This is a genomic window from Methylocystis sp. Uni0008 (assembly GCF_056838045.1).
Genome location: NZ_CM166370.1, coordinates 3213273 through 3442268, shown reverse-complemented (window position 1 = coordinate 3442268; position 228996 = coordinate 3213273). Strand labels below are relative to the sequence as shown.

Annotated in this window: 207 protein-coding genes, 1 tRNA gene, 1 pseudogene and 1 riboswitch (3 of these 210 only partly in view); of the genes and pseudogenes, 95 read left to right on the top strand and 114 right to left on the bottom strand. The window is 63.2% G+C overall.

Features of this window, described 5'->3' with window-relative positions; translation table 11 throughout:
* Both lldD and AC0X69_RS17120 read right to left on the bottom strand, forming a co-directional pair.
* Positions 1–447, bottom strand: the 5' end (the start) of a protein-coding gene (gene lldD / locus AC0X69_RS17125; protein WP_482609132.1) for an FMN-dependent L-lactate dehydrogenase LldD. Its footprint begins 684 nt before the window's first position; the window shows 447 of its 1131 coding nt (coding positions 1–447); its start codon is at positions 445–447; its stop codon lies off the left edge, out of view.
* Positions 448–529: 82 nt separating this feature from the next.
* On the bottom strand, positions 530–1513 hold the full coding sequence (locus AC0X69_RS17120) for a UDP-glucuronic acid decarboxylase family protein (RefSeq protein WP_482609130.1): 984 nt from the start codon (positions 1511–1513) through the stop codon (positions 530–532).
* A gap of 275 nt (positions 1514–1788) precedes the next feature.
* On the opposite strand from AC0X69_RS17120, the gene AC0X69_RS17115 reads away from it, so the two are divergent.
* Positions 1789–3117, top strand: a complete 1329-nt coding sequence (locus tag AC0X69_RS17115; RefSeq protein ID WP_482609128.1) for an MFS transporter — start codon at positions 1789–1791, stop codon at positions 3115–3117.
* 163 nt (positions 3118–3280) lie between these two features.
* Entirely contained in the window at positions 3281–4084 is an 804-nt protein-coding gene (locus AC0X69_RS17110) for a phytanoyl-CoA dioxygenase family protein (RefSeq protein WP_482609126.1), read from the top strand.
* Between the two features lie 15 nt (positions 4085–4099).
* Here AC0X69_RS17110 and AC0X69_RS17105 read toward each other — a convergent pair whose 3' ends face one another.
* From AC0X69_RS17105 to AC0X69_RS17085, 5 genes are all read right to left on the bottom strand, one after another.
* Positions 4100–5962 carry an FAD-dependent oxidoreductase gene (locus AC0X69_RS17105; RefSeq protein WP_482609124.1) on the bottom strand — a complete coding sequence of 621 codons (1863 nt, stop codon included), beginning with the start codon at positions 5960–5962 and terminating at the stop codon, positions 4100–4102.
* Positions 5938–6336, bottom strand: a complete 399-nt coding sequence (locus AC0X69_RS17100; protein WP_482609122.1) for a VOC family protein — start codon at positions 6334–6336, stop codon at positions 5938–5940. Before AC0X69_RS17100 ends, AC0X69_RS17105 begins: the two co-directional genes overlap by 25 nt.
* 82 nt (positions 6337–6418) lie before the next feature.
* A complete protein-coding gene (locus AC0X69_RS17095; RefSeq protein ID WP_482609120.1) occupies positions 6419–8062 on the bottom strand; it encodes a B12-binding domain-containing radical SAM protein in 1644 nt (547 codons plus the stop codon).
* A 302-nt stretch (positions 8063–8364) separates the two neighbouring features.
* Complete coding sequence (locus AC0X69_RS17090) at positions 8365–9747, bottom strand: sugar porter family MFS transporter (protein ID WP_482609118.1); 1383 nt, start codon at positions 9745–9747, stop codon at positions 8365–8367.
* Entirely contained in the window at positions 9744–11147 is a 1404-nt protein-coding gene (locus AC0X69_RS17085; RefSeq protein WP_482609116.1) for a sugar porter family MFS transporter, read from the bottom strand. Before AC0X69_RS17085 ends, AC0X69_RS17090 begins: the two co-directional genes overlap by 4 nt.
* Positions 11148–11268: 121 nt before the next feature.
* Between AC0X69_RS17085 and AC0X69_RS17080 the strand changes: the two genes are divergently transcribed.
* From AC0X69_RS17080 to AC0X69_RS17040, 9 genes are all read left to right on the top strand, one after another.
* On the top strand, positions 11269–13050 hold the full coding sequence (locus tag AC0X69_RS17080) for a carbamoyltransferase C-terminal domain-containing protein (RefSeq protein WP_482609114.1): 1782 nt from the start codon (positions 11269–11271) through the stop codon (positions 13048–13050).
* A gap of 107 nt (positions 13051–13157) precedes the next feature.
* Complete coding sequence (locus AC0X69_RS17075) at positions 13158–14441, top strand: glycosyltransferase (RefSeq protein WP_482609112.1); 1284 nt, start codon at positions 13158–13160, stop codon at positions 14439–14441.
* On the top strand, positions 14438–15268 hold the full coding sequence (locus AC0X69_RS17070; protein ID WP_482609110.1) for a PIG-L deacetylase family protein: 831 nt from the start codon (positions 14438–14440) through the stop codon (positions 15266–15268). The genes AC0X69_RS17075 and AC0X69_RS17070 overlap by 4 nt, the downstream gene beginning before the upstream one ends.
* A 33-nt stretch (positions 15269–15301) precedes the next feature.
* On the top strand, positions 15302–15775 hold the full coding sequence (locus tag AC0X69_RS17065) for a hypothetical protein (protein WP_482609108.1): 474 nt from the start codon (positions 15302–15304) through the stop codon (positions 15773–15775).
* Complete coding sequence (locus AC0X69_RS17060; RefSeq protein ID WP_482609106.1) at positions 15772–16587, top strand: transketolase; 816 nt, start codon at positions 15772–15774, stop codon at positions 16585–16587. Before AC0X69_RS17065 ends, AC0X69_RS17060 begins: the two co-directional genes overlap by 4 nt.
* Positions 16584–17516, top strand: coding sequence for a transketolase family protein (locus AC0X69_RS17055; RefSeq protein WP_482609104.1), 933 nt, complete (start codon positions 16584–16586; stop codon positions 17514–17516). Before AC0X69_RS17060 ends, AC0X69_RS17055 begins: the two co-directional genes overlap by 4 nt.
* Positions 17513–18523 (top strand): NAD-dependent epimerase/dehydratase family protein, encoded by a 1011-nt coding sequence (locus tag AC0X69_RS17050; protein ID WP_482609102.1) that lies wholly within the window; start codon positions 17513–17515, stop codon positions 18521–18523. Before AC0X69_RS17055 ends, AC0X69_RS17050 begins: the two co-directional genes overlap by 4 nt.
* On the top strand, positions 18483–19496 hold the full coding sequence (locus AC0X69_RS17045; RefSeq protein ID WP_482609100.1) for an NAD-dependent epimerase/dehydratase family protein: 1014 nt from the start codon (positions 18483–18485) through the stop codon (positions 19494–19496). Before AC0X69_RS17050 ends, AC0X69_RS17045 begins: the two co-directional genes overlap by 41 nt.
* 64 nt (positions 19497–19560) lie before the next feature.
* Entirely contained in the window at positions 19561–20199 is a 639-nt protein-coding gene (locus tag AC0X69_RS17040) for a hypothetical protein (protein WP_482609098.1), read from the top strand.
* Between the two features lie 71 nt (positions 20200–20270).
* Here AC0X69_RS17040 and AC0X69_RS17035 read toward each other — a convergent pair whose 3' ends face one another.
* Positions 20271–21356, bottom strand: coding sequence for a zinc-binding metallopeptidase family protein (locus AC0X69_RS17035; protein WP_482609096.1), 1086 nt, complete (start codon positions 21354–21356; stop codon positions 20271–20273).
* A gap of 291 nt (positions 21357–21647) precedes the next feature.
* Between AC0X69_RS17035 and AC0X69_RS17030 the strand changes: the two genes are divergently transcribed.
* The 3 genes from AC0X69_RS17030 to AC0X69_RS17020 are packed head-to-tail and all read left to right on the top strand — an operon-like array spanning position 21648 to position 28337.
* The gene (locus AC0X69_RS17030) at positions 21648–24956 is read left to right on the top strand and encodes a transglutaminase family protein (protein WP_482609094.1); all 3309 of its coding nucleotides are present in this window, start codon (positions 21648–21650) and stop codon (positions 24954–24956) included.
* A complete protein-coding gene (locus tag AC0X69_RS17025) occupies positions 24946–27459 on the top strand; it encodes a circularly permuted type 2 ATP-grasp protein (protein ID WP_482609092.1) in 2514 nt (837 codons plus the stop codon). The genes AC0X69_RS17030 and AC0X69_RS17025 overlap by 11 nt, the downstream gene beginning before the upstream one ends.
* Positions 27456–28337, top strand: coding sequence for a transglutaminase family protein (locus AC0X69_RS17020; protein WP_482609090.1), 882 nt, complete (start codon positions 27456–27458; stop codon positions 28335–28337). The genes AC0X69_RS17025 and AC0X69_RS17020 overlap by 4 nt, the downstream gene beginning before the upstream one ends.
* Positions 28338–28346: 9 nt before the next feature.
* Here AC0X69_RS17020 and hypB read toward each other — a convergent pair whose 3' ends face one another.
* The 21 genes from hypB to AC0X69_RS16915 form a co-directional block, all read right to left on the bottom strand.
* Positions 28347–29294 carry a hydrogenase nickel incorporation protein HypB gene (gene hypB, locus AC0X69_RS17015; protein ID WP_482609088.1) on the bottom strand — a complete coding sequence of 316 codons (948 nt, stop codon included), beginning with the start codon at positions 29292–29294 and terminating at the stop codon, positions 28347–28349.
* Positions 29294–29632: a hydrogenase maturation nickel metallochaperone HypA gene (gene hypA, locus AC0X69_RS17010; protein WP_482609086.1), complete on the bottom strand. Its 339-nt coding sequence runs from the start codon at positions 29630–29632 to the stop codon at positions 29294–29296. The genes hypB and hypA overlap by 1 nt, the downstream gene beginning before the upstream one ends.
* A gap of 11 nt (positions 29633–29643) precedes the next feature.
* Positions 29644–30711, bottom strand: a complete 1068-nt coding sequence (gene hypE / locus AC0X69_RS17005) for a hydrogenase expression/formation protein HypE (protein ID WP_482609084.1) — start codon at positions 30709–30711, stop codon at positions 29644–29646.
* On the bottom strand, positions 30708–31853 hold the full coding sequence (hypD, locus tag AC0X69_RS17000) for a hydrogenase formation protein HypD (RefSeq protein WP_482609082.1): 1146 nt from the start codon (positions 31851–31853) through the stop codon (positions 30708–30710). Before hypD ends, hypE begins: the two co-directional genes overlap by 4 nt.
* Complete coding sequence (locus AC0X69_RS16995; RefSeq protein ID WP_482609080.1) at positions 31850–32536, bottom strand: D-sedoheptulose-7-phosphate isomerase; 687 nt, start codon at positions 32534–32536, stop codon at positions 31850–31852. The genes hypD and AC0X69_RS16995 overlap by 4 nt, the downstream gene beginning before the upstream one ends.
* A 5-nt stretch (positions 32537–32541) precedes the next feature.
* Positions 32542–32838, bottom strand: coding sequence for a HypC/HybG/HupF family hydrogenase formation chaperone (locus AC0X69_RS16990; RefSeq protein ID WP_482609078.1), 297 nt, complete (start codon positions 32836–32838; stop codon positions 32542–32544).
* Entirely contained in the window at positions 32802–35201 is a 2400-nt protein-coding gene (gene hypF, locus AC0X69_RS16985) for a carbamoyltransferase HypF (protein ID WP_482609076.1), read from the bottom strand. Before hypF ends, AC0X69_RS16990 begins: the two co-directional genes overlap by 37 nt.
* A 170-nt stretch (positions 35202–35371) precedes the next feature.
* On the bottom strand, positions 35372–35860 hold the full coding sequence (locus AC0X69_RS16980; RefSeq protein WP_482609074.1) for a hydrogenase maturation protease: 489 nt from the start codon (positions 35858–35860) through the stop codon (positions 35372–35374).
* Entirely contained in the window at positions 35857–37212 is a 1356-nt protein-coding gene (locus AC0X69_RS16975; RefSeq protein WP_482609072.1) for a hypothetical protein, read from the bottom strand. The genes AC0X69_RS16980 and AC0X69_RS16975 overlap by 4 nt, the downstream gene beginning before the upstream one ends.
* Positions 37209–37856, bottom strand: a complete 648-nt coding sequence (locus AC0X69_RS16970; protein WP_482609070.1) for a DUF6084 family protein — start codon at positions 37854–37856, stop codon at positions 37209–37211. Before AC0X69_RS16970 ends, AC0X69_RS16975 begins: the two co-directional genes overlap by 4 nt.
* Complete coding sequence (locus AC0X69_RS16965) at positions 37849–38472, bottom strand: DUF5947 family protein (protein ID WP_482609068.1); 624 nt, start codon at positions 38470–38472, stop codon at positions 37849–37851. Before AC0X69_RS16965 ends, AC0X69_RS16970 begins: the two co-directional genes overlap by 8 nt.
* A 17-nt stretch (positions 38473–38489) precedes the next feature.
* Positions 38490–39008 carry a NifU-related iron-sulfur-binding protein gene (locus AC0X69_RS16960; protein ID WP_482609067.1) on the bottom strand — a complete coding sequence of 173 codons (519 nt, stop codon included), beginning with the start codon at positions 39006–39008 and terminating at the stop codon, positions 38490–38492.
* Complete coding sequence (locus tag AC0X69_RS16955; RefSeq protein ID WP_482609065.1) at positions 39005–40825, bottom strand: nickel-dependent hydrogenase large subunit; 1821 nt, start codon at positions 40823–40825, stop codon at positions 39005–39007. The genes AC0X69_RS16960 and AC0X69_RS16955 overlap by 4 nt, the downstream gene beginning before the upstream one ends.
* 16 nt (positions 40826–40841) lie before the next feature.
* On the bottom strand, positions 40842–41918 hold the full coding sequence (locus AC0X69_RS16950) for an NADH-quinone oxidoreductase subunit B family protein (protein WP_482609063.1): 1077 nt from the start codon (positions 41916–41918) through the stop codon (positions 40842–40844).
* A gap of 395 nt (positions 41919–42313) precedes the next feature.
* Positions 42314–44821, bottom strand: coding sequence for an alginate export family protein (locus AC0X69_RS16945; RefSeq protein WP_482609061.1), 2508 nt, complete (start codon positions 44819–44821; stop codon positions 42314–42316).
* 207 nt (positions 44822–45028) lie between these two features.
* Positions 45029–45844 carry a trans-aconitate 2-methyltransferase gene (tam, locus tag AC0X69_RS16940; RefSeq protein ID WP_482609059.1) on the bottom strand — a complete coding sequence of 272 codons (816 nt, stop codon included), beginning with the start codon at positions 45842–45844 and terminating at the stop codon, positions 45029–45031.
* Positions 45841–46866 carry a sulfate/molybdate ABC transporter ATP-binding protein gene (locus tag AC0X69_RS16935; protein ID WP_482613427.1) on the bottom strand — a complete coding sequence of 342 codons (1026 nt, stop codon included), beginning with the start codon at positions 46864–46866 and terminating at the stop codon, positions 45841–45843. The genes tam and AC0X69_RS16935 overlap by 4 nt, the downstream gene beginning before the upstream one ends.
* A 67-nt stretch (positions 46867–46933) precedes the next feature.
* Entirely contained in the window at positions 46934–47821 is an 888-nt protein-coding gene (cysW, locus tag AC0X69_RS16930; protein WP_482609057.1) for a sulfate ABC transporter permease subunit CysW, read from the bottom strand.
* Positions 47814–48677, bottom strand: a complete 864-nt coding sequence (gene cysT / locus AC0X69_RS16925) for a sulfate ABC transporter permease subunit CysT (protein WP_482609055.1) — start codon at positions 48675–48677, stop codon at positions 47814–47816. The genes cysW and cysT overlap by 8 nt, the downstream gene beginning before the upstream one ends.
* Positions 48674–49648: a sulfate ABC transporter substrate-binding protein gene (locus tag AC0X69_RS16920; RefSeq protein ID WP_482613426.1), complete on the bottom strand. Its 975-nt coding sequence runs from the start codon at positions 49646–49648 to the stop codon at positions 48674–48676. The genes cysT and AC0X69_RS16920 overlap by 4 nt, the downstream gene beginning before the upstream one ends.
* A gap of 184 nt (positions 49649–49832) precedes the next feature.
* The gene (locus AC0X69_RS16915; RefSeq protein WP_482609053.1) at positions 49833–50816 is read right to left on the bottom strand and encodes a beta-ketoacyl-ACP synthase III; all 984 of its coding nucleotides are present in this window, start codon (positions 50814–50816) and stop codon (positions 49833–49835) included.
* A 342-nt stretch (positions 50817–51158) separates the two neighbouring features.
* Here AC0X69_RS16915 and rimO point away from each other — a divergent pair, with 342 nt between their 5' ends.
* Both rimO and AC0X69_RS16905 read left to right on the top strand, forming a co-directional pair.
* Complete coding sequence (rimO, locus tag AC0X69_RS16910; RefSeq protein ID WP_482609051.1) at positions 51159–52508, top strand: 30S ribosomal protein S12 methylthiotransferase RimO; 1350 nt, start codon at positions 51159–51161, stop codon at positions 52506–52508.
* A 43-nt stretch (positions 52509–52551) separates the two neighbouring features.
* Positions 52552–52872 carry a hypothetical protein gene (locus tag AC0X69_RS16905; RefSeq protein WP_482609049.1) on the top strand — a complete coding sequence of 107 codons (321 nt, stop codon included), beginning with the start codon at positions 52552–52554 and terminating at the stop codon, positions 52870–52872.
* A 36-nt stretch (positions 52873–52908) separates the two neighbouring features.
* Here the strand turns inward: AC0X69_RS16905 and AC0X69_RS16900 are convergent, their stop codons facing one another.
* Complete coding sequence (locus AC0X69_RS16900) at positions 52909–53517, bottom strand: nicotinate-nucleotide adenylyltransferase (protein WP_482609047.1); 609 nt, start codon at positions 53515–53517, stop codon at positions 52909–52911.
* A gap of 124 nt (positions 53518–53641) precedes the next feature.
* A complete protein-coding gene (locus tag AC0X69_RS16895) occupies positions 53642–54946 on the bottom strand; it encodes a glutamate-5-semialdehyde dehydrogenase (RefSeq protein ID WP_482609045.1) in 1305 nt (434 codons plus the stop codon).
* Between the two features lie 101 nt (positions 54947–55047).
* Here AC0X69_RS16895 and AC0X69_RS16890 point away from each other — a divergent pair, with 101 nt between their 5' ends.
* On the top strand, positions 55048–55779 hold the full coding sequence (locus AC0X69_RS16890) for a class I SAM-dependent methyltransferase (protein WP_482609043.1): 732 nt from the start codon (positions 55048–55050) through the stop codon (positions 55777–55779).
* Positions 55780–55944: 165 nt separating this feature from the next.
* Positions 55945–56847 (top strand): EamA family transporter, encoded by a 903-nt coding sequence (locus AC0X69_RS16885; RefSeq protein WP_482609041.1) that lies wholly within the window; start codon positions 55945–55947, stop codon positions 56845–56847.
* Between the two features lie 160 nt (positions 56848–57007).
* Here the strand turns inward: AC0X69_RS16885 and lepA are convergent, their stop codons facing one another.
* From lepA to AC0X69_RS16870, 3 genes are all read right to left on the bottom strand, one after another.
* Positions 57008–58813: a translation elongation factor 4 gene (lepA, locus tag AC0X69_RS16880; protein ID WP_482609039.1), complete on the bottom strand. Its 1806-nt coding sequence runs from the start codon at positions 58811–58813 to the stop codon at positions 57008–57010.
* 184 nt (positions 58814–58997) lie between these two features.
* Positions 58998–59591: a hypothetical protein gene (locus AC0X69_RS16875; RefSeq protein ID WP_482609037.1), complete on the bottom strand. Its 594-nt coding sequence runs from the start codon at positions 59589–59591 to the stop codon at positions 58998–59000.
* A 196-nt stretch (positions 59592–59787) separates the two neighbouring features.
* Entirely contained in the window at positions 59788–60096 is a 309-nt protein-coding gene (locus tag AC0X69_RS16870) for a hypothetical protein (protein WP_482609036.1), read from the bottom strand.
* Positions 60097–60288: 192 nt separating this feature from the next.
* Between AC0X69_RS16870 and AC0X69_RS16865 the strand changes: the two genes are divergently transcribed.
* From AC0X69_RS16865 to AC0X69_RS16855, 3 genes are read left to right on the top strand one after another with little or no spacing between them, the layout of a single operon-like run.
* Positions 60289–62130 (top strand): sensor histidine kinase, encoded by a 1842-nt coding sequence (locus tag AC0X69_RS16865; RefSeq protein WP_482609034.1) that lies wholly within the window; start codon positions 60289–60291, stop codon positions 62128–62130.
* Positions 62123–62884 (top strand): peptidoglycan-binding domain-containing protein, encoded by a 762-nt coding sequence (locus tag AC0X69_RS16860; protein WP_482609032.1) that lies wholly within the window; start codon positions 62123–62125, stop codon positions 62882–62884. The genes AC0X69_RS16865 and AC0X69_RS16860 overlap by 8 nt, the downstream gene beginning before the upstream one ends.
* Before the next feature lie 48 nt (positions 62885–62932).
* The gene (locus tag AC0X69_RS16855) at positions 62933–63274 is read left to right on the top strand and encodes a DUF1491 family protein (RefSeq protein WP_482609030.1); all 342 of its coding nucleotides are present in this window, start codon (positions 62933–62935) and stop codon (positions 63272–63274) included.
* Positions 63275–63276: 2 nt separating this feature from the next.
* On the opposite strand, the gene AC0X69_RS16850 is transcribed toward AC0X69_RS16855, so the two are convergent.
* The gene (locus AC0X69_RS16850; protein ID WP_482609028.1) at positions 63277–64338 is read right to left on the bottom strand and encodes a DUF2336 domain-containing protein; all 1062 of its coding nucleotides are present in this window, start codon (positions 64336–64338) and stop codon (positions 63277–63279) included.
* Positions 64339–64476: 138 nt separating this feature from the next.
* Between AC0X69_RS16850 and AC0X69_RS16845 the strand changes: the two genes are divergently transcribed.
* A complete protein-coding gene (locus tag AC0X69_RS16845) occupies positions 64477–64686 on the top strand; it encodes a hypothetical protein (RefSeq protein ID WP_482609026.1) in 210 nt (69 codons plus the stop codon).
* Position 64687: 1 nt separating this feature from the next.
* On the opposite strand, the gene AC0X69_RS16840 is transcribed toward AC0X69_RS16845, so the two are convergent.
* The 4 genes from AC0X69_RS16840 to AC0X69_RS16825 form a co-directional block, all read right to left on the bottom strand.
* A complete protein-coding gene (locus AC0X69_RS16840; RefSeq protein WP_482609024.1) occupies positions 64688–65212 on the bottom strand; it encodes a CAP domain-containing protein in 525 nt (174 codons plus the stop codon).
* Between the two features lie 42 nt (positions 65213–65254).
* Positions 65255–67936 carry a DUF3772 domain-containing protein gene (locus tag AC0X69_RS16835; RefSeq protein WP_482609022.1) on the bottom strand — a complete coding sequence of 894 codons (2682 nt, stop codon included), beginning with the start codon at positions 67934–67936 and terminating at the stop codon, positions 65255–65257.
* 56 nt (positions 67937–67992) lie between these two features.
* A complete protein-coding gene (locus tag AC0X69_RS16830; protein ID WP_482613425.1) occupies positions 67993–69066 on the bottom strand; it encodes a lysine-2,3-aminomutase-like protein in 1074 nt (357 codons plus the stop codon).
* 197 nt (positions 69067–69263) lie between these two features.
* Entirely contained in the window at positions 69264–70502 is a 1239-nt protein-coding gene (locus AC0X69_RS16825; protein ID WP_482609020.1) for an argininosuccinate synthase, read from the bottom strand.
* A gap of 105 nt (positions 70503–70607) precedes the next feature.
* Between AC0X69_RS16825 and AC0X69_RS16820 the strand changes: the two genes are divergently transcribed.
* Genes AC0X69_RS16820 through AC0X69_RS16805 form a run of 4 tightly spaced genes read left to right on the top strand, consistent with a single transcriptional unit; the run spans position 70608 to position 72973 of the window.
* Positions 70608–71093: a hypothetical protein gene (locus tag AC0X69_RS16820; RefSeq protein ID WP_482609018.1), complete on the top strand. Its 486-nt coding sequence runs from the start codon at positions 70608–70610 to the stop codon at positions 71091–71093.
* Positions 71094–71133: 40 nt separating this feature from the next.
* Complete coding sequence (locus AC0X69_RS16815; protein WP_482613424.1) at positions 71134–71565, top strand: transcriptional repressor; 432 nt, start codon at positions 71134–71136, stop codon at positions 71563–71565.
* A gap of 2 nt (positions 71566–71567) precedes the next feature.
* The gene (locus AC0X69_RS16810) at positions 71568–72365 is read left to right on the top strand and encodes a TPM domain-containing protein (protein WP_482609016.1); all 798 of its coding nucleotides are present in this window, start codon (positions 71568–71570) and stop codon (positions 72363–72365) included.
* Positions 72365–72973, top strand: a complete 609-nt coding sequence (locus AC0X69_RS16805; protein ID WP_482609014.1) for a TPM domain-containing protein — start codon at positions 72365–72367, stop codon at positions 72971–72973. Before AC0X69_RS16810 ends, AC0X69_RS16805 begins: the two co-directional genes overlap by 1 nt.
* Before the next feature lie 50 nt (positions 72974–73023).
* On the opposite strand, the gene purD is transcribed toward AC0X69_RS16805, so the two are convergent.
* The gene (purD, locus tag AC0X69_RS16800; protein WP_482609012.1) at positions 73024–74304 is read right to left on the bottom strand and encodes a phosphoribosylamine--glycine ligase; all 1281 of its coding nucleotides are present in this window, start codon (positions 74302–74304) and stop codon (positions 73024–73026) included.
* A 144-nt stretch (positions 74305–74448) separates the two neighbouring features.
* Here purD and AC0X69_RS16795 point away from each other — a divergent pair, with 144 nt between their 5' ends.
* Positions 74449–75132 (top strand): hypothetical protein, encoded by a 684-nt coding sequence (locus AC0X69_RS16795; protein ID WP_482609010.1) that lies wholly within the window; start codon positions 74449–74451, stop codon positions 75130–75132.
* Positions 75133–75261: 129 nt separating this feature from the next.
* Positions 75262–76914 (top strand): energy-dependent translational throttle protein EttA, encoded by a 1653-nt coding sequence (ettA, locus tag AC0X69_RS16790; RefSeq protein ID WP_482609008.1) that lies wholly within the window; start codon positions 75262–75264, stop codon positions 76912–76914.
* A gap of 117 nt (positions 76915–77031) precedes the next feature.
* Here the strand turns inward: ettA and AC0X69_RS16785 are convergent, their stop codons facing one another.
* The 3 genes from AC0X69_RS16785 to AC0X69_RS16775 all read right to left on the bottom strand — a co-directional run bounded on the left by AC0X69_RS16785 (position 77032) and on the right by AC0X69_RS16775 (position 78122).
* The gene (locus AC0X69_RS16785) at positions 77032–77415 is read right to left on the bottom strand and encodes a type II toxin-antitoxin system VapC family toxin (protein ID WP_482609006.1); all 384 of its coding nucleotides are present in this window, start codon (positions 77413–77415) and stop codon (positions 77032–77034) included.
* Positions 77416–77444: 29 nt separating this feature from the next.
* Positions 77445–77717 (bottom strand): AbrB/MazE/SpoVT family DNA-binding domain-containing protein, encoded by a 273-nt coding sequence (locus AC0X69_RS16780; RefSeq protein ID WP_482609004.1) that lies wholly within the window; start codon positions 77715–77717, stop codon positions 77445–77447.
* Between the two features lie 75 nt (positions 77718–77792).
* Complete coding sequence (locus AC0X69_RS16775) at positions 77793–78122, bottom strand: DUF3175 domain-containing protein (protein WP_482609002.1); 330 nt, start codon at positions 78120–78122, stop codon at positions 77793–77795.
* 137 nt (positions 78123–78259) lie between these two features.
* Here AC0X69_RS16775 and AC0X69_RS16770 point away from each other — a divergent pair, with 137 nt between their 5' ends.
* Positions 78260–78757: a transglycosylase SLT domain-containing protein gene (locus AC0X69_RS16770; protein ID WP_482609000.1), complete on the top strand. Its 498-nt coding sequence runs from the start codon at positions 78260–78262 to the stop codon at positions 78755–78757.
* A 5-nt stretch (positions 78758–78762) separates the two neighbouring features.
* On the opposite strand, the gene lptA is transcribed toward AC0X69_RS16770, so the two are convergent.
* Genes lptA through AC0X69_RS16755 form a run of 3 tightly spaced genes read right to left on the bottom strand, consistent with a single transcriptional unit; the run spans position 78763 to position 80663 of the window.
* The gene (gene lptA / locus AC0X69_RS16765) at positions 78763–79293 is read right to left on the bottom strand and encodes a lipopolysaccharide transport periplasmic protein LptA (RefSeq protein ID WP_482608998.1); all 531 of its coding nucleotides are present in this window, start codon (positions 79291–79293) and stop codon (positions 78763–78765) included.
* The gene (gene lptC / locus AC0X69_RS16760) at positions 79294–79998 is read right to left on the bottom strand and encodes an LPS export ABC transporter periplasmic protein LptC (RefSeq protein ID WP_482608996.1); all 705 of its coding nucleotides are present in this window, start codon (positions 79996–79998) and stop codon (positions 79294–79296) included.
* Between the two features lie 50 nt (positions 79999–80048).
* On the bottom strand, positions 80049–80663 hold the full coding sequence (locus tag AC0X69_RS16755) for a ribonuclease D (RefSeq protein WP_482608994.1): 615 nt from the start codon (positions 80661–80663) through the stop codon (positions 80049–80051).
* Positions 80664–80817: 154 nt separating this feature from the next.
* Between AC0X69_RS16755 and AC0X69_RS16750 the strand changes: the two genes are divergently transcribed.
* A complete protein-coding gene (locus AC0X69_RS16750; protein WP_482608992.1) occupies positions 80818–81018 on the top strand; it encodes a hypothetical protein in 201 nt (66 codons plus the stop codon).
* A 73-nt stretch (positions 81019–81091) separates the two neighbouring features.
* Entirely contained in the window at positions 81092–82324 is a 1233-nt protein-coding gene (locus AC0X69_RS16745) for an AI-2E family transporter (RefSeq protein ID WP_482608990.1), read from the top strand.
* Here the strand turns inward: AC0X69_RS16745 and AC0X69_RS16740 are convergent.
* The 3 genes from AC0X69_RS16740 to AC0X69_RS16730 all read right to left on the bottom strand — a co-directional run bounded on the left by AC0X69_RS16740 (position 82292) and on the right by AC0X69_RS16730 (position 87703).
* Complete coding sequence (locus tag AC0X69_RS16740; RefSeq protein WP_482608988.1) at positions 82292–83467, bottom strand: lytic murein transglycosylase; 1176 nt, start codon at positions 83465–83467, stop codon at positions 82292–82294. The genes AC0X69_RS16745 and AC0X69_RS16740 overlap by 33 nt on opposite strands.
* A gap of 58 nt (positions 83468–83525) precedes the next feature.
* Positions 83526–83822, bottom strand: a complete 297-nt coding sequence (locus tag AC0X69_RS16735) for a hypothetical protein (protein ID WP_482608986.1) — start codon at positions 83820–83822, stop codon at positions 83526–83528.
* A gap of 119 nt (positions 83823–83941) precedes the next feature.
* Positions 83942–87703, bottom strand: a complete 3762-nt coding sequence (locus tag AC0X69_RS16730; protein ID WP_482608984.1) for a peptidoglycan-binding protein — start codon at positions 87701–87703, stop codon at positions 83942–83944.
* A gap of 288 nt (positions 87704–87991) precedes the next feature.
* Between AC0X69_RS16730 and AC0X69_RS16725 the strand changes: the two genes are divergently transcribed.
* The 8 genes from AC0X69_RS16725 (at position 87992) to AC0X69_RS16690 (ending at position 96934) form a co-directional block, all read left to right on the top strand.
* Positions 87992–89785 (top strand): acyl-CoA dehydrogenase C-terminal domain-containing protein, encoded by a 1794-nt coding sequence (locus tag AC0X69_RS16725; RefSeq protein WP_482608982.1) that lies wholly within the window; start codon positions 87992–87994, stop codon positions 89783–89785.
* A gap of 81 nt (positions 89786–89866) precedes the next feature.
* Positions 89867–91075, top strand: a complete 1209-nt coding sequence (locus AC0X69_RS16720; RefSeq protein WP_482608981.1) for an acetyl-CoA C-acetyltransferase — start codon at positions 89867–89869, stop codon at positions 91073–91075.
* A 58-nt stretch (positions 91076–91133) separates the two neighbouring features.
* A complete protein-coding gene (locus tag AC0X69_RS16715) occupies positions 91134–91451 on the top strand; it encodes a type II toxin-antitoxin system Phd/YefM family antitoxin (protein ID WP_482608979.1) in 318 nt (105 codons plus the stop codon).
* Positions 91448–91885, top strand: coding sequence for a type II toxin-antitoxin system VapC family toxin (locus AC0X69_RS16710; RefSeq protein ID WP_482608978.1), 438 nt, complete (start codon positions 91448–91450; stop codon positions 91883–91885). The genes AC0X69_RS16715 and AC0X69_RS16710 overlap by 4 nt, the downstream gene beginning before the upstream one ends.
* A gap of 37 nt (positions 91886–91922) precedes the next feature.
* Positions 91923–94130 (top strand): 3-hydroxyacyl-CoA dehydrogenase NAD-binding domain-containing protein, encoded by a 2208-nt coding sequence (locus tag AC0X69_RS16705; protein WP_482608976.1) that lies wholly within the window; start codon positions 91923–91925, stop codon positions 94128–94130.
* A gap of 110 nt (positions 94131–94240) precedes the next feature.
* A complete protein-coding gene (lgt, locus tag AC0X69_RS16700; RefSeq protein ID WP_482608974.1) occupies positions 94241–95065 on the top strand; it encodes a prolipoprotein diacylglyceryl transferase in 825 nt (274 codons plus the stop codon).
* On the top strand, positions 95062–96144 hold the full coding sequence (locus AC0X69_RS16695; RefSeq protein ID WP_482608972.1) for a class I SAM-dependent methyltransferase: 1083 nt from the start codon (positions 95062–95064) through the stop codon (positions 96142–96144). Before lgt ends, AC0X69_RS16695 begins: the two co-directional genes overlap by 4 nt.
* Before the next feature lie 10 nt (positions 96145–96154).
* A complete protein-coding gene (locus tag AC0X69_RS16690; protein ID WP_482608970.1) occupies positions 96155–96934 on the top strand; it encodes a purine nucleoside phosphorylase YfiH/LACC1 family protein in 780 nt (259 codons plus the stop codon).
* A 27-nt stretch (positions 96935–96961) separates the two neighbouring features.
* Here the strand turns inward: AC0X69_RS16690 and AC0X69_RS16685 are convergent, their stop codons facing one another.
* A complete protein-coding gene (locus AC0X69_RS16685) occupies positions 96962–97954 on the bottom strand; it encodes a TonB family protein (protein ID WP_482608968.1) in 993 nt (330 codons plus the stop codon).
* 215 nt (positions 97955–98169) lie between these two features.
* On the opposite strand from AC0X69_RS16685, the gene AC0X69_RS16680 reads away from it, so the two are divergent.
* On the top strand, positions 98170–99852 hold the full coding sequence (locus tag AC0X69_RS16680; RefSeq protein ID WP_482608966.1) for a multicopper oxidase family protein: 1683 nt from the start codon (positions 98170–98172) through the stop codon (positions 99850–99852).
* Positions 99853–99956: 104 nt separating this feature from the next.
* Here AC0X69_RS16680 and AC0X69_RS16675 read toward each other — a convergent pair whose 3' ends face one another.
* From AC0X69_RS16675 to AC0X69_RS16660, 4 genes are all read right to left on the bottom strand, one after another.
* Positions 99957–100928: a Spy/CpxP family protein refolding chaperone gene (locus AC0X69_RS16675; protein WP_482608964.1), complete on the bottom strand. Its 972-nt coding sequence runs from the start codon at positions 100926–100928 to the stop codon at positions 99957–99959.
* Positions 100929–101185: 257 nt separating this feature from the next.
* A complete protein-coding gene (mfd, locus tag AC0X69_RS16670) occupies positions 101186–104722 on the bottom strand; it encodes a transcription-repair coupling factor (RefSeq protein ID WP_482608962.1) in 3537 nt (1178 codons plus the stop codon).
* Entirely contained in the window at positions 104719–104934 is a 216-nt protein-coding gene (locus tag AC0X69_RS16665; RefSeq protein WP_482608960.1) for an FAD assembly factor SdhE, read from the bottom strand. The genes mfd and AC0X69_RS16665 overlap by 4 nt, the downstream gene beginning before the upstream one ends.
* Positions 104935–105210: 276 nt before the next feature.
* Positions 105211–105287: transfer RNA gene (locus tag AC0X69_RS16660), tRNA-Asp, on the bottom strand.
* A 185-nt stretch (positions 105288–105472) separates the two neighbouring features.
* Between AC0X69_RS16660 and AC0X69_RS16655 the strand changes: the two genes are divergently transcribed.
* Both AC0X69_RS16655 and AC0X69_RS16650 read left to right on the top strand, forming a co-directional pair.
* Positions 105473–105808, top strand: a complete 336-nt coding sequence (locus AC0X69_RS16655; RefSeq protein ID WP_482608959.1) for a hypothetical protein — start codon at positions 105473–105475, stop codon at positions 105806–105808.
* A 357-nt stretch (positions 105809–106165) separates the two neighbouring features.
* Entirely contained in the window at positions 106166–107452 is a 1287-nt protein-coding gene (locus AC0X69_RS16650) for a DUF2254 domain-containing protein (RefSeq protein ID WP_482608958.1), read from the top strand.
* A 5-nt stretch (positions 107453–107457) separates the two neighbouring features.
* On the opposite strand, the gene AC0X69_RS16645 is transcribed toward AC0X69_RS16650, so the two are convergent.
* Both AC0X69_RS16645 and scpA read right to left on the bottom strand, forming a co-directional pair.
* The gene (locus tag AC0X69_RS16645) at positions 107458–107649 is read right to left on the bottom strand and encodes a DUF6494 family protein (RefSeq protein ID WP_482608957.1); all 192 of its coding nucleotides are present in this window, start codon (positions 107647–107649) and stop codon (positions 107458–107460) included.
* Positions 107650–107800: 151 nt separating this feature from the next.
* Positions 107801–109963: a methylmalonyl-CoA mutase gene (gene scpA, locus AC0X69_RS16640; RefSeq protein WP_482608955.1), complete on the bottom strand. Its 2163-nt coding sequence runs from the start codon at positions 109961–109963 to the stop codon at positions 107801–107803.
* Positions 109964–110049: 86 nt separating this feature from the next.
* Here scpA and AC0X69_RS16635 point away from each other — a divergent pair, with 86 nt between their 5' ends.
* Positions 110050–110409: a cysteine rich repeat-containing protein gene (locus tag AC0X69_RS16635; protein WP_482608953.1), complete on the top strand. Its 360-nt coding sequence runs from the start codon at positions 110050–110052 to the stop codon at positions 110407–110409.
* Between the two features lie 14 nt (positions 110410–110423).
* Here the strand turns inward: AC0X69_RS16635 and AC0X69_RS16630 are convergent, their stop codons facing one another.
* The 5 genes from AC0X69_RS16630 to AC0X69_RS16610 all read right to left on the bottom strand — a co-directional run bounded on the left by AC0X69_RS16630 (position 110424) and on the right by AC0X69_RS16610 (position 113113).
* Positions 110424–110879 (bottom strand): phosphate-starvation-inducible protein PsiE, encoded by a 456-nt coding sequence (locus tag AC0X69_RS16630; protein WP_482608951.1) that lies wholly within the window; start codon positions 110877–110879, stop codon positions 110424–110426.
* Between the two features lie 101 nt (positions 110880–110980).
* Complete coding sequence (locus AC0X69_RS16625) at positions 110981–111661, bottom strand: MOSC domain-containing protein (RefSeq protein WP_482613423.1); 681 nt, start codon at positions 111659–111661, stop codon at positions 110981–110983.
* Positions 111662–111694: 33 nt separating this feature from the next.
* Positions 111695–112036, bottom strand: coding sequence for a c-type cytochrome (locus AC0X69_RS16620; protein WP_482608949.1), 342 nt, complete (start codon positions 112034–112036; stop codon positions 111695–111697).
* A 40-nt stretch (positions 112037–112076) separates the two neighbouring features.
* Positions 112077–112505, bottom strand: a complete 429-nt coding sequence (locus AC0X69_RS16615; RefSeq protein ID WP_482608947.1) for a universal stress protein — start codon at positions 112503–112505, stop codon at positions 112077–112079.
* A gap of 92 nt (positions 112506–112597) precedes the next feature.
* Positions 112598–113113, bottom strand: coding sequence for a phage tail protein (locus tag AC0X69_RS16610; RefSeq protein WP_482608945.1), 516 nt, complete (start codon positions 113111–113113; stop codon positions 112598–112600).
* Positions 113114–113983: 870 nt separating this feature from the next.
* Between AC0X69_RS16610 and AC0X69_RS16605 the strand changes: the two genes are divergently transcribed.
* Both AC0X69_RS16605 and AC0X69_RS16600 read left to right on the top strand, forming a co-directional pair.
* Complete coding sequence (locus tag AC0X69_RS16605) at positions 113984–115789, top strand: carbamoyltransferase family protein (protein ID WP_482608943.1); 1806 nt, start codon at positions 113984–113986, stop codon at positions 115787–115789.
* Positions 115790–115974: 185 nt separating this feature from the next.
* Entirely contained in the window at positions 115975–116931 is a 957-nt protein-coding gene (locus AC0X69_RS16600) for a glycoside hydrolase (protein WP_482608941.1), read from the top strand.
* Positions 116932–117006: 75 nt separating this feature from the next.
* Here the strand turns inward: AC0X69_RS16600 and AC0X69_RS16595 are convergent, their stop codons facing one another.
* The 3 genes from AC0X69_RS16595 to AC0X69_RS16585 all read right to left on the bottom strand — a co-directional run bounded on the left by AC0X69_RS16595 (position 117007) and on the right by AC0X69_RS16585 (position 119149).
* Entirely contained in the window at positions 117007–117243 is a 237-nt protein-coding gene (locus AC0X69_RS16595) for a hypothetical protein (RefSeq protein WP_482608939.1), read from the bottom strand.
* A gap of 107 nt (positions 117244–117350) precedes the next feature.
* Complete coding sequence (locus AC0X69_RS16590; protein ID WP_482608937.1) at positions 117351–118109, bottom strand: class I SAM-dependent methyltransferase; 759 nt, start codon at positions 118107–118109, stop codon at positions 117351–117353.
* A gap of 8 nt (positions 118110–118117) precedes the next feature.
* The gene (locus AC0X69_RS16585; protein WP_482608936.1) at positions 118118–119149 is read right to left on the bottom strand and encodes a YheT family hydrolase; all 1032 of its coding nucleotides are present in this window, start codon (positions 119147–119149) and stop codon (positions 118118–118120) included.
* A gap of 233 nt (positions 119150–119382) precedes the next feature.
* On the opposite strand from AC0X69_RS16585, the gene recA reads away from it, so the two are divergent.
* The 3 genes from recA (at position 119383) to AC0X69_RS16570 (ending at position 124678) form a co-directional block, all read left to right on the top strand.
* The gene (recA, locus tag AC0X69_RS16580; RefSeq protein ID WP_482608934.1) at positions 119383–120447 is read left to right on the top strand and encodes a recombinase RecA; all 1065 of its coding nucleotides are present in this window, start codon (positions 119383–119385) and stop codon (positions 120445–120447) included.
* A gap of 317 nt (positions 120448–120764) precedes the next feature.
* A complete protein-coding gene (alaS, locus tag AC0X69_RS16575; protein WP_482608932.1) occupies positions 120765–123437 on the top strand; it encodes an alanine--tRNA ligase in 2673 nt (890 codons plus the stop codon).
* Entirely contained in the window at positions 123434–124678 is a 1245-nt protein-coding gene (locus AC0X69_RS16570; RefSeq protein ID WP_482608930.1) for a cyclic nucleotide-gated ion channel, read from the top strand. Before alaS ends, AC0X69_RS16570 begins: the two co-directional genes overlap by 4 nt.
* Before the next feature lie 221 nt (positions 124679–124899).
* Here AC0X69_RS16570 and AC0X69_RS16565 read toward each other — a convergent pair whose 3' ends face one another.
* The 5 genes from AC0X69_RS16565 to AC0X69_RS16545 all read right to left on the bottom strand — a co-directional run bounded on the left by AC0X69_RS16565 (position 124900) and on the right by AC0X69_RS16545 (position 130019).
* Complete coding sequence (locus AC0X69_RS16565) at positions 124900–125301, bottom strand: F0F1 ATP synthase subunit epsilon (protein WP_482608928.1); 402 nt, start codon at positions 125299–125301, stop codon at positions 124900–124902.
* Between the two features lie 116 nt (positions 125302–125417).
* A complete protein-coding gene (atpD, locus tag AC0X69_RS16560; protein WP_482608926.1) occupies positions 125418–126845 on the bottom strand; it encodes a F0F1 ATP synthase subunit beta in 1428 nt (475 codons plus the stop codon).
* 24 nt (positions 126846–126869) lie between these two features.
* Positions 126870–127751, bottom strand: a complete 882-nt coding sequence (locus tag AC0X69_RS16555) for a F0F1 ATP synthase subunit gamma (RefSeq protein ID WP_482608924.1) — start codon at positions 127749–127751, stop codon at positions 126870–126872.
* A 175-nt stretch (positions 127752–127926) separates the two neighbouring features.
* Positions 127927–129456: a F0F1 ATP synthase subunit alpha gene (atpA, locus tag AC0X69_RS16550; RefSeq protein WP_482608922.1), complete on the bottom strand. Its 1530-nt coding sequence runs from the start codon at positions 129454–129456 to the stop codon at positions 127927–127929.
* On the bottom strand, positions 129456–130019 hold the full coding sequence (locus AC0X69_RS16545) for a F0F1 ATP synthase subunit delta (protein WP_482608920.1): 564 nt from the start codon (positions 130017–130019) through the stop codon (positions 129456–129458). Before AC0X69_RS16545 ends, atpA begins: the two co-directional genes overlap by 1 nt.
* A gap of 250 nt (positions 130020–130269) precedes the next feature.
* On the opposite strand from AC0X69_RS16545, the gene AC0X69_RS16540 reads away from it, so the two are divergent.
* The 5 genes from AC0X69_RS16540 (at position 130270) to AC0X69_RS16520 (ending at position 134819) form a co-directional block, all read left to right on the top strand.
* On the top strand, positions 130270–131145 hold the full coding sequence (locus tag AC0X69_RS16540; protein WP_482608918.1) for an S-methyl-5'-thioadenosine phosphorylase: 876 nt from the start codon (positions 130270–130272) through the stop codon (positions 131143–131145).
* Positions 131146–131267: 122 nt separating this feature from the next.
* Complete coding sequence (locus AC0X69_RS16535) at positions 131268–131801, top strand: hypothetical protein (protein ID WP_482608916.1); 534 nt, start codon at positions 131268–131270, stop codon at positions 131799–131801.
* Between the two features lie 656 nt (positions 131802–132457).
* Positions 132458–132985, top strand: a complete 528-nt coding sequence (locus tag AC0X69_RS16530) for an adenine phosphoribosyltransferase (RefSeq protein ID WP_482608914.1) — start codon at positions 132458–132460, stop codon at positions 132983–132985.
* An 85-nt stretch (positions 132986–133070) separates the two neighbouring features.
* Complete coding sequence (locus AC0X69_RS16525) at positions 133071–134369, top strand: L,D-transpeptidase family protein (protein ID WP_482608912.1); 1299 nt, start codon at positions 133071–133073, stop codon at positions 134367–134369.
* Positions 134370–134402: 33 nt separating this feature from the next.
* The gene (locus AC0X69_RS16520) at positions 134403–134819 is read left to right on the top strand and encodes a hypothetical protein (protein ID WP_482608910.1); all 417 of its coding nucleotides are present in this window, start codon (positions 134403–134405) and stop codon (positions 134817–134819) included.
* Positions 134820–134870: 51 nt separating this feature from the next.
* Here AC0X69_RS16520 and AC0X69_RS16515 read toward each other — a convergent pair whose 3' ends face one another.
* A complete protein-coding gene (locus AC0X69_RS16515) occupies positions 134871–135191 on the bottom strand; it encodes a Kazal-type serine protease inhibitor family protein (protein ID WP_482608908.1) in 321 nt (106 codons plus the stop codon).
* 228 nt (positions 135192–135419) lie between these two features.
* A riboswitch (Fluoride riboswitch) is annotated at positions 135420–135483 on the top strand.
* 86 nt (positions 135484–135569) lie between these two features.
* Here AC0X69_RS16515 and crcB point away from each other — a divergent pair.
* The 7 genes from crcB to AC0X69_RS16480 all read left to right on the top strand — a co-directional run bounded on the left by crcB (position 135570) and on the right by AC0X69_RS16480 (position 139725).
* Positions 135570–135938, top strand: coding sequence for a fluoride efflux transporter CrcB (crcB, locus tag AC0X69_RS16510; protein ID WP_482608906.1), 369 nt, complete (start codon positions 135570–135572; stop codon positions 135936–135938).
* A gap of 205 nt (positions 135939–136143) precedes the next feature.
* Positions 136144–136452, top strand: a complete 309-nt coding sequence (gene rplU / locus AC0X69_RS16505) for a 50S ribosomal protein L21 (RefSeq protein ID WP_428380207.1) — start codon at positions 136144–136146, stop codon at positions 136450–136452.
* Between the two features lie 63 nt (positions 136453–136515).
* The gene (gene rpmA, locus AC0X69_RS16500) at positions 136516–136782 is read left to right on the top strand and encodes a 50S ribosomal protein L27 (RefSeq protein ID WP_482608904.1); all 267 of its coding nucleotides are present in this window, start codon (positions 136516–136518) and stop codon (positions 136780–136782) included.
* Between the two features lie 181 nt (positions 136783–136963).
* A complete protein-coding gene (locus AC0X69_RS16495; protein ID WP_482608902.1) occupies positions 136964–137566 on the top strand; it encodes a GNAT family N-acetyltransferase in 603 nt (200 codons plus the stop codon).
* A gap of 7 nt (positions 137567–137573) precedes the next feature.
* A complete protein-coding gene (obgE, locus tag AC0X69_RS16490) occupies positions 137574–138635 on the top strand; it encodes a GTPase ObgE (RefSeq protein WP_482608900.1) in 1062 nt (353 codons plus the stop codon).
* A gap of 72 nt (positions 138636–138707) precedes the next feature.
* The gene (locus AC0X69_RS16485; RefSeq protein WP_482608898.1) at positions 138708–139106 is read left to right on the top strand and encodes a DUF2946 family protein; all 399 of its coding nucleotides are present in this window, start codon (positions 138708–138710) and stop codon (positions 139104–139106) included.
* Between the two features lie 169 nt (positions 139107–139275).
* A complete protein-coding gene (locus AC0X69_RS16480; protein ID WP_482608896.1) occupies positions 139276–139725 on the top strand; it encodes a hypothetical protein in 450 nt (149 codons plus the stop codon).
* An 18-nt stretch (positions 139726–139743) separates the two neighbouring features.
* On the opposite strand, the gene AC0X69_RS16475 is transcribed toward AC0X69_RS16480, so the two are convergent.
* Positions 139744–140409 carry an O-methyltransferase gene (locus tag AC0X69_RS16475; protein WP_482608894.1) on the bottom strand — a complete coding sequence of 222 codons (666 nt, stop codon included), beginning with the start codon at positions 140407–140409 and terminating at the stop codon, positions 139744–139746.
* A 206-nt stretch (positions 140410–140615) separates the two neighbouring features.
* Between AC0X69_RS16475 and AC0X69_RS16470 the strand changes: the two genes are divergently transcribed.
* Positions 140616–140987: a hypothetical protein gene (locus AC0X69_RS16470; RefSeq protein ID WP_482608892.1), complete on the top strand. Its 372-nt coding sequence runs from the start codon at positions 140616–140618 to the stop codon at positions 140985–140987.
* A gap of 79 nt (positions 140988–141066) precedes the next feature.
* Here AC0X69_RS16470 and AC0X69_RS16465 read toward each other — a convergent pair whose 3' ends face one another.
* Complete coding sequence (locus tag AC0X69_RS16465; RefSeq protein WP_482608890.1) at positions 141067–142917, bottom strand: M3 family oligoendopeptidase; 1851 nt, start codon at positions 142915–142917, stop codon at positions 141067–141069.
* 166 nt (positions 142918–143083) lie between these two features.
* Here AC0X69_RS16465 and AC0X69_RS16460 point away from each other — a divergent pair, with 166 nt between their 5' ends.
* Entirely contained in the window at positions 143084–143866 is a 783-nt protein-coding gene (locus tag AC0X69_RS16460; protein ID WP_482608888.1) for a hypothetical protein, read from the top strand.
* 9 nt (positions 143867–143875) lie between these two features.
* Here AC0X69_RS16460 and AC0X69_RS16455 read toward each other — a convergent pair whose 3' ends face one another.
* Entirely contained in the window at positions 143876–145099 is a 1224-nt protein-coding gene (locus AC0X69_RS16455; RefSeq protein ID WP_482608886.1) for a lytic murein transglycosylase, read from the bottom strand.
* Between the two features lie 134 nt (positions 145100–145233).
* Between AC0X69_RS16455 and irrA the strand changes: the two genes are divergently transcribed.
* The gene (gene irrA / locus AC0X69_RS16450) at positions 145234–145716 is read left to right on the top strand and encodes an iron response transcriptional regulator IrrA (protein WP_482608884.1); all 483 of its coding nucleotides are present in this window, start codon (positions 145234–145236) and stop codon (positions 145714–145716) included.
* Positions 145713–146069: a hypothetical protein gene (locus AC0X69_RS16445; protein WP_482608882.1), complete on the top strand. Its 357-nt coding sequence runs from the start codon at positions 145713–145715 to the stop codon at positions 146067–146069. Before irrA ends, AC0X69_RS16445 begins: the two co-directional genes overlap by 4 nt.
* A 12-nt stretch (positions 146070–146081) precedes the next feature.
* Here AC0X69_RS16445 and AC0X69_RS16440 read toward each other — a convergent pair whose 3' ends face one another.
* Positions 146082–146627, bottom strand: coding sequence for a peroxiredoxin (locus AC0X69_RS16440; protein WP_482608880.1), 546 nt, complete (start codon positions 146625–146627; stop codon positions 146082–146084).
* Positions 146628–146771: 144 nt separating this feature from the next.
* On the opposite strand from AC0X69_RS16440, the gene AC0X69_RS16435 reads away from it, so the two are divergent.
* Positions 146772–148637 (top strand): PHA/PHB synthase family protein, encoded by a 1866-nt coding sequence (locus tag AC0X69_RS16435; protein WP_482608878.1) that lies wholly within the window; start codon positions 146772–146774, stop codon positions 148635–148637.
* A 164-nt stretch (positions 148638–148801) separates the two neighbouring features.
* On the opposite strand, the gene lpdA is transcribed toward AC0X69_RS16435, so the two are convergent.
* Entirely contained in the window at positions 148802–150241 is a 1440-nt protein-coding gene (gene lpdA, locus AC0X69_RS16430) for a dihydrolipoyl dehydrogenase (protein ID WP_482608876.1), read from the bottom strand.
* 210 nt (positions 150242–150451) lie between these two features.
* Between lpdA and AC0X69_RS16425 the strand changes: the two genes are divergently transcribed.
* Positions 150452–152815 carry a hypothetical protein gene (locus AC0X69_RS16425; RefSeq protein WP_482608874.1) on the top strand — a complete coding sequence of 788 codons (2364 nt, stop codon included), beginning with the start codon at positions 150452–150454 and terminating at the stop codon, positions 152813–152815.
* Between the two features lie 48 nt (positions 152816–152863).
* On the opposite strand, the gene AC0X69_RS16420 is transcribed toward AC0X69_RS16425, so the two are convergent.
* The 3 genes from AC0X69_RS16420 to rpmI form a co-directional block, all read right to left on the bottom strand.
* Entirely contained in the window at positions 152864–153796 is a 933-nt protein-coding gene (locus AC0X69_RS16420; RefSeq protein ID WP_482608872.1) for an alpha/beta hydrolase, read from the bottom strand.
* 100 nt (positions 153797–153896) lie between these two features.
* A complete protein-coding gene (rplT, locus tag AC0X69_RS16415; protein ID WP_482608870.1) occupies positions 153897–154262 on the bottom strand; it encodes a 50S ribosomal protein L20 in 366 nt (121 codons plus the stop codon).
* A gap of 38 nt (positions 154263–154300) precedes the next feature.
* Positions 154301–154501, bottom strand: a complete 201-nt coding sequence (gene rpmI, locus AC0X69_RS16410) for a 50S ribosomal protein L35 (protein ID WP_014890449.1) — start codon at positions 154499–154501, stop codon at positions 154301–154303.
* Between the two features lie 368 nt (positions 154502–154869).
* Between rpmI and AC0X69_RS16405 the strand changes: the two genes are divergently transcribed.
* Positions 154870–155982, top strand: coding sequence for an amidinotransferase (locus AC0X69_RS16405; RefSeq protein ID WP_482608867.1), 1113 nt, complete (start codon positions 154870–154872; stop codon positions 155980–155982).
* A gap of 53 nt (positions 155983–156035) precedes the next feature.
* On the opposite strand, the gene AC0X69_RS16400 is transcribed toward AC0X69_RS16405, so the two are convergent.
* On the bottom strand, positions 156036–156362 hold the full coding sequence (locus AC0X69_RS16400) for a DMT family transporter (protein ID WP_482608865.1): 327 nt from the start codon (positions 156360–156362) through the stop codon (positions 156036–156038).
* Between the two features lie 149 nt (positions 156363–156511).
* Between AC0X69_RS16400 and AC0X69_RS16395 the strand changes: the two genes are divergently transcribed.
* From AC0X69_RS16395 to AC0X69_RS16385, 3 genes are all read left to right on the top strand, one after another.
* On the top strand, positions 156512–157390 hold the full coding sequence (locus AC0X69_RS16395; protein WP_482608863.1) for a pirin family protein: 879 nt from the start codon (positions 156512–156514) through the stop codon (positions 157388–157390).
* Positions 157391–157739: 349 nt separating this feature from the next.
* Positions 157740–158102: a copper resistance CopC family protein gene (locus tag AC0X69_RS16390; protein WP_482608861.1), complete on the top strand. Its 363-nt coding sequence runs from the start codon at positions 157740–157742 to the stop codon at positions 158100–158102.
* A 2-nt stretch (positions 158103–158104) separates the two neighbouring features.
* Positions 158105–159736: a CopD family protein gene (locus AC0X69_RS16385; protein WP_482608859.1), complete on the top strand. Its 1632-nt coding sequence runs from the start codon at positions 158105–158107 to the stop codon at positions 159734–159736.
* 19 nt (positions 159737–159755) lie between these two features.
* Here AC0X69_RS16385 and AC0X69_RS16380 read toward each other — a convergent pair whose 3' ends face one another.
* Together AC0X69_RS16380 and AC0X69_RS16375 are read right to left on the bottom strand one after the other, a co-directional pair.
* On the bottom strand, positions 159756–161468 hold the full coding sequence (locus tag AC0X69_RS16380) for an ATP-binding protein (protein ID WP_482608857.1): 1713 nt from the start codon (positions 161466–161468) through the stop codon (positions 159756–159758).
* Positions 161469–161477: 9 nt separating this feature from the next.
* Positions 161478–163016 (bottom strand): YifB family Mg chelatase-like AAA ATPase, encoded by a 1539-nt coding sequence (locus tag AC0X69_RS16375; protein WP_482608855.1) that lies wholly within the window; start codon positions 163014–163016, stop codon positions 161478–161480.
* 203 nt (positions 163017–163219) lie between these two features.
* Between AC0X69_RS16375 and AC0X69_RS16370 the strand changes: the two genes are divergently transcribed.
* Entirely contained in the window at positions 163220–163477 is a 258-nt protein-coding gene (locus tag AC0X69_RS16370) for a GCG_CRPN prefix-to-repeats domain-containing protein (RefSeq protein ID WP_482608853.1), read from the top strand.
* Positions 163478–163540: 63 nt separating this feature from the next.
* Here the strand turns inward: AC0X69_RS16370 and AC0X69_RS16365 are convergent, their stop codons facing one another.
* On the bottom strand, positions 163541–164089 hold the full coding sequence (locus AC0X69_RS16365) for a hypothetical protein (RefSeq protein WP_482608851.1): 549 nt from the start codon (positions 164087–164089) through the stop codon (positions 163541–163543).
* A gap of 27 nt (positions 164090–164116) precedes the next feature.
* A complete protein-coding gene (locus AC0X69_RS16360; RefSeq protein ID WP_482608849.1) occupies positions 164117–166561 on the bottom strand; it encodes a YadA family autotransporter adhesin in 2445 nt (814 codons plus the stop codon).
* 460 nt (positions 166562–167021) lie between these two features.
* On the opposite strand from AC0X69_RS16360, the gene AC0X69_RS16355 reads away from it, so the two are divergent.
* On the top strand, positions 167022–168614 hold the full coding sequence (locus AC0X69_RS16355) for a class I SAM-dependent methyltransferase (RefSeq protein ID WP_482608847.1): 1593 nt from the start codon (positions 167022–167024) through the stop codon (positions 168612–168614).
* A 53-nt stretch (positions 168615–168667) separates the two neighbouring features.
* On the opposite strand, the gene AC0X69_RS16350 is transcribed toward AC0X69_RS16355, so the two are convergent.
* From AC0X69_RS16350 to AC0X69_RS16335, 4 genes are all read right to left on the bottom strand, one after another.
* Entirely contained in the window at positions 168668–169753 is a 1086-nt protein-coding gene (locus AC0X69_RS16350; RefSeq protein WP_482608845.1) for an AI-2E family transporter, read from the bottom strand.
* A 41-nt stretch (positions 169754–169794) separates the two neighbouring features.
* Positions 169795–170772 (bottom strand): mechanosensitive ion channel family protein, encoded by a 978-nt coding sequence (locus tag AC0X69_RS16345; protein ID WP_482608843.1) that lies wholly within the window; start codon positions 170770–170772, stop codon positions 169795–169797.
* 169 nt (positions 170773–170941) lie between these two features.
* Positions 170942–172069, bottom strand: a complete 1128-nt coding sequence (locus AC0X69_RS16340; RefSeq protein WP_482607591.1) for an IS630 family transposase — start codon at positions 172067–172069, stop codon at positions 170942–170944.
* Positions 172070–172146: 77 nt separating this feature from the next.
* Complete coding sequence (locus AC0X69_RS16335) at positions 172147–172605, bottom strand: MgtC/SapB family protein (RefSeq protein ID WP_482608841.1); 459 nt, start codon at positions 172603–172605, stop codon at positions 172147–172149.
* A 292-nt stretch (positions 172606–172897) separates the two neighbouring features.
* On the opposite strand from AC0X69_RS16335, the gene AC0X69_RS16330 reads away from it, so the two are divergent.
* Genes AC0X69_RS16330 through AC0X69_RS16320 form a run of 3 tightly spaced genes read left to right on the top strand, consistent with a single transcriptional unit; the run spans position 172898 to position 176400 of the window.
* Positions 172898–173443, top strand: a complete 546-nt coding sequence (locus AC0X69_RS16330; protein WP_482608839.1) for a cytochrome c oxidase assembly protein — start codon at positions 172898–172900, stop codon at positions 173441–173443.
* Positions 173444–173454: 11 nt separating this feature from the next.
* Entirely contained in the window at positions 173455–176007 is a 2553-nt protein-coding gene (locus AC0X69_RS16325; RefSeq protein ID WP_482608837.1) for a cbb3-type cytochrome c oxidase subunit I, read from the top strand.
* Between the two features lie 3 nt (positions 176008–176010).
* Entirely contained in the window at positions 176011–176400 is a 390-nt protein-coding gene (locus tag AC0X69_RS16320; RefSeq protein WP_482608835.1) for a hypothetical protein, read from the top strand.
* A gap of 12 nt (positions 176401–176412) precedes the next feature.
* Here the strand turns inward: AC0X69_RS16320 and AC0X69_RS16315 are convergent, their stop codons facing one another.
* Together AC0X69_RS16315 and AC0X69_RS16310 are read right to left on the bottom strand one after the other, a co-directional pair.
* Positions 176413–177336 carry a PRC-barrel domain-containing protein gene (locus AC0X69_RS16315; RefSeq protein WP_482608833.1) on the bottom strand — a complete coding sequence of 308 codons (924 nt, stop codon included), beginning with the start codon at positions 177334–177336 and terminating at the stop codon, positions 176413–176415.
* Between the two features lie 360 nt (positions 177337–177696).
* Entirely contained in the window at positions 177697–178221 is a 525-nt protein-coding gene (locus AC0X69_RS16310) for an ABC transporter permease (protein WP_482608831.1), read from the bottom strand.
* 314 nt (positions 178222–178535) lie between these two features.
* On the opposite strand from AC0X69_RS16310, the gene ppsA reads away from it, so the two are divergent.
* The 5 genes from ppsA to AC0X69_RS16285 all read left to right on the top strand — a co-directional run bounded on the left by ppsA (position 178536) and on the right by AC0X69_RS16285 (position 184111).
* Positions 178536–181010, top strand: coding sequence for a phosphoenolpyruvate synthase (gene ppsA / locus AC0X69_RS16305; RefSeq protein WP_482608829.1), 2475 nt, complete (start codon positions 178536–178538; stop codon positions 181008–181010).
* Between the two features lie 105 nt (positions 181011–181115).
* Positions 181116–182189 carry a calcium:cation antiporter gene (locus AC0X69_RS16300; protein ID WP_482608827.1) on the top strand — a complete coding sequence of 358 codons (1074 nt, stop codon included), beginning with the start codon at positions 181116–181118 and terminating at the stop codon, positions 182187–182189.
* 162 nt (positions 182190–182351) lie between these two features.
* On the top strand, positions 182352–182846 hold the full coding sequence (locus tag AC0X69_RS16295) for a cupin domain-containing protein (RefSeq protein WP_482608825.1): 495 nt from the start codon (positions 182352–182354) through the stop codon (positions 182844–182846).
* 229 nt (positions 182847–183075) lie between these two features.
* A complete protein-coding gene (locus AC0X69_RS16290) occupies positions 183076–183231 on the top strand; it encodes a DUF3309 family protein (RefSeq protein WP_482608823.1) in 156 nt (51 codons plus the stop codon).
* A gap of 340 nt (positions 183232–183571) precedes the next feature.
* Positions 183572–184111 (top strand): DUF992 domain-containing protein, encoded by a 540-nt coding sequence (locus AC0X69_RS16285; RefSeq protein WP_482608821.1) that lies wholly within the window; start codon positions 183572–183574, stop codon positions 184109–184111.
* A gap of 64 nt (positions 184112–184175) precedes the next feature.
* On the opposite strand, the gene AC0X69_RS16280 is transcribed toward AC0X69_RS16285, so the two are convergent.
* From AC0X69_RS16280 to AC0X69_RS16270, 3 genes are all read right to left on the bottom strand, one after another.
* Positions 184176–185183, bottom strand: coding sequence for a DUF4331 family protein (locus AC0X69_RS16280; RefSeq protein ID WP_482608819.1), 1008 nt, complete (start codon positions 185181–185183; stop codon positions 184176–184178).
* Positions 185184–185291: 108 nt separating this feature from the next.
* Positions 185292–186167: a 3-hydroxyisobutyrate dehydrogenase gene (mmsB, locus tag AC0X69_RS16275; protein WP_482608817.1), complete on the bottom strand. Its 876-nt coding sequence runs from the start codon at positions 186165–186167 to the stop codon at positions 185292–185294.
* Positions 186168–186169: 2 nt separating this feature from the next.
* Entirely contained in the window at positions 186170–187666 is a 1497-nt protein-coding gene (locus tag AC0X69_RS16270; RefSeq protein WP_482608815.1) for a CoA-acylating methylmalonate-semialdehyde dehydrogenase, read from the bottom strand.
* Between the two features lie 101 nt (positions 187667–187767).
* Between AC0X69_RS16270 and phhA the strand changes: the two genes are divergently transcribed.
* Positions 187768–188646: a phenylalanine 4-monooxygenase gene (gene phhA, locus AC0X69_RS16265; RefSeq protein ID WP_482608813.1), complete on the top strand. Its 879-nt coding sequence runs from the start codon at positions 187768–187770 to the stop codon at positions 188644–188646.
* Here the strand turns inward: phhA and AC0X69_RS16260 are convergent.
* Genes AC0X69_RS16260 through hppD form a run of 3 tightly spaced genes read right to left on the bottom strand, consistent with a single transcriptional unit; the run spans position 188643 to position 192058 of the window.
* Positions 188643–189662, bottom strand: coding sequence for a fumarylacetoacetate hydrolase family protein (locus AC0X69_RS16260; protein ID WP_482608811.1), 1020 nt, complete (start codon positions 189660–189662; stop codon positions 188643–188645). The genes phhA and AC0X69_RS16260 overlap by 4 nt on opposite strands.
* On the bottom strand, positions 189659–190960 hold the full coding sequence (gene hmgA / locus AC0X69_RS16255) for a homogentisate 1,2-dioxygenase (RefSeq protein ID WP_482608809.1): 1302 nt from the start codon (positions 190958–190960) through the stop codon (positions 189659–189661). The genes AC0X69_RS16260 and hmgA overlap by 4 nt, the downstream gene beginning before the upstream one ends.
* 3 nt (positions 190961–190963) lie before the next feature.
* A complete protein-coding gene (gene hppD / locus AC0X69_RS16250) occupies positions 190964–192058 on the bottom strand; it encodes a 4-hydroxyphenylpyruvate dioxygenase (protein ID WP_482608807.1) in 1095 nt (364 codons plus the stop codon).
* Between the two features lie 69 nt (positions 192059–192127).
* Here hppD and maiA point away from each other — a divergent pair, with 69 nt between their 5' ends.
* Positions 192128–192763: a maleylacetoacetate isomerase gene (gene maiA, locus AC0X69_RS16245; protein WP_482608805.1), complete on the top strand. Its 636-nt coding sequence runs from the start codon at positions 192128–192130 to the stop codon at positions 192761–192763.
* Here the strand turns inward: maiA and AC0X69_RS16240 are convergent.
* The 3 genes from AC0X69_RS16240 to pdhA are packed head-to-tail and all read right to left on the bottom strand — an operon-like array spanning position 192760 to position 195927.
* Positions 192760–193860 (bottom strand): dihydrolipoamide acetyltransferase family protein, encoded by a 1101-nt coding sequence (locus AC0X69_RS16240; RefSeq protein WP_482608803.1) that lies wholly within the window; start codon positions 193858–193860, stop codon positions 192760–192762. The two genes, maiA and AC0X69_RS16240, sit on opposite strands and share 4 nt — an antisense overlap.
* Positions 193857–194837, bottom strand: a complete 981-nt coding sequence (locus AC0X69_RS16235) for an alpha-ketoacid dehydrogenase subunit beta (RefSeq protein ID WP_482608801.1) — start codon at positions 194835–194837, stop codon at positions 193857–193859. Before AC0X69_RS16235 ends, AC0X69_RS16240 begins: the two co-directional genes overlap by 4 nt.
* Positions 194830–195927 carry a pyruvate dehydrogenase (acetyl-transferring) E1 component subunit alpha gene (gene pdhA / locus AC0X69_RS16230; protein WP_482608799.1) on the bottom strand — a complete coding sequence of 366 codons (1098 nt, stop codon included), beginning with the start codon at positions 195925–195927 and terminating at the stop codon, positions 194830–194832. Before pdhA ends, AC0X69_RS16235 begins: the two co-directional genes overlap by 8 nt.
* 150 nt (positions 195928–196077) lie before the next feature.
* Here pdhA and AC0X69_RS16225 point away from each other — a divergent pair, with 150 nt between their 5' ends.
* Positions 196078–197199 carry a Glu/Leu/Phe/Val family dehydrogenase gene (locus tag AC0X69_RS16225; protein WP_482608797.1) on the top strand — a complete coding sequence of 374 codons (1122 nt, stop codon included), beginning with the start codon at positions 196078–196080 and terminating at the stop codon, positions 197197–197199.
* Here the strand turns inward: AC0X69_RS16225 and AC0X69_RS16220 are convergent.
* The 9 genes from AC0X69_RS16220 to AC0X69_RS16180 all read right to left on the bottom strand — a co-directional run bounded on the left by AC0X69_RS16220 (position 197196) and on the right by AC0X69_RS16180 (position 208935).
* Positions 197196–198386: an acetyl-CoA C-acyltransferase gene (locus AC0X69_RS16220; protein ID WP_482608795.1), complete on the bottom strand. Its 1191-nt coding sequence runs from the start codon at positions 198384–198386 to the stop codon at positions 197196–197198. The genes AC0X69_RS16225 and AC0X69_RS16220 overlap by 4 nt on opposite strands.
* A gap of 24 nt (positions 198387–198410) precedes the next feature.
* Positions 198411–199484 (bottom strand): 3-hydroxyisobutyryl-CoA hydrolase, encoded by a 1074-nt coding sequence (locus AC0X69_RS16215; RefSeq protein ID WP_482608793.1) that lies wholly within the window; start codon positions 199482–199484, stop codon positions 198411–198413.
* Positions 199485–199488: 4 nt separating this feature from the next.
* Positions 199489–200640 carry an acyl-CoA dehydrogenase family protein gene (locus AC0X69_RS16210; RefSeq protein ID WP_482608791.1) on the bottom strand — a complete coding sequence of 384 codons (1152 nt, stop codon included), beginning with the start codon at positions 200638–200640 and terminating at the stop codon, positions 199489–199491.
* A gap of 26 nt (positions 200641–200666) precedes the next feature.
* The gene (locus AC0X69_RS16205) at positions 200667–201629 is read right to left on the bottom strand and encodes a hydroxymethylglutaryl-CoA lyase (RefSeq protein ID WP_482608789.1); all 963 of its coding nucleotides are present in this window, start codon (positions 201627–201629) and stop codon (positions 200667–200669) included.
* Positions 201626–203632 carry an acetyl/propionyl/methylcrotonyl-CoA carboxylase subunit alpha gene (locus AC0X69_RS16200; RefSeq protein ID WP_482608787.1) on the bottom strand — a complete coding sequence of 669 codons (2007 nt, stop codon included), beginning with the start codon at positions 203630–203632 and terminating at the stop codon, positions 201626–201628. Before AC0X69_RS16200 ends, AC0X69_RS16205 begins: the two co-directional genes overlap by 4 nt.
* Position 203633: 1 nt before the next feature.
* Positions 203634–204422, bottom strand: a complete 789-nt coding sequence (locus tag AC0X69_RS16195) for an enoyl-CoA hydratase-related protein (RefSeq protein WP_482608785.1) — start codon at positions 204420–204422, stop codon at positions 203634–203636.
* 10 nt (positions 204423–204432) lie between these two features.
* Positions 204433–206040, bottom strand: coding sequence for a carboxyl transferase domain-containing protein (locus AC0X69_RS16190; RefSeq protein ID WP_482608783.1), 1608 nt, complete (start codon positions 206038–206040; stop codon positions 204433–204435).
* Positions 206041–206055: 15 nt separating this feature from the next.
* Positions 206056–207225: an isovaleryl-CoA dehydrogenase gene (locus AC0X69_RS16185; RefSeq protein ID WP_482608781.1), complete on the bottom strand. Its 1170-nt coding sequence runs from the start codon at positions 207223–207225 to the stop codon at positions 206056–206058.
* 105 nt (positions 207226–207330) lie between these two features.
* Positions 207331–208935, bottom strand: coding sequence for a phosphoenolpyruvate carboxykinase (locus tag AC0X69_RS16180; protein ID WP_482613422.1), 1605 nt, complete (start codon positions 208933–208935; stop codon positions 207331–207333).
* 288 nt (positions 208936–209223) lie between these two features.
* Here AC0X69_RS16180 and AC0X69_RS16175 point away from each other — a divergent pair, with 288 nt between their 5' ends.
* Positions 209224–209553, top strand: a complete 330-nt coding sequence (locus AC0X69_RS16175; RefSeq protein WP_482608779.1) for a hypothetical protein — start codon at positions 209224–209226, stop codon at positions 209551–209553.
* Here AC0X69_RS16175 and AC0X69_RS16170 read toward each other — a convergent pair.
* Positions 209550–210167 carry a PRC-barrel domain-containing protein gene (locus AC0X69_RS16170; RefSeq protein WP_482608777.1) on the bottom strand — a complete coding sequence of 206 codons (618 nt, stop codon included), beginning with the start codon at positions 210165–210167 and terminating at the stop codon, positions 209550–209552. The two genes, AC0X69_RS16175 and AC0X69_RS16170, sit on opposite strands and share 4 nt — an antisense overlap.
* A gap of 293 nt (positions 210168–210460) precedes the next feature.
* On the opposite strand from AC0X69_RS16170, the gene AC0X69_RS16165 reads away from it, so the two are divergent.
* From AC0X69_RS16165 to AC0X69_RS16150, 4 genes are all read left to right on the top strand, one after another.
* On the top strand, positions 210461–211600 hold the full coding sequence (locus tag AC0X69_RS16165; protein WP_482608775.1) for a glycosyltransferase: 1140 nt from the start codon (positions 210461–210463) through the stop codon (positions 211598–211600).
* The gene (gene glf, locus AC0X69_RS16160) at positions 211593–212735 is read left to right on the top strand and encodes a UDP-galactopyranose mutase (RefSeq protein WP_482608773.1); all 1143 of its coding nucleotides are present in this window, start codon (positions 211593–211595) and stop codon (positions 212733–212735) included. Before AC0X69_RS16165 ends, glf begins: the two co-directional genes overlap by 8 nt.
* 177 nt (positions 212736–212912) lie before the next feature.
* Entirely contained in the window at positions 212913–215654 is a 2742-nt protein-coding gene (locus AC0X69_RS16155) for a glycoside hydrolase family 2 protein (RefSeq protein ID WP_482608771.1), read from the top strand.
* Between the two features lie 23 nt (positions 215655–215677).
* Positions 215678–217501, top strand: coding sequence for an ABC transporter ATP-binding protein (locus AC0X69_RS16150; protein WP_482608769.1), 1824 nt, complete (start codon positions 215678–215680; stop codon positions 217499–217501).
* 21 nt (positions 217502–217522) lie between these two features.
* Here the strand turns inward: AC0X69_RS16150 and AC0X69_RS16145 are convergent, their stop codons facing one another.
* The 5 genes from AC0X69_RS16145 to AC0X69_RS16125 form a co-directional block, all read right to left on the bottom strand.
* Positions 217523–218743 (bottom strand): glycoside hydrolase family 1 protein, encoded by a 1221-nt coding sequence (locus tag AC0X69_RS16145; protein WP_482608767.1) that lies wholly within the window; start codon positions 218741–218743, stop codon positions 217523–217525.
* Between the two features lie 33 nt (positions 218744–218776).
* Positions 218777–220126 carry a family 1 glycosylhydrolase gene (locus AC0X69_RS16140; protein WP_482608765.1) on the bottom strand — a complete coding sequence of 450 codons (1350 nt, stop codon included), beginning with the start codon at positions 220124–220126 and terminating at the stop codon, positions 218777–218779.
* Positions 220127–220485: 359 nt separating this feature from the next.
* Positions 220486–220779: an HdeA family protein gene (locus AC0X69_RS16135; protein WP_482608763.1), complete on the bottom strand. Its 294-nt coding sequence runs from the start codon at positions 220777–220779 to the stop codon at positions 220486–220488.
* Positions 220780–220795: 16 nt separating this feature from the next.
* Positions 220796–221092, bottom strand: coding sequence for an HdeA/HdeB family chaperone (locus AC0X69_RS16130; protein WP_482608761.1), 297 nt, complete (start codon positions 221090–221092; stop codon positions 220796–220798).
* A 376-nt stretch (positions 221093–221468) separates the two neighbouring features.
* Positions 221469–222605, bottom strand: a complete 1137-nt coding sequence (locus AC0X69_RS16125) for a HupE/UreJ family protein (RefSeq protein WP_482608759.1) — start codon at positions 222603–222605, stop codon at positions 221469–221471.
* A 268-nt stretch (positions 222606–222873) separates the two neighbouring features.
* On the opposite strand from AC0X69_RS16125, the gene AC0X69_RS16120 reads away from it, so the two are divergent.
* Positions 222874–223419 (top strand): copper resistance CopC family protein, encoded by a 546-nt coding sequence (locus AC0X69_RS16120; RefSeq protein WP_482608757.1) that lies wholly within the window; start codon positions 222874–222876, stop codon positions 223417–223419.
* Between the two features lie 69 nt (positions 223420–223488).
* Entirely contained in the window at positions 223489–224055 is a 567-nt protein-coding gene (locus tag AC0X69_RS16115; RefSeq protein WP_482608756.1) for a hypothetical protein, read from the top strand.
* A gap of 32 nt (positions 224056–224087) precedes the next feature.
* On the opposite strand, the gene AC0X69_RS16110 is transcribed toward AC0X69_RS16115, so the two are convergent.
* Entirely contained in the window at positions 224088–225302 is a 1215-nt protein-coding gene (locus AC0X69_RS16110) for a PepSY-associated TM helix domain-containing protein (RefSeq protein ID WP_482608755.1), read from the bottom strand.
* Between the two features lie 611 nt (positions 225303–225913).
* On the opposite strand from AC0X69_RS16110, the gene bufA2 reads away from it, so the two are divergent.
* Complete coding sequence (gene bufA2, locus AC0X69_RS16105; protein ID WP_482608754.1) at positions 225914–226174, top strand: BufA2 family periplasmic bufferin-type metallophore; 261 nt, start codon at positions 225914–225916, stop codon at positions 226172–226174.
* 656 nt (positions 226175–226830) lie between these two features.
* Entirely contained in the window at positions 226831–227361 is a 531-nt protein-coding gene (locus AC0X69_RS16100; RefSeq protein WP_482608753.1) for a hypothetical protein, read from the top strand.
* Between the two features lie 195 nt (positions 227362–227556).
* On the top strand, positions 227557–228234 hold the full coding sequence (locus AC0X69_RS16095) for a hypothetical protein (RefSeq protein WP_482608752.1): 678 nt from the start codon (positions 227557–227559) through the stop codon (positions 228232–228234).
* A 231-nt stretch (positions 228235–228465) separates the two neighbouring features.
* Positions 228466–228996: pseudogene (locus AC0X69_RS16090) on the top strand (cytochrome-c peroxidase); its annotated part runs 12 nt beyond the window's last position; the annotation flags it as partial.
* Positions 228988–228996, top strand: partial view of a cytochrome-c peroxidase gene (locus tag AC0X69_RS16085; RefSeq protein WP_482613421.1) — the 5' portion only. The gene runs 510 nt beyond the window's last position; only the first 9 of its 519 coding nucleotides appear in the window; its start codon is at positions 228988–228990; its stop codon lies off the right edge, out of view. The pseudogene AC0X69_RS16090 and the gene AC0X69_RS16085, both read left to right, overlap by 21 nt.

Below are 228996 nucleotides of genomic sequence, written 5' to 3'. Positions count from 1 at the left end.
CACGCCTGCACGCTGCGCGCGCTCCAACATGGACTGCATGAACCCGCGATCTTTGAGAACGTATAGCTGAAACCAGATCGTCTGCGGGCAACGCGACGCGACTTCTTCGAGCGGACAGATCGAAAGCGTCGACAAGACATAGGGAACGCCCTTCTCCGCCGCAGCGCTGGCCGCTTGGATCTCGCCACGTCGGGCGAACATTCCGCTCAAGCCCACGGGCGCGAGGATGACGGGAAGCGCCGATGGCTGGCCGAACCACTCGGTCGCGAGACTGAGGCCGGAGACGTTCTTCAACACGCGCTGCCTGAGAGGCACGGCTCTCAGATCGGCGATATTCGCCTGCAGGGTGTCCTCGGCGTTCGCTCCACCATCGATGTAATCGAACAGAAATCGCGGCAGCCTGCGCTGTGCAGCCTTGCGATAATCTGAAACCGACGAAATGATCATGCGCTTCTCCAGAGAGAGACGTTGGGCGCGCTGAAGCGCTCGGCGGGGAGCGCGCGTTGAGGCTGCCTTCGGCCATCGTGCGCTACAACACGAGATTGGCGCGCTCTTGCTGTGGAAGATCGCCGCAGCGCAGCAGATCGTCGAAATAGTCGATGGTCTTTAGAAGACCATCTCGCAACTCGACGGTCGGCTCCCATTGCAAGAGATCCCGCGCCTTGCCGATATCGGGCTGGCGCTGCCTGGGGTCGTCGGCGGGAAGCGGCTGAAAAACGAGCTTCGATTTAGAGCCCGTCAACGCCACCACGAGTTCGCCAAGTTGCCTGATGGTAAACTCTTTCGGATTGCCGATGTTGACAGGCCCCGTCGTCTCCCGGTCGGTCGCCATCATCCTGATCGTCGCCTCGATGAGGTCGTCGACGTAACAGAACGAGCGAGTCTGACGGCCGTCGCCATAGAGCGTGATATCCTTGCCGCTGAGCGCTTGCACAATGAAGTTCGAGACGACCCGTCCGTCGTTGGGGTGCATGCGCGGGCCATAGGTATTGAAGATTCGCATGACCTTCGCAGAGAGATTATGCTGGCGAATGTAGTCGAACACGAGCGTTTCGGCGCAGCGCTTGCCCTCGTCGTAACAGGATCGCACGCCAATCGGATTGACGTTCCCCCAATACTCTTCCGGCTGAGGATGAACCCTCGGATCGCCGTAAACTTCTGACGTTGAGGCCTGCAGCATTTTGGCTTTCGTACGCTTGGCGAGGCCAAGCATGTTAATGACGCCGACGACGCTGGTCTTCGTCGTCTGAACCGGGTCGAACTGGTAGTGAATGGGTGACGCCGCGCAAGCGAGATTATAGATCTCGTCCACTTCCACATAGAGGGGCGAAGTCACGTCATGGAGTAGAAGTTCGAATTTACGATCATCCAAAAGATGCGCAATATTCCGGCGCGCGCCCGTGAAAAAATTATCGACACATAAAACCTCGTGGCCCCCCGCTAAGAGCCTTTCACATAGATGCGAGCCAAGAAAGCCTGCGCCTCCTGTAACGAGGATCCGCTTGTGCATCATTGACCTATCGGGAAAGATAATAGACTCGCAAAATAAGCCACGCAATTTCATGCTTGTCCAGAGATCGCCAGCGATGAGGCTTTGTTTTTACAATCCTGGCTGACGTCCGTGAGCGCCAAGTCTGGTGAGGATCTCGCCTAAATTCGTCAAGGTACATTGCATTTGACGCACGAGAGAAGCTAGTCTCGCTCGGCAAAACTGGACACGCAGCGACCGGCGAGTAGCTCATCTCGCTCGCATGACAATGTTCCTTCGACGAACAGCCGGATGACGACATGGCCGACGAGTCCGTTGGGCAGGAGCAGCCAGCATCGCATGCTCTGACGGCGGCGCAGGCGGATGGCGCAAACTCTCGTTTTGCGTTCCATATTTACGTTTCTTTGCTTTGGTTCGCCTTTTCGGCGCAGTGGACGACCCTGCTTTCAGTGATTATCCCCGATCAGGTTGCGAATATCGTGGGGCCCGAAGCGGCGAATAAGGAAGGACTGAGCGGATCCGTACTCGGCGCGGGCGCCATCGTCGCGCTGTTTGTCGCGCCCTTGGCGGGCGCGTTGTCGGACCGGGCGCGAAGCGCCAGCGGCAGACGGCGGCCGTTCCTCATCGCCGGCGTCCTGGGCAGTTGCATCGGTTTGATGATTCTGGCGCCCTTCGGTCGCGGCGGCAGCTTGCTGCTTTATACGCTCGCATTTCTCAATCTGACGTTCTGGTGGAACTGGATGGCGGGCGCCTACGCCGGGCTGATTCCCGACGTCGTGCCGGAGCGGGATCAGAGCCTGGCGAGCGCCTGGATCAACATCATGACCGCGATCGGCGCCGGACTCGGCAATTTCCTGGTCGCCGTGTTGTATGCGCCCGACCATCCCATGACCGTCTTTGCCGCCTTCGTCGCGCTGAGCCTCGCCTGCCTCGGCCTGACATTGAAGCATGTCAAGGAACCCCCCTCCGACGGAGCCGAGGACACGTTCGCCGTCAGGCGCTTCCTGAGATCCTTCGTCATCAGCCCGCGCGCGCATCCCAATTTCTATTGGGTGCTCGTCACCCGCTTCTTCGTGAACATGGGCGTGTGGTCGATCTCCGCCCTACTTCTGTTTTATGCGCAGGATGTCATTGGTCTTGCGCAAGCGGCCAATGTGCTTCCGGCGCTGAACGCGGCGGGCGCCTTTCTTTCCATCCCGGCGAGCCTTTGCGCCGTTTGGCTGAGCGCCCGATACGGCCTCGTCCCTATCGTTCAGACCGCCAGCTGGATCATGGTAATCGCGACCATCGGTTATGTCCTGATCCCCTTGCAACCACATTTTTTGTCGTTCGCGGCGACCGTGCTCATCTTTTCTTTGGCCTGGGGGGCCTATCAAGCGGTGGACTGGGCTCTGGCTTTAAAAGTGCTGCCGAGCGCCGCCGGCGCGGGCAAGGACATGGGCATCTGGCATATCGCTTTCGTGCTGCCTCTGGTCATCGGGCCAGTGTTTACCGGGTGGATGGTTTCGTATCTGAAACTCGCCGTCTCAACGGGCGTCGCCTACATGGGCGCCTTCGCGATTGCGGCGCTGTGGTTCGCCCTTGCGGCAACGCTCGTCGTGCGCGTCCGCTTGCGTCCCGTCGCGTGACTCTTCGCTTTCGCTGGTCCTCGCGCTTGGCGTGAACGGTTCTGGCGTCGCGAAGGCTTCGTGTTAATTTCGCACGCTCGAACGGGCGCAGAATCAAGAACGGCTTTTTGAGGACTCAAGGACGGGTATGAAGATATCAGCGGCTGAACGTGAAGCAGGCGCGATGAATGAGGACAATCTCAGGATTGCGGCGCGCACCTTGAAAGAATGCGGGTATCTCGTCCTCGAGGATGTCCTTCCACGAGATTGGATCGATCGAACCCGCGATATCTGCAACGACGCCTTGCGGCGCTACATGCCCACGCTCAATCCTGAAAAGCGTCAGTACTATGAGCAGGTGCATACCGCAATGTTCCCGCCGATCTGTTCGCCGTTCATGGATGCGATCGCCATTGAGAACCCGTTCGCGGTGCAGGTCACCGAGGCTGTCATCGGACCCGACTTCTTCTGCACATTTTACAATACGAACACCCAATGGCCTCACTCGGGAATCCAGCACGTTCATCGCGACTTCGATCATCTGTTTCCTGGCTTTCCGGTCGCTCTCCCTATCTCTCAAGTGATCGTCAATATTCCGCTGACCGACTTCAGTCTCGAAAACGGCGCGACGGAGGTCTGGCCTGGCAGCCATCTGATCGTCGACGAAATTCCAAACGACAACCAGGCTCTCGAAGAACGCGCCAAGACTCTGCCCTCGGTGCGCACCACAGCCTCCGCCGGCTCCATCATTCTGCGAGACATGCGGACCTGGCATCGCGGGATGCCCAACAAGACCGACGAGATCCGCACCATGCTGGCGATGATCTATGATCGACCGTTCCTCAACGCCTATATCAGCGCCACGGAGTTGATCGAGATTCCGCGCGCCACATGGGATAGAATGTCTGACCGCGCCAAGCATATTTTTCGTTTCAATCCGGTCGTCGAAAGGGCGCCCTCGCTCGACGGCAGAAAGCCGCCGTATTGAGCGGGCGCATCGCCGTCAGACCGTCACTCTGAACAGGCGCGTGATCCTGTCGCAGTCGCGCGCCATAAGCTCCGCGTTGTAAAGAAACAGCCGATCGGAGAGTCGAGCGCTCAAACCGTCGGGCGCGGACAAGCGCGCGCGAAGCAAGAGGTCAAACAGCCGCGCCGACAGCAGCGCCTTCGTGCATCCGTAGGCGCTGCCGGGGTGAATCGTGAATTGCGCGTCGCCTTCGAGCATCACAAACGTCTTGCCGATGTGACCGCAGAAGACATCCGCGCGATCGCTGACCACCTCGATTGCCGTCGCAAACTGCGGATCCAGCGGAAGCCATGGGATCGGCCTTCCTCCCGTCGAGGGCGCGGCGCCTTCCGGACGCGCCCGGATGGCCTCGAAGCCGTAGCGCGCCCAGAAGAGCACCATACGGCGGAGCTCGTCCGTTTCGGGCGGAGCAGCCGTCTGATCCCTCTCATTGTTTTCTGCGCCGGCCTGCGGCTTCTTCGCTCCTGCGGTGGCGTCGCGCAGACGCATCTCCTCGTCGCGCGCGAGATCGAGGCCAAGGTAGTGATGTCCGGGCGCCTGCAGGATCGTCCCGGCCAAGAGCCCCGCGCCCCTGCGGGAAACGAAGCGGTGAAAGGCGTAGCTGAGTTTCGAGACGATCTGGCCAAACATTCGGTCCCATCGTGAGAGACCCTTATCGCCAGCACGAAAGATGGCGATGATTCCCGTGTGCGAGTGGAATTGCCCCCGTCGCGAAATGCCGAGCAAGCCCGACGTCCGACCGTGCCGACCATCCGCAATCACGAGCAGCTTCGGCGAGAAGGACAGATGAGCGCGCCCGTCCGAGGCAAGCACGCGCGCCAAGCCGCCCGCCTGATCAATCCGAACGACGTTGACGCCATAGTGCATCGCCAGAGCCGAATCGTCAGGCGCCACGGCGCGAAGCACTGCACAAAGCGCGAGTTCAAGATCGGCAAGACTCACTTCGAGCCGTAATCGGCCCAGCGGAAATATCTTGTCCTCCTTGAAGAGAAAATCGAGGACGCCCAGTCGCTCGAGCATGGTGATGACGGCCTTCGAGCGAATCACGACGATCTGCGGACGGCGCGGCGCGCTTTCGGGCCGCAGTTCGAGCACAGCCGTCGGCAGGCCCTGCAATACCGCTGAGATCGCGCGAACTAAGCCGGCTGGCCCCGCGCCGACAATCAGCACCGAATAGTCGCTGCGTCCATTCTTTCGCTGATTGAACCTGCGTAAGGCCCGTAGATTTTCGACACATGCTCGAAAGCGAGCCTCATGCTCTGCCTTGGCGCGCGCGAGCGCTGGTGGCGCGCACATGTGGTCGGCGTCGACGGAGCGGACGACGATGTCTGGGGGGACATGCAGGCGCCATCGAACAGCCGCCGCTTCGATCAGATGCCGTTCGAGTTCCTGCGAAAGAAGCGGCCGGAACGGGTCGAGGAGCAGTTTCCGTTGCGCCTCCAGGATATCGGTTGAAGGTTCGGAAGCGCAGGAAAAACGCCCGGCCGCCAACGATTGGAGATCAGCGGCGCAATCCTCGGCAAGGCGGTCGGCGAGAAACGAAGCGAGTTCGCGCTGCAGTTCGTCAGGGGCCCCGGCGCCGGAGTGGAGCGCCTCGAAGTCCGCCAGCGACAAAGGTTCGCACGTCGCCTGGTCGATCGTGTCGTCGTAGAGATCTTCTTCTTTGCTGATACGGTAGAAAGGATTGCAGAACCGCCCGAGGAAGCGGTCGAGCAGGAATCGACCCTCGCCGGCGGAGCACGGCGGCTGATGACAAGGACGCCACTCGACAAGCGCCGCCTCTTCGCTTGCGCTCGGGCTCGACGTCGCGCCCGTTACACCGGCAGCTTGGGATCCCACGCAATCTCCCACCAATGATCATCCGGATCGGCGAAGAAACCTGCGTAGCCGCCCCAGTCCGTATCGGCGGCGGGTTTGGTGATCGTGGCCCCTGCAGCTACCGCTTCGGCAAGCGTCTGATCGACCAGCGTTCGCTCCGCCACATTGTGCGCCAGAACGATACGCGATCGTCCGAACTCCTCAAGCGGAATTCGCGTGTCGAGCGACAGAAGCTCCATTGGAAAGAGCGCCAACCAAAGGCCGCGAAGCGGAAAGTAAGCGATCAACTCGTTACTCTGCGAAGAAAGCTCCAAGCCCAGACCGTCACGGTAAAAGGCGATCGACCGATCGAGATCGCGAACGCCGAGAGTAATGATGCTGAGTCGATTCTGCACGACGACCCTCAGGATGAGTTTTAGAGGACCGAGGCTCCTTCATTCCCTGCACAGGCGCCGAGCGTACAAATTGGCCTTTCGATCAGATGTGACTGGGCAAGCCGATCGGTTCCGGACTCCACCGCTCCGCCGCGTCGCTAACCTCCCGTCGCACGACGAGGCGATGATCGAAATAGTTCTGTGCATAGGCGAGGAGAGAAAGGAGCGAATAAACCTTCTCTGGCGATCGCCTGGCGACGGCGCCGAGGAGGCGCCAGAATTTCCAGCGCGTCGGATTGCGAACCCCATGCTGCGCGGCGACGGAGAGCATCAATCTCCATTCATGCGCTTTCGGCCAGCGCAACCTCTCGCGTGAGGGCGCAGGCCCGAGTTCGCAGATCTGATCGAATGCTCGGTCCAAGCATCGCTCCGGCTCATAGACGACTTCGTAGAAATTGATGAGTTCGCGCGCGATGTTCTCGATGGAACGCACCGGCACGAAATTCGGCAGCCGTGCGACCTCGCCCAAATTCTTGTCGCTGTCGTGGAACAGCCGCGCCTCTCGTTCAAGCCGCTTCCAAAGGTCCGTGCCTGGGTAGGCGACCAGCGGATTGAGCAGAACATCCGTAATCCGTGTGCGCTCGGTGAAGGCGATGAGCCGCTCGTCGACCCTCGGTTTCTCGCTATCGAAACCGATGATCAACGTGCACTTGACCCGAATGCCCGCGCGCCCAATCACCCGCAACGCTGCTTCCTGGTCCACCCGCATGTTCTGATATTTTTTCGTCTCTTCCAGGCTTTCCTGCTCGAGCGATTCGATCCCGACGCAGGTCTTTGTGAAACCCGCGGCGACCATCAGCTCGAGAAGATCCTTCTTCTGAGCGAGATTGAGCGATGTCTGAGTCTGGAACTCAAAGGGATAGTCGCGCTCCCGCATCCAGGGGATGAGCGCGCGGCAGAGTTCTTTAACGCGCTTGATGTTGCCGATGATGTTGTCATCGACGAACGAAACCTCGCCGCGCCATCCAAGTTCGTAGAGTCGCTGAAGTTCATTCATTACCTGCTGAATGCCCTTGCCGCGCGCCTCCTTCCCCATAAGCGCTGTCGCGTCGCAGAATTCGCAATGGAAGGGGCACCCGCGGATAAACTGTATCGGCAAAGCCATGTAGCTGTGCATGTCGAGGAGATCCCAACGCGGCGGAGGCGAACGCGTCATGTCCGCTCGAGCGGGCGAAGACAGCACGTGACCGAAATCCTCATTGTCGAGGCACTCGATCAGCCGCTCCATGGGCCCCTCCGCCTCGCCGACGACGACGAGGTCGGCGCCCGCTGCAATCGCCTCTGACGAAGCATGGAACGCCCATGGTCCGCCGACGACCACCGCTTTGCCGCGTCGCTTCGCCTCCCGCGTCAGCGTCTTGATTTCTTCAGCCTGGATGGACATGCCGGTCATCATGACCGTGTCGCAATCGCGCCAATCGGCCTCTGTGAGCGGCTGGAAGCTCAAATCCAAATGCTTCATGTTCCAGCTCTGAGGCAACAGGCCGGCGACGGTGATGAGCCCCAGACTGGGTTCCGGCGCCTTCTTGCCTGACCAACTCATGACCTTCGAATAGCCGGCGACGACGAAACCCGGAAACGGCGGCAGAATAAAAAGAACGCTGCGATGTCGATGCGCTTTCGCCTCGCCAGCGCCGACAGAGACGGAAGCGCTCATGCTTGGCGGCGAGTTGATCGACTGAGGCATACTCGCTGCGCTCCTCGTTCGTCGGAATGGCGTATCGACCGGTTCAATATCTGATCTGAGCGTCCTGAGCGGCGATCGCTCCCCCCGAACGTCGCGGACCGCAAAAGGAGAGAGTCGGGGAAGCGACTCGCGGCGCTGGCCAGTCGTCGCCGCTGCATCGTGGCGCATTGTCTTGCTGAACTGTCAGCATGCCGCATCCGTAACTCTGGACGGTCAACTGTAGCGACGAAAGCTTATCCTGCACGCCGACGACGTCAAGAGACGAGACGCTTCAAAGAACGAACCCGCTCTCCTTGAGCGAACTACCAGTTCCGAGGCGAGTCGCCGGCGCGCCAGTGTCGCTCGATTTCCTCCAAAGTGAGACCTTTCGTCTCCGGCACAAAAAAGTAGCAGAACAGGAAACCGGCCGTGCCAACCGCAGCATACATCGAGAATGTCGCAGTCGGTCCGAAGTATGCGACAAGGCTCGGAAATGTGAGCGCCGTGATGATCTGAGACACCCAGTTCGCGACGATGACGAAGCCCATCGCGACGCCGCGCACGCGTTGCGGGTAAATCTCCGAGACGATCAATCCGCTTACCGGGCCCAGGCTTAATGAGAACGCGCCCATGTAGATGAACATGCTGAACACCGCCAGCCACTGATCGAGCTTTGGATGTTGAGTGATATTCGCAAAGCTGACCGCAAGCGCCAGCAGGCAGACGACGGTGACGGCGATGCCGCTCAGAAACAAGAGCTTACGCCCGAACCGATCCAGTAGGATGATGGCCGTTAGCGTCGCCATGACGTCGGTCATGCCGACCCCGACCGTCAGCAGCGCATTGCCCGTGGGGCCGGCGACCTTCGTCATTCCAAAAATCGTCGTACTGTAGTTGATGACGATGCCGATCCCGCTGAACTGCTGAAAGAACATCAGTCCGAGGCCGACAAGCAGCGTCTGGCGCGTCGTCGGCTCGAGGAGCTCCCGCCACGTGGTTTCGCCTGCCGTCGCCTGCAAACTCTCCTTGATCTCGGAGATCGCGGCTTCTTCATTGGGAACGCCGAGGCGGCGCAGCATGCGCCGCGCGCTGCCCTCGCGGCGCTTGGTCAGCAACCAGCGGGGCGAGGCCGGCAGGAACAGCATCGCGTAGCCGAGGACGACCGCCGGAGTCGCCCCGGCCATCAGCATATATCGCCATCCCTCGGGAGTCGCAGCAAACCATGCGCTCACGATATCTGAGCACAAAACGCCCATCACGAGGGCGAGCTGATTGAGAGTGACGATCGCGCCTCGAATCTTCGCCGGCGCGATTTCCGACAGATAGAGCGGCACTGCGACCGAAACGCCGCCAACTGCGATGCCGACGAATATCCGGCCGGCGATCAGCCAGAATGGGGAATCCGCCAATCCGCTCCAGAACGAGCCCACGACGAAGATCGCTGCGGTCGCGCTGATCGTTGCGCCGCGGCCGATGGCGTCAGCGGCCTTTCCGCCGATCGCCGCGCCGAGCAGCCCGCCCCACAGCACGCCGGTGACAATGTATCCTTCGGTTAACGGGCCGAGCGACCATTCCTTCCTCAGCTGGACGATGGCGCCGGCGATGATGCCGGTGTCGAGGCCGAACAGCAAGCCGCCGATCGCGGCGATGCTCGCGATCACATAGATACGAACGTAACGCGCCGGCGCGGCGCCGCTGCCGCTCATGGCTGCAGGACGCTGTGTGGGCGAGCGCGAAGCTGTCCGGCCGGCGCATTGCTCTGCTGAATCTCCTCAAGCGTGAGGCCCTTGGTCTCGGGCGCGTAGATTTTGCAGAAATACCATCCGGCCGCGCCGAAAAGGGCAAAGAACATGAAGGTCGGTCCGTTGCCCAAGAGCTCCAGGACCGGCATGAAGGCGAAGGAAACGATCGCGTTGAACAGCCAGTGAGAGGCGGTTGGGATGCTCATTGCGCGCCCGCGCAGCGTTGTCGGATATAGCTCCGAGATCATGAGCCAGCCGATCGGCCCGATGCTCACGGCGAAAAAAGCGATAAAACTCAAGATCGTAAGCAGCGCGAGGCACTCCTGCGCGATGCTGGCTTCTCGCATTGCCGAAAAGACCACTCCCGTAGCGAACAAACTGCACGCCATGCCCGCAAAACCGATCGAGAGAAGCGGCTTTCGGCCGATGCGATCGAGGAAATACATCGCGACGAGCGTCATCAACACGTTGAGCAGGCCGATCTCAATCGTGGCGAGAGAAGCAACCATGCGGCCGTCAAAGCCTGCCTGACTAAAAATCGCGGGCGCGAAATAGATGATGGCGTTTATTCCCACGAACTGCTCGAAGAAATACAGCCCTATGCCAATGATCATCACTGGCCAGCCAGGACCGCGAAGAAAGGACAAAAGGCTGCTGTCCGCCTCGGAGGCCAGACCCTTCTTGATCCGTTCGATTTCCGAATCGATCGCGTTCGGCGTATCGCCCAGTTCATCCAGCACCCGCCGGGCTTCCTGCTCATCATCCTGCCAGACGAGCCACCTTGGCGATTCCTCCAGCCAGACGCTTGTCACGCCAAGCAGGACGGCAAGCGCCGAGCCGGTGACAAACATGTAGCGCCATGAATGGTCATAACCTTCGAAAAACGCGGCCGTCACGTAGGAAAGCAAAATGCCGAGCGTGATCGCCAGCTGATTGCAAGAGACAAGCGCGCCACGCGACCTCGCGGGCGCAATCTCCGCGATATACAGCGGCACGCTCACTGAAACGGCTCCGAGCGCCAATCCGACCGCCGCTCTACTGGCGATGAGCCAGTCGAGCGAAGGCGCGAGACCGCTTCCGAAGCCCCCAAGCGCAAAGGTCGCGGAGGTCGCCGTGATGATTTCGCGTCGTCCGAATCTGTCGCTGATCTGACCAGCGATCAACGCTCCTACGACCGCCCCGCCGAGAAGAACCGCGACCAGCAGACCGGACCTGTATGTGTCTATAAGCCAGTCTTGCTGGATGAGCGGCAGCGCGCCGGAGATGATGCCGGTGTTGAAGCCAAACAACAATCCGCCCGTCGACGCGATGGCGGCCAGCACCCATCTTCCAAAATCTGGACTGCTGCGACGCGCTCCGCTCATTCGCCGCTCACTTTTCGTTCTGCTTGAAAATGGCAAGACACGTATAATACAAGCGACAAAGCAGCGTCCATCGCGCGTCTGCCGACCAGAGTCGGGTGGATCGCCTGCGAGAGAAGGCCTCGTGAAGCAGCGACGTATCGCTCTCGGTCTCAATTGCGGGCACGACGCCGCCGCAACTCTGTGCGATTCGACCGGAGTGGTCGCCAGCATCGCCGAAGAGCGTCTGAACCGAATCAAGCACTATTGCGGATTTCCTGCGCTCGCCGTACGCGCCGTTCTGACCCAATGCGATCTAACTATCGACGATGTCGACATCATCGCGTTCTCCAGCCAGTATGGCGTCCTCCCCCAGCACCACGATCACATCGTCATAGGGTTGGACGCAACGCCCCGGGCCCCTTCTGCGGAAAATATGGCTTTCGAGCCCGACGCAACCGACCCGATGGGCTCGGTTGAGCGAAACCTCGGAGAGATCTGGACGGGTTTTGGCGATCGCCATCCCGTGGCGTGCGTCGACGAACTCGCGGCGTTAGGCTTTTTCCGCGAACACCTGCGCCATTACTACGTGCATCACCACCTCGCCCACGCGGCGTCCGCCTTTCTTACGTCAGGGCTGGATGAAGCCTGCGTGCTCACCGTGGACGGCAAGGGCGATAAGACGAGCGCCACGATCTACCGCGGCGACGCAGATAGCGGCCTTCGGCTCCTGCGCGCCTCCGGCTCAAGGGACAGCCTCGGCTGCTTCTATCAGGCGACGACGGAAGCGCTCGGCTTTGTGCCGATAGACAGCGAATACAAGACGATGGGACTGGCTGCCCTGGCCTGCCCGAACGGCGGCGGCGGTCTTTTCGCCGGCGCCGTGCGTTGCGAGGACGGCGTGTTTCACGCGTCTGATAAATGGCAGTTCCGCTGCTACAACCGCGCCAATCCGGACCGCGCTCTACCCAATCCAATGAATTCGGTTGTCCAGTCAGTCGCCTATGGGCGCCACCTCGACAACATGCCGCCGGAAGATTTCGCTTACGAAGCGCAGGCGCATTTTGAGGAGAACATGCTCGCCTATGTGCGGGACGCAATGGCGATTTCGGGCTGCAGATCGTTAGCCGCGGCGGGCGGAGGGTTCCTGAACGTCAAGGCTAATCAGCGCATCGTCGACACGCTGGAGCCCGATCGCTTCTTCGTATTCCCGGATGCGGCCGACAGCGGCAACGCCGCCGGCGCGGCGCTTATGGCGCTGCACATGGAAGGCGTGCGGCGCCCACCGGTCAGGCTGCCCGTCCCCTATTTCGGCAATGAGTTCGGTCCCGAGAACATCGAATCTGTTTTGCTCGCCTCTTCGGACCTCAGCGTGACCAGATGCGATCCAACGGACATCGCCCGCGCGCTCGCTGAAGGCGAGGTCGTGGGGACATTTCAGGGCCGCATGGAAGCCGGTCCCCGAGCGCTCGGCAATCGTTCGGTGCTCGCCGACCCTCGGCATGCCTCGATCAAAGATCGCATCAACGGTCTGCTCAAGGGGCGCGAACCGTTCGTGCCCTTCGCGCCCATCGTAATGGAGGAGGAGGCGTCTCGCTATTGGTCGGGACCGACGGACTACCGCTATATGACATTTGCGGTGGCCGCCAACCAATACGCGCGCGAAAAGATCCCGGCCGTCGTTCATGTCGACGGCACCATGCGCCCTCAAGTGATGGCAGCGAGCGATAATCCGCTGATTCACTCGCTTTTATGCGCCTTCCGCGATCTGGCCGGAGTTGGCGTCGTCCTGAATACCTCTTTTAACCGCCACGGGCTGCCAATTGTCGGCTCGCCCGAGGATGCGCTTTACCATCTGCGCCAAGGCTGGGTCGACAGCCTGTGGATCGGTTCGTGGAGAGTGCTTCGCCGCGGAAAGGCGGCATGACGCCGACTCGGACTGAGGCGCTTTGAGCACGAGGCGCAGGACAGCCGCCGCAAGAGCGCCGTCGCCGATCAAGCGAGAGGTTGACGGATTGCATCGACGACAACAAGATGCCAACCGCATTAGGCGGGCTGTGCGACGTCGTGACGATCACGGCGCTATCGCTTGCCGTCAGACTTGATATGACTTTGAGCGGGCGACTGATGCAGGATGTGTTGCCAGCGGCCGAGCCTATCGTCGAAGCGGCTCTGAACGCGCAGTGCGTTGTTCTTCACATCACCCACCATTGGGGCGGCGGCACCGAGCAGCACGTCCAGGAATTGGTCCATCACCTCGCCGACGCGGCGACGCACTTCGTGCTGCATGGCCGATCCGACGGGTTCGTCGTTCTAAGCGCTCCCGGCCAGGACGATCGACTTTACCATCCTCGGGACGATTTCTCCGATCTGATCGAAAATCTTCGTCGCTCCGGCGTCACGCGCGTTCACGTCCATCAACTCTTCACAGTGCCGGTCGACGTCCGGCGTCTCATCGAAGAACTTGACGTCTCATTCGACTTTACGGTTCACGACTATCACACCTTCTGCCCGCGCGTTCACATGAAGACGCGAGATAATGCATATTGCGGCGAACCGGGAGAAGTGGCGTGCGCCTCCTGTCTGGAAGACTGGCGCATTCCAGACGAGCGGGATATCGTCGAATATCGCGCCCGCTATGCTTGGGTTTATGCTCTGGCGCGGACCGTCATATGCCCGTCTAGAGACGTCGCCGCACGCGTTGAACGCTATAGTCCGCAGGCCCGCGTCGCGGTCGCGCCTCACCTGCGCAGCGTCGCAGCGCACCCGCCGGTCTCGATCGCGCCGCTCTCCGCATCGGAGCCGTTGCGGATCGCGGTCCTCGGCTGGATCACGGCGTTCAAAGGGGCCGCGCGCGTGCTCGACGCCGCGCGGATCATCGCCGAGCAAAAACTGCCCCTTCGTATCCAGGTCATCGGAAGCATTGACGGGGAGACGCCTCCAGGAATGCAGGTGACGGGCAGATATGAGACGAATGACCTCCAGCGCCTGCTTGCGGAGGCGCGTCCGCACCTTCTTTGGTATGCGGCGCAAGTTCCGGAAACCTATTCTTACGTCTTGAGCGAGGGACTTGAGGCCGGACTTCCCGTTCTGGCGCCGAGGCTCGGCGCCTTTCCCGAGCGCGTGCACGGGCGACCCTGGAGCTGGATCGTCGACTGGAGTCTCTCGGCCGAGCAGGCGGTCGCGACGTTGATGACAGTCCGACAACACTTCTTGTCTGGCGTCGCGCCCTCGACGCCAGACCACGAAGTTGAAACGCGCGCTTCGATCCACCGCTCGGACTTCTATCGCACCGTCTATCTGGATGGCGCAACGTGATCGATTTTCTCACGCCGAAACCCGAATCGCCAGCGCGGCTGGGCGCGGCTCCGGGTCCCGTACTTTTTGTATTTCCGCACCCCGACGACGACGTCTTCGTCGGGGGGACGCTGTCCTTGCTCCTGCGCGCCGGGGTTCGCCTGCATGCGTCCTGGGTGACGTCGGGCGGCTATGACGGAATGGCCCACGCGCGTGAAAGAGAATTGCAGCAGGCGATGGATATCGCGGGCGTCGAGAATCGTCACCTCCTGCGTCTACCCGACGGCGGCCTCATCGCCGACTTGGAAAACGCATGCGCGAAGCTCGTTCGCCTCATCGTTGAGGTGAAACCCAGAATCATCATAGGCCCGGCGTTTGAGGGCGGTCACGCGGACCATGACGCAACGAGCTTCGCAATCGCCGAGAGTTGTCGCCGCGCCAGTTGGGAGGTCCCGCTGTTTGAATATCCATGCTATGCGCCGGCCGCCGATGCTCCGCGCGGTCTTCGGTTGAGCGCCTTCCCTGCCCAGGCTTTAGACGTGCGGCAGGTGGACTTGGACAAAAGGGCGATGCGGTGCAAGGAGTCGATGGCCAGGGCCTACGCCAGCCAGAAGCAGGTCTTTGATCTCTTGGAGTGGCGTCCGTCGACGCGAGAATTCTTCCGAGAATGTCCCAAGCATAGGGATCACGCGCATCCGCCATATCCGGGTCTCAGCAGCTACGCGCATTGGTTCAATTGGCGAAGCCGCGATCGGTTTGAACGCCTCTCCGCCGCGATCGCATCCATGACGGGGAAGGAGCCGACGGGTCATCCGCTGGAAGGGGCAGATAGCGCGCGCTGCACATAGATTTCGTCCACGTTAACGGGTCAGGAAAGACAAATGGCAGAATTTGGTAGACTTCAGCGTTTGTGTGAGCTCGAGACGGGACAAAAGCCGCAGAGTCCGACCGATCCCACTTATTCCGCGTGGCTGAAAACCAAACGCCCTTTCACCCGTGACGAGATCGTCGGAGCCTACATGCTCAAATTGGGCGAGTTGTGCGGCGGCTATCTCGTTCGCTTCAACGCCGACGGCACCGTGACCGAGCGTTACATGTTCAGTCCGGAGAAGACTTGGACATGTCATTGGACGCTTGACGATGCCGGCGTCATCCATCTCTCATGTCCCGGCGAGAATGATCGCAAAGAGCCCGTCCGCTGCAATCTCGACATCGTCGCAAGTCCCGTGGGCCATATTCACGCCGGCTGCGAAAACACGGACGAGGCCGATAACCCCGTCATCGAGCATTTCAAAGTGTTCTTCCTCGGCTCCGCGGCGTCGCTTCCCGGAGCGATTGAGACGGAAGCTGCATGAGCCAGCGCGCGACCCATCCCACTGAACTGCAACGCACCGCCAATCGACTGCGGTTCGAAGTGACGCGGATGATCGCCGACGCGCGCAGCTGTCATGTGGGTTCGTGCCTCTCGGTCATGGATATTTTGGTCGCGCTCTACGGCGGCGTCATCAGAAGCTCGGATTCCGACGCGCGCGATCGAGTTATCCTCAGCAAGGGACATGCGGCGGCCGCGCTCTATGCCGTGCTCGCCGAATACGGCTATTTCCCTCCGGGCCGATTGAGGGAATATTTAAAGGATGGATCGCCGTTCATCGCGCACACGAACACATTCGGCGTTCCCGGGGTTGAGTTTTCGACAGGATCGCTCGGACATGGCCTCAGCGTGGCGAACGGCCTCGCCATGGCTGGCGGAATAAAAGGCCTATCCTATCGCGTCTTCACGGTCCTTTCGGAAGGGGACTGCCAGGAAGGCTCGACGTGGGAAGCGGCGATGTTCGCCGCGCATCACCGGCTTGCTTCGATGGTGTGCATCATCGACCACAACAAGATCCAGAACTACGGGCGCGTCGATGAAGTCCTCGGACTCGCGCCGCTGGACGCCAAATGGCGGGCCGCCGGTTGGGCGACCCGGACGATCGACGGTCACGACATGGCCGCGCTCGTCGAAACGCTGGCCTCAGCGCCCTTCGAGCCGGGGCGGCCAAGCGCTCTGATTGCGCACACGGTCAAAGGCAAGGGCGTGAGCTTCATGGAGGATCAGCTGAAATGGCACTATCAGACGCCGACGGCTGAGGAGGTCGAGGCGGCGCGCGTCGAGCTGATGTCATGAGGACGGCGTTCGTCGACGAACTGACGCGCCAGGCGCGCGCAAATCCGAACGTGATTCTGCTCACCGGAGACCTTGGCTACACCGTCTTCGAGTCCTTCCAGGCTGAGTTTCCCGGACGGTTCGTGAATTGCGGGGTTGCTGAGGCAAACATGCTCGGCGTCGCCGCGGGCCTGGCGCGCGAAGGCATGCGGCCCTTTGTCTACTCCTTTATTCCCTTCGCCATCTTTCGCGCGCTGGAACAAATCAGAATCGACATCTGCTACCACGATCTCCCGGTGACCATCGTCGGCCTGGGCGCCGGATACAGCTACGGCGACATGGGCGCGACGCATCACGCGCTGGAGGATATCGCCGTTACCCGCGCGCTGCCGGGAATGTGCGTGATCTGCCCGGGCGACCCATGGGAGGTTCGGCGCGCCGTCGACGCCCTGTCCTCGTATGACGGACCCGCCTATATGCGGTTGGCCAAGCGCGGCGAGCCCGCCGTCCACGAGGCCGCGGCAATTGGCGAATTTCAAATTGGCCGCGCAATTGTCCTGCAGGAGGGCGACGACGTTGCGCTTGTGGCGACGAGCAATATGCTGTCGACTGCAGTCGAAGCCGCACGAAAGCTCGAGTCGGCGCATGGAGTCCGACCCACCGTCGTCAGCATGCATACGGTTAAACCGCTCGACGATTCGTGCGTCAGACGGCTGAGCGAAACCTGCCAGGCGATCTTCACCCTCGAGGAGCATTCGATTCTCGGTGGTCTCGGCGGCGCAGTAAGCGAGGTTGTCGCAAACGCTCCGAACCGTTGCGTCGTCCACCGGATCGGAATTCCAGACCTGTTCGCGCACGTATCGGGATCGCAAGCGTTTTATCGGGAGCAATGCGGCTTAACGCCGGACGGCGTCGTCAAGAGAGTCCTCGAAGCCAAGGTCGACGAATGACACAGAAGGTTTTCATTACTGGCGGCGCCGGATTCATCGGTTCGCTGCTCGCGGTCACATTCATTCGCAGCGGCTACGATGTCGTCGCCTATGACGCTCTGCGCTCTTTCGTCCATCCACACGAGCGCGGCGCTTATCCGCGGCGCCTGGCGTATCGGCTGGAGCGCGTGCGCAATGCGGAAATGGAGAGCAACCACGGGACGCAGTTCAAGCTGATCGAAGGAAACATCTGCAATTCCGAGCACCTCACGCGGAGCATGCAGGAGGCCGAACCCGACATTGTGATTCACCTCGCGGCGATCTCGATCGCCGACGCCTCACAGCGGTATCTCGAGGATGCGCTCGCCATCAATCAGACCGGGACCACCAACGTGCTGAACGCCGCCCGTCACTGCGGCGTCCAGCGTTTCGTGTATGCGTCCTCAAGCATGACCTACGGCGATTTCGTCCATTTTCCCGCGGCGGAAGACCATCCAACTGTGCCGCTGGAAGTGTACGGAGCATCCAAACTGTGCGGCGAGATCTACGTGCGCACTTACCACGAAATGTTCGGACTGGAGTATGCGATCGTTCGCCCCTGCTCCGTCTACGGACCGAGCGATACAAATCAGCGCATTGTTCAACGCTTCATTGAGTGTGGCATGGAGGGGCGGGAGATCAGGCTTTTCGACGGCGGCGCACAGCTACTCGACTTTACCTGGGTGGAGGACACGGTCGAGGGATTTTATCTCGCCGCCACCCATCCCGCGGCGGCCAATGAGACATTCAATATAACGAGCGGCACAGCGCGCACTCTGCGCGAACTCGCCGAGATCGCCCGCATTCATTTCCCGGACCTGCAAGTGATCAACTGCGAGAGTCGAGATCCTGTCAGGCGCACCCGCCGAGGAGCGCTGGACGTCGATAAGGCGCGCCAGATGCTCGGTTACGAACCGCGTATGACGCTCGACGACGGCTTCGCGCGCTATGTGGCCTTCTGCCGCGAACACGAATATGCCGGCGTCTGACCGGCGCCGCATCCTGATCACCGGCGCCACGGGGTTCGTGGGAGCGAGCCTTATGCGAAGAATGGTCGAGTGTGGACACGAGGTTCATGCGCTCGTGCGACCGCACAATTCCGAACGCGATGCGCCTGCGCCCGCTTGGCGCATCGCCGAGATACTGAAGGAGATTCGCGTACATCTTGCAGATCTCCTGGATGCCGAGGCCGTTCGTCGGGCGGCGGCGCTGGCGCGGCCGCACGTCGTGCTGCATTTCGCCGCGCATTCAGCGCTTCATCATGAAACCGACGAGGGCGAGATTTTGCTGCACACAGTGCAGCCGCTCGTCAATCTCGCTTCGGCTTGTGCAGGCTGCGAGCTTTTCATCAATGCTGGAAGCTCGTCCGAATACGGCTACCAAACAGAGCCGATGAGCGAATCGTCGCCGCCCAATCCAACCCGCGTACATGACATCGCCAAGCTGACCCAAACGCTCTACGGATCATATGCCGCGCGCTTCAAGGGGTTGCCGCTCGTCACGTTGCGCCTTTTCTCCGTATACGGTCCATGGGAACATGAAAGGCGATTGATCCCTCGACTAATTTTGGCCGCGCTGAAAGGAAGACCGATGAACTTGTCGTCTCCCTCTGTGAGCCGCGACTTCATCTATGTTGGCGACGTGGTTCAGGCCGTAGAACACTGCCTGCAACGGCCTATCCCAGTCGACGAAACCATCTTCAATCTCGGCACAGGTGTTGAGCACAGCCTCGGCGAGGTCGCAAATATTCTGGAAGAGATTCATGGGCGTCCCCTCCTGCTGAATTGGGGCGCGGTCGAACGCCAGCGCTGGGACTCGCCGCGCTGGGTCGCGGACACGACACGGCAGACGACCAAACTCGGATTTGCCGCCAGCACCGACCTTCGCGAGGGACTAAGCAAGACCTATCGCTGGTTCGTCGAAAACGCACACCACTTTGAGGAATATGAGCAGCGCGCATAAATCCGGCGGCGAGCCTTTCCCGTCCGACGACGAGGACCACGCGCTCGCGGCCTGCGAAGCAGCCTTGCACTGGCTGACGCGCTATCGCGACTCGTGCGACGGCGTGTTCCCCGAGCGCATCTTCAACGCGCTGATCCGGCTTCGCCCATCCTGCTCGCCCGAAGTGATCGTTCACAAGTTCGTCGACGGAGAACCTTTTTTCTGGCTCACTCTACGCGCTGTCGATGACGCCGATCCGTTCAATGGCATGTGGCATTATACCGGTTCCGTGGATCGATGCGGCGATTACTTGATCGGCGGCATCCGCCGCGTGCTGAGCCGCGAGTTGGGCGGCGCCATGCTGGAAAGCTGCCGGCATGTGGCGTCGATCTATCCGATTCGCAGCAGAAGATCCGACATACTGAGTCTTCTTTTCTTATGCGCGCTCGCAGGTGAGCCGTCTTCAGCCGAGGAAGGCCGCTGGTTTTCGGCCCGGGAAGCAATGAGCCTGGTGCCGCTTCGCAAAGGACGGAGCGGCATCATTCCGTCGCATCTCTTCGGTCTGACGCTGTGCCTGCGCGCTCTTGGCTGGCCGAACGACTGCTCGCATGTCGAACCTTCGCCCACGGGAGCGTGGGTCAAGGGGGACGCCGGCTTTTGCCAGGAGGTCGTGCTGGCGGAGGCGATCGACGTGGAACTGATCAATTCCTTCGAGCGATCATGATTGGCGTCCCGCAACGCCGTAGATCCGCGCCGCTGATGAGCGAGGCGCGGGCGGCGCGTGTTGAGGACGCGTTAGAGCTCATGGACGAGCATGCGGGCCGCGTCAGGGCCATGGGCCTGTGCATGATCCTTCAGCAGCATCTGAACAAAGCCCAGTTTCTCCTTGACGGCAGGCGAAATGACGAAGGGATAGATGTCCGGTTGGCCCATCGATCGATTGATGTTGTTCAGCGCAAATGAAATGTCGAGCCAATTGTCGATCATCTCATTGATGTCAGGATAGCCATAGGGATCGAAGTCGACGCGAGCCGGAGTACCGTCCGTCCGGCGCACGACGAGGCCAGCGCTCCGGCCGGTTTCGAGCGCATCGACGATATGGAGATAATGAGCGAAGGTCTCCGCGAAATCTTCCCACGGGTGGCAGGAGGCGTATGCGCTGATGTGGTTCTGTCGCCAATCGGCCGGCGGTCCCTCTTCGTAATGTTTTTGCAGGGAATCTGAGTAGTCCGCCCGCTCGTCTCCAAAGAGCTCGCGATAAGGCCCGAGATGAGCGGAGTTCGGCACGATTCTGTCCCAGTAATAGTGACCGATTTCATGCCTGAAATGACCGAGCAAAGTGCGATAGGGCTCGCCCATTTCATCGCGCATTTTTTCTCTCACCGGATCGTCCGCCTCCTTCAAGGCGATCGTAATCAGGCCCGAGTCGTGGCCGGTCATAACGGGCTTTGGCGAGAGCTCTTCCGCGAGGAAATCGAAGACGAGCGGCTCGCCGTCATGCTCGGACGCGTTCGGCGCCGGCAGGTTCAATCTGATCAAACTGTAAAACAGCCGTCGTTTGGCGGTCTCAATTTTCTGCCATGCGGCGTGTCGCTTCTCGTCCGATAAATCCGGCACCGTTCGATTGTGCTGGCAGGCCACGCAATATTCAGAAGGACCTCCCTTCTCCACCATCCAATTGCATCCGTGCAGCTCCCAATTTTTGCAGAATCGATATTGACGGGTTCCGTCAGCGAGCGCCCGCCATCCGTCTCCAACGGGTTCGACGGCGGTCATGTGACTCTGCTCGGGCAGGTAGCCGAGCATGTGCCCGCAGCTTTCACATTTTGTATTTTCGAAAAGCACGCTCTGGCGACAAGCCTGGCATCGAAAGGCTTTCATCGGACATCTTCCCCTGACCTGCTCGCAGCCTTAACTGCGCGGCAGTCGTAATGTTCCTGGCTCTGATGCTACGATCCGAGCTGAGAAGCCGCCGCTCCTGGGCGCACGCGATCAGGCGCCGGGCCTTTGCGCAGGAAGCACTCAAGCGCTAGGCTTATTGCCGCATTTTCAGACAAAGCCGCGGGTTTCCCGCCCCGTCAGATTGACACTTGCCGGCCCGGTCCCGCTAAACTCAAAAGCTCCTTGGGCCTGTTCGCGAGAGTATCGCGCTGAAATGAAACGCTGATCCACGTGTCGATCCAGATCGCTCTCCATCATATCACCCATTACAAATATGATCGGCCGGTTGCGCTCGGTCCGCAGATCGTTCGCCTGCGTCCGGCTCCTCACTGCCGCACGAAAGTCTCGGGCTACTCGCTCAAGATCGCGCCCTCGGAATATTTCATAAACTGGCAGCAGGATCCCCACGGCAATTGGTTGGCGCGTCTGGTGTTCCCCGAGAAGGCGAACGAATTCAAAATTGAAGTCGATCTTCTCGCGGAGCTCGCCGTTTATAACCCCTTCGATTTCTTTATCGAGCCTTACGCGGAAGACTTCCCTTTCTCCTATCCGGAGGAACAGAAGATTGAACTCGCCGCCTATCTCGAGCCTGAAGAGGTCGGACCTCTGACCGAAGGCTTCGTGCAGGGTCTTCCCCGGGAAAAGACTCGGACCGTCGATTTTCTCGTCCAACTCAATGCTCGGCTACACCGCGATATCCGCTATGTCATTCGGATGGAGCCTGGCGTGCAGGCGCCTGAAGAGACTCTCGCGTTGGGGTCCGGCTCCTGTCGCGATTCTGCCTGGCTTCTCGTGCAGATCCTGCGCAAGCTCGGTCTCGCCGCGCGTTTCGTCTCGGGCTATCTCATCCAATTAAAAGCCGACGTCGACCCGATCGAAGGCCCGAAGGGAACCGATCACGACTTCACCGATCTACATGCCTGGACGGAGGTTTACCTGCCCGGCGCCGGTTGGGTCGGTCTTGATGCGACTTCCGGATTGTTCTGCGGCGAGGGTCATTTGCCGCTCTGCGGGGCGCCGCACTATCGTTCCGCCGCGCCATTGTCGGGGCTTGTAGAACCCGCGCAAGTCGAATTCGGTTTCGAAATGCGCGTCGACCGCATCAATGAAGCGCCGCGCATCACCGCGCCCTTCTCCGATGACGCATGGCGCCGCCTCGATGCGCTTGGCGAAAAAGTCGACGCTGATCTTGAAACGCAGGACGTGCGCCTCACAATGGGCGGCGAGCCGACGTTCGTCTCGATCGATGATTTCGAGTCGCCCGAGTGGAATACGGCGGCGACCGGCCCCAACAAGCGAGGGCGAGCTGACGATCTTATTCGCAGGCTGCGCGCGCGCTTTGCGCCTAACGGCTTCCTGCATTACGGCCAGGGCAAGTGGTACCCCGGCGAAAGCCTGCCGCGCTGGGCCTTTGGGCTTTACTGGCGCCGGGATGGCATGCCGATCTGGTCGCAGCCGCAGCTGATCGCCGATATCGACGCGCCGAAAGGCGCCACCACGGCCGACGCGGAAGTCTTTGTGCAGGATCTCGCAGAACGCCTCGGGGTCGGCGCCGAGCATGCGGTGCCCGCCTACGAGGATCCGGCGCACTGGATGGTCAAGGAGGGCGCCCTTCCAATCAACGTCGACCCTGCCGATCCAAAAATCGATGATGCGGAAGAGCGCTCGCGCATGATGCGGGTGTTCGAGCGCGGCCTGAGCAAACCCACGGGCTTCGTTCTGCCAATTCAGCGCTGGAACGCCCGCGCCGAGTCACAGGCGCGCTGGACCTCCGAGAAGTGGACGCTACGCCGCGGAAAACTGTTCCTGGCGCCCGGCGATTCTCCCATCGGACTGCGGCTTCCGGTGGCGTCTCTGCCGAAACTGGCCGAGGACGAATACCCCTACATCCATCCGCAGGACCCCTTCGCGCCGCGAGAGCCGTTGCCGGAGCCCGGCCATTTTCGCCGCATCCAGGGTGGCGGGCAGACTGCGGGCGGCCACGCGCGTCAGGACGTGCACGAACAGTCCATTGTCGAAGGCGCCGTGCGCACCGCTTTCACCATCGAGCCGCGCGACGGCCATCTGTGCGTCTTCATGCCGCCCGTCACCACGCTCGAAGATTATCTCGAACTGCTTGAGGCGGTCGAGGAGAGCGCTAAAGCCACGGGCCTGCCGCTCCATATCGAGGGCTACCCCCCGCCGGAAGATCCGCGCCTTGAACTGATCAAGGTGACGCCTGACCCCGGCGTCATCGAGGTCAATATCCACCCGGCGGCGAGATGGGAGCAGGCCGTCCAAACGACGACGGCGCTTTATCAGGAAGCGCGACAGGCGCGGTTGACGACCGCGAAATTCATGATCGACGGCCGGCAGATCGGTTCGGGCGGGGGCAATCACGTCGTGCTGGGTGGCGAAACCCCAGCCGACTCCCCTTTTCTGCGGCGCCCTGACCTGTTGAAGAGCCTCGTGCTCTATTGGCAGCGCCATCCTTCGCTGTCCTATCTGTTCTCGGGCCTGTTCATCGGTCCGACCAGCCAGTCGCCACGAGTCGACGAGGCGCGGCACGACTCGCTCTATGAACTGGAGATCGCCCTGGCTCAGGTGCCTTCTCCCGACGAAGGCTATGTGCCGCCATGGCTTGTCGATCGGCTGTTCCGCAATTTGCTGGTCGATGTGGCAGGCAACACCCATCGCGCGGAAATCTGCATCGACAAGCTCTATTCGCCCGACGGACCGACGGGTCGTCTCGGCCTCGTCGAATTCCGCGCGTTCGAAATGCCTCCCGACGCCCGCATGAGTATGGCGCAGCAGCTGTTGCTTCGCGCGCTTGTCGCCTGGTTCTGGCGGGAGCCGCAGCACGGCGATCTGGTGCGCTGGGGAACGGCGCTGCACGACAAATTCATGCTGCCGCACTTCGTCTGGCAGGACTTCCTCGGCGTTCTCGACGATTTGCGCCGGGCTGGCTACGCCTTCGAGCCGGAATGGTTCGAGGCGCAGCGCGAGTTCCGCTTCCCGCTCGCCGGAACCGTCGAGCGCGGCGGCGTTCATCTGGAAATTCGCGGCGCGCTCGAACCCTGGCATGTGATGGGCGAAGAAGGCGCGAACGGCGGCACGGTGCGTTATGTCGATTCATCGCTCGAACGCCTGCAGGTCAAGGCGAAGGGGCTCGTTGCGGGCCGGCACGTCATCGCCTGCAATGGACGCCGCGTGCCGATGACGAGCATTGGCGTGCCTGGAGAGGCGGTGGCGGGCGTGCGCTTCAAGGCCTGGCAGCCGCCCTCCGGCCTACATCCGACGCTGCCGGTCCATGCGCCGCTGACCTTTGACGTTATCGACTGCTGGAGCAGGCGTTCGCTGGGCGGTTGCGTCTATCACGCAACGCACCCCGGCGGTCGCAATTACGACTCCTTCCCCGTCAACAGTAACGAGGCCGAAGCGCGGCGATTGGCGCGATTTCAGGATCACGGCCATACGCCTGGGCCTGTCGATCCGCCGCGCGAGGAGCCGAGCCCCGAGTTTCCGCTGACGCTCGACCTTCGGAGGAGCATTGTCCGCTGAGCGCCCGATTGAAGCGAACGAGACGTCACGGCGCGTTGCTGCCTGGATCGCCGATTATGCGCCGACAGGCGATGCGCCGGATGAGCTTTTCGATGCCGATGGGCGTCTGCGCGCGCACTGGCGTCGATTCCTCGAATCGTTCGCGGCGTTCGGCGACGCTGGTCTCGAACAGCGCTTTGCGGCTGCCGGCCGCCGCATCGACGACATGGGCGTTTCTTACCGGGTGCATGGCGAAGCCAAGGAGCGCAGTTGGCCGCTAGGACGTTTGCCGCTCCTGATTCCGGAGTCCGAATGGCGCGACATCGCGGCCGGCGTCGAACAGCGCGCTGAACTTCTCGACCAAATCCTGCACGACATTTATGGCGATGCGCGCCTTGTCGCTGATGGCGCGCTACCGGCGGCAGCCGTCGCCGGGTCTCCAGACTTCATTCGAGCGATGTGCGGGGTCTCGCCTCCCGGCGGACGTTGGCTTCGCTTTTACGCGGCCGACCTCGGGCGAGGTCCGGACGGCAATTGGCGGGTGCTCGGCGATCGCGCGCAGGCCCCGTCGGGCGCCGGCTACGCGTTGGAAAATCGGCTCGTGTTGTCACGCGCGCTGCCAAGTCTTTATCGAGACATGAACGTAGAGCGTCTGGCGCCGTTCTTTCGAGAATTCCGCGCGAGCATTTCCCACGTCGCGCAACGCGTCGATCCGCGCATCTGTCTGCTGACCCCCGGCCCCTGGAGCGACACCTATTCCGAACAGGTTCACCTCGCCCGCTATCTCGGCTTCACGCTGGTCGAAGGCGAAGATCTCGTCGTCAGCCACGGCAAGCTGCATGTGCGCACGATCGCGGGACTGAAGCGCGCCGATGTCATCTGGCGTCGCGTCGACGCCGACTGGTGCGACCCGCTGGAGCAGAACGCCGCGTCGCGGCTTGGCGTCGCCGGCATGTTCGACGCCATCCGCCGCGGCGCCGTCGTCGTCGCCAACATGCCTGGCGCGGGGTTTATCGAGTCCCGCGCACTGATGGGCTTCATGCCGGAACTTTCGAAGCGCGTGCTCGGCCAGAGCCTCAAACTTTCCAATGTCGGCACGTGGTGGTGCGGACGGGAAAGCGAACGCGATCGGGTGGTCGGGACGCTGAGCGAATGCGCGATCAGCGGAGCGTTCAGCGACAAACTCCCCGGATTTGGCGAACGCCGCGAGGCGCTTGGCCAGACGCTCACGCGGGACGAACGCGCACGGCTGATCGAGGCAATTAATCAACGAGGCGTCGACTACGTCGCTCAGGAGCCAGCCAAGCTCTCGACGACCCCCGCCTGGACTGACGGCCGCTTGGCACCGAGACCCTTCGTGCTGCGCGTTTTCGCCGCCGCGACCGCAGACGGATGGACCGTAATGCCTGGCGGATTCTGCAGAGTCTCCAACCGACTCAATGTGCGCGCCGTGTCGATGGACGCCAATGCCCAATCGAGCGACGTCTGGGTGTTGACGAGCCGTCCGATCGAATGGTCGACGCTTTTGCCCTCCGACGAAAACCCGCCGATCGTGCGAACGCTCGGCAATCTGCCGAGCCGCGCCGCGGACAATCTCTTCTGGATGGGCCGCTATCTCGAGCGCGCCGAAGCGACACTGCGCGTCGTTCGCTCGCTGGAGGCCCGCTTGGGCGAACTCCAGCACATCGATCTTGACGGGCGCCAGTCGATCGAACGGCTTGCGCGACTGCTGATCGCCTGGGGCGCCACGCCGGAAGACGCGCCGGACATGAGCGCGATGCAGATCGCGTGGGCGGCAGCGGCCAGCGCCGAAAATTACGGTTCGGCGCTGTCGGTGGTGCGCTATGCGAGACGTGCGGCGTCGATCGTGCGCGAACGACTGTCACAGGATGTCTGGCAACTTATCGGACGCATCGAGGCGCGTCTGACGCGCGCCGGCGCGCGCGCCATCACTGAGCCCGAAGCTCTCGAATTGACGGAGCGCTCTCTTCATACGCTTGCCGCCCTGTCCGGGCTGATCGACGAAAATTTCAATCGCGTCGCAGGCTGGAGCTTCATTGATCTCGGCCGAAGGATCGAGCGCGCCATCGGGACCTGCCGCTTCGCCCGACAGCTCGCTGACGACGACGCGACCGTCGAGACGCTTGAAGCCTTGCTCGAACTCCTCGATTCGCAGATCACCTATCGCTCCCGCTATATCGCGGGAGCCGCCCTGGCGCCCGCGCTGGACATTGCCATGCTTGATCCGTTCAATCCGAGATCCGTGCTCTTTCAGGCAATGCGCATTGACGAACACCTCGCGGCGCTGCCTCCTTTACGCAACGATGGAGTCATGGAGGCGCCGCGGCGGCTTTCCGTCAGGCTGCGCGCCGAGCTCGAGTCGGAGGACGCGCGCCGTCTGGACGCTTCCCTCATTCTGGCGTTTGAGCAGCGCTTGATGCTGCTCGCAGACAAGATTGCGGAGCACTATTTCTTGCACGGCGCCGATGGCGCAGCAGACTCGCAGCCGTCGCGGATCGCGTGATCTACGATATCGCCCACCGCACGACCTACAAGTATGACGCGCCTGTCGCTTCGGCGCGCTGCGCCATGCGCCTGATCCCGCGCGATGATCGCGGCCAAAGCGTGCTGTCCAAACAGATCGAGCTGTCGCCACCGGCGGAAATTCTCAGTGAAAGGATTGACTTTCACGGCAACCGAGTTTGCGAAGCGCGGATCTTCAAGCCGCACACAAAGCTGCAGATCGCCCTTGCGGCGCGCGTCGAAGTGGAGCGGGCGCCGCCTCCTGCGCCGGCGCTGACGCCGGCTTGGGAAATCGTGAGGAGCGCAGCCTATGCCTCGAGTTCGCTCGGCGCCTCCTCTCCGGCGCATTATATTTACGCGAGCCGTCTCGCGCCGATGGTCGACGCCGCGACGGATTATGCGCGAGAGAGCTTCTCGCCGGGGCGGCCAATTCTCGAAGGCGCCATGGAGCTGACGCAGCGCATCCACGCCGACTTCGCCTATGATCCGGATGCGACGCATGTCGCGACGCCGATCGCGCAAGCCTTCGAACGCCGCCGCGGAGTCTGCCAGGATTTCGCGCATATCATGATCGCGGCGCTACGTGGTCTCGGTCTGGCGGCTTGCTATGTCAGCGGCTACCTTCGCACCTACGCCGCTCCGGGACAGGCGCGGCTGGAAGGCGCCGATTCAACCCATGCGTGGGCGTCCGTTTGGTGCGGTCCGGAATTTGGCTTCCTGGACCTTGACCCAACGAACGCCATGGCGGTGGGAAATGATCACATCGCCATCGCAATCGGACGCGACTATGCGGATGTTTCGCCGATCGACGGCGTGATTCTCGGCGCCGGCAAGCAGGATTTGGATGTCAGCGTCGACGTCAAGGAAGCGGCGATTTAGGCGCCTTCTTCACACAAGCGCCGCTGGCTTTGCCGCCATACTTTGCGTGCGAATCCAGTCGTAGAGCGTCTGCATGCCCGCGCCGGTCTTGGCGGAGACTTCGACGATCTCAACATCTGGATTGACGCGGAGAACGTTCTCCCGCGCCTGCTCCATGGAGAAATCCAAATGCGGCAGAAGATCGGTCTTGTTGAAGATGACGAGCTTCGCCGCGCTGAACATATGCGGATATTTGAGCGGCTTGTCTTCGCCTTCGGTCGTCGAAAAGATGACTACCTTGGCGTGCTCGCCAAGATCAAAGAGCGCCGGACAGACGAGATTGCCGACGTTCTCGATGAAGACGAGCGAACCCACGCTCGGCTTGAGTTCCGAAAGACCGCGCGCGATCATCTCGGCGTCGAGATGGCAACCCGTTCCGGTATTGACCTGCACCACCGGCGCGCCCGCCGCGCGAATGCGCTCGCCGTCGTTCGCTGTCGCCTGGTCGCCCTCGATGACGAACAGCGGCAGCTCGCCCGAAAGATCCGCGATGGCGCGCTCAAGCAGCGTCGTCTTCCCGGCGCCGGGCGAACTGACGAGATTGAGCGCGACGATCTCTCGACCTGAGAACCAGGCCCGGCATTTGGCGGCGATCGCGTCATTCTTCGCGAGAATCCGCGTTTCCAGTTCGAGGCGCCGGTGGGAATCCTCGTGAGCGTGATCGTGATCGCCGTGATCGTGCGCATGCGCGTGGCCGTGCTCGCGCCCGTGATGATGATCGTGTTCATCGTGATGATGTTCATCATGCGCGTGATGATGCTCACCATGAACATGATCGTGTCCATGGTCCCCGTCCGCGCCATGCGAATGGCCGTGGTCGTGACGATGTTCAGGCCGCGCCGCGATTTCCGTGCTCGCGCCGGTATGCAGATTTATCATCGTGGTCCCCTGCCCTTGGCAGCCGCAGCTCGTGCACATTATGCAGCCTCTTCGACTTCGATGCTTTTGATGTTCAGCTCTTCACCGCGCAGGCGCTGGAAGTGCAGAGAGCCGCACGGGCACGCCGAGAGCATGTCGGGCGTTGAAAATTCCGTCCCGCAAACATCGCAGCGCGCCTCGGCGTCGACGTGCCGAATGTCCAACTTCGCGTTTTCGAGCGGCGTGCCGCGGGCGACTTCTGGAAAGCAGAAAGCGACGGCTTCCGGTTCGACGCCCGACAATTTGCCGATCTCGATCGTCACGCGGCGCACGCTGCGGCCTTGCGCGGCTTCTGACGCCAATTCCACGATGCTGCAAACGATCGAGAGCTCGTGCACGTCGGCTCCCTTTAGCAGATGCGCGGCAGCTGCTCGCCGACCAGCATGTCGACGATACGGCGGCCCCCGAAAATCGTGCGCATCGTAACGCGACCCGGTTCGCCCGCGACGACAGCGCCGATGGTCGCCGCTTGCCGTCCGAGCGGATGCGCCCGCATGGCTTCGACGGCCTGCTCGGCCTCATCGGGCGGCGTAATCGCGACGATCTTGCCTTCATTGGCGAGATAGAGCGGATCGAGGCCGAGAATTTCACAGAAACCGCGCACCTCGTCTCGCAGCGGCGTGGCCGTCTCGTCGATCTCGATGGCGACCTGGGCGGCTTCGGCGATTTCATTGAGCACGGTCGCGATTCCGCCCCGCGTCGGATCGCGAATGAACCGCGTGTTCGGCGCCGCCTCGAGCAGGCTGGCGACAAGACCCTGGAGCGGCGCACAGTCGCTTTCGATGGCCGATTGCAGCGCCATGTCGCCGCGAGCGCCAAGAATAGCGGCGCCATGATCGCCGAGGAGCCCGTTGACGAGCACCACGTCGCCCAATCTCGCGCGATGCGCGCCAAGCTCTACGCCGGCCGCGACGACGCCAACGCCTGTGGTGGTGATGAACATCCGATCGCAGGCGCCCTTGTTCACAACCTTGGTGTCGCCAGTGACGATCTTCACCCCCGCCTCCTGAGCCGTCGCCGCCATGGACCGCGCAATCTGCCGAAGCAGGTCGATGGAGACGCCCTCTTCGACGATCACCGCGCAGGAGAGATAGAGCGGAAGCGCGCCGCCAACGGCGAGGTCATTGACGGTGCCGCAGACGGCGAGCTTGCCGATGTCGCCGCCGGGGAACACCAGAGGGTCGATGACAAAAGAATCAGTGGTGAAGGCCAAGCGGTCGCCATATTGCGTGAGGTCCAAAAGATCGATCCGCGCCTGATCGTCGAGCGGCGCGAGCAGCGGATTGTCGAAGGCTTCGACGAATACGTCATCGATCAAGTCCTTCATCGCCTTGCCGCCGCCGCCATGCGCCAGCGTGACGGTCGGCACATGCACTTTGCCGCGCGAACGTCGTGACGTGAAGGGGATCATATTCATGCCGCGCTCGCCTCCGCCTCGTCGCCTCCGTGCTTCACGCCGCCATACTGATAGTATGCGGCGCATGCGCCCTCGGAAGACACCATCAGCGCGCCAAGAGGCGTCTCCGGCGTGCAGGCGCGACCGAAGACCTTGCATTGCCAAGGCTTGATGACGCCCTTGAGGACTTCCCCGCACTGACATGCTTTTGGATCGGCAATGCGCGCGTTCGGCACCGCGTATTTGCGCTCCGCGTCGAAACTCGCATAGACGTCGCGAACCTTGACGCCGGAGTGATCGATGGACCCAAGCCCGCGCCATTCGAAGAATTCGCGCAGCTCATACACCTGTGCAACCGCCTTCAGCGCGACTGAGTTGCCTCCTGAAGGCGCGACCCGCGCATATTGATTTTCAATCTCGCAGCGTCCCTCGTCGATCTGCTTGAGCAGCATCCAGATCGACTGGAGGATGTCGAGAGGCTCGAATCCCGCGATCACCATCGGCTTCTTGTAATAGCGCGCAATGAACTCATAGGGCGCGTCGCCGATCACCATGGAGACATGGCCTGGTCCCAGAAATCCGTCGAGCCTCAGGTCCGGACTGTCGAGAATCGCCTTGATCGTCGGAACGATGGTGATGTGATTGCAGAAGATCGAAAAATTCTTGATTCCTTCGCGCTCAGCCTGCAGCACGGTCAGCGCCGTCGACGGCATGGTCGTCTCGAAGCCGATGCCGAAGAACACCACCTCTCTTCCGGGGTTCTGACGCGCGATAGTCAGCGCGTCCATCGGCGAATAGACCATGCGCACGTCGCAGCCGTCTGCCTTCGCCTGCAACAGGCTCTTGCGCGAACCCGGCACGCGCATGGCGTCGCCGAAGGTAGTGAAGATGACCTCGGGGCGCTCGGCGATGGCGACGCAGTCGTCGACGCGCCCCATTGGCAGCACGCAGACTGGGCACCCCGGTCCGTGCACAAGCTCGATGGACTTTGGCAGCATGCCTTCGACGCCATAGCGAAAGATGGAATGCGTGTGCCCCCCGCACACTTCCATGATCTGCAGCGGCCGACTTTGGTCGCGTCCGATTCGAGCGAGCAGCCGCTCGATCTCCTTGACCAGAATGTCGGCCTTCGCTCGATCCCGAAATTCGTCGACGAATTTCATGCAGCGACATCCTTGCTTAGGGCGGAACCGCGATGGTCGGCGAGCAGCGTGTGAACCAGGTCCCAGAGGATGTGATAGGCGGCGACGTGACATTCCTGGATTCGATGCACCGACGTCGTCGGCACGACAAGGCAATGATCGCAGACCGTCGCCATCTTGCCGCCATCCCCGCCAGAGAAGCCAATGGCGGTCAGGCCCATCTCCTTCGCCTTGGCGAAGGCGGCGACCACATTTGCCGAATTGCCGCTCGTTGAAAGACCGACGAGACCGTCTCCCTTGCGAGCGTAGGCAATCAGCTGACGCACAAAGATATGCTCGAAGCCGACGTCATTGGCGACCGCGGAAGTCATGGCGACATCCGCGGTGAGATTGATCGCCGTGAGCGCCGGCCGGCCGGCGGTGATCGGATGAAGAAATTCCACGGCGACATGGGAGGCGTCGCAACTCGAGCCGCCGTTGCCCATGGTGAACAGCCTGCCCCCGCCGCGGTAGACGGCGGCGAGCGCCCTGGCAGCTTCGAGCAGCGCTGCAGCCTGCCCGGCAAAAAACTTCGAACTGGCGTCGCGCGACTCACGCGCCTTTTCGTCGATCGACTGCAGCAGAGCCGCGTCGACGGCGGCGGGATCCTGCTCTCCGCCGTGGAGGAACGGATAGAGAATTTCCAATTCGCTCTTACCCGTCATAGTCTCTATTCCTCCGCCGCTATTGCGTCGGCTGCCGATTGCATATTCTCAAGCTCGGCTTGAAGCTCGCCGAGTTCTCGCAGCAATCTGAGCGTCTCCGCGGCCTCAGCTTCATTGATCCGACTCATTGCAAAGCCGACATGGACCAGAACCCAATCGCCGACGCATGACTCCACCGGATGCGCCTCATCAACGATGCAGCTGATGTTGATCTGCCGGCGCACGCCGCTCACATCGACCGTCGCGACGAGGTCGTCGGCATTGTCTATGCTGACGATGCAGCCGGGAATGCCGAGACACATGTGTCGTCCTCTCTATCTCTTGTCACATCGACTTCTATCAGACGCGCCGCGCCGATCGCCGCCTGTCCCAAGGACAGCCCGCCGTCATTAGCGGGCGCGTCAGCATGGGCCAGCACCGTGAGTCCGACTTCGCGTAATCTGTCGTGCACCCCTTCAAAGAGCACGCGATTTTGGAAGCATCCTCCGGACAGCGCCACCGTTTCGAATCGTCGCACAGCGGCAAGCCGCATAGCGAGTTCGGCAATCGAACCCGCGAGTCCATTGTGAAAGCGGCACGCGATAATGGATGCGGCGACGCCCCTTCTCAGATCGCCGCGGATCGCGCGCCAGAGGGGCGCTGGGTCGATGTCGATCAGCGCAGAGCCGGAAATCTCAAACTCATAGCCGCTCTCTTCAACCGGGGCTTCGGCGGCAAGCGCCTCGAGCCGCGCAGCGGCCTCGCCCTCATAAGCCTGATGGTCGGCACAGACGCCCAGCGCGGCGGCGACCGCATCGAACAGGCGGCCGCACGAGGAGGCTGACGGCGAATTGACGCCTTGCGCGATCATTCTGTCGATCGTCGCAAGCGGTTTGCCCTCGAGGGCTCTCCAATCCTCAGTCGCAGACAGCCCCGCATCGAACTCGCTCGCCGCTCTCAACTGCGCATAGAGATTGCGCCAGGGTTCGCGCACGGCCTGAGCGCCGCCGGGCATGGCGACCGGCTTCAAACGGGCCAGCCGTTCATAGCCATGATAGTCGGCGAGCAGGTATTCTCCGCCCCATATTGCGCCGTCCTCGCCAAAGCCGAGGCCGTCGAGCACGATCCCGAGCACGGCAGGCGCTCCGAGCGACCAGCCGTTCTCGGCAAGACAGGCGGCGACATGGGCGTGATGGTGCTGGATTTCGATCAGCGGGACGCCCCGTCTTTCCGCCTCTGCTTGGCCGAGTTTCGACGAAAGATATTCCGGATGGCGGTCGACGGCGATCGCGGCCGGCGTATGATCAAACAGACTCCGATACAAGGCTAAGTTCTTGCGATAGTCGTCGAAGGTGGCCGCGTTTTCGAGATCGCCCTGATGCTGCGACAGGATCGCCTGGCCATCCTTGACGAGGCAGAACGTGGCCTTCAGTTCGCCGCCCATGGCCAGCAGATCGGGCGCATTCTCAAAGCCATTCGGCAACCGCAGCGGCGCGGGCGCATAGCCGCGGGCGCGTCGCAGGACTCTCGGTCGCCCCTCCATGATCCGCACGACAGAATCGTCAACGCGGTTGGCGATGACGCGATCATGCACCAGCGCGAAGGAAGCAATGCCCGCGAGCTGTCGACGCGCTTCCTCATCGTCGATGACGGCGGGCTCATCCGAGATATTTCCGCTCGTCACGACGAGCGGATGTTCGAACTGCTCCATCAATAAGAGATGCAGCGGCGTTGTCGGCAGCATGAATCCAAGCGCGCCGAGTCCCGGCGCCACGCTGTCGGGGAGACGCTCTTGACCTCTCGCGCGCAGGAGCACGATGGGCGCTTCGACGCTCTTGAGCGCACGCTCCTCGACGGCGTCGACCGCGCAGTAGCGTCTTATGACATAGAGATCGCGCGCCATCAGCGCGAACGGCTTTGCGTCGCGACGTTTCAGCCGACGCAGCCGCGCGACGGTCTCCGGACTGGTCGCGTCGCAGGCCAGGTGATAGCCGCCGAGTCCTTTGACGGCGATGATCTCGCCGTGCGCGATGAGGCAGGCGGCGATCGTCACAACGTCGGCGTCGGCGTCGTCGCGAGGAACTTGCGTTTGGCCGAATGCAACAAGCGCCACGGTCGGTCCACAAGCCGAGCAGGCCACAGCTTCGGCATGAAAGCGGCGGTCCGTTGGGTCGCGGTATTCCCTTTCGCACGACGCGCATAGGGTAAAGGGCGCCATCGTGGTGCTGGCGCGATCGTAGGGAACCGCCGTCACGATGCTAAGACGCGGTCCGCAATGCGTGCAATTAGTGAAAGGGTAGCGATAACGGCGTTCGACCGGATCGCCCAGCTCCGCAGCGCAGGCTGCGCAGAGCGCCGCGTCCGGCGCGACCTGGGTGCGGACGGGTCCGCCCACGCTTTCGGCGATGCGGAACTCCTCTGACAGCTGACCGCTGTATCCTTGCCTCTCGATGCCATCGATACGGGCGAGCGGCGGTGGGTCTTGTTCGATCCGTCGAAGCAAAGTCGCAATCCGGGACGGCTCGCCACTGACGCGGATCAATAGGCCCTCGCCGTCGTTTAGAACCTCGCCGGCGAGTCGGAGTTCGCGCGCCATGCGCCAGACCGTCGGCCGGAAACCGACGCCTTGCACACGGCCGCGGACGCGAAATTCGAGCGTCTCCGACTGCTCTGCCCCGAAACCCATGATGCGCCGTCGCCTCACATGTTGCTGATCTTGATATATCGGTAGATGTCTTTTGCGTTCATGATCAGCAGCCCTACGATGATAACTGCGAGGACGATTCCTGTAATCTCCCATCCGCTCATGACACTTCTCCCGTTCCGCTAGCCTTCCCGCTACCGAACCCACCCAACTTAGGCGACCATCATTTCGTCGATCAGCTCTCCGATCGTATCCACGGCCACGCCGACCGCAGTCGCGACAGGCGCGCTGAGGCCCATGACTCCTTCGTCGCCGCCGAACGTCAGTGGCTCGCAGGCGACCAGAAGGACGCGGCGACAGCTTCCGCCAAGGGCCGAAACCAGACGCAAAACCTTCGCGGGATCGAGATCATGCGGCGAAATCGCCAGATCCTCAGGAGAGAGATCGCCGTCTTCGACGAATTCCGGCTCCACGACCGACACGACGCCAGGGGCCTCTCCGCGTTGCGCCGCATCCACGAGAATGACGGCGTCATAGCCGTCCATCAGCGCATAGGTGAGATCGATCCCACGAATGCCGAAATCGATCACGCGCGCGCCGTCCGGCAGCTTCGCCTGTGAAAGACCGCGCGCGACCTCCACGCCGAAGCCGTCATCGCCCTTGAAGATATTGCCGACGCAAGCGACAAGGACCGATGTCATGACCCTTCTCCTGCAGCGATCGGTTCGATCTCCTCCTGGCTGAAAAAGAAACGATGTCCGGGAAAACCGGCCGCGCCGAGATCACGCCCCGGGTCGTCAAGCAGGGTCACCGCGACATGCACGCGGTCCTCGAAGTCGCGCTCGATGGCCTCGACCACGGCGATCTTGCCTTTAAGCGCAATATCGATGACGTCGCTGCCGGGCTTGGGGCGAAGCCGGACATGGGCTCCCACACACAGCTTGCCGCCCCCGTCGAGCAGCGAGACCAGCCGGGGGGCGGCGTCTGCGCCTCTCAACAGCGGTTTGGCCGGACTGGACTGCGACGAGCCATTGCGCATGACGCCATGCAGCTGAGCCATGTCCTGCGCCGTCAATGCATGGGTGCGCTCCAGTAGCGCCAGCGCCCGCGCGTCCACCGACGCCATCTCGCGTTTCTCTGCGTCGGTCATGGCGAGAATGCGCAGCGTCAGGATCTCGTCGATCTCGGTGCCGTCGAACAGGTCGCCCGGGCTTTCCGGCGCGATCCCGGGGTGATCGTAAAGGATGATTGGCGAAGCGAGCATGGCGCTGTCTTCTGGACCGCCGACCAGCACCGGAAAGGCGCCGACATTTCGACACTGCGCAGCAGCCTCGCGCAATTCTTCAGGCGGATCGAGCAGGGAGACGAACGAGCCGTCTTCGACGGTGAGGATCGCATGAGTCGAAGCGAAAGCGCGAAGCTGCGCCAAGGCGCGCTCTTTCCGATCGGAGTCGGAAAGCGGCGTCACGTTTTTGATCCGAAGGGTTAGCTTCCACAGATCGGCTTCGAGCCTCTGCGCCTTCGCTTCAATCACCCCTTCGATCGTCTGAGAGGTGCGAATGAGCGCGGCGACGATGCTTCCATCTTGCGTGCGCACAGCCTCGAATTCCCGCGCGCCCTCGAAGCGGAACGGCGTCGTGATGGCGGCGTCCTGGAGGTCGCATGGCTGCAGTGGACCCAGCGCCGCTTCGCGTTCGACCGCCTCCTCCCAGGCCAGCAGCTCTCGCCCGGCGACAGTAAGGCTCGGAACGAGCGCCACCACCGGTTCGCCCTTTTCCGGAAGTTCCTCGGCGGGCGTCGCCAGTCGTCCAACGTCCCGACGTACAACCTGCAGGAATCGGAAATGCGCGCCAAAGCCGGCCTGCTCCCCGCCGCGTAGCAGAACCTGCGTTTCCATCATCGACGCGTCGCCCTGCTGGTCGAACGCTTCCGGGAATACGCCGCCGAATGTCCAGCGCTGTCGATTCTTGATCGAAGACGGCCGATACGGGTAGAGAATGTAGCCCTCGTATAGAACGGCGTTGGCGATCGCCTTGATCGAGTCGAGTTTCATGTCGCCTCCGCCGCGTGCGATTCGAGCAGCGACTGAAAGGCGCGTTCGAATGTCGGTAGACCGCGCCGCCGCCGATAAAGATCCAGCTCCTCAAAAGCGTCACGCTGCAGGCAGAGCCACACGCTCTGCGGATAGTAATGCTCCATCATTGCGCGCCATACCGCTACGGGCAGGCGATACGCGCACTCCTTGCTCCATGGGATTTGATCGATCTGCAATCTCCCTTCGACGTCTCGGTAGAAGATCGAGCCGCTGAACAGAAACTTGAGCGGAATGTCGCCCTCTCGCAGACCATGGAAGTATTTTGTCGCCGCAATGTTGAAATCATAGCTGCACGATACGGGCAGCTCGACTTTGCGGTCGGAATTGAAGGACGGAATAGATACGCTCGCATGTGTCCAAAGGAGACTGCGTAGCGTTTCGCCCCAACGTGAAGGCTCGCCGAATAGATCCGAAAGCCGGTCATGCTCATCTCCGGCGTAGCGCCGCCGGACGGGCTCGATCCGGACCTGACAATTGAGCGTCACATTCAGGACGGGCAGTTCCGGCGTCTTGTTCACGACAGTCAGCCCGAACAGCAGCAGCGGCGCAGCCGAAAATTTCTCGACTCCGACGTCCTCGATGATGAAGTCGAGTTCAACCATGGATCCCATCCTTCATCTCGACTCCATCGCGCAACTCCTGGAAGTAGGTTCGAACAGCCTCCCACGCCTCTGCGCCGCCAGATAATCCTCGCCAATGCTTACGAATAAGTCCGATCAGCGCATAGCAGCAGTCGATCGAAACGAGATAATACTCACGCGCCCCGTGCATCCGATTGACGAGCAAAGCTTCCACGTCCGGAGCGAGGACCGCGAGCACAGGATTGCTTGCGATCAACCGCGACCATGCATCCGCGGAGAAGCGAGATTCAGTCGCGCCGGCAGGTCCGGGATAGATCGCCACAGGACCCTGCGCCTGTGTGCTGTGAAAAATAAAGGCGAGATCGATGGGGACGCCCAAGGCCTCCCATTCGGCGTCGCTCACGTCAAAGTCGCGTAGAACATGAGTGGGCGCGCGCGTGGCGGCGTAGCGCTCTCCCGCCCCCAAGAGGAGCGCGCATTGCGGGCAGGCGCAATAAAAGTTGCGCGTCGCGCGCTCGACCAAATGCGCATGCCGCGCATCGATGGGCTTCGAGCAGAAGTCGCAATGCTCCTCCTTCGCCACGATGAGCGAACGCCGCAGCCGAGAGGCCCAGTTGCCGGACTGTACTCTTTCCATGCCTCGCGCCTCTCTTCCTAGGCGGCGGTTGCGGCGTAAATTTCGGTCATGTCCATTTCGATCAAAATATCATCGAGGTCAGGGGCGGCATCGGTAAGGGCGGACTCGATCTCGAGCCGTAACTGCTCTGTCGGCTCGGCGCGGCCATTTCTTCTGAGTTGAACCATCGCGAAGCCTGCACCGACGCTGAGCAGCTTTACATGCAGGCCGCGTTCGCTCCACACTGCGCCCAAGTGCGCGATGACTCCACGCAGACGCTCCTCGACGCTCTGCGGATGCAACCCATGGAGCAGCAACATCGCGACGACGTCGCGATCCTCGACGATCTGTTCCAACAGCGCCGCGCGAACGGGCGAAGCTTCGACGATCGCGCCGAGCCGCTCAAACGCCCGGCCATGCAGATCCAGGAGAAGCGCCAGCAGCTCCCGCGCCGCTTCACGTCCTTTTTCGTCCGCGATGCCTTCGATCGCCGCTGTCAGCTCTTCGAGTCGGGCCAGCGACCGCTCGAGCGGCTCCCTTTGCGCCTCCCCATTCATGGGGACTGCTTTCGGGACGCGCCAAACATCGGCGAGTGCCGGGTTTGAACTGTTCCGCCGCCGCCGACATACATGTGCACGCCGCATGGGAGGCACGGATCGAAGCTGCGCACCGCCCGCATGATGTCGATGCCCTTGAATTTGTCAGGCCCGTTCTCTTCGAAGATTGGCGTGTTCTGAACGGCGTCCTCGTAGGGCCCCGGCGTCCCGAAGTCGTCCCTCGGCGTCGCATTCCAGGGCGTCGGCGGATAGGGATGGTAGTTGGCGATCTTCTTGTCCTTTATGACGAGATGATGTGACAGCACGCCGCGCACCGCCTCATGGAAACCGCAACCGATGGCCTCGTCGGGGACTTCGAACGGCGTAAAGGTCTTCGTGCGACCCGCCTGTATTTCTGTGAAAGCCTGCTCGAGGAAGAAATATGCCGCGGCGGCGCAATAGGCCTGGAAGTAGGTGCGCGCGCGATCGCGCTCAATCGCATTGCTCCACTGCGGAACCTTCCATTCGAACTCGACTGCCGGCTTGAGCGCCGTCTTGGGCAGATGGATTTTGACGCTGTCGCCGGTGGCTTTGACATAGCCGTTCATGTCGACCAGCCCCGCCAGCGCGGTGGAGAACAGTCGCGCGAACGCGCCGCCGCCGGTGTCGAGCGGCAGATGATCGCCGCTGCTCTTGTCGAGCCAGCGCGGGCACATCACCCATGAGTAGTTCTTGTCGAAATCCCGTTTCTGCGGCCGAGGAATGGTCGTCTGGTTCCAGGGATGCTTTTGATCGACGGGATTGCCCAGCGGATCGGTCTTGACGAAGGTTTCGCAGTCGTCCCAGTCTTCGTAATAGGACTGTCCACGCAGAATCCGGATCTGCAGATTGATGTCGACGAGATCGGTCGTGACAAGCTTGCCGTCGACGACGACGCCCGGAGTGACGAACATCTTCCGACCCCAGTCGGTCATGTTCTTGTAGTTATAGTCGCAGTGGTTCGGATCCTGGAACGCGCCCCAGCATCCGAGCAGGATTCGACGGCGTCCGACCTCCTCATAGCCCGGCAAGGCCTCGTAGAAGAAGTCGAACAGATCATCGTGCAACGGCACGCATTTCTTCATGAATTCTGCGTAACGCACGAGTCGCGTCAGATATTCGGTGAAAAGCTGATTGGACGGCACCGTGCCGACGCCGCCAGGATAAAGGGTGGAGGGATGCACATGGCGTCCCTCCATTAGGCTGAACATCTCGCGCGTGTAACGGCTTACAATCAATGTCTCTCGGTAGAACTCGCCTGAGAATGGATTGAGCGCCGTCATGATGTCGGCGATCGTTCGATATCCATGCGCTTCTGCGTTCCGCGCCGGCGTTCGCTGCGCCTTCGCCCAGACGCTTGGATTGGTCTCCTTGACCATCTGTTCGCAAAAATCGACGCCCACCAGATTGTCCTGGAAGATGTTGTGGTCGAACATGTATTCGGCGGCTTCGCCGAGATTGATGATCCAGTCGGCGAGCGGCGGCGGCTTGATCCCATAGGCCATATTCTGCGCATAGACCGAGCAGGTCGCGTGATTGTCGCCGCAAATGCCGCAGATTCGGCTGGTGATGAAGTGCGAGTCGCGTGGATCCTTGCCCTTCATGAAGATGCTGTAGCCGCGAAAAATCGACGACGTGCTGTGACATTCGGCGACATGCCGGTTCTCGAAATCGATCTTGGTGAATATTCCGAGACTGCCGACGATGCGGGTGATCGGATCCCAATTCATCTCGACGAGGTTGGGAGAAGCTTTACCGGGGCTCGGAGGGGCCGAAGGACGGGTGGCAAGGTCGACCATATTCGCGATCCCTTAACTAGAGTGGATGAGTCTTGTTTGGCCGATCAGGTTCGTAGCCGGTGGTGTACGTCGCCTTCCTGTTGCGCCACTTCGGCTCCCTATTGAGCGTGTGATTGGTGATCTTGCGGAGATTTCGGATCAAAACGCCGTAAGGCTTGATCAGCGTCGATGAGATTCGCGCGCCGGGCGGCTCGTCCATGAACGGCATGAACTTGTCGGGAAAGCCCGGCATCGTGCAGCCGATGCAAATGCCGCCGACGTTCGGACAACCGCCTAGCCCGGCGATCCAGCCACGCTTCGGCACATTGCACTGAACGACTGGCCCCCAACAGCCGATCTTCACAAGGCACTTGCGCGAACCATACTCTTCCGCGAAGTCGGCTTCCTCGTAATAGGCGGCGCGATCGCACCCTTCGTGAACGGTAGGGCCGAAGAGCCAGCGCGGGCGGCCGTGTCCATCGACAGGTATCATCGGCGCGAGGCCGGCAAGCTGCCGCAGCAGGTAAAGAAACGTCTCCATGAAATTGTCCGGCTGAACGGGACAGCCCGGCACGTTGACGATCGGCAATCCGGCCTTCGATTTCCATTCGACTCCGAGATAATCTTGAAGGCCCATGCAGCCGGTGGGATTGCCCTTCATCGCATGCACGCCACCGAAGGTGGCGCAGGTGCCGGCGCCAATCACGGCGAGCGCCTTCGGCGCCAGCCGGTCGATCCATTCTGTGGTTCTGATTGGCTGACCCGTCGATGGATCAGTTCCAACTGCCGCCCAGTAGCCCTCGCCGCTCAGCTTTTCGTTCGGGATGGACCCCTCGACGACGAGGACAAAGTGCTCAAGTTCGCCCCGAGCGCCCTGATGGAACGCTTTCATGAAATCGTCGCCGACCTCATAGGACAGCACCGCGTTGTGCAGATGGACTTTCGGCAGTCCCGGTATCGCGCCGAGAACGACATCTTCGATGCTCGGCTCGCTCGCTGCGGTGATCGACACCGAATCGCCGTCGCAGCTCAGGCCTGCCGTCAGCCAGAGCACATGCAGATCTTCAATCTTGTTCGACGGCTGTTGGGAGATCGGATTGGAGTCTGTAGCCATCGCGGTCCATCCTTTCACCAGAGAGTTGGCGAGGCGTGACTAAAGTTCCGCTCGAGCCGTGCAAGCGCCCAGCTCAAGGACTGCTTCTCTGGTTGAAGAAGGCGGCTAAGTCGGTCACGAGAGCGCCCTCGGCGACACCAACCGGCGGCGTACAAGCCCGTCGCAGGCGAAAGGCAAACTCTGGAAGTTGAGAAATGTTCCTAAGAGACGAGACGAAATGCGCTGCTCATGCACCAGCTAGGGCGTGTGTTTTCTTTCTTGAGCGCAACAGTTGACGCCGCCGCTATCTGGCGTGACTGCGCGCGCAGGTCCGGCGTGAGCGAGACATAAACCATCCGTCACGCGGAACATCAGGGCGAGGCAAGTTTCGCTTGTGCTCGCCCTGTCATTCCTTGCTATTTCACTTCGGCGAGGCTGATGAGATCGAAGTGACGATTGACGCCGGCATGGATCAGATTGCCATTGAAGCGCGTTGAGCTCGTCGCGCCATAGGCATAGAAGCCGTTCGGCTGGACAAAGAACGTCGACGCCTGAGCGGTTCCGAGATCGTAGCGCAGATAATCGACCTTCACGCTCCAATCCGGCGTGAACATCCACTCGGCGCCGCCGCCCGCCGTCCAGCCGATGAGACTGTCCTGATAGACCGGATTGACCAGGGTCTGGTTCGTCGCCCCGATGCGCCGGGTGAACAGCGCGGCGTTGGAGGTGACGCCGCCATAGGCCATGCCGCCCGTGCCGTAAACAGCGAGCGTCGGCGTGACGAGATAGCCCAGCCGGCCGCGGATCGTGCCGAGATAGTTCAGCGTCGCGGTGCGTTGCGCATAGGTGGCGAAGCTGTCGCCGCCCGCGGCTGTCAACGCGGCCTGCCATTTAGTGTCGGTATTGCCTGAAACGCCGTGAAGATCCGCCTCCGCCCCGACGAGGAAGCTGTCGGCGAACTTCCAATTGGCGCCGATCTGCAGGCCGCCGATGAAGCCGGCGAGATGGTTCGTCTGGTTGATCGGCGTCGCGCTCGCGGCGATCGCCGGACTTGCCGCCGCCGGTCTGAAGGGCCACGGCTGAACGATCGAGCGGGGATTCGACCAGGACCCGCCCCCGTTCAGCCCGACGTAAACATCCGACCAGCTCGGCGGCGGCGCAGGCGGCGCAGCCTCCTTTGCCGGCCCATGTGGCGAGAAGAGCGCGAGAAAATCCGAACCCGGCGGCTTGGTGATCGGGTTGCCGTCGCCAAAGGCGTTGGCCGAGACTTCAAGATAGAAGAAGTCGGTGGGGCGCGCGGTCAGACCGTTCGTCGTGGTCGTCTGTCCGGGAAAGGATTGCGGGAAGTAAGGCTGCCATGCGACAGGCGACGCGAAGCTGGAGGTGAATGAGCCGGGCCAGAACCTCGAATAGCTCGCCGTCATATTGATGAACGCATTCAGCTTATAGCGGATGCGCAGATCATATTCCGTGCCAAGGAACGTGCCCCTGTTGCCGAGCGGCGCGAAGAGATTGGCGCGGTCCCAGGCGGCGGCGGCGCTGGCCAACCAATAGGCGCTGAAGGCGGTGTCGACCTGGAGATTCTTGAAGGGCGAGAATTCGAGACGCGCCTTCGCGGCCTTGATGTTGTTCCACGCAATGTAGTCATTGCGGGAGAACGGCTGATTGAAGCCGTAGAAAATGTCGAAGGTCTGGTTGACGCTGTCGAAGGGGCTCTTGTTTCCGGTCCCATAGATGTAATCGGCGCTGAGGCGCGGCTTCCAAAAAAGGTCAGAGAATGTGTAGCCGAGTTCGACCGAATAGGCGATGGCGTCATGCTGGACCGTCGTCTGTATGGCGTTTTGAACAGCGCCGAATCCGCGAAATTCGCCGGTCTCGCCCATCTGCTTATTGACGTCGGCGTCGTAGTCAAAGTCGCCGAGCACGCCGTAGACGCGCAGGCCCGGCGCATAGGTGCTTCTGTGGAGCTTTAACGCATTCGACGTGTTGAGGAGATCCGCATATTGCTTGCGGCCGAGGAAATACGGCTGGATCGTTGCATATTCCGACCACCGGCGGATGCTCAACACCGTGCCATATATCCAGTTTCCCCATTCGGGCCTGTCGAACTCATAGGGATAGCGCACGACCGGCCGCATCAGGAAGCTGTCGATATCCCAGTCGTTGTCCTTCTTGCCCAGCCTTAGGCGAAAGCCTTCGAAATTATTTGTCGTGTTGCGGAACTCATTGTTCGCGATCAGACGCCTGTCGAGCAACTCCAAATGGAAGCGGCCGGCGCGAATGCTGAGCGGCCGATCATTGCCGAGATCGTCCTTGCCAAGCGCGTCCTTGAAATAGAGCTCTGCGAACGCCTGGATGAGATCGGTCTGATTGATCTCCTGTCCCTGCAATTGATAGAGGCTGTTGTAGGCGCGCGAATCCTGAAATTCGACGACGAAGCGCAAGGGATCCAGGACGTTCTGGACGCCGAGATAGGCGCGCGTCCGCGACAGCCATAGCGAGTTGGGGAAATATCGTCTTGTCGACGTCCAAGGATTCGTCGTCGTGTTCGTCCACGGCCGATAATCGTCCTTGCGGTATTCGAAGCGAACGCGCGTATCGAGGCCGACATTCAGCCAGTCGACGCCTTCGAATTCCTTGTAGGTCTTGCCGAGATTGCGGACATAGGGCGGGATATCGGGCTGCGGCTCCAGACGATAGCCGCGCGTCGGCACGTAATAGCTCTTCTTGGGCGGCGGAGTCGGGGGAAGCGCCGCCGGACCACCAGCCGACTTGCCAGCAGTGTTCGCTTTCACCCCAGCTTTTAAAGCCCCATCTGATTTTCCGGGTTTTTCCTCAGCCGGCTTTTGAGCACCTTCCTCGGCAAGCGACGGTTCGGGCATGAAGGCGACAACCATCGACGCGACTGCGGCTCCAACTTTCATTTTTCGCTTTAACATCGCTGTTCTCGAACTCCGGTCGCGGAGGTCTGCGCCTCTGCGAACTATTGCCGTCCAAAGCCAGTCAATCGAAAATGCTTCTTATTGTCTATAGAGTTTATAGACAATATCATCAATCGAGCGGAACCGTTGCTGTAATGTCACAGTCTGTAGGATTGCCCGCCGGCCTGATGCGCACAACCAAGCGCATCATCATCTATTCTGCAGAGCGAAGAACAGGCGCGGGTATCGCAAAAGGACTTTGCCGTCCGGCTGTCGTGGATAGGCCTGCGCGAGCCTCTCGCGATATCGCCCAAGAAATTCGACGCGCTCGTTGGCGTCGAGCAATTCGAGAAATGGGCGAAGGCCAGAGCCTTCGAACCATTCGACGACCCCGTCAGGACCGTCGAGGGGGTGAACATAGACCGTCTGCCAAATGTCGATCGTGCTGCAGAGCGGCGCCAGCAGATTGTAATATTCCTCGAGCGGACCGAGCACCATGATCGACTTGGCGACCGGCAACAGCCGAGGCGCCCACGGCCCGTCCGCCGCGACCATGCGCATCGCCGCGTGCGAAAGCTCATGCGTATTGTTCGGCATCTGGACGGCGAGACGCCCGCCGGGCCGAAGATAACTCAGCAGCCTTGTCATCAGACTGCGATGGTCAGGCAGAAAATGCAGCGCCGCATTGGCGAAGATGAGATCGGCGGGCTCAAAGGGACGCCAATGCGCGATATCATCTTTGATGAAGGTCGCCGTCGGCGTGCGTGCACGAGCGACCGCCAGCATGTTGTCGGACTTATCGAGCCCGACGATATCGGCGCCCGGAAAGCTCATCGCGAGGAGCTGCGTGCTGTTGCCAGGTCCGCAACCCAGATCAAAAACGAGCCGCGTGTCGCAATAGGGCACGCGCGCAAGCAAATCGCGAGCGGCGCGCGTGCGCTCGGCTTCAAATTTCAGATAGAGCGCCGAGTTCCAATCGTTCGTCGCTCCGCTTTCGTCTATCCTCTCGACAAGCGCAGAACTCAAATCCCGTCTCCGGCGTTGACATAATCGCCGTTCTCGTCCGCCGGAAAGATCCGCGCTTTCGTAAATGAAAGCGGCACGCGACCGCCGAGAGCCGCCGAACGTTCGAGCGGCGAATCGATCTCGAGGGTCTGGTCATAGCCGTCAATAGCGATGGTGGCGCGAACGCCGGCAGGCGTACGTCGCAGGCTTTCGACGCGGCCTTCCAGATCGCCGTCGCCTTCAGAGGCGACGGCGATGTCCGCCGGGCGGAAGAAGACCCTCGCGGGTCCGCTGCGCAATCCGTGCGTATCGATGTGCAATTCGCGCCCGCCAAATTTCACATGGCCATCAGAGATGGTGACCGGCAATGCGACCGCTTCACCGACGAAGGAAATGACGAAAGGCGAAGCCGGCCGGTCGTAAAGCTCTTCGGGCGTGCCGATCTGCTCGATACGGCCTTCGTTGAGAACGACGACGCGGTCTGCGAGCTCCATCGCCTCGTCCTGGTCATGCGTGACGAAGACCGTCGTCAATCCTGTCTGCTTGTGAATGTCGCGCAGCCATCGGCGCAAATCTTTGCGCACGCGCGCGTCCAGCGCGCCGAAAGGTTCGTCAAGCAGCAGCACGCGCGGTTCGATGGCGAGCGCACGCGCGAGCGCGACGCGTTGCCGCTGGCCGCCGGAGAGCTGCGCCGGATATCGGCCTCCAAGACCGTCGAGCTGCACGAATTGCAGAAGTTCGTCGACGCGCGCCTTGATCGACGCGCGAGACGGACGCGTGCGTCTGGGACGGACTCTCAGACCATAGGCGACATTGTCCGCGACAGTCATGTGTTTGAAGAGCGCATAGTTTTGAAAAACCATGCCGACATGGCGGTCCTGCACCGGCAGATTTGTCGCGTTCTCGCCGTCGAACAGAAGCCGCCCACGATCGGGAGAATTGAGCCCAGCGATCACGCGCAGCAGCGTTGTCTTGCCAGATCCGGATGGACCAAGCAGCGCGACGAGCTCGCCGGGCTGGATGTCGAGACTGACGTCCCGCAATGCAGGAAACGCGCCGAAGTCCTGCTCGACTCCCTCGATACGGATGGCAGCGCCGCGCTTATTCGCCTCAGTGTCGGCGCGCGCGTCCGGAGAGCACGTCAGCGTGACGCCATTCGAGGAGGGTCTTGAGTCCGAGCGTGACGAGCGCCAAGCCTGCAAGAAGTGCCGCGAGAGCGAAAGCGGCGACATTGTTATATTCATTGTAAAGTATCTCCACCTGAAGCGGAATGGTGTTGGTCAGGCCGCGGATGTGGCCGGATACGACGGAAACGGCGCCGAATTCACCCATGGCGCGGGCGTTGCAGAGCAGCACGCCGTAGAGCAAGCCCCACTTAATGTTCGGCAGGGTGACGGTGAGGAACGTCTTGAAGCCAGACGCGCCCAGCGTGAGCGCCGCCTCCTCCTCGACCTTGCCCTGCTCCTGCATCAACGGAATCAGCTCGCGGGCGACGAAGGGAAAAGTCACGAAAATCGTCGCCAGAACGATGCCCGGCACAGCAAAAATAATCCGCACGTCATGTGCTGCGAGCCAGGGACCGAAGAGGCCCTGACCGCCGAACACGAGCACATAGACGAGGCCAGCGACGACAGGCGACACCGAGAAAGGAAGATCAATCAGGGTGATGAGGACGCTCTTGCCGGGAAAGGAAAACTTGGCGATCGACCAGGACGCCGCCAGACCAAACACGAGATTGGCCGGCACGGCGAGCGCCGCGACAAGAAGCGTCAGTCGAATGGCGGCGAGCGCATCTGGATCACGGAACGCCGCAAAAAAGGATTCAGCACCCTTGTTAAGGACTTCGACGAAAACGACTGCGAGCGGCGCTAGAAGGAAGAGAGCTAAAAACAGCACCGCCGTCGCAATGAGCGCATAGCGCGCAAGCGGCGAGTCTTGCGTCACCGGCCGGTATCTGGCGCGACCACGGGCAACGGGAGTCAATGCAATCTCAGACATGACCGAACCTCCTGCGACTCCACGCCTGGACGAGGTTGATGAGGAGCAGCGCGGCGAAGGAGATCGCCAGCATGATCGTCGCGATGCCGGTGGCGCCCGCGACATCATACTGCTCAAGTTTCACGACGATGAGCAGCGGCGCGATCTCTGAGACGTAAGCGATATTCCCCGCGATGAAGATCACCGAACCGTATTCGCCGATCGCTCTGGCGAAGGCGAGCGCAAAACCGGTCAACAAGGCCGGCGCCAACGGCGGGAGCATGACGCGGATCACAGTTTGCAGCCGGCTCGCGCCCAGAGTCGCGGAGGCCTCCTCCAGTTCGACTTCGAGCTCGGAAATAATCGGCTGCACGGTGCGGACGACGAAGGGCAAACCGATGAAGATGAGCGCAACCAGAATGCCCCAGCGAGTGAAGGCGATCTTGATGTCAAAGTCGGCAAGCGGCTCGCCGAACCAACCATTGGGCGAATAAAGCGCCGCAAGCGAAATGCCCGCGACCGCGGTCGGCAGCGCAAACGGCAGATCAACGAACGCGTCGAGCAGCCGGCGGCCCAGAAAATCATATCGCGTGAGAACCCATGCCACGATGAGGCCGAAGAGGAGATCGACGACCGCCGCGGCGAATGAAATGAAGAACGTGGTGCGCAACGCCGCCGCGACGCGTGGCTCGGAGGCGATCGCATAGAGGCCGGAAAGTCCCAGCTCCGACGACCACCAGATGAGCGTGGCGAGCGGAAGCAGGACGATCAAGCCGAGATAGATCAGCGTGTAGCCGAATGTCAGGCCGAAGCCAGGAATGACGCTCGGCGCCGTGAAGCGCCGAGCGTTTTTGCCGACAAGACTCGGGGAGGTCACCTTGTCAGCTCTTGTTTCTGGATTTCGTCGAAAATGCCGCCGTCGGCGAAGTGCTTCTTTTGCGCGGCCGCCCAGCCGCCGAAGGTCTTGTCGACGGTGATGAACTCGATCTTGGCGAATTTCTTGACGTCTTCTTTCGCCGCATATTCCGGATGCACAGGGCGATAGAAATTGCGCGCGATGATCGCCTGCGCGGGCGGCGAATAAAGGAAGTCGAGATAGGCTTCCGCGAGTTGTCTGTTGCCTTTCGCATCGGCGTTGGCGTCGACGACGGCGACCGGCGGCTCCGCCAGAATCGATTGCTGCGGCGTAACAATCTCAAATTTGTCGCCGCCGAATTCCTTGAGGGCGAGGAACGCCTCGTTCTCCCATGCGAGGAGGACGTCGCCGATGCCGCGCTGAGCGAAGGTGATTGTCGAGCCCCGCGCGCCCGTGTCCATCACCGGCGCGTTCTTGTAGATCGCTTTGACGAAGTCTCTCGTCTTCGCTTCGTCGCCGTTGAATTTTTTCAGCCCGTAGCCCCAGGCTGCGAGATAGTTCCAGCGGGCGCCGCCGGACGTCTTGGGGTTGGGCGTGATCACAGCGACGCCAGGCTTCGCCAGATCGTCCCAATCCTTGATGGCTTTCGGATTGCCCTTGCGAACGAGAAACACGATCGTCGACGTATAGGGCGAAGAGTTGTTGGGGCGGCGCTTCTGCCAGTCGACGGGAATTTTGCCGCTCCTGTTGGCGATCGCGTCAATGTCGGCGGCAAGCGCCAGCGTCACGACGTCCGCATTCAGCCCCTCGATCACTGCGCGGGCTTGCGCGCCCGAGCCGCCGTGCGAGGACTGAATTTCGATCGTCTCGCCTGTCCTGGCCTTCCAATCCGCGGCGAACGCCGGATTGATCGCTTTGTAAAGTTCGCGCGTGGGATCGTAGGAGACATTCAAGAATGTCTGACCCGCCTGAGAATGCGCGCTTGCGAGCATCGTCAGCGCGACCAAACTTCCTAAAATCCCAAGGCCAAGGCCCCTCTGCAAATTCTCGCCCATAGCTCTGCCACTCCATTAGTCTATAAAATCGGTAGCATGACTATACTGATTGAGCAAGTCGAAAAGCGGGGCTTCTCCCTAGATCGTTGTCTGAGGAAGCGGCGAACTGCGGAAGGAACGCCTACCAGCGAAGCACGGCGCCGCCCCAGGTCATGCCAGCGCCGATCGCCATCATGGCGATGACATCGCCTCTCTTAAGCTTGCCGGCGCGATTGGCCTCGTCGAGCGTGATCGGCATCGAAGCGCTCGACGTGTTTCCGTAGCGATCGATGTTGATCCAGCACTTCTCGAAAGGCACGCCGAGGTTCTGCATCGCGGATTCGATGATCCGCTTGTTGGCCTGATGGGCGATCACGTGATTGATGTCGGCGGCGGTCAGACCGGCGGCTTTCAGCGTGTCGCCGACCACTTCGGGCAAGAGCCGCGTCGCGACCTTATAAACTTCCCGCCCGCGCATTTTTATCTTGCCGGCCCTTTCCTCCAGCATCTCGGCCGAAGGCGGGCGTCGGCTGCCGCCGCCATAGATGCCGAGAATGCCAGTCATCGAACCGTCGGTGCGCAGGTTCGCGGCGAGCACGCCGCGCCCGTTCTCCTCGCTGGCGCCCAGCAAAATGGCGCCGGCGGCGTCGCCGAACAGCACGCAGGTTTCGCGATTGGTCCAATCGACGAAGCGGCTCAGGGTCTCGGCGCCGATCACGAGCGCGCGCTTCACCTTGCCGCTTCGGATGAACTGGTCGGCGATGGAAAGTCCGTAGAGAGAGCCGGCGCAGGCGGCCCCGACGTCGAAGGCGAAGGCGTTGCTGGCGCCAAGCTGGGCCTGAACAAAGGAGGCGCAGGACGGCGTCGGCGTATCGCCCGTCACCGTGCAAACGACAAGCATGTCGACGTCGTCAGGCTTCACACCGGCAAACTGCAGCGCCTCCTTGCCGGCGGCCGCCGCAAGATCTGATGTCGCCTCATGATCGGCAGCGACTCTGCGCTCCTTGATGCCGGTGCGGCTGACGATCCACTCATTGTTCGTCTTGACGATTTTCTCGAGGTCAGCGTTGGAGAGGATGCGCTGCGGCGCGTAAGACCCCGTTCCGAGAACTATGGAATTCGTCAAGATGTGGCGCTTCCTTCTAAAGGCGACGGCTGAGGCCGCGCGGCGCTATTCATTAAGAGCGGCCAAGGCCAAGCGCAAATCTTCTTTTCCAGACAGCGGGAAAGCTCCGACATGGTCGCCGACTTATTGGCTTTTTTACGCCGCCGTGCAGGCGTCAAAAAGCCGGCGTCAACCCTTTATTAAAGCGCTCGCCTCTAGACCAATACGGGGGCTCGTCGGAGTAGCGTTATGATCCACACCATCGTGTTCGCCGCCGTCGCGCTCTTTGCGCTCATCGGCGCCTTGACGGCATAGGCTCCCGCCCACGATTGCAAAGACGGCCGCCGCATGGCAATGGGCGCCATGCAGGATCAACAGAGGCCGGCAAACGCCGCCCCCCGCGTCTCCTTCGTCTCGCTTGGCTGTCCAAAGGCCCTCGTCGACAGCGAGCGCATCGTCACGCGTCTGCGCGCCGAAGGCTACGAACTGTCGCGCAGCCACGCCGGAGCTGACGTCGTCGTCGTCAACACCTGCGGCTTTCTCGACAGCGCCAAGGCCGAGTCGCTCGAAGCGATCGGCGCGGCGCTCAATGAAAACGGCAGGGTGATCGTCACCGGCTGCATGGGCGCCGAACCGGAGGCGATCACGGAGCGCTTTCCGCATGTGCTGGCGGTCACCGGCCCGCAGCAATATGAGAGCGTCGTCGAGGCGGTGCATCGCGCCGCCGCGCCGGCGCATGATCCCTTCCTCGACCTTCTCCCCGAACAGGGCGTGAAACTCACGCCGCGCCACTACGCCTATTTGAAAATCTCGGAAGGCTGCGACAACAGCTGTTCCTTCTGCATCATTCCGCACCTGCGCGGCCCGCTCGTCTCGCGCCCGGCGGCCGATGTGCTGCGCGAAGCCGAAAAGCTTGCGCGCGCCGGGGTCAAGGAGCTGCTCGTTATCTCACAGGACACGAGCGCCTATGGCCGCGACATTCGGTACGCCGAAAGCATGTTGGGCGAGCGCAGCGTGCGCGCGCGCTTTCTCGACCTCACGCGGGAGCTCGGCGACCTGGGGCTCTGGATCAGACTGCATTACGTCTACCCCTATCCCCATGTCGACGAGGTCCTGCCGCTGATGGCTGAGGGCAAGATCCTGCCCTACCTCGACATTCCGTTTCAGCACGCCGCGCCGAGCGTGCTCAAAACCATGAAGCGTCCCGCGAATGAAGAGAAGACGCTCGCGCGCATTCGCGCGTGGCGGGAGGCCTGCCCTGACCTCGCGTTGCGATCGACGTTCATCGTCGGTTTCCCCGGCGAGACCGAGGCGGATTTCGACTATCTCCTGGACTGGCTGGAGGAAGCCGAGATCGACCGCGCCGGCTCCTTCAAATATGAGCCGGTCGCGGGCGCGCCAGCCGAGGCCCTGGGCCTGCCCGCCGTTCCGGACGAGGTGAAGGAGACGCGCTGGCGGCGCTTCATGGAGAAGCAGCAGGCGATCAGCGCCCGTCTGATGAAACGCAAGGCCGGCAAGCACCTCTCGATCATCATCGACGAGCCCGGGGGCGGACCTTCGGGCGCGCTCGCCAAGGGCCGCACCAAGGCCGATGCGCCGCAGATCGACGGCGCGGCCTTCGTCGCCTCGCGGCGGCCGCTGCGCCCAGGCGACATCGTCACGGCGAAAATTGAACGCGCGGAGGCCTACGACGTCTATGGCGCGGCGGCCTAGAGCGGCCCTATATTGGGCTTAAGGAAAATTGGGGAGAAGCGCCATGACTGAAGAACCGGAAGAAAAGGGCACGCCGCCGCAGGAAAGCCCGCCGCCCGTGCCCGACGCGCCGGCGCGGCCTGAGGGGCCGAAGTTCGAAATCCCGCGCAGCCTCTACATCGCCACGGCGCTGATCGTCATCGGCTCCTTCGCCATTACGCTCTTCGTCCGTAATCCCTATACGCAGTCCGTCTCCGAAGGGACCGGCTTCTACGAACGCGGCTCCGACAGTTCGCTGCTGCTCTGGGTCGCGATCTTCATCGGCATACCGGCGAGCTTCTGGGCCTATAAGCGCTGGATTTTGCCTCTGTTCGAGCGGAAATAGCGCGAGCGTTACCCAGCAAAGCAGGCGCCGAGCCGCTTACGAAGGCGGCTTGGCGCGCAATTCGGTCGACGAGCGCTCGAGTCTCGGCCCGTGCAGATAGACGATCGCGGGCGGCGGCGTCGCGGCGAGCATCGCCGCCTCGCTCTCGGGAAGCCGCGCATCCTCGAAATAGACGGCCGCCTTGGCGCTCGCCGCCTTGAGCGTCGCGCCCGGCCGGTCGATGACGGCGATCGGCGTCGATCGCGCAATCTCCCGCCATCGCCGCCAGCAGTGGAATTGTAAAAGATTATCCGCGCCCATGATCCAGACGAAACGCACGCCGGGACAATGCGCGTGAAGATAGTCGATCGTGTCGCAGGTGTAGCGCGCGCCGATCTCGGCCTCGAACCCCGTGAAAGCGACGCGCGGATCGCGGACGATCTTCTTCGCCGCAGTTATCCGCGCCTCGATCGAGGGCAACGCGCGCGCGTCTTTCAGCGGATTGCCGGGCGACACGATCCACCACAGCCGATCGAGCTTCAGGCGCGTCAGCGCGACGCGCGAGACGAGCGCATGACCTTCATGCGGCGGATCGAACGAGCCGCCGAAGAGGCCGATGCGCATGCCCGGCGCGTGGGGCGGGAGACGAATGACCGACCGCGTCATTCCCGACGCTCGCTCCGCGAGCGATCGGGAATCCAGAGCAACCCCAGCATTTTGTGGATCGGCTCTGGATTCCCGGTCAGGCCTGCGGCCTGCCGGGAATGACATCCACGCGAAATGATACCTCTCACCCCCGCACCTGGCCGTCGCCGTACACCCGATATTTGAAGGAGGTCAGCTGCTCGACGCCGACGGGACCGCGCGCATGCATGCGGCCGGTGGCGATGCCGATCTCGGCGCCAAAGCCGAATTCGCCGCCGTCGGCGAATTGCGTCGAGGCGTTGTGCAGCACGATCGCCGAGTCGACCTCGCTCATGAAACGCTGCGCCGCATCGGCGTCGCGCGTGATGATGCAATCGGTGTGATGCGAGCCGTAGGTCTCGATGTGGTCGACCGCGCCCTCGAGCCCGTCGACGACCCGCGCGGCGATGATGGCGTCGAGATATTCGGCGCGCCAATCGTCTTCGCTCGCCGGCTTCACGCGCGCGTCCGCGGCTTGTGTTGCGGCGTCGCCGCGCACTTCGCAGCCTGAATCGATCAGCATGGAGACGAGCGGCGCGAGATGCGTCGCTGCGCAGTCTTTGTCGACAAGCAGCGTCTCCGCCGCGCCGCAGATGCCGGTGCGCCGCATCTTGGCGTTGAGCAGCACGCGCTTCGCCATTTCGAGATCCGCGTCTTTATGCACGAAGACATGCACGATGCCTTCGAGATGCGCGAAAACGGGGACGCGCGCCTCATGCTGCACGCGGGCGACGAGGTTCTTGCCGCCGCGCGGCACGATGACGTCGATATTGCCGTCGAGCCCCGCAAGCATTGCGCCGACGGCGGCGCGATCCGCCGTCGCGACAAGCGAGATCGCCGCCTCGGGAAGCCCCGCCGCCTTCAGCCCCGCGGCAAGGCAGGCGTGAATCGCCGTCGACGAGCGAAGGCTCTCCGAGCCGCCCCGCAGAATCGCCGCGTTGCCGGCCTTGAGGCACAGGCCGCCCGCGTCAGCGGTGACATTGGGGCGGCTTTCGTAAATCACGCCGATGACGCCGAGCGGCGTCGACACGCGCTCGATCTTCAAGCCGTTCGGCCGCTCGAAACTCGCCAGAACGCGGCCGACGGGGTCGGGAAGATCGGCGATCTCCTCGAGACCGCGGGCGATCGCCTCGACGCGGGCGGGATCGAGCGTCAGCCGGTCGAGGAAGGACGCCGCCGTGCCGCGCGCCCTGGCGTCGGCGACGTCGAGCGCGTTGGCGGCGAGTATGGCGCCGCTCTGGCGACGAATTTCGCCGGCGGCTGCGCGCAGCGCCTTGTTCTTGGCGTCGGTCGAGGCGAGCGCCATTCGCCGCGCCGCCGCCCGCGCGGCGCGCCCCAGCGCGACGAGGGAGTCGCCGAGCGATGCGTCGGCGCCGCCCTGCGGCGCGTTACTGCGTAATGCCTGCGTCATGGCCGTCTCTCTTCGAAAGCTTGCGCCTCGCTATCACGGCGCCCAGCCTAGGGAAAGCCGCGGCCTTGCAGGGCTTTGCGCGATATGGAAAAAGATCCGCCATGTCCGCGCTCCAAGACAATCCTTTCGCCGGGCCGATCGGCGCCGAATATGACGTGCTGCGGCTGATGTGCCCGAACGCCGCCCTGCTCGCGCGCAAGATCGGCGAGCGGGTCGCCGATTGGCGCCGCGGCGAAGGGCCGCTCAATGGCTTCGAGATCGGCTGCGGAACCGGGATCAGCACCCTCGCTGCGCTCTCGGCGCGAGACGACCTCAAGCTCACCGCGGTCGACAGCGCCGGGGAGATGCTCGACCAGGCGCGCGTTAATCTCGCGGATTACGCCTCGGCGGGGCGGGTCAAGTTCATCGAAGCCGATGCGCTCACGGCGCTGCGCGCGCTGCCGGGCGCGAGCATCGACGTCGTCATTTCCAATTATGCCGTCCACAATTTCCCCAATGACTACCGTAAGGCCGCCGTTTCCGAAGTCTTTCGCGCCTTGAAGCCCGGCGGAATTTTCGTCAACGGCGACCGCTACGCCATGGACGATCCGGCGGCGCATCTTGCCGATACGCAAGCCGTCGTGCGCGGATGGTTCAAGATTTTTACTCAAATGAACCGCCTCGATCTGCTCGAAGACTGGGTCATCCACCTGTTGAGCGACGAATCCCCTCTGCACATCATGTATTTCGAGCCTTCGCTCGAGCAGCTGCGCGTTTCAGGCTTCGCGCCGGTCACGGTCGAATTCCGCGACGGCGTCGACACGCTGGTGACGGCGGTAAAGCCTGGCGGGTGACGCCAAGCAATCCTGGCCTGTCATTCCCGGAGGACCGAAGGTTCGACCGGGAATCCAGAGCAACCCCCAAGAACGCTGGTCTCCCGATCGCGCTTCGCGCGTCGGGAATGACTCAGGAGCCTCGCGGCCGTTCCCACGTTAGCCGCCCATGCGCTATAGCGCGCCATGGACCTCGCGCTTCTCGCTCTTCTGGCCTCGCTCGTCACCGCCATCTGCCAGTCCGTCACTGATCTCGGTACCAAGGCGGCGACGCGGACGGCCGACGACCGCGCCATCCTCGCCGCGCAGTGGTGCGCGGGCGCGGGTCTGCTGATCGTCGCGTGCTTCGTGTTTTATCCGACACTGCTCGCCACGCCACGCGAGACGCTCGCGTCGCTGACGAAGCGGGAATTCTGGACGCTGCTCGCCTGGTCAGGCGCGCTCAACGTCGTCGCCTATGCGCTTTATATCCGCGCCTTTCGACTGTCCGACGCGTCGCTCGTCGCGCCGCTCGTGCTGCTCACGCCCGTGCTGATGCTGTTCACCTCGCCGATCATGACCGGCGAGATGGCGCCGCCGATGGGAGTCTTCGGCGTGCTGTTCACCGTGCTCGGCGTCGGCCTGCTCGACGCCGACCAGGAGAGCGGACGGCGCTTCAACTTCCATGTCTTTGCGCGCGACAGAGGCGCGCGGATGATGATCGGCACCGCGGTGATCTGGAGCGTCACCGCCAACATAGACAAGCTGGGCGTCAGGGCGTCGACGCCGCTCATTTGGATAACGGCGGTGACGATCGTCATTTCGCTCTGCGCCCTGCTCTACTGGGTCGCCGGGCGGCGCGCCGCGCCAAGCGCCTTCCAGCTGCGCTACGCGATCGGCGCCGGATCGGCGATGGCCTTCGGCAATACTTTGCAGATGTGGGCGCTCACCGTGCTGTTCACGCCTTATGTGATCGCCATCAAGCGATTGTCGGCGCTCTTCACCGTGCTCGCCAGCGGACATGTGCTGAAGGAAGACTCGAACGGGCGCCTGTTCGGCGCCGCCGTGATGCTTATCGGCGCGGTGATGATCGCGCTTGCGCGGGGGTAAAGCGTTTTACGGATGCCTCAATTGTCCGTCATGGCCGGGCTTGTCCCGGCCATCCACGCCAGGACGGTGCGCCCACTTCGCAAGACCAGCCGAGCCCCATCGCGTGGATGCCCGCGACAAGCGCGGGCACGACGCGCGAGAGGGTTCGGGCGAACACCCCCTATTCCTCCATCTTCAGCGCCGCGATGAAGGCCTCCTGCGGAATTTCGACGCGGCCGAACTGCCGCATCTTCTTCTTGCCTTCCTTCTGCTTCTCGAGGAGCTTGCGCTTGCGGGTCACGTCGCCGCCATAGCATTTCGCGGTGACGTCCTTGCGGAAGGCGCGCACCGTCTCGCGCGCGATGATCTTGCCGCCGATCGCCGCTTGGATCGGCACCTGGAACATATGCGGCGGGATGAGCTCCTTGAGTTTCTCGCACATCTGCCGGCCGCGTCCCTCCGCGCGCGTGCGATGCACCAGCATGGAAAGCGCGTCTACGGGTTCCGCGTTGACCAGAATGCTCATCTTGACGAGATCGCCGGCGCGATAGTCGGTGATCTGATAATCGAATGACGCATAGCCCTTCGAGATCGACTTCAGCCGGTCATAAAAGTCGAACACGACTTCGTTGAGCGGCAGATCGTAGACCGCCATGGCGCGCTTGCCGACGTAGTTGAGATCGACCTGAACGCCGCGCCGGTCCTGACAGAGCTTCAGGACCGAGCCGAGATATTCGTCGGGCGTCAGGATCGTCGCCCGGATCCACGGCTCCTTGATCTCCTCGATCTTCACGACGTCCGGCATGTCGGCCGGATTATGCAGCTCGATCTCGTCGCCGTTCGTCAGCGTGATCTTGTAGATGACCGAGGGCGCCGTGGCGATCAGATCGAGATCGAACTCGCGCTGCAGTCGTTCCTGAATGATTTCGAGATGCAGGAGACCGAGGAAACCGCAGCGGAAGCCGAAGCCGAGCGCCGCGGAGGTCTCCATTTCGTAGGAGAAGCTCGCGTCGTTGAGGCGCAGCTTGCCGATGGCCGCGCGCAAATCCTCGAAATCGGCGGCGTCGACCGGAAAAAGCCCGCAGAACACCACGGGCTGCGCCGGCTTGAAGCCCGGCAGCGGCTCGGTGGTCGGCTTTTTGTCGTCGGTGATCGTGTCGCCGACGCGCGTATCCGCGACCTGCTTGATCTGCGCCGTGATGAAACCGACCTCGCCCGGCCCGAGCGAGGCGACGTCCTGCATCTTGGGGCGGAACACGCCGATCTTGTCCACCTCATAATGGGCGTCCGTGGCCATCATCTTGATCTTCTGGCCCTTCTTAAGGGTCCCATCGAAGATGCGCACCAGAACGACGACGCCAAGATAGGCGTCGTACCAGCTGTCGACGAGTAGCGCCTTGAGCGGCGCCTTTTCATCGCCGTTCGGCGGCGGCAGGCGCGTGACGATGGCCTCGAGCACGTCGGGGATGCCGATCCCGGTCTTGGCGGAAATGAGCACGGCATCGGAGGCGTCGAGACCGATCACCTCCTCGATCTGTTCCTTGATGCGGTCGGGCTCCGCCGCGGGCAGATCGATCTTGTTCAGGACGGGAACGATCTCATGGCCCGCGTCGATCGCCTGATAGACATTGGCGAGGGTCTGCGCCTCGACTCCCTGCGAGGCGTCGACCACGAGCAGCGAGCCTTCGCACGCCTTCAGCGAGCGAGAGACCTCATAGGCGAAGTCGACGTGGCCGGGTGTGTCCATCAGATTGAGGACGTAATCCTTGCCGTCCTTGGCCTTGTAGTTGAGGCGAACCGTCTGCGCCTTGATGGTGATGCCGCGCTCGCGCTCGATGTCCATGGAATCGAGCACCTGCTCGACCATTTCGCGCGCGGCGAGCGTTCCGGTCTCCTGGATGAGCCTGTCGGCCAGGGTCGATTTGCCGTGGTCGATATGCGCGACAATCGAGAAATTGCGAATGTTCTGGATTTTGTGGGCGGTCATGCGCGCGGGGATAGCAGCGCCCGCCCAGGAAGGAAAGGGCGGGGGACGGCACTGCCCGGCGGGGCGGCCGCGTGGAAGGGGTTTGCCGCCCGCCGACCTCCGGAGCCCCTTCCTTGTACGCGGCTAAAGGCGCGGCATGACGGGGCGTCGCGGCGTCGATTCACGCGAGCCGGCGTGTTGAAGGCTATTTCTTCTCCATACGCGCGTCGAGCTCCGCCTTGCCTCGGTTGAACAGCTCGATCGCCTTCGGGACCGCCCAGCGAATGAACGCGTCGGCCGCCTTGACGGCGATGCAGCCGATCTGGGTGACGACCGCGATGGTCTTGTCGAACCAGGGCAGCGCCGGACTGTCCGCCGGAATCTTGCTCCTGACCCAGGCGACGCCCTGCTTGGTCTTCTCCGCGACCAGATTCCACAGGACCACAGCGGGATCGGAAGACGGCGCCGTCTCGATCGCGTGGCGCAGCCGGGCGACCTCCGCCGCCGCCTCGTCGGCGCGGCGACTGGCCGCTTCGAGCTGGCGGGACGTTTCGAGCGCTTTCGTGGACGCCTCGGCCTTCTCCGTGGCCAGGCGGTCGCGCTCCGCCGTCATCGCGGCGAGGCTATCGCGCAGGTCGTCGCGCTCCTTGGCGTAGGCGTTGGCCTTCGCAACGATTTCGGACTTCTCAAAAATCTGCCGGTCGCGCTCCATGCGCGTCGCCTTGAGCTGTTCCTGCAGATTGTTCAGTTCGGAGCGGGAAACCGTATCTTCGGATTGCGACGAAGTTTCTTCGGACATGGCCGCCTCCTTCAGGAGAGGATGGCTCGCAATGTGCGAACGGGTCGCGCGCGAGCAAAAGGGAATGGCCTCGGTGGCGGTTCGGCCTCAAAATCGCGCGCCAAGCGCGAACATGTTTAGTGTCAAAAAACTGATTCGGCAAAATCCGTCGCAGCAGCTCTGCCATTGCACGCTACTCTATCGTGGATTGCCTGACTCAATGCGCGCGCCCAGCGGCCGACTGCGCGCGCTGGGCCGCCGAAAGGCAATCGCGCGGCGCCGCGAGGCATTTGTCGCGCGCCGCCACCGCCAGCGCATCGCCGCCGGCGCGAACGAGCGAAGCGGCTCCGTCGATGACGCTCTGCACAAACCCGCCCGCGTCCTGCGCCGCAACGGCGCGCGCGGCGACGCTCTTCCGCGGATTGGGCGCATGATCGCCACGCCACTGCAGCGCCAGCAAGACCAGGAGAATGCAGATCGCGCATTTGGCGAGAAAAACCAAACCCGTCTCCTTCAGAGAACGCATCTCTCCAAGAGAGATGTCGCGGCCGGGTTGAGCCTTCGTAAACGCGCCATCGGATTCTTCGCGCTCCGCGCTTCGGCAATAAACTGAAAACCATGACGACGCGTCGTCGATTGACTGTTGCGGCTCTCGCATCGGCTTAGCGGCTGCTTAAGGACGCTCTGCTATCCATCGCGCCGATGAGGAGCGTGCGCCTTGAGTAGCTTCGCCGACGAGAGCCCGTATGCATCTTGCGTAGACGCCGCGCTGCATGAGCGCGTCGCCGGACGGCCGGTGGAAGAGGCGCGTCATCGCGCCTTCATCATCGCGCGGCTTATCGTCGCCGCCTCTATCTTGCTCGCGGCGCCGCTGTTTCTGCTCTTCCACGGCGCGCCGAGCGCGGGCGAGTCGCTCGTGTTCCTTCTTGCGCAGGCGCCGCTGATGTCGGTGATCGTGCTGTCGCGCACTGGAGATTTGCGCGTCGCGCGGAGCCTCTCGATCGGCGGCTGGCTAGCTTTGGCGACGGCGATCCATGCGCTGACGCCTGGCTATGATGCTTTCTCGGTCGCGCTGCTGCTCGTTGCGCTGATCGAGTCCGCGCTCACGCCCGAAGTCGGCGCGGTCATCGTCATCGAAGTCGTCGCGGTCGCGGTTCTGGCGCTGACCGCCGGGCAGAATCTGCGCGCGTCGCGCGAACTGCTGACAGAACATGCCGCCGCGGCCGGCTTCGTCGCGGCGGCGTTGCTGCTGTATGTCGCCGCGCTCGTTTTTGGCGCCGTGCGCGTGGAGAAGACGCGCGCCCAAGCCGAAGCGCAGCACGACCGGGATCTTCGGCTCCTGACAGGAGCCGTCGGCGACATCCTGCTGCATCTCGATCGCGCCGGCTTCGTCAACACCGTCGTTGGCGACAAGCATCGCGCCTTTGATCTCAACCGGCGCGACCTGCTTGGGCGCGAGTTGTTCCAGCGCATTCATGTCGCCGATCGGCCAATTTTCCTCAAACTCGTGTCGGACGCATTCGAGGGCAACGCCGCGACCGCAGCATTTCGTGTCCAGATCGGCGTCACGCACAATGCTTCGAACGGGTTCGTCGAACCGGTGTTCAACTACTTCGAGGCGCGCATGCGCCGCGCCCAATCGAATGTCGAGAATGGCGCGCCGGATTCCGTCCTCTGCGCCTTGCGCGACGTGAACGTCGGAATCGAAGCCGATATCGCGCTGGCCGTGGCGCATTCGGCCGCCGAGCGCGCCGCAAGCAGCAACGTGCGCCTTCTCGCCAATGTCAGCCATGAGCTGCGCACACCCCTTAACGCCATCATCGGCTTTTCGCAGATGTTGGCGACGGACGAGATTGCGCCTGCCGAGCCCGCCAAACAGCGGGAATACGCATCGATCATCAGCGACTCGGGCCACCATCTGCTTGAGATCGTCAATTCGATTTTGGACATGTCCAAAATCGACTCCGGCGCCATGCAAATCGCGCCCGAGGCCTTTTCCCTGCAAGCCCTCGCCGATCAGTGTTGCGACATGATGCGGCTGGAGGCTGAGCGCCAAGGCGTGACGCTCGCGCACGAATATGCGAACGCGCCTGCAGAGATCGTCGCCGACAAGCGCGCCTGCAGGCAGATCCTGATCAACCTGCTTTCCAACGCCGTGAAATTCACGTCCAGCGGCGGCGTGGTGAAGCTGACGATTCAGGCGGAAAACGATCAGGCGGTTCTCTCCGTCGCCGACGATGGCGCGGGCATCGCCGCAGGCGATCTCGCACGGATCGGCGATCCCTTCTTTCAGGCGCGCGCATCATCCGATCGTCGGCGCGAAGGAACGGGCCTCGGACTATCGGTCGTGCGCGGACTGGTGGGTCTGCACGGCGGCTCGATCGCCGTCGAGAGCGGGCCGCAGGCAGGAACGGCGGTCACCGTGCGGCTGCCGCTCGATTGCCGCAGCGGCGCAGCCAGCGGTCCGGCGAGAATCGAAACGATCGCGCGACTCGGCGCGGCGCCAAGCGTGGCCGCCGTCGTCGGCGCCGAACCAGCAACGGTGAAGAAAATTGCGTGACGCCTCGCTCTACGCCTCTCGCTTTCAGGCTTCTCCCACCGACCGCGCGCCGCCGCGCGACGGACGGCGCGGCGGTCGTCGCTCATTCCTGGCGCGCATCTTCGGCGCGAAAAGGATGGGCGCGACGCTCATCCTGAGCATCGCCGCCGTCGCGGCGATCGGCGTGCCGATGAACGCGCTGTTCTTTCAGGATGGGCGCCATCCCGCGCCGCTCTTCTCGACACAGCTTCCGGCGCCGGTCACGGCCGCCGCTCCGAAGCCGCCCGCGCGGCCGGCGGCGATCGAAGCTGCGCGTCTCGCGCGCGATGAGGATCTGACGCCGCGCCGCGCCGCGAAAGACGCCATCGCCGACAAGATCGAAAAGCTCGACGGCGGCAAGAGCGCCGACGCCGCGAAGAGTGCGGCGGCAAAGCCCGAAACGCCGCGCGCGGCGGATAAGAAGCGGGACGCGATCGGCATGCTGCTGCTCGGCGAGGCGCCGCGGCCCGCCGCGAGCGCCGAAAAGACCGACAGAGCGGCGAGCGAAAAGGCGGCGAGCGGCGATAAGAGCGCGTCTGTCGACAAGAATGTGCTTTATGCGCAGCGTTCGCTGTTGAAACTCGGCTATGTGGTGCGCCCGGACGGCGTTCTGAGCAGCGCGACGCGCCAGGCCTTGCAGAAATTCGAGCGCGATAGCGGCCTGCCCGCCAAGGGCCAGGTCACGCCGAAACTGCTGCGGCAGCTGGCCGAACGCTCTCGCCTGCCGCTCCCCTGAGACGCCGGCGTTCGACAACCACGCCGCTCAAGCGCTAGTTTCCATCTCATGCGCCTGAGGTCCGACATATTCGTCTCCGCCCTGATCCGTCGCGCGGAGACGCAAGGCGCGGTCGCCATGCTGCGCCGGCGCGGCGCGGCGGAAGCCGGCGCGATTTTCGTAAAGCTCGATCGGCTCGACGGACGCGCCGCGGTCTATGGCCCCGCGCCGCAAAGCGAAGAACCGCCAGAGGGCGTCGATCGGCTGTTCGCCCGGGTCCATGCGGGCGACTGGCTCGATCCGGCCGACGCCGAGCAGAGGCTCAAACGCGAGATCATGTTCGACCCGGACCTCTGGATCGTCGAGATCGAGGATCGCGCAGGTCGCGTCTTCGTCGACCTCGCCGCATAGCTCTAAGCGGACTGATCAACCTTACGCGTCGGCGGCGCCTTGGACTGCTTCGCGCGCCGCCGGATCCCCGCCGGTTCTTCTCGCACAGGACGGCGCGACGTCTCGCGCTCCGGTCGCGCGGCGCCTGTTATCGCGCCCACGATCCGCGCCGCTGCGCGCTGCGGCGTCGAGCGCATCAGACCGATCAACGCGCGCGCGACGTCGACGTCATGTCCGATGCTCTTTTCCGCGCAAAGAAAAATACGAGCCGCCGACTCCAATGGAACGCCGATTGCGTTGAGCGCCAAGGCGAACGCCTCCCCGAGATGGTCCGCGACGAGCGCGCGCGCGCGATCCTTTCTGCAGTCGAGCGCCTCGGCGAGGAGAGCGGCCAGCGCGCCGCGATCATGGCGTTGCGCCGCCGCTTCCAATTCCGCGACGAAGTCGGGGGCGGCGCGAAGCGGCGCCTCGGTCACGCCAGCCGCCAATATTTGCCGGCAGGCGTTGAGCACGATGGCGGTTCGCTCGAGACGGGTAGCCGCCAGAAACAGCGGTTCAGGATCGAGATCAAGATCGTCGCGATCGAGCAGCATGCGCGCGAGCGTCAGATCGTCCCGCGCCGCCATGATTAGCGCACGCCTCGACGCCGCATCGAAATGCGCTGAGAGGTTGCCGGCAAGCGCGCGCAGCACCTCGCGCTCGCTGCGCGAGGCGAGCGCCAGCATCGTCTCGCGATCGAGATCGCGGCGCCTCGCGATTGCCGCCGCGAATTGCGCCGTCTCGTGCTCGGCGGCGGCGGCCATTTCCTGCCGCAGATCAGGCGCGAACTGGAAGGCGAGCGCAGCCGCCGCGCCGCCCTTGTCGAAAAGACGGCCAAAGATCGAGGGCGGCGTTTCGGGATGAAAGCAGAGCGGCAGCGCTACGCGCGCGACTGTCTCAGAGTCGATAATGTCGATGAGGCCCAGGGCGAGTTTTTCAAACTGCCGGATGTCAGCCGTCGGATGCAGCGATCGCTCGACAAACTGGTCGACGACCGCGCGAAGCAACGACGCGTCGTTCCGACGCTGTTCCCTATCGGCGCCCATCACAACACCACTCGAACCCACACGCAACTCGCGGAAAATTTAGCATCCGGTCGTTGACGGAACATTAACCCTCGCCAACTCCTAATCGTCGAGACGGCTGATTCATCGTCGGCGAAAGAGAGCTTGGAGGGAATCGCCATGGGGAAGGTCATCGCCTTCCAGCCGCGCAAGAGAACCGGATCTGCGCACAGAGTCGCGCAAGAGCGCGACGCCGAGATCCTTTTCTTTCTTGGCGTGCGCTACGAGCGCATGGACGACGCTCTCGTCGACCGAAAGAAGAGCGCCGGACCGGCGTCTCGCGGCGCGACGCCGAACGGCGGCAAGCGCGGGCGGCGAATCCCCGCCTGACTCAGTCGGCCAGGACGAGCGCCCAATAGACCTTGTATTTCGCATCGGGCGCGTAAGCGGTCGCGATGCCCATCCGTTTGACGCGCTTGTCCAGCATGCGCGCATTATGCGGCGCCGAATCCCGCCATCCGGAAAAGGCTTCGGCCAGCGTGCGATAGCCAGCGGATACATTCTCCACGGCGGCCGACGTTTGAACGCCGGCGCCAGCAAGGCGGTCGCCAAGTTCGCCGCGCGCCGCAAGATCCCCGCGCCGCGCCATGTCTCGCGCCTGCGCCTCGGCGACGCCTTGCAGACCTTCGTCAAGCGACAGGGCGCCGAGCCCGCTATTGCGGCGATAGAGCGAGATCATGTCGCGCGCCGCCATAGCGTCGACATGCGCTTCGCTCGCCGCCAGAGAGCGATACATCGTCGGCTCCGCCCCGCTCGACCTGGTCGCAGGCTCTTGGCCGGCGTTGCAGCCGACGAGCATGCCGAACGCCAGGAGAATGACGACGCGAAAAAAAGGCGGCGGAGACATCAAACGCATCTCGCTCCCCATTCTTTGAGAAACAATGAACGCGCAGGAGATTTATTTCGCCGGCGCGCTGTCGGACCGGGCGGTCTCCTCCATCGAGTCGTCGGATTTTGCGGCTGCCTCGTCGTCGCTCTTGCCGCTCGCCAGATTGGCCTCGATCGCGAGGGCGCTCGCGGCGGCCGCGGCGGCGAGCTTGTCGAGTTCGGGTATATTGACGATCGTCGGCGGCGGGGGCGCCGCGGCCGCCCCGATCGATATGCCGGAGTCTTTAAGCCGCTGGTAGAGATCGAAGTGCAGGTCGCTGCGCACGCGCGCCGACTGCTCGACATCCTCGACATAGCACCAGAGCTCGAATTTGAAGGCGTTCGCCTCCATGCCGAGGAACATCACCTGCGGCGCTGGAATCCGCAAAACCCCTTCCTGCGCGCGGGCCGCCGAAAGAAGGATGTCGCGCATCTCTTCCGGATCGACGCCGGCGTGGGGCGCGACGGCGATCTTGATGCGGCCAACCTTGTCGCCGCGCAGCCAGTTCTTCACGACGCCCGCGACGAGATTGGAATTTGGCACGATCATCGTCGCGCGGTCGAAGGTTTCGATCTCGGTGGATCTCACATTGATGCGTTTGACATAGCCCTGTTCGTCGCCGACCACGACCCAGTCGCCGACGCGAATGGCGCGCTCCCAGAGCAGGATGAGGCCGGAGACGAAATTGTTGACGATCGACTGCAGGCCAAAGCCGATGCCGACGGAGAGGGCGCCGGCGACGATCGCGAGCTTTTCGAACCCCAGTCCGACATAGGACAGGGCGAGCGCCGCCGCAAAAATGAATCCGGCGTAGCCGAGCGTCGCGCTGATCGAATTGCGCAAACCGAGATCGAGACGCGTGAGCGGCAGGAAGCGGGCGTCCAGCCAGCGCCGGAGGCCCTGGGTCGCCGCGAGCGCCGCCGCGAAAAGCAGCATCGCCACCAGCGCGCTTGAGGGAGAGATGGTGACGTCGCCGATCTTGAACGAAATGAACGCCGAGCGAATATTCCCGAGGAAGTCGCCGGAGTCGTAACCGAGCGGCGCGATCGTCACCAGCGCCGCCGCCAGAAAGCAGAGCAGCGTAACGATGCCTGAGAGCAGCACGGCGAGCGGCGCAAGCTGCTCACGACGCAGGCCAAGACCGCTGATCAAGTTGCGGCCGAGGAAACTCGTCGGCGCGAATGCCGCCTCGACGCCGCCGCGCAACAGGGTGACGACGACGTAGAGGATCGCCAGGACCGCCGCCGTCCACCCGATTTGCAGAATGATGAAATTCGCGAAGGTGACATAGCCGGCGGCGCTCGCCGCCAACAGCACAAGGACCAAAAGAGCGCCGAAGAAGCGGGCCGCGCTCATCCAATCGCGACCCTCGGGCGTCGTAACGACGGCGCCTTCTTCGACTTCGGCGCGGCTCGGCAGATCAAAAAGCGCGATCGCGATGAGCCCTGCAACGAGCATCACGCCGAGTCCGCGCGTCACGATCACGAGCGAGAGACCAGCCTGTACGGACTCTTCCAGCTGCTCCAGGAAACGGGCCGCAGAAAGAACCAGCGCAGCCAGCGTGACGAGTTCCGTGAGATGTCTCGCAAGCCGATCGCCGGGATCGATGAGCCGCCACTTCGGATGCGAGGGCGCGAAAACCGCGCGTGCGATCGCATAGGCGAAGGCGACCCGCGCGACGCCCTCGACAAAGCGGCGCCAGATCGGCTCGAGCGCGGCGTCGATAAGATCGAAGGCGTCGAAGGCAAGGCTCAGAGCAGCCACCGCCGCGATCGGCGCCGACGCGAGGACGAGCGCCGTCCATCCGGCGGCGGCGGCCTTGCGCAAGGGCGTCGGCGCGGACTCGTCATTCGAACGCCAGCCCACGCGCCTCGAAAAAAAGAGCGCCAGGGCGAGGCCAGCTGCGATCAGGAACAGAAGGGCGAGAATCTGCGCGCGCCGGCCGCTGTTGACGCGGTCCACGACATTGGCGGCTCGATCGGAAAGATAGCGCGCCGAATCGCTGATGACGGCTGGCGCGCCGTCGAGCGCGGCGCTCCACAGCGACGGAGAGAATAGACCGCTCGTGCGCAGAAACAGATTCTTGGCGAAGAGTCCACGCTGGCGGGCGACGATGGTCACCGCGACCTGCCGCGCCTCGAGCAACATGGCGCGCGCCCGCTTCACAGTGGCGTCGAACGCATCGTAAAGGCGTCGCTGGTCTTCCAGCTCCGCATTGGCGCTGACCCGCGCGGCGGCGTCGGGAGCGGCGGATTCGGCCGGCTTCGCATCGGACGAGTCCGGCGCGGCCGGCGGTCCTCTTCCCGGCGGCGGCTTCTCGACGCCGTTCTTCGCCGCGGGCTTTGCCGGCCGCTTTTGCTCAGCCGGCGCCTCAGGCGCTTTCGGAGGCTCCTTCGGAGCCTCCTGCGGTTTCGCGGCGGCGGGCGCGAGCTCCCTCAGTCGCGCTTCGACCGCGACGAGATGTGGCGTCAGCTTCTCGATCGTTGCTTCGAGTTCGTGCGGCAATGGTTCGATACGCGCGCGCAGACTGCGCAGCGCCGCGTCGGAGAGGTCAGGCTGCTCCAGCGCCTTCTGCACTTCGTCGAGCGTGTCGCGCGCGCGGTCGAGACGCGCATTGAACTGTTCGATCGAATCTGGCGCTTCGTCGGCGCGCAGTCCGGGAGCGATGATTGTCACTATGAGAATGGCGATCAGGAGCGTGAGTTTACGCACATGCGTTCCTTAAGTGGATCGAGCCGATAAGGTCGTCTCGAGCGCGCGGCGAAAGATCAATCTTGCGGCGGGTCGAGGTCGTCGCGGTATGACCGCTTCTCGCCATTACGATCGACGACGGTCCACCCGCCCTGCCCGTCCGGCGCGGCGGCCCCCTCGGCGACGCGCGCCTTACCGAAGCCGCCGGGGATGTCGAGCACATAGGCCGGCAGCGCGACGCTGGTCACCCGACGCGAAAGCTCCGCGTAAATTCGCCTGCCCGCCGCGAGGCTGAGCCGAAAATGCGCGGTTCCCGGCGCGAGATCTGGATGGTGCAGATAATAGGGCCGAACGCCGAGACTCGCCAAATCGCGCATCAGGCGCTCCAGGACGTCGGCGCTGTCGTTGACGCCCTTGAGCAGCACGGTCTGCGAGAGGAGGATCGCGCCTGCCTCACGCAAGCGTGCGATCGCCGCGCGCGCCGAGCGGGTGAGTTCGCGCGCGTGATTGACATGCAAGGCGACGAACAGCGTCTTGCCGCTCTCGCGGAGCGCCGCGAGACGATCCTGCGTCACAAGTTCTGGAGCGACCGTCGGCGCGCGCGTGTGAACGCGCAGCAAGGTGACGTGCGGGATCTCAGCAAGCCGGCGCGACACGCCGTGGAGCCGGCGCGCAGACAGGATCAAGGGATCGCCGCCGGTGAGGATCACTTCGAAAATCTGCGGTCGCCGCGCGACGTAGTCGAGCGCCGCCTCGACGTCGCGCTCAGCCAGCAGATCGCCCTTGCCGCGTCCCACCGTCTCGCGCCGGAAACAGAAGCGGCAATAGACGGGGCAAACCGACAGGAGCTTCAGAAGCACGCGATCGGGATAGCGATGGACGAGCCCCGGCAGCGGCGAATGCGCGTCATCGCCGATCGGATCGGCAAGCTCCTGCGGCCTGGTAACGGCCTCGCGGACGTCAGGGATAAACTGTCGCGCGATCGGATCGTTCGGGTCGTCGCGGTCGATCATCGCCGCGATTTCCGGCGTGACCGCGATGCTGTAGCGCGTGGCGACGTCAGCGAGATTCGGGGCGCTGCTTTCCACGAGGAGGCCCGCAGCAACGAGGTCGTGGAGTGAAACGAGCGTGGGCGAGCTGTCTCGATTCAGTGGAGCCGCGGCTTGATCTGGGGGCGAACTTTCCGCCACAGCGCGATCGCACTTTCTCCCGCGAAGCGGGGGAGAGTTGGAGAGGGGGCGATAGGATTTGCGCTCGGCCCGAATTTATGCCCCCTCCCTTGCCCTCCCCCGCTTCGCGGGAGAGGGAGGCGTCAGCCGATCCGCCAGATAAAACCTGACTGCGTCTGCTATTGCTTCGCCCCCCGCGCGGCGCGCTTGGCCAGCGTGCGCAGCCGCAAGGCGTTCAGCTTGATGAAGCCTTCGGCGTCGCGCTGGTCGTAGGTTCCGCCTTCCTCGAAGGTGACGAGGTCCTGATCGTAAAGCGACCAGGGGCTCTCGCGGCCGACAAGCGTCGCCGAACCCTTGTAGAGCTTGAGGCGCACCCGTCCCGTGACATGCTCCTGGCTCTTGTCGATCGCGGCCTGCAGCATCTCGCGCTCCGGCGAGAACCAAAATCCATTGTAGATGAGTTCGGCGTAGCGCGGCATCAGCTCGTCTTTGAGGTGCGCCGCGCCGCGGTCGAGCGTGAGGCTCTCGATTCCCCGGTGCGCGACGAGCAGAATCGCGCCGCCAGGCGTCTCATACATGCCGCGCGACTTCATGCCGACGAAGCGGTTTTCGACGAGATCAAGGCGCCCGATCCCGTGAAGGCGACCGAGATGGTTGAGCTTGGCGAGAAGCGCCGCGGGAGAGAGTTTGACGCCGTCCACTGCGACCGCATCGCCCTTCTCGAAATCGATCGTGACATATTGCGGCGTATCGGGCGCATCCTCCGGATTGCCCGTGCGCGAATAGACGTAATCCGGCGTCTCCTGGCTCGGGTCTTCGAGCACCTTCCCTTCCGAGGAAGTGTGCAGAAGATTGGCGTCCGTCGAGAACGGCGCTTCGCCACGCTTGTCCTTCGCTATCGGTATCTGGTTCTTTTCGGCGAAGGCGATGAGATCGGCGCGCGAGACGAACGTCCATTCCCGCCAGGGCGCAATGACCGTGATGTCCGGGTCGAGCGCGTAATAGCCAAGTTCGAATCGCACCTGATCGTTGCCTTTGCCGGTCGCGCCGTGACAGACCGCGTCGGCGCCCATTTTGTGCGCGATCTCGATCTGCTTCTTGGCGATGAGCGGACGAGCGATCGAGGTGCCGAGAAGATAAAGTCCCTCGTATTGAGCGTTGGCCCGAAACATCGGGAACACATAGTCGCGCACGAATTCTTCGCGCAGATCCTCGATGAAGATGTTTTCAGGCTTGACGCCGAGCAGCAGCGCCTTCGCGCGGGCGGGCTCGAGCTCTTCGCCCTGTCCGAGATCGGCCGTGAAGGTGATGACTTCCGCGCCATATGTCGTCTGCAGCCATTTCAGAATGATGGAGGTGTCGAGCCCTCCGGAATAGGCGAGGACGACGCGTTTGATTTCTTTTTTCGGGCGGTTCATTTTCGGCTCTGGCTCGGCGGGAAGCGATTGCGCGCGGACTATAGGCGCCGCGCGCGCGAGCGCAAGGCGGCGCGACGTCCGCACGCTTGCGCAGGGAGAAATGGCGTGCAGCGAACATTCGCCCTAGCGGGCGTCCTTTCTGTCCTGGCGCTGTCGGATCTCTGCGCGCAGACCGACCAGCGGGTCTGGACGCTCGGCGGGCTGGAGGAAAAAGACGCCGACAGCATCTATCTCGGCTATGGCGTGCCGGAGACCGACGACAGCCTGGGCAGCTTTACCTGCGCGCCGGGGAGCGGCGTGGTCAAAATCTGGATCGCGGAAACCAGCGCGAAGCTGAAAGCTGGCGATAAGGCCGCCGTGATCCTCTCGGTCGGCGAGAAGTCGGCGAAGGTCGCCGGCAAGCTGGTCCCCAATGAAGAAGCGGGCGCGCCGAGCTTCGAAGGGCGGCTACCCGCCAAGGACCCGATTTTCGCGGCCATGGCCGGCGGGCAAACGCTCGACGTCGCGATCGGCGAGGCAAAGCGCTCGGCGCCGCTCGCCGACGCCTCGGAGAAGTTTAAGAAATTCGCCGCAGCCTGCGCCAAGCGCTGAAGCCTCGTTTTTTGTGTCGGAGCAGCCTAAATTGACGTCAATGAGTAGCCGCACGACGAAAAACGCCACACGGCCCAAGGTCGCGGGTCTGACGCCTGCGCGCCGTCGGGCGCTCGACATTCTCACGGAAGCGAATCGGCCGGTCGGCGCATACGAGATGATCGACCTTATGGCCGACGAAGAGGGCAAGCGCCCCGCGCCGGTGTCGGTCTATCGCGCGCTCGGCTATCTGATGGACAATGGCCTCGCGCACCGACTCGCCTCGCAAAACGCCTACATCGTCTGCGGCCACGCGCATGAGGCGGAGGAGCCGGTCGTTTTCATCATTTGCGAGCAATGCGGCGAGGTGAAGGAGGCGACGTCTCCTGGGTTTGCGCGCGAACTCGCGGCTCTTGTCGGAGCGGCGGATTTCAGCGCCCGGACGCGCGTCGTCGAAATCGCAGGGCGTTGCGCCCGTTGCGCGGGCAAATAGCGATGCGGGGCGCCGCGCGCTGGCTCGCGCCGCTCTACCTTTTTCTCCTCGCCTCTCTTGCCTTTGCGGCGCCCAGCTACCCGCCGCTGACCGGTCGAATCGTCGATCAGGCGGACATCATTCCGCCGTCGACGAGAAGCGCGATCGAGACGAAGCTGAAGGATCTCGAGGACAAATCCGGCATTCAGCTCGTCGTCGCCTCGGTCAATTCGCTCGACGGCCTGGACGTCGAGACCTACGCCAACGGCCTGTTCCGCGCCTGGAAGCTTGGAGAGGCGAAGAAGAACAACGGCGTTCTGTTTGTCGTCGCGCCGCACGAACGCAAGATGCGCATTGAAGTGGGCTATGGCCTCGAAGGCACGCTCACCGACGCGCTGTCGAAGATCATTCTGACGAGCGCGGTGGCGCCGCGCTTCAAGGCGGGAGACTATGGCGCAGGCGTCGAACGCGGCGTCGAGGGAATCATCGAGGTGCTCTCGGGCGATTCCGCCGAATGGACGAAGCGGGCGCGCGGCCCCCAGCCCACCGCTTTCGATCAGCTTTTCCCGCTTATCTTTTTTGCGCTGCTTCTCTTCATCTTCATCTGGATGGCGCGCAGCGCGCGGGGGCGCCCGGCCAACTACCGGCGCTACAGACGCGGCGCGCCGCCCATTATCGTACTGCCCCCCAGTGGCGGCTACTGGGGCGACGATTCCTGGGGCGGCGGCGGTTGGAGCGGCGGCGGGGGGTGGAACGACGGCGGCGGGTTCTCGGGCGGCGGCGGCTCGTCAGGCGGCGGCGGCGCTTCGGGGGACTGGTGATGCAGCTCACCGCCCAAGATATCGAGCGCATCGCCGAAACGATCCGCCGCGCCGAAGAGACAACGTCCGGCGAAATCGTCTGCGTGCTGGCGCGGCGCTCTTCCGATTACGCTTACGTGCCGCCGCTCTGGGGCGCGTTTGTGGCGCTGGCGTCGCCCTGGCCCATGCTGCTTTTCACCGATCTTTCGAGCCGCGAAATTTTTGCGGCGCAGATCGCGATCTTCATCGTCGCGACGCTCTTCGTGTCATGGGGACCCGTACGCTTCCTTCTGACGCCGCGCGCGGTCAAGCGCGCACGGGCCGCACGGGCGGCGATCGAGCAATTCCTCTCGCGCGGCGTGTCCGCCACCAAAGGCCGCACCGGCGTGCTGATCTTCGTCTCCTGCGCCGAGCGCTACGCCCGCATTGTCGCGGATGACGCGATCGCCGCCAAGATCGCCAACGAAGAGTGGCAGGCCGCGCTCGATCCGCTGCTGCAGGACCTGCGACAGGAAAAGGTCGCGGACGGCTTTGTCGCGGCGATAGAAGAATGCGCGCGCCTTCTGGCGCACCATGCGCCGCCAGGCGAAAACGGCGACGAACTGCCCGACAAGATCTATGTGATCTAGCTCTTAATTTATGTGATCTAGCTCTGGCGTTGCGACGGAGCTGACTGCGGCTAGCGCGACTTTTCCCGCGCGACTTCGCGCCAGCCGATATCGCGCCGGCAAAAGCCGCCGGGCCAGTCTATGAGATCGACGGCCGCGTAAGCGCGCATCTGCGCTTCAGCGACGCTTTCGCCCAGCGCCGTGACATTGAGCACGCGCCCCCCCGCGGCCAGGAGGCGCCCATTTTCCTCGCGCGTGCCTGCGTGGGTGATGATGACGCCCTCGACGGACTGCGCGCGCTCCACGTTCCGAATTTCCGAGCCGGTCATCGGCGTTCCCGGATAATTTTTCGCCGCGAGCACCACCGTGAGCGCCGCAAGCGCGGAGAACCGCGGCCGCTCCCGCGGCAGATCGCCGCGCGCCGCGCCAAGCATCAGCGCGAGTAGATCATCCTCAAGACGCGGCAGGACGACCTGCGCCTCTGGATCGCCGAAACGACAATTGTATTCGATGAGCTTTGGCCCGTCCTTCGTCAGCATCAGTCCGGCGTAAAGGACTCCTCTGAAAGGCGCGCCTTTTTCGCGCATGGCGCGCATCGTCGGCTCGATGATTTCGGCCATGACGCGCGCTTCCACTTCCGGCGTCACCACTGACGCCGGCGAATAGGCGCCCATCCCGCCCGTGTTTGGTCCCGTGTCGCCATCGCCGACCCGCTTGTGATCCTGCGCCGTAGCGAACGGCAGCGCCCGAACGCCGTCGCAAAGGGCAAAGAACGACGCCTCTTCGCCCTCGAGATATTCCTCGATCACCACCTCGGCGCCTGACAGGCCGAAGGCGCCGGCGAACATCGCCTGCACGGCGCGCTCAGCTTCCGCTAGCGTCTCGGCGACGACCACGCCTTTGCCGGCGGCAAGACCATCGGCCTTGACGACGATGGGCGCGGCGTTCTCGCGCAGGTAGAGCAGCGCCGGCTCAAGCGCCGCGAAGCGCGCATAGCGCGCGGTGGGGATCGCGTAGTCGCGACAGAGATCCTTTGTGAACCCTTTGGAGCCTTCGAGCTGAGCCGCGGCCTTCGTCGGACCGAAGGCCAGAATGTCATGCTTCGCCAGTTCGTCGACGAGGCCGCCGATCAGCGGCTGCTCGGGTCCGATGACCACGAGCGCAATTCCGGCGTCACGACAGAACTCGATCACCGCGGGGTGGTTGCCGGCGTCGAAATCGACATTATCTCCAACACGCGCAGCGCCAGGATTTCCAGGCGCGATATAGAGCCGCTTCAGCAGCGGGCTTTTCCTTAGCGCATTGCCGATCGCGTGTTCGCGGCCGCCAGATCCGATCAAGAGAACATTCATATCGCTGCGCTCGCCCGATTGCCTCGTTTCCGCTTCTTGTACGCGGGAGCGCGAAAAGGCAATCTGTCCCGGAAATGCTGGGCTTGCCCTGTGCGTAAGCGCCGCTAGCTAGCCGACGGGGGGCTTGCGGCCGGAGTATCCCACATGTCGATTACCCGAGACATCACATCGCATGAAAATGCGGTCGCTTATGGCGGCCTTATCGACGCCATAGGGGGCGTCGCCACGATCGTACTTGTGATTTGCGGTCTGGTTGGAATTTCGCCTCCCATGATGGTCGCCATCGCGACGATCGTGTTTGGCGTGGCGCTTCTGATTCAGGGCGGCGCAATGCTGTCCGAATATGCGCAGATCGTGTTTCCCGGCGGCGTTCGGAGCGCCATGCCGGAACAGATGGGCGGCAACAGCCTCGCGCTTGTCTTCCTCGTCGGCGCAGTCGGCATCGTGCTTGGCGTCCTTTCGCTCCTTGGAATCAACGCCGCGATCCTGTCGCCGATCGCCGTGATCGGATTTGGCACCGCTCTGCTTCTGAGCAGCAACGCGGTGTGGCGCCTCTATGTGCTGCGGCGCAATTCCGCGCTGATGGATACCTCGGTTGCACAGTCCCAACACGTCGGCGCGGAAATGCTCGCGAGCGAAATGGCGTCGGGTTCGGCTGGCATTCAGGCGCTCGCGGGATTGGCCGCGATCGTCCTCGGCATTCTGGCGCTGGCCGGGAGCCCTGCCGATCTGACGCTGAATCTCGTCGCGCTGCTGGCGCTCGGCGCCACGCTCGTGCTCACCGGAAGCACCCTCAGCGCTACGGTTTTGAGCTTCATGCGAACCTGAGGAACGCCTCCGAAATGCCCCCGGCCGCCCGCCGGGGGTATTTTTATGCGCGGCCCAAGGCGCAAACGGCTTCCCTCGCGCAGTGAAAATGCTCTAAAGACAGCGCCAATTCCATCGTTGTGAGGCGATATGGCGCGCCAGTTCATCTATCACATGCAGGGCCTGACCAAGACCTACCCGGGCGGCAAGAAGGTCCTGGAGAACATCAATCTGTCCTTTTATCCCGACGCGAAGATCGGCGTTCTCGGCGTCAACGGCGCGGGCAAGTCGACTCTGCTGCGCATCATGGCCGGCATCGATAAGGAATATACGGGCGAAGGCTTCGTCGCCGAGGGCGCGCGGGTCGGCTACCTGCCGCAGGAGCCGCACCTTGATCCGCAGCTCGACGTGCGCGGCAATGTGATGCTTGGCGTCGCCGAAAAGAAGGCGATCCTCGACCGCTACAACGATCTCGCCATGAATTATTCGGACGAGACCGCCGATGAAATGACGAAACTGCAGGACGAGATCGAAGCCAAGAGCCTGTGGGACTTGGACAGTCAGGTCGACCAGGCGATGGACGCGCTCGGCTGTCCCCCTGACGACGCAGACGTCACCAAGCTTTCCGGCGGCGAGCGGCGTCGCGTGGCACTGTGCAAGCTGCTGCTCGAACAGCCCGAAATGCTGCTGCTCGACGAGCCAACGAACCATCTCGACGCCGAGACGGTGAACTGGCTCGAGGGGCATCTGCGGGCTTATCCGGGCGCGATCCTGATCGTCACCCACGACCGCTACTTCCTCGACAATGTCACGGGCTGGATACTGGAGCTCGATCGCGGCCGCGGGATCCCCTACGAGGGCAATTACACCAGCTGGCTGAAGCAGAAGCAGAAGCGACTCGCGCAGGAATCTTCCGAGGACAAGGCGCGCCAGCGCGCGCTCGAAGCGGAGAGCGAGTGGATTGCCGCTTCGCCGAAGGCGCGACAGGCGAAGAGCAAAGCGCGCATTCAGCGCTATGAGGAGCTCGTCGCCAAGCAGAACGAAAAGGCGCCGACGACCGCACAGATCATCATTCCGGTCGCGGAGCGCCTCGGCGCGAATGTCATCGACTTCGATCATCTGTCGAAAGGGTATGGCGACAAGCTGCTGATCGACGATCTCTCCTTCAAACTGCCGCCAGGCGGCATCGTCGGCGTGATCGGACCCAACGGCGCCGGCAAGACCACGCTCTTTCGCATGATCACCGGTCAAGAGAAGCCCGACAGCGGCGCGATCGAGATCGGCGAGAGCGTGCAGCTTGGCTACGTCGACCAGTCGCGCGACGCGCTGCACGCCAACAAGACCGTCTGGGAGGAGATCTCGGACGGCAATGAGGTGATCTATCTCGGCAAGCGCGAGATCAACTCCCGCGCCTATTGTTCGGCCTTCAACTTCAAGGGCGCCGATCAGCAGAAGAAAGTCGGACAGCTCTCAGGCGGCGAACGCAACCGGGTGCATCTCGCGAAGATGCTCAAGAGCGGCGCCAATGTGCTGCTGCTCGACGAGCCGACGAACGATCTCGACGTCGAGACGCTGCGCGCGCTGGAAGAGGCGCTTGTCGATTTCGCCGGCTGCGCCGTCATCATCTCCCACGATCGCTTTTTCCTCGATCGCATCGCCACGCATATTCTCGCCTATGAAGGCGACAGCCATGTCGAATGGTTCGAGGGAAATTTCGCCGATTACGAGGAAGACAAGAAGCGGCGGCTGGGCGTCGACAGCGTCATCCCGCACCGTCTGAAATATAAGAAATTCACGCGGTGATGGGGCTGTCGGAAGAGGCCGCCGACAGCATCGAAACACAACTGCGACCAGGAATATTCAATACTTCACTTGCGTCCGTCCATTCCGTCATAAAGGAGGGCTCGCCGTCGATCCCACCTATTTGGCAACTGGCTCGCCTGCTCCCATCAAGTCCACTTCCGGAAAATAGGTCCGGTACCGCCCCAAATCCCGCGTCAGAATCGGCGCGCCGAGCACGCTCGCCTGTGCGCCTATGAAGAAATCAGCTAGCACATTCGTCTTCGAGCCGCCTTGACGCCGGTAATCGCGAAACGCTCGTCCCGCGCGCCAAAGCGCTTGTCGCGACATCGCGGAATGTTCAACCGCGAGTGCGTCAAGAAAATCGGAGCAATCCTCCTCGCTCGCAAAACCGGCCGACAGTTCCGCAAAGACCGCATCGACGATCAAAATTGCGCCGAGCGCCATCCTACGTTCGAACGCCAGGCGCGAAGCTTCAAACCAATCCGGATTGCGGGTCAGCAAGTCGATGAAAATATTCGTGTCGACAAGCGTCAATCGTCGCCTCGCAAGAGGCGCATCCACTCGTCCGTCGTCATCTCGAATTTCACGCCTTTGTGATCCAGCGTCGCTAGCGCCCGCTCGATTTTATTCCTTGCGGCCTGCAGCGCGGCGGCGTCAGGCAGCCGCTCCTCGCTGCGCTCCACCAACACGCCGCCTTCCGACCGCGCGCGCACGTTCACCCTGTCGCCCGGACGAATGCCAGCGGCTTCGCGGACAGCCTTCGGCAAGGTGACCTGGCCTTTAATAGTGACTTTCGTGCTCATGACGGCCAAAAAGTAATACTCTCTAAACAAGAGTAATACCCATCTGGACGAGACGTCAATAAAGCGGCGACGCGCTCAACTGGGCGCGCGTCCAAACGCCTTCCGCAGTTCATCCTTGGCCTGCTCCAGCACTTTTCGCCGCGCCTCGGGCAGGTTCTTGCCGGCCCTGTTGATGTAGAAAATCAGCATGGACATGGCGGAGCGAAACGGCGACGCCTTGCGCCGTTCGCTCTCTTCGGCCGACCGTTTCAGCGAGCGCGCGATCTTCGCCGGATCGTCCCAGGTGAACACGCCCTGCTCCAGATCAAGCGCATTGCTGTGGCGAGTCACCTCGCCGGACCAGTAAACAGCCGCGGCGTTTGCGCTTTTTGCTGCGCCGCGGCTTTTCGGCTGCTTTTGCGCCATCGCCGACCTCGTATCGGGGCAGCTAGTCGACAATCCCCGAAATTCAACGCGGCCCAAGCTTGGCCGCCACGAATTCGCCATCTGCGCATGGCGCATTCCCAACTGGGAAACGTGTAGCCAAAGAGGGATTGGGCGGAATGAAACTGTTCGGGTGTGTCGGCGCCTGCGCCGTTCTGAGCGGGCTGGCGCTTGCCGGCTGTGCGCCGCAGGAGTCGCCGGTCGCGTCCGCTCCCGCGGCTTACGAAGAGGCCGCGAAGCCGACCGAACTGACCGGCCAGGATGCGCTTCACGCCCGGATCGCTCACTACGCCCGCGTCTACGATATTCCCGAGTCCCTCATTCACCGCTCCATCCGCCGCGAGAGCAATTACAATCCCAGCGCCCGGCACGGACCCTATTGGGGGCTGATGCAGATCCGTCACGATACGGCGCGCCACATGGGCTATCAGGGCCCGGCAAGCGGGCTTCTCGACGCCGACACCAATCTCGCCTTCGCGGTGCCTTACCTCGCCAACGCCTATAAGGTAAGCGGCGGCAATGAAGCGCGGGCCATCAGACTTTACGCCGGCGGCTACTATTATGAAGCCAAGCGCAAGCACCTGCTCGATCAGCTTGTGACCTCAGCCGCGCAGTAGAAGCGCTACTGGCTTTTCGGGGTGAAGGTGCTGCGCACGCGACCGCCCTGAGCCCCGCCGCCCTGAACGGTCGCCATGCCCGTCGCGACGTCATAGACGAGCCTCTCGCCCTTCACGATATTCTCGCCCTGGGTGAGCGTCACATTGCCTGTGAGATAGACCTTGTTTTCGGCCTTGTCGTAGCTGCCGCGATCGCCCGTGCCGATCTGGTCCTTGGAAACGAGCGTCACCGGACCTTCGACATCGATGTGTTTGACGCGCTCATTGGTTGTCGCCGCGGGCTGGCCGCTGCCCTTGCCTTCGAGAAAGATGATCAGGCGGGCGGCTTTGAGCGTCGACGGCCCCTGCGTGACGATCACGCTGCCCGAATAGATCAGCTTCTGCTCCTTCTCGAAATAATCGAGCTTGCCGGCGTCGATGTTGAGCGGATCCTTGGCGGAGGCGCCGGGCAGAATGCCGCCCGAACGGCCGGCGGCGCTTGCGGGCGTCGTCGTGACGAGGGCGGCGAGGAGAAGAACGAAGACGTGACGGCGCATTTATTCCTTGGCGGCTGCGCCCGGCGTTTGCGGGGGCGCTTCGCCCTCACCGTATAGCACCGAATGGACGCCGCCCGCGAAAGTCGCGCGCCTCTCTTTTTGGGAGAATTCGACCGATTGCGCGGTGACCTCGCCGCCGTCGATCTTCAACAGCACCGGCTTGTCGGAGGTCATCACGCTGGATTTGAAATCCATCACGGCCGATTCGAGCTTCATGTCGAAGTTCTTGTCGTCGCGGATGTTGACGCCGCCGATCATGTCCGCGTGATCGGCCTTCCGGTTGTAAACGCCCTTCTCCGCTGAAAGAACGATCGAATTGTCCTTGGTGTTCTCGACCCGGACCTCGAGCTGCTCGAGTTCGAAGATTTCGGGCTTCGCCAGATCCTGCATGCCCACGACCGCGCGCACCTCATAGGGGCGCCCGTCCTTCCGATAGCCGACGAGTTTGGGGCTCTCGATGACGATGCGCGAGCCCTTGAGCGCCACGCGCGCCAGGCTCAAATCGGCGGGCAGAAAGCGCAGCGAGCTGATGAGCAGGCCGAGGCCGACGATTCCGACGACGCCGCCCGCCCCCCACAGGATCCAGCGACGCAGCCGCGTGACCCGCGCCGTATGGCGCAGAGCCTCCGGGAAGGCGGTTTGGCGCGGCGCAACAAGGGCGCCGAGGCGATCGCGTGCGTTGGGCGTCGGGAACACGTCGGTCATGCCGAGATCATGCGGCGCGCAGGTGGCGAATTCGAGGCGAAGCCAGAGCCTTATTCATGAGCGAAAATATCGGTCTCCGGCCAGCCGGCGAGGTCGAGCCGGGCGCGCGTGGGCAGGAACTCGAAACAGGCCTGCGCCAACTCGGCGCGGCCCTCGCGCGCCAGCATGGCGTCGAGCCTGTCCTTGAGCTGATGCAGATAGAGGACGTCTGAGGCCGCATAGGCCTGCTGCGCGTCGGAGAGAACGGGCGCGCCCCAGTCTGACGACTGCTGCTGCTTGGAAATCTCGACGCCGAGCAGCTCCCGCACGAGGTCCTTCAGGCCATGCCGGTCGGTATAGGAGCGGGCGAGCTTGGAGGCGATCTTGGTGCAATAGACCGGCGCGGGAACGAAGCCGAAGGTCTTGGCCAATATGCCGATGTCAAAGCGGGCGAAGTGGAAGAGTTTCAGAACCCCCGGGTCGGCGAGCAGGCGCTCCAGATTGGGGGCGCGCGTCTGACCCTTGGCGAACTGGACCAGTTCGGCGTTGCCGTCGCCGAATGAGAGCTGCGCCACGCACAGACGGTCGCGATGCGGATTAAGGCCAAGGGTCTCGGTGTCGATCGCCACGATGGCGCCAGCGCTGATCCCCTCGGGGAGATCGCCCTGGTGAAGGCGGATGGTCATGCGGCTCGAATCGTTCGATATGGAGCGGACAGTCTATCGCAGAATGCGCAAGGCTTGTCGAAGCGCGGCCGGCCCTGCGTCGCGCCCACACGTGAATCATGCTAAGCGTCGGTTGGGCCTTGGCCGGGGGACCGTCTGGCCCAGGGAGTAGCCCATGCGTTACCTTCTTGCGGCGATTATCGCCTTGGCAATGGCCGCGCCGGCGGCGGCCTCATCGGCAAAGTCCAGCGGCGGCAAATCCGTTTCGGCGTCAAAGTCCGACCAGGCGAACAGATCCGGCAAGCGCAATCGGCAGAACGCCGATTCCAAGGGGCTTGGCGGCATTCATCCGTTGGTCGGAAGCGGCGACTATTAGACAGCAAGCCGAGCAGTAGCGCTCCGGGCGTTCCCGCACAAGCCGGAGCGGCGCGGCGACGCGCAAAGTTCTCTTGTCAGACGCCCGCCAAATCTTCACTCTATTGCGGCGCAATGTCGAAGAATGGCAAGGAACGCCGGTGATTGATCTGCCCAATGGACTTAACGGTTCCGACCGCCGCTTCAACGCGCTGGTCATCGAACTGGCGATCCGCCTGTTCGCGATCGGCGCGCTGATCTACTGGACCTTTATCATCATCCTGCCGTTCGCGGCGATCATCCTCTGGAGCGTCGTGCTCGCGGTGGCGCTCTATCCCATTTTCCGCGTGCTCGCCGAAATGTTGGGCGGCCGGCCGATCACAGCCGCCGTTCTGATGACGGCCGCCGGCCTCGTGCTGATCATCGGGCCGGTCACCTGGATGGCGGTCGGCGCGATCGATCCCATCAAGAGCATCGTCGCCGGCTTCGACAATGGCGACATCGCCATCCCGCCGCCGCCGGTCTCGATCAAGGATTGGCCCCTCGTCGGCGACCAGCTCTATTCCTTCTGGCTGCTGGCTTCGACCAATCTGCGCAGCGCCTTCACCCAGGTTCTGCCGCAGCTGAAGCCCGCCGGAGAATTCATGCTCGAGATGGCGAAGAGCGCCGGCGCGGGCACGCTCAAATTCCTTGTCTCCGTGCTGCTGATGGGCTTCATTCTCGCCGCCGCGCCGCAGATGCTCGCCGGCGCCCGGGCGCTGTCGCGCCGCATCGATCCGTCAAGCGGCGAGAAATTCGTCGATCTCGCGGGCGCGACGATCAACGCCGTTTCGCGCGGCGTGATGGGACTGTCGCTGCTGCAGGCGGTCGTCGGCGGCGTGGGCATGTATCTCGCCGACGTGCCGGGCGCGAGCCTGCTGACGATCGCCATTCTGGTCCTCGGCATCATCCAGATCGGCCCGCTGCTCGTCGTCGCGCCCGTCATTTTCTGGGCCTGGACGACTATGGCGTCGGGTCCCGCGCTGGCGCTGACGGTCTGCATGCTCTCCGTCAACTACATGGACAACGTGCTGAAGCCGTTCATCTTCGCGCATGGCCTGTCGACGCCGATCCCGGTGATCTTCGTCGGCGTCATCGGCGGCGTTCTCGCGCATGGAATCGCCGGCCTGTTTGCGGGGCCGGTGGTGCTCGCCGTCGTTTGGGAGCTGACGAAGGCCTGGATTGCCGACGACCTCAAAGCGGTCGAGGAAACGACCGCCATCGAGCCCGATTTCGACGTGGACACGCCGTCGGCCCTACCTTCCGCGCAAGGCGTTGAGAACCTTTAGGCTGGCGCGGCCGTTGCGCTGCAGGCCGGCGCGCGACTGAAAATCGGCGATCGCCTCTTTGGTCTTCGTCCCGATGACGCCATCCGAGTCGCCGACGTCGTATCCGCTGCGCGTCAGCAGCGCCTGCAATTCGCGGCGCTCGGCGCGCGACAGGCCCGGATCGTCGGTGGGCCACGGCGTCTGAATGCCCGGCCGGCCGCGCAGCATGTCGGACAGGACGCAGATCGCGAGCGCGTAGGATTCGGCGGCGTTATAGGCATAGATCGCATCGAAATTTCTCGTCACCAGGAACGCTGGTCCATTGCGCCCCGCCGGCAGCAGCAGCGCCGCCGCTCCCTCGCCGAGTCCGCCGCCGTCGAGGCGCGTTACTCCGTGCGACTGCCAGAAGCCCATCGGCTGGCGGCGCGTGCGTCCGGAAGGCCCCGAATAGCCGTCCGGCAGGCGCACCTCGAAGCCCCAGGGCATGCCGGACCGCCAGCCGCTCTTGCGCAGATAATTCGCCGTCGAGCCGAGCGAATCGGCCGCCGAACTGGCGATATTGCGGCGCCCATCGCCATCAAGATCGACGGCGGCGCCGAGGAAGGTCGACGGCATGAATTGCGTATGGCCGAAGGCCCCAGCCCAGGAGCCGTAGAACTCCTCCCCCGCGATATCGCCGCTGTCCAGGATTTTGAGCGCGGCGATGAATTCCTTGCGCCAGTACTCATTGCGGCGCGGCGCCTCGCAGGCCAGCGTCGCGAGGCTTTGAACGACCGGGCGCTTCCCGAAGCTCTTGCCGAAGTCGGATTCGACGCCCCAGACGGCGACGATGGTCGGCGCGTCAACGCCATAGCGGCTTTCGGCGGCGTGCAGCGCGCGCGCATGCTGGCGCAGCATCGAGCGCCCTTCCTGGACGCGCTCCTCGTCGACCAGCCCTGCCACATAGTCCCATACCGGCGTCGTGAACTCGGGCTGTTTGTCCATGAAGCTCACGGCGTCATTGGGCGCGAGCCCGTTCGTCGCCGACGCGATCGTTTGCTGGCTGACCCCGGCCCCGGCCGCGGCGGCGCGCAGCCCGGACAGGCAGCTCGACCATTCGGCGCGGGCGGGCGTCGCCGCAAACAGCAGCGCGGCGAGCGCCGAGAGGAGATGATTTGCCTTCATGCCGGTAATTCTACCGTAAGGACGCGGCTTTTTTGAGCCGCGCCGATCGTCATCGGCGTCACTCGCAGACGCGGCGCGGACGCGAGCCGATCACCATGCCATACTCATCGAAGACGGGCCGAGGCTCGACCCAGCACACGGGCGGCGGCGCGACATAGACGGGCGGGGCCGCATAGACGACGGGGGGCGCCGAACTGGCGAGCGCCCCGCCGGTAATGGCTCCGAGCGCGAACCCGCCGATGCCCGCCGCGATGGCGGGGCCGGCGGAATCGGCGTGGGCCGGCGCGACCGGCGCCAGCGCTGCGGCGCCGAAAGCCAAAGCCGCTGAAAGCGTCGCGAAAACTCTGCGCATCATACTCTCCCAGGACCGGGCGAGTCTCACATGTCCGCGCGCGCGGCGCCGACTGGCTCGCTCGACCCGGACAATAGGAGCGATCCCGTACACGAATCGTTAATGGCCTGCCCGGCGTCGCTTTAGAGCTGAGAAACCCGCGGCTTTCCCGACGGCTGCCTGGTTGTCGGTCTGACCGGCGCCGGCTCTCTTGCCCCTTCGCGTGCGCCCTCGCCCCCGCCCGTCCTCAGCGCCGGCGCGTCATTCGCCTCCGGCGCCGGCGCTTTGACGCGGAACGCGGCGGCCAGCGCCTTGGCCGCGGCAAGCTCCTTGGAGTCGAGCCGGGCGCCGATTTCATCCCGCTTTCTTGCGGCGTCATCATCGCCCTGTTCGGCGGCGGCGGAAAACCAGGCGTAGGATTGCTGCAGGTTGCGGCTGACGCCCAGCCCGCGGGCGTAGAGGATGGCGAGATTGAACTGGCTGTCGCGAATGCCGTATTCGGCGGCCCGGCGGAACCATTCCGCCGCAGCGGCGTAATCCGGCTTGCCGTCGCCGCCCTCGGCGAGCAGCACCGCGTAGTTATGCATGGCGCGCGCGTTGCCGGCCTCGGCGGCGCGCTCATACCAGAGCCGCGCGCGGGCGTAGTCGCGCTCGACTCCGACGCCCCGCTCGTACATCGAGCCCAGCCGGTATTGCGCCGGCGCCAGGCCCATTTCCGCGGCCTTTTCGAACCAGTGCGCGGCGGCCTTGGCGTCGCGCGGCGCGCTGCGCCCCTCGGCGAGGCGCGCGCCCATCTCATATTGCGCGGCGGGATCGCCCTCGACGGCGAGGCGTTTGATCGTCGCCAGCGCGTCGCCGGCCGACAGCGGCGGCGCTTCGATCGCTCCGGTCGGCGTCGGATCGATGTTCCGCTGCGCGATGGGCTGTTCCGGGGAGGCTCGAGAGGCGGCGACTGGCGCCTGAGGGGGCGTTGCTACGGGCGCCGCTGGGCGCTGGGCGACGACGACCGACGGGGCGCTCTTCGAGGCAAGAGTCTTTTCCGGCAAAGGAGCGGAGCGAAGCGCCTTGGCGGGCGCTCTCGCCTCCTGCTGCGGCGCATTCAACCCGCTCTGAACGCCCATCCGTGCGATCTGATAGGCGCTGATCAGCAGCATGACCGCGCCCAGTCCGAGAAGCAGCGGACGCTTGCGCTCCTGAAGGACGGCGCTCAGCTTGACCACGCCGCCGCCCTGCGACTTTTCCTGAGCATTTTCGGCGTTGCGGGCCGCTTCCCCTGACTGGGCGTCCGCCTCTGCGGGAGTCTGCGCGGCGCGGCGCGCGGCGGCGATAAACTCCGACCGTACAGAGCTGCGGTGGCCGCCACGCTCGGCTTCCTGTCCAGGCGACGAAAAGAAAGGCTCGCGCCCTTCGGCGACGCTCTCGCCGATAGGCAGAAGGAACGCCATCGGATCCACCGCCGCGAGATCCTGGCTTTCGGCGTCTTTCTTGTCAGCGGATTCCAGGGAGACGGCGTCCTCGCCCATCGGCGCGCGCTGCGCGACGCCGCGCGTTTCGTCCAAGTCGTTCTCAGCCATGCCGAGATGGCTGACGACGCGTTCGAGCGTTTGATGGAGCGCCGTCAAGGTTTCATTCGTGCGCTGACCGCTCGCATCCTGCGTGGTGCGAATGTCGATCAATTCGCGTTGCAGAGCTGCGCGCACGGCGCCCGGCTGAAGGTTCGCGGCCTCGCGGAGAATGTCCGTCGCCGCGCGCCGGACGGCAGCTTCCGCCGCCTGCGTCGTCGCCGATCGCGAGTCCTCAAGCCGCGAAAAAAGATTGTTGATCGTCGACTCGAAGCCAGCGAGCGCGCCGTGGCCTGCGTCGAGCCGCTCGAGACGTTGCGCCAGGGCGCCGATCTGAGCTTCGAGCGACTTAAGCGCTTCGTGATCCGCCGCCTTGCCAACCGACCGATTCATGCGCTCCGCGAGCGACTCGACGAGAACCGCAAGTTCGCTCTCTCGTTTTGCAACGCGTGCGCCATCTTCGACCTGCTGCGAAAATGCGGCGTGCATCCTGTCCAGTCGCTCGGCGATTTCGTCGAGCGAAGAATTCTGAGCCGCAATTCTCGGCGCGGAGAATGGATCATCGAGCCGGTCGATCTTGAACGAAAGCTGTGCGAGCTGGCGCTCGACCGCTTCCAGATCAAGACGCCGCGAGTCGGCGTCGAGCGCCGCGTCGATCTTTCTGTCCAGACCGCGCACCAGATTCTCAAGGGCGGCCAGATGCTCGGCGTCTCCCGCGCGTGCGCCGCTTTCGGTCTGTGCGGCGATCGCCTGATGAAGCTGATCGACGCGCTGCGCGAGTTCGGCGAAGTACTTCTCGGCGTTTTGCTCGGCGAGGATGGCTTCGATGCGCGCGAGCGACTCCGTCGGCGCGCTATCGGCGACGTGGGACTCGAGATGGTCGAACCTGCGGCCGATCTCCTCGAACGCCGAGGCGTGATCGCCGCGCTCCAACGCCCCGTCGATCTTCTTGGCGAGCGATGCGATGAGCGCTTCCAGCGGCGCCACATTCGCAGCGCCGCGATCGATGTGCTCCGCCAGCGTCCTGCCGAGTTCGTCGATGCGCTCGCCGATTTCATCGAACCGCGCCGCCGCCGTTTGTTCGGCGACGACATCAAGCTTGCGCGCGAGCCGCTCCAGGCTCTTGTTGAAGGTCTCGACACCCTTGCCGGTTTCCGTTGCGACAACGGAGCGGATCGCCTTGACCACTTCGCCGAGATCAGCGCCGGACGCGCCACGTGAGAGCGCCAGCGCATCGACTCGCTGCGTGACGTCGATGATGCGCGTTTCGATCTTCTCAAGCGGCAGCGGCCGCGCCATGAGCGCCGTCAGCTGTTCCTTGATGTCGTGCGTATCGCGCGCAAGGTCGCGCACGGCCGCGGCATTGACGACGTCGCCGGCCTGCAGCTTCTCGAGCCTTATGCCAATCGTTTCGACATCGGCGCGCAGATTGCGCACGATGGGCGTCGGATCGAGATCTTCGATCACGGCCCGCACTTCGCCGATCATTCTTTCAGCGGGCGCCAGCGTCTCGTCGGGAACGCCGCGGTCGCGTTGCGTTTCGATGCGCTCACGGAGATCGTTCATCGCCGTCTCTATGGCGGCGACCGATGCGCGCGGCGCGAGTTCGCCGATCGCCTGCGTCATATCCCGGATTTCGCGCCGGACGTTTTCGATCTGTCGCATCATGACGAGCTGCTGGTCGCTGCGCTCGCCGGCGTCCTCGCGGAAACTGTCCAATCGCTGCGTGACCGCGTCGATCGCGCGTTGAAGTTCTTCAACGTTCGAACCAGGCACGGGTTCCGAAACGCCGCGCGCGTCATTGAGCGCGCGCTGACTCCGGCCAAGCTGCGCGACCGCTTCGAGAAGCGCGCGCCGGCCGGCGCCGTTGCTGCGCGCCTCGGGTTCGGGAGGGTTGGCGCCGGGCGGATTGGCGACCTCCCCGCGGCGCGTTCCCGCCTTCGCTTCGCGCGCCAGCGGCGCATGTTGTTCCGCACGCCGCGCGATGTCGGCGAGTTGCTGCTCGAGTCCGCTCAGACTTTTTCCGACGTCCACGCGGCTATCGCCGCTCGGCTGACCGGCCAGTCGCGTTTCAAGCTCCGCCAGCGTGCTGCGGATCGGCCTAGCGTTCGCGGAAGGCTGCTCGCCGAGTTGGCTTTCGATGCGACGTCTGGAGAGCGCGGCGATCGAGCGCCAGATGAGATCTTCTTCGACCGTCTTTTCGCTGACCTCATCGTCGCCGGCTGTCTGGGCGCCGCGGGCGTCCTGTGCGGGAAGATTTCCTCCCCGGCGCATGGTTTCGCGATTCTCTGCCGGCGGCGCGGAATCCGGACGACCTTGATCAGGAGTTTGCGCCTTGCTCATGTGGCTGTCCGGCGGGCCGACCCGTGGAGAATGGGACAAAAACTGTGGGAATCGACGCGGATCTGCGAATCGCGCGACGTCGCCGGCGGGAGCCCGCCGACCGCAGCGACTTTCCGTCAATCAAGGTAAAGAAGCCGTTAAGGAACCGCTCTGTAGCGCCATCGCGTTCACGCATGTCGCGAGACCGCTCGCTTGCGCCCTCGGCGGCGCCTCTCTACCTATGACGGAGCCCGAGAGAATCGCGGCGCGACGGCCTAGCCCCAAGCGCCGGCCTGCAAGGAGGCGTTGATGCCGAGCTACAAGGCGCCTGTGGACGATACGCTCTTCCTCTTGAACGACGTCTTGAATTTCCAGCGTTTCGGCAATCTGCCAGGCTTCGCGGACGTGACCCCGGACGTCATGTCACAAATTCTCGTCGAGGCCGGAAAAATCTGCGAAGAGGCGCTCGCGCCGCTCAACCAGTCGGGCGACGAAAAGGGCTGCACGCGCCATGACGACGGCGCCGTCTCCACCCCGCCGGGATTCAAGGAAGCGCATGACGCTTTCGCTCAAGGAGGCTGGATCAGCCTCGCCGTGCCCGAGGAATATGGCGGTCAGGGACTGCCCTATACGCTCTCAATGGCGATGAACGAATTCGCCTCCTCGGCCAATATGGCTTTCGCCATGTATCCGGGCCTCACCCAGGGCGCGCTCGCGGCTCTCCTGCGCCACGGCAATGACAAGCAGAAAAAGCTCTATGTGCCGAAAATGGCGGAGGGCCGCTGGTCGGGCACGATGAACCTGACCGAGCCGCAATGCGGCACCGATCTCGGGCTGCTGACGACCAAGGCGACGCCGCGCGGCGACGGCTCCTATTCGATCACCGGACAAAAGATTTTCATTTCCGCCGGCGAGCACGATCTGACCGAAAACATCGTGCATCTGGTGCTGGCGCGCATCGAGGGCGCGCCCGCAGGGGTCAAGGGCATCTCGCTCTTCATCGTCCCGAAGTTTCTCGTCGACGGCGACGGCGCGCTCGGGCCGCGCAATGGCGTCGGCTGCGGCTCCATCGAAGAAAAGATGGGCATCCACGGCAACGCAACCTGCGTCATGAACTACGACGGCGCGCAGGGCTTTCTCGTCGGCGAGGCCAATCGCGGACTAAACGCCATGTTCGTGATGATGAACGAGGCGCGGCTTGGCGTCGCCATGCAGGGCCTCGCACTCTCTGAGGTCGCCTATCAGAACGCGGCGCAATACGCCAAGGAGCGCCTGCAGGGCCGCGCGCTTTCCGGGCCCAAGGATCCGGGAAAGCCCGCCGACCCGATCATCGTGCATCCGGACGTGCGGCGCATGCTGCTCGAGATGAAGGCCTTCAACGAAGCGGCGCGCGGCTTCGCGCTCTCGGCCGCGCTCGACAGCGACATCGCGCATCGTTCGGACGACGCCGCCTCGCGCCAGGCGGCGGAAGACCGGCTTAGCCTGCTGACGCCCGTGCTCAAGGGCGTGCTCACCGACGTCGGCTTCGAAAACACCGTGAGGGCCCAGCAGGTGTTTGGCGGCCACGGCTATATCCGCGAATGGGGCATGGAGCAGTTCGTGCGCGATGCGCGCATCAGCATGATCTACGAGGGCGCCAATGGCATCCAGGCGCTCGACCTCGTCGGCCGAAAGCTGCCGCGCGACGGCGGCCGCGCGATCATGACCTATTTCAAGGACACGACGGAGTTGCTGACGCCGCTCGTCGCCGACGACGCGATGAAGCGCTTCGCCGCGCCGGTGAAGTCGGCGCTCGACGATCTGCAAAAAGCGACGATGTGGCTGATGCAGAACGCGATGGCGAAGCCGGACAACGCCGGCGCCGCGTCCTATGACTATATGCATCTCTTCGGACGCGTCGCGCTCGGCGTCATCTGGGTGAAAATCGCGCAGGCGGCGATGGAGAAGAAATGGAAAGAGCCGCACGAGTCGGCGCGTATGGACGCCAAGCTTCTCACGGCGCGCTTCTACATGGAGCGCATGCTGCCCGAGACGAGCCTGCGGCTGACGCGCATTTCAGCCGGCGCCGACACGATGATGTCGCTGACCGAGGAGATGTTTTAGAGGCAGTCGGATTTCGGCCGTCGGCGAACGTTCTTCCCGACTGCCGCAGCCCGGTTGCCGATCGCCGCTACAGGAGACGACATGGCTGACGCCTTTATCTACGACGCCGTTCGCACGCCGCGCGGCCGCGGCAAGCCGGACGGTTCGCTGCATGAGGTCTCTTCGCTCGGCCTCGCCATCACGCCCTTGCAGGCGATCAGGGAGCGCAACAAGCTCGAAGGACCCGAAGTCGACGACATCATCCTCGGCTGCGTCGATCCGGTCGGCGAAGCCGGCGGGGACATCGCCCGCGCGGCGGCGATCTCGGCCGGCTATTCGCACAAAGTGCCGGGCGTGCAGATCAATCGTTTCTGCGCCTCAGGTTTGGATTCGGTTAATTTCGCCGCCGGCGAGATCATGTCAGGCCAGCACGATCTTGCGATCGGCGGCGGCGTCGAGAGCATGAGCCGCGTCGGCATCGGCGCCTCCGGCGGCGCCTGGCCGGTCGATCCGACGATCGCCATTCCTTCCTACTTCATGCCGCAGGGCGTCTCTGCCGACCTCATCGCGACGAAATACGGCTTCTCGCGCGACGACGTCGACGCCTACGCGGTTGAATCCCAGAAGCGCGCCGCGAAGGCCTGGGAGGAAGGCCGTTTCAAACATTCCATCGTTCCGGTGAAGGACGTCAACGGCGTCACGCTGCTCGACCGCGACGAACATATGCGGCCGGGAACCGACATGCAGGCGCTGGCGAGTCTGAAACCGTCCTTCGCCTTTTACGCGGAACAGGGCGGCTTCGACGCCGTCGCCATTCAGGCGCATCCCGAGATCGAGAAGCTCAACTACGTTCACCACGCCGGCAATTCGTCGGGCATCGTCGACGGCGCAGCGGCGGTGCTCGTTGGCACGAAAGAGGCCGGCGAGAAGCACGGCCTGAAACCCCGCGTGAAGATTCGCGCCTACGCCAATATCGGCTCGGAGCCGGCGTTGATGCTGACCGGGCCGGTCGACGTGACGAAGAAAGTGCTGCGCCGCGCCGGCATGTCCGTCGCCGACATCGATCTTTTCGAAGTGAACGAGGCCTTCGCCGCCGTCGTGCTGCGCTACCTCGAGGCCTTCGATCTCGATCCCGCCAAGGTCAACGTCAATGGCGGCGCCATCGCCATGGGACACCCGCTCGGCGCGACCGGCGCGATGTTGATGGGAACCGCGATCGACGAATTGGAGCGAACGGGAAAATCGACCGCGCTCGTGACGCTCTGCATTGGCGCCGGCATGGGCACGGCGACGATTGTCGAGCGGGTGTAGTTGCGCGCAAGAGCAGAGTGACTATAGTGACTACTATGGTCATTTGAGGGCAACGGCTATGCCAAAGAGTATGACAACGAAGGGCATCGCCAGCAGGCGGAAGTCCGCTTCCCGAAAGGCGAAGGCGGGGACGCCGTGGACGGTCGCCGACGCCAAGGCGCATCTTTCGACCGTGCTGGAAAAGGCTCGCACGGAAGGCCCCCAAACGATCACCCGCAACGGGAAAGAAACCGCTGTTGTCGTCGGGATTGAAGAGTGGGAACGAAAAACGAAGCGAAAGGGGACGCTGGCGGATTTTCTGCTCAATTCGCCCCTGCGAGGGTCCGAAATTGATCTGGAGCGGGTCTCATGCGAACCGCGTGACATCGAACTGTGAACTATCTTCTGGACACGAATGTTCTGTCGGAATTCAAGCGGCCGCGTCCGGATGAGAATGTGGTCGAGTGGGCGAGATACGTAGACGAAGATCGAACTTATGTTTCTGCCGTTACGTTCGGCGAGTTGAGACGCGGCGTCGCCCTACTCGCGGAGGGACGGCGAAAAACAGAGCTTGACGCGTGGATCCGGCATGATCTGCGCAACCGTTTTGATGACCACATTCTCGACGTGACCCCAACGATAGCGGAAGCATGGGGAGAGTTGATGGCGAAGGCGAGAATAGGCGGTATCGGACTCCACCCGATAGATGCTTTCTTCGCCGCCACGGCACGAGTTCACGACCTTGCGTTGGTCACCAGAAATATGAAGGACTTCAGCACTCTCGACATTGATCTCGTCAATCCTTGGCTGCCGCAAGGCGGCTCGGAATAGCAAAGTGCGCGCGCAAGGCGCTGAAGGGAATCGTCAGATGAACCTCGTCAATTTCCGCTTCGAGACAGGCGCCGACGGCGTCGCGCTTGCGACCTGGGACATGCCCGAGCGCTCGATGAACGTCATCACCCCCGAAGTGATGGACGAGCTGGAGCAGATCATCGACACCGTCGTCGCTGATCCCAACGTCAAAGGCTGCGTCATCGCCTCGGGCAAGAGCGCCTTCTCGGGCGGCGCCGATCTTTCCATGCTGCAGCATGGCGCCGCGCAATACGCCAAGGCGCTGAAGGAGCAAGGCGAAGAAGCGGCGAACAGGCAGTTCTTCGATTTTTCGCGCCGACTGTCGCTGCTCTATCGAAAGCTGGAGACCTGCGGCAAACCTTTCGCCATCGCCATTCACGGCGTGTGCCTTGGCGGCGCTTTCGAACTCGCGCTCGCCTGTCACTATCGCGTGATGGCGGATGACGAGAAGACGAAAGTCGGCCTGCCGGAGATCAAGGTCGGCCTCTTCCCAGGCGCCGGCGGCACGCAGCGCGTCGCGCGCATCATGCAGACCGGCGACGCGCTGCAGTTCCTGTTCAGGGGCGATCAAATCAAGCCGAAAGCGGCGCTCGGCGCCAAGCTCGTGCACGAAATCGCGCCGAAAGCCGAGATCGTCGATCGCGCGCGCGCCTTCATCGCCAATGGCGGCAAGGCGCAGGCTCCGTGGGACGCCAAGGAGTTCAAGAATCCTTCAGGCAGGGTGTTCTCGCCGACAGGCATGATGATCTGGCCCGCCGCCAACGCCATCTATCGTCGGGAGACCTACGACAATTATCCCGCCGCCAAGGCCATTCTGCACGCCGTCTATGAGGGCCTGCAATTGCCGATGGACCAGGCGCTGACCGTCGAGTCGCGCTGGTTCGCGCATATTCTGCGCTCGAAGGAAGCGGCGGCGATGATCCGCTCGCTGTTTCTCTCCAAGAACGAATTGGACAAGGGCGCGCATCGCCCCAAGGACGTCGGTCCGACCGATCTCAAGAAGATCGGCATTATCGGCGCGGGCTTCATGGGCGCGGGCGTCGGCTATGTTTCAGCGCTCAACGGGCTCGACGTGGTCCTTGTCGACCGCGATCAGGAGAGCGCCGACAAGGGGCTGGCGACGATCGACAAGCTGATATCGGGGTCGGTGACCAAGGGCCGCGCCACCGCCGCCGACAAGGATGCGCTGATGGCGCGAGTCGTCGCCACCGACGACTACGGCGCGCTCAAGGGATGCGATCTCGTGCTCGAGGCGGTGTTCGAGGATCGCGCCGTCAAGGCGGACGTGACGAAGCGCGCGCAGGATGTCGTGGGCGCCGACGTGATCTTCGCCTCCAACACCTCGACCCTGCCGATCACGTCGCTCGCGGAGACCGCGCAGAAACCGGAGAATTTCATCGGCATTCACTTCTTCTCGCCGGTCGAGAAGATGCTGCTCGTCGAAGTGATCCTCGGCAAGAAAACCAGCGACCGCGCGCTGGCGACGGCGCTCGACTTCGTCCGCGTCATCAAGAAGACGCCGATCGTCGTCAACGACTCGCGCGGCTTCTTCGCCAATCGCTGCGTGCTGAATTACGTGCGCGAGGGGCAGATCATGCTCGTCGACGGCGTGCCGCCGGCGATGATCGAAAACGTCGCCCGCATGGCCGGCATGCCGGTCGGGCCGCTTTCCCTCAATGACGAAGTGGCGCTCGATCTGGGCTGGAAAATCCTGCAGGCGACGAAAAAAGACCTCGGCGAAGGCTCCGTCGACCCTGCGCAGGAGCGCGTGCTGCGCTTCATAGTCGAGGAAAACGGCCGCTTCGGACGCAAGAACGCAAAGGGCTTCTACGACTATCACGCCAATGGGACGAAGAGTCTCTGGCCCGGCCTCTCGGCGCTGGCGCAAAATGAGCTCGATCCCGACACGCTCGACGTCGCCGAGATGAAGCAGCGCTTTCTCGTGACGCAGGCCATCGAAGCGGCGCGCGTGATGGCGGAAGGCGTCGTCACCGATCCGCGCGAGGCCGACGTCGGCTCCATTCTCGGCTTCGGCTTCGCGCCGTTCACCGGCGGCGTCATCTCCTATATCGACTTCATGGGCGCGAAGACGTTCGTCGCGCTCTGCGACAAGCTCGCCGCGACATACGGACCGCGCTTCGAGCCGCCGCAACTGCTGCGCGACATGGCGGCCAAGGGCGAGACCTTCTACGGGCGGTTCATGCCGCAGAAAATGGCGGCGTGATTGCCAGCTTGCGCGTGCGCCCGCCGGGACATGACATCCTCAAGGGCGGCAGGTAAAAGACAGGCTGGGCGTGTAGGTTCGAATCGCGCGCCCGCGCCCGGACCTACTTGATGCCGATCTTCGTGCTTCCCTTTCCGATGGTCGATCCTGTCGCCGTGAACATCGGCCCCTTACCGCTGCGGTGGTACGCGCTGGCCTATATCGGCGGCTTCATCTTCGGCTGGCTCGGCGCGCGCGCGCTCGTTTCCAACGACGCGCTGTGGAGCCGCGGCCAGCCACGGCCAACCCGAGAGTCTCTCGACGATCTTCTCGTCTTTCTCGCCTTCGGCGTCATCATCGGCGGGCGCCTCGGACATGTGCTGATCTACGATCCGGCTTTTTACCTGGCGCATCCGCTGGAGATCTTTCAGACATGGAAAGGCGGCATGGCCTTTCACGGCGGCCTTATCGGCGCGATGATCGGCATGGGCCTATACGCCCGCCGCAGCGGCGTTCCGCTCCTCACCGCGAGCGACGTCTGCGCGGCCGTCGCGCCGATCGGCCTTTTCTTCGGCCGCCTCGCCAATTTCATCAAGCCCGAGATGTGGGGGCGCGAGACCGACGTTCCCTGGGCGATGGTCTTTCCCGGCGCCGGCGACATTGCGCGCCATCCGAGCCAGCTCTATGAAGCCGGTCTCGAAGGCGTGGCGCTGGGCCTGCTGTTATGGTTTGCGGCGCGGCGCGGCGCGCTGAAGCACCCCGGACTCGTCACCGGACTCTTTGGCGTCGGCTACGGTCTCGCCCGCATTTTCTGCGAATTTTTTCGTGAACCCGATCCGGTGCAGGAAGCGCTTCCCAATGGTCTGACCATGGGCATGGCGCTTTCCGCGCCGCTTGTTTTGCTTGGCGTCGCGGCGATCATGTTCGCCCTGCGCCCGAGGAGCGCGACCGCATGAGCGCCTTAAAGAGAGAGATCGTCGAGACGATTGCGCATGACGGTCCGATGACGCTCGAGCGCTACATGTCGCTCTGCCTGACCCATCCGCGCTACGGCTATTACATGACGCGCGATCCTTTCGGCGCGAACGGCGATTTCGTCACCGCGCCGGAGATCAGCCAGATGTTCGGCGAATTGCTCGGCGTCTGGGTCACGGAAGCGTGGCGTGCGGCGGGTGCGCCGAGTGAAGCGCGGCTCATCGAACTCGGACCCGGCCGCGGCACGCTGATGTCCGACGTGCTGCGCGTGACGCCGATTGCGCCGAACTTCTTTTCGGCCGTGAGCGTGCACCTCGTCGAGACCAGTCCGGTTCTGCGCGAAACGCAGCGCCAGACGCTCGCCAGAGCCGCAAAGCCGGTGCAGTGGCATCTGAACTTCGACGAGACGCCGCCCGGACCGGCCTTCATTCTCGCCAATGAGTTCTTCGACGCGCTGCCGGTCAGGCACTTCGTCAAGACCGCTGGCGGCTGGCGCGAACAGCTCGTCGGCCTCGACGCTCAGGGCGAACTCGCCTACGGGCTGTCCGATCAGATTGAGACGACGCTGAACGTTCCAGCGCGCGACGGGTCGATCATCGAAGTCAACGCCGCAGGGCAGGAGCTGATGGGCGACATCGCCACGAGGATCGTCGCAGACGGCGGCGCGCTGCTGCTCATCGACTATGGCTACGAACAGACGTCCCTCGGCGACAGCTTGCAGGCGGTGTCCCGCCACGCCTATGTCGATCCGCTGGCGGCGCCGGGCGAGGCGGATCTGACCGCGCACGTCGATTTCGCGGCTCTCGCGCGCGCCGCGCGGGCGCGCGGCGCCAAGGTGTTGGGCCCTGTGACGCAGGCGCATTTTCTGCTGCAGCTTGGCATCGAACGACGCGCCGAGACCTTGTCCAAAAAGGCGACGCCTGAGCAGGCGCAGGCTATCGTCGACGCCTTCGAACGCCTTGCCGGGGTTGACGACGCGCGGCGTCAGATGGGCGGATTGTTCAAGGTGATGGCCGTGACTCATCCCGAAATGCCCGACCTGCCGGGATTTTTCGTGTAACATCGGCGCGATGACGGTCGATACGCCTGCGCTCACCGCGCAAAATCTCAGCCTGCCCAACCTGCGCCACGCCTTTTTCACCCGTGATGGCGGCGTGTCCGAAGGCGTCTACGCCTCGCTCAACGGCGGCGTCGGCTCGCGCGACGCGCCGCCGCATGTCGAGGAGAACCGGGCCCGCATGGCGGCGCGACTCGGGGTCGACGCCGAGCGCCTGCTGGTGCCGTTTCAGATCCATTCCGCGGATGCGCGCGCCGTGCGCGAACCGTGGCGCGCGGAAGCGCGGCCGCGCTGCGACGGCGTGGTCACCGCGGAAGTCTCGCTCGCGCTCGGCGTCACCGGCGCGGACTGCGGCATGCTGCTTTTCGCCGACGCGAAGGCGCGCGTCATCGGCGCCTGCCACGCCGGCTGGAAGGGCGCGCTGGGCGGCGTGATTGAAGCCACCGTCACAGAGATGGAAACGCAGGGCGCGCGGCGTTCTGACATCCATGTCGCGCTCGGACCGGCGATCGGCGCGACGAGCTATGAGGTCGGGCCGGAATTCGTGGCGCGGTTTCGCGACGCGGACGAATCTTTCGTGCGCTTCTTTACGCCGACGGACCGCGAGGGCCACGCGACCTTCAATCTGCCGGGCTTTATCGCCTCGCGTGTCGAAGCGCTGGACGTCGCTTCCTTCGAAGACCTCGGCGTCGACACTTACGCGGATGAGGCGCGCTGCTTCAGCTACCGCCGCAGCGTTCACCGCCGCGAGCCTGATTACGGGCGTCTCGTCTCGGCGATCGCGCTGATTTAGTCGGGCGTTCCAAGAGAGCCGCAGGCGCTACTTCGTCGCGTAGCTGAACAGCATCGAACGCGGCAGACCCCGCGGCGGCGGCGGGAAAGGCGCGGCCCGGCGCACCGCGGCGAGCGCGGCGGCGTCGAGATCGGGCGCGCCGCTCGATTGCTGCAGAGCCTGATGGGTGAGATTCCCCGACTCGTCGATGTAGAACACGACCGCGCCCCTGCCGATTATTCCGCTTCCCCGCACGCGCGGAGGAATGCGCATGTGCGGCATGATCATGCCGTAGAGGATCGTCAGATAGGTGGTCTTCGCGTGGCCGCCGCCGACTGGCGAAAACTTGCGCGGCGCCGCGAGCTTGTAGTCCGGGATCGGCGCGAGCGCGGCGAGCTGATCGGCGATGGAGTTCGCCTCGCCCTTCTTGACCCGCCCCTTCTCATTGGGGTCCGGCTTCTCCTGCGGCTTGGCTTCGGGGGCGGCCCGCTCGATGATCTCGGCGTCGCTCTTTTCATCGGGCGGGGCCTCCTTGGCCTCCTCGGGCGCCTTCGCCTTTGCGTCCTCGTCCTCGCCGTCCTTCATGCCCTGAGGCTTCTCGTCCTTGGGCGCGTCCTTCTCGGAGGCGTTCTTCGGAGTCTTGAGGTCCTTCTCCTCAGGCGCGTTGACGTCGGACTTGGTCTTGCTCTCGGCCTCGGGGGCGTCGAACGCGGGCTTTTCGTCCTCGAGCGGCGGCGGGGGCGGCTTCTGCTGTTGCTTTTGCTCCTCCGGCGGCTTTTCAGCCTCGGGCGCAGGGGGTTGCTGCGGCGGGGGCGGCGGTTCGGCGATCACCTCGACCTGGATTTCCTCGACGACGGCCGGGGCTTCGCGTGCGAGCCGCCAATCCTGCCAGAGCAGGAACGCCAGCACGCACAGATGCGCGAGGAGAACCAGGAACAGAAACAGCAGGAAACGCGGGCGCACGAAAGCGCCGCGACGTCGCCGCAGAAAATCAACGGCCAGGGTCGCGCTGGAGGCATGTTGTCCGCTGCTGTCGTTCATAGCGAAGGAAAGCCGCGCTCCAGCGCCGCCGCTGTTTGCATCGTCGATCTGGGTAGGTGATCGGGCCGCGCCACTCGCGGAATTATAGCCGCCTTTAAACGAAAACGCGCCCCCGTGAAAACGATGACGCCTTTTGCCGCAGTTATCAATGGTTAGAGAGGCGTTTATATAAGAAGCATCTAATTTAAGCGGCGCTCGAACGCCGCTAAGGGGGCATGATGGATCGCTTCAGGCCATTGTCGCGGCGGGGATTTCTGCTCGCCGCCGGCGCAGCGGCGGCGACCGCCGGTTCGGCTTTTGGAGAGGGTCACGGGATGCGCCGGTTCCCGCCGAACCGGGCGTCCGACGCCTTTACCCCTGACGTCGACCTCGACCTGATCTGCAAGCGCGACGAGGCGCGGATCCTGACCGGCGCGCCCACGCGCGTGTGGCGCTACTCCGGCAATCTCATCAAAGGTCCGCCAAACGCGCTGACGGCGGCGCCGGATGCTTATCTCGGCCCGCTGCTGCGTTTCTCGAAAGGACAGAAGGTCCGCATCCGGCTGCGAAACGAACTGCCGGAAGAAACGATCACCCATTGGCATGGGCTGCATGTGCCGATGCTGATGGACGGCCATCCTGCAGCGGCGATCGATCCGGGCGAGACTTATGTCTATGAGTTCGAGATCCGCAATCGCGCCGGCATGTATTTCTATCATCCGCACACGCATGAAAAGACCGCGACGCAGGTCTATCGCGGCCTCGCTGGCGCAATCATCGTCGAGGACGACGAAGAGCGCGCGCTTGGTCTGCCTTCCGGCGAATTCGAGATTCCGCTCGTCATCCAGGACCGGTCGTTCGACCGCGACAATCAGCTCGCCTATGGCGGCGACATGCATACGAGCATGTTCGGCTTCTATGGCGACCACGCGCTCGTCAATGGACAACACAATTTCGCGCTCGACGTCGCGAGCCGCGCCTATCGGCTTCGGATCCTCAACGGCTCGAACGCCCGAATCTACAAGCTGTGCTGGGACGACCGGACTCCGCTGACCGTCATCGGCGTCGACGGCGGATTGTTAGAGAAGCCGGAACAGCGTCCCTATGTGATGCTCGCGCCCGCCGAGCGCGTCGATCTCCTGGTCGATTTCAGCGGCCGTCCGCAAGGCGCGAAACTGACGATGCTGAGCGGCGAGTTCTACGGCCTCGTTCCGCCCATGGCGCAGCGCATGATGGGAAGCGATCTCGCGATGGGCGAGGAATTCCCCCTGTTCACGGCGCGCGTGACAAGGACTTCGAACGACTCGTGGAAGCTTCCCGAGAGGCTCTCGACGATCCGGCGCATCCGCAGGGAAGACGTCGCCAATCTCGACAATCCCATCCCGATCGCCATCACCATGGCGCACATGGCCATGCTCCTGAACGGGCGGCCCTACGGTCACGACGACCTGCAGCCCCAGGAGCGCATTCCCGTGGACACCACGCAGCTCATCGAAATTTTCCATGAGCGCGGCATGGGCATGGGCATGGGCATGGGAATGGGCGGCATGGGCGGCGGAATGATGCGCGGCCGAATGGGCGGAATGGGCGGAATGGGCATGGGCCGAATGGGCATGGGCCGAATGGGAATGGGCGGCGGCATGGGCATGATGGGAATGATGTCGATGGCGCATCCCATCCACCTGCACGGCCAGCAGTTCGAGATCGTCGAGCGCAGCTTCGAGGGCGATGAGGACGCTTACGCCTCTATCCGCGACGGCTTCATCGACAGCGGCCTAAAGGACACCGTGCTCGTCGCGCCGGGCGAACGCCTGCGGATCGTCAAACCGTTCGGCGATTTCAAGGGTCGCTTCATGTATCACTGCCACAACCTCGAACATGAGGACGCGGGCATGATGCGTGAGTTTTCGGTGGAGTAGAGGCTTCGGGGCGCTCTCTTGAACGCCGTCAATCTTTAAAAAGAAATTATCAGAACCCATCCCCCCGGCTGGGCCCACGCCCAGCCGGGGATTATCTCCTGTGATCAGTGCTGCATGCCGCCCATTCCGCCCATGCCGCCCATTCCACCGCCGGAATGCGACATGCCGCCCATCATTCCACCCATGCCGCCGCCCATCATGTCGCTCATGGATTTGCCGACTTTCATGATGCCGGTCAGCGTCGCATTCGCGGTCTTCTTCTGCTCATCGCTCAAACTGGTAAAGAGCGACTCGATGGCGGCTTTCTGCGCGCGCACGACCTCGAGATGGTCGGTCATATGGTTTTCCATCATCGTGAGCTGGTTCAACACTTCCGGCTTCGAATGATCCATGCGCATGTCGGCGGCGTCGCATTTTTGCTTGGCCTTTTGCGCGACGGCGCGCCACGCCTCTTCAAAGGCGTTCCAGGGGCTCGTCTGCGTGTCCGTCAGCTTCAATTCCGCCTTCAGATAGGCGAGCCGCCCATCGAGATGTTCAGCGAAGCCGCAGACCATCTTGTTCATCATGCCGCCGCCGGAATGCGACATTCCACCCATGCCGCCACCCATGCCGCCGCCTTTGCCGCCGCCGTGCATGCCTGACATGCCGCCCATCATTCCCCCCATGCCGCCGCCCATGCCGCCACCGCTTTGACCGCCGCCATGGTCCATACCCGACATGCCTCCCATGCCGCCGCCGCTCTGGCCGCCGCCATGGCCCATGCCGCCGCCCATCATGCCGCCCATGCCATGATGGCCTGCATGACCTTCGTTGGCCTTGCCTGTGTCGCCTTTTTGCTCTTCGGCCTTGCCGGATTCAGAGGCGCCCGACTGAGCCTTGCCTGGGTCCGCCCACTGCGTCGGCGCAGCGGCGCCGCCATGCTGCATCGCGCCGTGGTCCATTTTGCTGTGGTCCATGCCGCCGTGATCGGCGCCGCTCTGTTGCGCCTGCGCCGCGGAGAATCCGGCGGCGAGGAGCAAAGCGGCGGCGCTCGCCGCAAGCATTTTTCCGCGCGAGGTTTGTTTCCGCGTCGTCATGGGCGCCCTCCCTGGCGATGGTTATCGCGAATGCTCCATTCGGCGCAGGCGCGACGAATCATTTGTGGGGCTTCGCGCATTTGGCGCGCCTAGCGAACGCCAGGCGCCGTTGAACGTCTGCAACTTTGTCACAGATCACGCCGCTCGGCGATAGGCGAATCGTCACGCGCGAGCGCGCGAATATTGAAAGCTGTCCCGCGCCTTTGCGAGCGCATCTCACACGTCGACGATTCTTCTCGCAACAGCGAAACGAGCTGTTAAGCCGCCTTCTTCTCCGCGATCTCGACAAGGGTGCGCAGAAGTCGGCGCGTTCCCGCGAGGCGCTGTTTCATACTGTCGAATTCGCGGATGAACACCACGCGCATGTCGGGACGAACTTTGGCGCCTGTCCCCTGCTCCGCGACAAAGCGCACGAGCCCGGCGGGATTGGCGAATTTGTCTTCGCGGAAGGCGACGATGACGCCCTTTGGGCCAGCGTCGATCTTTTCGACATGCGCGCGCCGGCAAAGCGCCTTGATCGCGACGATCTCCAGCAACTGTTCCACCTCCGGCGGAATCGGGCCGAAACGGTCGATCATCTCGGCGGCGAACGACTCGATGTCCTGATCCGTTTCGAGCGTCGACAGACGGCGATAGAGCTGCAGGCGCAGCGTCAGATCGGCAACGTAGTCTTCGGGTATCGTCACCGGCGCGCCGATGGCGATCGTCGGCGACCAGGCCTCCTCCTGCGGCTCTTCTATGCCGGCTTTGAGCAGCGTGATCGCGTCGGCGAGCATCTGCTGATAAAGCTCGTAACCGACTTCCTTGATTTGGCCCGACTGCTCTTCGCCGAGCAGATTGCCTGCGCCGCGGATGTCGAGATCGTGGCTCGCGAGCTGGAATCCTGCGCCGAGCGTATCGAGCGACTGCAGCACGTCGAGACGCTTTTGCGCCTGCGGCGTGATCGTGCGGTTGGCCGGCGTGGTGAAGATTGCGTAGGCGCGCAGCTTCGAGCGGCCGACGCGGCCGCGCAACTGATAGAGCTGCGCGAGGCCGAACATATCGGCGCGCCAGACGATGAGCGTATTCGCGCGCGGAATGTCGAGACCCGATTCGACGATCGTCGTCGACAGTAGAATGTCGAATTTGCCGTCGTAGAAGGCCGACATCTTGTCTTCGAGCTCGCTCGCGCTCATCTGCCCATGGGCGATGATGAACTTCGATTCCGGCAAGTTCTCGCGCAGAAAGGCGGCGGCCTCTTCGAGGTCGTCGATGCGCGGACAAACGAAAAAGGCCTGGCCGCCGCGATAGCGCTCGCGCAGCAGCGCCTCGCGGACGATCAGCGCATCGAAGGGCGAAACGAAGCTGCGCACAGCGAGCCGGTCGATCGGCGGCGTGGCGATGATCGAAAGCTCGCGCACGCCCGTCATGGCGAGCTGCAGCGTGCGCGGGATCGGCGTCGCCGAGAGCGTCAGCACATGCACCTCGGCGCGCAATTCCTTCAGCCGCTCCTTATGCCCGACGCCGAAATGCTGCTCCTCGTCGATCACGACGAGTCCGAGATCCTTGAAGCTCACGGTCTTGCCGAGCACGGCGTGGGTGCCGATGAGGATTTCAACTCGCCCGTCGGCGAGGTCCTTCTTGGTCTGGCGCGCTTCGGCGGCGCCGACCATGCGCGACAGCCGGCCGACTCGCACCGGCAGGCCGGCGAAGCGTTCGGTGAAGGTCTTGTAGTGCTGGCGCGCGAGCAAAGTCGTCGGCGCGACGACCGCCACCTGCTTGCCGTTGATGGCGGCGCAAAAGGCCGCGCGCAGCGCGACCTCGGTCTTGCCGAATCCGACGTCGCCGCAAACGAGTCGATCCATCGGCCGGCCCGCGGCAAGATCGTCGAGCGTCGCCTCGATAGCGGCGAGCTGATCCTCGGTTTCGTCATAGGGAAAGCGGGCGCAGAACTCGTCGTAGAGTCCTTCCGGCGGCGTGAGTTTCGGCGCCTCGCGCAGCTGCCGTTGCGCCGCGATCTCTATCAGGCCTTTCGCCATTTCGCGGATGCGATTCTTCATCCGCGACTTGCGCGACTGCCAGCCTGCGCCGCCCAGCCGGTCGAGCTGCGCTTCGGCGTCCTCGCCGCCATAGCGCGTCAGGAGTTCGATGTTCTCGACCGGCAGATAGAGCTTGTCGCCGCCCGCATAGTGGAGTTCGAGACAATCATGCGGCGCGCCGGCGGCGGAGATCGTCTCCAGGCCGACAAAGCGGCCGATGCCGTGATCGACATGCACGACGAGATCGCCGGCGGACAGCGCGGCGACTTCGCCCAGCAGATTTTCGCTCGGCTTGCGCGCGCGGCGGCGGCGGACGAAGCGATCGCCAAGAATGTCCTGCTCGCCCAGAACCGCATAGCCGTCTGTCTCGAAACCGCGCTCGATTCCGAGGACGCCGATGGCGACGGCGTGCGACAGCGCCTGGGGAAGCGAGGCGACGCGCGGCAGATCCTGCAGCCCATGTTCGGCGAGCACATGCCCAAGCCGCTCGCAGGAGCCTTCCGACCAGCCGACCACGACGACCTTCACCCCGTCGTCGCGCAGCTTCTCGACATGGTCGGCGGCCGCCTGAAACACATTCACGTCCGGCGTATTGCGCTCCGGCGCAAAGTCGCGGCCGGGCCGCGCGCCGCAGTCGATCGCCTTCTCGCCTTCATGCGCCGCGAAGGGCGAGAACTGCGCCGCCGCGCGCTGCTCGATGGCCCCGCGCCATTCCCCGATCGACAGATAGAGTTCGCGCGGCTCCAGCGGCTTGTAGTTCGAGGCGGCGGGGTCGAGATCATGCGCATATTTGCGCGCGTCGTAATAATCCTCGATCTGCTTGACGCGCTCCGTCGCGGCGTCATCGACCAGCGCATCGAGCAAGATCGGCGCGTCGCCGAGATAATCGAAGAGCGTATCCATCCGCTCGTAGAAGAGTGGCAGCCAATGCTCCATGCCGTGGAAGCGCCGACCTTCGCTCACCGCCTCGTAAAGCGCGTCGCCGCGCGTCCGGCCGCCAAACCGCGCGGCGTAGGACTGCCGGAACCGGCGCATCGTTTCGCTTGTGAGGCGCAGTTCGCTCATCGGCGTCAGGTCGAGCGCGCGCAGCTGCCCCGTCGCACGTTGCGTGTCCGGATTGAAGGAGCGGATCGACTCGAGCGTGTCGCCGAAGAAATCGAGACGGATCGGCGCCGGCAGGCCCGGCGGATAAAGATCGACGATGCCGCCGCGCTGCGCATATTCGCCCGTCTCGCGCACGGTGCTCGCGCGCACGAAGCCGTTCGCCTCGAGCCAGAGCGCCAGATCGTCGAGCTTTACGACGTTTCCCGGGGCGGCGGCGAAGCTTTCGGCGGCGACAAGCTTGTGCGGGGGAACGCGTTGCAGCAGGCAGTCGATCGTGGTCGTGACGACGCGCGGCCGCTCGACCGAGGATTTGGCGCGGGTGAGGCGCGAAAGCGCCGTCATGCGCCGCGCGACGACGCCGGCGTGCGGCGACACACGGTCGTAGGGCTGGCAGTCCCAGCCGGGAATGTCGAGGATTTCGGCGTCGGGATTGGCGAAGCGCAGGGCGGCCCGGAAGGCCGCCGAACGCGCCGCGTCGCGCGCGACATGGACGAAGACGGCCGCCCGCCCCTCGGCCTCGCGCGCCAAAACCCGTGCAAGATCGGCGCTGACGAAGGCGTCGAAGCCGTCCGGCGCATGGGCGAAGATCAGGTTGTCGCCCTTGATGAGCCCCGAGCGCGCGGCCTCAATCCCCGCCGCGGCCTTCTTGAGCTTTGTCGCGGCCGCGCTCAATGAATCGGCCCGTCATGGCGGTGAAAGGCGATGATCTGCCGCAGAAGCGGGGTGTCATGCTCGGCGGGGGGCTGTTCAGCCCCGGACAGCCACCGGAAGACCGCGTCGTCCGGCAGGTCGAGCAGGGCCTCGAGTTCGGCGAGCGCCGCCGCCGGAAGCGCTTCGACGCGCGCGTCCACGAAGCGCCCCATGAGAATGTCCATTTCGCGCATGCCTCGCCGCCAGGCGCGCACCCGGATGCGCCGCCTGCGCATGTCATCGTCCAACGTTCGTCTCCCTATATGGCGCGACGCTTAATGCAGGCGCGAAGGAAAGGCAAAGAGGCGTGACAAAGCGGATGCAGGCAGTCGCAGCGCTCGCATAGCGCGCACGATGACTCGCGCATATGTTTGATCTGATCGCTAGCCGAACAACGGCCTGACTATGACAACGCCATTGTCACAAGCTCAGGAACGGCGATTGGGGAAGATTATAAGTTAGGCGGGCCATGGCGAGAGAGACGGGGCTCGAACCCGCGACCTCCGGCGTGACAGGCCGGCGCTCTAACCAACTGAGCTACTCCCCCGCGAGCGCGCGCACGCGAGAGGCGCCAGATAGCGCAGGCGCATCTTGAGGTCAAGGAAGTTCGCTTGGTTACGTCGGCGACGGACCCCGCCGCAACCACCTTCGCCCATTGAGGGAACAAGCAAACTGGTCTCGCGTTACGCGGTGTGGCCGGGGCGGCGTCAGCAAGGATCTGGAGATTCCACAATGAAAAGCTCACGCAAGCTGCTTACGACGGCCCTCGCCGCAGCGACGATCGCGGGCGCGCTGTCTGTTTCCACTCCCGCCTCCGCCTGGCATCGTTGGGGCTGGGGCTCGGGATGGGGCGGCGCCGGTTACTGGGGCTATGGCGGATGGCGGCGCCCCGGCTGGGGACGCTGGGGATATGGCGGCGGCGGATGGGGCCTCGGCGTCGCGGGCCTCGCAACCGGACTGGCGCTCGGCGCGGCGGCGAGCGCCCCCTACGGCTATTACGGCTCCGGCTACTACGGCGCAGCCTACCCCGGCTATTATGGCTATGGCGGCGGCTGCACCTGCTGGTGACGGTTCGTGCATCGGGCCTGAGCACGCATCGGGCGAATGAAGTCAGCGCAATCACGAAATCCGTGGTTGCGCTGCGCCGCGGAAAGGCCTGCCGGCGCAAGGCGGGTTTTCCGCCAAACGACCGCATTGTGGAAGCGCGGCTAATCCTTTTCTTTTTTCCTCTCCAAAAACGCGCAAGGCAGTTCGTGACGGCGCGACCGAACCGGATATACGACGGCGCCCTGACCAGCGTTTCTCTTTTCCCCGCCGCGCGCCTCATCACGCGCCCTACTGAAAACTGACCCGTTGTGGCTTGAGGCGGGGGCGCGCGCTACTTTCCTCTCGAGCGCGATGGGCGGCGCTTCAGGGGAAGGCGACATGCAACGCAAATGGGCCTGGCGGCTGTCGCATTTTTTCCAGCAGCTGTGGGTGCGCGTCACGCTCTACGCGATCGTCGCCTGCGCCACCGCCTTCGCCGCCTTTCTGTTGCGCGGCCATGTGCCGGAATGGTTCGACCGAGAGCTCGGCGCCGACGCTCTCGAGAGCGTGCTGACGATCCTCGCCTCCTCGATGCTGGCGGTGTCGACCTTCTCGCTCGGCATTATGGCGGCGGCGATCGCGAGCGCCGCGTCCAGCGCAACGCCGCGCGCAACGCAGATTCTGCTCGAAGAAAAGACGTCCCAGAAGGTCATCGCGACCTTCCTCGGCGCATTCGTCTTCAGCCTTGTCGGAATCGTCACGCTGAAAGCGGGCGTCTACGGCGGCGCCGGACGGCTTCTGCTGTTTTTCGTCACGCTGATCGTGATCGCGCTGATGTTTTGGAATTTCATTCGCTGGATCGATCTGCTGCGCGAGTTCGGCCGTTTTTCGGACCTTCTGCCGCGCGTTGAAAAGGCCACCGCCGACGCGCTGAAGGAGCGTCTCGAATCGCCCTATCTGGGATGCCATCCGTCAACGGCGCCGCCATCCGCGAGCGCCACCCCGATCCACGCCGAGCAGCCCGGCTATGTCCTTCACATGGATCTTAAAGCGGCGCAGGAGGCGGCCGAAGAGACGGGCGCGACCGTGTGGATCGAAGTCAATCCGGGCTCCTTCGCGCATCGCACCAAGCCGCTTTGTTACATCGCATGCCCGAATGTCGATCAGGAGCGGCTCAAGCAGCTGACCGAGACGGTGCGGAGCGTGTTCTCGATCGGCGACAATCGAACCTTCGAGCAGGATCCGCGCTTCGGCCTCATCGTGCTCAGCGAAATCGCCTCACGCGCCCTCTCGCCGGCGATCAATGATCCCGGCACCGCCATCGAGGTGCTCACGCGCGGCGCCCGCCTTCTGGCTCTCTGGGAGACGCGCAGCGCGGCGGAAGTGACCTTCCCTAATATTCATCTGCCGCCACTCGACGTCGGCGACATGTTCGAGGATTTCTTTCGCCCCATTGCGCGCGACGGCGCCGCGATGGTCGAAGTGCAGATCTGGCTGCAGAAAATTCTGCTCGGTCTGACGCGCGACGATCCGACGACCTTCGGCAAGGCCGCGCTTCGCCAGTCCGCCGACGCCCTGGCGCGCGCCGAGGCGAAACTCACGCTCGAGTCGGAGAAGCAGCAGATACGGGCGTTCGCGGCGGAGATCGCCGAAGCCGCCCGCCTGGTCGAGCCGCCGACGATCTGACCGCGTCAGCGAACGTCGATCTCGCTTTCAACGACGTGGTGGAGCGGCGTGTCTTCCGCCGTCAGCGTCATGCGCAGCTTCAAGCGGTCGCCCGAAGCCTTATGTTCGCGCACGATGCGCTCGATCTCGCGCTGCGAGGTGACGCCCACCTCCTTGAGGAACTTCCGCACGGCCATGTTGAAAGCGTCTTCGTCCATCGTGCTCTCCCTGTCCTAGCCATATCTAGCGTCATTGAGGGAGAACGTCATGGCCGGGCTCGTCCCGGCCATCCACGTAATCGTGCGGCGCTGAACGTGGATGCCCGCGACAAGCGCGGGCACGACGGGATCGATCATTGCGATCGATCCGCTACCCCGCCTTCGCCACCTCGCGCTGCGCGAAGCCCAGACGGATATTGAGTTCATACAGCAGCTTCTCGGCCGCCACGGGAATATTGGTGCCGGGCGGAAAGATCGCCGCCGCGCCGGAGTCATACAAGGCCTGAAAATCATCCGGCGGGATGACGCCGCCGACGACCATCATTATGTCGCCGCGCCCGGCGCGCTTTAGCGCGTCGCGCAGTTCCGGCGTCAGCGTCAGATGGCCGGCGGTCATGGTCGAGACGCCAACGATATGCACGTCGGCTTCCTTCGCCTTCTGAGCGACCTCGTCGGGCGTCGCGAAGAGATCGCCGATGACGACGTCGAAGCCCATGTCGGCGAAGGCCGAAGCGATGACCTTCTGGCCGCGATCATGGCCGTCTTGGCCCATCTTGGCGACGAGAATGCGCGGCTTGCGGCCGGTGTTGTCCTCGAAGTCGCGCGTCATGCCGACCACGCGGCCGACCTGAACGCTCTCCTTGCCGGCCTCCTTGGCGTAGACGCCGGAAATCACATTGGCCTTCGGCTTGTGGCGCGAGAAGACTTTCTCTAGCGCGAAGGAGATTTCGCCGACGCTGGCCTTCGCCCGCGCCGCCTTCACCGCGAGATCGAGAAGATTGGCGCCCGATGTGGCGCCTTCGGTCAGCGCGGTCAGCGCTCCTTGCGTCTTCGCCTCGTCGCGTTCCGCGCGAAGGCGCTTCAGCTTATCGAGCTGCGCGGCGCGCACGGCGGCGTTGTCGACCTTCAGCACGTTCGGCTTGGCGTCGTTGACGGGCTGATATTTGTTCACGCCGACGACGACTTGCGCACCGCTGTCGATGCGCGCCTGCGTCTTCGCCGCCGCTTCCTCGATGCGCTGCTTGGGCACGCCCGCGGCGATGGCCTTCGCCATGCCGCCCAACGCCTCGATCTCTTCGATATGCGCCCAGGCACGCTTGGCGAGTTCCGCGGTCAGGCGCTCAACGTAATAGGAGCCGCCCCAGGGATCGATGATGCGCGTCGTGCCGCTTTCCTCCTGCAGCACGATCTGCGTGTTGCGGGCGATGCGCGCGGAGAAGTCGGTCGGCAGCGCCAGCGCCTCGTCGAGCGCATTGGTGTGCAGCGATTGCGTGTGGCCTTGAGTCGCCGCCATCGCCTCGACGCAGGTGCGGATGGCGTTGACGTAAACGTCCTGCGCGGTGAGCGACCAGCCCGAGGTCTGGCAGTGGGTGCGCAGCGTCATGCTCTTTTCGGACTTGGCGCCAAGATCCTTCATCAGCCGCGCCCAGAGCAGGCGCGCGGCGCGCAGCTTCGCCACCTCCATGAAGAAGTTCATGCCGATGGCGAAGAAGAAGGAGAGGCGCGGCGCAAAGGCGTCGATGTCGAGGCCCGCCGCGACGCCGGCGCGCACATATTCGACGCCGTCGGCGAGCGTATAGCCCAATTCGAGATCGGCCGAGGCGCCCGCCTCCTGCATGTGATAGCCGGAGATCGAGATCGAGTTGAACTTCGGCATATGCTTGGAGGTGTAGGCGAAAATATCCGACACGATCCGCATCGAAGGCTCGGGCGGATAGATGTAGGTGTTGCGCACCATGAATTCTTTGAGAATGTCGTTCTGGATCGTGCCGGTCAGTTTTTCCGCCGGCACGCCCTGCTCTTCCGCGGCGACGATGAAGAGCGCGAGAACGGGCAGCACCGCGCCGTTCATGGTCATCGACACGGACATCTGATCGAGCGGAATGCCGTCGAAGAGGGTGCGCATGTCGTAGATCGAGTCGATCGCGACGCCCGCCATGCCGACGTCGCCCATGACGCGCGGATGGTCGGAATCATAGCCGCGATGGGTCGCGAGATCGAAGGCGACGGAGAGGCCCTTCTGGCCGGCGGCGAGGTTGCGCCGGTAGAAGGCGTTCGAGTCCTCGGCGGTGGAGAAGCCGGCATATTGGCGGATCGTCCAGGGCTGGGCGACATACATGGTCGGATAGGGTCCGCGCACATAGGGCGCGACGCCGGGATAGCCGTCGGCGAAGCCGAGACCCTCGACATCCTCCGGGCCATAGGCGTTCTTCACCTCGATCCCCTCCGGCGTCAGCCAGCGGCGGGGCTTCGCCTCCTGCTCGGGCGCGACGGGCGCGAAGGGAATCGATGCAAAGTTCGGTATTGCGGCCATTTTTTCCTCAAACTTTTTGCCGCTTTCTCTTAGACCAGAGCGGCCTCTCCCGCAAAGCCGCGCCCGCAAAGGCGAAGCGCGGCGATTTGAAGCGCGGCTGGCGACCGGCCGCTCGGCTGATCGGCCCCCTTGCCCTGGTCGCGCCGAGCGGGCCACAATCCGTCCATCGGGCGATCGCCTTCGTCCGGAACGTCAACCCCAGGATTGTCAAAATGCGCCGTTCCCTGACCCTGTTGCCGATCGTCCTTTGCTTCGCCTTCGCGCCCGCGCAGGCCCTGCCCGGGAACCAGATTCCCGACGATGTGAAGGAAAGGTGCAAGGCGGATTATTCGCGGCTGTGCAGCAACGTGATGCCCGGCGGCGGGCGCATCCTGGCCTGTTTTCAGGCGCATAAGGACGAAGTCTCGCCAGACTGCCGCGACGCGCTCTCAAAGGTGAAGAACTGAGGGGACAAACCCACTCACTCGGCGACGCCGTCCCCGGCTTTGGAGGAGAATCGCGCCGAGGCGTAGCGGATCGTCAGGACCGCGAGCGAGAGAATGAGCGTCGCGCCCGCGAGGATCAGTATGCCGACGTCCGGGACCGACTCCATCTGCACATAGCCGATCATGTGACGGGTGAGCGCGGTGATGCCGACATAGAGGAGGAAGCGCACCGGCATGTGGTTGGTGCGGAAATAAATGCCGACCATGGAGCCGATCTCGAGATAGATGAAGAGCAGCAACAGATCTTCGATCGTCGCGTGACCCTTCGTCGTCATTTCGAAAAAGGCTTTCGCCGCCGCCCAGACCGTCGCGCCGCCGATCGCGAAGAGTCCGAGAAGATGAAAGACTTCGGTCAGCAGGTAGCCGACTGGATCGATCAGATCCAACGCTCGGCGCACCGTCGGGTGTTCCTTCCTGTCCACGTCTTTCATCGCGCGCCTGCGAGTTTCATGGTTCGAACGCGGCTCCAACGCCGCTCTTGGCGAGCCAAAGCGCAAACTGCCTGGCGGCGAACTCCCTACTCTCCGCCAGCCTATCCGCCAAGCCGGCGCGTCCAGTCTTCGACCTTGCGCGTTTCGATCCGCCGGCGCGCAAGATCGCGCCAGTTCGGCGCAAGCTCCGGCAGCGCGGCCATCTCCGCGAGTTCGTCGAAGGCGCGCGCACGCGCGTACAGCAAGGCGTAGAGTCGGGCGAGCGGCCAGTCCGGCTGCGGCCGCGCGATGAGCCGCAGCGAATCGCCGGGGCGCGCCTCGCCTGGCTCGAGAACGCGGTAATACCAGCCGCAGCGCATGGTCTCCTGCGTGCGCCGCGCCATATCGCGCCGGCCGAACCGGAAATTGAGGGTCAGACACGGCTGCCGCCCCTGACTCACCTGCAGGCGCGCGCCGCCGAACGCAAAGACGTCGCCGACGCAAACCGAATCTTCGGTGAGCCCGAGCGTCGAGATGTTCTCGCCAAAGGCGGCGGGACGCCATTCGGGCGCAAGCTCCGGCAAATCTGTCAGCCAGGCGTCGTAATGCTCGCGCGGATAGTGGTGCAGCGCTTTCTCGGCGCCGCCATGGTGGCGCCGGTCCGCCTGCCGATCTCCGACAAGCCCCTCCGCCTCGATGCGCCAGGGCGGCGGAAGCGGCTCCTTGCGGATCGCGCTTTTGCGGCCCGGCGCGATCTCGCGCGGACGACCCGCGAACAGCCTGTCGATCGGAATATCAACCATCGCGTCCATTCGCGCCGGCAGTCGCGCCAGACGCTATTTCTGGATGGAGCCGAGATAGGCGAGCAGCGCGTCGATCTGCCCGGCGCTGAGGCGGAACGGCGGCATCTCCACGCCCTCGTGGCCGACCACGATGCCTTCGGCGAGCGCCTCTTCGAGATTATGCAGTGGATACTTCCGCGCGAGATGCCGGAACGGCGGCGACTTCGGATTGGCGCTCTCGCCGCGCGCGCCGACCGCATGGCAGCCGCCGCAATTTTGCTGCGCGATCGCCCGCCCGCGCTTCAGCAGCCGCGCATCGGCGGGCGCTTTCGCCGCGGCTGCGCCGGCGGCGAACAGGAGGCACGAGGCAATCGCGATAGGCGCGAATCGGAGCATCGGCGAAGTCTAGCGGCGGACCAAGAGAGTGTCACCGCGCCTATTTGCGCACCACGAGCACCGAGCATTTGGCGTGACGCACGATCGTCTTTGCGTTGGAGCCCAGGAGATAGGTGGCCATCGTCGGGCGGTGCGACCCGACCACGACAAGGTCGGCTCCCCATTCCTCGGCCTCGGCGAGCACTTCCGGATAGACGGCGCCAAAGCGCACGATCGAGGAGATGCGCTCCGCCGGATAGGAAATCTTCGCGCGCAGTGCGGTGAGGTCCTTTTCCGTCGCCTCGCGCATCTCCTCGTCGAAATTCGGCGGGATGTAGTCGATGAAGGCCACCGGAACGAGCGGCTGGACGTTGATGAGCCGCAGCTGCGCGTCCTGCTCCACTTTCGCGAGCGCCACCGCCGCTTCGAGCGCGAGCTGCGTGACGTCGGCCTCGCTGATATCGACCGCGACCAGAATCTTCTTATACATCCCCGCCTCCCGATGCGCGCGGCGTTAGCGCCGACTCGCTCCTTCATAGCGCGGCTGGGGCCGCCGGGCCACAACGACCGTCCGCAGAGAAATCACTCGTAGGACGGCTCGGCGGGCTCGGCGACGGAAGCGTCGCGCTCCCAGCCTTCGTTTTCCAGCACGAGTCGCTGGATGGCGACGGCGGAGCCATTGGCGTCGAGCGCCGGCAGCGCCTCGAAGCAAGACGGCCAGCAGCGGCGGATCACATAGGCGATCGCCACCTGGCCCGCTTCGTTGAGGAGTTCGAGGACGACGTCCTTGCGAAAATCCTTGAGCGAAGATTCGGCCCCCGCCGCGCCGTCGGGGCTCCAGACCTTGTTCACCCAGCGCTCGAATTCGAGATCGTGCGAGACCCCGCGCTCGACGACGACCGGCTCGAATTTGGTGACGCCCGGCAGCTTGCGCGCCAGTGAAGGGCTCGAGCCCTCGCGATATTCGATGACTTCGGTCGTGCGCCGCAGCGGCCCGACGCGCGAGACGCCGGCGACATAGCGTCCGTCCCACTTCAAGCGGAATTTGAAATTCTTGTATGGGTCGATGCGGTCGGCGTTGACGGTGAACTGCGTCATTGAAATCCCCTCGAGCAAATTGCATGTGACCCTGCGAGACCTTCCGGTCGAGCGAACCAGAAATTAGCGGTCCAATTTTGGCCGCTTCCAACTCGTGCTGCTGAAGAGCTTTGCTAATGAGCGCGCCCGATCTCCGGGAACTACAAGTCGGCTTGCTAACGCCAGATATGAAAGAGACATTTTAAGCTACAGCTTGCGCTTATCACTTGGCCTTGTCAGAAGAGGCCGAATAGGGTTAACCTTGTGCCTAATAGTTGTTTTTTTGAATTCAACGCTGGTCTGCATGCAAGGCCATGCGCGCCGGGTAAACAATCAAGCCGTATCCGATCGATCGTTTTGTTTGCAGAGCAGCTTTCGGCGTAAGGCAGCGTCGCGATCCGCGTCTGTGATCGACGCAGTTCAAGGGAGAAAATTGCGATGTCCAAAACTATGACGATGGTTCGGAGTTTTTTTATTAATGCGCTGGCGGCGCTGTCGATCGTCATCATTCAATGCGGAGTTGTCGCTGGCCTATCGTTAGGGAGCGCGACAATCGCCGCCGCTGAGGACGGGGATCGCGGCGACAGAGGCGACCGCGGAGATAGAGGCGACCGCGGAGATCGAGGCGACCGCGGAGATCGAGGTGACAGAGGGGGCCGCGGCGACCGTGGCAGGGGGGATCGCGGGTGGCGTGGGGATCGCGGCCGCGGTTGCGGTTGGCGCTGGTGGCGTGGGGCGTGGGTGTGGCACTGCTGACGACGGCTTCCGGGCTCCGCTACAGTTTCATATTTCCACGACGGGTTTCTCTTGCTGGGACTGTTCGCCCGGGCGAGGCTCGTTGCGTTCGCTGCGTGAGGGGTTTCTTTCGCCTCGCGCGCCGCCGAGAGAGCAATGACCAACAAGCCCGCCTATGTTTTGGGAATCAACGCCTACGATCATGACGCGAGCGCCTGTTTGCTGCGTAACGGCGAACTCGGCTGGGCGATCGCAAAGGAGCGCATCACGCGCGAGAAGCACGACGGCGGCTTTTACAAGGAGCCGGTCGAATATTGTCTGAATGCAGAGGGCGTTTCGATCGACGACATCGATCTCGTCGTGCGCAACTGCTATATTTTGCCGCCGACCGAAATGGAGCGGCGTATGCTCCATCAACCGCTGCGTTATTTCACGCCGGACGAAAGCTGCAAGCCTGCCGACTACCCAAAATTCTTCAAAGATGTTCGGGTCGAATACGTCTCCCATCATCTTGCGCACGCTTATAGCGCTTTCGCGCCTTCGCCTTTTGAAGAGGGCGTCGTGATGGTGGTCGATGGCGTAGGCAGCTATCGCTCGGACGTGACGGAGCCAGTTCCCAGGACAGATATCGCCACGCCCCTGGCGCGCGAATCCGAAAGCTATTACAGCTTTTCGGGCTCCCGCATCGAAACCTTGAAAAAGGTTTGGATGGAGCCGGTCCGCGGCTTCCTCAGCGAGGAGTTCTTCAACATGCCGGGGCTCGGCGCCTATTACAGCCGCGCCTCCACGTATATTTTTGGCGACTGGAACAAATGCGGCGAGTTGATGGGACTCGCGCCCTATGGCCGGCCCGGCAAAGTCGAGCCTTTACTGGAAATGGACGGGGAGAACTTGCGGGTTCTCGAGTGGCCGGCGTCGCTCGACAAGCCCTGGGGACCGATGAGGGGCCGCAAGTGGGAAGGCAATGCCGCCATCGAGCATTGGCAGGATCTCGCCTGGCGCGTTCAGGACGACGCCGAGCGCGTTCTGCTCGCACGCGCCAGATGGCTGCGAGAAACGACTCGCGCGAAGAACCTCGTTATCGCCGGCGGCGTGGCGCTGAATTGCGTCGCCAATGGCCGCATCGCCCGTGAGGCCGGTTTCGACAATGTGTGGATCCAGCCGGCAGCCGGCGACGACGGCATCGCCATCGGTTGCGCGCTCTATGGACGCTTGGCGCTGCAGAAGCATCCGCGTAATTTTGTCATGAAGCACGCCTATCTCGGTCGCGAATATTCAGGCGAAGAGATCTCTGCGGCGCGGAACGCCTTCCCCATCCGTTTCGAGACGGCCGCCGAAACCTTCGACGATATTTGCGCCGAGACGGCCAAGCGCTTGTCCGAGGGCAAGGTGGTCGGCTGGTATCAGGGGCGGTCGGAATTCGGTCCACGTGCGCTGGGCAATCGCAGCCTGCTTGCCGATCCGCGCACCTCGGAGATGAAGGACCGCCTGAACAAGCGCATCAAATTCCGCCAAAGTTTCCGACCCTTCGCGCCGATCGTACTCGCCGAGCGATCTAAGGAGATCTTTGAAGGCGATCATGATTCGCCCTTCATGCTGATGGCGCAGAACGTGCGGCCGGAATGGCGCGACAAGATTCCCGCCATCGTTCATGTCGACGGCACAGCCCGCGTGCAGACCGTGTGCGAGGAAACCAACCCTCGGCTTTACCGGCTGTTGAAGGAGTTCGAGAAGCTCACCGGCGTGCCGGTGCTTCTGAACACGTCGTATAATGTTAAGGGCGAGCCGATCGTCGAAACTCCGGCGGACGCGGTATACTGCTTCCTCAATACCAATATCGATTGTTTGGTGATGAAAGACATGATCGTCACCAAAGCGGCCCTCTACGATTTCATCTCGCCGGTGTTCAAATTTTACCGCGACGTGGCGGCGAAGGTGCGGGCGGGCGTGGAGGCGGGGTGACGCGGCCGTTCAAGGGCCGAGATCCATCTCGCCGCTTTCAAGCTTGTGGCATCTTGCCTCCTAGTCACGCCAAACCGAGACGCTCTATAAATTGTCGTTGAAAAACCAGGATTGTACAACTCGTGCGTTCAAAAGAGCTGAATCAATTTAAGTTCGCTCGTCTTTAAAATATCTTGGAGGAATTTATGAAGGCTTGGTTTCGAGCCGCCCTTGTGGCGTCGATTTACACGTCGTCTCACGCCTATGCCGCCGAGAACGGCATAAATTACGATCCTGCGCACAGCGCCGATTATGTCGAGGCGCAAAAGACCAACAACTTTGGACTGATGACGACGATTATCGTCAATGATCTTGTGCAAATTCAGAAGCTTGGTTTCTCGCTCGTCAAGACCTTCTTCTCGACCTATTGCCCGGTCGATGGCCAGAACTGCGTGGACATCACGAAATTGGCTGCGGAAAGAAAAATCCGCCTGATGCTGGGCGTCTATGAATTTCCCGACCATCCAGACTGGACAAGCCCTCAGGTCGATGCGGCTGTTAAAGCCGTTCAGAGCTACCCCAACACAGTCGTGGCGGTCGTGGTCGGCAATGAAGACATGTTCGATTGGCAAGGCATTCCGCAACCGGCATTGCAGCAACGGATCATTGCGGACATGAACACGATCAGGAGCCGAACCAGCAACAAGGTGTTGGTGACCACGGCGCAACGCGAGCCGGACTGGATTCGCCTCGTGGCGAGCGACCCTCAAAAAGTGCTGCAGAACGTCACCGTCATCGGCGCGAATATCTATCCGTTCTGGGGCGGTTCTCCGGAAAAGGTGAACGGCAGGAGCGTCGCAAACGACATTCAGGCCACCGTCGCCGGCCTCAGAAGCAAGACGAATAAGCAGGTCATCGTCACCGAGGAGGGTTGGCCGAGCTGCGGGAACAATGCCGGCATGAAGGACATGAACATTGAGTCTGAAATTGATTATTTCAGCACGTGGAAAACGCGACCACATGACTTCGACAGCTATTATTTCGCGGCCTACAATAAAATCGCACCCCTCATCAACTGCACTCAAGGCGACGCGAACGATCATTTTGGCCTATGCGCCGCGGATGGTGCAACCAAGAGCGACCAGCTGATGAAATGCAGATGATCCGCGCCCGCGCGCAGCCGCCATTCTTCTCGGGGGAACGCTGTTCCCCCGCAGCCCCTTAGGATCCGTCCAAGCCTATTCGACGGCTTCGGCTTTGACGAAGTTCCAGGACGCCGTATCGACGATCCGGCTTTCGCAATCTTCGTTGGTCAGTTTGGCGCGAGTGCCTTCGACCTTCATCACGGTCCAGAAGTCGCTTTCCTCGTCCCACGCGCCTTCGCAATTGACCAGCGTCGTGACTCTGTAGACTTTGCCCGCCTCAAGCATGTTGCAGTCCTTTGCTGAACCATCCCTCGGGGAGTTGCGCGGCATCGGCTCAACGCGACGATTCCTCATCGTCGCCATGAAGCGGGCGAAAATAGGGAGAGCTGCGGGCGACATATAGAATAGCCGCGCAATAGACGGCCCAATTCCTAAGCTTACGGCGTATTGACGCCGCAGCGCATGTAAAGCGGGACCGCCAGCGGCAGAGTCGGCGGCTGCGCCCGCCAGGCGTCCTGGAGCTCCTGATCGATCAGGGCCAGTGGATCGCTGCCGTAGCGCAGCCTGTATTTTTCGACCGCGGACCAGGTCTTGAGAAATCTCACGAGATCGTTTTTCGAGCGGGCGATCGTCGTATGAAAGACCGGACTTTTGATTTCCTTGAATGGAAACTCCAGCGTTTCGTAGCGATTGAAGTAAAGCGAAGCATTCGCGCCCCAGAAGGGGCCGAGAATATCTTCCTTCAGCCTGCGCAGGACCGCATCGATCGGCGCGACATCTGTCCAGGGCCAGTCATAGGTCCATGCGGCGATGATCCCCCCGGGCCGCAGGACGCGCCGTGCATTTTCATAAAAACGCGGCAGGTCGAACCAGTGGATCGAACAGGCGCAGGCGATGAGATCGACTTCTTCGCGCAGGCCCAGATCGTCTTCGGCGCGCGCGAGGCGATAGTCGATGCTCGGCGTTTTCGGCGCGAGCGCCAGCTGCCGGGAATCCGGATCCGTGGCGAGGACATTCGCGAAATGGCGCGCAAGGCCGATCGCCGCCTGGCCGCTCCCCGCGCCGCAATCCCAGGCGAGACGATTCTCCTTCGCCGCGCGCGCGAGCCAGGCGAAGAGGGCCTCGGGATAATGCGGGCGAAAGGCGCGATAGTCGCCGGCGTTGTCGCCGAACACCATCGTCTGGCGTGCGTCCATGCTGCGGCCTATTCCCTCTCCGATGCGCCTCGCGGCCCGAGGCCTTTTTGCTTGAGCCATTGCGCGCTCACGCGATCATGCCATGGCGTGAGACTGTCGGCGCCATGGAAGCCCATATGCCCGCCGCCGGCGGTCAGAGCGGTCTCGATGGCGGGCAGCTTCGACCAGTCGACCGCCCGATAGCACGCCGCCGGAATCCAGGGATCGTCCAGGGCCTGCAGGATCAGCGTCGGCAGCCTGGCGCCGGCGAGGAAATTCTTGGCGGCGTTCGCTTCATAATACTCCTGCGCATCCCGATAGCCGAAATGCGGGGCGACGAAGCGATCGTCGAATTCATACACGCTGCGCGCGCCGGCGATCGCGGCGCGTTCCGCCGTGGTGAGGTCGGCGCTGGGCGCGAGCGCCTCGCGCTTCATCTCATCGAGCATGTAGCGATGATAGGCGAAATTGCGGGGTGCCATCATCCGGGCGCAGGTCGCCGCGAGATCGATCGGCGTCGACACCGCGACGGCCGCGCGCACCGGCAGATCATGGCCGCCCTCGCCGACGAATTTCAGCACGAGATTGCCGCCGAGCGAATTGCCGAGGAGCACGATCCCATGTCGCACGAGATCGGCGGGCAACGCGCGAAGCGCCGCGGCGAGATCATCGGTCTTGCCGGCGTGGTAGCGCCCGCCCGAGGTCGGGCGCGAGGGTTGCGCGCCTCTGAGATTGAGGCGCAGGACGGGCCAGCCCTCGCCGACGAAATAGCGCGCGGTGGCGACGCCGTGGCGGCTCGATTCGGAGCCGGCGAGCCCATGCGCCACAACGATCAGCGGCGCGCCGGTTTCCGTGGCCGGACGGTCAAGCCGCGCCGCGAGCCTGTCGCCGTCGGGCATGGCGAGCAGCAGCCGCTCGCCGCCGATAAGCTCCGGCGGCCCGCCGACGATGATGTTGCGCAGCGTCTGCAGATCGCCGCCGAACCACGGCGCCCGCTCGCGGAAGGGGGGAAGAGCCGCGTGTGGAGCGGAAGGTTCAATCGGCATACGCTTGGCCCACATCTAGAGGCTTTCTCCACGCCAGCCCTTCAACGTCGGTGTTTAGCTTTAACCAAGAAAGCGATGTCGCATCATTCGAACAAAAAAAGAACTTGGCAAAAAGAACAAATCATGCACACTGGAGTTCAGGGTCAGGCGCGCCAGTCCCCTTCTTGCTTTCGCGCCCTTGACCCACGACGCCCTCGCAGCGGCCGTTGCGTGCGCCTAGCTAACCGTGTCAGAAGGAATTTTCAGCCGTGAGCCAAGCCAACCTCCGCCTCGTGGAAGGGACTTCCGTGGACAAGACCAAGGCGCTGGACGCCGCGCTGTCGCAGATCGAGCGCGCCTTCGGCAAGGGCTCGATCATGCGGCTCGGCAAGAACCAGAAGGCCGTCGAGATCGAGACGATCTCCACCGGCTCGCTCGGGCTCGACATCGCGCTCGGCGTCGGCGGCCTGCCGCGCGGCCGCGTCGTTGAAATCTACGGCCCGGAATCCTCGGGCAAGACCACCCTGACGCTGCACGTCATCGCCGAGGCGCAGAAGGCGGGCGGCGTCTGCGCTTTCGTCGACGCCGAACATGCGCTCGATCCCGTCTATGCCCGCAAGCTCGGCGTCAATCTCGAGGAACTCTTAATTTCGCAGCCCGACACCGGCGAGCAGGCGCTCGAGATCACCGACACGCTGGTCCGCTCCGGCGCCGTCGACGTGCTCGTCGTCGATTCGGTCGCGGCGCTGACCCCGCGCGCGGAAATCGAGGGCGAGATGGGCGAGGTGCAGCCCGGCCTGCAGGCGCGGCTGATGAGCCAGGCGCTGCGCAAGCTCACCGCCTCGATCGCCCGCTCCAACACGCTCGTCATCTTCATCAACCAGATCCGCATGAAGATCGGCGTGATGTATGGTTCGCCCGAGACGACCACCGGCGGCAACGCGCTGAAATTCTACGCCTCGGTGCGTCTCGACATCCGCCGCATCGGCGCGATCAAGGACCGTGACGAGGCGATCGGCAACCAGACCCGCGTCAAAGTGGTGAAGAACAAGGTCGCCCCGCCGTTCAAGCAGGTCGAATTCGACATCATGTATGGCGAGGGCGTCTCCAAAATGGGCGAATTGATCGACCTCGGCGTCAAGGCCGGCGTCGTCGAGAAATCGGGCGCCTGGTTCTCCTACGACAGCCAGAGGCTCGGCCAGGGCCGCGAGAACGCCAAGACGTTCCTCAAGCAGAACCCCGAGGCGGCGCAGCACATCGAGCAGGCGATCCGCGAGAACGCCGGGTTGATCGCCGAGCGCATTCTCGATGCGGCGCAGGACGACGACGAATAGGCCTATCCGGGTCCCCTCGCGATCCGGTCGACTGAAGCGCGCCTGGCGCGCGCTTCAGCGACGTCGCGACCAAGGGCGGGAGGCGGGCGCCGGCGAATCGGCGCCTGCCTCCCGCCATTGCCGTTTGGCCCTGAAACTGTCATATCGCCCATGACGAAGCGCGCGAGGCGCCGCCTGCCGCAGCCTTCGCCGCAACCTCGGGCCGTCGCCTGTTTCGTTGAAACGAAAAGCCGCTCCAGGTTATTGTTTTAACGCGTCTCCCGCATCGGCGCAGAAGCCGCTTTCGCGCGAAGACGCATTCAGCGAGCCGTGACCGCATGAGTGGCGTCAACCAGATCCGCACCGCCTTTCTCGACTATTTCGCGCACAAGGGGCACGAGAAGGTCCCCTCGTCCTCGCTCGTCCCGCACAACGACCCGACGTTGATGTTCACCAACGCCGGCATGGTGCAATTCAAGAACGTGTTCACCGGCGTCGAGAAGCGCCCCTATGCGCGCGCCGCGTCGGCGCAGAAATGCGTGCGCGCCGGCGGCAAGCACAATGACCTCGACAATGTCGGCTATACCGCGCGCCATCACACCTTCTTCGAGATGCTCGGCAATTTCTCCTTCGGAGATTATTTCAAGGAAGGCGCGATCGAACTCGCCTGGACGCTGATCACGCGCGAATTCGGCCTCAACGTCGACCGGCTGCTCGTCACCGTCTACCACGACGACGACGAGGCCTATGATCTGTGGAAGAAGATCGCCGGCTTCTCTGACGAGCGCATCATCCGCATCGCCAGCTCCGACAATTTCTGGAGCATGGGCGACACCGGCCCCTGCGGCCCCTGCTCGGAGATTTTCTACGACCAGGGCGAGGCGCTCGCCGGCGGGCCGCCCGGCAGTCCGGACGAGGATGGCGACCGGTTCCTGGAGTTCTGGAACCTCGTGTTCATGCAATATGAGCAGGTGGCGCCCGGCCAGCGCGCGCCGCTGCCACGCCCCTCGATCGACACCGGCATGGGCTTGGAGCGCATCGCCGCGCTGATGCAGGGCGTGACCTCCAATTACGACATCGATCTTTTCCGCGCGCTGACCGGCGCCGTCGCCGATTTCACCGGCGTTGCCGCCGACGGGCCGCAGGGCGCGAGCCATCGCGTCATCGCCGACCATCTGCGCGCCTCCTCCTTCCTCGTCGCCGACGGCGTGACGCCCTCGAACGAAGGCCGCGGCTATGTGCTGCGCCGGATCATGCGCCGCGCCATGCGGCATGCGCAGCTGCTCGGCGCCAAAGAGCCGCTGATGTGGAAGCTCGCGCCGACGCTCGTCGCCGAGATGGGCCAGGCCTATCCGGAGCTCGTTCGCGCGCAGGCGCTCATCGCCGATACGTTGCTCACCGAAGAGACGCGCTTTCGCGCGACGCTGGCGCGCGGCCTCGCGATCCTCGACGAGGAAACGGCGGCGCTCGGAGCCGGCGCGAAGCTCTCCGGCGAAACGGCGTTCAAGCTCTACGACACCTATGGCTTCCCGCTCGATCTCACCGAGGACGCGCTGCGCCCGCGCGGCATCGGCGTCGACAAGGAGGTGTTCAACGCGGCGATGGAGCGCCAGCGCGCCGAAGCGCGCAAGGCCTGGTCCGGCTCCGGCGAAACCGCGACCGAGGCGCTGTGGTTTGCGCTGAAGGAGCGTCTCGGCGCGACCGAATTTCTGGGCTACGAGACGGAAAGAAGCGAGGGCGTCGTCACCGCCATCCTTCATGACGGCGCCGAGGCCTTTTCATTAAAGGAAGGCGCGCGCGGGGCGGTGATTCTCAATCAGACGCCCTTCTACGGCGAATCGGGCGGGCAGGTCGGCGACGTCGGCGTGATGCGCGCCCGCGGCGTGCGGTTTAGGGTCGAGAATACGCTCAAAAAGCTCGGCGATCTCATCGTTCACGAGGGCGTCGTCGAGGAAGGCGAGATCACGCCCGGCCTCGCGCTCGAACTCGACGTCGAGCACGAGCGGCGCAAGCAGTCCCGCGCCAATCACTCGGCGACGCATATTCTGCATGAGGCGCTGCGCCAGGTGCTCGGCGACCATGTCGCGCAAAAGGGATCGCTCGTCGCGCCGGACCGCCTGCGCTTCGACTTCACCCATCCCAAGCCCCTCACCGAAGAGGAGCTGGCGCGCGTGGAGACGCTCGCCAACGAAATCGTTCAGGACAATGCGCCGGTCGAGACCCGTGTGATGGCGCAAGACGACGCGATCCGATCCGGGGCGCGCGCGCTCTTTGGCGAGAAATACGGCGACGAAGTGCGCGTCGTCTCGATGGGCCCGCTGCGACCCGGCGCCGCGCACCCCTTCTCCGTCGAACTGTGCGGCGGCACGCATGTCGGCCGCACCGGCGACATCGGCCTCATCGCCATCGTCGGCGAGGGCGCGGTCGCCTCTGGCGTGCGCCGCATCGAGGCGCGCACCGCCGAGGGCGCGCGGAGCCAGCTCGTCTCGCAGTCGCGCGCGCTGCGCGACATGGCGGCGCTGATGCGCGCGCCGGTCGAAGACGCGCCGACGCGGCTTGCCACGCTCATCGAAGAGCGCAAGCGGCTGGAGCGCGAACTCGCCGAAACCAAGCGCAAGCTGGCGATGGGCGGCGGCGCGGGCGACGGCGCCGCGGAGAAGCCGCGCGACATCGGCGGCGTCAAGCTGCTGGCGCGGGCGGTGGAAGGCATCGAGGCCAAGGATCTGAAGTCGATGGTCGACGACGCCAAGAAGGCGATCGGCTCGGGCGTCGTCGCCATCGCCAGCGCCTCGCCCGACGGCAAGGCCGGCATCGTCGTCGGCGTCACCGACGATCTCACCGGGAAATACAGCGCCGTGGATTTCGTCCGCGCCGCGAGCGTCAAGCTCGGCGGCAAGGGCGGCGGCGGCCGGCCGGATCTCGCCCAGGCGGGCGGCCCTGACGCCACCGCCATCGATCAGGCGCTCGCCTCGGTCGAGGACGCGCTGCGCGGAAAAGCGGCCGCGCCATGAGCGAGCCGGACCGGCGGCGCGGTCTGGCTTTGTTGCGGCGGCGCGTCCACGTCGTCCTGGACGGCGGCAGTCATGACCGCGTCGCGCGCATCGTTCACCGCGCGCTGATCGGGCTCGTGCTGCTCTCGGTCGTTTCGGTGATTTTCGAATCGGTGCCCGAATATGGCGAGCGCTACGCCCGCGTCTTCAACGTCATCGAATATGTCGCGGTCGCCGCCTTCACGCTCGAATATACGCTGCGCGTCTGGTGCGCGCCCGAACACGCGCTTTACGCCGATCGCTCGCCGACGGCGGCCAGGATCGCCTTCATCGGGTCGGTCTGGGCGCTGATCGATCTCGCCGCCTTCCTGCCCTTCTATCTTTCGTTCTACTTTTCGGCGGATCTGCGCGTCTTCTTGATGCTGCGTCTGCTGCGGTTCTTCAAATTCGCGCGCTATTCGCCCGGCATCCGCACCTTGCTCGCGGTGATCGAGGCCGAGCGCAAGGCGCTGCTCGCCTGGCTGATCATTCTGTTCGGCGCGGTGCTGTTCTTTTCAACCGCCATGCATCTCGCCGAACACGAGGCGCAGCCCGAAAAATTCGGCACCATTCCGGACGCCATGTGGTGGGCGGTGGAAACGGTGACGACCGTGGGCTATGGCGAAGTCATTCCGCTGACGCTCGCGGGAAAGCTCATCGCCTCCTTCGCCATGGTGACGGGCTTTCTGCTGCTGGGATTGCCGGTGGGCATCCTCGCGACCGCCTTCGCCGAAGAGATTCACCGCCGCGAATTCGTCGTGACCTGGACGATGGTGGCAAGCGTGCCGCTGTTTCGCGGAATCGACGCGACGGGCATCGCCGAGATCATGCGCTACCTTCGGGCGCAGTCCATACCGCGCGGCGCATTGATCGTGCGCAAGGGCGATCCCGCGCATTCCATGTATTTCATCGCCGAGGGCGAAGTCGAGGTCGAACTGCCTCACGAGAATGTCAGGCTCGGGGTAGGACAGTTCTTCGGCGAGGTCGCCGTTCTGCAAAAGACGTCGCGCACCGCCGACGTGCGGGCGACGGCGGCGACGAAGCTGCTTGTCCTCGACGCCTATGACCTGCAGACGCTGACGAATCGCAATCCGGAAATTGGAGACGCGATACGCGCGGTGGCGCAGTCGCGCTCCGAACTCGCGCCGGCGGAGCGGCGCGGCGACATCATCGACGCCGAGCTCGAGGAGACGACGGCGTCAGATGAGGTGGGCGAGGCGTAAACCGCGCCGTGGACATAGAAGCGCGCGCTTTCCGCCGTCATGGCCGGGCTTTTCCCGGCCATCCGCGCCGAGGGATGCGCAAACGTCGATTAGGAGCGAAGCCGCATCACGTGGATGCGCGCGACAAGCGCGGGCATGACGCGGAGAGGAAGCGCCTAACGCCGAACGAGAATTGGCGTAGCAGGCGGGTCTAACGCCAGAGGCCGATCGCCAGCGATCGCTCAGCCGCCGATCGCCGCGCGCAATTCCTGCAGCTGCGCGAGCTTGTCGGATGCGGCGAGGCGCGCTTCGTCGGACTTGGCGTCGGCGATGTCTTCGCGCGCGTTCTGGATGTCGGCGTCGACCCTGGCGAGGTCGATCTCGGCGAGCGGGATCGCCTGTTCGGCGAGAATGGTAAAGCCGGACGCGTTGACGTCGGCGAAGCCGCCGCGCACGAACAGCTTCTCGACCTTGCCGTCGCCGCCGGCCACCGTCACGACGCCGGCCTTCAGCGTGGTCATCACCGGGGCATGGTCCTTGAGCACGGTGAACTGGCCGTCGGCGCCGGGCGCGACAACCGATTCGACCTCGCCGGAGAAGAGGTGCTTCTCGGGAGACACGAGTTCGAAATGGAATGCGGCCATGACTCTCTCCGACGGCGCTCTATGCTCTTGCCCGTCATGGCCGGGCTCGACCCGGCCATCCACGAAAACCTATTAGCGGATGGCCGGAACAAGTCCGGCCATGACGCTTCTGAAAACTAAGCCGCTTCCTTGGCGAGCTTGGCGGCCTTTTCGACCGCCTCTTCGATCGAGCCGACCATGTAGAAGGCAGCCTCCGGCAGGTGGTCGTATTCGCCTTCGACGAGGCCCTTGAAGCCCTTGATCGTATCGGCGAGCGCGACGAGCTTGCCCGGCGAGCCGGTGAACACTTCCGCGACGTGGAAGGGCTGCGACAGGAAGCGCTCGATCTTGCGGGCGCGGGCGACGACGAGCTTGTCCTCTTCCGAAAGCTCGTCCATGCCGAGAATCGCGATGATGTCCTGCAGCGACTTGTAACGCTGCAGCGTCGACTGCACCTTGCGCGCGACGTCGTAATGCTCTTCGCCGACGATCGCCGGGGACAGCATGCGCGAGGTCGAGTCGAGCGGGTCGACCGCCGGATAGATGCCCTTCTCGGCGATCGAACGCGACAACACGGTCGTCGCGTCCAAGTGCGCGAAGGAGGTGGCTGGCGCCGGATCGGTCAAGTCGTCGGCCGGAACGTAAATCGCCTGCACCGAGGTGATCGAACCCTTGGTCGTCGTGGTGATGCGCTCCTGCAGCGCGCCCATGTCCGTCGCGAGCGTCGGCTGATAGCCGACCGCCGAGGGGATGCGGCCGAGAAGCGCCGAGACTTCCGAACCCGCCTGGGTGAAGCGGAAGATGTTGTCGACGAAGAACAGCACGTCCATGCCGCGGTCGCGGAAATCCTCGGCGACCGTCAGGCCCGAAAGCGCGACGCGCATGCGCGCGCCCGGCGGCTCGTTCATCTGGCCGTAGACCAGCGCGCATTTCGAACCTTCGCCGCCGCCCTTCTTGTTGACGCCGCCCTCGATCATCTCGTGATAGAGGTCGTTGCCCTCGCGGGTGCGCTCGCCGACGCCGGCGAAGACGGAGTAACCGCCATGCGCCTTGGCGATGTTGTTGATCAGCTCCATGATCAGCACGGTCTTGCCGACGCCCGCGCCGCCGAAGAGGCCGATCTTGCCGCCCTTGGCGTAGGGCGCGAGCAGATCGACGACCTTGATGCCGGTTTCGAGAATCTGCGCTTCGGTCGCCTGCTCCGAATAGGAGGGCGCCGGCTGGTGGATCGCGCGGGTCTTGCCGGTGTTGAGCGGACCGGCCTCGTCGACCGGCTCGCCGATGACGTTGATGATGCGGCCAAGCGTCTCGTCGCCGACCGGAACCGAAATCGGCGCGCCGGTGTCGCTGACTTCCTGACCGCGCACCAGGCCTTCGGACGAGTCCATGGCGATGGTGCGAACGGAATTTTCGCCAAGATGCTGCGCGACTTCGAGAACCAGGCGATTGCCCTGGTTCGTCGTCTCGAGGGCGTTCAAAATCTCAGGCAGATGCCCGTCGAACTGCACGTCGACGACGGCGCCGATGACTTGGGTGATGCGCCCGCTGGGCTTATTGGCGGCCATGTTTGGTCCTCGTCCTAAAATGCCTCAGAGCGCCTCGGCGCCCGAGATGATTTCGATGAGCTCCTTGGTGATCATCGCCTGACGCGACCTGTTGTAGATCGTCGTCTGCTTCTTGATCATGTCGCCGGCGTTGCGCGTGGCGTTGTCCATCGCGCTCATGCGGGCGCCTTGTTCGGAGGCGGCGTTTTCGAGCAGCGCGCGGAACACCTGCACGGAGATGTTGCGGGGCAGCAGCGTCGAAAGAATCTCGTCCTGCCCCGGCTCATATTCATAGGAAGGCTGCGGGCCTTCGACGGCCGGCGCGTTTTCATTCGATGGGATCTGCGCCGGGATGAGCTGCTGCGCAGTCGGAATCTGAGAGATCACCGATTTGAAACGCGAGAAGAACAGCGTCGCGACGTCGAAGTCGCCTTCCTCGAACATGCGGATGATCTTCTTGCCGATCTCGTCGGCGTTGTCGAAACCGATCTGCTTGACGCCGCGCAGCTCGATGAGTTCGATGATGTTGCGCTCATACTGGCGGCGGAGCTGCTCGTAGCCCTTCTTACCCACGCAGAGGATCTTGACGGTCTTGCCCTGATCCTGGAGCCGCGCGACATGCTCGCGGGCGAGACGCACGATCGAGGAGTTGAAGGCGCCGCAGAGGCCGCGCTCGGCGGTGGCGACAATCAGCAGATGCGTGTCGTCCTTGCCGTTGCCGGCCAGAAGCGGCGGTCCGCCCGCCGTCACGCCGGAGGCGAGATTGGCGAGCACCGATTCCATGCGCTCTGCGTAGGGCCGCGCCGCTTCCGCCGCGGACTGGGCGCGGCGCAGCTTGGCGGCGGCGACCATCTGCATGGCCTTGGTGATCTTCTGCGTCGCCTTGACGGAAGAGATGCGGTTTCTGAGATCCTTCAGCGAGGGCATATCGTTTTGCCTGTCTCGGTTCACCAACGCCCGTCATCGCCGGGCCTGTCCCGGCATCCGCCGGCACGTTCTGAATGCACCCAGAAAACGATGCGCGTGAACGCATCTTTTTCCGCTTAACCGCGCTTTGCCTCACGCGCAAATGGCCGGGACAGGCCCGGCCACGACGTCGCCGCTAAGCGAAGCTCTTGGCGAAGCTCTCGACGACGCTCTTGAGTTTCGCCGCCGTGTCGTCGGTCAGATCCTTCGTCGAGCGAATGCTCTCGAGGATGTCGCTGTGCTGCGAGCGCAGCAGCGCGAGAAGGCCGTCCTCGAAAGCGCGCACGCGGTTGACCGGCAGCGGATCGAGATAGCCGTTGACCCCGGCATAGATCACGCAGGTCTGCTCTTCCATCTTCAGCGGCGAGAACTGCGGCTGCTTCAGGAGTTCGGTCAGCCGCGCGCCGCGATTCAAGAGGCGCTGCGTCACCGCATCGAGGTCGGAGCCGAACTGCGCGAAGGCCGCCATTTCGCGGTATTGCGCGAGTTCGCCCTTGATCTTGCCGGCGACCTTCTTCGTCGCCTTGGTCTGCGCCGACGAGCCGACGCGAGAGACCGAAAGGCCGACGTTCACGGCAGGACGAATGCCCTGGTAGAAGAGATCCGTCTCCAGGAAGATCTGGCCGTCGGTGATCGAGATGACGTTCGTCGGAATATAGGCCGACACGTCGTTCGCCTGCGTCTCGATGACCGGCAGCGCGGTCAGCGAGCCAGCGCCGCGATCGTCCGAAAGCTTCGCGGCGCGCTCGAGCAGGCGCGAATGCAGATAGAAGACGTCGCCCGGATAGGCTTCGCGGCCCGGCGGGCGGCGCAGCAGCAGCGACATCTGGCGGTAGGCGACGGCCTGTTTCGACAGATCGTCATAGATGATGACGGCGTGCATGCCGTTATCGCGGAAATACTCGCCCATCGCGCAGCCGGAGAAGGGCGCAAGGAACTGCATCGGCGCCGGATCGGAAGCCGTCGCGGCGACGATGATCGAATAGTCGAGCGCGCCGCGCTCCTCGAGCACCTTGACGAATTGCGCGACCGTCGAGCGCTTCTGGCCGATGGCGACATAGACGCAGTAGAGCTTCGCCTTCTCGTCGTCGCCGTCGTTCAAGGACTTCTGGTTGAGGATCGTGTCGAGCGCGATCGCGGTCTTGCCGGTCTGGCGGTCGCCGATGATGAGTTCGCGCTGGCCGCGGCCGATCGGGATCAGCGCGTCGACGGCCTTGAGGCCCGTGGCCATCGGCTCATGCACGGATTTGCGTGGAATGATGCCGGGCGCCTTGACGTCGACGCGCGCGCGCTGCGCCGTCTTGATCGGGCCCTTGCCGTCGATCGGATTGCCGAGCGCGTCGACGACGCGGCCGAGAAGCTCCTTACCGACCGGCACGTCGACGATCGCGCCGGTGCGCTTGACCGTCTGGCCTTCCTTAATGTCGCGGTCGGAGCCGAAAATCACGATGCCGACGTTGTCGGTTTCGAGATTGAGCGCCATGCCGCGCACGCCGTTCTCGAATTCGACCGTCTCGCCGGCCTGCACATTGTCGAGTCCGTAGACGCGCGCGATGCCGTCGCCGACGGAGAGAACCTGGCCGACCTCGGTGACCTCGGCCTCGGCGCCAAAGTTGGCGATCTCCTTCTTGAGGATCGCGGAAATTTCTGCGGCGCGGATATCCATCAGCCGACCTCTTTCATGCGTGTGCGGATTGAGTTGAGCTTGGTGCGAACGGAAGCGTCGACCATGCGCGAACCGAGTTTGACGATCAGGCCGCCGATGATCGACGGATCTGTTTTGATGTTGAGATCGATGGTCTTGCCGCCGGTGACGCCGGCGAGCGCGTCGCGCAGCGCGGCTTCATGATCGGGTTTCAGCGGCGCCGCGATGGTCACGTCGGCGCGCACCAGACCCTTCGCCTTGTCGTGCAGACGGCGATAGGCGGCGATCATGTCGGCGATGACGAAGAGGCGCCGCTTGGCGGCGACGAGCCGGATGAAATTGGCGGCGATGCCAGAGATCTGCCCCTTGTTGAGAACCGGCTCGAGGGCGTCGATCTGCTCCTTGGCGGAGAACACCGGGCTTTTCACCATGCGCTTGAGATCGTCGCTGCCGTCGAGCAAAACCTTGAATCGATCGAGCGCCGCGGCGACCTCATCGGCGGCGTGTTTCTCCGTCGCCAAATCATAGAGGGCGGAGGCGTAGCGACCCGCAACGCCCGATAGGGAATCTCCGTCTTGAGCCACCTGGTTCGCTCGTCAATCTACGCCGATTTGAGAACGCCGCTCGCTGTGCAAATCGCACGTTCGCGACGATTAAGCGGTTAGCCTCAAACGACGGATGCTGTAGGAAAAGGAACGGGGGCGGCTGCGCCCCAGTTCCAAGGCGAGCGTCCCCTAACACAGGCGTTTTAGGGGCGCAACCCTGTCACATTGCCGCGATTTTCGGCGCCGGCTTTTCGCCGGTCAAGCAATAGCCAAGCAGGAGAGGTGGTTCATGACCAGAGCGGTCGTCGGAATAATCGGCGGGTCAGGCGTTTATGATTTGCCCGGAATGACCAACATACGCCGCGAGCGCGTCGCGACGCCCTGGGGCGCGCCGTCCGACGAACTCGTCTTCGGCGAGCTGGGCGGCACGCAGGCGGTCTTTTTGCCGCGGCACGGGCGCGGCCACCGGCTCTCCCCCTCGACGATCAACTACCGCGCCAATATCGACGCCTTGAAGCGCGCCGGCGTCACCGACCTGATTTCGGTCTCGGCCTGCGGCTCGTTCAAATCCGAGCTGTTTCCGGGGTTGTTCGTGCTGATCGATCAATTCGTCGACCGCACCTTCGCCAGGCAGTCCTCCTTCTTTGGCGACGGCTGCGTCGCCCATGTGTCGATGGCGCATCCGATCGCCCCTCTACTTTCCGCGCGCATCGGCGCCGCGGCGAAGGCCGAGAACATCGAACACGTCGCCGGCGGAACCTATGTCTGCATGGAAGGCCCGCAGTTTTCGTCCTACGCCGAATCGCTCACCTACAAGGCTGCCGGCTATGACGTGATCGGCATGACGGCGATGCCGGAAGCCAAGCTCGCGCGCGAGGCGGAAATCTCCTACGCGACGGTCGCCATGGTGACCGATTTCGACTGCTGGCATCCCGAGCACGACAATGTCGACATCGCCTCGGTGATCGCGGTGGTTCAGAAGAACTCGGCGACCGTCGCGCGTCTGCTGGCGCGGGTGTTGGCGGAGTTTCCGCGCGAGCACGAACCCTGCCCGATCGGCTCCGACCGCGCGCTGGAGAACGCCATCGTCACCGCCCCCGATGCGCGCGATCCGGAACTGCTCAAGAAGCTCGACGCGGTGATGAAGCGGGTGAATGGGGGGTAGGCAGTGAGGCAGCGATTACAACGGCGCCACAGGATGACAAATATCACGCTGTGAACCTTATCGCAGGTGGGGGACGCTATTAGACTCTCCTTGTGAGACTTCGAGTCAGCAGGAGCACAGGTTTGAGGGCTGGCAGCACGGATTTTCGACGACTTGGATCACAACAAGAAGCCGAAAAATATTACTTTGACCTCTTTCGACAAGCATCCGGTTTGGTTGCTATACCCGACTACGGCGACAAGCCGGATGTGATCCTTCATCTCGACCGAAAAATCGGTGTGGAGATCACCAATCTTTACGTTCGTCCCGGCTCCGACGACGCCAGCGAACAGCGCCAAAGAGAACGGCGAACGAAGGTTGTAGCCGCTGCGCAGAGCCACTACCGCCAAATGGGTGGACGCGACTTCGAGCTTACAATTCAATTCAATGCAAAGTCCCCCATACGATCCCGGCGTATGGCTGCCCTCACCACTGAATTGGCGGACCTTGCAAGTCGGATCGAGAGACATTCAACAGGACCCATCGACCCTGAAGTTTTTGCGACCTCTCCTGAGCTGCTGACCGTGTATCTGAACGCGCGGGAGTATCCCGATCCCAGATGGCCAATTGCTCAGGTTTACACGCTCGACTTTATCTCTCCGCAAACTTTTGACTGACATTCTCCGCGAGAAAGAAGCAAAGGCCCTAGAATACCAGCCATGTGATGCATACTGGCTTTGATCATCGTTGACTGGGTTGATCGCGCTCAGGATCAGGAGATCACGGTCAATGTTCCAATGTTAACGTCGCAAATTTTCGAACGCGTCATTCTTTATAAACCAGACTTCAACGAGATAGTTGACGCTTGTTCTCGATGAGCATTTCGCGTCCTGGCGTTTCCATCCATTACAAAAGGTAAAGCTATTGCAGTCGACCCTATAAAGGCAGCGGCAAAGGCAGCAGCGAATTTCAGGCGTTTGCAAATCCCTCCCCTTTACGGCAAATCCCTCCCCTTTACGGGGAGGGTGGCCCCGCGAAGCGGGGTCGGGTGGGGTAACATCCACCCGATTTTGCGCGTCGAGAACCCCACCCGTCGGCTCGCAGCCAAGTTTACGCAGGCTGCGTAAACTTGGCTGCGCCCGCCGACCTCCCCGCAAGGGGGAGGTATGAATGCCAATTGCACAAGATCGATGTATCGTTGTTCGCCAGATGCCGTGATTGAGCACCCCCAATTTGCGCCCTGCCCCGCCCTGCGTGTATCTCTGCGAGCGTGGCGGTTACGCCATCTCCATCCCTGCGCGGCGATCTTCGCCGCTGATCCGAAGGCTGTCTCATGCCGCTCGCCGACGCCATTCGCACCATTCCCGATTATCCCAAGAAGGGCATCTTGTTTCGCGACATCACCACGCTGCTCGGCGACGCCAAGGCGTTCCGCAAGGCGGTCGACGAACTCGTGCAGCCCTGGTGCGGCGACAAGATCGCCAAGGTCGCGGGCATGGAGGCGCGCGGCTTCATTCTCGGCGGCGCGGTGGCGCATCAGCTTTCCGCCGGCTTCATCCCGATCCGCAAGAAGGGCAAGCTGCCGCATCGCACGGTTTCGGTCGCCTATGAGCTCGAATATGGCGTCGACGAAATGGAGATGCATGAAGACGCGGTCTCTCCCGGCGAGCGCGTGATCCTCGTCGACGACCTCATCGCCACCGGCGGCACCGCCGAGGGCGCGGTGAAGCTGCTGCGCCAGGCCGGCGCCGAGGTTGTCGCCGCCTGTTTCGTGATCGACCTTCCGGATCTTGCCGGCGTGAAGCGACTCGAGGCGCTCGGCGTGCCGGTGCGCACCCTCGTCGCCTTCGAAGGCCACTAATCCGCCTTTTTCCGGTGGTCTTCCTCGGCCCAGGCTCAGGTTTGGAATCTCGGCTCAGAATCTCCATGAGAGGCTGCACAGGCGCATGACGCCGCGACAGACCCAATTGGCGCTGGCGGCGATCGCCGTCGCGGCGCTCGCCGGCGGAGTCGTGGCCTTCCGCTATTTCCCGACGAGCGAGAGCAAATCGCCTGTGCTCGGCCCGGCCGCGCTCAGCGCCTGGGGCGGCGCGCTGCCGACCGGCTTGCGCCGCACCGCGCTTCGCATGCAGCCCGGCGCCTTTCCGCCCGCGCCGCCGCCCACCCCGCCCGCGGCAGCCGAGCCCTCGGCCGAAGTCGCGGCGCTGCCGCCGGGCGAGGGCATCGAAGGCTCGATCTCCTTCCCGCCCGCGCCGGCGCCCGCGCGGCCGGAGACCGTCGAGAAGGTCACGCCGCTCCCGCCCTCACGGCCCGCCAATCTCGCCGAGCTTGCGGAAAAGTTCGCGGAGGCCGCCGCCGAGGCAGCCGCGACGACTCCCGCCGAACAGCCGCAGGCCGCCGAACCCCCGGCGACGACGCCGGCCCTCGCCAATGCGCCGCTGCCGCCGGCCCGGCCGCAGGAGCCGTCCGCCAGAGCCGCGCTGGAGGGGACGCCGACGGGACCGGCGGAGCCGGCCCAGCAGCCCGCTCAGGTGGCGCGCGCCGTCGAGCCCTCCCTGCGGCCGGCGCCGGACGACGCCTTCCAGCAGGAAGCTCCGGTTCGTTACGGCATGGGCGACCAGGTCTTCGTGCGGATCTTCAAGCAGGAAGGCCAGCTCGAGCTCTGGCTGCGCAAGAACAATAGCCGCTTCTCGCTCTATAAGACCTTTCCGATCTGCAAATGGTCCGGCAAGCTCGGCCCCAAGCAAAAGGAAGCCGATTACCAGTCGCCGGAAGGCTTCTACAGCGTGTCGGCGAAGCAGCTGCATCCCCATTCCAACTACCACCGCGCCTTCAACGTCGGCTATCCGAACGCCTTCGATCGCCAGAACGGGCGGACCGGCGGGCTCGTGATGGTCCATGGCGCCTGCAAGTCGGTCGGCTGTTTCGCGATGACCGACCGTGGCATCGAGGAAATCTACGCCTTCGTCGAGGCGGCGCTGCGCGCCGGCCAGCGCGAGGTGCAGGTGCATATTTTCCCCTTCCGCCTGACCGAGCAGATGATCGCCCGGGAGACCGGCGGCAGCTGGCTCGCCTTCGTCGGCGCGGGGGGCAACTATCAGCACTGGGCCCCGTTCTGGCGCAATCTGAAGGAGGGCTACGACATCTTCGAACAGACGGGCGAACCGCCGGTGGCCTTCGCCTGCGGCGATCACTACGCATTCGGCGCGGGCGACTCCTCCTGCCGCCGCATCGCCGGCTGGTGATCGGCGCGCTAAGCTGAGACGGGACTGTTCAGCTTGTTTTCAGCCGCCCTGCTCGAGAATGACCTCACAAGAGCGCTGAGGGGCGCAATCAAGGAAAACGCCCGCATGCGGCTCGTCACCTGCGTTCTTGCCGGCGCGGCTTGCGCCGTTCTTTCTGCGTCGATCGCCGAAGCGGCCAATGCGCCGCTCTGCCTCGCCATCGCGGCGAACTACAACAAATGCATGCGCCAGCATCAGCGCGGCGGGCCGGGCGGCCCTTACGAGGGTTACGGTCCGGGCTACGGACAAGGCTATGGCGGCTATCCCGACGACGATGACGGCGATGGCTATGGCGGCTTCGATGGATATGGCGGATTCGAGGGCGGCTATCGCCGCCGCCGTTACGAGCGCGCCAAGGGAGCCTGCGCGATCTGGATCGTTCAGATGCAGGCCAGCGGCTGCTTCGACTAGCCTACAGAATGGCGCGGGTTTGATTGCGACGCGCGCCATCCGATAGACGCTTCATTTATAGGATTTTTTGCACTCGCCGTCTGACTTTTTGGCGACCCGCGCGGCCTGCCGCTCACAGTCGTTCCCATAAGTTTTGTCGTTACAGCCGCAAACGGGAATAAACTCTCTCGTACACGCGTCAGAAATTTCCACGCATTTTCCCGAAATGTCGGCGCCGCCGCAATTGCCGGGATCGGGATCGCACCACAGGCCCTTGTCGCATTCGATCGGAACGATGCCTCCACACATTTCTCCGACCTTGGCGGCAAAGGCGCTCGTAGAAGGCAGCATGGAAAGCCCCAAGACGAGGGTCAATTTGCAAATCGTCTGCATGAATTTGTCCTCCCCTGAAAAATAATTTTAATAGTTTGGTCGAGGCGCTTGCCGCCTCGCCGTCTCAAAGCAAGCTGTGCCATCTCAACAACGGGTTAACGCTCAAGGACGAGGACCGTTCCGCGGCAGCGGGGCTCATCCGGCCAACGGCTTTGGCGCTTCAGCCCTACTGAAACTCGCGTCTGCGCCGGCTCAGCTTTCCATTAGGCCCCGGCTCTATTACGGTGCTGGCCAGATGGGGATGGAGCTCCCCATAACCGCCTGAACGAAGGCTGATGGCTCCTGCCGCAAGGACGCAGAACTGCGCCCGGTAGGAGCGTCTCAACGCCACCCCGCCGCAGCGCATTTTGTCTTCCGCCTGGTCTTGAGGAGGACGCCATGGGCTTTTTGATTGTGTTTCTCGGCGGAGGATTGGGCGCGGCCGCGCGTCACGGCGTCAATCTTCTGATGGGCCGACTGGTCGGCTTGCCTCTCGGGACGCTGACGACGAACGTTCTGGGGTCATTCCTGATGGGCGCGATAATTGGCTATCTCGCCTTCAGGGGCGAGGCGTCGCAGCAGTGGCGACTGTTCCTCACGACCGGGCTCTTTGGCGGCTTCACCACCTTTTCGGCCTTCTCGCTGGAGACCGTCCTGTTTTTCGAGCGCGGCGAATTCGCGATGGCGTCTCTCTATGTCGCGGCGTCCGTGGGACTTGCGGCGGTTGGGCTCGTTGCGGGCGTCTCACTGCTGCGTCAGTTTTCATAAGGGTCACACGATCCGCCCAAGACCAATCAGTCCCACGCATATTGACAGTCGCGGCGCATGAAGCGTAGATAAACCTCGCTTCGGCGCGGCGGTTTCGCCGCGTTTTTCGTTTGCGCGCCTTTGCGCCGCATCGATGCGAAGCGCTCAACTGCAAAGAAGCCGGCCGGCGGAAGCGCCAGCGTCGGGACGAACACAGGAAAAAAAGATGTTCGCAGTCATCAAAACAGGCGGCAAGCAATATAGCGTCGCCGCTGGAGACGTGATCACCGTCATGGCGCTCGACGGCGCGCCGGGCGACGCCGTCACCTTCGACGAAGTGCTCATGCTTGGCGGCGACAGCCCCAGGATCGGCGCGCCGACCGTCGCGGGCGCGAAAGTCTCCGGCGAGATCGCCGAGCAGACGCGCAGCCCCAAGTCGATCGCCTTCAAGAAGCGGCGTCGGCAGAATTCAAAGCGCAAGCGCGGCCATCGTCAGGACCTGACGCTTGTGAGGATCACCGCGATCGAGGGCTGACCGCCCTCTCGCCGCAGCAGTTAGAGCGGCCCAGTCGCCGCACAGGAAAATCGGAGCGAAACCATGGCTCACAAGAAGGCAGGCGGCTCATCCCGCAACGGCCGCGATTCGGACGGGCGGCGCCTCGGCGTGAAGAAATTCGGCGGCGAAGCCGTCGTCGGCGGCAATATCATCGTGCGTCAGCGCGGCACCAAGTGGCATCCTGGCCGCAACGTCGGGATCGGCAAGGACCACACGCTTTTTGCGCTCGTCGACGGCGTCGTGGAATTCAAGTCGAGCGGCGGACGCTCCAGCGTATCGGTCACGCCGACGCCGGCCGCAGCCGAGTAAGGCGGTAGGGACGACCTGCCGCCGGCCCTTCCGGCGGAACATGGTCGTCTCGACTCGCTCTCTCGCGGATCCAAGGCGGGAACGTTTCAGGCGGGATGTCCGGAAGAGCCGTGACGAGCCGGAAAGGAGCACGCTCCTTTAAGGCTCTTGGGCCAATTTCCGATGTCGCTTGGAGCAATGAATGTTTCCCGAAATTACCCGCGACGACGTTTTCCGGCTCGAGACCGAAAGACTGTGGCTGCGCTGGCCGCGCGCGGCTGACGCGGACGAGATTCGCCGGCACGTCGGCGATCCCGACGTCGCGCTGATGACGGCGAGCATCCCTCATCCCTATGAGACGCATGACGCGGACGCCTTCATCGCCCTGGCGCGGGAAGAGAACGGCGCGGGCGGCGGTCTGCACCTCGTCGTCACGCCCAAGAATCAGCCCAATGAAGCGATCGGGCTGGTGAGTCTCCACGGGGCCGACCGCCGCGGCTCGGCGACGCTCGGATTCTGGCTCGGCAAGCCTTATTGGGGGCAAGGCTATACGACCGAGGCCGCCAGGGGGCTGATCGACCTCGCCTTCGGGATCACCTCGCTCGATCGGATCGTCTCTTCGGCGCGGCCGGACAATCGCTCGTCGCTGCATGTCCATGAGAAGCTCGGCTTCCGGCCGATCGGCCGCGGCGTGCGGCCTGCGCCGGCGCGCGGCGGCGACGTGGAGGTGGAGCTTTTCGAGTTGAAACGCGGCGAAGCGCATACGCTGTTCGGCGCCCGACGCCCGCGCTTCTTTTCTCCGTGAGCGCGATATGAAATTCCTCGACCAGGCGCGCGTTTATGTCCGCTCCGGCGATGGCGGCGCGGGATCCGTCTCCTTCCGGCGCGAGAAATTCATCGAATTCGGCGGTCCGGACGGCGGCGACGGCGGGCGTGGCGGCGACGTCGTCGCCGAATGCGTCGCCGGGCTCAATACGCTGATCGACTACCGCTACCAGCAGCACTTCAAGGCCAAGACCGGCGGGCACGGCATGGGCAAGAACCGCGCCGGCGGGCGCGGCGCCGACGCCGTGCTGAAAGTGCCGGTCGGCACCCAGATTTTCGAGGAGGATGGCGAGACGCTCGTCGCTGACCTGACCGAGGTCGGGCAGCGCGTCGTCATCTGCAAGGGCGGCAACGGCGGCTTCGGCAACGCTCATTTCACGACGTCGACCAATCGCGCGCCGCGCCGCGCCAATCCAGGCCAGGACGGCCAGGAGCGCACCATCATCCTGCGGCTGAAGCTGATCGCCGACGCCGGGCTGGTCGGCCTGCCAAACGCCGGCAAGTCGACCTTCCTGGCCACTGTGACAGCTGCGAAGCCCAAGATCGCGGATTATCCTTTCACCACGCTGCACCCAGGGCTTGGCGTCGTGCGCAGCGACGATCGGGAATTCGTGCTGGCTGACATCCCCGGGCTGATCGAAGGCGCGCATGAGGGCCACGGGCTCGGCGACCGCTTTCTCGGCCATGTCGAACGCTGCCGCGCGCTGCTGCATCTCATTGACGCGACGGGCGAACATGCCGGCAAGGCTTACAAGGTCGTGCGCGGCGAACTCGCCGCCTATGGCGCCGGCCTCGCCGAGAAGCCCGAAATTGTCGCGCTTTCCAAGATCGACGCGGTGGATCCGGAGCATCTGAAGAAGCAGCGGGAGCGGCTGAAGCGGGCGATCGCCTCCGCGGGGCCGCCGACGTCCGAGCGCCGCGCGCCGCTGCTCCTTTCCTCGGCGAGCGGAGCGGGCGTGAAGGAAGCGCTGCGCGCGCTGTTCGAGGTCATCGAGGCTCAGAAGGCGCTCGAAGGCGCGCCGGACGAAGCTCGGCCCTGGAGCCCCTGACCCTCGACAAATGCTTGCCGGCGCCCTGTCGCCATTGACCTTGACGGGATCAATGAATAGCTTCGATGGGCTATGAGCGCGCGCAGCGAAATCAAGACATGGCAGTGCGGATCGACGGCAGTCACCCTGCTCGTCGCCTATCTGTTTGTTTTGCAAGGGTTCGCAGTCGGCGTCTCGTTCAGCGGACGCGCGCCGGGCCTCTTCGCCAGCACGATCTGCTTCGACAAATCGTCTCAGCCGCTCTCCGGCGATCCCTCGACGCCGGCGCGCCCGGCTCGGCACGGCGGCGACGCCTGCTGCGTCGTGCATTGCGCGTCGCTCGGCGGCGCGACGGCCGCCTCTCCATTCGTCGGCGAGCCGCCTCCGGCGGCCTCCTATTCGACGATCAAGCTCGCCTTTGACGAGACCTCTCTGCGTCCAGAGGCGGCGACGCCGCCACTCGGGTCCCGCGCGCCTCCCGTCCTGATCTGACGCTCGCCGCGCCAGCGGCGCCACGCCCCCACCATGCGCAGCGCGCGGCGGGGGAGAGTCAGAACAGCGTTTCCGTCGTTTGTCCGCCTGCGTCGTAGATCGCGCATGCGCCGCTCAGCTCAGACTGGCGGTTGCGGCAAGCCATCGGACCGCCCAGCGATTTGGGACCATGGAACAGAAAACTCATTTGGCGACGCGTCTCGTTAAGGCGACGCGTAACGCCGCCTCGGGAGAGCGGCGCTGCTCCCAGAAGGGCAAGCTCACCGCCCCGAGCGACAAGGACATACGCGTCGCCCCCGAAGGCATCGCCGATCCCGCGCCGACGCGCGGACGCGTAGAGGTCGTGGAGACCTACTTCGACCCCGCCGGACGGCCGATGAAGCGCAAAAGCCTGGGCGCCGCCCGGGTGGCGCGCTTCTACGACGCCAATGGCAATCAGGTGGAGGAGGCCTACTTCAACGCCGAGGGCAAACCCACGATCCGCAAGGATCTAGGCGCCGCGCGCATCTCCTGGCGCTACGACGACAGCGGCAATCAGGTCGAGGCGGCGCTGTTTGGCGCGGATGGCGCGCCGCTGCCGCGCAAGAGGCGCGGCAAACGGGCGTTCGACAACGCCTGACGCCGGCGGACGAGGCGGCTATCTGACGCGCGCGATCAGAAAGCCGTCCCAGCCCTTGGCGCCGACGGTTTGCACCGCCGTCGCCTCTACCCGCCCTTCCGCCGCGACCGCTTCAAACAGCGCCCGCGCGCCGAGCGCCCCGCTGTCGGTCGTGGAGGGGTCGGCGACTCCCCCTTCCCGCACGACATTATCGACGATGATCAGGGCGCCCGGCCTCGACAGCCTCGACGCATGATCGAAATAGGCGGCGTTGCTCGGCTTGTCCGCGTCGATGAAGGCGAGATCAAAGGGTTGGCCCCGCTCCGATTCAAGCTGCGGCAGCAGATCCATCGCCGGCCCGACGCGCAGATCGACGCGCGCGCTCATTCCTTCGCGCGCGATGTTGGCGCGGGCGACTTCGGCGTGCCGCGGATCGACCTCAAAGGTGACGACCTTGCCGCCTTCGCCGACGGCGCGCGCGAGCCAGATCGTCGAGTAGCCTCCAAGCGTCCCGATTTCGAGAATGCGTTTGGCGCCGATCGCACATGCGACTAGATGCAGCAGTTTCCCTTGCGGCGGCGAAACGTCGATCGCCGGAAGATTCTCGCGTGCGTTGCACGCAAGCGTATCCTCCTGCGCTTCTTCTTTGGAAATCAGCGTCGCCGCGATGTAGTCGTCGACACGTCGCCAGTTTTCTTCGATCATTTGACATCCCTTTGACGCCGAGCGCACAAACTTAGACTAAGCGAAATTGATTGACATCCTGCGGCATATCACGTGATGTGCCGCTGTCGTTCGCGTGCGCGTTAAAGCGCCCGGACGCAGAAAGGCTTGATAGCCGCATTTCACAAGCCCCAGTTGCTCTGCGGCCGATATGCTGCTCATCACCTCACTCTATGGGAGCACAACTAATGATCAAGCTTGCTTTGACGACGGCCCTTGCCGCCGTCGCCTTTAGCGCATCGGCCTATGCGGCGCAGTGGAATGTGACCGAAGCGAACAAGACGGGCATTAAGCGCGCGCAGGGCACCTGGACGGTCGCCACGGAAGGCGACAAGGTTTCCGGCAAGAGCGAATTGCAGCTCGATAACGGCTCGGTGCTGACCTACAAGCTTGACGGCGAATTTAAGGGCGGCGTTTACACGATCAAACTCGAGGATCGCACCGACTCCAAGAAGAACTGCGTGTGGACCGGCAAGGCCGTCGAGGGCGCGCGCAGCGTCTACTCGGGCGACGCCGCCTGCGATGGCGAAACCTTCACGATCCGCGCCGGCCAGCAATAAGCGCCTTCCCGCGTAATCGACCAACAAAAAACGCCGGCTTACGCCGGCGTTTTTAATTTAGCGCGTTCGTTCCAACGGACTAGTGCGCCGACGTCCCGTCCTCCATCGCCTCCAGCTCCGAAATCAGGCCTTCGATCATTTCGAGGCCGATGTTCCAGAACGCCGGATCGCGCGCATCCAAACCGAAGGGCTTGAGAAGCTCGTCGTAAGGCTTTGCGCCGCCAGCTTCGAGCAGCGCGAAGTAGCGCTCGGCGAACCCTTCATGCGCCTTCTGATAGACGCCGTAGAGCGAATTGACGAGGCAGTCGCCGAACGCATAGGCGTAAACATAGAACGGCGAATGGATGAAATGCGGAATATAGGCCCAGAAGGTTTCATATCCGGGCCCCAGGCGGATCGAAGGGCCGAGGCTTTCGCCTTGCACGCTCATCCATAATTCGCAGATGCGGTCGGCGGTCAGTTCGCCCTCGCGCCGCTCGTTGTGGACCTTTCGCTCGAAGGCGTAGAACGCCATCTGCCGCACGACCGTGTTGATCATGTCCTCGACTTTGGACGCCAGCAAGGCGCGCTTTTGCGTCTTGTCCGTCGCCTGCGCGATGAGCGCGCGGAAGGTGAGCATTTCGCCGAACACGGACGCCGTCTCCGCAAGCGTGAGCGGCGTCGGCGCCATCAGCGCGCCCTGTTGCGCGGCAAGCACCTGATGCACGCCATGGCCGAGCTCATGCGCGAGCGTCATCACGTCGCGCGTCTTTCCCTGGAAATTCAGCAGCACATAAGGATGCGCCGAGGGCACGGTGGGATGTGAGAAGGCGCCCGGCGCCTTGCCGGGACGCACCGGCGCGTCGATCCAGTTTCTCTCGAAGAACCGACCGGCGATCTCCGCCATGCGCGGCGTAAAGCCGTTGTACGCGGCAAGCACGATCTCGCGCGCCTCCGGCCAGGAGTAGCGCCTGGCGGGCGTCGCCGGCAGCGGCGCGCTGCGATCCCAATAGTCGAGCGCGTCCTTGCCGAACCATTTCGCCTTGAGCTTGTAGTAGCGGTGCGACAGGCGCGGATGCGCCGAGTCGACCGCTTGCGCAAGCGCCTCGACGACCTCCCGTTCAACCCGGTTGGAGAGATGGCGCGAATCGGCGACATCCTGGAAGCCGCGCCAGCGATCCGAGATTTCCTTGTCCTTCGCCAAAGTATTGGTGATGAGCGAGAAGGTGCGCAGATTGTTTTTCAGCGTCGCGCCGATCGCCTGCGCCGCTTCGCGGCGAGTCTCTTCGCGCGTGTCCTGCATGAGATTGAGCACAGGCTCGATCGCCAGCTCCTCGCCGCGCACCTTGAAGCGCAGCGCGGCGATGGTCTCGTCGAAGAGCCGGTTCCAGGCGGCCGCGCCCGAAATGTATTTCTCATGGAAAAGCTCTTCGAGCTTGTCGTCGAGTTCGTAGGGCTTTTCCTTGCGGATGTCTTCGAGCCAGGGCTTCCAGCGCGACAGCGGCTCCTTCTCGGCCGCCGCCATCAACGCGGCGTCGTCGAGACGATTGAGCTCAAGCTGGAAGAACAGCAGCTGCGCCGAGGCGTTGGTGACCTTTTCCTGCACGTCGCCATAGAATTTGGCGCGCGTTGGATCCGTCGTGTCGCCACTGTAAAGCAGGCCGGCGAAGGACATCAGCCGCCCGAGCAGGTCCTGCAGCGCTTCGTACCGCTTGACCGCTTCGCCAAGCTTGGCGCTGGCGTCAGCGCCCCGCGCGAGCGACTCCAGCTTGCCGCGATAATCCTTGCCGAATTGCGCGACCTCCTGCGCCGCCCTGGAAAGATCCGCGGCGAGCTGTGGAGAATCGATGCCCGGATAGAGATCGGCGAGATTCCATTCCGGCAACCGTTCGGCCGTTTGCGCGGCGGCGGCTTCGGCGATCGAATAAGGCGTCAAAAGAGCGCTGAACATGACGGAAAACCATGGGATAGGCGTCTCGCAAGCGGAGACGCGAGGATCGGAATATGACTAAATATGGCAGGAGGGCGAATGGGATCAACCATCGTCGGGGTCGGCGCCGGCCCTGGGCGCCGCTATAACAATAGTAGAGGCGAAAGAATCAGCTTAGGTGCGCGCAATGGCGGGAGAGCCTGATTTTCTGAGTTCGGTCACATCGCGTTACGCGACGGCGCGCGACATCTTCACGCGCATCTCCGGCTTCCTCAACAAGGCGACCTTCAAGATCAAGCGGGGGCCGCCGCTCGAAACAATCGACGAGATCGCGAAGCGATTCAAGACCGACGACTACGACCGTCTGACGCTGAAGGAACTCGCCGAAACCAAGGCGGGCGTGGCTTTCATCGACGAGAAGACGCAAGACATCAACCGCGCGAGCTTCCATCGCTCGGCCTTCGCGCTCAACGCGTTCACGCAATTGTTTTTCGTCGACCTCGCCGGGCAGCTGTCCTTCTCGTTTCCGCAGCTTAAATTTGCGCTGGCCATCGCCAACATCATTCTCGCGCTGCTCGCGCATTCCTCGGTGCGTCAAGCGTATCGCGCACTGCTCGCGGGACCCAATGCGCTTCCGCCCAGACGGCGCCTGTGGGGCATGTTCCCCAACCCCGCCTATAATCGTGCGGTGAAGAAGAACTCACGCGGCTATGCGCAAAGCGCCTGGGAAGAAAAGTCGCTGTTTCGTCCCGCCTATTTCTTCAACGCCGTGGTTATTTTTCTGGGCGCGCAATTCATCATTCCGCCTGATCGACTGATCTTTCCCTTCAGCTTCATTCTCGGGAAAATCTCGGGGCTGTTCACCACCCTCATCATGGTGTTCGACATCTGGCGCGGGATGCGCGCCGGCGACGCGGCGCGGGTGGCGCGCGAAAGGGAAGTGTCCGTCTACCGCGATCTCGACATCTGAGCGAAAGGCCTATTGGCCGCGCAGCCGCGACAGCACGGCTTTCGTCGCAAAGCCGTCCGCAGGCTGTATGCCTTCGCTCAATTGGAACGCGTGAATGGCGTTGCGGCTCGCGCGTCCGAGCTTGCCGTCGAACGTGCCGCGATAGAACCCGCGTTCGGTCAGGAGCTGCTGGATCGCCTTGACGTCGGCGGTCGGCAGCGGCGCGACCTTCGGCCAGGGCGCAAGCGGAATCTCCCGTCCCGCGATGCGCTCCGCAAGCAGCGCAACCGACATCGCATAGGCGTCGGACGTGTTGTATTGGCGGATGACCTCGAAATTGTCGGTGATCAGGAAGGCCGGGCCGCTCGCGCCCGCCGGCAGGTAAAGGCTTGCGGCGCCGCTGCCTGGAAGCGCGCCGCCATCGGCGCGGGCGACGCCGAGCTGCCGCCAGCGCGCGAAATCGAGGTCGAAGGCGGCGTAATCGAAAGCTTCCGGCAGCCGAACTTCGACGACGGCCGGCAATCCCGCGACCCAGCCCGACTTGGCGAGGAAATTGGCGATGGAAGCGACCGCGTCGGCGCGCGAACGCCAGATATCCGGCGCGCCCGCGCCATCGTTGCTTTCGGCGTATCTGAGATAGGCGGAAGGCATGAACTGCGGCTGGCCCATGGCGCCGGCCCAGGAGCCGCGCAATTGCGCGCGCGTCGCATAGCCTTTCTCCAGCATCACGAGCGCGGCGACGAATTCGTCGACGAAGGTTTCGGCGCGATGGCCCTTCCAGGCGAGCGTCGCCAGCACGCGCAGCGCGTCGGCCCCGCCGGCCGCCGTTCCGAAATTGCTCTCGACGCCCAGAATGGCGACGATGATCTCGCTCGGCACGCCATGGCGCGCCTGCGCCCGCGCCAGCGGGCCCGCGAGCTCGGCGGCCACCGCGCGGCCACGGGCGACGCGGCTATTCGTCACAGCCCCCGCGAGATAGGCGGGAATCGAGATGGTGAACTCGGCCTGCGCGCGTGGCTTCGCCAGCACTGAAGGGTCCGGCGCAAGCCCTGCGATCGCCGCGTCGAAGGTTTCGCGCGAGACGCCGGCGGCCTGCGCCGACGGCCACAGGCCCTGCAAAAACGCCTCGAACGTATCGGCGGCGTTGGCGCGGCCTCCCGCGAGCCACAGGGCGGCGAAGGCGCGCGTGGAGCCGCTGAGGATTCGGCGACGATCGATCGGCGCCCAGAGTATTGGCGCGAGGCGCCTTGTCATGAGCCAGTCCTTTGCTGCTTCTTTGGAAATATTACACCTTCCGCCATTTCGTTTGACAGGGGGCGGGCGCTGCCTTCTACTGAAAAAAGCTATTGCAGGAATAGGGAGCGAGTGATGCTCGCCTGTCGCGAAGAATGACTCATCAACCTTCAACTACGAGTTTCGACCGTTCGGTCAAACTGCGCGATCAGTCCCCCGAGAGCGCGGTGAAGACGTCGGACCTCAAAGCGCGGCTACGCAACGCGGGTCTGCGTCCCACCGTTCAGCGGCTCTCTCTGAGCCGGCTGCTGTTCGGCAACGGCGACCGGCATGTGAGCGCCGAGGCGTTGCACGCGGAAGCGCGCGAAGCCGGCCTGACGATGTCTCTCTCCACGGTCTACAACACGCTCAACCAATTCGCCGAAGCGGGCCTGTTGCGCGAGATCGCCGTGCAGGGTCCCCGCACATACTTCCACACGCGCACCTCGCCGCATCACCATTTCATGGATGAAGCGACAGGCCGCATGTTCGACGCGGCCGACGGCACTGTCGAGTTCGCGCGACTGCCGGCGCCGCCCGAGGGGATGGAAGTCGTCGGCTGCGACGTGATCATCCGCATTCGCCCGAAGAAGGGGTGAGCGATAGCCCGCCGCAAGACGGGCGATGGCGTTTCCTCCGCGCCGCATGGCTGGCCTATGCGATCGCGACAATCGCCCTCTCGATCGCCGTCCTGGCGATCTATGTCAACGCCTACGACGATTACGACCTTTCGGAACGTCTGCGCGCAACCGGGCGCTTCGTGCGCCAGGCGATGCGCGCGCTCTCCTTTCCGCTCGGCGCGCCGATCGGCGCGCTCAACTCTCCACTCGAAAAGACCTTCGGCTGCGGCGACGCGAACGAGCCTTGCGCGGTGTTCGTCGACTGGAACATGCGTTTCGCCGCGCTGCTGGCACAGATCATTCTGCTGCGCTGGCTCATTCGGCGCCGCTGATCGAATTTCGCGTCACTTCGTCTGCGCGTCACGCCATTGCTTCACGACGGCGAGCGCGTTCTGAATATGCTTCGTCGCGCCCGAATCCTCGACCGTGGAAAGAATTTTTCCATCCGGCGCGATCACATATGAGATGCGATTGGCGAACATCGCTCCGGCGACCGGAACCTTGAAGGCGGCGTCATAGGCGCTGATGACCTTGAAGTCCGGATCCGCGCCAACGGGAAATTTGTCGCGGCATTCTTTCGTCGAAAATTCGCGCTGGGTCGCGATCTTGTCGCTCGACACGCCGATGACGCTCGCGCCCATCGCGGCGAATTGCTCCATCGCTTCGGCGAATTCATGCGCCTCGACGGTGCAGACGCTCGTGAAGGATTTCGGATAGAAATAGAGAACGACCGGTCCCTTCTTCAGCGCCTCCTGCAGCGAGAAGGAGAAATCCTTGCCGCCCTGCGCGGCCGCGAGGGTGAAGTCGGGCGCGACGGCGCCCGGTTTGAGCGCCGCCAGCGCGGCGCTCGAAACAAGCGTGAATACAGCGGCGGCGGCAATGGCTCTCATGACGGTCTCCCGAGCGGTAGAAATCTCTTCACAAGGAGATGGTAGCGCTCGCCGTCAGGCCAAGTCTGCCCGAGGCCGCCGCAATATTGCGGCGCAACATCATCCAAAATATGATCCGTCAACATTTGGGCGCAAGGGAAGCTGATGACGCAGACGAAACAGCCGACCGCAGAGCAGACTTCTTCCAGCGCTGTCCACGCCCGCCCCGCCCACGGCTTTCCGCGCCTGGCGTCGAAGGCCTTCGTCGAAGCGTGGCCCAGCGCCTTTCTCGCCGCGGAGCGCGCCACTGACCATGAGTCCTACGGCTACGCCGCGCTGAGCGACGTCGTCGACCGCTCGCTTCATGCAAGCGTCGGTCATCTGACCGGCGGCCTTTCGCCCGCAGCGATGGCGGGCGCTTATTGGGACTGGGCGGCGCATCTCGCGTCCTCGCCCGGAAAGCAGATGCAGCTCGCCGAAAAAGCCATGCGCAAGACGTGGCGTTTCGCCAATTACGCCTGGCGCTGTTCGCTGCAGCCGCGCGCGGCGCCCTGCATCGAGCCCCTGCCGCAAGACAAGAGGTTTTCCGGCGAAGCATGGCGACAATGGCCCTATGCCCTGCTCTACCAAGGCTTTCTGCTCAATCAGCAATGGTGGCACAACGCCACGACGGGCATCGCTGGCGTCACCAAGCAGCACGAAAACGTTGTCGAATTCGCCTCGCGGCAATTGCTCGACATGTTCTCGCCCTCGAATTTCCTGCTGACGAATCCCGAGGCGCTGCAACGAACTCTCGAGACCGGCGGCGTCAATCTCGTCTATGGCCTGCAGAATTTTCTTGAGGACATGGAGCGGCGCGCCGGCGGCAAGCGGCCCGTCGGCGCCGAAGCCTTCGCGCCAGGGCAGAACGTCGCGATAACGCCGGGCAAGGTGATCTATCGCAACCGCCTGATCGAGCTCATCCAATATGCGCCGTCGACGCAGACGACGCGGCCCGAGCCGGTGCTCATCGTTCCGGCCTGGATCATGAAATATTACATCCTCGATCTGTCGCCGCATAACTCGCTCGTGCGTTATCTGACCGGGCAAGGCTTCACAGTGTTCATGATCTCATGGCGCAATCCGAGCGCCGAGGACCGCGATCTCGACATGGAGGCCTATCGCAGGCTCGGCGTCATGGCCGCGCTTGACGTGATCTCCAGCCTCATGCCGGACCGCAAGATTCATGCGGCCGGCTATTGTCTGGGCGGGACGCTGCTCGCGATCGCCGCGGCGGCGATGGCGCGCGACAACGACGATCGTCTTAAGAGCCTGACGCTGCTCGCCGCGCAGACCGATTTCACCGAAGCGGGAGAGTTGACGCTCTTCGTCAATGAAGGCCAGCTCGCCTTCCTCGAAGATTTGATGTGGGAGCACGGCTATCTCGATTCCAAGGAGATGGCGGGCGCGTTCCAGCTGCTGCGCTCCAACGATCTTGTCTGGTCCTATGCGCTAAGATCCTATCTCATGGGCGAGCGCGAGCCGATGACCGACATGATGGCCTGGAACGCCGACGCGACGCGCATGCCTTACAAGATGCATTCCGAATATCTTCGGCGGCTCTTCCTCAACAATGATCTCGCCGAGGGCCGGCTACGCGCAAACGGCGGCGCGGTCGCGCTCGGCGACATTCGTGCGCCGATCTTCGCCGTCGGCACGGAGCGCGATCATGTCGCGCCCTGGCGCTCGGTCTACAAGATTCACGTGCTTGCCGACGCCGAAATCACCTTCCTGCTGACGAGCGGCGGACACAACGCCGGCATCATTTCCGAACCGGCAAAAAAGCGCGGCGGCTACCGCTTCACGAGCCGTGTGGACGGCGAACATTACGCCGACCCCGAGGCGTGGGTGAAAATTGCGACCGTCAGGGAAGGCTCATGGTGGCCGGAATGGAGCGCCTGGCTCGCGGCCCGCTCCGGCGCGCCGGTGGCGCCGCCGGTGATTGGCGAAGCGCTCTGCGACGCGCCGGGAACCTATGTGCTGCAGAGCTGAGGCGCTGAGACCCGGCGCTCGCACGTCGTCGTAATTTGCCTCCGCGTGTCAAACCGACGCGCGAAGCGCGGTGGGGATCCAGAGCAACGCCCGAGACGCTTGCCGTGAGTCTGGATTCCCGAGCGCGCGCACGGCGCGCGTCGGGAATGACGCCACGATTGGCCTCAAACATGAATCGCGCGACCGAAGGCCGCGAGCACGCTCTCATGCATCGTTTCCGATAGCGTCGGATGCGGAAAGATCGTGCGGATCAGATCTTCTTCGGTGGTCTCGAGATTCATCGCGATGACGAAGCCCTGAATCAGCTCCGTCGCTTCGGCGCCGAAAATATGCGCGCCGAGCAGCCGCCCGCTCTTGGCGTCGAAGATCGTTTTCGTGAGACCCTCGAGTTCGCCGAGCGCGATCGCCTTGCCATTGGCGAGATAGGGGAAGCGGCCAATCTTGACGTCGATCCCCTGCTCTTTCGCCTTCGCCTCGGTCAGGCCCACTGAAGCGACCTGTGGATGACAATAGGTGCAGCCCGGCACGCGCGATTTGTCGAGCGCATGGGCGTTCGCGCCCGCGATCGCCTCGACGCAGGACACGCCTTCATGCTCCGCCTTATGCGCAAGCATCGGACCACCAGCGACGTCGCCAATGGCGTAGACGCCTTCGATATTGGTGCGGCCAAGACCGTCCGTCTTGATGACCCTGCGCTCGAGCGCGACGCCAAGCGCCTCCAGCCCGAGATTTTCGACATTGGCGACGACGCCGATGGCTGAAAGCGCGCGCTCGACTTCGAGCGTCTGCGTCTCGCCGTCAGCGGGTTTCAGCGTCACGACCAGACTGTCGGATTTCCTCTCGACCCCGGTCACCGTCGTCGCGACGCGGATGTCGATCCCCTGCTTCTTGAACGAGCGATGCGCGAGAGCCGCAATCTCCTCGTCTTCGCTTGGAAGAATATGCGGCAGCGCTTCGACGAGAATGACCTCGACGCCGAACGTCCGATAGAAGGAGGCGAATTCGACGCCGATCGCGCCGGCGCCGACGATGAGCAGCGACTTCGGAAATCGCTCCGGCTTCATCGCCTCGAAATAGGTCCAGACGAGACGTCCATCGGGCTCAAGACTTGGCAGAACGCGAGGACGCGCGCCTGTCGCGACAATGATGTGCTTCGCCTGATAGACGCCTTCGCCGAGCGTCGTTTTCGGCGCCGGCGTTTGCGGCGCCATTGGCGGCTTCGTCGGCGTGCCGACGCGAACCTCGCCCTTGGCGGCGATCGTCGCCTCGCCCCAGATGACGTCGATCTTGTTCTTCTTGAGCAGGAAGGCGACGCCGCCGTTGAGCCGCGTGGCGGCTTCCCGTGAATGCGCGACGATGCGCGCCACGTCGGCGCTCAAGGCGCCTTCGGAGACGCCAAATCGCGCGCCCTCCTTCGCCAGACGATAGACCTCGGCCGAACGCAGCAGCGCCTTCGTCGGAATGCAGCCCCAGTTGAGGCAAATGCCGCCGAGATGTTCGCGCTCGACGACTGCGGTCTTTAAGCCCAATTGCGCGGCGCGGATCGCGGCGACATAGCCGCCAGGTCCGCCGCCGATGACGATGAGATCATATGGGTCGGCCATGCTTCGTCCTAGCTACTCAGTGGCAAAAATTGGCGGCAACGCGAAAAGCATATATTATTCGCGCGATTGCAAGTCACGTGACACATAAGGCGGCTTTGAATGAGCGCCCGGTTTGCATCAACAGTCGCTCCGCTGCGTTCGCTTCTCTCCAAGATCCTCGCTGGCCTGCGTCAGGGAGTTCACGTTATTCGGCGCGGCGCAGTAATTAGCGTGCGCCTTTTGCTCCTGGCGTTTCTCACAATTCTAGTAACCGCCTGGGCCATTTCAACGCCAAAGGACCAAGCCTATCGCGTTCTTGATCCCGAATCCGGCGATTGCAACATGCAGGTCGATGAAAATGGCGCCTACAGATCGCCGGCATGGAACATCCTCGCCGCCTACGGGAATGACGAAAAGGTCGCCGCGCGTGACGACCAAGCGGGTCGTTGGGACACGCGATTGCAGTGCGCGATACAACGCCACGAGATTCCATATTCCAGCGCCGACAATAGCGGTCGCACGAACGCGCTCGGCTACACGCTCGCTTTTCTCGAATTCAAGGAGGATGGCGAACCTTACGAACTGATCAAGGACGCTCGCCAGCTGTTCACCATGAGCGAATTGACGGATCGCGTGAGCTATATCGAACGTCATCAGTGGAAGCCGATCACGCAGCTCGAGGCCTTAGGCGCGCATCTAAGATCCGCTGCAAACCGCACACATACTGATGAATCCGGGAGTCTCATCAAGCACAGCAATTATGTGATCGTTTTCACTCATGGCTGGCGACACGACGCATCCATTGGCGATGGCAATGTTACCGATCTTCGCGCATACGCCGCACATGTGGCGCGATTCCTTCGTGACCGATGCAATGCGGGCGAACGCGAACATTGCGGGCGCGAGGTGACGGCGGTCTACATCGGCTGGCGCGGCGCGCGCCTCAACGAGAAGAGCCTGCATCTTCCGTTCATCGCGATTGGGAACACCGTGGGCGCTCGGCTGGATGGCGACGCCTCGAATTGTTCGAACGGCGTTCTGCCCAGCGATAAGCCTCTGTGCTGGAAAAACTGGATCAATTCCTGGGGCGAGACGCTCGCTTCAGGCGTCGCAACGCTGACCTTGTTCGACCGCAAACCCGTCAGTGAATATATCGCGCCGCATGCTCTGATGGCGCTCAGGAAAATTGAGCAGGTGCTCAAGAAGCAGCCGGGGACGAAGGCCGAGCAACGCTCCAATCCAAATAAGATGGTCGTGATAGGTCACAGCCTCGGCGGCAACATGCTGGCCACGGCTCTAAAGGATCAGCTGATCAAATCGGTTCGCAACCATCCAGGCGACAACGCCTATTTTTATCCTCCGCTCGGCGATCTCGTGGTGCTGATCAATCCGGCGGCCGAAGCTTCCAAATGGACCGATGTTCAGCGCGCCGTCTGGGAGAGGATCGCTTTCTTCGAGGGCGAAGGCGACCTTATGGCGGGCCACCGTTTCTTTCCGGCGCATCAAAGTCCCGTCGTGATCTCAGTGACCTCGGCCTATGCCTGGCCGCCGGGAGGGATCCGGCCGCAAGACTGCGCCATCGCCATGCATGAAAAATTAAGCTTGCTCGCCAAGGGCGGGACTTCGCCAAGCGAAATCTGCGCGAGGTACAAGCATTTCTTGGAGACAAGAAAGCCGGGAGAATTCATTTTTCATGATGAGACGCCGAACCCGGACGAGCGCGATTGCGGGGCGCTGAAGACGCCGTTCGCCCTCGATCAGGCAGTGGAAGACATCGATCGGAAAAAGAAGATCGGCATAAAATCGGACCTCGCGACCTATCTTGCCTTCCCGCTTTTTCGCGGCGACTTCCGACCGCTCGGCGCGATGATCGCCGGCGTCGCGAGAGACTGGCGCGCAGCCTGCGAAAGCTTTGAGACGCCTACGGATCGATTGGAGCAGCGCGCGCTCAACTTTTGGCGGAGGGTGGGAGAATTCGTGAGCGATCTTCCCTTCCAGAATACGGATATCGAGTCGTCGCGCACGATCGGCCACCTCGATCCGCCACGATCGCCAGTAAGCCTCGTCGATAGCTATCGTATGCCGGCGCGCCAGTTCGGCACGACGCATGAAATCCGCAGCATTGGTTGGGCGCCGCCCAGTCAGGCGGATTACAAGGATATCCCCGCCGACCCCTCGCTGAACTGCCCTGTCAGCCACGACTGGCTCACGCGGGCTCGAAAGGCGCAAACGAATGGGACTCAGTGGGAGAGCGCTTTGCTGGCGCCGCCGCTCGATCCAGAATCCGCCAATCTTCCGCCCGGGGCCGGTCGCCCGGCGGTCGAGATGACTCACGGTTTCAGGCTCGCGGGCATGCTGCCGATAACCCGCGCCAACGACCCGTTCTGGAATATGCGCGCCTACGACGACGTGCTCATGAGCCATGGAGGCTTCATGTTCAGTTCGTTCATCTGCGCGATCAACCAATTCGTCATGGATCGGCCGACACGATGGCCGTCGCCGCCGACTCTGGCCGAGTCGCAGCCTCCGCCTGCGCATCAAGAGCCGGCTCGACCGAAGGCCGACGCTCTCCGAATGCGCGGCCGATCGAGATGACAGCGCCGCCAGCGCCGCCGCCGATGACGCGCAACTGATCTGTGTCGCTCATTGCGCGTTCTCGTCGCGGTCGCCGACGCGCCGCTGTTTCGTCTCGTCCGCCCCCGCGCGTTTCGCGTCGACGAACGCCATGACGTCGTCGGCGACCGGCGCGAGAAAATGCAAGAGCGGCGAAAAAGCGCCGATGATCTCGCGATGCGTAACGCCGGGGTAATATTGGACTCGCGCCTCGCCGCCGGCCGCCTCGATCGCCGCGGCGAGCGCGCGGGTGTTTCGCGGCCGCACGGTGCTGTCCGCTTCGCCGGCGAGAAGCAGCGCCGGCGGCGCGTCGCGCGTGACGTAGCGGAGCGGCTGGCGCGCGGCGGCAGTGGCAGGCGCGCCGAAGACGCCGCGCAGCACATCGCTGTCGATCGCGAAATCATAGGCGCCCGCGAGGCCGATAAAGCCGGCAAGATCGCGCGCCGGCGAGAGGCCGACGGCCGCCAGCCAGCGTTTGTCGAAGGCTAGCATCGCCGCGATGTGCCCGCCGGCCGAATGACCCATCAGGAAGATGCGCGCGCGGTCGGCGCCAAGCTCGCGGGCGTTGTCGCGCGCCCACCGCAGCGCGCGCTCGGCGTCCTCCAGAAAAACCGGAAAGCTGGATTGCGGATAGAGGCTGTAGTCGGGAATGACGGCGATCGCGCCGCGCGCCGCGAGCGCCGCCCCGACGAAGCGATACTGCGCCTTCTCGCCCGACGACCAGCGTCCGCCGTAAAAGAAGACGACGAGCGGCTTCGCCCTATCCGAATGCTCGGGAAGATAGACGTCGAGCTTCGCCCGCGGCCCGACGCCATAGGCGACGTCGCCGAGCAGGCGATAGGACTGCGCGCGCGCGAAAAGATTGAGCGCCGCGCCGGGGTCGGCGACGGCGGCGCCGGCGAGAATGGCAAGCGTCGCGACGAGCGCCCGCGGCGGCGTCACATATCGCAGGAATCGTCGCATGCGTCGCGACGATAGCCTAAGCCTGTGGCCGCTGCGACCGGCGCGGGCGAGGAAAAAAGCGCCCGCAGCGCAGCGGGCGCCTCTCATCGAGATGCGAGCCTTACGCGGCCTGCGGCAGCGCCGACTTCGCCTGCGCCACGATGGCGCCGAAAGCCTCCGGCTGATGAATGGCGAGTTCCGACAGAACCTTGCGGTCGACCGTAACGCCCGCTTTGGCGAGACCGTCGATGAAGCGCGAATAGGTCAGCCCGTGCTCGCGGACGGCGGCGTTGAGGCGCTGGATCCACAGGGCGCGGAACACGCGCTTCTTCGCCTTGCGATCGCGCGTCGCATATTGCATCGAGCGGTCGACGGCGGCCTTGGCGGCGCGGATCGTGTTCTTGCGGCGGCCGTAGAAGCCTTTGGCGGCCTTGAGGGTCTTCTTGTGCTTGGCGTGGGCGGTGACGCCGCGTTTGACGCGAGCCATGACGAAACTCCTATGCGAAAAAAGTGCGGTTTTGCGGATCAGCCGTTCGGCAGGAAGTATTTCTTGACGTTGTCGCCGTCGGTCTTGAACAGCACGTTGGTGCCGCGCAGGTTCCTGATCTGCTTGTTCGTCCGCTTGATCATGCCGTGGCGCTTGCCCTGCTGGGCGTAGACCACCTTCCCGGTGCCGGTGATCTTGAAGCGCTTTTTCGCGCCGGATTTCGTCTTCAGCTTGGGCATTTTGCTCTCCTGGGCTCGAGGCCCTGTTATTTGCGCCGCGCTGGACCAATCCGGCGGCGCCTTTTCGCGCGAGCGAAAGAACCGCCACGGCAGCCCATCACTGGCCGGGCGGTTCTGTAGAGCGCGGTTTATTGCCCAAGGCGCTAAAAAACGCAAGTCGGCGCGAGCTTTGGGGGCCCGCCGCAGTAGACGACCCCGCCTCTTCGCGACATATTCCCCCGGCCGGGGAGGGCCTGAGTCGACAATACGCGAGTAGACCAGAGCAGGCGCAATGTTAAACGCAAGAAATTACGTGGTTTCTCCTACGGTTTGAAGAACAGTCGGAAAGCGCTAGAAGTCTCTCGCTGGAAACGATCCGGGGCGCAATTATGAATATGCATGCAACCATGGGGAACGCCATTACCGCGGACTGTCCGGTCAATTCCCACAATGAGTGGGATCCGTTGGAGGAGATCATCGTCGGTCGCCTCGAAGGCTCGACGATCCCCTCCGACCACCCGGTCGTCACCTGCAATATCCCGGGCATGGCGGCGCGCGCGCAATCGCTCGCCGCGGGCTTTCGCTTCCCGAAATTCATGATCGAGCCGGCCCAGCAGGAGCTCGACGGCTTCATCGCCCTGCTCGAATCGCTCGGCGTCAAGGTGACGCGGCCCGATGCGGTCAATCACAAGGCGAAGTTCTCGACGCCGCACTGGTCGTCGCGCGGCTTCTGCAACTCCTGTCCGCGCGACTCGATGCTGGTGATCGGCGACGAGATCATCGAAACGCCGATGGCCTGGCCCTGCCGCTATTTCGAGACGCATTCCTATCGGGAGATTCTCAAGGACTATTTCCGGCGTGGCGCGCGCTGGACCTCGGCGCCGAAGCCGCAGCTCACCGACGAACTCTTCGACCCGAATTTCAAATTGCCGGAGAAGGGCGAGGAGATCCGCTACATTCTCACCGAATTCGAGCCTGTGTTCGACGCCGCCGACTTCTTCCGCTGCGGCCGCGATCTTTTCGTGACGCGCTCAAACGTCACCAACGCGATGGGCGTCGACTGGCTGCGCCGGCATCTCGGCGAGGGCTATCGAATTCACGAGATCAAGAGCCGCTGCCCGAATCCGATGCATATCGACACGACGATCCTGCCGCTGGGGCCGGGCCGCCTGCTGATCAATCCGGAATATATCAATCCGGATGAACTGCCTGACGTTCTGAAGAAGTGGGACATTCTCGTCGCGCCGGAGCCGGATCCGATCAACGACCGCATTCTCGCCATCACCTCGATGTGCGGGAAATGGCTCAGCATGAACATTCTGATGCTCGACGAGAAGCGAGTCATCGTCGATCCGCATCACACCAACATGATGCGGCAGATGGAGAAATGGGGCTACGAGCCGATCCCGTGCTCATTCCTGCACTACGCGGCGTTCGGCGGCGCTTTCCATTGCGCGACGCTCGACGTGCGCCGGCGCGGAACGCTCGAAAGCTACTTCTGAGTTGCAGCGCTTGGTTCGTCCCGACGCTCCCCACGGGAGCGTCGGCGCGGCGCTTACTTCATATCGACGCCGCCGAGACGCAGGCCGATGATGCCCAGCATGATCAGCCCGATCGATCCCAGCCGCAGAACGGTCGTCGGTTCGTTGAAAAGATAGACGCCGACGAGGGTCGCCGCGGCGATGCTCGTTCCCGTCCAGGCCGCATAAGCCGTGCCGGCTGGAATCGTTTTTACCGCCAGGCCCAGGCATCCGACGCTCGCCGCCATGAAAAACACCATGATGAGCGACGGCCACAGCCTTGTGAAACCTTCCGCATATTTCATGCCGACAAGCCAGCCGACTTCGCAGAGGCTGCCGATAAAGAGGATGATCCAGTCCATCTAACCGTCCTTGGTATGCAGGGCCGTCGGGTGCGCCATCGGTCGGACTTGTGGGTTTTGCGGCCTCTCGCGTCAAGCGCCGCGCCCGTGGGATCTCATTTGCATTTCGCTTGATGCGGCCCACATAGGCCGCAGAGGAGCTTTCCATCATGAGAAGAATTATCGGCGTTTACGCCGCCCCCGACGCCATGCATTGGGTCGGCGACGGCTTTCCCGTGCGCTCGCTATTCTCGCATCACGAACATGGCGCGCGGGTGAGCCCCTTTCTACTCTTCGACTACGCTGGCCCGTTTGACTTTCCTCCCACCGGCAAGCGCCGCGGAGTCGGCGCCCACCCGCATCGCGGCTTCGAGACGGTGACGATCGTCCTCGACGGCGAAGTCGTGCATCGCGACTCGACCGGCGCCGGCGGAACCATCGGCCCCGGCGACGTGCAGTGGATGCGCGCCGCCTCGGGCGTGGTGCATGAGGAGTATCACTCGGAAAGCTTCGCCAGGTCCGGCGGACGTTTCGAGGTCGTGCAGCTCTGGGTCAATCTGCCGGCGCGCGAGAAGATGAGCCCGCCGCGCTACCAGACGCTGCTCGACAAGGATATTCCGCGCGTCGACCTCGCCGATGACGCCGGGCTGGTGCGCGTGATCGCCGGGGAATTCGACGGCCATCGCGGACCGGCGCAGACGGCGACGCCGATCGATCTTTGGGACGTGCGCATCGACGCTGGAAAGAGCGCCCGATTCGCGCTGCCTGAGGGCCACACGGCGCTTGCGGCGGTGCTCGAAGGCACGGTTGAAGTGAATGGCGAGAAGATCGCGCGCGCTGCCGACGTCGTGGTGTTCGATGACGAAGGCGGCGACATCGCCTTTGAAGCCAACAATGACGTGAAGCTCATCCTCATGAGCGGCGAACCGATCGACGAACCCGTGGCGCAGCAGGGTCCCTTCGTCATGAACACACACGACGAACTGCGTCAGGCTTTCGTCGATTATCAATCCGGAAGGTTCGGCGTCATCGCGCCGCAGGGCGGCTAGCTAGAGCGTTTCACATGCTTGCTGAATCGGGGCCGATTATCTGTTTGGATCGTGATTCCAGACGCCGGCCGGGGGCGGCGGCCGGCATCTGGGCCTGTGGCTCTCAAAAGGCGGTGTTCGCGCTTGAGCGCGGGGCGCGCGGCGTTGAAGGCGCAAAGCGACATCCTCTTGCAAAGGATAGCTGCACCCCCGAATCCGATATGACTTTGCAAACGCTCAATAAAGCTTCCGACAGCGCGAAAAGCTCTAGACCGACATGCGGCGCCGCGACGCTTGTCGGTAAGAACGCGTGATTTAGTTACTCCGGTGCTTAACCCCGACGTCCGGGGTGAAGGCAGGAGCGACTGCCGTGCGATTGAAAAGTCTCTTTACTTGTATGGCTTGCGTCATCGCGCTTCTTGCGCCTGTGCGCTGCTTCGCGCACGCGTCTCTTGTCGCATCTACGCCCCAGGACGCGGCGATCATTCCAAGCGGGCGCGTCGAAATGGAGCTCCGATTCAACAGCCGCATCGACCCAAAGCTTTCGCGTCTCATGCTTGTGATGACTGATGATCAAAGAGTTATTGAACCGCTCGAAACGATCCCCGCCTCAGACGCATTGAAAGCAAAAGCGCAAAATCTGCAGGGCGGCTCCTACACGCTTCACTGGCAGATCATGAGCGTCGACGGTCACCTAACGCAAGGCAAGATCAATTTCCGCGTAGGACGGTGATCATGCAGTCGCTCATCGAATTGTATAATTTCCTGGACGTCGTGCTGCGCGCATACCTTCTGGTGACGCAATCGCTTATCGTCGGAGGCGTGGCGTTCCTGGCGCTCGTCATAGGCTCTCTTGACGCGACGCCGAGCGGGGAGGAGCGACTGCTCGCGCGACGTTGCCTCCGTATCCTTTATTGGAGCTGTGTGGCGTCAGCCTTGGGAGAGCTCGTTGCCGGGGGCGTCTTGATCGCGATGCTCGTTGGAACCCTGCACGTCGACGCCACAGTCGCCGCCAGCTCAAACGCAGTGGCCGCTCATTTCATCTGCGCTGGCTTTGCTGGCCTTCTGGCGCTGATCGCCCGCCTGGACGTTGACGCGTTCGTGAATTGGCGGCCGATCGCTTTGGTTCTGGCCCTGCTTATGGTCTGTGCGCATGTCGGGGTGACACATGTCGCGAGCCGCCCCGAGGCTGATAAGCTGCTCGTGAAGACCGAAATTGCGCATATCATTGCAGCGGGAATCTGGATCGGCGGAATTCCGTATTTCGTGGTTACGCTGGCAACAACGCGAGACGCCGGGTCGCGTCGATCGATCGCTTCGAAGTTCTCGATAATCGCAATATGCGCCGTCGCCGCACTCATTGCGGGCGGCGTTTTCATGATGACGCGGTACACGACCTCTCTCGATACGCTGTATGAAACGAATTACGGCGTGCTGATCAGCACCAAAGTCCTATTGCTGCTTGGGTTGCTTTGTTTTGGCGCCGCAAACGCGGCGACTGTGCGAAAGTTGTGGCGTGTCCCCTCGACATCGATCCGTCGATTGTCGCGTTTCGCCGAGGTGGAGATTGGACTGGGCGTCATCGCGCTCTTCTGCGCCGCGGCTCTCGCATCCTCTTCCCTCCCGATTGACGGCGGCGCGGAACGCACCAGCCTGTCGGAAATCACCGCCCGCTTCGCACCGCGCTGGCCAAGTTTTTACAGTCCCGCCTATGCCGAATTGTCGGCTGCGCAAGCATCGGAAGCCCAAGCATCGGAAGCGAACAGCGCATCAGCCACGGCTGTCGGGCTCACCGCCGCAGACATCGCCTGGGCTGAAATGAATCACCATCTGGCGGGGGTTCTCGTCGTCGTCATGGGGGCTTTCGCCTTGCTTGAGCGTCATCGACGTCTTGCGCCGGTCGTGCGTCATTGGCCTCTGCTGTTCTTGCTTCTGGGCGGCGTTTTGTTGGTGCGCGCCGACGAAACCGCCTGGCCGCTCGGGCCGCTGGGCTTCTTTGAGAGCCTGCGCAATCCCCAGATCGCTCAGCACAAACTCATCGTCGCGCTCATTGCGCTTTTTGCGATTTTCGAATGGCGCGTCAGGCGCAAACTATTCAAGTCTAACAGGCCGGCCTACGTCTTCCCGCTGACGGTCGGCGCCGCGTCAGCTTTTCTGCTGACGCATTACGGGCACACGGAAGGCGCGGACGAGGTTCTGATCGCGATCAGCCATACGCCTGTCGCGCTGCTGGGAATTGTCGCGGCGAGCGCACGCTGGCTGGAAATCCGCTCACCGGACGCCCCGGAAGGCCGAGCAGGGGCGCTCGTCTGGCCCGTCGCATTCATGCTCGCGGGCGTATTGCTGTTGCTTTACCGAGAAGCGTAAGCGCTCGGAGCGATGGCTGTCAGGAGCCTGCGCTTCGCCGCGGCGCCAGCCTGAGCTCCTCGATTGTCGCCGCCAGCGAAGCGAACTCCACCGGCTTGGTGAGAAAGGCGTCGACGCCTGCGGCGCGGGCGGCGCGTTCGTCTTCCTCGCGCGCGCTGGCGGTCAGCACCAGAATGGGCGTGCGCGGCGCGCCGGCGCGCGCCTCGGCCTCGCGTATCCGGAGGCTCGCCTCGCGGCCGTCGAAATCCGGCAGGAAGAGATCCATGACGATGACGTCATAGGGCGCGCCCGCCCCCTCGATCGCTTCACGGGCCCGCGCGAGCGCAAGCGCGCCGCTTTCCGCACGCGTCACCCGGGCGCCGAGCTTCGCCAGATGACGCGTGAGAATGAGCGCATTGATGTCGTTGTCTTCGGCGATGAGAGCGTTCACCCCCGCGAGCGCCTGCGCGGGCGCGCTCGCCTCCGGCGCCGGAGCCGTCGCGCTCACTTGCGACAGTCGGGCGATCAGCGAGGCGATCCGCACCGGCTTCACCAGCCAGCCGTCGAAGTCGCACAACGCATCTTCGCCGAAGGCGCGCCGTTCCAACGGCGAGAAGAGGAGGAACAGCCTACGCGCCTGCGCCGCGCGCGCGGCGCTCGCCAGCTGCGCGGTCATTTGCGGGCCCAGCGCACAGTCGACGATGACGGCGTCATAGGGGTCGTCACGGCGGCTGTGCAACGCGGATGCGGCGTCTTCAGCCTTGACGATTTCCGCTTCCGCGCCGGCGAAGCGCAAGCTCTCGGCGAGATAGGGCGCCTCGAAAACGCTCTGCGCGATGATGAGCGCCTTGACGCCGCGAAGAGGCGCCGGAACGTCCGCTTCGCTGAACCGCGGCGCCGGGAGCGTGAACGCGAAAACGGCGCCCTTGTCAGATGAGCCGACGAGCGCGAGGGCGCCGCCCATCCTGGCGACGAGTCGACGGGAGATGGCGAGGCCGAGGCCAGTGCCCGCCTGGGGATGGTTTTCGGAAGGATCAGCCTGTTCGAATTCCTCGAAGATCGCTTCGCGCGCCGCCTCTGGCACGCCCGGCCCGGTGTCGCGCACCTCGAAGCGCAGCCGCGCGCCGTCGCGCGCGACGCGCACGCCGACGCCGCCCCGTTCAGTGAATTTCACGGCGTTGCCGATGAGGTTGACGAGCACCTGCCGAAGCCGCGCCGGATCGCTGACGATCTCGCGCGGCGTGTCTGGCGAAATGACGCTGGCGAGCTCCAGCCCTTTCGCCATGGCGCGCGGCGCCAGCAGCTCGACGACGCTTTCAACGAAAGGCGCCAGCGCAAAGCTCTCATGGCGCAGCTCGAATTTGCCGGCTTCGATCTTCGAGAAATCGAGAATGTCGTCGATGAGCTGCGACAGCGAGCGGCTCGAGTCGCCGATCGCTTCGACATAGCTTGCCTGCTCGGCGGTGAGCTTGGTCATCGCGAGAAGCTGCGCCAATCCCATGACTCCGTTGAGCGGCGTGCGGAATTCGTGGCTGACGGCGGCGAGAAAGCGCGACTTGGCGAGACTGGCGGCTTCGGCCCTGTCGCGCGCGGCTGCGGCGGCCCGCAGCTCCCAGATTTCGTCACGCAGCGATTCGAGTTCGGCTTCGGTTTGTTCGCGGCTCCGCGGACGCGACGCAACAAAAATGGACGCCGCCAGAAGCAGGATGACGAGCTGGGCCGCGACCAAAATCACAATATGGTCTAAGGACATGCGCCATCATCAGGCCGCGAGGCGCCCCAGCGCAAGTCCCGCACGATAGGAAAGCGCTTCCGCAAGATGCGGGCGGCCGACCGACTCGGCGCCATCAAGGTCGGCGATGGTGCGCGCGAGCTTCAAGACCCGGTGAAACCCGCGCGCGGTGAGGCTGAAGCGCTCGGACGCGTCGCGAATCAGCGCCGTGCCGGCGGCGTCGAGACTCGCCGCGCGCTCGATCACCGCAGCCGGCGCGGCGGCGTTGGCGGCGACGCCCGGCAGGGACAGCGCGTCGTAACGCGCCCGCTGGATCTCGCGGGCGCGCGCGACCCGAGCCGCGACCTGGCGCGAACCCTCGCTCGGGGGCGGCAGCACGAGATCTGCGGCGCTCACCGCCGGCACTTCGATCTGCACGTCGAACCGGTCGAGCAGCGGCCCGGACAGCCGCGCCTGATATTGCGCGACGCAGCGCTCGTTGCGCTGGCGCTTGCAGGCGTAGCCCGGATCCATCGCATGGCCGCAACGGCAGGGATTCATCGCGGCGACGAGTTGGAAGCGCGCCGGATAGACGGCGCGGTGATTGGCGCGCGACACCGCCACCTCGCCGGTCTCGAGCGGCTGGCGCAGGCTGTCGAGAACCTGCGGCTGAAATTCCGGCAATTCTTCGAGAAAAAGCACCCCGTGATGCGCGAGCGAAATCTCGCCCGGCTTTGCATGGGCGCCGCCGCCGACCAGCGCCGGCATCGAGGCGGAATGGTGAGGGGCGCGAAACGGCCGCCGGTCCGTGAGCTCGCCTCCGGCGATCTGCCCCGCCACCGAATGGACCATCGAGACTTCGAGCAGCTCCCGCGGCGTCAGCGGCGGCAGAATCGACGGCAGCCGCGCGGCGAGCATCGATTTCCCCGCGCCCGGAGGGCCGCTCATGAGAAGATTGTGGCCGCCGGCGGCGGCGATTTCGAGCGCGCGCTTGGCGCTCTCCTGTCCCTTGATGTCCGAGAGGTCGGGTTGGTCTGCGGCGAGTCTGCGCACCGCCGGCTGCGGCCGGGCGAGGACCTGCGCGCCCTTGACGTGGTTGACGAGCTGTATCAGCGAGCGCGGCGCGATCACCTCCATATCGCTCGACGCCCAGGCCGCTTCGGGGCCGCACTCGCTCGGACAGATCAGCCCCATCCCCCGCGCATTGGCCGCCACCGCCGCAGGCAGAACCCCTGCCGTCGGCGTCAGCGTTCCGTCGAGCGCGAGCTCGCCCAGCACGACGAAGCCTTCGAGCGCATCGGAGGGGATCGCGCCGATCGCCGCCATCACGCCGAGCGCGATCGGCACGTCATAGTGGCTCCCCTCCTTCGGCATGTCGGCGGGGGCGAGATTGACGGTGATTCGTTTCGCCGGCAGCGCCAGACCGGAGCCGATCAAGGCGGCGCGCACCCGCTCGCGCGATTCGGCGACGGCCTTGTCGGCGAGACCAACGACGTTGAACACGACCGCGCCGCTCGAAATCTGCACCTGAACGTCGACGGGGCGCGCCTCGACGCCTTCGAATGCGACGGTCGACACCCTCACCGCCATAGCGCGCTCCCCAGAAATTTTTTTAGGCAATTGCGCTTGCGAGCTTAGCTGGCGCAGGGCCGGCGCGCAAGAACAATATGTGAACAAAGGATGCCGCGGGCTAACCTAAATGCGAGATTGCAATTGCCACGTTCTGGTTTGCGCGCAGATATTCTGCGGGCGCGGCGGGCAACGCGCCGCGTCCGGTTTGAAGGAGAGTGGAGATGAAATTGAGAACGGGTGTCGCGCTGATATTTGCGGCCGCTTTGGCTGCGCCGGCGCATGCGGCCATGCCGGTCGCGCCCAGCGAGCCGGCGGACGCGCCGATCGTGCAGGTTTACGGCGGCTGCGGCCCCTACGGACATCGCGGTCCCTACGGCGGCTGTCGCTGGGGAGGACAATGGGGCGGCTACCGCTTCGGACGCCCCTGCCCGCCCGGCTTCCATCTCGGCCCCTACGGGCGCCGCTGCTGGCCCAACTAGGCCAAAGAAAAGCCGGGGCGGCGAACCGTCCCGGCGCCTTGGCGGCTCCCCTCCCAAGCGCCGTCAAGGCTTTGGCGCGGAACCACGGATTCCCGTCGGGCCTTTTGGCTTTTCCTGGGCGCTTTGCGCGGGCGCTTCGGGAGGCGCCGTGGGCGAGGAAGAGCCCAGCGAAACCGAGAGGCCGAACAGCTTCCACTGGCCCTGGACAGGCGCATAGAGCAGTTCGAAGCGGATCTGCGTCGGGACGGAAGGGAAGAATCCCGCCATATGCATCATTCCATTTTCGATTTGCGGCAGCAGGCTGAGCTGCGGCTCCAGCACGGCGACCCCCGACAGATCGAGATTGTCTCTGCGTTGCGACGCAAAGACCTCTGCAAGCCGAGCAGCAGTATTTGACTGAAAGCCCGGCGCCCCGAGATCACGCAGCACCGTATAGTTGCCGGTCTTGTTCGCCTGATCGAGCGCGAGCAGAGTCGAGCGGATCAGGATCAGCACGCCGTTCTTGTCGATGTCCGCGGGCTTGGGCGCCGCTGACTTCGACTGTCCTGGCTTAGGCGTCTGCGCCGAAGCCATCGTCGGAAAAAAACTCGCGGCCACAAGGGCCGCGAGCATTATCTGTCTGATCTTCACGATCATGGATCACCAGGCAAAGGTCACGCCCGCACGACCGGCGACGCCGCCGTATTTGAGACCCGCGCCGATGCCGGCGTTGACCACCGCCCAGTCGGTCAGGCGCAGTTGCGCCTGAGCGGCAAGACCGTATTGGCCGCGGAAGGTGCCGAAGTTGCCGGTGACCGCGAACCACTTGTTGTCGGGCAGGTAGCTGGCGCCCCCGAGCGCGACGGCGACCGCCGTGCCCTCATAGCCGCGCTTCACCGATCTGCCGAGGTCAAACACGCTCTGCGAGAGACCCAGGACGCCAGCCTGCAGACCCGCGATATCCTGCGGACCGAAGTTGGAGGTTGCCAGATGACCCTGCGCATCCGTCGTCGTGAACAACGTCGGACCGACCTGCGAGGCGAGGCTCGCCGCAGAGGTGATGCCCTGCGCCTGGTAGGTGCTGGCCGCCGTGCCGAGCTGGATCTGGTTGACGGCGTTAGTCACCGCACCAGCGCCGAGCGCCGTCGAATTGGCGAAGCCAGCCGTGGCGCCCGTGCCGACCGCCGTCGAGTTAAAGCCCGTCGCCGAAGCTCCTTGACCATAGGCAGCCGAGTTAACGCCGGTCGCGGTCGTGAAGTCGCCGACGGCCGTGCCGTTGTTCGACGCGTTCGAATTAAGTCCGATTGCGATCGAGTCGGTGGCCTTCGCGTTGGTGCCGACGGCAATCGCGTTGGGGCCAACGGCGCCGGCCTGAGCGTTATTGCCGATGGCGACAGCGTTCGCGCCCAGAGCTCTTGAGCCGGTGCCCTGCGCGATGGCGTTCACGGCAGTCGCCTTCGCATCGTCGCCGATGCCGATCGAGCCATTCTGGGTTGCCCGGGCCTGGTTGCCTAGTGAAACCGCGCCCTGGCCCGTGGATTGGCTGAGATTGCCGATCGAGACCGCGCCAAGACCGGTCGTGCTGAGCGGATTGCCGATCGCTACCGCGCCCTGGCCGGTAACATTGAAAGCGTTACCGATGCCGACCGCGCCGAGGCCATTGCTCGTCACATTGGAGCCGATCGCAGCGGAGCCCACTCCTGTCGAGGAGTTGTTATTGCCTTGGGCAACCGAGCCCGTGCTGTTGGCGGTGTTGCCGGAGCCGGAAGCCACCGAGCCGTTTGCAAGAGCGTTATTGTTCAGGCCAGTCGCAACCGCCCCGTTCCCCGTCGCAGTGTTATTCTTGCCGACGGCGACGGCGCCGTCGCCGGTCGCAACGTTCGGGTCGCCAATGGCGACCGCGCCCGCGCCCGTCGCCTTTTGCTGAAGACCGATAGCCACAGCGCCCGCGCCATCGGCTGCGCTGCCATTGCCGCCCGCGAAAGAGCCGGCGCCATTGGTCGACGTCAGTTGGCCGAGCGAAACCTGGCCGTCGCCGGCCCCGAAGCTCAGAGGATTGCCGATTCCGACGGACCCTGTTCCATTGACCGTGAAGTTGGAGCCGATGCCAACTGACGCGGCTCCGTTCGTGGTCACACCGGCGCCCCCTGCGAAGGAGTTCGCTCCGTTCGCGGTCACGTTATTGCCGATCGCCGTCGAATTGGCTACGGCGGCGTTGCTGTTGGATCCAAACGCGGTCGCGTTGGTCCCCGCCGCCTTGGCATTCTTGCCGATGGCAGCAGCGCCCGCGCCGTTAGCGTTCGAATTCGTTCCGACGGCGATTGCATCTGTTCCAGTCGACGTGGATTTAGAACCGACCGCGACGGAAGTCGTGCCGTTCGCGACGCCGCCAACCGCGGCGAAGGACCCGTCGCCGATCGCCTTGGTCAGGTTGCCGGCGATGCCAGAACCGAGCGCCGCAGAGCCTTGGCCCTGAGCGAGGGTTGAATTGCCGACGGCGGTGGAGTTCGCGCCGGTCGCAGTAGCCGGGTCGCTGATGCCGCCGCCGATGGCAGTCGCGAAGTCGGCGGTGGCGAGCGCGGCGGATCCGACCGCGGTGCTGGCAGTCGCGGTCGCCTCAGCGTCAACGCCAAACGCTGACGCTCTCAGCCCGGATGCAGTGGCGCCAGAAGCACCGTTTAGTCCGCCGTCAGCGCCGACCGCGGTGGCGAATTTAGCGTTCGCGAAGGCATCACTGCCGATAGCCGTCGATCCCCCACCTACGGCCTTGGTGCCGGTGCCGTTGCCGTCGATGTCGCTGCCGACCGCCACGTTCCCGTTCGAACCGTCAGTTCCAGCAATCGTGTTCTTTCCGACAGCCGTATTTTGCTTAGCTCCGGTGGTGGCGTTATTGCCGCACGCCGTATTAGTGGCGCTCGCGCCAACATCGTTCCCGAATGGGGCCGAAAAAATGCCGGCGACGGTTGTTCCGCATTCAGTGGCGCTCGCCGACGTCGGGACGAAGGCCGCGCCCATCGCCACGGCGGCGGAGCCGCCCATCAGCGCGCGGCGAAGTGCGATGGAACCATTTTTGGGCTTGATGAGTTTATGAGACAGTTTGGTCATAGGTCAGTTCCCATTCCTTGGACTGCGAAGAGCACCGAACCGCGAGTTTTTGCGGAGCCGCGGGAGAAGTGGTCCCGATGAATAAAAATTAGATGGAGATGCACAGTCAACGATGAACACCCCGATTGGCGCGCGCTTTGGCCACATTTCCGACAGCTGTGATAAAAAGGAGACAGTGGCGGAAACGCACGCAAAACCGCAATGAGCGCGCCATCTAATCGCAAATGATTGAAGTGAACGGCGGAACCGCTTTCGCCTAAAGTTTGGCGCCGTAGAACGACTTACCTTCCCTATCCACGGCGCGCGCGTCTTCTTCGAATATCGTTAACAGGCGCCCTCTCGAGTTCGAACATCGTTAACAACCGATTCTCAACGGCGCGGCGGAGGCGATTCTCGCGAGATTGCAAATTGGCCGGGCCAAGTGGAGAATGAACCTCCTTCAGGCTCCGGAAACTTGCTAATGACCAGTCACTTCGGGACGGCCGTTCAGGCCGCGATTGCGCGCAACGCCGCCTCCTACGATGACCTTCCTTATGTTTCGCATCCGTTTCCACAGACGCATCCGGCGCGGCTGGGCGCCGTCGCCCGCATCTTCAAACTGGCGGCCCCGGACCTCTCTCGCGCGCGCGTTCTGGAGCTCGGATGCGCGGCCGGGGGCAATCTCATTCCGCTCGCCGCCCGTCACCCCGACGCCTATTTCCTTGGCGTCGATCTCTCGCAGCGACAGATCGAGGAGGGCCAGCAGCGAATCGCGGCGCTCGAACTCTCCAACGTCAATCTGCGTCGCCAGAGTCTGACGGACCTCCGCGCCAAGGACGGCGGCTTCGACTACATTCTATGTCATGGCGTCTACAGCTGGGTGCCCGAGCAGGTGCGCGACGCGATCCTGCGAATCGCGCGCGAGAATCTCGCGCCGAATGGCGTCGCCTTCATCAGCTACAATGTTCTGCCCGGTTGGCGGCTGCGACAGACCCTGCGCGACGCGCTGGCGCTGCATGTGGGGCCGCATGGGTCGCTGCGCGAGCGCGTCGCCCGCGCCCGCGAAATGCTGTCCTTCCTTGAGCAGAACACGCCCGCGGAGACGACCTGGGGGCGGATTTTCCGAGCGGAAGCAGCCAATTTGCGGGTCGCTGACGACTCCTATATCGGCCACGAATTTCTCGAAGACTGTAACGAGCCGTGCAGTTTCTCGGAGTTCATGGCGAGCGCCGGAGGCCGCGGGCTCGCCTATCTTGGCGAGGCGGCTCTTTCCGCGATGATGCCCGAGAACATGAATCCGGCGGCGGCGCCCCTATTGCGCGCGCTCGCTGGCGACAATCAGGTCTCGCTCGAACAGCATATGGACATCTTCACCGGCCGAACCTTCCGCCAGACGCTGCTCATCCATAAGGAGCGGGAAAACAAATGCGTCCGGCGGATTATGCCGGACGCGGTTATGGGACTGCATTTCACCGCGCGTGCGGATTTCGCCTTCTCGCGCGAGGAGGACGGAAAAGCCATTTTCGCCGACGGGTCGGGAGCCTGGTTCTCGACGCCAGACGTCGACGTCCGAAGAGGCATCGAAGCGCTTGTCGCGAGTCTGCCTGATTCGAGTTCGATCGACGATCTCGTCGCGGCGGTGGCGGTGCGGGGGATCGTCGTCGACGACGATGGACGCCACAGGATCGCCGACGCGCTCCTGCGCATGCTTCTTGTCGGTCTCGTAACCGCCTCAACCGAGACCTTCCGAATGGCGCGCGCGCTCTCCGCGAAGCCGGTCGCCTGCCCCATGCTGCGCGCGGACGCGGCCGCCGGCGTCCTGCACTCGGCCAATCTGCGCCACGAGCCGATTCGGCTCGATATCGTCGCCCAAGTGGTCACGCCGCTGCTCGACGGAAGCAACGACCGCGACGCCCTGATCGCCGCGACCATCGCGGCGGCCGACGCCGGCCGCGTGACCTTCCAGCGCGCCGGCCAGCCAGTGGTCGAGCCGGCGGACATCGCGTTGTGCGCCGCCGAGCACGTCGATCGCGTGCTCAACCATCTGCAGAGCAACGCCTGCCTCATCGCCTGAGGATCGCCTGAAGGTCGAGGGTCGGATCGGCCGCGCTTCGATGCGCCGCGTCGTCAGGCGGAGCGGCGGGCGACCATTCCGGTTTCCTCGGGCGAAGCGGCGCCCTCCGCCTGATCGTCCGAGAGCAGCGTCGCAATCCAGCGGACGCTCGGAAAATGCCGGCAGAGGATGATCAGCGCCGATGTCAACGGTACGGCGATGAAGGCGCCGGCGATTCCCCATATCCAGGTCCAGACCGAAAGTGAAACGAGGACCGCCATCGGCGTCAGCGACAGGCGCTGACCCTGAAGCATCGGCGTGATGAAATTGCTGATCACGATCTGAATCGTCGTAAAGCCGAGGAAGGCAATCGTCGGCGTCGTCCAGCCATCGTATTGCATAAAGGCGTAAAGCGTCGGCGGCAGAATGCCGATGATATTGCCGATCACCGGAATGTAGTTGAGCAGGAAATTCAGCAGCGCCCACACCATCGCCAGATCGAGGCCGAGCATGAGCGACCAGACGAGAGTCGCCACGCCGGTGATCGCGCTCGTCAGAGTCGCCACCCAGAGATACTGGCGGATCTTCACGGCGGTGGTGTCGACGGCGTCGACGAGCTCCCGCCTTTCGTTGCCGCCGAGCTGCTGTCCGATCTTCTTGCGCAGGAGCGTTACTTCAGGAAGGCCGAAGGCGACGAGGACGCCAATGACGCCGATATAGACGATGATATCGTAGACGCTTGTCAGCGCCCTCTGCACGACGTCGATGATCCGTCCGTAGCCCCCGAATCCGCCGATGGAGCCGCCCCAGCTTTGGACCCATGCGGAGACTCTCTCATAGAGCTGTTGCAGCTTTTCAGAATTTTCGCCGAACGCTTGCGCGATTTGCGCGACAGAAAAGGCAATGGCGCCGGCGAAGGCCGCCAGCGCCATGAACAGCACGAGTATCGTGCCGATGTTGCTGAGGCTCTCCGGCAGATAGCGCTGCAGCCATGGTTTGACCGGCCAGACGGCGGCGATCACGACAAAGGCCGCGGCGAGCGGCATTGTCACGGCGTAGGTCTGCCGCAACGCGAAGCCAACGAGCACAAAAGCGACGATCGCCAGCAGTCTCGTTTGCATCGCCTGCTGGGCTTGCTGCGATTCCGGTGACTGATCCATTTCGCCTCCAGGCTCATGCAAGTGGAGCGGAAACTTCGCGTCTAACAGTTGAAGCGCCCGCTCGCCCGCGCTGGCGAGGCCGCGAGCTCCTCGCGCCTTTGCTTGCGCGGCGTCGCCGCTCCCCTCGGCGGCGGCCAGCCTTCGCGCTGACGTCCGCGCTCCCCGTCGCTTTCTTCCGTCTGGTCGTGAAAGAGGATCTGATAGGTCGGGAACGGCACATCTACGCCGGCCTTCGTCAGCGCGGGCGCGATGGCGCGATAGACCTCGTCGGTCGATTCGACGACCTCGCGCATGATCGTCGGCTTGATCCAGTAGCGAACTTCCAGATTTACGCCGAAATCACCGAGGCTCTGGAACAGAACGGCCGGCTGTGGCTGGCGCAACACGCGTTCGATCTTCGCGATCTCGGCGAGGATCACTGCGCTCGCCGCGGCGACGTCGTCGCTGGCGCCGACCGTGATCATGAGATGAATGCGGCGCGCCTCATAGGCGGTATTGACCACGACTCGGTTCGTATAGAGTTCGCTGTTTGGAATGACGACGCGGCGACTGTCGTAGGTGCGCAGCAGAGTGGCGCGGATCTGAATGTCTTCAACCGTGCCCTCATGCGGGCCGCTGACGATCTGGTCCCCGACGTGGAACGGCCGAGTGACCAGTAAGAGAATCCCCGCAAGCAGATTCTGAAATATGTCCTTCGCCGCAAAGCCGACCGCGACGCTGCCGATGCCGAGAGCGCCGAAAACCGAAGCGGCGTCGAGCGAGGGAAGTATGACGGAGAGCGCGATGATCGCGCCGATCAGAATGACGGCGCCGCGCGCGAGGCGCGAAAAAATCTTGACGATGTGTCGGGGCTGTCCGGAGCGCGTCGCCACCCTGGCGACGCCTCGCCCCACCGCCAAAGCGAACAGATAGACGATGAAATAGACGATGAGCCCGAAGGCGAGATTCGGCAAAAAGGCGATGAAGCCCTGCCAGATGTTTTGGAGCCTCTCCCAAGCTGCGTCCAACTGAAAGCTCATGACCCGATCCCGGCTAGACAGGCATAAACGCCCTGTCGTCGTCGAGGTTCCTCGCGCGCCGGAGCTCTTCGCGCGCGCTGCGCTTGCCGCTGTTATGCTTGGCTTCGGCCTTTTATGGGAGAATTCGCCGGCGCAGCTCTGACGCGCTAGTGTCCTGATTCAGAAGTTTCTATCCAGCTTTGGCTTGGAGGTCGAGGGTGCGACGGCAGAAGCGTTCGATGGAGGCCAGAATGTCGTCGGCTGACTTGGTCCAGCGCAGCGGCTTCGGATCAGCGTTCTGTTGGGCGAGGAAAGCCTTGATGGCGGCGATGAGGTCTTTGACGGACTTGTGCGCGCCTCGCTTGATCTGCTTTTCGGCCAGCAGCGCGAAGAAGCGTTCGACCTGATTGATCCACGACGACGATGTCGGCGTGAAATGCATGTGCCAGTGGGGCCGCTTGGCGAACCAGTTGCGGATCACTTGCGTCTTATGGCTCGAAGCGTTGTCCATCACGACGTGAATGTCGAGGCCGGCGGGAACGTTGCTCTCCACTTCGTCGAGAAACTTGCGGAACTCCTGCGCGCGATGGCGCGGCATGCATGTGCCGATCACACTGCCAGCCTTCACGGTCGTCTCAGCCGTGACAGCAGCGATGAAGCCGGCAAAGAGCGTCGTAGTGCCGTGGCGGTCGTAGTCGTGCGTGCGCCGCTCGACTTGTCCAGGGCGCATCGGCAGCAGCGGCTGCGTTCGATCAAGCGCTTGTATTTGGCTCTTTTCATCCACGCATATCACCAGCGCCTTGTCGGGCGGATCGAGATAGAGGCCAACGATGTCGCGCACTTTCTCGACGAACTGCGGGTCGGTCGAGAGCTTGAAAGTCTCGGTGCGATGCGGCTGTAGGGAGAATGCACGCCAAATGCGATGAACCGACGAAGTCGACACGCCCGATGCTTTCGCCATGCCGCGCGTGCTCCAGTGCGTCGCGTTCTTGGGCTGCGTTTCGAGTGTCCTGGTCACGATCTCCTCAACGCGGTCGTCGCCGATCTTGCGTGGCGCGCCACAGCGCGGCTCATCGTCGAGACCATCGAGACGGTGCTTGGCGAAACGCTCGCGCCATGTGCGCACGGTCTGCCGCGTTACACCGACCGCAGCCGCGATCTCGCAGTTGTTGAGCCCGTCAGCGGCCCGCAACACGATCTCCGCGCGTTGCGCATGCCCACGCGCCACCTTGCGTCGCCGGACGAGCCTTTTGAGGTATTCCCGTTCGTTCTCGCTGAGCTCAATCTTGCTCGCTTTGGTCGCTCCGTCCCTCGCCATGCCGCCCTCCCGAATCCCGCCTGGGCCGAAGGAATCACAATCGCGAAAACGTGGCTAGTAATTTCTGGGACAGGACACTAGGAATTCTCATCCTCCTTGCCCCGCGCTTTTGAGTCGACGAGAACGCTGTTCTCGAGCGGCGTGATCGCCTTGAGGGTCAGAAAGGTGAAAGCCGCGATCGCCACCGCGACGTCGTAGCTTCCGAGACCGACCGCGGAGCCGATCGCGCCCGTGGCCCAAAGGCTTGCAGCGGTCGCGGTTCCCTTGACCTCCGCGCCTTGCTTGAGAATGGCGCCGCCGCCGATGAATCCTATTCCGGTGATGACGCCTTGAACGATTCGCGCTGTGCCATCAGGCGAATTCGCCATGAACTGCTCAGCCGCCTGCACAAAGCCACAGGAGGCGAGAGCGACGAGCGGAAAGGTGCGAAGCCCCGCGCTGCGCTCTTCTTGCTCCCGATCCCAGCCGATCGGCAAAGCGAGCGCATAGGCGCCCGCCAGCGCCGCGAGATGTGGAAGTATCTGAAATTTGTCCACGTCGAAGCCTTTGCTCTACTCGCTCTTACACTAGTCGACGCCGAACGCGTTTCAATGGCGCCGCGCTCTGGACTGGCGCGAGCTTTGGCCAATATGGATCGCTATGCGCAGCAAGTTCGATCGCGATCGCCGCATGAGCAGAACTAGAAATGCAATTGTGTCGGCGGGGGATGGCGCCGGCGCCAAAACCGTCTCGGATTCGCGCGCGAAAATCGGCATCGCGATCAGCGTCGCTTGCGCGGTCGCCCTTGCTGCTTACGCAGGTCCTGGCCTCGCGCCTCGCGCATCTCACATGGCCACGCACATCTTGCTCATGAGCGCGCTCGCGCCCGTTCTGGCCGTGCTGTGGACAAGACTTGTCCCGGCGCCGATTCTTTCAACCGGCCGCGCGCTGGCGATTGTCACTGCGGCGCAGATTGGACTGCTCTATGCCTGGCATGCGCCGGGGGCTGCGGCTTACGCGGACGCGCATCCGGTTGCGCATCTTTCGATGCATGCGTCATTGCTCGCGGCGGCGTTGCTGTTCTGGCTCGCGGTTCTCGGCGATACAGGCGTCGCGCGCTGGCGCGGCGTCGCCGCGCTGGCGATCACCGGCAAGCTCGCCTGCCTCCTCGGCGTGCTCCTCGTGTTCGCGCCGCGGGTTCTCGACACAACGATCCAAGGTTTGGGAACGACCTCGGATGTGATGCTGGCCGATCAGCGTGTGGCCGGCTTGCTGATGCTGGCGGCTTGCCCGGCGAGCTACGTCCTCTCCGGCGTTTGGATCGCGTCCCGCTGGCTTCTTGATCTGGAGGGCAATCGCTTGCCAGCGCGGTCCTGTCGTGCGGACGGCGCCTAGAGCGCGCGTCGATGCCTGAGCGCCACAGCGATCCGAAGCGTCTCCCGAACGAAACGCCGCGACCGCCCGGCGAACTCGAAGCGCTGGAGCGCGCCTGGGCCTATCCGCCGGGGTGGCGGAAAATCAGCGAGATCAACAACAGCCTGGTCGGCGTCATCTATATCGGCGCCGCCTTTCTGTTCTTCCTGCTCGCGGGCGTGTTGGCGCTGATCATGCGCGTGCAGCTTTGGCGCGGTGACAACCGGTTCATCGGACAGGATCTCTATAACCAGATCTTCACCGTGCATGGCACGACGATGATGTTCCTTTTCGCCGTCCCTGTGATGGAGGCGCTGAGCGTCATCCTGCTGCCGCAGATGCTGGCGGCGCGCGATCTGCCGTTTCCGAGGCTCAGCGCCTTCGCCGTCTGGGCCTATGTCATCGGCGGCCTCGTGTTCTTCTCGACGATTTTTTATGGACTCGCGCCGAGCGGCGGCTGGTTCATGTATCCGCCGCTGACGCTGACAAGATTTTCTCCTGGAGACAACGCCGACTTCTGGCTGCTCGGCATCGGATTCATCGAAATCTCCGCCATCGCCGGCGCCATCGAAATCATCGTCGGCATGCTGCGCACGCGGCCTCCCGGAATGACGCTCGACAAGATGCCGCTCTTCGGCTGGTCGATGCTCGTCTTCGCGGCGATGATCGTCTTCGCCTTCCCCGCTGTGATCCTCGCGACCATGATGCTCGAGATCGAGCGGTCGTTCGGCTGGCCCTTCTTCTCGGCGACGCAGGGTGGCGATCCGCTGCTGTGGCAGCATCTCTTCTGGTTTTTCGGCCATCCGGAGGTCTACATCATCTTCCTGCCGGCGGCCGGTCTCGTCTCGATGATCGTGCCGACGATGGCGCAACGGCCGCTGATCGGCTATCGGCTGATCGTCGTCGCGCTGATCGCGACAGGCTTCTTCAGTTTCGGTCTCTGGGTGCATCACATGTTCAGCACCGGCATACCGGCGCTGAGCCTCGGTTTCTTTTCGGCCGCGAGCATGGCGGTCGCCGTGCCTTCCGGCATTCAGGTCTTCTCATGGATCGCGACGATCGCCTCGGCGCGCGATCGATTCAGAATCACGACGCCGTCACTGTTCATCCTTGGATTTCTCTTCATCTTCGCCATCGGCGGCCTGACCGGCGTGATGGTCGCCGTCGTGCCCTTCGATCTGCAGGCGCATGACAGCTATTTCGTCGTCGCGCATTTCCATTACGTGCTCGTCGGCGGCATGGTGTTTCCGCTCTTTGCGACCTTCTATTACTGGGATCCGATGATCAGCCGGAACAGGCTTTCCGAGCGACTCGGACGCTATGTGTTCTGGCTCATGTTCATCGGCTTCAACGTCGCCTTCTTTCCCATGCACATCTCCGGCCTCCTCGGCATGCCGCGGCGGGTATGGACCTATCCGAGCGGAATGGGCTGGGACGCGTTCAATGCGGCTTCGACGGTCGGCGCCTTCATCCTCGCGCTTGGCGTTCTCGTGTTCGTCGTCGATCTTTTCGTGCGCTTCCGGCGCGATTGGGAGACGCAGAGAACGCAGACCAATCCCTGGAACGCCGGAACGCTGGAGTGGCTGCCGAGCGATCTCTATTCGATGCGCAGCGTCCCCATCGTGACGAGTCGCTATCCTCTATGGGATCAGCCGGGCCTCGCCGAGGATGTGGCGGCGGGCGCCTATTATCTGCCAAACGCCGCAACCGGACGTCGCGAAACGATCGTCACGTCGCCGATCGAGGCACGACCGGAATATCTGCTCGAGATGCCGGGACCCGGATGGGCGCACATGTTCTGCGCGCTCTTCACCGCCGCTTTTTTTCTGTTGCTGACGGTGAAGGCGGTTGCGATCGCGCTCATCTGCGGCGTCCTGGCCGTCGCCGCCACCCTTGTCTGGTGCTGGCAGCTCGATCCGCCGCCGCGGGGGAGGGTCGAGATCGGCGGCGGGATCAGTCTGCCAACTTATATGTCGGGGCCGTCATCGCACGCCTGGTGGGCGATGATCGTGCTGATCCTGGTGGCCGCCTCGCTCTACATCGCCTTCGTCTTCTCTTACCTCTACCTCTGGACCGTCAGCCCGCAGGTCTGGCCCGTCGTCGGCTCGTCGCCGCTTCCCGATCTGCGCTGGGCGGCAGGCGGCGCGGCGCTGATGCTTCTCAGCATCCTTGCGTTTTGGATGGCCGACCGTGCGCTTCCAAAGCCCGGCTCGGTCAGCCTTTGGGCGGCGCTCCTGCTGATCGCCGGCGCCTTCTGCCTCATCGGCGGAGTCGGGATAGAAACCTATGCGCATTGGCGATCCGGCCTGCGGCCGGGGGAAAATTCCTACGGCGCAATGGTGTATTTGGCGATCGTGTTGACCGGGCAGCTCGTGGCGGCTGTCGCAGTGATGAGCGGATTCGCCTTGGCGCGTCTCTTTACCGGAAAGCTCGATGCGCAGCGGCGCGTGTCATTCGAGAGCGCGGCGCTGCTTGCTTACTACACTGCCGCGCAGGGGCTCCTTGGAATTCTGCTCATTTACGGCTTTCCGCGTCTCTTGGAGTAGACGATGTCCGATGCGGAACATGCCTCCCCTTCGCGCTGGTCGCTGACGGCGATCATCGGCTTTCTGCTCGCGGGCCCTATCATTTGGGCTCTGCATTTTCTTTTTGTCTACGGTGGACACACGCTGATGTGCGCGCTCGGCGTGTCAGACGCGCCGCAAATCATACGGGCGACAGTGATCGCAGCCGGCGGCGCGGCGCTTGCGCTCCTGGTCTTCGTCGCGCGCGCCGCGCGCCGCTGGCGTCGCTATGTGGTTGAGAGCGGCGGCGACGCCGCCGCATCGGCGGAATTTCAGATGTATGCGACGTTGCTGCTGATTCTGCTTTCGGCCGCTGGCGTGGCGTGGTCGAGCCTCGCAGCCTTTTTTATCGTTCCCTGCGAGACGCTGCGGTAAGCGCGGCGCGCTTCAGTTGAGCCTGCTCTGCTCTTCATAGGGACGCAGATCGAATCGCTTGTAGAGCGCTTCGAGTTGAGAACGCCGCAGACGCGTCGGAAGATCGGTCTTTTTCAGGGGCTGAAAAGCCTCGGGCGAGGTCGCGCCTTGCACCGTGAGGCCCCTGTCCGAGGACCACGCGATCGCCTGAAGCGGTACGGAAACCCAATCTTTCCCAACCGAGACGAGCACGAAAGCCACCCTGGCGTTGGCAAGATCGAGCATCACAAATTCGACCTCGCCGAGGAGATCGCCGTCGTGCTTGTGAACGGTTGCGCCGCGCAATTCGTCGGCCAGCGCATTATTGGCCGTCCCTTTCGTTGCGGCCGAGCCCGGAACCTGGCTGGGCCTCACGAGGAGATAGCGATTGGGCAGGCGCTCACGATTGGGATCTGGAGGGATGACATAGCCATAGGGAGTAGGGACGCCATAAAGGCGGTAGCTCTCTGCGACGCGGTCGCGGTTCATCCATTCCTTTAGACGATCGACGGCGACGCCCGGACTATCCTGGATGATCCTGTCGTAGGATTGTTCGACCTGGATCGGCCCTTCAGACCATCTCTCGAGCGCCAGCGCGCCAAAGGGGATAAGCATTCGGATCGCGCCGCCATGATGGTCGCCCTCAGGCGAGGCGATCGCGTAGACCGCGTCTCCGCTTGTAAGATCAAGCATCACAGCTTCGATTCGACCGACGCGGCGTCCGTCTTTGCTGAGAAGCTCCTGACCGAGCAGCTGCTGCGCGGACGCAATCCTGATCCACTCGCCCTGGTTCGGCTGGGCTTCCCGCGCTCCGGACGGGACAGGCCTTTCCACGGCGAGCGCCCCGTGGGCAATGCTGGTCGCCGCAAATGCGACCAGAAAGATGTTCGCGATGCGTTTCTTCGCGATGCGTTTCATGGCGGGTTTTCCTCGGCCAGGATCGCGTCAGCGACAGCTGCGCTTCACGCTCTGGACGAGCGTCCAAAAGGAAATCCGGCGTCTAGCCTGTTTGTTCCAAGTCGAAGCTGAGGGCCGCCCTGCGGACCTGCGGCGGAGCCGAGCAGACAGGCGGACAGGCCCGACAGGCGAACGTCGCGCCAGGGCGGCGCGGAAGGAAATGCGGGAGACTGGTCGCCGTGGCGGTTGGGCGCGGCTACGCCAAATACCTGGTTTGACGGCCGCTGCGCGCCGAAGATCTCGGCGCTGCTCGCGCGGACGGCGTACATGCGAGGAGAGCGGCCAGCCCGGGCGCGCAACTCCTCGTTAAGGCTCGGCCGCTCAGGCAGCCGGCTTTGCTTGTTCCGCGACCTTCACCGGAAGCTGAGTGCGGATTGCCTCGACGATCCGCTGAACGGAGGCGTCCGCGTCGCTGGCACGCTTTTCCGCCGCGAGGGCGCGCTGCTCCATGGCCGCAAGTTCGGCCTGCCGCGCCGCGAGTTGCGACTGCAGCGCCTCGACGTCTTTCCGCGTCTGGATAAGGGCTGCGGAGAGTTCTGCGGCCTCCGATTCCGATTTGCGAAGCGCGGCCTCGGCGCGATCGCCGCGGTCCTCGGCGCGCTCCAGCTTTTCCCGAACGGCGTTGGCCGCGCTATGCGCCCGCGCCACCGCCTGAGCGGACTGCTTTTCGAGTTCCTTGATCGCTGCGGCCGCCTGGGACACGAGGTCCAGCGCCGCCGTAGCGTCATCGGCGGCGCGCGCCAGTTGACGGGGCGGGAAAGTCTTGGCCGGCGGAGGCGCCGGCGGCCTGTTGTCCCCTCTCGGGATGATCTCGTCCATCACCTGATCCAGATCCAGCGAATCCATATACGCCTCCCGCCATCGCACGAGCTGGGTTTGGGCCAGCCGTCCAGTCAGATTCCTATTATGGTCAAGAATCCGGCTAAATCTCGGCCACGAGGTCAAGTTTCAGCCAAAGCCGGCGGGACAAGCGTCTTTCCTAGGACAGAATAGGCCTCCTGAACCCAATGCTTAAGCCAATACCATCTCGGATGCGACTGAAAACGCCCCCTGTTCACACAAATTCTGTGCAAGCGCGCAATGGCGCCGCGCCTCTGCAATAATTGGGGCTCATTAGGCCCGGACGCGCAACGCTCCGACCTTCAGCAAAAGAGCTCATCATGAATGGAACGGCCGACTCCGCCACCGCCCTAGAGGAAAAAAAGCCGCTCTATCCGGCGTTCGGACGCTTTATTCGCTTCTTTGGCGAGGTGGATATCGCCGACGTGCCGCTCGTGGGCGGCAAGAACGCCTCGCTGGGGGAAATGTACCGGGAGCTGACGGCCAAGGGCATCCTGGTGCCAAATGGCTTCGCCATCACCGCCGAGGCCTATCGCTACATGCTCGACCAGGCGGGCGCCTGGTCCGCCCTCAAAGAGGCGCTCGAGGGGCTGGATCCCTCCAACGTCGACGATCTCGCGGCGCGCGCCGCCCGGGCGCGCGACATCGTCTACGCGGCGCAGGTTCCCGCGGATCTCGAAGCCGAAATCCGCAGCGCGCTCGCCCGGCTGACCGAGGAATATGGCGCGGACCTGACCGTAGCGGTGCGCTCCTCGGCGACGGCCGAGGATTTGCCGACCGCGAGTTTCGCCGGACAGCACGACACCTATCTCAACGTCCGCGGCGCCGCGGACGTCCTCGACGCGGTCCGCCACTGCTTCGCGAGCCTGTTCACCGATCGCGCCATCCGCTACCGCATCGACAACGGTTTCGATCACTTCAAGGTGTTCAATTCCGTCGGCGTGATGAAAATGGTGCGCTCCGACCTGGCGGCGTCAGGCGTCATCTTCACGATCGACACCGAAAGCGGCTTCGAGGAGGTCGTTTTCATCACCGGCGCCTACGGCCTTGGCGAAAACGTCGTGCAGGGCGCGGTCGACCCCGACGAATTCTACGTCTTCAAGCCGACCTACCGGCAGGGCAAGCGCGCCATTCTGAAGCGCGCGCTCGGGCCAAAAAAGATCAGGATGATTTTTTCGGATCGCGGCCGGGCGACGACGCGCAATGTCCCCACGGACGCCAAGGAGCGAGAGAAGTTCTGCATCTCCGACGAAGAGGCGCTGACGCTCGCGGGCCAGGCGATCGAGATCGAAGACCACTACAGCGCGAAAGCGGGCGCGCGCCGGCCCATGGACATCGAGTGGGCGAAGGACGGACTCGACGGCCGTCTCTATATCGTGCAGGCCCGCCCCGAGACGGTAGCGTCGCGACGCGACCGCAACATCGCCGAAATCTACAAGGTGAAGAAACACGGCGCAGCGATCGTCGAAGGACGCGCGGTCGGCGCGAAGATCGCGAGCGGCAAGGCGCGGGTGATCGAGCGCGCCAGCGAGCTCTCGACCTTCGTTCCGGGAGAGATCCTCGTCGCCGATACGACGTCCCCCGATTGGGGGACGGTGATGAAATCCGCCGCAGCCATCGTCACCAACCGCGGGGGACGCACCTGTCATGCGGCGATCGTAGCGCGCGAACTCGGCATTCCCGCCATCGTCGGCACCGACACGGCGACGCGCCTGATCCACACCGGCGACATGATCTCGGTGAGCTGCGCCGAGGGCGACGCCGGCAAGGTTTACCAGGGCGACATCGAGTTTGACGTCGAGAAAGTCGATCTTTCGACGCTGGCGAAGCCCGCAACCCACATAATGATGAACGTCGGCAATCCCGACATCGCGTTCAGCCTGGCGGCGTTGCCGAACGACGGCGTCGGCCTCGCCCGCATGGAGTTCATCATCGCGGACTCGATCAAGGCGCATCCGATGGCGCTCGTTCACCCGGAGCGGCTCGGCGCGCGCGAACGCGCCGAGATCGAGAGACTGACCGCCAATTATGCGAGCCCGAGCGAATTCTTCGTGAAGCGCCTGTCCGAAGGCGTCGGCGCGATCGCCGCGGCCTTCTATCCGAAGCCTGTCGTGGTGCGCATGTCGGACTTCAAGAGCAATGAATATGCGTCACTGCTCGGCGGAGAGGTATTCGAAGCGCAGGAAGCCAATCCGATGATCGGCTTTCGCGGCGCATCGCGCTACGCCCATCCGGCGTATCGCGAGGGTTTCGCACTTGAATGCGCGGCGATGATCCGGGTGCGCGACGAGATGGGCCTGACGAACGTCAAGCTGATGATCCCCTTCTGCCGCCGGATTGAAGAAGCGGAAAAGGTCATCGCTCTCATGCGGGAGCTCGGTCTCGAACGCGGCAAGGACGGTCTCGAGATCTACGTGATGTGCGAAATCCCGAACAATGTCATGCTCATCGATCAATTCTCCAAGCACTTCGACGGTTTCTCGATCGGCTCGAACGATCTGACGCAGCTGACGCTCGGCGTCGATCGCGACTCCGAAATCGTCGCCTTCGACTTCGACGAACGCGATGAGGGCGTGAAGGAGATCATTCGATTGGCGGTCGAGGGCGCCAGGCGCAATGGGCGCCACAGCGGCATTTGCGGCCAGGCGCCCTCGGATTATCCGGAGATCGCCGAATTCCTCGTGCGCCTGGGGATCGACTCGATCAGCCTCAACCCCGATACGGTGTTGCAGACCACGAGGCGCATCGTCGACCTCGAGAAGCATCTCGGCCGGGCGGCGCGAAAGACGGTTTGACCTCGGGCGAGCGCTCGCTCCATACGGATTGAAAATCGCGATTCAGCGTTCTTGAAGAGCGTTGATTGACCTGTGGCGCACGTCGCCCGAAAGAGGGAAAAGCAAATGAGCGCGGCCGCTGACGAAAAGAAAGTCTTTGCGACAATGGCCCCGGCGATCGGGCTTGTGGGCGTCGCAGCCGCGCTGCATTTCACGGAAGCCGGATCGATCTTCAACTTCGTCGGCTCGGCTTTGGCGCTGGCGAGCGTCGCGCACGTTATCGGCGAAGCCACCGACCAGCTCGGCAACCATCTTTCGCCTGCCGCGACCGGCATCGTTCAGTCGGCGGTAGGCAATCTGCCCGAACTGTTCGTCTGCATCTTCGCGCTCAGAGCGGGGTTGTTGACCGTCGTGCAGGCTTCGCTGATCGGCTCCATCCTGTCGAATGCGCTTCTGGTCCTCGGGCTCGCTTTTATCGCGGGCGGCGGGAGGCACGGCGTTCTCCACTTCGAAAATCAGACGCCGCGGATGATCGCAACGCTGCTTCTCCTGGCCGTGTCGGCGCTGGTGTTGCCGACGCTCGCTCAGGAGCTGCATCTGCCGAGCGGCGCACATGAGCAGAAGCTCGCCGTCGTCTGTGCGATCGTGCTGCTTTTCGTTTTCGTTGTGCTCACCCAGGCCATGCTCAGTCAGGGCGCGCGCACCCTGCCCGCTGAGACTCATGCGCGCTTGCATGCATGGTCGCTTGGCGCGGCAGTGGGCGTTCTCGTGGCCTGCGGCGCGGCCGCCGTTTTTGTCTCCGATTGGTTTGTCGATGCGCTTGGCCCGGCGATCGAAACGCTGGGCATCAGCGAAGCCTTCTCCGGGCTCGTCGTCGTCGCGATCGCTGGCAACGCCGTCGAGAACGTCGTTGGCATTCGGCTGGCGGCGCAGGGAAAGGCGGACCTCGCGGTCAGCGTCATTCTGAACTCTGCGCTCCAGGTGGCGGTGGCGCTTATTCCGATTCTGGTGCTGGTCAGCTTCGCGATGGGCGACGCGGCGCCGTTCACGCTCGCCATCCCGCCGATCCTCGCAGCATCATTGTTTCTTTCGGTGCTCGTGGTCACGGTGGTGACCGTCGACGGCCGAGCCGACATGGTCGACGGGGCCGCGCTGGCTGGGCTCTATGTGATTGTCGCTTCCATCTTCTGGTGGGGCTAGCGCCGTCGAACAAGCTTATACAGATGCAATTTTGCGCTTATTCCCCAGCAGCGGATGAGCGCGACCGTTTGCGCTCTATATCTCTCGCCCTGAGAGCGCCGCGCCGGCGAAGCGGGCCGGCGTCGCTACACGACCGATCTGCAGCGGTTGGGAGAGAGTGCCATGAAAACGAAAACAGCGATCGTCATCGCGGGCGTGCTGGCCTGCGGCGGACTGGCCCAGGGCGGAGCGGTTGAAGCGCACCGTACATTTCTCCCGCAGAACATGAAGTGGGAGCCGGCGCCGAGTTCATTGCCTGGCGGCGCCGAGATGGCGGTGCTCTATGGAGACCCCACAAAAGAAGGCGATTACGTCGTCAGAATCAGAGCGCCGAAGGGCTATCGGATCCCGCCGCACACTCATCCGAAGACGGAACTCGTCACGATCATCTCTGGCGCGTTCAGCTTCGGAAGGGGACAGGCGGCTGACCGCGCCGGCGTCGAAAAGCTGCCCGCTGGCGGCTTCATTTCGATGCCCGCGGGCGTGCTGCACTATGTCTTCGTCGACGAGGACTCGGTGTTGCAGATCAACGCGGCCGGTCCGTTCAAAATCGACTATTACGACGCCAAAGACGATCCGCGCCTGAACATCGCGCCCGCGGGGACGCCTGTGCGGTAGACGGGCAATTCAAAGAAAACGGCTCGCGCCTTTACCTCCGAGGTCGCGAGCCGTTCCATGGTGGAGCAGCCGTCTGGCGGCCGCCTATTGTTCAACGTAGACCGTCCGAGGCGTACGACAAGCAGAGCCTTACGCGACGTGTCCTCCTCCAGAGAGCCAGAGGAACATTATGCGGGCGTGAGAGTTGCGCCTGAAAGCCGCGCAATGCGCAGGCAAAACGGAGTTCATCATGCTCTCGACCGTTCTTATCGTCGTCCTGCTGTTGCTGCTCATCGGCGCGCTTCCGACCTGGCCCTACAGCTCTCAGTGGGGATATGGCCCCGGCGGCATCATAGGCGCGCTGCTCGCGATCGTCCTCGTCATGGCGCTCGTGGGAAGGCTGTAGCCGCGCGGCGTTGGCCGGAGGCAAGCGAAACCCCGACCGAGTGCGACCACTTCTCGATCGGCAAGAGATGGCGTGCGCTCATCCGCGCGAGGGCGTGCGCCCATGAAGCGCCACCACATGTCACCGTAGCTTGCGTGGCTGCTGGCGAGGCTCACCGCGTACGCGAGCCGGCCCGCCCGTTAGCGCAGCTTGGCGCCAAATCTGGCGATCCCCCGCGACCTTGCTGTGCGCAACAATCCGACGGCCGCCCAAAGGCTTGCCGGCGGGGTTACTTTTTGCGTTTTCGCCGCTAGAGTTCCGCGGCGCGGCTCAAGTTCCGCACCATCCATGGAGTTCGATAATGTTTCATTCTTCGCTCGGCCGCACGATTTGCGCGCTATCGTTCTGCGCGCTGTCGTCCAGCGTCGCCATGGCTCAATCCGTGCAGGTCGGCACTCTGCTTTGCCATGTCTCCGGCGGCGTCGGCATGATCGTCATAGAGAATCAGGCGCTCGACTGCGTCTATACGGACGCCAAAGGCAGTCCGCCCCAGCATTACATCGGCCGGTTGACGAACGTCGGCGCCAATATCGGCATCAGCGGTCCGGGTCAGCTCGTTTGGAGCGTGCTCGCGGCCACGAACGCCGTCCAGCCGGGCGCGCTGGCGGGGGATTATGTCGGCGCGGAAGGATCGCTGGCGGTCGGCGCCGGCGCGGGCGGCGCTCTCCTGGTTGGCGGCTCCAACAAGACAATCTCCCTGCAGCCGCTCTCAGTTTCTCTGGGCACCGGCGCCAATCTTTCCGCCGGCATCGGCAATGTCAGCCTGCAATATATGCCGGTGACGCCCCCGCCGCCCCCTGCGCCCGCGCCGTCTGCCGGCAAGCCGAAGAAGCATCGGTAATCAGCTGCACGACACAGCCGCAAAACGGGCGCGCCGCCAGCGCGCCCGTTTTTTTGCGCCCGACTTACTTTGAATGCGGTGTCCCGAGATAGGGAAACTCGTTCAGAGTGTCGGTGTGGGGCTTCAGCCCATCCGGCGGGATATCGCCCTTCGAGAGAAACGACAGCCGGAAATTGATGACATCGTCAGTGAAGATGCGGCCGTTCGGATAACCGGCAGGCTTGGTGGGATCGAAACTCAGCATGTCCGGCAGGATGCCATGCTCCTCGATCGCCTTGATCGCCTCATCCCTCGTGTAGTCGCCGGTATGGCCCATCAGATGGATGAACATCTCGAGCCAGCGCTTGCGGTCATTCACCGGCTCGCTGGCGTTATACTCTTCTTTCGTTTCGTCGGTGTTGAAGAAGCTGCTGACTGACGGGTGCCCCGCGCGGTCGGCGTGAATCAGCTTGCCGTCGCGGCGCACGCTGCAGCGTCCCCAGATTCTAACTCCTGGATTACCGCCGAGAGCGGAAGTCGGCGTCTCGACGACCGTGGAAAGAATATTTGCCTCGGTGTTCGAATCCTTGCCCGTCCAGGGAGATTTGCCGCCGAGATGCGGCGCCGTGAAATTCCTGCCGCCGGACGTGTCGTACAACGCCAGAATGCCGTCATAGTCGAAGAAGAACGCGTCGCTGCGAACGCCGGCGAAGAAGGTGAGATCGCCCGCCCGCACGATATTCGGCTTGGCGCCGAAGGACACTTCCGCGCCGGAGACGATCTTTTCGCCAACGGGTTCGGGCGAACGCGACTCGGCGCCGCGCGCAAGGTAAACGTCGAAGGTCTGCCTGCCGTTCTGCTTGGGCGCGAACACATAGCTGATCGCGATATCCGTCAGGCAATCGCCGTCATTGTCGATGTTGAGCCGATAGATGGCTTCAGGATGAAACTCATCGCAGTTGGGATTGGCGTTAAGAATGATCGCCGTACGAGATGGATCGGTTGGGGACTGGAACGCGTAAAGATCGCAAAGGTCCAACCGTTGATCGCCGAGCGGCGGACCGAGACTAAGGCCGGTAAAGTGATTCGACACGTGTCGCCTCCTTCAAAAACGTGAAGAGAATGTACGGCTGATCTGTTTTGAGCGCGTGCGGGCGCAGGCTATGTCCTGTTTGTTTCAACATCAAGATTGTTGACAAATTCATTCGCCGCGAATGAGTCTGACGATGCTTGAAAAATCAGCGCCGCCCTGGCCCGCCGCCTGATGCAGGGCATAAAGCTGCGTCGCCGCGGCTCCGAGCGGCGAGGCCGCGCCGGCGTGAGCGGCCGCCTCCTGCGCCAGTCTTAAGTCCTTCAGCATCAGAGCGGTCATGAAGCCCGGCCTGTAATCATTATTGGCGGGGGACGCAGGCGTCATCTCCGGCACGGGGCAATAGGTCGTGAGCGACCAGGACTGGCCCGAGGAGATTGACGCCGCGTCAAACAGCGCCCGATGCGACAGTCCGAGCTTTTCGGCCAGCACGAACGCCTCGGAAGTCGCGATCATCGTGACGCCGAGCATGAGATTGTTGCAGATCTTCGCCGCCTGCCCCATGCCGGCGCCGCCGCAATGAAGCACATGCGCGCCCATATGTTCGAGAACGGGCTTCGCCGCCGCGAACGCCTCCGCCTCTCCTCCGCACATGAAGGTCAGACTCGCCGCTTTGGCGCCGGCGACGCCGCCCGACACCGGCGCGTCGACGGAGAGCGCGCCGCTCTCTTGCGCCAGCCGATGCGCCGCCTGCGCGCTTTCAATGTCAATGGTGGAGCAGTCGATGAGGAGCTTGCCGCGCGCTTGCGGCGCGACTTCGCGCCAAACGGCGAGCGTCTGGCCGCCGCTCTGCAGCATGGTGATCACGATATCCGCGTCGTCGATCGCCTCGCGCAAGGAGCTTGCGGCGACGGCGCCGTTGCGTGCGGCGGCTTCGATCAGCGACGGATTGAGGTCGAATCCTCGCGTTTGAACGCCCGCGCGCGCCAGAGCCGCCGCCATGGGCAGGCCCATATTGCCGAGACCGATGAAAGCCGCGCACGCCATCGCTAGGACAAAGTCGGCATGACGAAACTCGCCCCGGCTCTTATCCCGCCCGGCCAACGGGACGCGACCGTCTTCGTCTTTGTGTAGAAGCGGATGGCGTCAGGCCCGTGCTGGTTGAGATCGCCGAACATCGAGCGCTTCCAGCCGCCGAAGGTGTAATAGGCCAAGGGAGTCGGAATCGGCACATTCACGCCGACCATGCCGACTTCGACGCGGGAGGCGAATTCGCGCGCCGCGTCGCCGTCGCGGGTGAAGATCGCGACGCCATTGCCATATTCGTGATTATTCGCGAGCGACAGCGCCTCATCGAAGCCGCGCGCCCGCACGACGGACAGCACCGGGCCGAAGATCTCCTCCTTGTAGATGCGCATCTGCGGCTGCACGTAGTCGAACAGGCAGCCGCCCATGTAGAAGCCGTTCTCATAGCCCTGCATCTTGAATTCGCGGCCGTCGACCCGAAGCTTCGCGCCCTCTTCGACCCCGAGCGCGACGTAGTCTTTGACCCGCTCGAGATGCGCGCGCGTGACCAGCGGACCAAAATCGGCCGAAGGATCGGTTGAAGGACCGACGCGCAGATTCTCGACGCGGGGTTCCAGTCGGGCGACCAGAGCGTCCGCCGTCTCCTGACCCACCGGGACGGCGACAGAGATCGCCATGCACCGCTCGCCGCCAGAGCCATAGGCGGCGCCGATCAATGCGTCGACGGCCTGATCAAGATCGGCGTCGGGCATGATCACCATGTGGTTTTTGGCCCCGCCGAAACACTGCACGCGCTTTCCATGAGCGGCGCCATGCGCGTAGACATGTTCGGCGACGGGCGTCGAGCCGACGAAGCCGATGGCCCTGACTTCCGGCTCTTCGAGCAGCGCGTCGACCGCCTTCTTGTCGCCGTTGACGACGTTGAGCACGCCCGCCGGCAGACCGGCATCGAGCATGAGTTCGGCCAGGAGCAGCGGCGCGCCGGGGTTGCGTTCGGATGGCTTCAGAATGAACGCGTTGCCGCAGGCGATCGCCGGCGCGAATTTCCACATCGGAATCATCACAGGAAAATTAAACGGCGTGACGCCGGCGACGACCCCGAGCGGCTGGCGCATCGAATAGACGTCGAGCCCCGCCGCCGCCGAGTCGGTGAATTCGCCCTTCATCAGATGCGGAACGCCGATGCTGAATTCGGCGACCTCGACGCCGCGCTGAATCTCGCCCTGCGCGTCGGCCAGCGTCTTTCCGTGCTCGCGCGCGAGTATCGCGGCGAGCCTATCCTTCTCGCGCCCGACGAGATCGACGAATTTCATCAGCACGCGCGCTCTGCGCTGGGGATTGACTGCGGCCCATTCGCGCTGCGCCGCAGCAGCGTTCTCGATCGCCTCGCGGACTTCGTCGCGGCCGGCGAGCGGCACGCGCGAGATCGTCGCTCCCGTCATCGGCTCATAGGCGTCGCCGAAGCGGCCCGACTTTCCCTTAATCCGCCGTCCGCCGATAAAATGCCAAAGCTCTTCCATGTTCGCTCATCTAAGGCGCGTCCGGCAGATGTCATCTCGCAAGGCCGGACCACGCGTCCTATATGTTGGAGGGAGACCGCTTCCGCGGACGGACAACCGCCATGGGACTGCAGCTCGCGAGCGAGACCAAGAATCGATACGCGCAGGCGCCGCGTCAGGCGGACTGGACGATAGATCAGAATTGGCCATCCTACAGCGACGAGGAGCACGACCGCTGGAACAGGCTTTTCGCCCGGCAGGCGGAGCTCCTACCCGGTCGAGCCTGCGAGGAATTCCTCGAGGCAAAGCAAAAGCTCGAACTGTCGCGCTCCGGCATTCCCGATTTCGCCGATTTGAGTCGACGGCTGGGAGCCCTGACCGGCTGGAGCGTTGTGCCGGTGGCGGGGCTTATCCCTGACGACGCTTTCTTCGATCATCTCGCCAATCGGCGCTTTCCCGCCGGCGCGTTCATCCGGCCCGAGTCAGAACTCGAATATCTGCAGGAGCCGGACGTCTTCCACGACGTTTTCGGTCATGTGCCGCTCCTCGCCAATCCGACCTATGCAGGATTTCTGGAGGAGTACGGCAAAGGCGGGCGGCGGGCGCTGGCGCGCGGGCAGCTGCATAATCTTGCGCGCCTCTACTGGTACACGATCGAGTTCGGGCTGATCGAGACGCCTGCGGGGCTGCGCATCTTTGGCGCCGGAATCATGTCCTCGCCTTCGGAAACGATATTTTCGCTGGAAGACTCCTCGCCCAATCGGGTCGCTTTCGACCTCGAACGCGTCATGCGCACCAATTACATCATCAGCGATTTCCAGCAGACCTATTTTGTCATCGAGAGCTTCGAGAAGCTTCTCGCCGACGGGTATCAGGATTTTGCCCCGATCTATAATCGGTTGCGCGGCGCGACTGACTTCGCCCCCTATGAGCTGACGGCTGGAGACCGCCTCATCTCACGCGGCGATTTCCATTACTTTCGCGCCAAGCGAAGCGCCTAGGACGAGTTCGCTGAATTCGCCACGCGTTGCTCTATCGCGCCGAAAATCGAACGCCCGTCGGCGCTGCGCATTTCGATGCGAACCACATCGCCGGCTTTCAGGAACGGCGTTCGCGGCGCGCCATCGATGAGTTTTTCGACCACGCGTTGCTCGGCGATGCAGGAGTAACCGTCGCCGCCTTCCGCGATCGGCCTGCCGGGCCCGCCGTCGGCGTCACGGTTGGAGACCGTGCCTGAGCCGATGATCGTGCCAGCCCCAAGCGCGCGCGTGCGCGCGGCGTGTGCGATGAGCCGCGGAAAGTCGAACGTCATGTCCTTTCCGGCGTCAGGCCGTCCGAAGGGCGCGCCATTGACGAAGGAGAGCAACGGCAGCGACAGGCGCCCCCCGTCCCATGCGTCGCCGAGCTCGTCCGGCGTGGCGGCGACGGGAGAAAAGGCGGATGAAGGCTTCGACTGGAAAAAGCCGAAACCTTTCGCCAGCTCCGGCGCGACCAGCCCGCGCAATGTCACGTCATTCACCAGCATCACGAGTCTGATGTGATTGCGCGCATCTTCCGGCGTGACGCCCATCGGAACGTCGTCGGTAACGACGGCGATCTCGGCCTCGAGGTCGAGATCATGTTTTTCGTCGAGCAGGGGAATGTCGTCGCGCGGCCCTAAGAAGGCGTCAGAGCCGCCCTGATACATCAGCGGATCGCTCCAAAAGCTCTCAGGCATCTCGGCCCCGCGCGATTTGCGCACGAGCGCCACGTGATTGACATATGCCGAGCCGTCCCCCCACTGATAGGCGCGCGGCAGCGGCGAGGCGCAGTCCTGCTCGCGAAACGGAAAGCTCTCGCGAAGCCCGCATTCGAGTCGCGCCGCAAGCGCCCGCAACTCAGGCGCGACGGCGTCCCAGTCCTCGATTGCCGACTGCAGAGTTGGGGCGACGAAACCTGCTGCGACGGCCCGCGTGAGATCGCGTGAGACGAGAATGAGCGCGCCGTCGCGCCGGCTCTTCAGGGATGCGAGCTTCACGGGCCATTGCCGGTGAAGTGGCGACGCAGGCCCGACCAGCACTCTGCGTAGTCTCGATGGAGGGTGGTGAGCGACATGGCGAAAGCGGTGGGATAGAGCGGCAACCGCGATTCGAACATGAAGGCGAGCGCGTCGTCGATCTTTGTCGGGGCAAGATCCGCCTGCGAAGCCTGTTCGAAGGCTTCGGCGTCGGGGCCATGCGGCAGCATCGCGTTATGCAGCGACATGCCCCCCGGCTCGAAACCGGACGGCTTCGCGTCGTAGCGTCCGTAAATCAGGCCCATGAACTCGCTCATAACGTTCAAATGATACCAGGGAGGCCGGAACGTATGTTCCGCGACTTGCCACCGCGGCGGAAAAATCGCGAAATCAACGTTGCCGACCCCGCTTTCGTCAGAGGGAGACGTCAATACCGTGAATATTGATGGATCGGGATGATCAAAGCGCAAGGCGCCGACAGGACAGAATTTGCGCAGATCATATTTGTAAGGCGCGTAATTGCCGTGCCAGGCCACGACGTCGAGCGGCGAATGGTCGATGTCGCAGCGATAGAAGCATCCGCCCCATTTGACGGTGAGGCTGCTCGGCTCCTCCTCGTCTTCGAAGGCGGCGGTGGGGGTAAAGAAGTCGCGCGGATTGGCGAGTCCGTTTGCGCCGATCACCCCGCGATAGGGCAATGCGAAGGACGCGCCATAGTTTTCGCAGACATAGCCGCGAGCCGGGCCGGCGGCGAGTTCGACCCGGATTTTCACGCCCCTTGGAATGACGCATATCTCGCCGGGGGCGCATTCGATCAGGCCGAATTCGGTGAAGATGCGAAGCTCGCCCAGCTGCGGCGCGATTAGCAGCTCGCCGTCGGCATTGTAGAAATAATCCTCGTTCATCGACTGATCGGCCAGATAGAGATGCGCCGCCATTCCGACCTTCAGGCCGCAGTCGCCGCCCGTTACGATGGTGTGCATTCCATCGATGAACGAGCCCGCTTTGTCGGGGATCTCGCTCGCGCCCCAGCGCAGCTGTCCGAGTGGCGCGTCACCATCGCGACAGGGAGCGGTCTTCCAGAAACTCTGCGCGATCTTCTTGGGATCGCGCAGGTGAAGAACCGAGGGGCGGATGCGGTACAGCCATGACCGCCGGTTGACGTGGTTGGGCGCGGTGAAGGCGGAACCGGAAAGCTGCTCCGCGTAAAGACCATAAGGGCATCGTTGCGGCGAGTTCTGACCGACCGGCAAGGCGCCGGGCAGGGCTTCGCTCTCGAACTCATTGCCGAAGCCGTGCAGATAGCGCGTTGGCGTCATAGCCTAGCCTGCCGCCCGATCGAGAACGCCGCGGCGGATCTGATCCTCTTCGATCGATTCGAACAGCGCACGGAAATTGCCTTCGCCAAAACCTTCGTCGCCCTTGCGCTGAATGAATTCGAAGAAGATTGGCCCGATGACAGTCTTCGAAAAAATCTGCAGCAACAGGCGACGCGCGTTGGTCGTGACGCCGTCGATAAGAATGCCGAGCTCCTTGAGGCGCTGGGTCGGCTCTCCGTGCCCCGGCAGCCTGTGCTCCAGAGCGTCATAATAAGCGTCCGGCGGCGCCGGCATGAAGTCGAGCCCATTGTTGCGCATCGCGACGACGGCCTCGTAGATATCGCTGCAGCCGCAAGCGATGTGCTGGATGCCTTCGCCCTTATAGGCGTCGAGAAATTCCTCGATCTGGCTTTTTTCGTCAGAGCTTTCATTGATCGGGATGCGGATCTTACCGCAAGGACTGGTCATGGCGCGAGAGCGCAGGCCGGTCAGTTTGCCTTCGATGTCGAAATAGCGAATCTCGCGGAAATTGAAGATACGCTCATACCATTTCGCGAGCGTATCCATGCGGCCGCGTCGCACATTGTGGGTGAGATGATCGATCTCCGTCAGGCCGACGCCGAATGGCTTCGGATCGCGCTCGCCTGTCCATCTGAAGTCCACGTCCCAGATCGAACCCTGATCGCCGTAGCGGTCGACGAAATAGATGAGCGAACCGCCGACGCCTTCGATGGCGGGGATGTTCAGCTCCATTGGCCCGACCCCGGAGGCGACAGGCTTCGCGCCGAGCGAAACGGCGCGGCGCATCGCCTTTGCGGCGTCGAGGACGCGGAAGCCGATGCAGCAGACCGACGGCCCGTGCGCCTTCTGGAATTCGGCGGCGAAGCTGTTGGGTTCGGCGTTCAGGACATAATTCACTTCGCCCTGCCGATAGAGCGTCACGTCTTTCGAGCGATGGCGCGCGACATCGACGAATCCCATCTTCTCGAACAGCGAGGCGAGTTGCGCAGGATCGGGGTGGGCGAATTCGACGAATTCGAATCCGTCGGTTCCCATCGGATTTTCGGCGGTCCCGGCGCCGCCAAGGGTCGAGTCCATGACGAAGCCCTATACAGCTTTGGCTGACATGCTATTTAAATATTGCGTCGCCGACCCGGTTAAAGCCCCATGATCCTTTATGACTACTACCGCTCGTCGGCAGCCTACCGCGTGCGCATCGCGATCGCGCTCAAAGGTATCGCTGTCGAACAGCGGCACGTTAACCTATTGCGCGGCGAACAGCGTGATCCTGGCTATCGCGCCAAAAGCCCGCTCGCCATCGTGCCGACGCTGGAGCTCGACGACGGCCGGCTGATTACCCAGTCGCTGGCGATCATCGACTATCTCGACGCGCTGAAGCCGGAGCCGCCGCTGCTGCCGAGGGACGCAGTCGCGGCCGCTCAGGCGCGCGCGGTGGCGTTGACGATCGCCTGCGAGATCCATCCGCTCGCCAATCTGCGGGTGCTGGAGGCGCTGCAAGGGGAGTTCGGCGCAAGGGACGATCAGATCGCCGCCTGGCGCAGGCGCTGGATCGCCGAGGGCCTGACGGCGGTCGAGACGCTCATCGCCCCCGCCCCCTTCGCCTTTGGCGCAGAGCCGTCGCTTGCCGACATATGTCTCATTCCGCAGGTCTATAACGCGCGGCGTTTCGACGTTTCGCTCGACGCCTGCCCGCGCATCCTTGCCGTCGAGACGGCGTGCGCGGGGCATCCCGCGTTCATCGCCGCGCGTCCGGAAGCGCAGCCGGACGCCGTGCAGGCTTAGGACGCCAGCGTCAGATCGGCGATCACGGCCCCCAGGAAGCGGCCGGCTTCGCCGCCTGTCACCACGCGATGATCGAAGGTCAGGCTCAGCGGCAGAATGCGATGCACCGCGGCCGCGCCATCAACCGCGACGACCTCGTCGCGGATCCGACCCGCCCCAAGGATCGCGACGGTCGGCGGCAGCACGATGGGCGCGGCGTAGCGCCCGGCGATCATGCCGAAATTCGAGAGCATGATCGTCGCCCCCCGCAGTTCCTCCGGCGGTATGCGTCGCGCCGCTGCGTCCTGCCGCATCCGGTCCAGCCCCTTGCGCAAATCCTGCGCGTCGCGATTGCCAACATCCCGCAGGACGGGAACGAAAAGGCCCTCTTCCGAGAGGTCCACGGCGACGCCGAGGTCAATCTTCTTCATGACGCGGCGCGCGAAGGCGTGCGGCTCGAACCAGGCGTTGAGCGCGGGTTCGGCCTTGCAGGCCTGCGCCAGCGCGCGGATCAGCCGGATGGTCGTGTCGGTCCCCGCGGCCCAAGCGTTGATGTCCGCGTCGTCGACGATGGTGGCCGCCGCCACTTCCGCCTGCGCCTGCGCCATATTGTGCGCCATGGCGCGGCGCACGCCGCGCAGCGGCTCGGCGGCTTCCGTCTCGCTCAGAATGCGCGCGACGCGCTCGATGTCTTGCGTGGTGATCAGACCGTCGGGGCCCGAGGGCGTCACCATGCCGAGATCGACGTTGAGCTTGCGCGCGAGCGCTCTCACCGCCGGCGTGGCGCGCACCGCTCCTCCAACGTGTCCCACCGAGATCGGCTGGTCACGGACAACCCCGGAGCCGTGCTGAACGGCGCCGACCACCGACCCAGTGTCTTCGCCCGCGCCCTCGAACCCGACCAGCGGCGCGCCGATGCGGATGACGTCGCCGGCGGAGGCGAACAGCCGTTCGACGCGGCCGGCCTGAGGCGAGGGGATTTCAACGACCGCCTTGGCGGTTTCAACGGCCACGAGCGGCTGATCGACTTTGACGTCCTCGCCGGCGGCCACGCGCCATTCCACGAGTTCGGCCTCCTGCAACCCCTCTCCGAGATCGGGAAGACGAAAGATGTTCATGACGCCTCCATCACTTGCCGAACGCCGTCGATGATGCGATCCACGCTCGGAATGTACTGCTTCTCAAGCTTTGCGAGCGGCACGACGACGTCATAGCCGGTCACCCGCTTGATCGGAGCGAGCAGCGAATAAAGCGCGCGCTCGGCGATTTCGGCGGCGATCTCGGCGCCGAACCCCGCCGTGCGCGGCGCTTCGTGAACGATGACGCAGCGCCCGGTCTTTTCGACCGAGCGCAGGATCGTTTCGACGTCGAGCGGCTTCAGGGTCGCGACGTCGATTACTTCGATCGTCACGCCCTCTTCCTCCAGCTTTTCCGCTGCGGCGAGCGTTTCGGGCACCATCGCGCCCCAGGCGACGACCGTCGCGTCGGCGCCTTCCCTCAACACAAAGCAGGCGTCGAGCGGCAGCTCCACGCCGTCGTCCTCGACCTCCTCGCGGAAGAGGCGATAGAGCCGCGTCGGCTCGAGGAAGATGACCGGATCAGGATCGCGCACGGAGGCGAGAAGCAGCCCGTAGGCGCGAGCCGGAGAAGACGGCGCGACGACGCGAAGGCCGGGCATGTGGGCGAACATCGCCTCGGGACTTTCCGAGTGATGCTCAGGCGCGTGAATGCCGGCCCCGCAAGGCGAACGAAGCACCATCGGACAGGTCAGCCGCCCCCGTGTGCGATTGCGCATACGGGAAGCGTGATTGATGATTTGATCGATCGCCGGATAGATGAAGCCGGAAAACTGGATTTCGGCGACCGGCTTCAGCCCCATCGCCGCCATGCCGACCGCGACGCCGGCGATGCCGCCTTCCGCGAGGGGCGTATCGATGACGCGCTCCCGGCCGAAGCGCGCCTGCAAGCCGTTCGTGGCGCGAAACACGCCGCCGTTGACGCCGATGTCCTCGCCAAGCAGGAGGACGTCCTTGTCTTCGCCCATCGCGCGCGCGAGCGCGAGATTGACCGCTTCGACCAGAGTTATTTCAGTCATGGCCGTTCCCTCTCGGTTGAGCGTAACGGCGCGCCTCCTCGCGTTGCCACTGCAGGGAGGCCGGGAGCTTGGCGTAGAGATGCTCGAACATCGCGTCCACGCTCAACGGCGAGGCGTTCAGATAGGCCGCGACTTCCCGATCGACCTCTTCCGCACATTCCTTGAGAAGCTCCGCCTCCTGCTCCTTGGACCAGGCGCCTTCGCTCACGAGATAAGCCCGCAGCCGAGCGATCGGCTCGCGCGTCCACTGGGCGCGCACGATTTCGGGATCGCGATAGCGCGAAGCGTCGTCGGCGGTGGTGTGATCGCCAAGACGATAGGTAAGCGCCTCGATCAGCGTTGGGCCGCCGCCTGTACGCGCCTTGTCGATCGCGCGGCGCACGACTTCATGAACTGCAATGACGTCATTGCCGTCGACCTGGCGCCCTTCAATGCCGACGGCGACCGCCTTTTGCGCAAGCGTCTCCGCCGCGCTCTCGAGTTCGCGCGGCGTCGAGATCGCCCAGCCGTTATTGTTGATGATGATGACGACGGGCGTCTTCCAGACGCCCGCCATGTTCAGCGCTTCGTAAAAGGAGCCATTGGAGGTCCCGCCGTCGCCAATGAACGTGACGACGACGCGATCCTCCTTGCGCGCCATCAGCGCATATGCGGCGCCCACCGCCTGCGGAACCTGAGTGGCCACGGGCACGCAGTTCGGAAAGTCGCCGCGCGCTTTCTTGAAATCGCTGCCGCGTTCGTCGCCGCCCCAATAGAGCAGGCATTCTGACATCGCCATGCCGCGATAAAACTGCGCCGCATGATCGCGATAGGATGGCACCAGCACGTCGCAATCCTCCATCGCCGACGCCGCGCCGACGCCGATTGCTTCCTGGCCGAGCGCCGAAGCGAACGTGCCGAGCTGGCCGGTGCGCTGAAGACTGATCGCTTTGTTGTCGAAGATCCTGGTTCGCGTCATCGCGCGATAAAACTGAACCAGTCGCTCGATGTTCTTCGCCGATTCGCTGGCCGCTTTGCTTATCTCGCCGGTCGGCGATAACAGCTGGACGAAATCTACATTGAGATCAAAGCCCATCGCTCTGCTTCCCATCGCCCCGCTCCTGATGAGCGAAGTAGCGCGACGATGCGCAAGGTCACGGCGTCACGCCAACTTTTTTGTCATGTGGGTGGCGCCGCAGCGCAAGAAAAGGGGCCTTGCCTGCGGACTTGACTGTATCGCCGGGCGTCCAATCTACCGATCATGCCCGCGAATTCAGAAGTCGATCCTTTCTCATTTCGAGACGAATTTGGTCCCGCGAAGATCGTCCATATCTGGTCGCCTTCGGTCGAACTGCGCGCTGTCGTCGTGATCGACAATGTCGCCGCAGGTCCCGCGATCGGCGGGACGCGTATAGCGCCCGATGTCAGCGTTAAGGAATGTTTTCGACTCGCCAGGGCGATGACGTTGAAGAACGCGGCATGCGGGCTGCCGCATGGCGGCGCGAAATCAGTGATCTTCGGCGATCCTGACATGCCCCAGGCGGACAAAGAACGGCTCATTCGCGTTTTCGCCAAATCCATCGAGCAGCTCGTCGACTACATTCCGGGCCCCGACATGGGCACGGACGAGACGGCGATGGCCTGGGTGCACGACGAAATCGGCCGCTCAGTCGGTCTCCCGGCCGAAATTGGCGGCATTCCTCTCGATGAAATCGGAGCGACCGGTTTCGGCGTGATGATCGCCGCCAGCGCGGCGGCGCCCTTCGCCGATCTTTCTCTCAACCACGCACGCATCGTCGTGCAGGGGTTTGGCGCGGTGGGAATCCATGCGGCGCGGTTTCTTGTCCGCAAAGGCGCGCGAATGGTCGGCGTATCCGACAGTCGCGGCGCGGTGGCGGACGACAATGGGCTCGACGTCGAGGCGCTCGCCGCGTTGAAGCAGCAAGGCAAGAGCGTCGTCGACTGCGAGGGAGCGCGCGCCATCGACCCCGAAGCGCTTATCGCCCTTCCCTGCGATATCCTCGTTCCGGCGGCGCGTCCTGACGTGCTGCGCGCGGACAATGTCGGGATGCTCAACTGCAAACTGGTGGTGCAAGGAGCCAATATTCCCGCCACCGCCGAGGCGGAACGCATGATGTTCGAACGGGGAATCGTCAGCGTGCCGGATTTCATCGCCAACGCCGGCGGCGTGATCTGCGCGAGCATTGAATATGGCGGCGGAGGCGAGAGAGCGGCGTTTTCCGCGATCGAGGAAAAGATCGGACGCAACACGCGGCTCACGCTGGAGCGATCGCGCGCCATGAGCATTTCGCCTGTCGCCGCGGCCATGGACCTATCCACGGGCCGGCTGCGCAAGATCATGCAGCTGAGGCGCTGGCGCTAAGCCACGCGTTCGATCGCCATTGCGGTCGCCTCGCCGCCGCCGATGCAGAGCGTCGCCACGCCTCTCTTCAGGTCCATGGCCTCCAGTGCGGCGAGGAGCGTGACGATGATCCGCGCCCCCGACGCGCCGATCGGGTGGCCGAGCGCGCAAGCCCCGCCTCGGACGTTGACCTTGTCATGGGGCAGGTCCAGGTCGCGCATCGCCGCCATTGCAACGACGGCGAAAGCTTCGTTGATCTCGTATAGATCGACGTCGTTCGACGCCCAGCCGACCCGATCCATCAGCTTACGAACGGCTTCGATCGGCATGACTGAAAACCGGCTCGGCGCGCCTGCGACAGTGACGTAGCCGCGGATGAGCGCGAGCGGCGTCGCGCCTGCGCGCTCGGCCGCGTCCATCCGCATCAACGCAAGCGCCGCCGCCCCATCCGATATGGCGCTGGCGTTGGCCGCGGTGATCGTTCCGTCTTCCCTGAACGCCGGCTTGAGCCGCACGATATCCTGCGTCTTCGCCTTTTGGGGAAGTTCGTCGCTGACGATGGTTCGCGCATTTGAACCTTTGCCCAGCGTAATGGGCACAATCTCCTGAACGAAGGACTCGTCCGCCGTCGCGGCTTGCGCGCGCGCCAGCGACGTCGCCGCATACTGGTCCTGCATCTCGCGGGTGAATTGATACTCGGTCGCGCAATCCTCGGCGAAGGAGCCCATCAGCCGGCCTTTCTCATAGGCGTCCTCAAGACCGTCCAAAAACATGTGATCGAGGACCTTGCGGTGTCCCATGCGATAGCCCGAGCGCGCGCGATCAAGCAGATAAGGCGCGTTGCTCATGCTCTCCATGCCGCCAGCAACCGCGACGCGCGCGCCGCCCGCCGCAAGCTGGTCACTCGCGAGCATCACCGCCTTCATTCCGGAGCCGCACATCTTGTTTACGGTGACTGCGCCCGTCGTCTGGGGCAGTCCGGCGCCGAGCGCGGCTTGGCGCGCCGGCGCCTGGCCGAGTCCCGCTGATAGAACGCATCCCATGACGACTTCATCGATGTCGTTCGGCGCAAGCCCGGCGCGGCTCACAGCGGCCTCAATGGCGCTGGCGCCGAGCTGCGGCGCGGGAACGTCCTTCAACTCTCCGAGAAATCCGCCAATCGGGGTGCGCGCGGCGCCGACGATGGCGACGGGTGCGGCAGCGCTCATGACAATCTCCTCGCCGGCTGACTTCTACCCCTGCCAACGAAAATATGGCGAGGAATCCCAGCTTTTAAACATGGGACGCGGCGTATCGTCGCCCGCAAGTACAGCGTCGACCGATTCCATGCTGACCGCGCCGAGCGTCTCCGGCGACCATTTCGGCCGCCTATCCTTGTCGATGATCGCGGCGCGAATGCCTTCGTAAAGATCGTGAGTCGCGAGCATGCGGCACGCCGCCCTGAATTCGTTCGTCAGACAGGTCTCGAGATCGGGCGCCGCGGCGGCGCGCAGCAGCAATGCCCGCGTCACTTTGAGCGCGGTCGGCGACTTCGCTCTGATCTCGTCGGCGGCTTGCAGGGAGAATTCCGATCCCTCCCGCTCGAAAGCCGCGATGATGTCCTCGACCTTTTCATGCGCAGCCGCCTCGGCGAGCAGTCGCCTGTGCAGCGTGAGCCGCCCGCTCCCGGGCTGTCGCGCGAGCCGCCGCAACGCAGCGTCGACGTCGGCGGCGGTCCCGATCGTCCCGAGACGGCCGATCAGCGCCTCAACGTCCTCCGCGTGAACCAGAATGTCGGCAAGACCGGCCTCTATGGCGTCGGCGGCCGCCACCGACGTCGCGGAAAGCGCCAAATAGGCGCCGACTTCGCGCGCTCTCGAGAGAAGCCAGGTCGCGCCCACATCAGGAAAGAATCCAATGCCGACCTCCGGCATGGCGATGCGGCTGCGCTCCGTCACGATCCGCCGATTGCCGTGGGCGGAAATCCCCACGCCGCCGCCCATGACGATGCCATCCATGACGACGACATAGGGTTTGGGAAAGGAGGCGATGCGGGCGTTGAGTTCATATTCCTCGCGCCAGAAATCGGCGAAGAGACGCTTTTGCGAGGCCTCCAGTTCATACAGAATCCTCACGTCGCCGCCGGCGCAAAGCCCGCGATCGCCAGCGCCGGTCACGAGCACCGCGCAAATGCTCTCGTCGCTCCCGAATGCATCGAGCGCGCGGCGGAATTCCCGCACCATCGGCAGCGTCAGCGTGTTGAGCGCCTGCGGTCTGTTGAGGAGAATGCGTCCGAGACCACCCTCTCGCGAAGCGACGAGATCCATAGGGTTACTTCAGCAGCGAACGAGCAATGATGACGCGCATGATTTCATTCGTTCCTTCGAGAATTTGATGGACGCGAAGGTCGCGAACGATCTTCTCGACTCCATATTCGCTCAAATAGCCATAGCCGCCATGCAACTGCAGCGCCTCATTGGCGACCGCGAAACCGGCGTCGGTCACGACGCGTTTCGCCATCGCGCATAGCGTCGTCGCGCCATGCGCTTTAGCGTCGAGGGCCGCCGCGGCGCGCCAAAGGAATGTGCGCGAGACTTCAAGCTGGGTGGCCATGTCGGCGAGCCGAAACTGCAGCGCCTGAAATTCGTCAAGCGCGCGCCCGAACGCCTTGCGGCTCTTCATGTAGCGCAGAGTGTGCTCGAAGGCCGACTGGGCGCCGCCAAGCGAACAGGCGGCGACGTTCAGGCGGCCCCCGTCGAGCGCCGTCATGGCGATTTTGAATCCGTCGCCCTCGCGTCCGATAAGGTTTTCGGCCGGCGTGCGGCAGTCGTCGAAAATGACCGCCCGCGTCGGCTGCGCGTTCCATCCCATCTTTCTCTCGAGCGCGCCGAAACTCAAACCCGGCGTTCCGCCTTCGACAATGAAGGTGGATATGCCCTGCGGCCCCGGCTCTCCCGTGCGCGCCATGACCAAGTAGAGATGATCGTCGCCGCCCGCGCCGGCGCCTGAGATGAACTGCTTCGCGCCATTCAAGACATAATGGTCGCCGCTACGCTTTGCTTGCGTGCGCAGCGCCGCGGCGTCCGAGCCGCTACCGGGCTCCGTGAGGCAGTAGCTCGAAAGAAACTCCATCGTCGTGAGCTTCGGCAGCCATTTGTTGATCTGGCGCTCGCTCCCGAACGCGTCGATGACGCTCGCGCACATATTGTGTATCGAAAGGTAAGCCGCGATCGTTGGACAGCCCATCGCGAGCGCCTCGAAGATCAGCACGCCGTCGAACCGCGACAGGCCGGCGCCGCCCGAAGCTTCCCGCACATTGATCGAGGCCATGCCCAGCGCGGCGGCGTCACGCAGCGCGTCTACGGGAAAGACATGTTCGCGATCCCAATCGAGCGCGAAAGGCGCCAGGCGATCGCGTCCGAAGTCTCGCGCCATTTCGCGGATAGCTTCCTGGTCGGCGCTCAGTTCAGAATAGGACGACATCCCGTCAATCACCGCAATTGTTGTGGTTAATCTGTCGCGCCAAAGCTCCTTGGCAAGTCAACGCCGCAGAGGCTCTCGGCGGCGCCGCCGAGAGCCTCTGCGGCGTAAGCCAGCGCGACGCGGCTTGCGGGGCCGCGTTGCAATGCACGGCAGGCGAAATCCCCCGCCTCCAGCAGGCGGTCGAGCGACACGCCCGTCTCGACGTCCATTCGCTCAAGCATATAGACGACATCCTCTGTCGCGACATTTCCGGCGGCTCCCGGCGCGAACGGACACCCGCCGAGCCCCGCGACCGAGCTGTCGACGATACTGACGCCGACTTCGAGGCATGCGAAAATATTCGCGAGCGCCTGTCCATAAGTGTCATGGAAGTGTACCGCGATATTCTCGAGCGGAACGACGCGCGCCACTCGCTCGACCATTCGGCGGGCGCCGAGCGGCGCGCCAACGCCGATCGTATCGCCCAGGGACACCTCGAAGCAGCCCATCGCCAGCAGCGCTTCGGCGACCGACGCGACTCGGCCGACATCGATCTCTCCTTCATAGGGACAGCCCAAGACGCAGGAGACGTAGCCGCGCGTCACGACGCCGTGGCGCCGCGCCTCTGCGACGAGGTCGGCGTAGCGCTCAAGACTCTCGGCGATCGAGCAGTTGATGTTGCGTATCGAAAAGGTCTCCGACGCGGCGGCGAAGACGGCGATCTCCTCCGCTCCGGCCGCAAGAGCGTCGTTCAGTCCGCGAAGGTTCGGAACGAGCACGCTCAGCCGCAAATCCCGCCTTGAGGTAAGCGCAAGGACCTCGTCAGTGTGCGCCATCTGCGGCACCGCTGCGGGGGAGACGAAGCTGCCCGCTTCGATGCGCGAAAGCCCAGCGGCGGCGAGGCGGTTGATGAGATCGGCTCGAATCTTCGGCGAGAGCGTCAGCTTCTCGTTCTGCAGTCCGTCCCGAGGCCCAACCTCGACGATACTGACGCTCGAAGGAACGTTCATTCGACGCCGTCCCGTTCGATCGTGACGAGTTCGGCGCCTTCCTTCGCCATGTCGCCCACCGCGAAGGCGACGCTCTTGACAACGCCGTCATGCGGCGCAGCCATGGCGATTTCCATTTTCATCGCCTCCAGGACAAGAAGAGTCTCGCCTTTGCTCACCGAGTCGCCCGACTTCACGGCGATGCGCGTGACGGTCCCGGGCATCGGGGCCAGCACGCTCTCATTCGTGGGCCCTTCGACCGACGATGACGCCGCCACAGGCGCCCAGCGGATGACATAGTTCCTGCCGCCGAGAATAACGACCACGCCGTCGTCAAGGGCGACGAGTGACACCTCGTGCTTCACCCCGCCGACGAGCAGCACGTGACGATCGCCGAGCTCTTGAACCTGCACCGGGGTGACGACGTCGTGAAAGTCCAGCGAAAAACCGCCGTTCTGCGGATTAAGGATCTGCGCAGTGAGCGTTCGGCCCGCCTGCGTAACCTTGAGTTCATGGCCAGAACGCTTATAGAGCCGCCACGCGTCCGTTGCGCCCCAGGGCGACCACTCGTCGCCGACCGCTTTGCTCGCTTCAATCGCCGTACGCCGAACGTTCGCCAGGAAGATCGACGCGGCCGCCGCGAGCAGAACGCGATCCAACCCGACGTCCGCAACGCCCTCCTGCGTCAGCGCATCGAGATTATTCGCGACGAATTCGGTGCCGTAATCTCCACGCGCCATGTTGTCGCTCTTCGAGACCGCCCGCAGCAGGTCGAGGTTTGTGACGACGCCGACGATCTCGACCTCATCCAGCGCCTTCTGGAAGCAGCGCAGCGCCTGCTCGCGAGTTTCGCCGAAAACGATCAGCTTCGCCAACAGCGAATCATAGTAGGGCGTGACGCTATCGCCGGCGCGAACGCCCGTGTCGATGCGCACAAATGGCGCTTCCTGCGGCGCGCGGAAGCGGACGATCTTTCCGACAGAAGGGATGAAACCCCGCGCGGGATCCTCGGCGCAAATGCGCGCCTCGATCGCGCAGCCGCTCATCCTCAGATCATTCTGCGTCAAGGGCAACGCCTCGCCGCAGGCGACGCGCAACTGCCACTCGACGAGATCCTGGTTCGAAATCATCTCCGTGACAGGATGTTCGACCTGCAGCCTCGTGTTCATCTCGAGAAAATAAAAGTGATCGTCGCCGACCAGAAATTCCACGGTGCCCGCGCCTACGTATTCCGCAGCGCGGGCGGCGCGGATCGCCGCGTCGCTCATCTGCCTGCGCAAAGACGGCGTCAGCCCGGGCGCAGGCGTTTCTTCGATGATTTTTTGGTGCCGGCGCTGCAGGGAACAGTCGCGCTCGAGAAACGATACGGCGCCGCCGTGAGAGTCCGCAAAGATCTGAATTTCAACGTGCTTGTAGCCCGAGAAATATTTCTCGATGAAAAGGGAGTCGTCGCCGAAGGCGGCGTGCGCCTCGCGTCGGGCGCTCTCGATAGCCGGCGCCAATTCTTCAGGCGCGCGCACGATTCGCATGCCTCTGCCGCCGCCGCCGGCCGACGCTTTCACCAGCAGCGGAAAACCGACGCCGCGAGCGGCCTTCAGCAGTTCAGCATCGCCGCCGCCGGATGAACCCGGCGCCACCGGCACCCCAGCCCTGGCCATCGTGGCCTTGGCCTCGCGCTTGGAGCCAAGCAACCGCATGGCGTAAGGCGACGGTCCGACGAAAATCAGTCCGCTGGCAGCGCAGGCTTCGGCGAAGTCCGCATTTTCGGAAAGAAAGCCGTAACCCGGATGTATGGCGTCCGAACCCGAACGGCGGGCGACGTCGATGATCTTCTCGACCGACAGATAACTATCGCGCGCCGGCGCGGGTCCGAGCAGACAGGCCTCGTCGGCGAGTTCGACATGAAGCGCGCGTGCGTCGGCTTCCGAATAGACCGCCACGGTCGCGACGCCGAGTCGCTTTGCAGTTCGCATGATCCGACAAGCGATCTCGCCGCGATTCGCGATGAGGAGCTTGCGCATCATGTCAATCGGCCGCTGTCCAGCTCGGCGTGCGCTTCTCGAGGAAGGCGCGAAGGCCCTCCTGCGCTTCTCCGCTCGACCGCCTTGCGGCGAGGCGGCTCGCCGCCTCATGCAGGATCTCTGTGTCGACGCCGTGGCCGTGGCATTCAGCGAAGAACGCCTTCACGTCCGCCTGCGCGCCTGGCGCGCCACGCAGCAAGTCGGAGACGATCGCCGCATGCGCCAAGCTGATCTCCAGCTTCGGCGTGACGAGATGCACGAGACCCAGCTTCTGCGCCTCGGCGGCGGAGAATCGTTCGGCGGTCAAAGCATAACGACGCAGCTGGCGCAGCCCTATGGCGCGAATGAGAAAGGGCGCGACGATCGCTGGAAGCAGCCCCAGGCGCACCTCGCTGAGCGAGAACGACGAATCATCGGCGGCGATGACGATGTCGCAGCACGCGAGCAGACCGACGCCGCCGCCAACAACAGCGCCCTTGGCCAGAGCGACGGTGGGCTTTGACGCCGTGTCCAAAGTGTACAGCATTCGCGCCAGCGCCAATGCGTCCTGTTCGTTCGCGCTCGAGGAGCTTTGTGAGACGCTGAGCATCGATCCGATATCGCCGCCGGCGCAAAAATAATCGCCAGAGCCTTCGATCGTGATCACGCGCACGTCGACGCGCGACTCCAATTCTTCGAGCGCCTCCTTCAGAAGCCCGATGAGCTCCGCATCGAGCGCATTGCGCTTTTGCGGCCGATTAAGCGTCAGAGTCGCTACGCCATGCGCGTCAACTGATTGCAGCAAAGCCGTCATAAAAGATCGCTCACATGCGAAAGAGACCAAAGCGCGTTTCTTCGATCGGCGCCCTTAGCGCGAAAGATAGCGCCAAAGCGACAGTCCGTCTCGTGTCGAGCGGGTCGATGACGCCATCATCCCAAAGCCGGGCGCTGGAATAGAGCGGCTGGCTTTGACGCTCATATCCCTCGCGAATGGGCCGCGCGAATTCTTCTTCTTCGGCCTCAGAGAAGGACTGCCGCTGTTTCTCCATGGCCTCCCGCTTGACCCGGGTCAGCACGCTCGCGGCCTGCTCGCCGCCCATGACGCCGATGCGCGCGCCCGGCCACATCCACAGGAATCGTGGCGAGTAGGCGCGTCCACACATCGCGTAGTTGCCGGCGCCAAAGCTGCCGCCCACGATGATCGACAGTTTCGGCACCGCGGCGGTCGCGACGGCAGTCACCATCTTCGCGCCTTCCTTGGCGACGCCGGCGCTCTCATATTTCGCGCCGACGATGAAGCCCGTTGTGTTGTGCAGAAAGAGCAGCGGCGTCTTCCGCCGCACGCAAAGCTCAATGAAATGCGCGCCCTTTTGCGCGCTCTCGGGAAACAGCACGCCATTGTTGGCGACGACGCCGACCGGATAGCCATGGATGTGCGCAAACCCCGTCACCAGGGACGAACCATAAAGCGCTCTGAACTCGTCGAACTCGCTCGCGTCGACAAGACGCGCGATCACCTCCCGTATATCGAACTGCTTTCGCGGATCATGCGGCAGCAGCCCGTAAATCTCCTCCGGGTCGTAGAAAGGCTCCACAGGCTTTCTCACGGGACCCGTGAGGTCCGCCGCAGGCCCGAGATTGCCGACGATGTCGCGCGCGATTTGAAGGGCATGTGCGTCATTTTCCGCGCAGTGGTCGGCGACGCCGGATCGACGGCAGTGCACGTCGGCGCCGCCGAGCTCTTCCGCCGTCACCACCTCGCCCGTCGCGGCTTTGACGAGCGGCGGTCCCGCCAGGAATATCGCGCCTTCGTTGCGCACGATGATGGTTTCGTCGCACATCGCCGGCACATAGGCGCCGCCGGCGGTGCATGAACCCATGACGACCGCGATCTGCGCAATGCCGCGAGAGGACATCGTCGCCTGATTGTAGAAGATGCGGCCGAAATGATCCCTGTCGGGAAAAACGTCCTCCTGGCTCGACAGATTGGCGCCGCCGGAGTCGACGAGATAAAGGCACGGCAGATTGTTTTGGGCGGCGATTTCCTGCGCCCGAAGATGTTTCTTCACGGTCAAAGGAAAGTAGACGCCGCCTTTGACCGTCGCGTCATTGGCCACGATCATGCATTCGCGCCCCCGCACCCGTCCTATGCCGGCGACGACTCCCGCCGCCGCGACGCGACCGTCGTAAACGCCGTGCGCGGCGAAGGGCGCGATTTCAAGAAAGGGCGACAGCGGATCCAGCAGCGCGTCGATGCGTTGGCGGGCGAGCATTTTCCCGCGCGCCAAGTGACGTGTGCGCGCTGCCTCGTCGCCGCCAGCGCGAATCTCCGCCGCAATGCGCTTCAACTCAGCGACGCGGCCAACCATAAGTTGGTAATTCTTCGCGTAATCGGCGTCTTTCGAATTGAGAAGGCTATCAAGGCGAGGCATATGTTCAATCCAAGGTCAGGCCGTCTCCTGAAACAGTTCGCGCCCGATCAGCATGCGGCGGATTTCGCTCGTCCCGGCGCCGATCTCGTAAAGTTTGGCGTCGCGCAGCAATCTGCCTGTCGGATAGTCGTTCATGTAACCGTTGCCGCCGAGACATTGAATCGCTTCCAGCGCCATCCATGTCGCGCGTTCGGCCGCGAATAATATCGCGCTCGCGGCGTCCTTTCGCGTCACGTGACCTCGATCACAGGCCTTCGCGAGCGCATAGACATAAGCGCGCGTCGCCATGAGCGCCGTATACATGTCGGCGAGTTTGCCCTGCATGAGCTCGAATTCGCCGATCGGCTGACCGAACTGCTTGCGCTCATGCACATAAGGCAAGACGACATCCATGCAAGCCTGCATGATTCCGAGCGGACCGCCGGCAAGCACCGCGCGTTCGTAATCCAGGCCGCTCATCAACACGTTGACGCCACGCTCCGGGAGACCAAGCACGTTTTCTTCAGGAACCTCGCAGTCTGTGAAAACGAGTTCGCATGTGTTAGAGCCGCGCATGCCGAGCTTGTCGAGCTTGGCGCTCGCAGCAACGCCGGGAAAGACACGCTCAACGATAAACGCCGTGATGCCGTGCGGGCCGGCGCCCGGGTCGGTCTTGGCGTAGACGATCACTACGTCCGCGTCGGGGCCATTCGTCACCCACATCTTGCTTCCGTTGAGCACGTAGCGGTCGCCCCGCTTCGTCGCATTGAGCTTCATATCCGTAACGTCGGACCCTGCGCCAGGCTCCGACATCGCGAGCGCGCCGACGTGATGGCCAGAGACGAGGTTTGGCAGATATCGCCGCTTCTGTTCGTCCGAACCATTGCGATGGATCTGATTGACGCAGAGATTGGAATGGGCGCCGTAGGAAAGGCCGACCGACGCCGATGCGCGGCTGATTTCCTCCATCGCGAGCACATGTTCCAGATACCCCATGCCCGCTCCGCCGTATTGCTCGTGCACGGTCAGTCCGAGCGCGCCAAGCGCGCCGAGTTTGGGCCAAAGATCGGCAGGGAAGGCGTTTTGCGCATCGATCTGCTGGGCGCGAGGCGCGATTTCCGCAGTTGCGAAGCCTTCGGTCGCGCTGCGAACACGATCGGCCACATCGCCGAGATCAAAGTCGAAAGTAGGCGTCCAATGGCGCATGCGCTTCCTCCGAAGGCGCGCGGTGATAGAGCCTATATTTCTCGAATCAGCGAAGTTTCAAGTTGCCGCTTGCGGCGACTGAGACCTTAAAGGCCGGCGCGATGTTCAGCGGCGGCGGCGGGGCTGCGCGTCGAGCACTTGCTGATCGACGAAAGGCGCCAGCGTGCGGAAATTCGCTTCGAACATGCCGACGAGCCTTTCAGCCATCCGCTCGAACTCTTCGCGTGACGCCCATGTCTGGATCGGATCCAGCATTTGCGAGTCGACGCCGGGAACCGACGCTGGCACGCACAGGCCGAAGGATTCATCGATCCGAAAATCCGCCTGCGCCAGCAAGCCGTCGAGCGCGCTCTGAAGCAGCGTCCGCGTGGCGGCGATCGGCATGCGACGTCCGACGCCGTACTGTCCGCCCGACCAGCCGGTATTCACCAGCCAGCAGTTCGCTTCGCTGGAAGCGATGAATTCGCCCAGCAACTCGGCGTATTCCGTTGGTCGGCGCGGCATAAAGGGCGCGCCGAAGCAGGCGGAGAACGTCGCCTGCGGCTCCTTGACGCCTCGCTCGGTCCCGGCGACTTTGGCGGTGTAGCCCGACAGGAAGTGGTACATCGCCTGCGCCGGCGTGAGCCGCGCGATCGGCGGCAGCACGCCAAACGCGTCGCAAGTCAGCATCACGATATTTTTCGGATGGCTCGCGCGGCGAGTGGCCGAGGCGTTGGGAATGAACTCAAGCGGATAGGCGATGCGCGTGTTCTCAGTTTTTGAATCGTCGTCGAAGTTGAAACGTCCAGCGTCAGGTTCGTAGGACACATTCTCGAGAATCGCGCCCTCGCGATGAGAGGCGGCGTAGATGTCCGGCTCCGATTGCTGCGACAGCCGAATCGCCTTGGCGTAGCAGCCTCCCTCGAAATTGAAGAGGCCGCTTTCGTCCCAGCCGTGCTCGTCGTCGCCGATAAGGCTGCGCATCGGATCGGCGGAAAGAGTCGTTTTGCCCGTTCCGGAAAGACCGAAGAAAACCGCCGATCCCCCCTCGCCGTCGTTGACGGCGCAATGCATCGGCAGCACGCCTTTCGCCGGAAGAACATAATTGAGGTAGGTGAAGATCGACTTCTTGATTTCTCCCGCATATTGGGTGCCGCCGATGAGCACGAGACCTCTGGAGAAATCGATGGCGATCACCGTGCTGGAGCGGCAGCCGTGGCGGGAAGGGTCCGCCTGGAACGATGGCAGATCCAGAACCGTCAGCTGCGGCTGAAAGCCAATGAGCGATCCGTCGACGGGCGTGAAAAGATGCCGCGCAAAGAGGGAGTGCCAGGCGAATTCCGTAAAGACGCGAATGTTCAGCTGGTGCGCCGGCGCAGCGCAGGCGTGAAGATCCTGAGAATAGAGTTTCATCCGGCGCGCATGCGCCAACATGTCGTGATGAAGCCGCTCGAATCGTTCGGGATCCATCGAGAGATTGTTATCCCACCAGATCGTCGGATCGGTTAACGCATCGCGAACGATGAATTTGTCTTTCGGAGAACGTCCGGTGTGCACGCCGGTTTCAACGACCAGCCCGCCCGTCGAAGACGCAACGCCTTCTCCGCGCCGCAATGCTTCTTCGTAGAGTTCCTTTGTCCCGCGATTTCGCCGAGCGTGCTCGGAGAGGTCCAAGTCATCAGACGCCGAAACCCCGACGTCGTCCGCCCGCCACATCGCCGTGTTCGCCATACTGAAACGTTCCTCGCCGGCCTGCTGCATACGCGACTCGCATTGCGCATGACGCGTCGGCTAAGCGCAAGCACTCTCGGGAAATAAAGCGTGGATTATTCAAATCAAGCCGCAGTAGACGTTCCTGTGGAACGGCAAACGCGGCCCCCCGCGTGATCTCTGCTCAACAAATAGGCTTCGGCTCGGCGATGGACGCCCTGCGATTAGCGATGTCCAAGTTCTTGGAACAACCGAACGTTCGGGGGGTTAAGGCGAGGCTCGAAGATACTTTCGAGAATGGAGGCAAGAATGGCGACGCCGGAACTCGAGCGCATCCGACAATCGGATCGCCCGATCAGCGAAACTGCCGCAGTCATGGGCGATAAAGCAATGGCGGCGGCGGAGAACGTGGGACAGCGAATCAATCGCACGATGGAGCAAGCAGGATCGGCGATCTCCACGATGCAGGAGAAGGGCGGCGAGGCGGCCGGCCGCGCCGGCGACGTGGTCGGCAACTTCCGCCAGGCGATCGAGAAGTCAGCGCGATCGCAGCCCACGACGACCGTGCTCATGGCGGTGGCGGCTGGCTTCTTGCTAGGCGCCATGTGGAACTCGGGCGGCGGCTACTCGCGAGACTAATCGCGCCGCCTGCGCGACGCTTTGTACGGCCGGCCAAGCGCCGGCCGTTCTATTCCGGGGGGTGATCGGCGGGCGAATCCCTTGCTCGCCAGGGGAAATGCTGAGGGCCAGTTGTCCGCCTGCAGCGCCGGCAGAGCGTCCAAGCGCGCACCCGACATACTGATTCGCGCGACGCCGTCCGCGAAGTCCAAGTCGGCCGGATCGACGGCCCGAAGCGTTTCGCCAACGCCCCCCAACCCATGATGAGCGATGACGACGTAGCAGAGGCTACGCTGGTCCCGCCGCAACATGAGGTCGACTACGACGCCCAATTTCTCGCCATTGGCGTCGGTGACCTCCGCGCCGACTGCGTGAGAGGCGGAGAAAAGAGTCGGCGCCGCGTGCGTCCTGCTGCTCCTCCGCACTGCTCTCAAGCTTCCGATTTCGTAAGTCGCCTCTCTGCCGAGCCATCGCCAAACGCCTACGGCGTTGACGAAGGTAAGGAAGAGGTTCGTGACCAACAGATTGCCTTGGCCGGACAGGCTCGCCAGCACGCTCCAAGCGATCGATCCGATCGTAAACACGACGAAGCCCCAACCCGTCACGCGCGCGCCGGCGTTGGCGGCCGTCATCATCGCAGCGATTATTGTTGCGGCTGGCGCAATCCAGCCTGACGCCCATTCCCACATGATCGATCGCCAGTCTTCGCGCCACGCGACACTGGGGGCGCAACCCAAAACTCGCCCACCTCGCTCCCGTTCCGTGAATCGCCTTGCGGGGACATCTCGAGCGCCGTGGACCGGCGAGTGGCGCCACAGCGTCGGCGATTCTGTCTAATCGTTCATAATCCGGAACAAAGTTGCTGAACCCGAGTTAGCTCTAGGAAATCCTAAAGGCAAAGATGAACTGTAAGGCTTGAGGTTGACGCATGATGTCAGTTCCAACTCATCTTCTCTGTTTCTCTCACTTGCGTTGGAACTTCGTCTATCAGCGACCGCAGCATCTCTTGAGTCGAGCAGCCAGGAATCTCGGCGTTTTCTACATCGAAGAGCCGATCTTCGCGGATGAGGGCGCGGCGCCTAGGATTGTCAGGGATGAGGCATGCGGCGTCGCCGTCGTGACTCCCGTTCTTCGACAAGGACTGTCGTCGGATCAAATCCGCGCTGAATTGCGGCGCGTCGTCAGCGATCTTGTGACGACGGTGCAGCCGTCGCGATGGCTTGGATGGTATTACACGCCGATGGCGCTCGAATTTACGCGCCATGTGACGCCGGATCTTTGCATTTACGACAATATGGACGAACTCTCCGCTTTCGCCGGCGCGCCCAAGGGCCTGCTCGATCTCGAGCAGGAGCTGATTACGAAGTCCGATCTCATGTTTGTCGGCGGGCAGAGTCTATACGAAGCGAAACGCAGGCGGCACGACAATATTCACGTCTTTCCAAGCAGCGTGGACACCGCTCACTTTCGGATCGCGCGCGATTGCGGCGTCGAGCCCGAAGATCAGAAAAATATCCCGCATCCCCGCATCGGCTTTTTCGGCGTCATCGACGAGCGGATGAACATGGACATCGTCGCGGGCATTGCGGCGCTACGGCCGCAGTGGCAGCTGGTGATGATCGGTCCTACCGCAAAGATCGCTCCGGAGTCGCTGCCTCAAGCGGACAATGTCCATTGGCTTGGCTGCAAGTCCTACCAAGATCTGCCGAACTATCTGTCGGGGTGGGACGTTGGCGTCATGCCCTTCGCGCTGAACGAGGCCACCCGTTACATCAGCCCGACCAAGACCCCGGAGTTTCTTGCCGCAGGCGTGCCGGTCGTTTCGACGCCCATCGCCGACGTCGTCAATCCTTACGGCGCCGCCGGTCATGTGGAAATCGCCACGACTGCGGAAGAGTTCGTCGCCAAGATCGAACTGCTGCTCGCCCGACCGAAGACGCGCTGGCTTAGCGCGGTCGACGCGCATCTGGCGGAAATGTCATGGGACAAAACCTGGGCGAGGATGATGCTGCATATCGCCAGCGCCAGTGCTGAGTCCAAAGCAGTGCGGGAGGGGCAACTTGTTTGACTGGCTTATCGTCGGTGCAGGCTTCGCAGGAAGCGTTCTGGCCGAGCGACTCGCATCGCAGCGTGACGAGCGCGTCCTCCTCATCGATCGTCGTCCGCACATCGGCGGAAACGCCTATGATCGGTACGACGACGCCGGCGTGCTGATGCATCAATATGGCCCGCACATCTTCCATACGAACTCGGAAGCCGTCTTCGAATATCTTTCTCAGTTCACGCGCTGGCGTCCCTACGAACATCGCGTGCTCGCGGAAGTGGATGGCATGCTCGTGCCGATACCGATCAATCTCGACACGGTGAATCGTCTCTACGGCCTCAACCTCGACTCTGACCAGCTGGCGCAATGGTTTGCGAGCCGCGCCGAGCATCGCGACGAGATCAAGACCTCTGAAGACGTCGTCGTGAGCACAGTTGGCCGCGAGCTCTACGAAAAATTCTTTCGCGGCTATACCAAGAAGCAGTGGGGCGTCGAGCCTTCCGAGCTCGACAAATCAGTGACTGCGCGCGTTCCGACCCGCCTCAATCGCGACGATCGTTATTTTAGCGATCAGTTCCAGTATATGCCGCTCCATGGCTACACGCGAATGTTCGAGAGGATGTTGGACCACCCCAACATCAGCGTGATGCTGCAGACCGACTTCGAGGAGTTGCGAAACGAGGTCTTCTATCGGCGGCTGATCTTCACGGGGCCGATCGATGAATATTTCAACTTCCGCTTCGGCAAGCTTCCCTATCGATCGCTGCGCTTCGAACACGTGACGCTCGATGAGGCGCGGCATCAGCCGGTGGCGGTGGTCAACTATCCGCAGACGCAAGCCTACACGAGAGTGACGGAATACAAGAATCTCACGGGACAGGAACATCCCAAGACGAGCCTCACCTACGAATTCCCCACGGATGAGGGAGATCCCTACTATCCCGTTCCCCGCGCCGAGAACGCGGAGATCTACAGGCGCTACGAGAAGCTCGCGATCGCGCAGCAAAACGTGTGGTTCGTCGGCCGGCTGGCGACTTATCGCTACTACAACATGGACCAGGTGGTCGGACAGGCGCTTGCGACGTTCCGACGGATAGACAAGGAAATTCCGCTTCCCAACAGTATAGGTTTCGCTGCGACCTCTGTCGCTGCGGAATAACGGCAAGTCCTACGCGAGGTTACACGACTCGGGGCTCGGCTAAGCTTCCGTCGTGAGTAAAAATACTGGTGTTTTGACGTCCACCCTTATAGAAAATGCCGCGTCGATCGCTCATTGTAATATTCGACCAATCGCATCGATGCTCCGGCGCCGGAAATTTGGTCGAGGTGAGGTTAGGTGAGCGCAGCGCGCATTTCCCTGGACGGGTCGTGGGACTTTAAATATCTGGGCTACGGCGGCGCCAAGCCGGCGGAGAGCCGGACGATTCTTGTCCCGAGCCCATGGCAGGCGCAATTCTCAGATTTGCGCATGCGTGGCGGCGTCGCGGTCTATCGCCGCGAAGTCCAAATTCCGCAGCACTGGCTGAAGCAGCGCATCTTCCTGCACTTCGGCGCCGTCTTCCATATCACCCACGTGTTCGTTAACGGCGCATTCGTGGGCAGCCACGTGGGCGGTTTCCTGCCATTCCATTTCGACATCACCGACCGGATCGTCGACGGAAAAGCCGAGATAAAGGTGAAGGTCGAAAGCCCGACAGACGATCCCTTCGAGTTCCCTACGACCCCGTTCGCCGAGATGCCCTTTGGCAAGCAAAGCTGGTACGGCCCGCTTTCGGGGATTTGGCAGTCGGTCTATCTGGAAAATCGTATCGCCGATCATGTAACGACGGTGCGCGTGCGTTCGTCGCACGCCAGCGGTGAGATCTCGGCGCATGTGCGGTTCGAGCGCCCGCTGACGGATGCGGCGGAGGTGATGATTAAAGTCATCGACGCAGAGGAAAACGCCGTGGCGCAGTCATGCGCCAAATTGGCCGCAGGCGTCGAGAACGCACTGCTGTATACGTTCGTCCCCGCGCCGCACTGCTGGTCGCCTGACACGCCATATCTCTACCGCATGCAGGTCTCCATGATGCGCGAGGGCGCCGTCGTCGACGAGAGCGAAACGACCTTCGGATTTCGCAGCATCGAGACCCGTGACGGCAAGCTGTACCTGAATGGGAAGCCCTTTTATCTGCGCGCCGCGCTCGACCAGGACTATTACCCTGACACGATCTGCACTTTGCCTTCCGTCGAATTCCTCGAGGACAGGTTCTATAAGGCGAAACAGCTCGGGCTGAACGCCTTGCGTTGCCACATCAAAGTGCCGGATCCGCGCTATTTCGAGGTCGCCGATCGCCTGGGTCTGCTGATCTGGGCGGAGCTGCCGAACGCCGGCGATTCGACTGAACTTTCGCGAGAGCGGAAGGAGCTCACGCTCAAGGGCCTCATCGATCGCGATGGCAATCACCCCTCGATCTTCTGCTGGACGCTGATCAACGAGAACTGGGGTGTAGACCTTGTTCATGACGCCCGCCACCGCGCCTGGCTCAAGAAGCTGTACCTATGGCTGAAAGCCTATGATCCGTCGCGGCTCGTGGTCGATAACTCGCCTCTGGCGCCAAGCTTCCATGTGCAGACGGACCTCGCGGATTTCCATTTCTACGCCGCTATTCCCGATAGCCGGGAGGACTGGGACAAGTTCGTCGAAGAACTCGCTGCACGAGCCGAGTGGCTCTTCAGCCCCGAGGGAGACGCGGTCATCACCGGCCAGGAGCCGCTGCTCTGTTCTGAATTCGGCAATTGGGGTCTGCCCGACCCTGAGAAGTTGAGAGATGCGGCCGGCGCCGAAGCCTGGTGGTTCGAGACGGGCCACGACTGGAGCGAGGGCGTCATGTACGCGCATGGCGTGCGGAACCGGTTCCATGACTGGAGTCTCGACCGCGTCTTCGGGACTTTCGAAAGCTTCATCGAAGCGACGCAGTGGCAACAATTCCGGGCGCTGAAGTATCAAATCGAAGCCATGCGCCGGAAGCCGCAGATTGGCGGCTATGTGATCACTGAGCTGACCGACTGTCACTGGGAAGCGAACGGGCTTCTCGACATGCGCTCGAATCCAAGGGTCTTCCACAATCTGTTTCATTCGATCAACGCCGATACGGTCATTCTGCCGACGCTAGACCGCCCCGCATATTGGTCGGGCGACGATGTTCGCGTCTCGCTCTGTGTGGCGCATGGCGGGCCGGACCCGCTGGAGCCTGCGACTCTCGAGGTGGCGCTCAATGAGCCAATGACGTTGGAGCTCTCCTCGATCCAGCCGGGGACCGTGGCCGATCTCGGGCAGATGTCGCTGAAACTCCCGCTTCTGGAAGAGTCCTGTCGACGTCACGTCACTTTTCGTCTGCGTTCACGAGAGGGTCGCCTGCTCGCAAGCAACGAGATCGACATCGCCGTGCATGCGAAGCGACGCGCGCCGGAGGTCTCTCTCTGGTCCTCGCACGCCGACATCCGCGATCGCCTGCACGCGCTCGGCTATGACTTGGCGGATGGCTCCGAGACAGCGGACGTCATCGTGGAGACCGAGGCGTCCGCCGCGCTCGCAGCCTATGTGCGCGCCGGCGGCCGCGCGATTCTCTTGACCGAGACGCCCGGATCGCTCACGCCGTTCTTTCCACATTGGCAAAGCGTCAAGGTCGTCGCGCGCGACGGCACGCTCTGGCGCGGCGACTGGGCCTCCTCTTTCGCTTGGCTGCGGCGGCAAGGTCCGTTCGCGCCCCTCCCCGGCGGCCCCCTGCTCGATTATGCGTTCGATCGCGTGATTCCCGCGCATGTTATTTCCGGCTGCAATCTGCTCGACTTCCAGGCTCGCGTTCACTCGGCTCTGGTTGTCGGATGGATTCATCGCCCGGCCGCCATTGCGGTCGAGCGCAATTATGGCACCGGACGCATCGCCATCGCGACCTTGAGATTGTTCCGTGATCCTCCGGGAGAAGACCCGACCGCCGCGGCTCTGCTTGCGGGTCTGATCGAAGTTGCGGCGCGAAAAGCCAGTTCGGCGGCGACGACCGCGAAGCTCGAACCCGTGGGCTGGGAAGACCTTTAGGCGCGCTGGCGCGTTATAGCGCCATGAATCCTCACCAAGAAATGACGGATGTCGCGGTCTACCGCCGCGCCCTGACGTATTTTCTGCCGGACTGGCTGCGGATCGCCGCGCTCGTCATGCTGATTGCGGTGTCGGTCGCCGTTGGCCTCCTGGAAGCGTGGCCGCTTGCGGTGCTCGTCGACTCCGTTCTTTCCAGCAAGCCGAAAGGCAATTGGATACACAGCTACTTTCTCGCGGTCCTGCCGAACGACCGACCGGGACAGATCGCGGGCCTCGTCGCGATCGGACTTGGTCTGCAACTCATCGGCTACACGGCCTGGATGGGCCGGATGATGATCAATTATTACCTGAACTATCGCGGCACCACGCGGGCGCGCTTCGATCTTTTCGCCAAGCTTCAGAATCTCGGCCTTACCTATCACCGCACCAGACCGCAGGGCGATTCGATTTACCGGCTCACGACGGACGCCTTCGGGCCGTGGGGCATTGTCGACGTGTTGATTGGCACCTCGGTTGCAGCCGTCACGCTCACCGTGATGACCATCATTCTTCTCTCGCGAAACGTCGGCTTAACGCTGGCGGCGTTTGCGGTCGCGCCACTCATGATCTGGAGCAACTGGCGCTTCGGCGTGAGAATTCATAAGCGCGCGCTGGAGTCGAAGCAGATCGACGCCGATCTCACGGCGCATATCCAGCAGGCGATGACGCGCATCCCACTGGCGCAGGCCTTTCGTCGCGAATCTTTCGAATTCCGGCGCTTCTCCGGCGCGGTCGGCAGAAGCGTAGACGCGCTGTTGCGGCTGAACTGGCAGGAGCAGCTCTATCCTCTCGCGCGAGACGGCATCCTGTCTGTCGGCGGAGCGATCATCCTCGGCTATGGTGGCTGGCTCGTTTACCGCGACCAGTATCTGGCGCCGGTCGCCGATGGCATGACGGTGGGGACGCTCCTCATCTTCATGGACTATTTGCGCAAACTGTGGGACCCGCTGAAGTGGCTAAGCGAATTCTTCGCCAAAGTGCGCATCTTCGAAGCTGCTTCCCGACGGGTGTTTCGTGTCCTCGACGAACGGGAAACCGTCGTCGACGCCCCCTCGGCGCGTTTGCTGCCGAGCAAGCCTCGGACCTTGACGATCGACGAGGTGAGCTTTGACTATGGCGGCGGAAAGCGGATTCTCACCGACGTTTCAGCGACGATACGACCGCGCGAGATGGTTGCGTTTGTCGGCGCGAGCGGCGCGGGCAAAAGCACGCTCTTAAGCCTCATGCTCCGCTTCTACGATCCAACGAGCGGCGCATTGAGATTGGACAGCTTGGACTTCCGAGACATGCGACTGGACTCGCTGAGAGCCCACTTCGCGCTCGTCGCTCAAGACAGCCTCGTGCTGCCGACGACCATCGCCGAGAATCTGGCCTATGGCCGACAGAGCGCGACGCGCGCAGAGATCGAAAGAGCCGCCGAAGCCGCCGGCGCCGCCGAATTCATTCACGGCCTGCCGGAAGCCTATGAAACGGTGCTGGCCGAAGGAGGCGCCAATCTCTCCGGCGGTCAACGCCAGCGGATCGCCATCGCCCGCGCGCTGCTGTCGGACGCCCCGTTTCTTGTTCTCGACGAGCCGACGAGCGCGCTCGACCCTGAGCAGGAACGGCGGCTGATTGAAACGCTGCACCGACTGAAAGGGTCGCGCACGATCATTCTCGTGACTCATCGGCTTGAATCGGTGGTCGACTGCGACTGCATTTACGTGATGAGCAAAGGACAGATTATCGAGCGCGGCGCGCACGACGACCTCATCGCTTCGGGCGGCGCTTTCTCGAAGGCCTGGCGACGCCCCGAAGCGGCCGAGTGATGCCGTGCCGGATGAAGATCGTCACCTCGCGGCGTAGCGCCGCGTAGCGCTTCGCAAGCGATCGATGCGCGCCTGGCCAGGCGATTCAATTTCCAGCATCGCGCGATGCAGCGCCTCGAGCGGCCCCGCGCCTTGAAGCGCCTCGGCCATCGGTTCGCAGAGCAGTCGGCCAGCGCCAGGATCGCGGTGACATAACGGATCCCACAGCCCCATAGGCGTCCAGAGATCGCGGTCATGCCATTCCGGCATGCCCAGGATCGGGTAGAGACACGCGCCGCGCAAAGGCGCATTCTGCTGCAAAAGCGTGTGGCAGGCGTCAATGACTTCGCAAAGCCATGGCCCGCGATTGTCTCCGACGTGGCTGGTCTCCGTAATCATCACCTCCCGGTCATAGCGCCGCCAGACAGAGGATATGAGATCCGAAAGCGGCGCACGACGCGGGTCGTCGTCAGGAAGCGGCGGCACGTTTCCGTCATCGTTCGGCGTGTCATTCAGTTCCCACTGATTGGTCCAGTAGTAGTTGATCCCGACGATATCCAGATGATCTGGACTTCCGCCGAGTTCGGGCAGAAGCCTGCCGCACAACATGTCCCAACTCTGAAACACCAGCCGCTCATTGAAGTCGTGCGCTTGAGCGGCGAGATCCGGCCTGTTGTTGGGGCAAACGACGCGGCACAAGGGATCGACATTGACGAAGCGCGCATCGGGACAGGCGGCCCGAATCGCATTAATGCCGGCGATGGCGGCGCGCGCGAGCGCGACTTTCAGATCCCAGCCCCGACCCGACCCGTAGGGCGCAAACAGGGCTTTCTCGCCAGCGGCATAGGCCATGAACGAAGGCTCGTTGATCGGCGTGAAGACGCAGCGCCCCTCAATACGCGCGTCGATAAAACGCGCCACCGCATAACAATAGTCCGCGAAGCGCCGCGGGAAGGCTTCGGACCAAAGGTCGACGTCCTGCGGGAACCCATAATGAAAAAGGTCCCATATCACGCCCACGTCGTGGCGGTTCGCGGCCTCGATGAACGGTTCGAGGGAGGAAAAGTCGAACCGACCGCGGCAATCGATGAGAGGCCAACGAACAGTCTCACGCGCGGCGTGCAAGCCGAGACGCGCAATGTCCGCATAGTCCTCGTCGACATTCGCGTCGTGACCCGTCGCGACCACCTGGTCGAACCACTCGCCGTGCCTGTTGAAGCCCGTCGATCCTTCAAACCCCGCAAGAAAGAAGCTCTGAAACATGTGTTTACTCCCCGATTACTCGCGGAGACTGCTCTACGGCAGCCGTTTTGGCGCGAGCGGACCAACCGCATGCGCGCCGCTCGACGTCAGTCGACGATAGGAACCGACAAGAGGCGTCTCGATACGCTCCAGCCGCCCGGACGGATCGGGATCGAGATCCCACAAGCCCATCTGCAGCAGATGATCTTGCAGCGGCCTCGTTCCCTGGCGATAGGCCCAGGTCACAAGCGCGAACATCGGCCACCACGTATAGCCGACCATTCGAATGCCCCTCGCCCGCAACGCTTTCACCGCCTCGACTGAGTCGGCCAGCCATGCCTGACGCTGTTTCACCGAGCCCTTGGTCGCGGTCTCGGAGATCATGATCGGCGCGCCGTAGCGCTCGAAATACATCTCGCCGATTTTGGACACGAGGTCGCCGGAAGCAAGTGGCATTCGAATGCGCAATCGTCCCAGCCGGTCGCGAGACATGCGCTTCATCGTGAAGATCGGATAAAGGTTTACGCCGACTATGGGCAGTTCGAGAGGCTGGCTGAGGAAGGCGGCGAGCGCCGCTTCCGACGCATTCTGTCGGCGCAACCACGCCCAAAGCGGATGACTCGCATCGACGCGCCCGCTGATGAGATCGAGCGCAAGAAAGACGATGCGCTGGCGCCGTTCGACTTCCTCGGCCAAGGTTGGATCGTTTGAAATGAAGACGTCCGTTGCGTCGACGTGAAACGGCACGATTTCGGGGTCAATGTCTTTCAGCGCACGGGTCGTCTCAACGATTCCCCGACAAATCGACAACATCACCGCCACGAAGCTGGGCCAGCTGCGTCCAAACGGCGGCCACCACCCCAGACGCCCGCAATACCATGCGGTAATCCGCGGCTCGTTGAGCGGCGTGTACCATCTGATCCGGCCCCGAAATCGCTCGGCGAGCCGCGCCGCAAATTCTGCGACGCGTTGGGGATAGTCCGCGTTGAGGAAGGCGTTCTCCAGCCAATGCGGGAGACCGTAGTGAACGAGGTCGACGATTGGATCGATGTTGAGTTCAAGCATACGCTCGAGCGCGGCGTCGACGAAGCTGAAGTCCCAGACCTCAGGCGCCGGTTGCACGCGATGCCAGGGCACGCCATAGCGCGCGCAGGGAACGCCCAGTTGCGCCATCAGCGCCAGATCCTCGGACCAACGCCGGTAGTGGCCGGTAAGCTCATATTCATCCAGCAAACGCCCTGTCTTCGGGTGCGGAGCGGTGATGAACGTGTCTTCGATGCCCGTCGCCCATAAGAAGGCGCCGGGCGCAGTCAGCCGATCAAGTTCTTTTGCGGAGGGAAGCATAAGCTTCAGCGACTGCCGGCGGTCGTGGAGAACGGCGCCCAGGGTCTGGCGCGGCTCCACGTGCTCAGGGAGGCGCTGTAAACCCGGCGTCGGCGCGGATCGGACGGTTGCGGAGCGTCTTTCGTCATGGGCGTCCTCCGTCGCGGGAATTGGCGCCTTACAGGCGATGCTACGCTCGAGCCTGCTGTGTCGGGTTGGCTTGGCTCCTCGAGGTTAACCCGGAAGACAGGCTCCGGTTCCGGCGTCCAGCGAAGTTGCGCAGCGCCGACGGGCGAAGATATCCCGCACTCGGAGAAGAACCCAGTTGCGTTGAAGCGTGAATGATGGAGCGGGTGGAAATTTCGCCCGTCTGAAGGAAACGAATGACGTGCTGTAAAATGAACAGCGCGCGGCCACGCGAGGCCGCGCGCTTGAGTGCGTCAGCGAACGCTTTTTTGAATGGCTTCCATCAGGAAGGACTTGGGTTTCTTCTTGCAATAGCGCACGACCTTGTCGGTGTTGCGCTTCACGTCGCGTGAATCGATCACGGTCTGGTTATTCTTCGCGTTGAAGTAGCCCCGCATCCAATTGGCGACGAAGTCCTGAGTGTCGCCGTCATATTCCGCGAACTGCTTGCAGGTGATCTCCGACATTTCGATCATGACCTGCGCATTGGCTGGGACGGCGATTGCGATCGCGGCAAGCACGCCAGCGAAGATAAGTTTGCGATTCATGTGCTTCCCCGTCCTATTATTTCTGATCAAAAGCGCGTTGCAGACCGGCCATAACGGATTCATTCGGATTGGACGCGCACCAGTCCTTCACGCTCGCCGAGTTCTTGAGAAATTTGTTCAGATCGATGAAGGTGCGGCCGCTTTTCTGCGCGAACCATCCGGCCATGAAGGCTGCGAAATCGGCCCGATCGCTGTCGGGCATCGCGAGCATCTCACCGCAGGTGATGCGCGTCATGTCTATTTTGACCTGCGCGTTGGACAGCGTAGGCGCGAGCGCTCCCGCCGCGACGAACGCCAATATCAGCTTCCTCATCAGATTTCCTCCGAATAAGACCAATCCAAAGGGCCGCTCTTACCTATGCGCGGCTCTCGCCGGTGAGAAGCCGCTGCGCCGGTTCATCCGCCAATGAGCGATGTCGCCGCCGCAGCGGAGTTCCCGCCGGACTGCGTGAACTAGACATTTAATAAAGGGAAGTCCATCGGCATGATTTGGCGGTTCGCCAGTTCGCCCCGCGGCTTTATTCTTGCTTTCGGTGCAAAAAAGCCTACCCGGCAGTTGAATCGGCATTTTCATCAAAATGCTTGACTGACGCGCTCGTCAGCCTGCGCGAGCTCCCGGAGCTTGTCGGACTGACGCTCAGCATTTCGGCGGCCGCGGCAATCGTGGGCAGGCTGCGGCGGGAGTTCCGCTATCCGAGCTCGAAAACCCGCACGAAAAACCAGTAAGCCCCAAAGCAGGCGATGATCGCTGAACAGACTTTAACCAGGAGCGGACTGCGCTGACCCTGAGTGAAATTCTTATCGATCACAAGGAGTAAGGGGAGAACAATGAGCACCACGCCGATCTGCCCGACTTCGACCCCGATGTTGAAACTCGCCAGCGCGGGGACGATGGCGCGCTGCGGAACCCCGAGTTCGATCAAGCCGCTCGCGAAACCGAAGCCATGGATGAATCCGAAAGCGAAGGTGTCGCGCCAGCGATTGTCCACCTTACGCGTATAGAAGTTCTCGAGCGCCACATAGATGATCGACAACGCGATCGCGATCTCCACCCAGCTGCTCGGCAGATTGATGAGTTCGAGCGCGGCCAGCGACAGGGTGATCGAATGCGAGACGGTGAAGGCCGTCACGATCTTGACGACCGGCCAGATGCGAGTCGCCCAGAGCATCACGGCGATCAGAAAACACAGGTGATCATAGCCGGTGACGATATGTTCGATCCCGGCGGAGAGAAATTTCGGCGCAAGCTCCCATGGCGTCAGCAGCGGCTTCGAGAGATCGATCATCTTGTCGCCGGGATAGATCATGACCTGTCCGGGCGCCGGCTCGCGGCCCATGCGCTGCGCCTCATTCAGATTGGACTCGTCGCGCTTCTCGCCAATGCTGACGAGATGTTTCGCCCGCGGTCCTTGCGCTTCGAGGAGTCTGAAGGGGTTATAGAAAATCTGACCCTCAAAGGCGCTGCAATCAATCCGTAACACCACCCTTGAGTCGCTCGGATTGGATGGATCCACGCCGACGGAGTCGACCGCGCTTGCGCACGTCTGGCCTTCCGCGTTCTGCAGATCGACGCGCTGCTGAATGAATTTGCCGATCATGCCCTCAATCACGCCGGGCTCTGTCAGATCAACGTCGCTCTGCGGCTTGTTCTCGGCGAACATCCTTTCGATATCGGTTCCAAGAAAGCCGACTTCGACGCGATAATGACCCTGCCCTTCCGGCACGATGCGGCTGCTGGAAATATTCGCGGTATGGGCGCACGCCGCCGAGACGCTCGCGAACAACGCCAGAATTGCACCGAGCGCACTCTTCCGCGACCATACCATTGCAGCGCACTCCCTTGACGCGCCGCGCGCCGGCGACGTATGCAGTTTTGCTAAAAGATGCATATCGAGAGCCAGGGGCAAGCTCAAGTAGGGGCGCGGGTGAAGTCGGCGCCGCTTTGGCGTAAATTCTTGTTGCGCCGCGTCAAACCGGCGTCGCTGGTCAAGTCTGCGACAATGTGAAAAATCGGCGATTGGCAGCCGCGCGGGACTCTCTGCGTGCGAGGTTAAAACCGCAACCCTGGTATACTCCGGACTTCCCGACATGAGGATGAGCGAACACGCAATATTCTCTTCTCGTAGGTGCGCTTCCCGGATCTTCGTCGGCTTACATGCGCGTCTGCTATCGCTCTCTGCGGCGATCCTTTCGTTTGTCGCGGCGCCTGAATCCGGGGCCGCATACGGAACTGTTTCCGATTCCTCGGCAGCAGGGCGAGATCAGCAGCTTCGCCCCGCCATCGTACTCACCGGCCCCTCTGCGGCGCCGCAAGAGGCGGGACGCCCGGCGATCATTCTCGCGCACGCCATCGTTGTCCGCACCTCACCCGCGCAAGGCGGCGTCGGCGCCGGAGACATCGGAAAGGTTGACGTGTGGTATGACGCCGGCATTCGCGACGCCTTTGCCGCATTGGCGGTTGTCAGCGCCTCGGGCGAAAGAGTCGACAAACGCGACGCAGCGATTGATAGCGCCGATCCGAGCCATGTGTCGGTGAGCGTCAATAAGCTGACGCCCGGCAAATACACGGTCCGCTACCGGGCGCTCTCGGCTGACGGCCATCTCGTCAGCGGGGCCTGGGAGTTCGAGGTGCGCCCGTAAGGCGTCTCGCAAATGCGAAAAGAATCGCCCAAAGGGCGACAGGTGGAGCAAGGGAAGGATGCGTAAGCGATGACTCCGGGACGTCTGAATTTGCTGATTTTCGCCGGCATCGTTCTGCTCATCGGCGTAAACGGCGCGGCGTTTTCGTATCGACTTTGGGCGCCTGCCCTCAGTCAATATGTGGACGATTTCTGGAAAAAGCACACGCTGAAGCCCGCCGAAAAGGCGGGCGATCGCACGATTTCGGAGTGTCTTGGAGTCAGCGACTTCTATTCCGTCCACCTCACGACTTACTTCCTGCCCGATTCGGAGGAGAGCGCGGGAGGGCCGACGGACGATCTGAGCAAATATGATGAGTATTGCGACCGCGTGCCTGGACCCGGGAAGGTCATTTTTTCCGTCACGCTCATGGAAAAGGAGGCGCGAAACGAGTCCGTCGCGCTTTCCTTCTACGAATATGATTCTCAGGGCGGCCTCAAACAGATCAACACCTTGCCGTCTCATCCTCATTCCAGCGGCTTTGTGACTTTGGATGCGACTGTCCCACGCAAGGGAAAGTATCTCCTAAAGCTCGCGTTTGGCGACGCCAAAAACGCCGAAGACACGATCGAGATGCCGATCTTCGTCGGGCGATGATCCGCAGTTTGCGAGGAGAGCCGGACGTGATGTCAGTTCGTCGGCCGTCTTCGCGCTCGGCGTTTTTGCCGCCAGCGCAGAAAGCCTGTCACGTAAAGCGCTAGCGGCGTCAGCCCGACTATTAGAACGATCGAACGGCCGATGGAGCCGAAAGCCTCGCCGCTGTGCAGCGGGAAGAGCCATTCAAGGAACGAGTCGGCGGCGGAGAATTCGCTCCGATCCTGCACATAGGTGACGCGACCGCTGTACTGATCAATGCCGACGTTCCGGAATGTCTTTGCTCGATTGGGCTCGTCCTTCGATTGCCGGCCGACGACATAGACGCCGCTGGGCGCGCTCGGCAGAAGGATCCAGTGCAGCGCGCCATCGGGAAAAACTCTGCCGGCGACCGCGGCGGCCGCGTCGAGGCCGATCGCCGTTCGGCCGGAAGTCGGCGTCGACTTTCCGAAATCCGGATCTGCGCGCACCTCGGAAAACATGCCTGCCACGGAGCGCGTTGCGGGCTTGAAAATCATGGAGACGCCTGTGAACAGCGCAACCAACAAGAAAACGACGAAGTAAGCGCCAACGCTTCTATGCGCGTCATAGACGATGCGCTCTGGGCTCGCGCCCCATTTGATTTTTAGGCCCAGGCGCCAGTCGCCATTGCGCGGCCACCACAGATAAAGACCGACAAGGATGGACATGAAAACAAGGATGCCGACCGCACCCAGGATATAGGCATTGTTGACTCCGAGAAGCAGAGTCCAATGAAAGGCCATGACGAGCGGAATCAGCGGCTGCGACAGCGCGCTGTCTCCGTGTAGAAGAAGCCGCTGCCCTTTGACCTTCGCCGTGTAGGGATCAACGAACATCTCATAAACGTCGGCGTCGAAATCGTCCGTCTCAACCATGTAGGTAATTGCCACGGCCGCCGCTGCATGGCGTGGCAGCGTGACTCGCTCCGGCTTGCCGTCAGCGGGCATCGCCGCGACGGCCGCTGCGAGAACTTCGTCGAGTGGGTGAAGGACGGGTTTCGCCGGCATCTCAACGCGCATGATCGACGCGTTCAGCCATTCGTCAATCGTCTCGCGAAACGCGAGAATGCTGCCGCTGAGCCCGACCAAAACAAAAACCGCGCCCGCGAAGAGGCCGATGGTTCGATGAATCTGCAGCAAGAATTTCCGAGCGTCTTTGCGCGGGCGCGAGGACCGCGACGGCGATGCGATTTTTTCTTCGACCTGGGATTCGATAGTCCTGTCAGACATTGCAGAGAACTCGGTCATAGGCGTCGGCCGCACACGATGACCGCCTAATTCCGACCGAGTTGGAGCAGTCTTGTCAACTAAAGCCGCGGGTCACGTCGCGCGCAGAGAACGCGACTATGCCGAAATTTGCGTATGCTTGGCTATCTCTTATGCCGTCGAACTTCGATGAAGAGATAAAGAGCGCCGACAATCACGATCATCATCCAGGTGGCAATGGCAAGGATCCAGGTCTGTCCGCTCCACATACCCCCTCCTCCATGGTTCGCTCATCGTCACGACATCTCCCGGTGTTTTGACGTGCGGTATTCGGCCAGCCCGAGGCGTTCGGTCCGATGTAAGTATGATGGATATAGAACGCCATCATACTCCTCATCAATTCCGAGTAAAGGATGGATTTAGAGCGATATTCGCTGATCCGTCGTACAATTCGGTCGCGTTTCCTTTCAGCCACAGCCTTCGTCACATGCTGGAGAACGCCGGCAGCGGCCGCTCAAAGATGCTCGGCGCCGGAAGGCGGCGCCGAGCGGCAGCAGCGTTTTGCTTTATCGCCCTGGACTGGTAATTCCTGGAGACAGGCGTTTTAACAATTAGAGCACTAAGAGACGGACAAGATGAAAGCAGAAAAGTGCAAGGGGGCGACGCTCGCGGTCGCTGCGATTTCGATGGTCATCGCCGGCGCTGCGCCGCCCGCCAAGGCGGCCTCGACCACAGGCAAAGTGCACTGCCTGGGAGCAAACAGTTGTAAAGGCAAAGCCGACTGTCACACCCCGAAGAACGCGTGCAAGGGTATGAATTCCTGTAAAGGCCAAGGCTGGATTTTCAAAGAGTCTGCCGCCGCTTGCGAGGAGGCCGGAGGGAAGGTCCTCGACTGACGTTGTGGCATCGCGATCTCAGCGTCGGCGAATCTTAGGTGAATTGACCTAACAGCATAGTCCGCCGACGCTCTGATCAACCAATCTCGAAGGGGCTGCGCGCCTCGCGCCGTGCGCCGATGATCCCCGAGGCGCCACGGCTAATGCGCGTCCTCGGTGGGTTTTGTCGCCCGCATTCATTCACGCAGTAGATAGCAAGTCCGCGACATTCGCCTCCGCTGGCAATCCGCGCGACGTCTGATCTTCAAGACGAGAGAACTCGGGCGGCAACGCCCCTGCTTCACGCCTCATCCACTGTTTGCGCGCGGTTTGTTCAAACGCCGCCAGAATGCGGCGTTATTTGCCCGTTCGACGTGGAATTTTTCAGCGCGCCACGGGGCCTCAACGCCGCCGCCGCGCCGCCACTCTGGCGCGGCGCTGATCTTTAAGGAAGAGCGCGCCTTCGCTCGAAGATCTTGCCGACCCCAAATGGCCGCTAAATGAGAACCTGATCTTTAGGGACTCGAAGGTGGGAGACAGCGATGTCGATAGCGGTGCGGGAAGCGCCTTATCACTGGCGCGCAAGGCAAGCAGGCCTCGTCGACGAAGTTGGCGGCGCCTCAACCGTCATCGTCGCAATTCTAGGGCTAATCGGTCTTTATGCGCCGATCCTGGTCGTGATCGCGACGATTCTTTTCGGCGTGACCCTTTTGATACATGGCAACACCATATTGTCGGAATATGCTCGAATTTCCGTACTGGCCGGCCCAAAGTCGCCCATCAACGCCTTCAACGCCAGCGCTCGCTCGGCCGTTGTCTTGCTCGGCGCAGGCGGCATTGCCCTTGGCGTGCTTGCGTTGCTCGACTTCAACTCCGCTGTGCTCACGCCCATCGCATCGATCATGTTTGGCGTCGCGCTCATCTTGAGCAGCGTCTCAGCATGGCATTTAGATGTCCTCAGACGGGCGTCAGGCTGGGAAGAACAGTCTCCACGAGAATTGATCGCCAATCAGATGGCCTTTGATTCCATTGGCATCCAAGTCTTTGGAGCTCTTGCTGCGGTCGTGCTTGGCGTTCTTGCCGCATCTGGCGCGAGCAATGATCTGACGTTCAACCTCGCGGCGCTGCTCGTCCTCGGTTCAGCGCTCGTTCTAAAAGGCGGCAGCCTTAACGCGATCCTCTTCAGCTTCATGCGTTCGACGTCCTGAGAGCGAGCCGCCGCGACTTTACATCGCCAGCGGCGCGGCGCCGTCGTTGAGATTGAAGCGCGTGGCGCCTCGACCGGCTTATCTACGGAAACTCACGCGCAAGCGCGTCGTCCGTCTTGACTATGTAAATCTAACGCTAAGTGCAATTGCGCGTTCTCTTGCCCATGCGGCGATCGCAAGTCTGGAGACACTGTCATGGCCATTACATCTCGGGAGTCGTCATTTCGTGAAACAGCGGCCTATGGCGGCCTTATCGACGCCATTGGCGGACTAGCCACAATCGTCATTGCGATCGTTGGACTTTCGGGCGTGAATGCGCCGATGATGGCGTCGATCGCTACGATCGTCTTTGGCGTCGCTTTGCTGATACAGGGCGGAACCATGCTGTCTGAATACGCTCAAATCATCTTCCCGGCCGGATCGAGCACAACGAGCGCCGAGGGATTTGGCGGCAGCAGCCTGTCAGTCGTCTTCCTGGTAGGCGCGGCGGGCATCGTCCTGGGCGTGCTCTCGCTGCTTGGCATCCAGCCTGCGGTGCTGACCCCGGTGGCGACGATCGCTTTCGGGTCCGCGTTGGTTCTGAGCAGCAATGCAGTGTGGCAACTGCACGTGCTCGGCCAAGAGTCGTTGAGGAGCAGAGGTCAGGCCGGCGCCGCCGGCGGCGATATCCTGGCGAGCGAGATGGCCTTCGGCTCAGCAGGCATTCAGGCGCTCGCGGGACTGGCGGTCATCGTGCTGGGCATTCTGACGGTCGCCGGCGCGCCGAATGATCTGACGCTGAACCTTGTCGCCTTGCTGGCGCTCGGCGCGACGATCGTTTTCACCGGGGGCAGCCTGAGCGCCACCTTGATGAGCTTTATGCGCGCGTCCTAGCGCGTCGCGAGCAAAGTCATGACGATGCGAGTCGTGCGACTCGCATCGTCATCGATTGAGCATTGGTGTGCGCTGCGAACGACTTGGGCCAACGACAACTCGCCGTTTTGTTCGATGTGTTGAGGCAGGTGCTGCCTCGCACCACTGTCAAACGCCATCTCGCTTCGAATCAATTGCCGCAATGTCCTGTTCCACGCTGAATAGCGTCAGCGCAGGAAAGAGAAGCCGCTCATGAAACTGCCTGCTCCGGCGACAGCTCTGCTTTTTGCATTGCTCATGACCGGCGGTGCGCGCGCCGCGGATGCCCTGCGAGATCAGGTGAAGGGCATGTTCGAGCCCATACCCCAGACGCCGCGCGCGCTTCCTGACAATCCGGCGACGCCCGAAAAATTGTCGCTGGGCAAAATGCTCTATTTCGATCCGCGCCTTTCCGAAAGCCACATCATCAGTTGCAGCACTTGCCACATCATCGGACTGGGCGGAGCCGACGGCCGGCCGACGTCGATCGGGCATAATTGGCAACGTGGCGGTCGTAACGCGCCGACAGTTTTGAATGCGGTTTTCAGTACAGCGCAATTCTGGGACGGTCGCGCAGCGGACCTCAAGGAACAAGCAGGCGGACCGATCATCAATCCCGTTGAGATGGGAAGAACCAAATAGCACGCCATTGATCAGCTCAAAGGCATTCCAGGCTACGTCGAGGCCTTCAAGAAGGCGTTTCCTCGCGAAGCTGATCCCATCGTCTATGACAACATCGGAAAG

Bases quoted from the DNA above. Each gene is read 5' to 3' on its own strand.
- AC0X69_RS17120 (WP_482609130.1), bottom strand. From the start codon at position 1,513: ATGATGCACAAGCGGATCCTCGTTACAGGAGGCGCAGGCTTTCTTGGC.
- AC0X69_RS17115 (WP_482609128.1), top strand. From the start codon at position 1,789: ATGGCCGACGAGTCCGTTGGGCAGGAGCAGCCAGCATCGCATGCTCTG.
- AC0X69_RS17110 (WP_482609126.1), top strand. From the start codon at position 3,281: ATGAATGAGGACAATCTCAGGATTGCGGCGCGCACCTTGAAAGAATGC.
- AC0X69_RS17095 (WP_482609120.1), bottom strand. From the start codon at position 8,062: ATGCCTCAGTCGATCAACTCGCCGCCAAGCATGAGCGCTTCCGTCTCT.
- AC0X69_RS17090 (WP_482609118.1), bottom strand. From the start codon at position 9,747: ATGAGCGGCAGCGGCGCCGCGCCGGCGCGTTACGTTCGTATCTATGTG.
- AC0X69_RS17085 (WP_482609116.1), bottom strand. From the start codon at position 11,147: ATGAGCGGAGCGCGTCGCAGCAGTCCAGATTTTGGAAGATGGGTGCTG.
- AC0X69_RS17075 (WP_482609112.1), top strand. From the start codon at position 13,158: ATGCCAACCGCATTAGGCGGGCTGTGCGACGTCGTGACGATCACGGCG.
- AC0X69_RS17065 (WP_482609108.1), top strand. From the start codon at position 15,302: ATGGCAGAATTTGGTAGACTTCAGCGTTTGTGTGAGCTCGAGACGGGA.
- AC0X69_RS17060 (WP_482609106.1), top strand. From the start codon at position 15,772: ATGAGCCAGCGCGCGACCCATCCCACTGAACTGCAACGCACCGCCAAT.
- AC0X69_RS17055 (WP_482609104.1), top strand. From the start codon at position 16,584: ATGAGGACGGCGTTCGTCGACGAACTGACGCGCCAGGCGCGCGCAAAT.
- AC0X69_RS17050 (WP_482609102.1), top strand. From the start codon at position 17,513: ATGACACAGAAGGTTTTCATTACTGGCGGCGCCGGATTCATCGGTTCG.
- AC0X69_RS17045 (WP_482609100.1), top strand. From the start codon at position 18,483: ATGTGGCCTTCTGCCGCGAACACGAATATGCCGGCGTCTGACCGGCGC.
- AC0X69_RS17035 (WP_482609096.1), bottom strand. From the start codon at position 21,356: ATGAAAGCCTTTCGATGCCAGGCTTGTCGCCAGAGCGTGCTTTTCGAA.
- hypB (WP_482609088.1), bottom strand. From the start codon at position 29,294: ATGTGCACGAGCTGCGGCTGCCAAGGGCAGGGGACCACGATGATAAAT.
- hypE (WP_482609084.1), bottom strand. From the start codon at position 30,711: ATGAATATGATCCCCTTCACGTCACGACGTTCGCGCGGCAAAGTGCAT.
- hypD (WP_482609082.1), bottom strand. From the start codon at position 31,853: ATGAAATTCGTCGACGAATTTCGGGATCGAGCGAAGGCCGACATTCTG.
- AC0X69_RS16995 (WP_482609080.1), bottom strand. From the start codon at position 32,536: ATGACGGGTAAGAGCGAATTGGAAATTCTCTATCCGTTCCTCCACGGC.
- AC0X69_RS16990 (WP_482609078.1), bottom strand. From the start codon at position 32,838: ATGTGTCTCGGCATTCCCGGCTGCATCGTCAGCATAGACAATGCCGAC.
- hypF (WP_482609076.1), bottom strand. From the start codon at position 35,201: ATGGGTTTCGGGGCAGAGCAGTCGGAGACGCTCGAATTTCGCGTCCGC.
- AC0X69_RS16980 (WP_482609074.1), bottom strand. From the start codon at position 35,860: ATGACATCGGTCCTTGTCGCTTGCGTCGGCAATATCTTCAAGGGCGAT.
- AC0X69_RS16975 (WP_482609072.1), bottom strand. From the start codon at position 37,212: ATGAAACTCGACTCGATCAAGGCGATCGCCAACGCCGTTCTATACGAG.
- AC0X69_RS16970 (WP_482609070.1), bottom strand. From the start codon at position 37,856: ATGGTTGAACTCGACTTCATCATCGAGGACGTCGGAGTCGAGAAATTT.
- AC0X69_RS16965 (WP_482609068.1), bottom strand. From the start codon at position 38,472: ATGGAAAGAGTACAGTCCGGCAACTGGGCCTCTCGGCTGCGGCGTTCG.
- AC0X69_RS16960 (WP_482609067.1), bottom strand. From the start codon at position 39,008: ATGAATGGGGAGGCGCAAAGGGAGCCGCTCGAGCGGTCGCTGGCCCGA.
- AC0X69_RS16955 (WP_482609065.1), bottom strand. From the start codon at position 40,825: ATGGTCGACCTTGCCACCCGTCCTTCGGCCCCTCCGAGCCCCGGTAAA.
- AC0X69_RS16950 (WP_482609063.1), bottom strand. From the start codon at position 41,918: ATGGCTACAGACTCCAATCCGATCTCCCAACAGCCGTCGAACAAGATT.
- AC0X69_RS16945 (WP_482609061.1), bottom strand. From the start codon at position 44,821: ATGAAAGTTGGAGCCGCAGTCGCGTCGATGGTTGTCGCCTTCATGCCC.
- cysW (WP_482609057.1), bottom strand. From the start codon at position 47,821: ATGTCTGAGATTGCATTGACTCCCGTTGCCCGTGGTCGCGCCAGATAC.
- AC0X69_RS16920 (WP_482613426.1), bottom strand. From the start codon at position 49,648: ATGCTCGCAAGCGCGCATTCTCAGGCGGGTCAGACATTCTTGAATGTC.
- rimO (WP_482609051.1), top strand. From the start codon at position 51,159: ATGCAGGATCAACAGAGGCCGGCAAACGCCGCCCCCCGCGTCTCCTTC.
- AC0X69_RS16905 (WP_482609049.1), top strand. From the start codon at position 52,552: ATGACTGAAGAACCGGAAGAAAAGGGCACGCCGCCGCAGGAAAGCCCG.
- AC0X69_RS16900 (WP_482609047.1), bottom strand. From the start codon at position 53,517: ATGACGCGGTCGGTCATTCGTCTCCCGCCCCACGCGCCGGGCATGCGC.
- AC0X69_RS16895 (WP_482609045.1), bottom strand. From the start codon at position 54,946: ATGACGCAGGCATTACGCAGTAACGCGCCGCAGGGCGGCGCCGACGCA.
- AC0X69_RS16890 (WP_482609043.1), top strand. From the start codon at position 55,048: ATGTCCGCGCTCCAAGACAATCCTTTCGCCGGGCCGATCGGCGCCGAA.
- AC0X69_RS16885 (WP_482609041.1), top strand. From the start codon at position 55,945: ATGGACCTCGCGCTTCTCGCTCTTCTGGCCTCGCTCGTCACCGCCATC.
- lepA (WP_482609039.1), bottom strand. From the start codon at position 58,813: ATGACCGCCCACAAAATCCAGAACATTCGCAATTTCTCGATTGTCGCG.
- AC0X69_RS16875 (WP_482609037.1), bottom strand. From the start codon at position 59,591: ATGTCCGAAGAAACTTCGTCGCAATCCGAAGATACGGTTTCCCGCTCC.
- AC0X69_RS16870 (WP_482609036.1), bottom strand. From the start codon at position 60,096: ATGCGTTCTCTGAAGGAGACGGGTTTGGTTTTTCTCGCCAAATGCGCG.
- AC0X69_RS16855 (WP_482609030.1), top strand. From the start codon at position 62,933: ATGCGCCTGAGGTCCGACATATTCGTCTCCGCCCTGATCCGTCGCGCG.
- AC0X69_RS16850 (WP_482609028.1), bottom strand. From the start codon at position 64,338: ATGGGCGCCGATAGGGAACAGCGTCGGAACGACGCGTCGTTGCTTCGC.
- AC0X69_RS16845 (WP_482609026.1), top strand. From the start codon at position 64,477: ATGGGGAAGGTCATCGCCTTCCAGCCGCGCAAGAGAACCGGATCTGCG.
- AC0X69_RS16840 (WP_482609024.1), bottom strand. From the start codon at position 65,212: ATGCGTTTGATGTCTCCGCCGCCTTTTTTTCGCGTCGTCATTCTCCTG.
- AC0X69_RS16825 (WP_482609020.1), bottom strand. From the start codon at position 70,502: ATGAACCGCCCGAAAAAAGAAATCAAACGCGTCGTCCTCGCCTATTCC.
- AC0X69_RS16815 (WP_482613424.1), top strand. From the start codon at position 71,134: ATGAGTAGCCGCACGACGAAAAACGCCACACGGCCCAAGGTCGCGGGT.
- AC0X69_RS16810 (WP_482609016.1), top strand. From the start codon at position 71,568: ATGCGGGGCGCCGCGCGCTGGCTCGCGCCGCTCTACCTTTTTCTCCTC.
- AC0X69_RS16805 (WP_482609014.1), top strand. From the start codon at position 72,365: ATGCAGCTCACCGCCCAAGATATCGAGCGCATCGCCGAAACGATCCGC.
- purD (WP_482609012.1), bottom strand. From the start codon at position 74,304: ATGAATGTTCTCTTGATCGGATCTGGCGGCCGCGAACACGCGATCGGC.
- AC0X69_RS16795 (WP_482609010.1), top strand. From the start codon at position 74,449: ATGTCGATTACCCGAGACATCACATCGCATGAAAATGCGGTCGCTTAT.
- ettA (WP_482609008.1), top strand. From the start codon at position 75,262: ATGGCGCGCCAGTTCATCTATCACATGCAGGGCCTGACCAAGACCTAC.
- AC0X69_RS16780 (WP_482609004.1), bottom strand. From the start codon at position 77,717: ATGAGCACGAAAGTCACTATTAAAGGCCAGGTCACCTTGCCGAAGGCT.
- AC0X69_RS16775 (WP_482609002.1), bottom strand. From the start codon at position 78,122: ATGGCGCAAAAGCAGCCGAAAAGCCGCGGCGCAGCAAAAAGCGCAAAC.
- AC0X69_RS16770 (WP_482609000.1), top strand. From the start codon at position 78,260: ATGAAACTGTTCGGGTGTGTCGGCGCCTGCGCCGTTCTGAGCGGGCTG.
- lptA (WP_482608998.1), bottom strand. From the start codon at position 79,293: ATGCGCCGTCACGTCTTCGTTCTTCTCCTCGCCGCCCTCGTCACGACG.
- lptC (WP_482608996.1), bottom strand. From the start codon at position 79,998: ATGACCGACGTGTTCCCGACGCCCAACGCACGCGATCGCCTCGGCGCC.
- AC0X69_RS16755 (WP_482608994.1), bottom strand. From the start codon at position 80,663: ATGACCATCCGCCTTCACCAGGGCGATCTCCCCGAGGGGATCAGCGCT.
- AC0X69_RS16750 (WP_482608992.1), top strand. From the start codon at position 80,818: ATGCGTTACCTTCTTGCGGCGATTATCGCCTTGGCAATGGCCGCGCCG.
- AC0X69_RS16740 (WP_482608988.1), bottom strand. From the start codon at position 83,467: ATGAAGGCAAATCATCTCCTCTCGGCGCTCGCCGCGCTGCTGTTTGCG.
- AC0X69_RS16735 (WP_482608986.1), bottom strand. From the start codon at position 83,822: ATGATGCGCAGAGTTTTCGCGACGCTTTCAGCGGCTTTGGCTTTCGGC.
- AC0X69_RS16730 (WP_482608984.1), bottom strand. From the start codon at position 87,703: ATGAGCAAGGCGCAAACTCCTGATCAAGGTCGTCCGGATTCCGCGCCG.
- AC0X69_RS16725 (WP_482608982.1), top strand. From the start codon at position 87,992: ATGCCGAGCTACAAGGCGCCTGTGGACGATACGCTCTTCCTCTTGAAC.
- AC0X69_RS16720 (WP_482608981.1), top strand. From the start codon at position 89,867: ATGGCTGACGCCTTTATCTACGACGCCGTTCGCACGCCGCGCGGCCGC.
- AC0X69_RS16715 (WP_482608979.1), top strand. From the start codon at position 91,134: ATGCCAAAGAGTATGACAACGAAGGGCATCGCCAGCAGGCGGAAGTCC.
- AC0X69_RS16705 (WP_482608976.1), top strand. From the start codon at position 91,923: ATGAACCTCGTCAATTTCCGCTTCGAGACAGGCGCCGACGGCGTCGCG.
- lgt (WP_482608974.1), top strand. From the start codon at position 94,241: ATGCCGATCTTCGTGCTTCCCTTTCCGATGGTCGATCCTGTCGCCGTG.
- AC0X69_RS16695 (WP_482608972.1), top strand. From the start codon at position 95,062: ATGAGCGCCTTAAAGAGAGAGATCGTCGAGACGATTGCGCATGACGGT.
- AC0X69_RS16690 (WP_482608970.1), top strand. From the start codon at position 96,155: ATGACGGTCGATACGCCTGCGCTCACCGCGCAAAATCTCAGCCTGCCC.
- AC0X69_RS16685 (WP_482608968.1), bottom strand. From the start codon at position 97,954: ATGAACGACAGCAGCGGACAACATGCCTCCAGCGCGACCCTGGCCGTT.
- AC0X69_RS16680 (WP_482608966.1), top strand. From the start codon at position 98,170: ATGATGGATCGCTTCAGGCCATTGTCGCGGCGGGGATTTCTGCTCGCC.
- AC0X69_RS16675 (WP_482608964.1), bottom strand. From the start codon at position 100,928: ATGACGACGCGGAAACAAACCTCGCGCGGAAAAATGCTTGCGGCGAGC.
- AC0X69_RS16665 (WP_482608960.1), bottom strand. From the start codon at position 104,934: ATGCGCGAAATGGACATTCTCATGGGGCGCTTCGTGGACGCGCGCGTC.
- AC0X69_RS16655 (WP_482608959.1), top strand. From the start codon at position 105,473: ATGAAAAGCTCACGCAAGCTGCTTACGACGGCCCTCGCCGCAGCGACG.
- AC0X69_RS16650 (WP_482608958.1), top strand. From the start codon at position 106,166: ATGCAACGCAAATGGGCCTGGCGGCTGTCGCATTTTTTCCAGCAGCTG.
- AC0X69_RS16645 (WP_482608957.1), bottom strand. From the start codon at position 107,649: ATGGACGAAGACGCTTTCAACATGGCCGTGCGGAAGTTCCTCAAGGAG.
- scpA (WP_482608955.1), bottom strand. From the start codon at position 109,963: ATGGCCGCAATACCGAACTTTGCATCGATTCCCTTCGCGCCCGTCGCG.
- AC0X69_RS16630 (WP_482608951.1), bottom strand. From the start codon at position 110,879: ATGAAAGACGTGGACAGGAAGGAACACCCGACGGTGCGCCGAGCGTTG.
- AC0X69_RS16625 (WP_482613423.1), bottom strand. From the start codon at position 111,661: ATGGTTGATATTCCGATCGACAGGCTGTTCGCGGGTCGTCCGCGCGAG.
- AC0X69_RS16620 (WP_482608949.1), bottom strand. From the start codon at position 112,036: ATGCTCCGATTCGCGCCTATCGCGATTGCCTCGTGCCTCCTGTTCGCC.
- AC0X69_RS16615 (WP_482608947.1), bottom strand. From the start codon at position 112,505: ATGTATAAGAAGATTCTGGTCGCGGTCGATATCAGCGAGGCCGACGTC.
- AC0X69_RS16610 (WP_482608945.1), bottom strand. From the start codon at position 113,113: ATGACGCAGTTCACCGTCAACGCCGACCGCATCGACCCATACAAGAAT.
- AC0X69_RS16605 (WP_482608943.1), top strand. From the start codon at position 113,984: ATGACCAACAAGCCCGCCTATGTTTTGGGAATCAACGCCTACGATCAT.
- AC0X69_RS16600 (WP_482608941.1), top strand. From the start codon at position 115,975: ATGAAGGCTTGGTTTCGAGCCGCCCTTGTGGCGTCGATTTACACGTCG.
- AC0X69_RS16595 (WP_482608939.1), bottom strand. From the start codon at position 117,243: ATGCCGCGCAACTCCCCGAGGGATGGTTCAGCAAAGGACTGCAACATG.
- AC0X69_RS16590 (WP_482608937.1), bottom strand. From the start codon at position 118,109: ATGGACGCACGCCAGACGATGGTGTTCGGCGACAACGCCGGCGACTAT.
- AC0X69_RS16585 (WP_482608936.1), bottom strand. From the start codon at position 119,149: ATGTGGGCCAAGCGTATGCCGATTGAACCTTCCGCTCCACACGCGGCT.
- alaS (WP_482608932.1), top strand. From the start codon at position 120,765: ATGAGTGGCGTCAACCAGATCCGCACCGCCTTTCTCGACTATTTCGCG.
- AC0X69_RS16570 (WP_482608930.1), top strand. From the start codon at position 123,434: ATGAGCGAGCCGGACCGGCGGCGCGGTCTGGCTTTGTTGCGGCGGCGC.
- AC0X69_RS16565 (WP_482608928.1), bottom strand. From the start codon at position 125,301: ATGGCCGCATTCCATTTCGAACTCGTGTCTCCCGAGAAGCACCTCTTC.
- atpD (WP_482608926.1), bottom strand. From the start codon at position 126,845: ATGGCCGCCAATAAGCCCAGCGGGCGCATCACCCAAGTCATCGGCGCC.
- AC0X69_RS16555 (WP_482608924.1), bottom strand. From the start codon at position 127,751: ATGCCCTCGCTGAAGGATCTCAGAAACCGCATCTCTTCCGTCAAGGCG.
- atpA (WP_482608922.1), bottom strand. From the start codon at position 129,456: ATGGATATCCGCGCCGCAGAAATTTCCGCGATCCTCAAGAAGGAGATC.
- AC0X69_RS16540 (WP_482608918.1), top strand. From the start codon at position 130,270: ATGACCAGAGCGGTCGTCGGAATAATCGGCGGGTCAGGCGTTTATGAT.
- AC0X69_RS16530 (WP_482608914.1), top strand. From the start codon at position 132,458: ATGCCGCTCGCCGACGCCATTCGCACCATTCCCGATTATCCCAAGAAG.
- AC0X69_RS16525 (WP_482608912.1), top strand. From the start codon at position 133,071: ATGACGCCGCGACAGACCCAATTGGCGCTGGCGGCGATCGCCGTCGCG.
- AC0X69_RS16515 (WP_482608908.1), bottom strand. From the start codon at position 135,191: ATGCAGACGATTTGCAAATTGACCCTCGTCTTGGGGCTTTCCATGCTG.
- crcB (WP_482608906.1), top strand. From the start codon at position 135,570: ATGGGCTTTTTGATTGTGTTTCTCGGCGGAGGATTGGGCGCGGCCGCG.
- rplU (WP_428380207.1), top strand. From the start codon at position 136,144: ATGTTCGCAGTCATCAAAACAGGCGGCAAGCAATATAGCGTCGCCGCT.
- rpmA (WP_482608904.1), top strand. From the start codon at position 136,516: ATGGCTCACAAGAAGGCAGGCGGCTCATCCCGCAACGGCCGCGATTCG.
- AC0X69_RS16495 (WP_482608902.1), top strand. From the start codon at position 136,964: ATGTTTCCCGAAATTACCCGCGACGACGTTTTCCGGCTCGAGACCGAA.
- obgE (WP_482608900.1), top strand. From the start codon at position 137,574: ATGAAATTCCTCGACCAGGCGCGCGTTTATGTCCGCTCCGGCGATGGC.
- AC0X69_RS16485 (WP_482608898.1), top strand. From the start codon at position 138,708: ATGAGCGCGCGCAGCGAAATCAAGACATGGCAGTGCGGATCGACGGCA.
- AC0X69_RS16480 (WP_482608896.1), top strand. From the start codon at position 139,276: ATGGAACAGAAAACTCATTTGGCGACGCGTCTCGTTAAGGCGACGCGT.
- AC0X69_RS16475 (WP_482608894.1), bottom strand. From the start codon at position 140,409: ATGATCGAAGAAAACTGGCGACGTGTCGACGACTACATCGCGGCGACG.
- AC0X69_RS16470 (WP_482608892.1), top strand. From the start codon at position 140,616: ATGATCAAGCTTGCTTTGACGACGGCCCTTGCCGCCGTCGCCTTTAGC.
- AC0X69_RS16465 (WP_482608890.1), bottom strand. From the start codon at position 142,917: ATGTTCAGCGCTCTTTTGACGCCTTATTCGATCGCCGAAGCCGCCGCC.
- AC0X69_RS16460 (WP_482608888.1), top strand. From the start codon at position 143,084: ATGGCGGGAGAGCCTGATTTTCTGAGTTCGGTCACATCGCGTTACGCG.
- AC0X69_RS16455 (WP_482608886.1), bottom strand. From the start codon at position 145,099: ATGACAAGGCGCCTCGCGCCAATACTCTGGGCGCCGATCGATCGTCGC.
- irrA (WP_482608884.1), top strand. From the start codon at position 145,234: ATGACTCATCAACCTTCAACTACGAGTTTCGACCGTTCGGTCAAACTG.
- AC0X69_RS16440 (WP_482608880.1), bottom strand. From the start codon at position 146,627: ATGAGAGCCATTGCCGCCGCCGCTGTATTCACGCTTGTTTCGAGCGCC.
- AC0X69_RS16435 (WP_482608878.1), top strand. From the start codon at position 146,772: ATGACGCAGACGAAACAGCCGACCGCAGAGCAGACTTCTTCCAGCGCT.
- lpdA (WP_482608876.1), bottom strand. From the start codon at position 150,241: ATGGCCGACCCATATGATCTCATCGTCATCGGCGGCGGACCTGGCGGC.
- AC0X69_RS16420 (WP_482608872.1), bottom strand. From the start codon at position 153,796: ATGCGACGATTCCTGCGATATGTGACGCCGCCGCGGGCGCTCGTCGCG.
- rplT (WP_482608870.1), bottom strand. From the start codon at position 154,262: ATGGCTCGCGTCAAACGCGGCGTCACCGCCCACGCCAAGCACAAGAAG.
- rpmI (WP_014890449.1), bottom strand. From the start codon at position 154,501: ATGCCCAAGCTGAAGACGAAATCCGGCGCGAAAAAGCGCTTCAAGATC.
- AC0X69_RS16405 (WP_482608867.1), top strand. From the start codon at position 154,870: ATGAATATGCATGCAACCATGGGGAACGCCATTACCGCGGACTGTCCG.
- AC0X69_RS16400 (WP_482608865.1), bottom strand. From the start codon at position 156,362: ATGGACTGGATCATCCTCTTTATCGGCAGCCTCTGCGAAGTCGGCTGG.
- AC0X69_RS16395 (WP_482608863.1), top strand. From the start codon at position 156,512: ATGAGAAGAATTATCGGCGTTTACGCCGCCCCCGACGCCATGCATTGG.
- AC0X69_RS16385 (WP_482608859.1), top strand. From the start codon at position 158,105: ATGCAGTCGCTCATCGAATTGTATAATTTCCTGGACGTCGTGCTGCGC.
- AC0X69_RS16380 (WP_482608857.1), bottom strand. From the start codon at position 161,468: ATGTCCTTAGACCATATTGTGATTTTGGTCGCGGCCCAGCTCGTCATC.
- AC0X69_RS16375 (WP_482608855.1), bottom strand. From the start codon at position 163,016: ATGGCGGTGAGGGTGTCGACCGTCGCATTCGAAGGCGTCGAGGCGCGC.
- AC0X69_RS16370 (WP_482608853.1), top strand. From the start codon at position 163,220: ATGAAATTGAGAACGGGTGTCGCGCTGATATTTGCGGCCGCTTTGGCT.
- AC0X69_RS16365 (WP_482608851.1), bottom strand. From the start codon at position 164,089: ATGCTCGCGGCCCTTGTGGCCGCGAGTTTTTTTCCGACGATGGCTTCG.
- AC0X69_RS16360 (WP_482608849.1), bottom strand. From the start codon at position 166,561: ATGACCAAACTGTCTCATAAACTCATCAAGCCCAAAAATGGTTCCATC.
- AC0X69_RS16355 (WP_482608847.1), top strand. From the start codon at position 167,022: ATGACCAGTCACTTCGGGACGGCCGTTCAGGCCGCGATTGCGCGCAAC.
- AC0X69_RS16350 (WP_482608845.1), bottom strand. From the start codon at position 169,753: ATGGATCAGTCACCGGAATCGCAGCAAGCCCAGCAGGCGATGCAAACG.
- AC0X69_RS16345 (WP_482608843.1), bottom strand. From the start codon at position 170,772: ATGAGCTTTCAGTTGGACGCAGCTTGGGAGAGGCTCCAAAACATCTGG.
- AC0X69_RS16340 (WP_482607591.1), bottom strand. From the start codon at position 172,069: ATGGCGAGGGACGGAGCGACCAAAGCGAGCAAGATTGAGCTCAGCGAG.
- AC0X69_RS16330 (WP_482608839.1), top strand. From the start codon at position 172,898: ATGGCCACGCACATCTTGCTCATGAGCGCGCTCGCGCCCGTTCTGGCC.
- AC0X69_RS16325 (WP_482608837.1), top strand. From the start codon at position 173,455: ATGCCTGAGCGCCACAGCGATCCGAAGCGTCTCCCGAACGAAACGCCG.
- AC0X69_RS16320 (WP_482608835.1), top strand. From the start codon at position 176,011: ATGTCCGATGCGGAACATGCCTCCCCTTCGCGCTGGTCGCTGACGGCG.
- AC0X69_RS16315 (WP_482608833.1), bottom strand. From the start codon at position 177,336: ATGAAACGCATCGCGAAGAAACGCATCGCGAACATCTTTCTGGTCGCA.
- AC0X69_RS16310 (WP_482608831.1), bottom strand. From the start codon at position 178,221: ATGGATTCGCTGGATCTGGATCAGGTGATGGACGAGATCATCCCGAGA.
- ppsA (WP_482608829.1), top strand. From the start codon at position 178,536: ATGAATGGAACGGCCGACTCCGCCACCGCCCTAGAGGAAAAAAAGCCG.
- AC0X69_RS16300 (WP_482608827.1), top strand. From the start codon at position 181,116: ATGAGCGCGGCCGCTGACGAAAAGAAAGTCTTTGCGACAATGGCCCCG.
- AC0X69_RS16295 (WP_482608825.1), top strand. From the start codon at position 182,352: ATGAAAACGAAAACAGCGATCGTCATCGCGGGCGTGCTGGCCTGCGGC.
- AC0X69_RS16290 (WP_482608823.1), top strand. From the start codon at position 183,076: ATGCTCTCGACCGTTCTTATCGTCGTCCTGCTGTTGCTGCTCATCGGC.
- AC0X69_RS16285 (WP_482608821.1), top strand. From the start codon at position 183,572: ATGTTTCATTCTTCGCTCGGCCGCACGATTTGCGCGCTATCGTTCTGC.
- mmsB (WP_482608817.1), bottom strand. From the start codon at position 186,167: ATGGCGTGCGCGGCTTTCATCGGTCTCGGCAATATGGGCCTGCCCATG.
- AC0X69_RS16270 (WP_482608815.1), bottom strand. From the start codon at position 187,666: ATGGAAGAGCTTTGGCATTTTATCGGCGGACGGCGGATTAAGGGAAAG.
- phhA (WP_482608813.1), top strand. From the start codon at position 187,768: ATGGGACTGCAGCTCGCGAGCGAGACCAAGAATCGATACGCGCAGGCG.
- hmgA (WP_482608809.1), bottom strand. From the start codon at position 190,960: ATGACGCCAACGCGCTATCTGCACGGCTTCGGCAATGAGTTCGAGAGC.
- hppD (WP_482608807.1), bottom strand. From the start codon at position 192,058: ATGGACTCGACCCTTGGCGGCGCCGGGACCGCCGAAAATCCGATGGGA.
- maiA (WP_482608805.1), top strand. From the start codon at position 192,128: ATGATCCTTTATGACTACTACCGCTCGTCGGCAGCCTACCGCGTGCGC.
- AC0X69_RS16240 (WP_482608803.1), bottom strand. From the start codon at position 193,860: ATGAACATCTTTCGTCTTCCCGATCTCGGAGAGGGGTTGCAGGAGGCC.
- AC0X69_RS16235 (WP_482608801.1), bottom strand. From the start codon at position 194,837: ATGACTGAAATAACTCTGGTCGAAGCGGTCAATCTCGCGCTCGCGCGC.
- pdhA (WP_482608799.1), bottom strand. From the start codon at position 195,927: ATGGGAAGCAGAGCGATGGGCTTTGATCTCAATGTAGATTTCGTCCAG.
- AC0X69_RS16225 (WP_482608797.1), top strand. From the start codon at position 196,078: ATGCCCGCGAATTCAGAAGTCGATCCTTTCTCATTTCGAGACGAATTT.
- AC0X69_RS16220 (WP_482608795.1), bottom strand. From the start codon at position 198,386: ATGAGCGCTGCCGCACCCGTCGCCATCGTCGGCGCCGCGCGCACCCCG.
- AC0X69_RS16215 (WP_482608793.1), bottom strand. From the start codon at position 199,484: ATGGATCTCGTCGCTTCGCGAGAGGGTGGTCTCGGACGCATTCTCCTC.
- AC0X69_RS16210 (WP_482608791.1), bottom strand. From the start codon at position 200,640: ATGTCGTCCTATTCTGAACTGAGCGCCGACCAGGAAGCTATCCGCGAA.
- AC0X69_RS16205 (WP_482608789.1), bottom strand. From the start codon at position 201,629: ATGAACGTTCCTTCGAGCGTCAGTATCGTCGAGGTTGGGCCTCGGGAC.
- AC0X69_RS16200 (WP_482608787.1), bottom strand. From the start codon at position 203,632: ATGATGCGCAAGCTCCTCATCGCGAATCGCGGCGAGATCGCTTGTCGG.
- AC0X69_RS16195 (WP_482608785.1), bottom strand. From the start codon at position 204,422: ATGACGGCTTTGCTGCAATCAGTTGACGCGCATGGCGTAGCGACTCTG.
- AC0X69_RS16190 (WP_482608783.1), bottom strand. From the start codon at position 206,040: ATGCCTCGCCTTGATAGCCTTCTCAATTCGAAAGACGCCGATTACGCG.
- AC0X69_RS16185 (WP_482608781.1), bottom strand. From the start codon at position 207,225: ATGCGCCATTGGACGCCTACTTTCGACTTTGATCTCGGCGATGTGGCC.
- AC0X69_RS16180 (WP_482613422.1), bottom strand. From the start codon at position 208,935: ATGGCGAACACGGCGATGTGGCGGGCGGACGACGTCGGGGTTTCGGCG.
- AC0X69_RS16175 (WP_482608779.1), top strand. From the start codon at position 209,224: ATGGCGACGCCGGAACTCGAGCGCATCCGACAATCGGATCGCCCGATC.
- AC0X69_RS16170 (WP_482608777.1), bottom strand. From the start codon at position 210,167: ATGATGACGGCCGCCAACGCCGGCGCGCGCGTGACGGGTTGGGGCTTC.
- AC0X69_RS16165 (WP_482608775.1), top strand. From the start codon at position 210,461: ATGATGTCAGTTCCAACTCATCTTCTCTGTTTCTCTCACTTGCGTTGG.
- AC0X69_RS16150 (WP_482608769.1), top strand. From the start codon at position 215,678: ATGAATCCTCACCAAGAAATGACGGATGTCGCGGTCTACCGCCGCGCC.
- AC0X69_RS16145 (WP_482608767.1), bottom strand. From the start codon at position 218,743: ATGTTTCAGAGCTTCTTTCTTGCGGGGTTTGAAGGATCGACGGGCTTC.
- AC0X69_RS16135 (WP_482608763.1), bottom strand. From the start codon at position 220,779: ATGAATCGCAAACTTATCTTCGCTGGCGTGCTTGCCGCGATCGCAATC.
- AC0X69_RS16130 (WP_482608761.1), bottom strand. From the start codon at position 221,092: ATGAGGAAGCTGATATTGGCGTTCGTCGCGGCGGGAGCGCTCGCGCCT.
- AC0X69_RS16125 (WP_482608759.1), bottom strand. From the start codon at position 222,605: ATGGTATGGTCGCGGAAGAGTGCGCTCGGTGCAATTCTGGCGTTGTTC.
- AC0X69_RS16120 (WP_482608757.1), top strand. From the start codon at position 222,874: ATGAGCGAACACGCAATATTCTCTTCTCGTAGGTGCGCTTCCCGGATC.
- AC0X69_RS16115 (WP_482608756.1), top strand. From the start codon at position 223,489: ATGACTCCGGGACGTCTGAATTTGCTGATTTTCGCCGGCATCGTTCTG.
- AC0X69_RS16110 (WP_482608755.1), bottom strand. From the start codon at position 225,302: ATGTCTGACAGGACTATCGAATCCCAGGTCGAAGAAAAAATCGCATCG.
- bufA2 (WP_482608754.1), top strand. From the start codon at position 225,914: ATGAAAGCAGAAAAGTGCAAGGGGGCGACGCTCGCGGTCGCTGCGATT.
- AC0X69_RS16095 (WP_482608752.1), top strand. From the start codon at position 227,557: ATGGCCATTACATCTCGGGAGTCGTCATTTCGTGAAACAGCGGCCTAT.